The organism is Pseudomonas sp. UBT, from assembly GCF_050915955.1.
In the GTDB taxonomy this organism is placed as follows: Bacteria; Pseudomonadota; Gammaproteobacteria; order Pseudomonadales; family Pseudomonadaceae; genus Aquipseudomonas; species Aquipseudomonas antarctica_A.
Window position 1 is genome coordinate 3,508,437 of record NZ_CP168079.1, and the last position, 223,451, is coordinate 3,731,887.

The 223,451-nt window shown below is 59.2% G+C and carries 216 protein-coding genes and 7 pseudogenes (2 of these 223 cut by a window edge); 91 read left to right on the top strand and 132 right to left on the bottom strand.

All coding sequences use genetic code 11. The annotated features are described in order from the left end of the window. Positions 1-121, bottom strand: the 5' end (the start) of a protein-coding gene (gene earP, locus ACDZ94_RS16050) for an elongation factor P maturation arginine rhamnosyltransferase EarP (RefSeq protein ID WP_432750432.1). The gene continues 1,013 nt to the left of window position 1, outside the view; 121 of the gene's 1,134 nt are visible here — the first part of the coding sequence; it begins with the start codon at positions 119-121; its stop codon lies beyond the left edge, outside the window. Positions 122-253: 132 nt separating this feature from the next. Between earP and ACDZ94_RS16055 the strand changes: the two genes are divergently transcribed. Together ACDZ94_RS16055 and ACDZ94_RS16060 are read left to right on the top strand one after the other, a co-directional pair. Beyond that, positions 254-622, top strand: coding sequence for a hypothetical protein (locus ACDZ94_RS16055; RefSeq protein ID WP_064451536.1), 369 nt, complete (start codon positions 254-256; stop codon positions 620-622). 12 nt (positions 623-634) lie between these two features. Next, a complete protein-coding gene (locus ACDZ94_RS16060; protein ID WP_262667404.1) occupies positions 635-1,117 on the top strand; it encodes a GreA/GreB family elongation factor in 483 nt (160 codons plus the stop codon). 5 nt (positions 1,118-1,122) lie between these two features. On the opposite strand, the gene cysB is transcribed toward ACDZ94_RS16060, so the two are convergent. From cysB to ACDZ94_RS16085, 5 genes are all read right to left on the bottom strand, one after another. Then, complete coding sequence (cysB, locus tag ACDZ94_RS16065; protein ID WP_003189876.1) at positions 1,123-2,097, bottom strand: HTH-type transcriptional regulator CysB; 975 nt, start codon at positions 2,095-2,097, stop codon at positions 1,123-1,125. Positions 2,098-2,200: 103 nt separating this feature from the next. After that, complete coding sequence (locus tag ACDZ94_RS16070) at positions 2,201-2,701, bottom strand: universal stress protein (protein WP_064451534.1); 501 nt, start codon at positions 2,699-2,701, stop codon at positions 2,201-2,203. A 70-nt stretch (positions 2,702-2,771) separates the two neighbouring features. Further along, the gene (locus ACDZ94_RS16075) at positions 2,772-3,689 is read right to left on the bottom strand and encodes a 5'-nucleotidase (RefSeq protein ID WP_064451533.1); all 918 of its coding nucleotides are present in this window, start codon (positions 3,687-3,689) and stop codon (positions 2,772-2,774) included. A gap of 15 nt (positions 3,690-3,704) precedes the next feature. Further along, positions 3,705-4,670: a putative 2-dehydropantoate 2-reductase gene (locus tag ACDZ94_RS16080; protein ID WP_221294280.1), complete on the bottom strand. Its 966-nt coding sequence runs from the start codon at positions 4,668-4,670 to the stop codon at positions 3,705-3,707. Continuing rightward, positions 4,667-5,053, bottom strand: a complete 387-nt coding sequence (locus tag ACDZ94_RS16085; RefSeq protein ID WP_432750433.1) for a thioredoxin — start codon at positions 5,051-5,053, stop codon at positions 4,667-4,669. The genes ACDZ94_RS16080 and ACDZ94_RS16085 overlap by 4 nt, the downstream gene beginning before the upstream one ends. Here ACDZ94_RS16085 and ACDZ94_RS16090 point away from each other — a divergent pair. Beyond that, positions 5,052-5,486 carry a PilZ domain-containing protein gene (locus ACDZ94_RS16090; RefSeq protein ID WP_064451530.1) on the top strand — a complete coding sequence of 145 codons (435 nt, stop codon included), beginning with the start codon at positions 5,052-5,054 and terminating at the stop codon, positions 5,484-5,486. The two genes, ACDZ94_RS16085 and ACDZ94_RS16090, sit on opposite strands and share 2 nt — an antisense overlap. A 131-nt stretch (positions 5,487-5,617) precedes the next feature. Then, a complete protein-coding gene (locus tag ACDZ94_RS16095; protein WP_053255142.1) occupies positions 5,618-6,694 on the top strand; it encodes a 3-deoxy-7-phosphoheptulonate synthase in 1,077 nt (358 codons plus the stop codon). A gap of 64 nt (positions 6,695-6,758) precedes the next feature. On the opposite strand, the gene ACDZ94_RS16100 is transcribed toward ACDZ94_RS16095, so the two are convergent. After that, the gene (locus ACDZ94_RS16100; protein ID WP_064451529.1) at positions 6,759-7,040 is read right to left on the bottom strand and encodes a GNAT family N-acetyltransferase; all 282 of its coding nucleotides are present in this window, start codon (positions 7,038-7,040) and stop codon (positions 6,759-6,761) included. Positions 7,041-7,652: 612 nt separating this feature from the next. Between ACDZ94_RS16100 and oprI the strand changes: the two genes are divergently transcribed. After that, positions 7,653-7,904 carry an outer membrane lipoprotei OprI gene (oprI, locus tag ACDZ94_RS16105; RefSeq protein ID WP_003172710.1) on the top strand — a complete coding sequence of 84 codons (252 nt, stop codon included), beginning with the start codon at positions 7,653-7,655 and terminating at the stop codon, positions 7,902-7,904. A 134-nt stretch (positions 7,905-8,038) separates the two neighbouring features. On the opposite strand, the gene ACDZ94_RS16110 is transcribed toward oprI, so the two are convergent. The 3 genes from ACDZ94_RS16110 to ACDZ94_RS16120 form a co-directional block, all read right to left on the bottom strand. Continuing rightward, on the bottom strand, positions 8,039-9,010 hold the full coding sequence (locus tag ACDZ94_RS16110) for a L,D-transpeptidase family protein (protein WP_064451528.1): 972 nt from the start codon (positions 9,008-9,010) through the stop codon (positions 8,039-8,041). A gap of 84 nt (positions 9,011-9,094) precedes the next feature. Next, positions 9,095-9,385: a hypothetical protein gene (locus ACDZ94_RS16115; RefSeq protein ID WP_064451527.1), complete on the bottom strand. Its 291-nt coding sequence runs from the start codon at positions 9,383-9,385 to the stop codon at positions 9,095-9,097. A gap of 58 nt (positions 9,386-9,443) precedes the next feature. Beyond that, positions 9,444-10,049, bottom strand: coding sequence for an arylesterase (locus ACDZ94_RS16120; RefSeq protein ID WP_064451526.1), 606 nt, complete (start codon positions 10,047-10,049; stop codon positions 9,444-9,446). Between the two features lie 10 nt (positions 10,050-10,059). Between ACDZ94_RS16120 and ACDZ94_RS16125 the strand changes: the two genes are divergently transcribed. Next, on the top strand, positions 10,060-10,743 hold the full coding sequence (locus ACDZ94_RS16125) for an ABC transporter ATP-binding protein (protein ID WP_064451525.1): 684 nt from the start codon (positions 10,060-10,062) through the stop codon (positions 10,741-10,743). Further along, positions 10,743-13,253 carry an ABC transporter permease gene (locus ACDZ94_RS16130; RefSeq protein WP_432750434.1) on the top strand — a complete coding sequence of 837 codons (2,511 nt, stop codon included), beginning with the start codon at positions 10,743-10,745 and terminating at the stop codon, positions 13,251-13,253. Before ACDZ94_RS16125 ends, ACDZ94_RS16130 begins: the two co-directional genes overlap by 1 nt. A 43-nt stretch (positions 13,254-13,296) precedes the next feature. Here ACDZ94_RS16130 and greB read toward each other — a convergent pair whose 3' ends face one another. Beyond that, entirely contained in the window at positions 13,297-13,770 is a 474-nt protein-coding gene (gene greB, locus ACDZ94_RS16135; RefSeq protein WP_064451523.1) for a transcription elongation factor GreB, read from the bottom strand. A 125-nt stretch (positions 13,771-13,895) separates the two neighbouring features. Next, positions 13,896-14,900 carry a hypothetical protein gene (locus tag ACDZ94_RS16140; protein WP_432750435.1) on the bottom strand — a complete coding sequence of 335 codons (1,005 nt, stop codon included), beginning with the start codon at positions 14,898-14,900 and terminating at the stop codon, positions 13,896-13,898. Positions 14,901-15,139: 239 nt separating this feature from the next. Between ACDZ94_RS16140 and ACDZ94_RS16145 the strand changes: the two genes are divergently transcribed. From ACDZ94_RS16145 to ACDZ94_RS16155, 3 genes and pseudogenes are all read left to right on the top strand, one after another. Then, complete coding sequence (locus ACDZ94_RS16145; RefSeq protein ID WP_432751508.1) at positions 15,140-16,066, top strand: ABC transporter ATP-binding protein; 927 nt, start codon at positions 15,140-15,142, stop codon at positions 16,064-16,066. After that, positions 16,063-16,788, top strand: a complete 726-nt coding sequence (locus ACDZ94_RS16150) for an ABC transporter permease (protein WP_432750436.1) — start codon at positions 16,063-16,065, stop codon at positions 16,786-16,788. The genes ACDZ94_RS16145 and ACDZ94_RS16150 overlap by 4 nt, the downstream gene beginning before the upstream one ends. A 15-nt stretch (positions 16,789-16,803) precedes the next feature. After that, a pseudogene (locus ACDZ94_RS16155) lies at positions 16,804-18,546 on the top strand (Gldg family protein). 4 nt (positions 18,547-18,550) lie between these two features. Here ACDZ94_RS16155 and ACDZ94_RS16160 read toward each other — a convergent pair. From ACDZ94_RS16160 to ACDZ94_RS16170, 3 genes are all read right to left on the bottom strand, one after another. After that, entirely contained in the window at positions 18,551-18,859 is a 309-nt protein-coding gene (locus ACDZ94_RS16160; protein WP_128591366.1) for a class I SAM-dependent methyltransferase, read from the bottom strand. A gap of 259 nt (positions 18,860-19,118) precedes the next feature. Next, positions 19,119-19,553 carry a DoxX family protein gene (locus ACDZ94_RS16165; protein ID WP_407017138.1) on the bottom strand — a complete coding sequence of 145 codons (435 nt, stop codon included), beginning with the start codon at positions 19,551-19,553 and terminating at the stop codon, positions 19,119-19,121. Between the two features lie 103 nt (positions 19,554-19,656). Beyond that, complete coding sequence (locus tag ACDZ94_RS16170) at positions 19,657-21,078, bottom strand: transglycosylase SLT domain-containing protein (RefSeq protein WP_064451516.1); 1,422 nt, start codon at positions 21,076-21,078, stop codon at positions 19,657-19,659. Between the two features lie 236 nt (positions 21,079-21,314). Between ACDZ94_RS16170 and ACDZ94_RS16175 the strand changes: the two genes are divergently transcribed. The 3 genes and pseudogenes from ACDZ94_RS16175 to ACDZ94_RS16185 form a co-directional block, all read left to right on the top strand. Continuing rightward, positions 21,315-22,121, top strand: a complete 807-nt coding sequence (locus ACDZ94_RS16175) for a TatD family hydrolase (protein ID WP_064451515.1) — start codon at positions 21,315-21,317, stop codon at positions 22,119-22,121. A 96-nt stretch (positions 22,122-22,217) separates the two neighbouring features. Continuing rightward, positions 22,218-23,699, top strand: a complete 1,482-nt coding sequence (locus ACDZ94_RS16180; RefSeq protein ID WP_221294274.1) for a methyl-accepting chemotaxis protein — start codon at positions 22,218-22,220, stop codon at positions 23,697-23,699. Positions 23,700-23,807: 108 nt separating this feature from the next. Beyond that, positions 23,808-24,056, top strand: a pseudogene (locus tag ACDZ94_RS16185) (terminase); the annotation flags it as partial. A 6-nt stretch (positions 24,057-24,062) separates the two neighbouring features. On the opposite strand, the gene ACDZ94_RS16190 reads toward ACDZ94_RS16185, so the two are convergent. The 3 genes from ACDZ94_RS16190 to ACDZ94_RS16200 form a co-directional block, all read right to left on the bottom strand. Next, positions 24,063-24,860, bottom strand: coding sequence for an acyl-CoA thioesterase (locus ACDZ94_RS16190; RefSeq protein WP_432750437.1), 798 nt, complete (start codon positions 24,858-24,860; stop codon positions 24,063-24,065). Between the two features lie 90 nt (positions 24,861-24,950). Next, positions 24,951-25,712, bottom strand: coding sequence for a CHAD domain-containing protein (locus tag ACDZ94_RS16195; protein ID WP_064451512.1), 762 nt, complete (start codon positions 25,710-25,712; stop codon positions 24,951-24,953). Positions 25,713-25,756: 44 nt separating this feature from the next. Further along, positions 25,757-26,035, bottom strand: coding sequence for a hypothetical protein (locus tag ACDZ94_RS16200; RefSeq protein WP_010176194.1), 279 nt, complete (start codon positions 26,033-26,035; stop codon positions 25,757-25,759). A 216-nt stretch (positions 26,036-26,251) separates the two neighbouring features. Between ACDZ94_RS16200 and ACDZ94_RS16205 the strand changes: the two genes are divergently transcribed. Then, positions 26,252-27,289, top strand: coding sequence for a patatin-like phospholipase family protein (locus ACDZ94_RS16205; protein ID WP_053255125.1), 1,038 nt, complete (start codon positions 26,252-26,254; stop codon positions 27,287-27,289). A 132-nt stretch (positions 27,290-27,421) separates the two neighbouring features. Here the strand turns inward: ACDZ94_RS16205 and ACDZ94_RS16210 are convergent, their stop codons facing one another. The 6 genes from ACDZ94_RS16210 to kdpF form a co-directional block, all read right to left on the bottom strand. Then, the gene (locus ACDZ94_RS16210) at positions 27,422-28,111 is read right to left on the bottom strand and encodes a response regulator (protein WP_053255124.1); all 690 of its coding nucleotides are present in this window, start codon (positions 28,109-28,111) and stop codon (positions 27,422-27,424) included. Between the two features lie 37 nt (positions 28,112-28,148). Further along, on the bottom strand, positions 28,149-30,800 hold the full coding sequence (locus tag ACDZ94_RS16215) for a sensor histidine kinase (protein WP_259762872.1): 2,652 nt from the start codon (positions 30,798-30,800) through the stop codon (positions 28,149-28,151). 126 nt (positions 30,801-30,926) lie between these two features. Next, a complete protein-coding gene (gene kdpC, locus ACDZ94_RS16220; protein ID WP_432750438.1) occupies positions 30,927-31,472 on the bottom strand; it encodes a potassium-transporting ATPase subunit KdpC in 546 nt (181 codons plus the stop codon). Positions 31,473-31,536: 64 nt separating this feature from the next. Next, the gene (gene kdpB, locus ACDZ94_RS16225) at positions 31,537-33,588 is read right to left on the bottom strand and encodes a potassium-transporting ATPase subunit KdpB (protein WP_407017172.1); all 2,052 of its coding nucleotides are present in this window, start codon (positions 33,586-33,588) and stop codon (positions 31,537-31,539) included. A gap of 18 nt (positions 33,589-33,606) precedes the next feature. After that, complete coding sequence (gene kdpA / locus ACDZ94_RS16230) at positions 33,607-35,301, bottom strand: potassium-transporting ATPase subunit KdpA (protein ID WP_064451508.1); 1,695 nt, start codon at positions 35,299-35,301, stop codon at positions 33,607-33,609. Positions 35,302-35,310: 9 nt separating this feature from the next. Beyond that, entirely contained in the window at positions 35,311-35,400 is a 90-nt protein-coding gene (gene kdpF / locus ACDZ94_RS16235) for a K(+)-transporting ATPase subunit F (RefSeq protein WP_003218754.1), read from the bottom strand. Positions 35,401-35,793: 393 nt separating this feature from the next. Between kdpF and eat the strand changes: the two genes are divergently transcribed. Both eat and ACDZ94_RS16245 read left to right on the top strand, forming a co-directional pair. After that, a complete protein-coding gene (eat, locus tag ACDZ94_RS16240; protein ID WP_407017133.1) occupies positions 35,794-37,158 on the top strand; it encodes an ethanolamine permease in 1,365 nt (454 codons plus the stop codon). Between the two features lie 111 nt (positions 37,159-37,269). Continuing rightward, positions 37,270-37,437 carry a DUF2897 family protein gene (locus tag ACDZ94_RS16245; RefSeq protein ID WP_064502997.1) on the top strand — a complete coding sequence of 56 codons (168 nt, stop codon included), beginning with the start codon at positions 37,270-37,272 and terminating at the stop codon, positions 37,435-37,437. A gap of 8 nt (positions 37,438-37,445) precedes the next feature. On the opposite strand, the gene ACDZ94_RS16250 is transcribed toward ACDZ94_RS16245, so the two are convergent. After that, positions 37,446-38,294: an urea carboxylase-associated family protein gene (locus tag ACDZ94_RS16250; protein ID WP_221294270.1), complete on the bottom strand. Its 849-nt coding sequence runs from the start codon at positions 38,292-38,294 to the stop codon at positions 37,446-37,448. A gap of 15 nt (positions 38,295-38,309) precedes the next feature. Next, positions 38,310-38,954 carry a GntR family transcriptional regulator gene (locus ACDZ94_RS16255; protein ID WP_064451505.1) on the bottom strand — a complete coding sequence of 215 codons (645 nt, stop codon included), beginning with the start codon at positions 38,952-38,954 and terminating at the stop codon, positions 38,310-38,312. Positions 38,955-39,087: 133 nt separating this feature from the next. Between ACDZ94_RS16255 and ACDZ94_RS16260 the strand changes: the two genes are divergently transcribed. Further along, a complete protein-coding gene (locus ACDZ94_RS16260; RefSeq protein WP_432750439.1) occupies positions 39,088-39,666 on the top strand; it encodes a TetR/AcrR family transcriptional regulator in 579 nt (192 codons plus the stop codon). A gap of 22 nt (positions 39,667-39,688) precedes the next feature. Here ACDZ94_RS16260 and ACDZ94_RS16265 read toward each other — a convergent pair whose 3' ends face one another. The 23 genes and pseudogenes from ACDZ94_RS16265 to mtnA all read right to left on the bottom strand — a co-directional run bounded on the left by ACDZ94_RS16265 (position 39,689) and on the right by mtnA (position 67,724). Then, positions 39,689-40,021 carry a ComEA family DNA-binding protein gene (locus ACDZ94_RS16265; protein ID WP_221294267.1) on the bottom strand — a complete coding sequence of 111 codons (333 nt, stop codon included), beginning with the start codon at positions 40,019-40,021 and terminating at the stop codon, positions 39,689-39,691. Positions 40,022-40,131: 110 nt separating this feature from the next. Beyond that, positions 40,132-42,126, bottom strand: coding sequence for a polysaccharide biosynthesis protein (locus tag ACDZ94_RS16270; protein WP_432751509.1), 1,995 nt, complete (start codon positions 42,124-42,126; stop codon positions 40,132-40,134). Positions 42,127-42,214: 88 nt separating this feature from the next. Beyond that, on the bottom strand, positions 42,215-43,252 hold the full coding sequence (locus tag ACDZ94_RS16275) for an MraY family glycosyltransferase (RefSeq protein ID WP_432750440.1): 1,038 nt from the start codon (positions 43,250-43,252) through the stop codon (positions 42,215-42,217). After that, the gene (locus tag ACDZ94_RS16280; protein WP_432751510.1) at positions 43,249-44,211 is read right to left on the bottom strand and encodes a UDP-glucose 4-epimerase family protein; all 963 of its coding nucleotides are present in this window, start codon (positions 44,209-44,211) and stop codon (positions 43,249-43,251) included. Before ACDZ94_RS16280 ends, ACDZ94_RS16275 begins: the two co-directional genes overlap by 4 nt. Continuing rightward, positions 44,211-45,464: a glycosyltransferase family 4 protein gene (locus ACDZ94_RS16285; protein WP_432750441.1), complete on the bottom strand. Its 1,254-nt coding sequence runs from the start codon at positions 45,462-45,464 to the stop codon at positions 44,211-44,213. The genes ACDZ94_RS16280 and ACDZ94_RS16285 overlap by 1 nt, the downstream gene beginning before the upstream one ends. A 14-nt stretch (positions 45,465-45,478) precedes the next feature. Next, complete coding sequence (wecB, locus tag ACDZ94_RS16290; protein ID WP_432751511.1) at positions 45,479-46,609, bottom strand: non-hydrolyzing UDP-N-acetylglucosamine 2-epimerase; 1,131 nt, start codon at positions 46,607-46,609, stop codon at positions 45,479-45,481. A 22-nt stretch (positions 46,610-46,631) separates the two neighbouring features. Beyond that, positions 46,632-47,750, bottom strand: a complete 1,119-nt coding sequence (wbjC, locus tag ACDZ94_RS16295) for a UDP-2-acetamido-2,6-beta-L-arabino-hexul-4-ose reductase (protein WP_432750442.1) — start codon at positions 47,748-47,750, stop codon at positions 46,632-46,634. A 3-nt stretch (positions 47,751-47,753) separates the two neighbouring features. Further along, positions 47,754-48,788: a polysaccharide biosynthesis protein gene (locus ACDZ94_RS16300; protein WP_432751512.1), complete on the bottom strand. Its 1,035-nt coding sequence runs from the start codon at positions 48,786-48,788 to the stop codon at positions 47,754-47,756. Positions 48,789-48,974: 186 nt separating this feature from the next. Then, positions 48,975-49,916 (bottom strand): annotated as a pseudogene (locus ACDZ94_RS16305) (glycosyltransferase); the annotation flags it as partial. Positions 49,917-50,067: 151 nt separating this feature from the next. Beyond that, positions 50,068-51,081, bottom strand: a complete 1,014-nt coding sequence (locus ACDZ94_RS16310; RefSeq protein ID WP_432750443.1) for an EpsG family protein — start codon at positions 51,079-51,081, stop codon at positions 50,068-50,070. Positions 51,082-51,086: 5 nt separating this feature from the next. Next, positions 51,087-52,094: a glycosyltransferase family 2 protein gene (locus ACDZ94_RS16315; protein WP_432750444.1), complete on the bottom strand. Its 1,008-nt coding sequence runs from the start codon at positions 52,092-52,094 to the stop codon at positions 51,087-51,089. Between the two features lie 101 nt (positions 52,095-52,195). Next, the gene (locus ACDZ94_RS16320; RefSeq protein WP_432750445.1) at positions 52,196-53,380 is read right to left on the bottom strand and encodes an oligosaccharide flippase family protein; all 1,185 of its coding nucleotides are present in this window, start codon (positions 53,378-53,380) and stop codon (positions 52,196-52,198) included. Positions 53,381-54,153: 773 nt separating this feature from the next. After that, the gene (locus tag ACDZ94_RS16325) at positions 54,154-54,396 is read right to left on the bottom strand and encodes a lipopolysaccharide assembly protein LapA domain-containing protein (RefSeq protein WP_432750446.1); all 243 of its coding nucleotides are present in this window, start codon (positions 54,394-54,396) and stop codon (positions 54,154-54,156) included. A 24-nt stretch (positions 54,397-54,420) separates the two neighbouring features. Further along, on the bottom strand, positions 54,421-54,717 hold the full coding sequence (ihfB, locus tag ACDZ94_RS16330; RefSeq protein ID WP_003218804.1) for an integration host factor subunit beta: 297 nt from the start codon (positions 54,715-54,717) through the stop codon (positions 54,421-54,423). A gap of 132 nt (positions 54,718-54,849) precedes the next feature. Further along, entirely contained in the window at positions 54,850-55,134 is a 285-nt protein-coding gene (locus ACDZ94_RS16335; RefSeq protein ID WP_064451490.1) for a hypothetical protein, read from the bottom strand. A gap of 160 nt (positions 55,135-55,294) precedes the next feature. Further along, positions 55,295-56,989, bottom strand: coding sequence for a 30S ribosomal protein S1 (gene rpsA, locus ACDZ94_RS16340; RefSeq protein WP_064451489.1), 1,695 nt, complete (start codon positions 56,987-56,989; stop codon positions 55,295-55,297). A gap of 119 nt (positions 56,990-57,108) precedes the next feature. Beyond that, positions 57,109-57,798: a (d)CMP kinase gene (cmk, locus tag ACDZ94_RS16345; RefSeq protein ID WP_016971485.1), complete on the bottom strand. Its 690-nt coding sequence runs from the start codon at positions 57,796-57,798 to the stop codon at positions 57,109-57,111. Next, positions 57,795-60,005, bottom strand: coding sequence for a bifunctional prephenate dehydrogenase/3-phosphoshikimate 1-carboxyvinyltransferase (locus tag ACDZ94_RS16350; RefSeq protein WP_064454881.1), 2,211 nt, complete (start codon positions 60,003-60,005; stop codon positions 57,795-57,797). Before ACDZ94_RS16350 ends, cmk begins: the two co-directional genes overlap by 4 nt. 28 nt (positions 60,006-60,033) lie before the next feature. Next, positions 60,034-61,146 (bottom strand): histidinol-phosphate transaminase, encoded by a 1,113-nt coding sequence (gene hisC, locus ACDZ94_RS16355; protein ID WP_064451488.1) that lies wholly within the window; start codon positions 61,144-61,146, stop codon positions 60,034-60,036. Positions 61,147-61,155: 9 nt separating this feature from the next. Next, positions 61,156-62,250, bottom strand: coding sequence for a prephenate dehydratase (pheA, locus tag ACDZ94_RS16360; protein WP_064451487.1), 1,095 nt, complete (start codon positions 62,248-62,250; stop codon positions 61,156-61,158). Continuing rightward, positions 62,250-63,335 (bottom strand): 3-phosphoserine/phosphohydroxythreonine transaminase, encoded by a 1,086-nt coding sequence (gene serC / locus ACDZ94_RS16365; protein WP_064451486.1) that lies wholly within the window; start codon positions 63,333-63,335, stop codon positions 62,250-62,252. The genes pheA and serC overlap by 1 nt, the downstream gene beginning before the upstream one ends. Before the next feature lie 231 nt (positions 63,336-63,566). Beyond that, positions 63,567-66,230, bottom strand: coding sequence for a DNA gyrase subunit A (gyrA, locus tag ACDZ94_RS16370; RefSeq protein WP_432750447.1), 2,664 nt, complete (start codon positions 66,228-66,230; stop codon positions 63,567-63,569). A gap of 423 nt (positions 66,231-66,653) precedes the next feature. Then, positions 66,654-67,724 (bottom strand): S-methyl-5-thioribose-1-phosphate isomerase, encoded by a 1,071-nt coding sequence (gene mtnA / locus ACDZ94_RS16375; RefSeq protein WP_064451484.1) that lies wholly within the window; start codon positions 67,722-67,724, stop codon positions 66,654-66,656. A 109-nt stretch (positions 67,725-67,833) separates the two neighbouring features. Here mtnA and ACDZ94_RS16380 point away from each other — a divergent pair, with 109 nt between their 5' ends. The 4 genes from ACDZ94_RS16380 to ACDZ94_RS16395 all read left to right on the top strand — a co-directional run bounded on the left by ACDZ94_RS16380 (position 67,834) and on the right by ACDZ94_RS16395 (position 71,533). Then, entirely contained in the window at positions 67,834-69,165 is a 1,332-nt protein-coding gene (locus ACDZ94_RS16380) for a TRZ/ATZ family hydrolase (protein WP_432750448.1), read from the top strand. A 63-nt stretch (positions 69,166-69,228) separates the two neighbouring features. After that, the gene (gene ubiG, locus ACDZ94_RS16385) at positions 69,229-69,927 is read left to right on the top strand and encodes a bifunctional 2-polyprenyl-6-hydroxyphenol methylase/3-demethylubiquinol 3-O-methyltransferase UbiG (RefSeq protein ID WP_064451482.1); all 699 of its coding nucleotides are present in this window, start codon (positions 69,229-69,231) and stop codon (positions 69,925-69,927) included. 4 nt (positions 69,928-69,931) lie between these two features. Then, positions 69,932-70,603 carry an N-acetylmuramic acid 6-phosphate phosphatase MupP gene (gene mupP, locus ACDZ94_RS16390; RefSeq protein WP_064451481.1) on the top strand — a complete coding sequence of 224 codons (672 nt, stop codon included), beginning with the start codon at positions 69,932-69,934 and terminating at the stop codon, positions 70,601-70,603. A 189-nt stretch (positions 70,604-70,792) separates the two neighbouring features. Beyond that, positions 70,793-71,533, top strand: coding sequence for a YciK family oxidoreductase (locus ACDZ94_RS16395; protein WP_259762881.1), 741 nt, complete (start codon positions 70,793-70,795; stop codon positions 71,531-71,533). 151 nt (positions 71,534-71,684) lie between these two features. On the opposite strand, the gene ACDZ94_RS16400 is transcribed toward ACDZ94_RS16395, so the two are convergent. The 6 genes from ACDZ94_RS16400 to ACDZ94_RS16425 are packed head-to-tail and all read right to left on the bottom strand — an operon-like array spanning position 71,685 to position 77,842. Further along, positions 71,685-73,199: an ABC transporter substrate-binding protein gene (locus ACDZ94_RS16400; protein ID WP_221294253.1), complete on the bottom strand. Its 1,515-nt coding sequence runs from the start codon at positions 73,197-73,199 to the stop codon at positions 71,685-71,687. Then, entirely contained in the window at positions 73,181-74,200 is a 1,020-nt protein-coding gene (locus tag ACDZ94_RS16405) for an ABC transporter ATP-binding protein (protein WP_432750449.1), read from the bottom strand. The genes ACDZ94_RS16400 and ACDZ94_RS16405 overlap by 19 nt, the downstream gene beginning before the upstream one ends. Beyond that, positions 74,197-75,153 (bottom strand): ABC transporter ATP-binding protein, encoded by a 957-nt coding sequence (locus ACDZ94_RS16410; RefSeq protein ID WP_432750450.1) that lies wholly within the window; start codon positions 75,151-75,153, stop codon positions 74,197-74,199. Before ACDZ94_RS16410 ends, ACDZ94_RS16405 begins: the two co-directional genes overlap by 4 nt. Then, positions 75,150-76,007 carry an ABC transporter permease gene (locus tag ACDZ94_RS16415; protein WP_432750451.1) on the bottom strand — a complete coding sequence of 286 codons (858 nt, stop codon included), beginning with the start codon at positions 76,005-76,007 and terminating at the stop codon, positions 75,150-75,152. The genes ACDZ94_RS16410 and ACDZ94_RS16415 overlap by 4 nt, the downstream gene beginning before the upstream one ends. Next, on the bottom strand, positions 76,004-76,951 hold the full coding sequence (locus tag ACDZ94_RS16420; protein ID WP_064451475.1) for an ABC transporter permease: 948 nt from the start codon (positions 76,949-76,951) through the stop codon (positions 76,004-76,006). Before ACDZ94_RS16420 ends, ACDZ94_RS16415 begins: the two co-directional genes overlap by 4 nt. Before the next feature lie 3 nt (positions 76,952-76,954). Beyond that, the gene (locus ACDZ94_RS16425) at positions 76,955-77,842 is read right to left on the bottom strand and encodes a proline iminopeptidase-family hydrolase (RefSeq protein ID WP_262667379.1); all 888 of its coding nucleotides are present in this window, start codon (positions 77,840-77,842) and stop codon (positions 76,955-76,957) included. Between the two features lie 183 nt (positions 77,843-78,025). Between ACDZ94_RS16425 and ACDZ94_RS16430 the strand changes: the two genes are divergently transcribed. Both ACDZ94_RS16430 and ACDZ94_RS16435 read left to right on the top strand, forming a co-directional pair. Continuing rightward, complete coding sequence (locus ACDZ94_RS16430) at positions 78,026-78,790, top strand: LuxR family transcriptional regulator (protein ID WP_064451473.1); 765 nt, start codon at positions 78,026-78,028, stop codon at positions 78,788-78,790. 93 nt (positions 78,791-78,883) lie between these two features. Continuing rightward, positions 78,884-79,816: a proline iminopeptidase-family hydrolase gene (locus ACDZ94_RS16435; protein WP_432750452.1), complete on the top strand. Its 933-nt coding sequence runs from the start codon at positions 78,884-78,886 to the stop codon at positions 79,814-79,816. Between the two features lie 990 nt (positions 79,817-80,806). Here ACDZ94_RS16435 and ACDZ94_RS16440 read toward each other — a convergent pair. Next, positions 80,807-82,309: a nucleobase:cation symporter-2 family protein gene (locus tag ACDZ94_RS16440; RefSeq protein ID WP_064451471.1), complete on the bottom strand. Its 1,503-nt coding sequence runs from the start codon at positions 82,307-82,309 to the stop codon at positions 80,807-80,809. 158 nt (positions 82,310-82,467) lie between these two features. Between ACDZ94_RS16440 and ACDZ94_RS16445 the strand changes: the two genes are divergently transcribed. Then, positions 82,468-83,301: a hypothetical protein gene (locus ACDZ94_RS16445; RefSeq protein ID WP_064451470.1), complete on the top strand. Its 834-nt coding sequence runs from the start codon at positions 82,468-82,470 to the stop codon at positions 83,299-83,301. Between the two features lie 129 nt (positions 83,302-83,430). Here the strand turns inward: ACDZ94_RS16445 and punC are convergent, their stop codons facing one another. Further along, positions 83,431-84,615 (bottom strand): purine nucleoside transporter PunC, encoded by a 1,185-nt coding sequence (gene punC, locus ACDZ94_RS16450; protein ID WP_432750453.1) that lies wholly within the window; start codon positions 84,613-84,615, stop codon positions 83,431-83,433. A 122-nt stretch (positions 84,616-84,737) separates the two neighbouring features. Here punC and punR point away from each other — a divergent pair, with 122 nt between their 5' ends. After that, a complete protein-coding gene (gene punR, locus ACDZ94_RS16455; RefSeq protein ID WP_064451468.1) occupies positions 84,738-85,652 on the top strand; it encodes a DNA-binding transcriptional activator PunR in 915 nt (304 codons plus the stop codon). 118 nt (positions 85,653-85,770) lie between these two features. On the opposite strand, the gene ACDZ94_RS16460 is transcribed toward punR, so the two are convergent. Beyond that, positions 85,771-86,940 carry an aspartate aminotransferase family protein gene (locus ACDZ94_RS16460; protein ID WP_432750454.1) on the bottom strand — a complete coding sequence of 390 codons (1,170 nt, stop codon included), beginning with the start codon at positions 86,938-86,940 and terminating at the stop codon, positions 85,771-85,773. 103 nt (positions 86,941-87,043) lie between these two features. Between ACDZ94_RS16460 and ACDZ94_RS16465 the strand changes: the two genes are divergently transcribed. Then, the gene (locus ACDZ94_RS16465) at positions 87,044-87,949 is read left to right on the top strand and encodes a LysR family transcriptional regulator (protein WP_432750455.1); all 906 of its coding nucleotides are present in this window, start codon (positions 87,044-87,046) and stop codon (positions 87,947-87,949) included. On the opposite strand, the gene ACDZ94_RS16470 is transcribed toward ACDZ94_RS16465, so the two are convergent. Together ACDZ94_RS16470 and fabV are read right to left on the bottom strand one after the other, a co-directional pair. Then, positions 87,946-88,569, bottom strand: a complete 624-nt coding sequence (locus tag ACDZ94_RS16470) for an HAD family hydrolase (RefSeq protein WP_432750456.1) — start codon at positions 88,567-88,569, stop codon at positions 87,946-87,948. The genes ACDZ94_RS16465 and ACDZ94_RS16470 overlap by 4 nt on opposite strands. A gap of 239 nt (positions 88,570-88,808) precedes the next feature. After that, the gene (fabV, locus tag ACDZ94_RS16475; RefSeq protein ID WP_064451464.1) at positions 88,809-90,002 is read right to left on the bottom strand and encodes an enoyl-ACP reductase FabV; all 1,194 of its coding nucleotides are present in this window, start codon (positions 90,000-90,002) and stop codon (positions 88,809-88,811) included. A 275-nt stretch (positions 90,003-90,277) separates the two neighbouring features. On the opposite strand from fabV, the gene ACDZ94_RS16480 reads away from it, so the two are divergent. Next, a complete protein-coding gene (locus tag ACDZ94_RS16480; RefSeq protein WP_053255076.1) occupies positions 90,278-91,102 on the top strand; it encodes an aspartyl/asparaginyl beta-hydroxylase domain-containing protein in 825 nt (274 codons plus the stop codon). Between the two features lie 149 nt (positions 91,103-91,251). Further along, positions 91,252-92,625, top strand: a complete 1,374-nt coding sequence (gene ppnN / locus ACDZ94_RS16485) for a nucleotide 5'-monophosphate nucleosidase PpnN (RefSeq protein WP_064451463.1) — start codon at positions 91,252-91,254, stop codon at positions 92,623-92,625. A 4-nt stretch (positions 92,626-92,629) separates the two neighbouring features. Here the strand turns inward: ppnN and ACDZ94_RS16490 are convergent, their stop codons facing one another. Beyond that, the gene (locus tag ACDZ94_RS16490) at positions 92,630-93,022 is read right to left on the bottom strand and encodes a RidA family protein (RefSeq protein WP_064451462.1); all 393 of its coding nucleotides are present in this window, start codon (positions 93,020-93,022) and stop codon (positions 92,630-92,632) included. Between the two features lie 155 nt (positions 93,023-93,177). Here ACDZ94_RS16490 and ACDZ94_RS16495 point away from each other — a divergent pair, with 155 nt between their 5' ends. The 3 genes from ACDZ94_RS16495 to ACDZ94_RS16505 all read left to right on the top strand — a co-directional run bounded on the left by ACDZ94_RS16495 (position 93,178) and on the right by ACDZ94_RS16505 (position 94,273). Further along, positions 93,178-93,435 (top strand): AbrB/MazE/SpoVT family DNA-binding domain-containing protein, encoded by a 258-nt coding sequence (locus tag ACDZ94_RS16495; RefSeq protein WP_064451461.1) that lies wholly within the window; start codon positions 93,178-93,180, stop codon positions 93,433-93,435. Next, positions 93,432-93,827, top strand: coding sequence for a PIN domain-containing protein (locus tag ACDZ94_RS16500; RefSeq protein ID WP_432750457.1), 396 nt, complete (start codon positions 93,432-93,434; stop codon positions 93,825-93,827). Before ACDZ94_RS16495 ends, ACDZ94_RS16500 begins: the two co-directional genes overlap by 4 nt. 71 nt (positions 93,828-93,898) lie before the next feature. Further along, positions 93,899-94,273 (top strand): hypothetical protein, encoded by a 375-nt coding sequence (locus ACDZ94_RS16505; protein WP_064451459.1) that lies wholly within the window; start codon positions 93,899-93,901, stop codon positions 94,271-94,273. Between the two features lie 19 nt (positions 94,274-94,292). Here ACDZ94_RS16505 and ACDZ94_RS16510 read toward each other — a convergent pair whose 3' ends face one another. Together ACDZ94_RS16510 and ACDZ94_RS16515 are read right to left on the bottom strand one after the other, a co-directional pair. Next, positions 94,293-94,622: a YXWGXW repeat-containing protein gene (locus tag ACDZ94_RS16510; protein WP_128591954.1), complete on the bottom strand. Its 330-nt coding sequence runs from the start codon at positions 94,620-94,622 to the stop codon at positions 94,293-94,295. A gap of 449 nt (positions 94,623-95,071) precedes the next feature. Then, the gene (locus ACDZ94_RS16515; RefSeq protein ID WP_432750458.1) at positions 95,072-95,971 is read right to left on the bottom strand and encodes a DMT family transporter; all 900 of its coding nucleotides are present in this window, start codon (positions 95,969-95,971) and stop codon (positions 95,072-95,074) included. A 98-nt stretch (positions 95,972-96,069) separates the two neighbouring features. On the opposite strand from ACDZ94_RS16515, the gene ACDZ94_RS16520 reads away from it, so the two are divergent. Beyond that, on the top strand, positions 96,070-96,918 hold the full coding sequence (locus ACDZ94_RS16520) for a LysR family transcriptional regulator (protein WP_064451457.1): 849 nt from the start codon (positions 96,070-96,072) through the stop codon (positions 96,916-96,918). 4 nt (positions 96,919-96,922) lie between these two features. Here the strand turns inward: ACDZ94_RS16520 and ACDZ94_RS16525 are convergent, their stop codons facing one another. Beyond that, complete coding sequence (locus tag ACDZ94_RS16525) at positions 96,923-97,819, bottom strand: LysR family transcriptional regulator (protein WP_407017979.1); 897 nt, start codon at positions 97,817-97,819, stop codon at positions 96,923-96,925. 99 nt (positions 97,820-97,918) lie between these two features. Here ACDZ94_RS16525 and ACDZ94_RS16530 point away from each other — a divergent pair, with 99 nt between their 5' ends. After that, a complete protein-coding gene (locus ACDZ94_RS16530) occupies positions 97,919-98,584 on the top strand; it encodes an NADPH-dependent F420 reductase (RefSeq protein WP_221294241.1) in 666 nt (221 codons plus the stop codon). Between the two features lie 66 nt (positions 98,585-98,650). Here the strand turns inward: ACDZ94_RS16530 and mqo are convergent, their stop codons facing one another. Beyond that, positions 98,651-100,306 carry a malate dehydrogenase (quinone) gene (gene mqo, locus ACDZ94_RS16535; protein WP_221294240.1) on the bottom strand — a complete coding sequence of 552 codons (1,656 nt, stop codon included), beginning with the start codon at positions 100,304-100,306 and terminating at the stop codon, positions 98,651-98,653. Between the two features lie 492 nt (positions 100,307-100,798). On the opposite strand from mqo, the gene ACDZ94_RS16540 reads away from it, so the two are divergent. Continuing rightward, entirely contained in the window at positions 100,799-101,986 is a 1,188-nt protein-coding gene (locus tag ACDZ94_RS16540; protein ID WP_432750459.1) for an MFS transporter, read from the top strand. A gap of 75 nt (positions 101,987-102,061) precedes the next feature. On the opposite strand, the gene ACDZ94_RS16545 is transcribed toward ACDZ94_RS16540, so the two are convergent. Then, positions 102,062-102,283: a hypothetical protein gene (locus ACDZ94_RS16545; protein ID WP_262206400.1), complete on the bottom strand. Its 222-nt coding sequence runs from the start codon at positions 102,281-102,283 to the stop codon at positions 102,062-102,064. Positions 102,284-102,429: 146 nt separating this feature from the next. Further along, positions 102,430-102,795: a DUF6124 family protein gene (locus ACDZ94_RS16550; RefSeq protein WP_432750460.1), complete on the bottom strand. Its 366-nt coding sequence runs from the start codon at positions 102,793-102,795 to the stop codon at positions 102,430-102,432. Between the two features lie 436 nt (positions 102,796-103,231). Between ACDZ94_RS16550 and ACDZ94_RS16555 the strand changes: the two genes are divergently transcribed. The 3 genes and pseudogenes from ACDZ94_RS16555 to ACDZ94_RS16565 all read left to right on the top strand — a co-directional run bounded on the left by ACDZ94_RS16555 (position 103,232) and on the right by ACDZ94_RS16565 (position 105,432). Further along, positions 103,232-103,645, top strand: coding sequence for a hypothetical protein (locus tag ACDZ94_RS16555; protein ID WP_432750461.1), 414 nt, complete (start codon positions 103,232-103,234; stop codon positions 103,643-103,645). Between the two features lie 544 nt (positions 103,646-104,189). After that, positions 104,190-104,404, top strand: a pseudogene (locus ACDZ94_RS16560) (hypothetical protein). Positions 104,405-104,475: 71 nt separating this feature from the next. Next, complete coding sequence (locus ACDZ94_RS16565; protein ID WP_432750462.1) at positions 104,476-105,432, top strand: DUF4238 domain-containing protein; 957 nt, start codon at positions 104,476-104,478, stop codon at positions 105,430-105,432. Positions 105,433-105,634: 202 nt separating this feature from the next. On the opposite strand, the gene ACDZ94_RS16570 is transcribed toward ACDZ94_RS16565, so the two are convergent. The 4 genes from ACDZ94_RS16570 to ACDZ94_RS16585 form a co-directional block, all read right to left on the bottom strand. Further along, the gene (locus ACDZ94_RS16570) at positions 105,635-106,627 is read right to left on the bottom strand and encodes a hypothetical protein (RefSeq protein WP_432750463.1); all 993 of its coding nucleotides are present in this window, start codon (positions 106,625-106,627) and stop codon (positions 105,635-105,637) included. Positions 106,628-106,992: 365 nt separating this feature from the next. Next, a complete protein-coding gene (locus ACDZ94_RS16575) occupies positions 106,993-107,703 on the bottom strand; it encodes an ankyrin repeat domain-containing protein (RefSeq protein ID WP_432750464.1) in 711 nt (236 codons plus the stop codon). A 395-nt stretch (positions 107,704-108,098) separates the two neighbouring features. Next, positions 108,099-109,112: an AraC family transcriptional regulator ligand-binding domain-containing protein gene (locus ACDZ94_RS16580; RefSeq protein WP_432750465.1), complete on the bottom strand. Its 1,014-nt coding sequence runs from the start codon at positions 109,110-109,112 to the stop codon at positions 108,099-108,101. A gap of 14 nt (positions 109,113-109,126) precedes the next feature. Continuing rightward, on the bottom strand, positions 109,127-109,954 hold the full coding sequence (locus ACDZ94_RS16585; RefSeq protein WP_432750466.1) for an oxidoreductase: 828 nt from the start codon (positions 109,952-109,954) through the stop codon (positions 109,127-109,129). Between the two features lie 471 nt (positions 109,955-110,425). Between ACDZ94_RS16585 and ACDZ94_RS16590 the strand changes: the two are divergent. Then, positions 110,426-110,638 (top strand): annotated as a pseudogene (locus ACDZ94_RS16590) (hypothetical protein). A gap of 260 nt (positions 110,639-110,898) precedes the next feature. Here the strand turns inward: ACDZ94_RS16590 and ACDZ94_RS16595 are convergent. The 5 genes from ACDZ94_RS16595 to ACDZ94_RS16615 are packed head-to-tail and all read right to left on the bottom strand — an operon-like array spanning position 110,899 to position 114,413. Continuing rightward, positions 110,899-111,402 (bottom strand): GNAT family N-acetyltransferase, encoded by a 504-nt coding sequence (locus tag ACDZ94_RS16595; RefSeq protein WP_432750467.1) that lies wholly within the window; start codon positions 111,400-111,402, stop codon positions 110,899-110,901. Between the two features lie 38 nt (positions 111,403-111,440). Beyond that, complete coding sequence (locus ACDZ94_RS16600; protein ID WP_432750468.1) at positions 111,441-112,793, bottom strand: hypothetical protein; 1,353 nt, start codon at positions 112,791-112,793, stop codon at positions 111,441-111,443. Beyond that, positions 112,786-113,412, bottom strand: a complete 627-nt coding sequence (locus ACDZ94_RS16605; protein WP_432750469.1) for a JmjC domain-containing protein — start codon at positions 113,410-113,412, stop codon at positions 112,786-112,788. The genes ACDZ94_RS16600 and ACDZ94_RS16605 overlap by 8 nt, the downstream gene beginning before the upstream one ends. 4 nt (positions 113,413-113,416) lie before the next feature. Continuing rightward, a complete protein-coding gene (locus tag ACDZ94_RS16610) occupies positions 113,417-114,190 on the bottom strand; it encodes a nucleotidyltransferase domain-containing protein (protein ID WP_432750470.1) in 774 nt (257 codons plus the stop codon). Between the two features lie 46 nt (positions 114,191-114,236). Beyond that, complete coding sequence (locus ACDZ94_RS16615; protein ID WP_432750471.1) at positions 114,237-114,413, bottom strand: hypothetical protein; 177 nt, start codon at positions 114,411-114,413, stop codon at positions 114,237-114,239. A gap of 555 nt (positions 114,414-114,968) precedes the next feature. Here ACDZ94_RS16615 and ACDZ94_RS16620 point away from each other — a divergent pair. Beyond that, the gene (locus ACDZ94_RS16620; RefSeq protein ID WP_432751513.1) at positions 114,969-115,301 is read left to right on the top strand and encodes a DUF1203 domain-containing protein; all 333 of its coding nucleotides are present in this window, start codon (positions 114,969-114,971) and stop codon (positions 115,299-115,301) included. Between the two features lie 108 nt (positions 115,302-115,409). Here ACDZ94_RS16620 and ACDZ94_RS16625 read toward each other — a convergent pair whose 3' ends face one another. Continuing rightward, positions 115,410-115,760: a DUF7079 family protein gene (locus ACDZ94_RS16625; protein ID WP_432750472.1), complete on the bottom strand. Its 351-nt coding sequence runs from the start codon at positions 115,758-115,760 to the stop codon at positions 115,410-115,412. Positions 115,761-116,096: 336 nt separating this feature from the next. Between ACDZ94_RS16625 and ACDZ94_RS16630 the strand changes: the two genes are divergently transcribed. The 4 genes and pseudogenes from ACDZ94_RS16630 (at position 116,097) to tal (ending at position 119,094) form a co-directional block, all read left to right on the top strand. Next, on the top strand, positions 116,097-116,339 hold the full coding sequence (locus tag ACDZ94_RS16630) for a CopG family ribbon-helix-helix protein (protein ID WP_432750473.1): 243 nt from the start codon (positions 116,097-116,099) through the stop codon (positions 116,337-116,339). A gap of 25 nt (positions 116,340-116,364) precedes the next feature. Continuing rightward, positions 116,365-116,612, top strand: a pseudogene (locus tag ACDZ94_RS16635) (type II toxin-antitoxin system RelE/ParE family toxin). A gap of 83 nt (positions 116,613-116,695) precedes the next feature. Then, positions 116,696-117,682: a tRNA dihydrouridine(20/20a) synthase DusA gene (gene dusA / locus ACDZ94_RS16640; RefSeq protein ID WP_432750474.1), complete on the top strand. Its 987-nt coding sequence runs from the start codon at positions 116,696-116,698 to the stop codon at positions 117,680-117,682. Positions 117,683-118,167: 485 nt separating this feature from the next. After that, entirely contained in the window at positions 118,168-119,094 is a 927-nt protein-coding gene (gene tal, locus ACDZ94_RS16645; RefSeq protein WP_064451405.1) for a transaldolase, read from the top strand. A gap of 141 nt (positions 119,095-119,235) precedes the next feature. Here tal and rssC read toward each other — a convergent pair whose 3' ends face one another. Both rssC and rssB read right to left on the bottom strand, forming a co-directional pair. Further along, the gene (gene rssC, locus ACDZ94_RS16650) at positions 119,236-119,718 is read right to left on the bottom strand and encodes an anti-sigma factor antagonist RssC (protein ID WP_010566476.1); all 483 of its coding nucleotides are present in this window, start codon (positions 119,716-119,718) and stop codon (positions 119,236-119,238) included. Continuing rightward, a complete protein-coding gene (rssB, locus tag ACDZ94_RS16655) occupies positions 119,718-120,899 on the bottom strand; it encodes a two-component system response regulator RssB (RefSeq protein WP_064451404.1) in 1,182 nt (393 codons plus the stop codon). The genes rssC and rssB overlap by 1 nt, the downstream gene beginning before the upstream one ends. A gap of 276 nt (positions 120,900-121,175) precedes the next feature. Here rssB and ACDZ94_RS16660 point away from each other — a divergent pair, with 276 nt between their 5' ends. Next, positions 121,176-121,472: a PilZ domain-containing protein gene (locus ACDZ94_RS16660; RefSeq protein WP_064454876.1), complete on the top strand. Its 297-nt coding sequence runs from the start codon at positions 121,176-121,178 to the stop codon at positions 121,470-121,472. A 61-nt stretch (positions 121,473-121,533) separates the two neighbouring features. On the opposite strand, the gene ACDZ94_RS16665 is transcribed toward ACDZ94_RS16660, so the two are convergent. After that, a complete protein-coding gene (locus tag ACDZ94_RS16665; RefSeq protein ID WP_064451403.1) occupies positions 121,534-122,223 on the bottom strand; it encodes an MlaA family lipoprotein in 690 nt (229 codons plus the stop codon). 196 nt (positions 122,224-122,419) lie between these two features. Between ACDZ94_RS16665 and ACDZ94_RS16670 the strand changes: the two genes are divergently transcribed. Beyond that, positions 122,420-123,028, top strand: a complete 609-nt coding sequence (locus tag ACDZ94_RS16670) for a hypothetical protein (RefSeq protein ID WP_064451402.1) — start codon at positions 122,420-122,422, stop codon at positions 123,026-123,028. A 110-nt stretch (positions 123,029-123,138) separates the two neighbouring features. Next, positions 123,139-123,405: a DUF4404 family protein gene (locus tag ACDZ94_RS16675; RefSeq protein WP_221294227.1), complete on the top strand. Its 267-nt coding sequence runs from the start codon at positions 123,139-123,141 to the stop codon at positions 123,403-123,405. A 134-nt stretch (positions 123,406-123,539) separates the two neighbouring features. On the opposite strand, the gene queF is transcribed toward ACDZ94_RS16675, so the two are convergent. Both queF and ACDZ94_RS16685 read right to left on the bottom strand, forming a co-directional pair. Beyond that, a complete protein-coding gene (gene queF, locus ACDZ94_RS16680; protein ID WP_432750475.1) occupies positions 123,540-124,370 on the bottom strand; it encodes an NADPH-dependent 7-cyano-7-deazaguanine reductase QueF in 831 nt (276 codons plus the stop codon). Positions 124,371-124,439: 69 nt separating this feature from the next. Continuing rightward, positions 124,440-124,961: a copper-resistant cuproprotein CopI gene (locus ACDZ94_RS16685; protein ID WP_064451399.1), complete on the bottom strand. Its 522-nt coding sequence runs from the start codon at positions 124,959-124,961 to the stop codon at positions 124,440-124,442. A gap of 155 nt (positions 124,962-125,116) precedes the next feature. On the opposite strand from ACDZ94_RS16685, the gene ACDZ94_RS16690 reads away from it, so the two are divergent. Both ACDZ94_RS16690 and ACDZ94_RS16695 read left to right on the top strand, forming a co-directional pair. Further along, the gene (locus tag ACDZ94_RS16690) at positions 125,117-125,797 is read left to right on the top strand and encodes a heavy metal response regulator transcription factor (protein ID WP_064451398.1); all 681 of its coding nucleotides are present in this window, start codon (positions 125,117-125,119) and stop codon (positions 125,795-125,797) included. After that, positions 125,794-127,149 (top strand): heavy metal sensor histidine kinase, encoded by a 1,356-nt coding sequence (locus ACDZ94_RS16695; protein WP_432751514.1) that lies wholly within the window; start codon positions 125,794-125,796, stop codon positions 127,147-127,149. Before ACDZ94_RS16690 ends, ACDZ94_RS16695 begins: the two co-directional genes overlap by 4 nt. Before the next feature lie 106 nt (positions 127,150-127,255). On the opposite strand, the gene ACDZ94_RS16700 is transcribed toward ACDZ94_RS16695, so the two are convergent. The 3 genes from ACDZ94_RS16700 to ACDZ94_RS16710 are packed head-to-tail and all read right to left on the bottom strand — an operon-like array spanning position 127,256 to position 130,502. Then, positions 127,256-128,500 carry a lipoprotein-releasing ABC transporter permease subunit gene (locus tag ACDZ94_RS16700; protein WP_064451397.1) on the bottom strand — a complete coding sequence of 415 codons (1,245 nt, stop codon included), beginning with the start codon at positions 128,498-128,500 and terminating at the stop codon, positions 127,256-127,258. A 60-nt stretch (positions 128,501-128,560) separates the two neighbouring features. Next, a complete protein-coding gene (lolD, locus tag ACDZ94_RS16705; protein ID WP_017477213.1) occupies positions 128,561-129,244 on the bottom strand; it encodes a lipoprotein-releasing ABC transporter ATP-binding protein LolD in 684 nt (227 codons plus the stop codon). Between the two features lie 7 nt (positions 129,245-129,251). Further along, entirely contained in the window at positions 129,252-130,502 is a 1,251-nt protein-coding gene (locus tag ACDZ94_RS16710) for a lipoprotein-releasing ABC transporter permease subunit (protein ID WP_432750476.1), read from the bottom strand. Positions 130,503-130,596: 94 nt separating this feature from the next. Between ACDZ94_RS16710 and ACDZ94_RS16715 the strand changes: the two genes are divergently transcribed. Together ACDZ94_RS16715 and ACDZ94_RS16720 are read left to right on the top strand one after the other, a co-directional pair. After that, positions 130,597-131,181 carry a PilZ domain-containing protein gene (locus ACDZ94_RS16715; protein WP_064451395.1) on the top strand — a complete coding sequence of 195 codons (585 nt, stop codon included), beginning with the start codon at positions 130,597-130,599 and terminating at the stop codon, positions 131,179-131,181. Between the two features lie 44 nt (positions 131,182-131,225). Further along, the gene (locus tag ACDZ94_RS16720; protein WP_064451394.1) at positions 131,226-131,948 is read left to right on the top strand and encodes a glycerophosphodiester phosphodiesterase; all 723 of its coding nucleotides are present in this window, start codon (positions 131,226-131,228) and stop codon (positions 131,946-131,948) included. A 42-nt stretch (positions 131,949-131,990) separates the two neighbouring features. Here ACDZ94_RS16720 and sthA read toward each other — a convergent pair whose 3' ends face one another. Next, on the bottom strand, positions 131,991-133,385 hold the full coding sequence (sthA, locus tag ACDZ94_RS16725; protein ID WP_012722857.1) for a Si-specific NAD(P)(+) transhydrogenase: 1,395 nt from the start codon (positions 133,383-133,385) through the stop codon (positions 131,991-131,993). 234 nt (positions 133,386-133,619) lie between these two features. On the opposite strand from sthA, the gene ACDZ94_RS16730 reads away from it, so the two are divergent. Continuing rightward, the gene (locus ACDZ94_RS16730) at positions 133,620-134,162 is read left to right on the top strand and encodes a chalcone isomerase family protein (protein ID WP_407016447.1); all 543 of its coding nucleotides are present in this window, start codon (positions 133,620-133,622) and stop codon (positions 134,160-134,162) included. A gap of 257 nt (positions 134,163-134,419) precedes the next feature. After that, positions 134,420-135,718 (top strand): MFS transporter, encoded by a 1,299-nt coding sequence (locus tag ACDZ94_RS16735; RefSeq protein WP_432750477.1) that lies wholly within the window; start codon positions 134,420-134,422, stop codon positions 135,716-135,718. Between the two features lie 173 nt (positions 135,719-135,891). On the opposite strand, the gene ACDZ94_RS16740 is transcribed toward ACDZ94_RS16735, so the two are convergent. After that, a complete protein-coding gene (locus tag ACDZ94_RS16740; protein ID WP_017137429.1) occupies positions 135,892-137,355 on the bottom strand; it encodes a glyceraldehyde-3-phosphate dehydrogenase in 1,464 nt (487 codons plus the stop codon). A gap of 340 nt (positions 137,356-137,695) precedes the next feature. Between ACDZ94_RS16740 and mfd the strand changes: the two genes are divergently transcribed. From mfd to ACDZ94_RS16755, 3 genes are read left to right on the top strand one after another with little or no spacing between them, the layout of a single operon-like run. Then, positions 137,696-141,145, top strand: coding sequence for a transcription-repair coupling factor (gene mfd / locus ACDZ94_RS16745; protein ID WP_407016449.1), 3,450 nt, complete (start codon positions 137,696-137,698; stop codon positions 141,143-141,145). A gap of 11 nt (positions 141,146-141,156) precedes the next feature. Beyond that, entirely contained in the window at positions 141,157-141,726 is a 570-nt protein-coding gene (locus ACDZ94_RS16750; protein WP_262667319.1) for a peptidoglycan binding protein CsiV, read from the top strand. 9 nt (positions 141,727-141,735) lie between these two features. Then, positions 141,736-144,426, top strand: coding sequence for a DEAD/DEAH box helicase (locus ACDZ94_RS16755; RefSeq protein WP_128586655.1), 2,691 nt, complete (start codon positions 141,736-141,738; stop codon positions 144,424-144,426). 94 nt (positions 144,427-144,520) lie between these two features. Here ACDZ94_RS16755 and nagZ read toward each other — a convergent pair whose 3' ends face one another. Both nagZ and ACDZ94_RS16765 read right to left on the bottom strand, forming a co-directional pair. Beyond that, positions 144,521-145,531 (bottom strand): beta-N-acetylhexosaminidase, encoded by a 1,011-nt coding sequence (gene nagZ, locus ACDZ94_RS16760; RefSeq protein ID WP_432750478.1) that lies wholly within the window; start codon positions 145,529-145,531, stop codon positions 144,521-144,523. A 153-nt stretch (positions 145,532-145,684) separates the two neighbouring features. Beyond that, positions 145,685-146,392: a TetR/AcrR family transcriptional regulator gene (locus ACDZ94_RS16765; RefSeq protein WP_053255043.1), complete on the bottom strand. Its 708-nt coding sequence runs from the start codon at positions 146,390-146,392 to the stop codon at positions 145,685-145,687. Positions 146,393-146,655: 263 nt separating this feature from the next. Here ACDZ94_RS16765 and lexA point away from each other — a divergent pair, with 263 nt between their 5' ends. Continuing rightward, positions 146,656-147,264 carry a transcriptional repressor LexA gene (lexA, locus tag ACDZ94_RS16770; RefSeq protein WP_017137423.1) on the top strand — a complete coding sequence of 203 codons (609 nt, stop codon included), beginning with the start codon at positions 146,656-146,658 and terminating at the stop codon, positions 147,262-147,264. A gap of 10 nt (positions 147,265-147,274) precedes the next feature. Further along, complete coding sequence (gene sulA / locus ACDZ94_RS16775; RefSeq protein ID WP_064451387.1) at positions 147,275-147,748, top strand: SOS-induced cell division inhibitor SulA; 474 nt, start codon at positions 147,275-147,277, stop codon at positions 147,746-147,748. 284 nt (positions 147,749-148,032) lie between these two features. Here sulA and ACDZ94_RS16780 read toward each other — a convergent pair whose 3' ends face one another. The 7 genes from ACDZ94_RS16780 to ACDZ94_RS16810 form a co-directional block, all read right to left on the bottom strand. Then, complete coding sequence (locus tag ACDZ94_RS16780; RefSeq protein ID WP_053255041.1) at positions 148,033-148,266, bottom strand: hypothetical protein; 234 nt, start codon at positions 148,264-148,266, stop codon at positions 148,033-148,035. A gap of 266 nt (positions 148,267-148,532) precedes the next feature. Beyond that, positions 148,533-149,054 (bottom strand): DUF6586 family protein, encoded by a 522-nt coding sequence (locus tag ACDZ94_RS16785; protein WP_064451386.1) that lies wholly within the window; start codon positions 149,052-149,054, stop codon positions 148,533-148,535. 126 nt (positions 149,055-149,180) lie between these two features. After that, positions 149,181-151,802 (bottom strand): type I DNA topoisomerase, encoded by a 2,622-nt coding sequence (gene topA, locus ACDZ94_RS16790; protein WP_064451385.1) that lies wholly within the window; start codon positions 151,800-151,802, stop codon positions 149,181-149,183. 114 nt (positions 151,803-151,916) lie between these two features. Next, positions 151,917-152,153 carry a DUF1653 domain-containing protein gene (locus tag ACDZ94_RS16795; RefSeq protein WP_064451384.1) on the bottom strand — a complete coding sequence of 79 codons (237 nt, stop codon included), beginning with the start codon at positions 152,151-152,153 and terminating at the stop codon, positions 151,917-151,919. Between the two features lie 97 nt (positions 152,154-152,250). Continuing rightward, complete coding sequence (fadA, locus tag ACDZ94_RS16800) at positions 152,251-153,426, bottom strand: acetyl-CoA C-acyltransferase FadA (protein ID WP_053255037.1); 1,176 nt, start codon at positions 153,424-153,426, stop codon at positions 152,251-152,253. Positions 153,427-153,455: 29 nt separating this feature from the next. Then, a complete protein-coding gene (gene fadB / locus ACDZ94_RS16805; RefSeq protein ID WP_064451383.1) occupies positions 153,456-155,603 on the bottom strand; it encodes a fatty acid oxidation complex subunit alpha FadB in 2,148 nt (715 codons plus the stop codon). Positions 155,604-156,114: 511 nt separating this feature from the next. Then, complete coding sequence (locus ACDZ94_RS16810) at positions 156,115-156,552, bottom strand: hypothetical protein (protein ID WP_064451382.1); 438 nt, start codon at positions 156,550-156,552, stop codon at positions 156,115-156,117. Positions 156,553-156,657: 105 nt separating this feature from the next. Here ACDZ94_RS16810 and ACDZ94_RS16815 point away from each other — a divergent pair, with 105 nt between their 5' ends. Further along, positions 156,658-157,110 carry a universal stress protein gene (locus tag ACDZ94_RS16815; RefSeq protein ID WP_058419614.1) on the top strand — a complete coding sequence of 151 codons (453 nt, stop codon included), beginning with the start codon at positions 156,658-156,660 and terminating at the stop codon, positions 157,108-157,110. 211 nt (positions 157,111-157,321) lie between these two features. Here the strand turns inward: ACDZ94_RS16815 and ACDZ94_RS16820 are convergent, their stop codons facing one another. Beyond that, complete coding sequence (locus tag ACDZ94_RS16820) at positions 157,322-159,241, bottom strand: ATP-binding cassette domain-containing protein (RefSeq protein WP_064451381.1); 1,920 nt, start codon at positions 159,239-159,241, stop codon at positions 157,322-157,324. A gap of 213 nt (positions 159,242-159,454) precedes the next feature. On the opposite strand from ACDZ94_RS16820, the gene ACDZ94_RS16825 reads away from it, so the two are divergent. Next, a complete protein-coding gene (locus ACDZ94_RS16825) occupies positions 159,455-161,383 on the top strand; it encodes a transglycosylase SLT domain-containing protein (RefSeq protein WP_064451380.1) in 1,929 nt (642 codons plus the stop codon). 88 nt (positions 161,384-161,471) lie between these two features. Here the strand turns inward: ACDZ94_RS16825 and ACDZ94_RS16830 are convergent. Together ACDZ94_RS16830 and ACDZ94_RS16835 are read right to left on the bottom strand one after the other, a co-directional pair. Further along, positions 161,472-162,236 (bottom strand): annotated as a pseudogene (locus ACDZ94_RS16830) (Fic family protein); the annotation flags it as partial. Between the two features lie 62 nt (positions 162,237-162,298). Then, positions 162,299-164,074 (bottom strand): ABC transporter transmembrane domain-containing protein, encoded by a 1,776-nt coding sequence (locus ACDZ94_RS16835; RefSeq protein WP_432750479.1) that lies wholly within the window; start codon positions 164,072-164,074, stop codon positions 162,299-162,301. Positions 164,075-164,320: 246 nt separating this feature from the next. On the opposite strand from ACDZ94_RS16835, the gene ACDZ94_RS16840 reads away from it, so the two are divergent. After that, positions 164,321-164,494 carry a PA1571 family protein gene (locus tag ACDZ94_RS16840; protein ID WP_053255030.1) on the top strand — a complete coding sequence of 58 codons (174 nt, stop codon included), beginning with the start codon at positions 164,321-164,323 and terminating at the stop codon, positions 164,492-164,494. 53 nt (positions 164,495-164,547) lie between these two features. Here the strand turns inward: ACDZ94_RS16840 and pdxB are convergent, their stop codons facing one another. Next, positions 164,548-165,690, bottom strand: a complete 1,143-nt coding sequence (gene pdxB / locus ACDZ94_RS16845; RefSeq protein ID WP_432750480.1) for a 4-phosphoerythronate dehydrogenase PdxB — start codon at positions 165,688-165,690, stop codon at positions 164,548-164,550. Between the two features lie 284 nt (positions 165,691-165,974). Here pdxB and ACDZ94_RS16850 point away from each other — a divergent pair, with 284 nt between their 5' ends. Beyond that, positions 165,975-167,357 (top strand): MATE family efflux transporter, encoded by a 1,383-nt coding sequence (locus tag ACDZ94_RS16850; RefSeq protein WP_064451376.1) that lies wholly within the window; start codon positions 165,975-165,977, stop codon positions 167,355-167,357. Here the strand turns inward: ACDZ94_RS16850 and tusA are convergent. Together tusA and rlmM are read right to left on the bottom strand one after the other, a co-directional pair. Further along, positions 167,354-167,605, bottom strand: a complete 252-nt coding sequence (gene tusA, locus ACDZ94_RS16855) for a sulfurtransferase TusA (protein ID WP_064451375.1) — start codon at positions 167,603-167,605, stop codon at positions 167,354-167,356. The genes ACDZ94_RS16850 and tusA overlap by 4 nt on opposite strands. A gap of 141 nt (positions 167,606-167,746) precedes the next feature. Beyond that, positions 167,747-168,823, bottom strand: coding sequence for a 23S rRNA (cytidine(2498)-2'-O)-methyltransferase RlmM (gene rlmM / locus ACDZ94_RS16860; protein WP_064451374.1), 1,077 nt, complete (start codon positions 168,821-168,823; stop codon positions 167,747-167,749). Between the two features lie 196 nt (positions 168,824-169,019). Between rlmM and acnA the strand changes: the two genes are divergently transcribed. Continuing rightward, a complete protein-coding gene (acnA, locus tag ACDZ94_RS16865) occupies positions 169,020-171,761 on the top strand; it encodes an aconitate hydratase AcnA (protein WP_432750481.1) in 2,742 nt (913 codons plus the stop codon). A 127-nt stretch (positions 171,762-171,888) separates the two neighbouring features. Here acnA and ACDZ94_RS16870 read toward each other — a convergent pair whose 3' ends face one another. Both ACDZ94_RS16870 and cysK read right to left on the bottom strand, forming a co-directional pair. Next, on the bottom strand, positions 171,889-172,827 hold the full coding sequence (locus ACDZ94_RS16870; RefSeq protein WP_064451372.1) for an aspartyl/asparaginyl beta-hydroxylase domain-containing protein: 939 nt from the start codon (positions 172,825-172,827) through the stop codon (positions 171,889-171,891). Positions 172,828-173,106: 279 nt separating this feature from the next. Next, positions 173,107-174,081, bottom strand: a complete 975-nt coding sequence (cysK, locus tag ACDZ94_RS16875) for a cysteine synthase A (protein WP_064451371.1) — start codon at positions 174,079-174,081, stop codon at positions 173,107-173,109. Between the two features lie 124 nt (positions 174,082-174,205). Here cysK and ACDZ94_RS16880 point away from each other — a divergent pair, with 124 nt between their 5' ends. From ACDZ94_RS16880 to ACDZ94_RS16895, 4 genes are all read left to right on the top strand, one after another. Further along, on the top strand, positions 174,206-175,279 hold the full coding sequence (locus ACDZ94_RS16880) for a DUF748 domain-containing protein (RefSeq protein ID WP_432750482.1): 1,074 nt from the start codon (positions 174,206-174,208) through the stop codon (positions 175,277-175,279). A 90-nt stretch (positions 175,280-175,369) separates the two neighbouring features. Further along, positions 175,370-175,591, top strand: coding sequence for a hypothetical protein (locus tag ACDZ94_RS16885; RefSeq protein WP_064451369.1), 222 nt, complete (start codon positions 175,370-175,372; stop codon positions 175,589-175,591). Positions 175,592-175,697: 106 nt separating this feature from the next. Further along, entirely contained in the window at positions 175,698-176,543 is an 846-nt protein-coding gene (locus ACDZ94_RS16890) for an AAA family ATPase (RefSeq protein WP_138762176.1), read from the top strand. Continuing rightward, positions 176,543-177,721, top strand: coding sequence for a vWA domain-containing protein (locus ACDZ94_RS16895; RefSeq protein WP_064451368.1), 1,179 nt, complete (start codon positions 176,543-176,545; stop codon positions 177,719-177,721). Before ACDZ94_RS16890 ends, ACDZ94_RS16895 begins: the two co-directional genes overlap by 1 nt. Before the next feature lie 121 nt (positions 177,722-177,842). Here ACDZ94_RS16895 and ACDZ94_RS16900 read toward each other — a convergent pair whose 3' ends face one another. From ACDZ94_RS16900 to ACDZ94_RS16910, 3 genes are read right to left on the bottom strand one after another with little or no spacing between them, the layout of a single operon-like run. Continuing rightward, positions 177,843-178,757, bottom strand: a complete 915-nt coding sequence (locus ACDZ94_RS16900; protein ID WP_432750483.1) for a biotin-dependent carboxyltransferase family protein — start codon at positions 178,755-178,757, stop codon at positions 177,843-177,845. Beyond that, positions 178,754-179,458: a 5-oxoprolinase subunit B family protein gene (locus ACDZ94_RS16905; RefSeq protein WP_432750484.1), complete on the bottom strand. Its 705-nt coding sequence runs from the start codon at positions 179,456-179,458 to the stop codon at positions 178,754-178,756. The genes ACDZ94_RS16900 and ACDZ94_RS16905 overlap by 4 nt, the downstream gene beginning before the upstream one ends. Beyond that, positions 179,455-180,195, bottom strand: coding sequence for a 5-oxoprolinase subunit PxpA (locus ACDZ94_RS16910; protein WP_432750485.1), 741 nt, complete (start codon positions 180,193-180,195; stop codon positions 179,455-179,457). The genes ACDZ94_RS16905 and ACDZ94_RS16910 overlap by 4 nt, the downstream gene beginning before the upstream one ends. 175 nt (positions 180,196-180,370) lie before the next feature. Here ACDZ94_RS16910 and ACDZ94_RS16915 point away from each other — a divergent pair, with 175 nt between their 5' ends. Next, positions 180,371-181,291, top strand: a complete 921-nt coding sequence (locus ACDZ94_RS16915) for a LysR family transcriptional regulator (RefSeq protein ID WP_432750486.1) — start codon at positions 180,371-180,373, stop codon at positions 181,289-181,291. Positions 181,292-181,399: 108 nt separating this feature from the next. On the opposite strand, the gene ACDZ94_RS16920 is transcribed toward ACDZ94_RS16915, so the two are convergent. From ACDZ94_RS16920 to ACDZ94_RS16930, 3 genes are read right to left on the bottom strand one after another with little or no spacing between them, the layout of a single operon-like run. Then, positions 181,400-181,942 carry a DUF2937 family protein gene (locus ACDZ94_RS16920; protein ID WP_064451363.1) on the bottom strand — a complete coding sequence of 181 codons (543 nt, stop codon included), beginning with the start codon at positions 181,940-181,942 and terminating at the stop codon, positions 181,400-181,402. An 11-nt stretch (positions 181,943-181,953) separates the two neighbouring features. Beyond that, on the bottom strand, positions 181,954-182,730 hold the full coding sequence (locus tag ACDZ94_RS16925; protein WP_064451362.1) for a class II glutamine amidotransferase: 777 nt from the start codon (positions 182,728-182,730) through the stop codon (positions 181,954-181,956). A gap of 30 nt (positions 182,731-182,760) precedes the next feature. Further along, positions 182,761-183,297: an MFS transporter gene (locus ACDZ94_RS16930; RefSeq protein WP_221294215.1), complete on the bottom strand. Its 537-nt coding sequence runs from the start codon at positions 183,295-183,297 to the stop codon at positions 182,761-182,763. A gap of 21 nt (positions 183,298-183,318) precedes the next feature. Here ACDZ94_RS16930 and ACDZ94_RS16935 point away from each other — a divergent pair, with 21 nt between their 5' ends. Both ACDZ94_RS16935 and ACDZ94_RS16940 read left to right on the top strand, forming a co-directional pair. Further along, the gene (locus ACDZ94_RS16935; protein WP_407016459.1) at positions 183,319-185,373 is read left to right on the top strand and encodes a S9 family peptidase; all 2,055 of its coding nucleotides are present in this window, start codon (positions 183,319-183,321) and stop codon (positions 185,371-185,373) included. 66 nt (positions 185,374-185,439) lie between these two features. Continuing rightward, entirely contained in the window at positions 185,440-185,913 is a 474-nt protein-coding gene (locus ACDZ94_RS16940; RefSeq protein WP_064451359.1) for a cyclic nucleotide-binding domain-containing protein, read from the top strand. Here ACDZ94_RS16940 and ACDZ94_RS16945 read toward each other — a convergent pair. Further along, the gene (locus tag ACDZ94_RS16945) at positions 185,910-186,194 is read right to left on the bottom strand and encodes a hypothetical protein (protein ID WP_053255010.1); all 285 of its coding nucleotides are present in this window, start codon (positions 186,192-186,194) and stop codon (positions 185,910-185,912) included. The two genes, ACDZ94_RS16940 and ACDZ94_RS16945, sit on opposite strands and share 4 nt — an antisense overlap. 78 nt (positions 186,195-186,272) lie before the next feature. Between ACDZ94_RS16945 and ACDZ94_RS16950 the strand changes: the two genes are divergently transcribed. Beyond that, entirely contained in the window at positions 186,273-186,959 is a 687-nt protein-coding gene (locus ACDZ94_RS16950) for a spermidine synthase (RefSeq protein ID WP_064451358.1), read from the top strand. Positions 186,960-187,068: 109 nt separating this feature from the next. Here ACDZ94_RS16950 and ACDZ94_RS16955 read toward each other — a convergent pair whose 3' ends face one another. Continuing rightward, positions 187,069-187,989 (bottom strand): ParB/Srx family N-terminal domain-containing protein, encoded by a 921-nt coding sequence (locus ACDZ94_RS16955; protein ID WP_259762899.1) that lies wholly within the window; start codon positions 187,987-187,989, stop codon positions 187,069-187,071. Between the two features lie 151 nt (positions 187,990-188,140). On the opposite strand from ACDZ94_RS16955, the gene ACDZ94_RS16960 reads away from it, so the two are divergent. The 3 genes from ACDZ94_RS16960 to ACDZ94_RS16970 all read left to right on the top strand — a co-directional run bounded on the left by ACDZ94_RS16960 (position 188,141) and on the right by ACDZ94_RS16970 (position 189,497). After that, complete coding sequence (locus ACDZ94_RS16960) at positions 188,141-188,515, top strand: YajD family HNH nuclease (RefSeq protein ID WP_003172528.1); 375 nt, start codon at positions 188,141-188,143, stop codon at positions 188,513-188,515. 96 nt (positions 188,516-188,611) lie between these two features. Next, entirely contained in the window at positions 188,612-189,079 is a 468-nt protein-coding gene (locus ACDZ94_RS16965; protein WP_003189607.1) for an RNA methyltransferase, read from the top strand. A gap of 67 nt (positions 189,080-189,146) precedes the next feature. Then, entirely contained in the window at positions 189,147-189,497 is a 351-nt protein-coding gene (locus tag ACDZ94_RS16970; protein ID WP_064451356.1) for a YgaP family membrane protein, read from the top strand. A gap of 144 nt (positions 189,498-189,641) precedes the next feature. On the opposite strand, the gene ACDZ94_RS16975 is transcribed toward ACDZ94_RS16970, so the two are convergent. Together ACDZ94_RS16975 and ACDZ94_RS16980 are read right to left on the bottom strand one after the other, a co-directional pair. Further along, positions 189,642-190,862 (bottom strand): hypothetical protein, encoded by a 1,221-nt coding sequence (locus tag ACDZ94_RS16975; RefSeq protein ID WP_432750487.1) that lies wholly within the window; start codon positions 190,860-190,862, stop codon positions 189,642-189,644. Positions 190,863-190,875: 13 nt separating this feature from the next. Continuing rightward, a complete protein-coding gene (locus tag ACDZ94_RS16980) occupies positions 190,876-191,325 on the bottom strand; it encodes a YcgN family cysteine cluster protein (protein ID WP_064451354.1) in 450 nt (149 codons plus the stop codon). 152 nt (positions 191,326-191,477) lie between these two features. Between ACDZ94_RS16980 and ACDZ94_RS16985 the strand changes: the two genes are divergently transcribed. Beyond that, positions 191,478-192,071 (top strand): nitroreductase family protein, encoded by a 594-nt coding sequence (locus ACDZ94_RS16985; RefSeq protein ID WP_064451353.1) that lies wholly within the window; start codon positions 191,478-191,480, stop codon positions 192,069-192,071. Between the two features lie 123 nt (positions 192,072-192,194). Here the strand turns inward: ACDZ94_RS16985 and ACDZ94_RS16990 are convergent, their stop codons facing one another. The 5 genes from ACDZ94_RS16990 to ACDZ94_RS17010 form a co-directional block, all read right to left on the bottom strand. After that, positions 192,195-193,127, bottom strand: a complete 933-nt coding sequence (locus ACDZ94_RS16990) for a D-2-hydroxyacid dehydrogenase (RefSeq protein ID WP_221294211.1) — start codon at positions 193,125-193,127, stop codon at positions 192,195-192,197. A gap of 107 nt (positions 193,128-193,234) precedes the next feature. After that, the gene (locus tag ACDZ94_RS16995; protein WP_053255002.1) at positions 193,235-193,528 is read right to left on the bottom strand and encodes a YcgL domain-containing protein; all 294 of its coding nucleotides are present in this window, start codon (positions 193,526-193,528) and stop codon (positions 193,235-193,237) included. Next, entirely contained in the window at positions 193,525-194,658 is a 1,134-nt protein-coding gene (rnd, locus tag ACDZ94_RS17000; RefSeq protein ID WP_064451351.1) for a ribonuclease D, read from the bottom strand. The genes ACDZ94_RS16995 and rnd overlap by 4 nt, the downstream gene beginning before the upstream one ends. A 122-nt stretch (positions 194,659-194,780) precedes the next feature. After that, positions 194,781-195,380 carry a class I SAM-dependent methyltransferase gene (locus ACDZ94_RS17005; protein ID WP_128586689.1) on the bottom strand — a complete coding sequence of 200 codons (600 nt, stop codon included), beginning with the start codon at positions 195,378-195,380 and terminating at the stop codon, positions 194,781-194,783. A 100-nt stretch (positions 195,381-195,480) separates the two neighbouring features. Further along, positions 195,481-196,851 carry a glutamine synthetase family protein gene (locus tag ACDZ94_RS17010; protein WP_432750488.1) on the bottom strand — a complete coding sequence of 457 codons (1,371 nt, stop codon included), beginning with the start codon at positions 196,849-196,851 and terminating at the stop codon, positions 195,481-195,483. 414 nt (positions 196,852-197,265) lie between these two features. On the opposite strand from ACDZ94_RS17010, the gene ACDZ94_RS17015 reads away from it, so the two are divergent. Together ACDZ94_RS17015 and ACDZ94_RS17020 are read left to right on the top strand one after the other, a co-directional pair. Then, a complete protein-coding gene (locus ACDZ94_RS17015) occupies positions 197,266-198,039 on the top strand; it encodes a transporter substrate-binding domain-containing protein (RefSeq protein ID WP_064451348.1) in 774 nt (257 codons plus the stop codon). 49 nt (positions 198,040-198,088) lie between these two features. Further along, a complete protein-coding gene (locus ACDZ94_RS17020; protein WP_064451347.1) occupies positions 198,089-198,925 on the top strand; it encodes a cache domain-containing protein in 837 nt (278 codons plus the stop codon). A gap of 71 nt (positions 198,926-198,996) precedes the next feature. Here the strand turns inward: ACDZ94_RS17020 and ACDZ94_RS17025 are convergent, their stop codons facing one another. Both ACDZ94_RS17025 and pobA read right to left on the bottom strand, forming a co-directional pair. Next, positions 198,997-200,514 (bottom strand): MDR family MFS transporter, encoded by a 1,518-nt coding sequence (locus ACDZ94_RS17025; RefSeq protein ID WP_221294209.1) that lies wholly within the window; start codon positions 200,512-200,514, stop codon positions 198,997-198,999. 66 nt (positions 200,515-200,580) lie between these two features. Beyond that, on the bottom strand, positions 200,581-201,774 hold the full coding sequence (gene pobA / locus ACDZ94_RS17030) for a 4-hydroxybenzoate 3-monooxygenase (protein WP_064451345.1): 1,194 nt from the start codon (positions 201,772-201,774) through the stop codon (positions 200,581-200,583). 180 nt (positions 201,775-201,954) lie between these two features. Between pobA and ACDZ94_RS17035 the strand changes: the two genes are divergently transcribed. Further along, positions 201,955-202,830, top strand: coding sequence for a helix-turn-helix domain-containing protein (locus ACDZ94_RS17035; protein WP_432750489.1), 876 nt, complete (start codon positions 201,955-201,957; stop codon positions 202,828-202,830). On the opposite strand, the gene ACDZ94_RS17040 is transcribed toward ACDZ94_RS17035, so the two are convergent. Continuing rightward, positions 202,823-202,999 (bottom strand): hypothetical protein, encoded by a 177-nt coding sequence (locus tag ACDZ94_RS17040; protein WP_167353682.1) that lies wholly within the window; start codon positions 202,997-202,999, stop codon positions 202,823-202,825. The two genes, ACDZ94_RS17035 and ACDZ94_RS17040, sit on opposite strands and share 8 nt — an antisense overlap. 97 nt (positions 203,000-203,096) lie before the next feature. Further along, positions 203,097-204,002, bottom strand: a complete 906-nt coding sequence (locus ACDZ94_RS17045; protein WP_259762902.1) for a LysR family transcriptional regulator — start codon at positions 204,000-204,002, stop codon at positions 203,097-203,099. 108 nt (positions 204,003-204,110) lie between these two features. Between ACDZ94_RS17045 and ACDZ94_RS17050 the strand changes: the two genes are divergently transcribed. Together ACDZ94_RS17050 and ACDZ94_RS17055 are read left to right on the top strand one after the other, a co-directional pair. Continuing rightward, positions 204,111-204,977 (top strand): MBL fold metallo-hydrolase, encoded by an 867-nt coding sequence (locus ACDZ94_RS17050; RefSeq protein WP_407016468.1) that lies wholly within the window; start codon positions 204,111-204,113, stop codon positions 204,975-204,977. Positions 204,978-205,011: 34 nt separating this feature from the next. Continuing rightward, complete coding sequence (locus ACDZ94_RS17055) at positions 205,012-205,626, top strand: NAD(P)-dependent oxidoreductase (RefSeq protein WP_432750490.1); 615 nt, start codon at positions 205,012-205,014, stop codon at positions 205,624-205,626. 115 nt (positions 205,627-205,741) lie between these two features. Here the strand turns inward: ACDZ94_RS17055 and ACDZ94_RS17060 are convergent, their stop codons facing one another. Then, on the bottom strand, positions 205,742-206,620 hold the full coding sequence (locus ACDZ94_RS17060) for a LysR substrate-binding domain-containing protein (RefSeq protein ID WP_221294206.1): 879 nt from the start codon (positions 206,618-206,620) through the stop codon (positions 205,742-205,744). Positions 206,621-206,730: 110 nt separating this feature from the next. Between ACDZ94_RS17060 and ACDZ94_RS17065 the strand changes: the two genes are divergently transcribed. The 4 genes from ACDZ94_RS17065 (at position 206,731) to ACDZ94_RS17080 (ending at position 212,269) form a co-directional block, all read left to right on the top strand. Beyond that, the gene (locus ACDZ94_RS17065; protein ID WP_432750491.1) at positions 206,731-208,356 is read left to right on the top strand and encodes a 5-guanidino-2-oxopentanoate decarboxylase; all 1,626 of its coding nucleotides are present in this window, start codon (positions 206,731-206,733) and stop codon (positions 208,354-208,356) included. Beyond that, a complete protein-coding gene (locus ACDZ94_RS17070; RefSeq protein ID WP_432750492.1) occupies positions 208,353-209,795 on the top strand; it encodes an aldehyde dehydrogenase family protein in 1,443 nt (480 codons plus the stop codon). The genes ACDZ94_RS17065 and ACDZ94_RS17070 overlap by 4 nt, the downstream gene beginning before the upstream one ends. Before the next feature lie 213 nt (positions 209,796-210,008). Next, positions 210,009-211,196, top strand: coding sequence for a cyanate transporter (locus tag ACDZ94_RS17075; RefSeq protein ID WP_432750493.1), 1,188 nt, complete (start codon positions 210,009-210,011; stop codon positions 211,194-211,196). A 137-nt stretch (positions 211,197-211,333) separates the two neighbouring features. Further along, on the top strand, positions 211,334-212,269 hold the full coding sequence (locus ACDZ94_RS17080; protein WP_064451336.1) for a LysR family transcriptional regulator: 936 nt from the start codon (positions 211,334-211,336) through the stop codon (positions 212,267-212,269). 3 nt (positions 212,270-212,272) lie between these two features. Here ACDZ94_RS17080 and ACDZ94_RS17085 read toward each other — a convergent pair whose 3' ends face one another. The 3 genes from ACDZ94_RS17085 to ACDZ94_RS17095 form a co-directional block, all read right to left on the bottom strand. After that, positions 212,273-212,635: a 5-carboxymethyl-2-hydroxymuconate Delta-isomerase gene (locus ACDZ94_RS17085; RefSeq protein WP_064451335.1), complete on the bottom strand. Its 363-nt coding sequence runs from the start codon at positions 212,633-212,635 to the stop codon at positions 212,273-212,275. A gap of 70 nt (positions 212,636-212,705) precedes the next feature. Further along, entirely contained in the window at positions 212,706-213,893 is a 1,188-nt protein-coding gene (locus ACDZ94_RS17090) for a low temperature requirement protein A (protein WP_064451334.1), read from the bottom strand. Positions 213,894-213,919: 26 nt separating this feature from the next. Then, positions 213,920-214,855, bottom strand: a complete 936-nt coding sequence (locus ACDZ94_RS17095) for a LysR substrate-binding domain-containing protein (RefSeq protein WP_064451333.1) — start codon at positions 214,853-214,855, stop codon at positions 213,920-213,922. Positions 214,856-214,984: 129 nt separating this feature from the next. On the opposite strand from ACDZ94_RS17095, the gene ACDZ94_RS17100 reads away from it, so the two are divergent. Both ACDZ94_RS17100 and ACDZ94_RS17105 read left to right on the top strand, forming a co-directional pair. After that, positions 214,985-215,161, top strand: a complete 177-nt coding sequence (locus ACDZ94_RS17100; RefSeq protein WP_167353681.1) for a hypothetical protein — start codon at positions 214,985-214,987, stop codon at positions 215,159-215,161. Positions 215,162-215,216: 55 nt separating this feature from the next. After that, positions 215,217-215,609, top strand: a complete 393-nt coding sequence (locus tag ACDZ94_RS17105) for a VOC family protein (RefSeq protein ID WP_221294202.1) — start codon at positions 215,217-215,219, stop codon at positions 215,607-215,609. A 64-nt stretch (positions 215,610-215,673) separates the two neighbouring features. Here ACDZ94_RS17105 and ACDZ94_RS17110 read toward each other — a convergent pair whose 3' ends face one another. Beyond that, positions 215,674-215,820: a hypothetical protein gene (locus ACDZ94_RS17110; protein WP_221294201.1), complete on the bottom strand. Its 147-nt coding sequence runs from the start codon at positions 215,818-215,820 to the stop codon at positions 215,674-215,676. 197 nt (positions 215,821-216,017) lie between these two features. Between ACDZ94_RS17110 and ACDZ94_RS17115 the strand changes: the two genes are divergently transcribed. Both ACDZ94_RS17115 and ACDZ94_RS17120 read left to right on the top strand, forming a co-directional pair. Next, positions 216,018-217,322 (top strand): MFS transporter, encoded by a 1,305-nt coding sequence (locus ACDZ94_RS17115; protein WP_128586705.1) that lies wholly within the window; start codon positions 216,018-216,020, stop codon positions 217,320-217,322. Continuing rightward, positions 217,322-218,080 carry a substrate-binding domain-containing protein gene (locus ACDZ94_RS17120; protein ID WP_432750494.1) on the top strand — a complete coding sequence of 253 codons (759 nt, stop codon included), beginning with the start codon at positions 217,322-217,324 and terminating at the stop codon, positions 218,078-218,080. Before ACDZ94_RS17115 ends, ACDZ94_RS17120 begins: the two co-directional genes overlap by 1 nt. Here ACDZ94_RS17120 and ACDZ94_RS17125 read toward each other — a convergent pair. Beyond that, positions 218,072-218,974, bottom strand: a complete 903-nt coding sequence (locus tag ACDZ94_RS17125; protein ID WP_064451328.1) for a LysR family transcriptional regulator — start codon at positions 218,972-218,974, stop codon at positions 218,072-218,074. The two genes, ACDZ94_RS17120 and ACDZ94_RS17125, sit on opposite strands and share 9 nt — an antisense overlap. Before the next feature lie 342 nt (positions 218,975-219,316). Between ACDZ94_RS17125 and ACDZ94_RS17130 the strand changes: the two genes are divergently transcribed. The 3 genes from ACDZ94_RS17130 to ACDZ94_RS17140 all read left to right on the top strand — a co-directional run bounded on the left by ACDZ94_RS17130 (position 219,317) and on the right by ACDZ94_RS17140 (position 220,879). Continuing rightward, a complete protein-coding gene (locus ACDZ94_RS17130) occupies positions 219,317-219,598 on the top strand; it encodes a ribbon-helix-helix domain-containing protein (protein WP_432750495.1) in 282 nt (93 codons plus the stop codon). Next, positions 219,595-219,933, top strand: a complete 339-nt coding sequence (locus ACDZ94_RS17135) for a type II toxin-antitoxin system RelE/ParE family toxin (RefSeq protein WP_432750496.1) — start codon at positions 219,595-219,597, stop codon at positions 219,931-219,933. Before ACDZ94_RS17130 ends, ACDZ94_RS17135 begins: the two co-directional genes overlap by 4 nt. Before the next feature lie 112 nt (positions 219,934-220,045). Continuing rightward, positions 220,046-220,879 carry a hypothetical protein gene (locus ACDZ94_RS17140; protein ID WP_407016552.1) on the top strand — a complete coding sequence of 278 codons (834 nt, stop codon included), beginning with the start codon at positions 220,046-220,048 and terminating at the stop codon, positions 220,877-220,879. A 23-nt stretch (positions 220,880-220,902) separates the two neighbouring features. On the opposite strand, the gene ACDZ94_RS17145 is transcribed toward ACDZ94_RS17140, so the two are convergent. The 3 genes from ACDZ94_RS17145 to ACDZ94_RS17155 all read right to left on the bottom strand — a co-directional run bounded on the left by ACDZ94_RS17145 (position 220,903) and on the right by ACDZ94_RS17155 (position 222,249). Continuing rightward, positions 220,903-221,034, bottom strand: coding sequence for a hypothetical protein (locus tag ACDZ94_RS17145; protein ID WP_257784296.1), 132 nt, complete (start codon positions 221,032-221,034; stop codon positions 220,903-220,905). Between the two features lie 161 nt (positions 221,035-221,195). Further along, entirely contained in the window at positions 221,196-221,747 is a 552-nt protein-coding gene (locus tag ACDZ94_RS17150; RefSeq protein ID WP_221294194.1) for a tetratricopeptide repeat protein, read from the bottom strand. 247 nt (positions 221,748-221,994) lie between these two features. Next, positions 221,995-222,249: a hypothetical protein gene (locus tag ACDZ94_RS17155; protein WP_432750497.1), complete on the bottom strand. Its 255-nt coding sequence runs from the start codon at positions 222,247-222,249 to the stop codon at positions 221,995-221,997. Between the two features lie 281 nt (positions 222,250-222,530). Here ACDZ94_RS17155 and ACDZ94_RS17160 point away from each other — a divergent pair, with 281 nt between their 5' ends. After that, positions 222,531-223,451 carry the 5' portion of an MFS transporter gene (locus ACDZ94_RS17160; RefSeq protein WP_432750498.1) on the top strand. Its footprint extends 306 nt past the window's final position, so the window shows 921 of its 1,227 coding nt (coding positions 1-921); its start codon is at positions 222,531-222,533; its stop codon lies off the right edge, out of view.

A 223,451-nucleotide genomic window follows, 5' to 3' on the forward strand; every position in this document is an offset into this window, starting at 1 on the left:
CGACCCACAAGCGCACTTCGCACCCATGCTCCACCACCAATTGCCGGGCCAGGCGCCAGGTCACGCCAATGTCGCCGTAGTTGTCGACGACGCTGCAAAAAATATCCCAGCGGGCTTTCATTCCGGGCTCCAACGCTCAAAGGCTCGATTGTCCGCATAAATGCGCTGATGCAGAAGGCTTGATCGCGATTATTCTGCACAGTGGCTGTGCGACAATCGCCGTCACGCCGCAACTACCTGCCAGGAGACAATCATGTCTGATCGTCCGTTATCGCTGTTCAAGCTCAGTATGGCTGTGGCTTTTGGCCTGTGGCTTGGGTTTATCGCCATCGTGCTGACCGCGTGGCTGGCATCGCGCTACGTGTTTGTGCAAACCCTGGCGCCGGTTGCTCAGGCGGTTCAACAATTGGGCAAGCCCGCGGTTGTTGCGCCAGAGCCACCGAACCGCATGTTCGAGCAGTATCAGGAGAACCTGCGCAAGCAGGAACAACAGCAAACCCTGGACCAGGCGCGCAACAATGCGCGCAACCTGTCCAACCCCAAATGCCAGTTCTGGCTGCAGCAGGACCAGAACGCCCCCAATGAAAAGAGCAAGGCGAACGTCCTGCAATTTTGCGAATGATCAAGCACAGCCATGAATAAACACGCCGTTCACCAGTTGATCCTGGAAAAGCTCACCGTCGACCTCGACATCGCCCAGCGCGCCGCGCAGACCGCCTACGAAACCGCGACCCACGAAGAAAACATTGCGGAAAACAAGTACGACACGCTGGGGCTGGAAGCTTCCTACCTGGCGGCCGGGCAGGCCAAACGCGTCGAGGAAATCAAACAGGCGCTGACGCTGTGCCATACCCTGCAACTGCGTGCCTATGATGATCAGCGCGGCATAGAAGTCGGTGCGCTACTGGGGCTGGAGGACGAGAACGGTCGCCAGCAGTGGCTGTTCCTGGCGCCGGATGCAGCAGGTCTGAAAGTGGATGTGGTGGGGCAACCGATAACCGTCATCACCCCGCGCTCGCCTCTGGGCAAAAGCCTGTTGGGCAAGTTCGAAGGTGATGAGGTGGAGATTCTGGTGGCAGGCGCTCGGCAACATTTTACGGTTACCGAGGCCAAATAAACCACTCAGTGGACGGGCAATTCTACGCCGTCGAACAGCTCTTCCAGTTCCTGCTTATTGTGGCACTGGATCGCCTTGGCCATGACTTCGCGGGTCAAGTGCGGTGCGAACTTCTCGATGAAATCGCACATGAAGCCGCGCAGGAATGTGCCACGACGGAAGCCGATTTTGGTCACGCTGGACTCGAACAGCTCACTGGCGTCGAGTACCACCAGGTCTTTGTCGAGGTTGGTGTCGACCGCCATCTTGGCGACGATCCCCACGCCCAGGCCCAGGCGCACGTAAGTCTTGATCACGTCGGCGTCGGCGGCGGTGAACACCACTTTCGGGGTGAGGCCGCGATGGCTGAAGGCTTCGTCGAGCTTGGAGCGGCCGGTAAAACCGAACACGTAAGTCACGATCGGGTATTCAGCCAGGGCTTCCAGGGTCAACTTCGGCAGCTTGGCCAGCGGGTGACCCTGGGGCACGACGACGCAACGGTTCCAGCGGTAGCACGGCATCATCACCAGGTCGCCGAACAGCTCCAGGGCTTCGGTGGCAATGGCGAAGTCAACGGTGCCATCAGCGGCCATCTCGGCGATCTGCATCGGCGAACCCTGGTGCATGTGCAACGCCACGTCGGGGTACTGCTTGATGAAATCGCGGATCACCGGCGGCAAGGCATAACGCGCCTGGGTGTGGGTGGTGGCGATCGACAGGGTGCCTTTCTTCTCGTTGGAGAACTCCTGGGCAATCTGCTTGATGCTTTCGACTTTACGCAGGATCTCGCCGGCGGTGGTGATGATGCGCTCGCCAGCCGGGGTGACGCGGGTCAGGTGCTTGCCGCTGCGCGCGAACACTTCGACGCCCAGCTCGTCTTCGAGCAGGCGGATCTGCTTGCTGATACCGGGTTGCGAGGTGTAGAGGCTTTGAGCGGTAGCGGAAACGTTGAGGTCGTGGTGCGCCACTTCCCAGATGTAGCGCAGTTGTTGAAGCTTCATAGATGTCCCTCAAAGCAAATAGACGCCACGGGTATCAGCGACGGTATATAACTATATTAAAGGTCAGACGGATAAATCTAGAACTTTTTATCGTTTTTACCGATCAACTGTCATCACTGCGCCGACGCTGCAGCGACGGCACCATGTAAACCGGCACTGTCGCCAGTTGCAGCACCCTCGCTGCCGTGCGCCCAAGCGGTGTGGCGGCGGCGGTTGCATGGCTGTGACTACCTACGATCAACAGGTCGACGGAAAGTTTACGCAGCTGGTCGAGAATCACCTCGCACGGGTCCCCCTGAATCACACGCACCGAGCGAATCAACTTCAAGTCTTGCTCCCCGTCCCCCAACTCCTCGCGAAAACTGTCCAGTACCCGCTGCTCAATCGTCGCCATCACGGTGTTAAGCCCCTGGCTTTGCCATTCACTCAAGGCTTTCTCATCAAGATAGCTCTGCAACACCGATTCGGCGAACAGCCCAATCGGCTCGACCACATGGATCACATACAAATCCGCCTTGAACGTCCGGGCCAGCGCCAGCGCGTGTTGCATGACATAAGGCGCATACAGACCAAGGTCCGTGGCATACAGCATCGAACGAATCATAGAACCTCCTGGACTGCCAGGATGGCGGGGATTGAATGAGCTTAGCAGCGCCTTGACGACTTCGGCTGACTTAGCGCTCGGTCTGGATTTTCAACTCATTACTGATGCCATGGGGCACATGCCCGGTGGCCACCACCTCCCTGGCTTTCTCACAATGACCGGCCTGGTCATCGAAAAACACGTCAGCGGCAAACGCCTCCAGAAATGCAGATTTCTCCAGGCCGCCGAGGAACAGCGACTCGTCCAGCCGGATATCCCATTCGCGCAATGTGCGAATCACGCGCTCATGCGAGGGCGCCGAGCGCGCAGTCACCAGCGCCGTGCGGATCGGGCACGCGTCATCCGCGAACTCACGTTGCAACAGGTTGAGCGCCGCAAGGAAGCCCTTGAACGGACCGCCGTGCAAAGGCTGGCGCGCCGACTCGCGCTCGCTGGCCTGAAACGCCTCCAGCCCGCCGGCCTGGTACACACGCTCCGACTCATCGGAAAACAGCACTGCATCACCGTCGAATGCAATCCGCAGTTCTTCACTCGATGCCCGACGCGCACCGCCCGACAGAATCGTCGCCGCCGCAAAACCGGCATCGAGTGCGCTGCGCACGTCTTCAGCATGGGTCGAAAGAAACAGATGGCAACCAAATGCAGCCAAATAAGGATAGGGACTACGCCCGCCGACGAAAGCAGCGCGGGAAATATCCAGACCGTAATGCTGGATCGAATTGAACACCCGCAAGCCGGTATCGGCACTGTTGCGCGACACCAATACCACCTCGACGCGAGCACGCCCCAGGCTGGCATTAAGACTGAGCAACTTCTTGACCAGTGGGAACGCGTCGCCGGGCTCGAGGGTTTCTTCCTCGTGTTCGATCTGGTATTTGCGGTAAGCCTCCACACCTTCGGCCAGGTAGACCTTGTGGCTGTCGCTCAGGTCGAACAGTGCCCGCGACGAAATCGCCAGCACCAACTTGTCGCCCAATCCTTTCGCCATGGTGTGCCCCCCGAATCAGCGGTTGTGCCGATCAATAAAACTCAATGCCTGATAAAGCGCTTCCATGCGTGGCAATTCGCAACCTGCGGCTTTGGCGGCGGCCAGTGGCCGTGCGTAAATCGCCGCCAACTCCAGCGGGCGTTTGTGCACATGGTCGTGGTACATGCTCGGCAGGTAGTCAACCATGGTTTCGGTCATGGCGAACATCTGCTCGGCATAACTGGCAGGGATTTCATGACCGCAGGCATGGGCGCCCTTCACCACTTCAGCCATCAATGCCTGGATCAGTTCGCGGCTCGATTCATCCGCCATCATCGCGGTAGTGCCGGTGCCCAACAACACGGAGAGGCCGTTGTAAGGCACATTCCACACCAGCTTGTGCCAGCGGGCCAAGTGGACGCTGGCCATGGCCTGGGACTCGATACCGGCCTTGTGAAAGAGCGCGGCGCCCTCTTCGACAATCGCCTTCTGGCGCGCCTCATCATTGGCCGCCGTGCCACTGTGATAGCCCAGATTGACCCGGCCCAGGGCCTGATGCTCGACGACGCCAGGCGCGGCACGATGCACGCCGATATAACACAGGCCGCCCAGCAGGTGCAGCGACGGCGGCAGGTGTTCACGCAGGCTGTCTTCGACGTCGAGGCCGTTTTGCAACAGCACCACCCTGGCGTCCGGCGCTGCGACCTGGGCGATGGTTGGGGCCAGGTCCACATTGCCGGTGGACTTGGTCCCGACCAACAGCCAATCGCAGGCAGGCATATCGGCGGCGCGGGCATAAGCCTGCACCGGGTGCAAGTGCAACTGGCCATGCAGCGTGCTGTTGAGGCGCAGGCCATGTTCGCTGACCGCTGCATATTCGCTGCGCAACAGAAAGTGCACATCGAACCCGGCCCGCGCCAGCATCAACCCATAGAACCCACCGATCGCACCGGTGCCAATAATGCCAATACGTGGAGACGACTCGGGTGCAACTGCGCTCATGGCAAATCCTCTGGTGTGCGGGTGAGTGCGTGATTCACCGCGTCGGTAAGGTCTTTATTCGTAAGGCGTGACTGTAATTGCCCAAGAAATTGACCCTCGCACACGAGGAACAACGCGGGCAAATGAAAGATCTGGTAGCGCTCGACCGCTCCGCCGTTGTTCCCGGCATCGACCCAGCACACGCGGTCCACCGGCAACGTCCAACTCGGTAACTGCTGGCGTGCCCAGCGGCAACTGGAGCAGCCTACGCTGGTAAACACCACCAGCGAAATACCTGGCAATCCCAGCAATTGCTGGTCAATATCCAGGTCGGTCAATTCCTGTTCCTTCACTATACTGCTGCCACTGCCGTCAAATGGACGGCGCTCGGAGTCCGTGTACATGGGTCGTTTTTTACCTCACCCTGATGATGTCGCTGTCGAGTTGATCCAACGTCCCTCCCCTGCCATTCCCCGGCAACGCCTGCACACTATCGGCCTGGGCGGCGTCGCCTGCAATTGCCCGCGTGCCTTGCGCCAGGGCACAGCCGTTGATTTGTACATCCCGTCCCTTGGCGCCACCGCCCGTTATCCGGGCTATGTAGCCTGGTGCCGCAAAGTCGACCAGGGCTATCGCGTCGGCATCTCTTTTACCGATGAGCACGCGTTGTTCGGTGCACGAATGGGCGAGCAAGTGTGCCAGATAGAACGCTACTGTCGCCTGCACGAAGACACGGAGCCGACCCCTGCCCAGCTCGAAGCCATGGCCCGCGAGTGGGTCTCGCGCCATGCCGTTGAGTTCTCCCACGAGGCTTTTGTGGCGCCAGCGCTGGATTAAAGCCGGTTTTGCCCATTGTCGCGGGCCCGTGTTACGCGCTAAGGTTCCTCCCCCCTGCATTCAAATCATGCTGTGCTCCGCCGCACGGGGATGGCTGGCGGCCGGCACCCGTGACCCTGACGAGTAACACGATGGCTGATTTACCGATCAATGACCTAAACGTCGAATCCAACGAGACCCTGATCACGCCCGATCAGCTCAAGCGCGAAATCCCTCTGAGCGACGCTGCCCTGCAGACCGTCACCAAGGGCCGCGAAGTCATCCGTGACATTCTCGACGGCACCGACCACCGCCTCTTCGTCGTCATCGGGCCGTGCTCGATCCACGACCTCAAGGCGGCCCACGAATACGCCGAGCGGCTCAAGGTACTGGCGGCGGAAGTGTCCGACACCCTGTACCTGGTGATGCGCGTCTATTTCGAAAAACCGCGGACCACCGTCGGCTGGAAAGGCTTGATCAACGACCCGTACCTGGACGACTCGTTCAAGATTCAGGACGGCTTGCACATTGGTCGTCAGTTGCTGCTGGACCTCGCCGAAATGGGCCTGCCCACCGCCACCGAAGCCCTCGACCCGATCTCCCCGCAATACCTGCAGGACCTGATCAGCTGGTCGGCCATCGGCGCGCGCACCACCGAATCCCAGACCCACCGCGAAATGGCGTCCGGCCTGTCTTCGGCCGTGGGCTTCAAGAACGGCACCGATGGCGGCCTGACGGTCGCGATCAACGCACTGCAATCGGTGTCCAGCCCGCACCGTTTCCTGGGTATCAACCAGGAAGGTGGCGTGTCCATCGTCACCACCAAGGGCAACGCCTATGGCCACGTGGTATTGCGCGGTGGCAACGGCAAGCCGAACTATGATTCGGTCAGCGTTGCACTGTGCGAACAGGCGCTGAACAAAGCCAAGATCAAGCCGAACATCATGGTCGACTGCAGCCACGCCAACTCCAACAAGGACCCGGCCCTGCAACCGCTGGTGATGGAAAACGTCGCCAACCAGATTCTTGAAGGCAACCAGTCGATTATCGGTCTGATGGTCGAGAGCCACTTGAACTGGGGCTGCCAGGCGATTCCAAAAGACCTGGCCGACTTGCAGTACGGCGTGTCGATCACCGATGCCTGCATCGACTGGGCCGCCACCGAAACCACCCTGCGCAGCATGCACGCCAAGCTCAAGGACGTGTTGCCCAAACGCAAACGCACCTGAACCACGCAATTGCGCACACAAAAACGCCGGGCTAAGCCCGGCGTTTTTGTGTGCGACTGATCAGTTACAGCTTCGCGGCATGGCGCTGGTGGCGCTCCATGTAGCGTTCGACGTAGGAGCACGAAGGGATGACTGTGTACCCGGCGTCTTCTGCGAACTTCAACGCTTCCTCGGTCAACGCAGCAGCAATGCCACGGCCACGCAGTGCGTTGGGCACGAAGGTACGATAGATGTCCAGGGTCTGCTTCCCGAGGTCCATATAGGTCAGATAGGCACGATGACCGTCCACATTGGTCTCGAACTGATGACCAGCCTGGTCATGGTGGATGGACAACGCCTCGCTCATCACTACTCCTCGCGGGTCTTGAATTTCGACCCCTACCTTACCGATGTTTTTCCGGCGAAGGAACATCTACGCCACCCCGTGCCGGTTTCGACAACGAGAAAACCTATAGCGCTCACAACCAGCACGTAGAGAATAGTAGGCACCAATCCTGCAATAGCTCAAGGCGCACTCGTCATCCCCTGCCGCTGGTGGTTACAGAAAGAGCCTCGATCAATCAGCAATCGATAGCCTGAACATTGCCGGCAGTTGAAGCTTGAGACGAACTGCCGCTCTTAAAGTCACCTCTACATGCGCAAAAGATACCGGGTGAGGCAAAGGCAACCTGAAAAAAAGTGTCAACGTCGATATATAAATCTTCACGTGTTTGGCAGGCCCAACACATGCGGGCCGGACCTTTCAGCTTGGATCCAGTTCCCACTGATATGAAAATTCCCGGAGGGTTTTTATACAAACCCCCAAAAGATTAGCCAAAATAGATTCGGCGCAAGAATTTTTTTTGCTTCTTGCGCTACGTCAGTTTACTTACTACAAGTAATGAGTAGTATGTACGCCGGCTATCAGCTCACTCTGAGAAAGTAGCCATTTAATAGAAAGTCCTTGAAGGGGAACACGATGAACAACGTTCTGAAATTCTCTGCTCTGGCTCTGGCCGCAGTTCTGGCTACCGGTTGCAGCAGCGTCTCCAAAGAAACCGAAGCTCGTCTGACTGCAACTGAAGACGCAGCAGCTCGCTCCCAGGCTCGTGCAGACGAAGCCTACCGTAAAGCTGATGAAGCTCTGGCTGCTGCTCAAAAAGCACAACAGACTGCTGACGAAGCTAACGAGCGCGCTCTGCGCATGCTTGAAAAAGCAAGCCGCAAGTAATAATCCTTCGGGGTTGTTATCAAGCCGATCCATTCTTGGATCGGCTTTTTATTGCGCGGAATTCAGCCCTGAATCGCGTGCAATAAAAAGCCCGCCGCAGCGCAAGGCCAGGGCGGGCGTTTGATCGAGCCCGCTTATTGCTGCAGGTCGACCGGCGTACTCGACACCACTGGCGCGTTGCCGCCCGGCACACCAATCTCCGTTGGCAAACCGTCTTCCGCCGCCACCACGTCACGCACCTGATCCCAATTGACCCGCAGGTTATTGGCCAGGTCTTCGCGCTTGAGCAAGGCGTTGATCACCGCGGTGTGCTTGTCGACGACCGACGGTGTGCCGTCATCATTGAGCGGCGTATGCGCTTCCAGGTAGACCTTGCCGCCACTGCTGCCGAACTTGTAGGCATCGCTGATGATTCGCACCGACGTGCCAACCGGCACCATGCTCGCCATTTCCAGCACGTTGTTGTTGAACATGCGGAAGCAGCCGTGGCTTGTACGCGTGCCGATACCAAATTTCATGTTGGAACCGTGGATCAGATACCCCGGCGTGCCCAACGTGAACTTGAACGGCCCCAGCGGGTTATCCGGGCCGGCCGGCACCACGTTAGGCAGCGGGTCGCCGTTGGCGGCATGCTCGGCCTTGATCGAGGCGGGTGGCGTCCAGGTCGGGTTGGGGATCTTGCCCGTGATGGTGGTGTGCGCGACGGGTGAACCCCAGCCCTCGCGGCCAATCCCCAACGGGAACGTGTAAACCACGTTCTGGCCCTTGGGATAGTAATAAAGCCGATATTCCGCCAGGTTGATCACAATGCCTTCGCGGGGGCCAGGCGGCAGGATGAAACGCGTGGGCAGCACAATTTCCGTGCCCGCGCCGGGCAACCAGGCATCGACACCCGGGTTGGCCGCGACCATTTCCGAATAGCCCAGGTCATAGGTAGTACCCAGGTCGGCGAAGGTGTCTTCGTACTTGGCCTTGATCACCTGGACCTGACCAACGATGTCTTCACCCGGCGGTGGCAAGGGCAACTGCAAGGCTGACGCCGAACCGGCCGCACAAAGCGCAGCGAGAGACAGGCAGCAGGTAACGACGGAAAGGCGCGACAACATCCGGAAAATCCTTCGCAGAACGACGGGTAGGAAAAAACTGATTGTATACGTGAAGCGCACTTCAAGCATCAGTCTGCCCTGCTGCTATTCGAAGCGCAGTTCCGGCCAGATCAGCGGCGTGCCGCGCTTTTGCGATTCGAGAATCGCCCGGCACAATGGGCACAACCGCTGGTCCTGAAAGATCGAGCGACCCACCGACGACCAGCGCGGTTGCGCCGGCAATAATGTGCCGCAGAGTGTGCGGTCGATCGAGCCGCCCAACTCCAGTTGACGCGCCACCAGATGCACCCGGACTTCCTGGCAGGCGAACAGATCCAGCTGCTCGTCAGGCTCGATCAGTTGGTAGTTGAACAGGGACCAGGCAGGGCGCGACATCGGGGGCTCCAGATCGGGGGGGCGCCACCTTAGCCGAAAGCCTGCCGCTAGAAAAGCGTCATAGCAGCGGTTTTAGCGTCGGCCAGACATTTTCCAGCAACTTGCCCTGGGCGCCGACCGCCGGATGAAGCTGATCCGCCTGCATCAGTTCCGGGTGGCCACCGATTCCCTCGAGAAAAAACGGCACCAACGGGACACTTTTCTCCTTGGCCAAGGCCCCGTACACCTCGGCAAATGCCGTGGTGTATTTCGGCCCGTAATTAGGTGGCAACTGCATGCCCAACAGCAGCACCTTGGCACCACCGGCCTTGGACTGGTCAATCATCGACGCAAGATTTTGTTTCAATTGCGCGGGCGGCTGGCCGCGCAGACCGTCATTGCCGCCCAACTCGAGGATCACGACATCTGGCTTATGCTCTGCAAGCGCCGCCGGCAGCCGCGCCAGGCCTCCGGCACTGGTGTCGCCGCTGATGGAAGCGTTAACCACTTTATCGTCGAAACCTTCGCTCTTGAGCCGTTGTCCCAACAACGCTACCCACCCTTTGCTGGTATCCAGTCCGAAACCGGCACTGATACTATCCCCAACGATCAGGACTGTACCCGCCGCTGCGTTCTGGGCCATGCACATCAAGGCCAGGCCAGCACTCAAAAACCACATTCGCATCGGATTCTCCATGGGCGCAAGCATTCTCACCGCGCGAAACCTTAGCAAAGTGGTTCCCAGCGCGGAAGGTGAACTGACTATCCTGCACGAACTGAGCCTGGAACTGAACAAGGGCGATAGCCTGGCGATCGTCGGCAGCTCCGGTTCCGGCAAATCCACCCTCCTCGGCCTGCTGGCCGGCCTCGACCTGCCCAGCAGCGGTGAAGTCACCCTCGCCGGCCAGGCCTTGAGCACCCTCGACGAAGACCAGCGCGCGCGCATTCGTGCCGAGCACGTGGGTTTCGTTTTTCAATCGTTTCAGCTGCTCGACAGCCTCAACGCCCTGGAAAACGTCATGCTGCCGCTGGAACTCGACGGTCGCAAAGACGCCCGGGAACGCGCCAGGTACCTGCTGGAGCGCGTCGGCCTGGGCCAACGGCTGACCCACTCGCCACGCCAGCTTTCCGGTGGCGAGCAACAGCGGGTCGCCATCGCCCGGGCCTTTGCCGCCGAGCCGGAGGTGCTGTTTGCCGATGAGCCTACCGGCAACCTCGACAGCCACACCGGCGAGCGCATCAGCGACCTGCTATTCGAGCTCAATAAAGAGAGCGGCACGACCTTGGTGCTGGTCACCCACGACGAGCGCCTGGCCCACCGTTGCCGACGCCTGATCCGCCTTGAAGCCGGCCTGATGGTCGCGCCCCTGGAGCCTTGATGGCACGTATGCCGCTGTTGCGCCTGTTCAGCCTTGCCATGCGCCAATTACTGCGTGACGCCCGCGCCGGCGAATTGCGCGTGTTGTTTTTCGCCTTGCTGGTGGCGGTGACGGCCAGCACGGCCATCGGCTACTTCGGCGCACGCCTCAATGGCGCCATGCTGTTGCGTGCCACCGAGTTTCTCGGTGCCGACCTGGTGCTCGAAGGCAGCTCGCCGGCACGTCCCGAACAAATCAGATCCGGGACCGAACTGGGCCTGGATCACGCGCGCATCGTCGAATTCTCCAGCGTTATCGCCACGGATAACGGCATCCAGCTCTCCAGTATCAAGGCGGTCAACGAGCAGTACCCGTTGCGTGGCGAGCTGAAAAGCGCGACAGAGCCCTTCGGTGCCGAAACCCCGGGAGGCGGCCCAAAACCCGGCGAAGCCTGGGTGGAAGCACGGCTGTTGACGGCGCTGAACCTGAAGGTCGGCGACAGCATCGACGTCGGTATGAAAACCCTGCGACTGGCTCGCATCCTGACCTATGAACCCGACCGCGCCGGCAACTTCTACAGCCTCACGCCTAGGGTGATGATCAACCTTTCGGACCTGGACGCGACCGGTGTGGTGCAGCCCGGCAGCCGCGTAAGCTACCGCGAACTGTGGCGTGCCCCCCAAGGCAGCACGGCGCTGCAAACCTATCGCGACCTGGTCAAGCCGGGCCTTGCCGCCAACCAGCGCCTGCAGGATTCGCGAGACGGCAACCAGCAGATCGGCGGCGCCCTGGGCAAGGCCGAACGTTACTTGAACATGGCCAGCCTGGTGGCGGTGCTGCTGGCCGGCGTGGCCGTGGCGCTGTCGGCCAACCGGTTTGCCAGCCGACGTTTCGACGCCAGTGCACTGCTGCGCTGCCTCGGGTTGTCACGCCGCGAAACGATGGTGTTGTTCAGCCTGCAACTGAGCGTACTGGGCCTATTGGCGAGCCTGACCGGTGCCGTGCTCGGATGGCTGGCGCAATTTGGCCTGTTCTATTTCCTGCACGACCTGTTGCCGGCCGACGTGCCGCCCGGCGGGCTGCTGCCGGCAGTTGCAGGTATCGGCACCGGGCTGGTTGCCCTCGCGGGCTTCGCCCTGCCGCCGTTGGCGGCGCTGGGCCGCGTGCCACCGCTGCGGGTATTGCGCCGTGACATGCTGCCGATACCTTCCAGCACCTGGATGGTGTACGGCGCTGCACTGTTCGCCCTCGGCCTGATCATGTGGCGCCTGAGCCTCGATCTGGTGCTGACCTTTGCGTTGCTGGGCGGCGGCGTGATGGCGGCGCTGATCCTCGGCGGCCTGCTCTTGTTGTTGCTGCAGAGCTTGCGACGGCTATTGGCGCGCGCCTCCCTGCCCTGGCGCCTGGGCTTGGGCCAATTGCTGCGTCACCCATTGGCGGCGGCCGGTCAGTCCCTGGCGTTTGGGCTAATCCTGTTGTCCATGGGCTTGATCGCCCTGTTGCGCGGTGAACTGCTCGACACTTGGCAAAACCAACTGCCCAAGGACGCCCCCAACTATTTCGCCCTGAATATCCTGCCGGCCGACAAGGACGCCTTTGGCGCGCGCCTGCTGGACCTGCAGGCGCAAGCGGCGCCGCTGTATCCGGTGGTGCCGGGCCGGTTGATCAGCATCAATGGCGAACCCGTGCAGCAAATCGTCAGCAAAGACTCCAGCGGTGACCGTGCCGTGCAGCGCGACTTGAGCCTGACCTGGGCGGCCGACCTGCCGCCGGGCAACGTCCTGACCGCAGGTTCCTGGTGGTCGCAGCAACCGGGCGATGAAATCCCTGGGGTGTCGGTAGAAGCCAAGGTCGCCGAAAGCCTGAAGCTCAAGCTGAACGATCACCTGGTGTTCACTATCGGTGGGGAGAATCGCGAAGCGCGGGTCACCAGCCTGCGGACTATCAACTGGGATAACTTCCAGCCCAACTTCTTCATGATCTTCCAGCCGGGCACGTTGAAGGACCTGCCCGCCACCTACCTGACCAGCTTCTACCTGGCGCCTGGGCACGACCAGCAGATCGTCGATCTGTCCCGAACATTCCCGGCAGTCACGATATTGCAGGTCGAAGCCTTGCTGGAGCAGTTGCGCAGCATTCTCGCCCAAGTGACCCTGGCGGTGGAGTACGTATTGCTGTTTGTGTTGGCTGCCGGGATGGCCGTGTTGTTTTCGGGCCTGCAGGCCACGCTGGATGAGCGAATTCGCCAAGGTGCGCTGTTGCGTGCACTGGGCGCCGAGCGCAGGTTGCTGGTCAAGGCTCGGCGGATCGAGTTCGGCTTGCTGGGCGCGGTCAGTGGCCTGCTGGCGGCCCTGGGCACGGAACTGGTGACATGGGTGCTGTACCGCTACGCCTTCGACCTGGTATGGCATCCACATGCGTGGCTGCTACTGCTGCCAGTGATCGGTGCCGTGCTGATCGGCGGTGCCGGTGTATTGGGTACGCGCCGCGCGCTGAATGCCAGCCCGTTGACCGTACTTCGCGAAGGCTGAGACGACCGATGGCCAGCACGCGAAATCGCGTGCCGGCCATCGTCTACTTCACATACTCGATACCGGTAATCCACCAGCACACCTCACCATTCGGTGTCTGCACGATAGCCTCATCGTCGACTTCCTTGCGCAACAGCGCCCGGGCCATGGGTGAGTCGATGGAGATGTAATCCATGCGCTCATAAATTTCGTCATAGCCGACGATTCGAAAACGCTTGGTCTCGCCCTGCTCATTTTCGATATCGACCCAAGCGCCGAAGAACACCTTGCCTTCCTGCTCAGGCATGTACTCCACCACCCGCATGTCTTCCAGACGCTTGCGCAAGTAGCGCACGCGCCGATCAATCTCACGCAGCAGTTTCTTGTTGTATTGGTAATCCGCGTTCTCGCTGCGATCTCCGAGGGAAGCCGCCCAGGTCACCTTGCGGGTGGTATCCGGACGTTTCTCACGCCACAGGTAATCCAGCTCTTTTTTCAGCGCTTCATGACCTTCTTTGGTAATCAGCTTGGTACTCAAACGCTTGCATCCCCAGACAATGTCCAATGGTGCCGATACGCCACGGCATCATGCCTTGGCGTCGGCTGGCTGGGGTTGATAATAAATGAACCCTGAAAAGTAGCCAGACCAGAGAACCCATCGGTTCAACCCTGGCCATCCAAGGCGTGATCCAGCTCAAGGAGCACACCCTGCAGACGCTCACGCATCCCCGACACCTGCGACAGCGCCAGCGCCAACTTCTCAGCCTTCCGGCCAACCTCCAATGTCTGGTTCTGCAACTGCGTGGCGTGCTGCTCCAACTCAACACCCTTTTTATCCAACGCGCTCTGCTCTTGCTCCAGTCGAGCCTGCCACTGCTCCAGTATTTCTTCGCGTTCGATAACGGCGAGTTTCTGTTGTGCCAGCTCCTGGGCGACCTTGGCGAGGCTGGTCAGCGTGCTGTCCACCTCAACCATTGACGCATGTTCCATCTTGGCAGGGAGTTTGTGCGGCGCCGGTTCTCGGGGCTCAAGCCGAGCCGGTGGCGCACTGGGCTCGGCCGGCTCCGGCGCCTGCGTTGTCGCAACGGGAGAGTCCAGGGGTTGTGGCACGACGGGCTCGGAAACAGGCTGCTCGGCGGCCTTGGGTGAAGTCGTGGTTCGGGGTGGCGCAACCATCTGCGACGAGAAGCGAATGGACGGCACGATCAATGAAGCACTTTCGATCACAGGCAATGTGGGCGCGGACATGCCCAAGGTAATGACCTTCATGACCAAGGCTTTCTTGATCATCATTGAATGATGATCCTCAGGCCTCGCAGGTGGCAACTTGCAGCCTTTCAAATCAATGAAATGAAACGGGATCGAAGACTCGAGAACCGCGCCCGTCTTAGTGCCGGAAGCTGCCGCCATCATCAGGATTTGCTTAAAGACTTGCATGGCAACTTGCAGGTCTTCCTTGGACTCCACACCGCCCAGGAAATACCGATCGAGTTTCTTGCGTAACGCCGCGATATAGACCCTCGAGTTACCGGGTTCGATCTCTTCATCCAGGCTATAGACAAGAAAGTTGGAGTCGGTCTGCGCTACGGCAAACCCGCAGAGCAATGCACCGTTGACCGGTGCGTCCTGGCCGCTGCGTTCAAGAACAAGGGTACGTAGAAGCATCATGCTATTCAGGCCTCATTGCGAAAGAGTAAACCTTATATAAACGCCAGATAAACATCCGGCCATTAATAAGCTCGAAACAACGCAATTGTTTCAGCAAGTTATCCAATCTGACGTAGGACTTATCTGATAAACATGTCCCCACGTTCCCAAGTCCAATGTTTAAACGTAACCTTCTTGGCGCTCAACCGTTCATGACGGGCACATGCTCATACGCCTCGCAAAACTTATTCGGTAAACAAATGCTCGAGATAAGCAGCCTGACAAAGCACCTGGGCAAAAGAAACGTCATTACCCAACTCTCGTTTTGCGCCGAACGCCAGGAATGCATAGGCCTGTTCGGGGAGCATGGCGCAGGCAAAACCACACTGCTGAACCTGATATCCGGCGTAATAAAACCCTCTGCCGGGCATATCACTGTCCAAGGGTTCGACACTCAATCGCACCCACTTCAAGCCCGAAAAGCCCTGGGCTATCAACTCCAGGGCGGCCTCAGCCATCAGTCGATGTCGGTCAAAGGCCTGCTAAATTTCATCGCTGACGTGCGAGGTTTCAGCGGCGCTGAAAAACGCAGCCGGGTAGATCGAGCAGCCATGCGCCTGGAATTGTCCCGCGTGCTCAACGCCCCACTCGCCACGCTTTCCATCGGCTTGAAGCGCAAAGTAGCCATCGCCCAAGCGATCCTGCATACACCCGACCTGCTTTTGCTGGATGAACCGATCGAGGGGCTGGCGCCGGATCAATTGCTCAAGTTCAAGACACTTATCCAGTCCCTGGCCGAAGAAATGACGGTCATCATCGCCTCCCGTCATTGCGATGACCTTTCCAATCTCTGCGCGCGCGCGCTGGTTATCGCAGACGGCCATCTTGTGGCCGACACCCCGCTGCCCGATTTGCAGCGCAACTCCCGGCATTACCAAGCCGTCACGCTGGCCGCGCAAACGCCTCTGGATTTACTGGCCCTTGCCGTATTACCCGGCGTCGCTGGCATAGAGGAGGACCGGCACACGCCAGGCACCGTGACTGTTCTCGCCATGCCGGGGCACACCATCTACCCCCCTATAAACGCACTTATCGCCAGCCGCGGCTGGAATATCACGTCACTGAGCCTGGAACCAGGGCGCCTGAACGACGTTGTTCACCGCCTTAGCCACGAGGTATCCCTTTGAAGCTGCTGCCCGTTATTTTCAAGCGTCAACTTGCCAGTTACGCCTGCACGCCAAGCACCTACCTGAGTGTTGCTGCTTTCCTGGTGCTGTGCGCTACGCTGGGGCTGTATACGAGCCCGTGGATGGAACGGGACAGCGGCGACTTGCACGTATTTTTCCAGTTGCACCCCTGGCTCTATCTGCTGCTGATTCCAATGTTATCGACACACCTGTGGGCGGACGAACGCACCACGGGCCTGCGCGACATGATGAAAACACTGCCCATTACGTCAGCAGAACGCGTAATGGGAAAATTTCTGGCCGCGTGGGTCGTGTGTGGTATCGCGTTGATGCTCACGTTTCCTATAGTGATCCTCGCCAACTGTCTCGGCACTGCCGACAACCGTGTTATCAGCTCACAATTTCTGGCCAGTTGGTTACTGGCGGGAAGCTATCTGTCTGTCGGTAGTTTTATTTGCACATTCACGCGCCAACGCCTGGTTATTTTCCTGGTGACGTTGGGTTTATTGCTGACGGCCAGCGGACTTTCTTCTGTCCTGGATGCACTCGAACATCACGCGCCCATCTGGGTGGTAGACAGTTTGATTGCGCTTGACCCCATCTCGCGTTTCGAGACGATCGACAATGGCAAACTGACACTTCGTGACAGTTTGTACTTCATCAGCATGATCCTTGCCTTTCTCTCGGCAACGACGGTCACACTCAACTACAAAACCAGTTGAGAAGGGAAGCAACGTATGCGATCCGTTCTTAGTACGGGCATGACACTGTTGGTCATACTGTTACTGTTCCTCGCGTTTAATCTGGCCTGGGTAAATAACCTGCCTGAGGTACGCTGGGACTTTTCACAGCAAAAAAAACACACTTTGTCGCCCTCGGTGCAACACTTGCTCGCGACAGTGGAACATCCGCTGGATTTGTATTACTTCAACTCAAGCCATGATCCAAACAGAAGCCAGGCATTAAAGCGCTACGGTGAACGCGTCGAAGACTTGCTCAATGAGTTCGAAAAAGCGTCAAAGGGCATGATTAACCTGCACGTTATTGATCCGGCACCTTATTCAGAAGATGCCTACAAAGCCGGCTTATTCGGCCTGGATGACAAGCAGGGTTTCATGGGCCTTATCGGTACCCGTGCCGGCCAGACCGCACAACGTATCGATGTATTCAGCCGCGATGACGAGCCACTGCTTGAATATGAAATCAGCCACCTGATCTACAAGTTGATGCACCCCGAACCGCCCACCATTGGCGTGCTGACGGGGCTGGCGCTGAATTAGTCTGCCGGCCGAGTGATGGCGCAGATGCATCAACATTTCAACCTTGTGAGCCTGGCATCAAGCACCTCCAAGGTGCCTGAATCGATCGGAACGCTGATGGTCGTGCACCCGCGCGCACTGCCCGAACACACCTTGTATGCGATTGAACAGTTTGTATTGAGGGGCGGCAAACTGATGATCTTCATTGATCCCGTGAGCGCGTTGGATGGGAAAACGCCATCGGCGGACTCCCGGCTCGACGGGCTACTTGCCGCGTGGGGCATACAGATGCCGACGGACAAACTACTGGTCGATCATCTCTATACCCTATCGTCTTCGCTCAGCCCTGAGGCGCCGGCATTACGCCTCGCAGCCAGGTTGAACCTGCCACGGCAAGCGATGACAGCCAACGATGTGAGCACCTGGAAACTGAATGCTGTTGTCGTATCAAGCAGCGGCGCACTTTCGCGCGTCAGGAAAGGCCGTACGACGCTGACGCCTCTGCTGCAAAGCTCCAGGCAGTCCGCATTAATGGACACTGACCGGGTTGCAGCGGCGCCTGCATTCGACTCACTCATCGACTGGACGACTCCCGGACAACGCCAGGTGATAGCGGCCCGCATCGATGGCCCTGCCTACTCCGCATTTCCAGAGGGTGTCAGTGGACAGCCCCCTGGTTTGCAAAAAGCCGCACACATCCAGGTGGTGGTGGTCGCCGACACGGATTTGCTGATGGATTCTGTCATCAGTTCGGCGCCCAACAACAACGTGCTGTTTGTCTTGAATACATTGGATAACCTGGCTGCCCCCGACATTCTCGCGAGCGTTCAACCCCGTGCGATGGCGAGCGATGCCCCCCAGGCACTGGAACAAATGCGCGAGGCCGCCGCACAGGCCTATACGCAAAAGGCGGGAGAACTGCAAAAACGGCTTGAGCAAACCGAACAGGAGTGGCAACGATTGAACCCGCCGAGAATAGATTTCGGCACACAAGCGGTGGATACCAATACCCAGTTGCAAGCGCTCAACAAGGAGCGCCTGCGACTGCCCATGGAGTTGCAAGCACTCAAGGCCCAGGCTTACGCCTCGGTGCATCGCATGGAACGAAACCTGAAACTGCTGATGATCGGCGCGGTACCGCTGCCGTTATGCTTGATCGCCTGGGCAGTTTTTGTGTACCACCGGCGGCGGCGAGCAGTCGTTGCTAAAGCCTTCCACTGACGCCTTAACGACGCGCAATCAAGCCTTGCCGGGCAATGCGCGTCAGTTGGCGAATCACCTCGTCGGCATCGCCGGCACTTGGCGCCTGAATAACCGCAAGATCAAAGCTGTTGCTGGCAAAGCGGGCCAGTGAGTCGCCATCTTCCACAAACTGGATCAGGAAGGCCGAAGGCCGCCCCGTGCGACGCGGCCAACCGTCCAGATAACGCAACAGCGTTGGCTGGTGCTTGCCGCCCAGCAGAATTCTCGGATTACGTTGAGTCAGGCCCGCAGTAATCGGGGCCAGGCGTATGAGGGGGCGTAGTGCATTCATCGTGTCGTGTCTCTGCCTCAAAAGTCTGCGGGCAGGTGAGAGGCAACACCGAACCAGCGCTTTAGCGGTATTTCGAAGCCTGACGCGGAATAAGCGCAGGCTTCTGTCGGGCTGCAATGAGTCCCAGTGGCGCCCCGCAATTAGCTGTTTAAATCGGCGCATGAGCAGCATCCTAGAGAAGCCGATGGGGCGGTGTCAAGAATCGCGAGCAACGAAAAAACCCGCTCATGGCGGGCTTTTTCAAGGTGCGTCGTGGGTATCAGTTGGCGATGGCACGGTCGACTGACAGTTTGCCAGCGCCTTCCAGCAAGACCGCAAGCGCGCCGCCGAGCAAGGCCAATGCAAACTCATAACCGTTGTTCGCCATGAACAGCCCGTTGTGGATGTGCACCGAGAAAATCGCCACCAGCGACAGGAAGGTCAGGCCCAATGCGGCCGGGCGCGCCAGCAAACCGATGATCAATGCCAGCCCGGCGAAGAACTCCGTACCGCCTGACAGCACCGCCATCAAGGTACCCGGTGTCAGGCCGAGGCTTTCCATATACTGCGCAGTACCCGCCAGGCCGTAGCCACCAAACCAGCCAAAGAGTTTTTGCGAGCCGTGTGCCGCGAAAATGATACCGACGAAAATTCGCAGGATGGTCAGGCCGTAACCGGCGCGGGTGGACAGGATGCGGTTGATCATTGGGCTCATGCAGATAATCCTTTTCAAAGTAGGGGTTGGTTGGCCGCTATATTAATCGAATTAAACAATGATAAAAGCCGAAAAAATGCCTAATACTTATCGATAAAAACGATTATTTTCGCGAGGCAATCTTCGGTGTCGACGGTTCCAGGGACCCGCGCTCCCGATCAAACGCCAAGTAGTACTTGTTCACGCTATTAACATAGCTGACGCCACCCATTCCCACCTGCTCCATGGCAATACGTTCAACCTGGAAGAACCACTGATTGGGGTTCAACCCCCGGCGGCGTGCCTCCGCACGCATGCCCTGCACACGCTCCGGCCCCATGTTGTAAGCCGCCAGCACAAAGGCCATGCGTTCACGCTCGTTCAGTTTTGGGCTGGCAAAGAATTTGCGGCGAATCATCGCCAGGTAACGCGCGCCAGCCTGCACGTTGCTGTCGAGGCTCTCGATATTATTGACGCCCACCCGCTGCGCCGCGGAGGGCGTGATCTGCATCAGGCCGGTAGGTCCGCCACTGCTGCGCGCGCCGGGGTCAAAGGCCGACTCCTTGAACGCCAGTGCCGCCAGGTTCAACCAGTCCATGCCCTGCTCACGGGCGTGTTTTTGCAGGACCGGGCGCAGCTTTTCCAGACGCTGGCGATCGGCGCGTGCCAGGGGGTTACGCACTTGATAGAGGCGTCGGTAGATACGCTGGAACGCCACGTCCTGGTCGGAGGGCGTGCGATAAGACTTGAGGAACCGATCAATACTGGCCCGTAGCATCGAGGCATCCTGGCGCACGAACCAGTACTCATCGCCCGGCTCGCTGATCGCCACCTGCCGATCAAAGCGCAACTTGGGCAGGATTTTCGACCAACGCTCGGCAATCGGTTTTTCGACAATGGTGAGGTGGAAGATGCCGGCCTGGACCATCTCCAATACATCTTCCACGGCCAATGTCGGGTCGACCCACTCCACCTTCACCGGCGGCTGCTTGTGCAGGGCCAGTTTCTGGTTAACCTGATTAATCGCGTCCGCCGCCGCACTGCCGGTGGTCAGCGCCAGGGTACGCCCGGACAGTTGCTCCAGCTTGGTAAACCGCCGCTCGCCCTTGACGCCCACCAGCCACAACGGCACATCGCTGGCAATCGGATCGCTGGTGCTGATTTTGTGCGCGGCCTTCACATCGAGCAATTCACCCGGCGCCACCAGGTCACCTTCGCCACGCGCCAGCGCGCCGAGCAGTTGATCCTTGGCCTTGGGAATAATCTTGAGGTTGATTTCTTCACCGTCACGGGCGTGGCCGTTCAGGTATTGCTCGAAGGCCCGCAGGCGATGGTATTCGACACCGATGGCCTGGCCCTGGACCTCACCGGAACTGTTGCGGCTCTGGTTGACCAACACACGCAGGGTGCGGCTGGAGCGAATTTGCGCCAGGTCACGTACCTTGCCGGGCTTGGTCACTTCCAGCGGCCCATCCAGACGTGCGACCGCCGCCATGGGCAGCAGTAACGTCAGGCACAACACAAGCAACGCCGAGGGTCGGATCATCCGCTCTCCGGAAAGAATACTGGCCAGCCTCTTCGCGAAAGGCGAAGGGCTGGAGGTCAGAAACAGAGCGCTTTATGCGCTGGCAAGGCACGCAACGGCGGCATGGTAGAAGGCGTGTTACCCACCACAATGTCGCTTGCGACGTTCAAAGACAGCTATAACTCGTTGTAGTTCTTAGTTTTTCTTATAAATCTACAGCTCTGATATGCTTTCCGGCCGCAGGCGGAGATAGCACCATGCAACTCATTGATATCGGCGTCAACCTGACCAACCCCTGTTTCGACGAGAGGCACCAGGCCGTTCTCGACCGCGCCTATGCCGCCGGCGTGGAACAATTGGTGCTCACCGGCACCAGTGTCGACGGCAGCGAACAGGCCCTGGAACTGTGCGTAAAACTTGATCAAAGCGGCCAACGTCTGTTCAGCACCGCTGGCATCCACCCGCACTCGGCCAGTGACTGGAACGGCGACAGCGCTCAGCGCTTGCGCGCACTACTCAGCGAAAACCGCGTGCGTGCGGTGGGTGAATGCGGGCTGGATTTCAACCGGGATTTTTCCCCGCGGCCCCAGCAGGAAAAAGTCCTCGAAGAACACCTGGCGCTGGCCGTCGAGCTGAAGTTGCCAGTGTTTCTCCACGAGCGCGACGCCAACCAGCGCCTGCTGGAAATTCTCAAGGGCTACCGCGACCACCTGACGGCTGCCGTGGTGCATTGCTTTACCGGCGAACAACACGCGTTGTTCAGCTACCTCGACCTCGACTTGCACATCGGCATCACCGGTTGGATCTGCGACGAGCGCCGTGGGGCTCACCTGCATCCGCTGGTCAGGGAAATTCCCCGGGGCCGTCTGATGCTCGAAAGCGATGCGCCCTACCTGCTGCCGCGCACCCTGCGCCCCAAGCCGAAAAATGGCCGCAATGAACCGGCCTACTTGCCTGAAGTGCTGCGTGAAGTCGCCCTGCACCGCAACGAAACCATCGAAGACCTGGCCGAGCACAGCAGCGCGTGCTCGCGCGCATTTTTTGGCTTGCCCCACGTCGGTTGATGCGGCGCATTGACCCATGTCAAAACCGATTGCCTGAGTAGCGGCACAATAATGGCACCTTGCCAATACTGTTTCCGCTATCAGAGAAAACCTTCCATGGGTGCCTGGCTTAGCAATATCTCGCTGAAATACAAATTCTGGGCGGTCAACGCGGTCGCTTTCATCACCACATTGCTGCTGGTGCTGTACGCCGTGCAGCTCGAACAACAGGCACGCAACGCGGCGTCCCAAGCCTCGGCCCAGGCGCAGGCGCGATTGCTCGGCAGCTGGCCGGCCGACAAGGCGCTGCCTGAGGGCGAGCACTGGTTGACGTTTGCCCGTGGCCAAATCCCGCAGTTGGCCGATCAGGACCTGTCAGCCCTGAGCACAGCCAGTGGCTGGGTCGAGCTGAATCACCTGCCCTTGCTGGGTGAAAACCCGCTGATCGGCGCTGAAGTCATTGCACGCGCCGATGGGCGACAGATCGCCGTGCTGGCCTATGGGCAGAGCCTGAGCCAGGTATTCGCCGAACGCTTCGCCAACTACGCCGTGGCCGTGCTGATCCTGATGCTGGCGATGCTCGGCGCCTCGCAGTTGCTGATCCGCTTCCTGCTCAGCCAACTCAATACCCTCAAGGACGTGATGCTGCACGTCGAGAAGACCGGCGATTTGTCGGCCCGCGTGCCCCTGGCCTGCACAGATGAAGTCGGCCAAATGGCCAGTGCATTCAACGCCATGCAAGCCGGCTACCAGCGGGTGGTCAACACCGTGGCGCGCACCGCCCGGCAACTCGATGAAGGTGCCGCTCGCCTGGCCAGCAGCATGAACGAGGTGCAACACGGCATGCTCGGCCAGCAAAGCGAAACCGACCAGGCCGCCACCGCGATCAACGAGATGACCGCCACCGTCTACCATATCGCCCAACACGCCGGCGCCACGCGCGACCTGTCACAGACCGCCGACACCCTGGCGGGCAGCGGCCGGGAAGTGGTCGACCGGGTACAACGTTCGATTGCCGGGCTGTCCACCGGCGTGCAACAGACCGCCGAAATGATTCAGAAACTCGCCGAAGACAGCCAGAAAATCAACGGCGTAGTCAGCGTGATCCATAGCATCGCCGAACAGACCAACCTGCTCGCCCTCAACGCCGCCATCGAAGCCGCCCGTGCCGGTGAAATGGGCCGTGGTTTTGCCGTGGTCGCCGATGAAGTGCGCAACCTGGCCAAACGCGTGCAAACCTCCACAGACGAAATCACCCGCATGGTGTCAGCCCTGCAATCGGGCACCCGCGACGCCGTGGACTTCATGCAGGAAAGCTCACTCAAGGCCGACGATTGCGTGCAACAGGCCCAGGAAGCCGGCGCGGCGCTCGCCGAAATCACCGGTGCCGTGGCGCAGATGCGCGAAAGTAACACCCAGATTGCCGTCGCCGCCGAACAGCAAAGCCATGTCGCCGAAGAGATGAACCGCGCAGTGGTGAGCATTCGTGATGTGACGGAGAACACGGTGCAGCAGACCGTGGGCTCGGCCACTACCAGCAATGAACTGGCGACGCTGGCCGGGGAGTTGAGCAAGGCGATCGGGCAGTTGAAGTTGTAGCTGAACAAGGCTGGCTATGGCCCCCATAGCGAGTCTTGATTCGCCGCCCCACCCGCCTGCGACCTAAACTTTGTCCATGTTGTTTCAACGGACAGAGGATTAATCATCATGGGCAAACGTCATCCTAACTTCCCCGCCTGGCAATGGCGCAATCAGCCACAAAGCCTTCAACACCCGACCAACCTGGGGCTGCAGTTGATTGCCGTACCGCTGCTGATCATCGGTTTTCTGTCGATGGCCTCCGGTGTATTCAGCCTCAGCCTGGCCAGTTTTGCCGTCGGCGTTATCGGTGTGTTGGCCGGCGTTGCGCTGCAACGCCACGGGCGCAAGCTGGAAGCTCAGGGTAGCCAGCGGTTCTGAGGCTCAGGCGAAGACCACCACGGTCTGGCGGCTGATGGCGATCAACTCGCCGGTCGGGCTCCAGAGTGCGGCGGCGGCATGGCCGTAGCCGTCGCGGGCGTGCTCGATGTTGACGTAATACTGGCACCAGTCGAGGGTGGTCAGGTCTTGAAGCGGCTGGATAAATTCGATGGTCCAGGTCAGCGTGCTGCCGGGCGCCGGTGCGGACAGGTGTGGCAGCAAGGCCGGTGGCCAGGCATCGACCAGGGCGAGGATGTGCGACTCGGTAAGGGGCTCTTCCTTCACGTCGCCGCGCAAACGCACCCAGCCGCCCATGTCGCGGGATTTATTACCGGTAAACGGCAGCCCGCCGACACTCCAGCGCATTGCCAGGTGCCGCATGAATTCGGGGGTGACGCCCTTGATGTAGGGCAACTCCTGGCATTCATCCCAGTGCTTGAACGTCGGTGGGGGCTCACTCGCCACATCAATCTGCGACTCGCGTGCCGCGCCAAAGCTGGCCTGTACCAGCGTTGCAACCTCACCATTCTGCACCACACGGCCGAGTAGCTGACTCACGGCCTTGCCTTCGCGCAGGACTTCAACGTGATAACTGGCAGGCACCTGCGGCGCGACCGGACCGACAAAGGTCACGGCCAGTGAGCGTAAAGGGCGATCGGCCGGCACTTGGGCGCGCAAGGCTTCGTATTGCAAGGCGGCGACAAGGCCACCAAAGGTCGCGCGACCCTGGGCCCATTCGGCGGGGATAGTCACATCCAGCGGATTGTTACGGGCGGCGTCGAGCAAATCACTAAAGCGCATGGCGACCTCACATCAAGAAAACCGATGGGGGAATCTTAACCACCGGGCTGGCAAGGTACAGCGCCTATTCCGGCCAAAAACCGGACCCGCCTAGAAACAATCCGCACTGAGTTTGTCGAGCACCCGATCCGCCTGCCCTTCAGCCGTGGCCATGGTGCGATGCCACACTGCGACACACGGCTGCAAGTCGGGCTGATGTTCGGCCTGGGCCAACCACTGCCAGCAATCGTGCCAATCACCCAGGGCGCCTTGGGCTTGCTTGAGGCGCGACATCGCTTTGGCCGGGAGTTTGTCCAGCTCGGGGTAGGCCTCGGCTGCGTAGCGTACGCGCTTGATCAGCAACCGCAGGCGATGGCGATCATGGCTTGGGTCTTTCAGGGCTTTATCGAGTGCGTGCCATTGCTTGCCCAGCCGCTTTTCGATGCTCGGGCGCAGGCCTTTGAGCAGCTTCTGGTGCTGGGAGGCGCGGATAAAACGTGGGAAGGCATCAAGGATCAGCAGCAGGTGCGCGAGTTCCGGGCTTTGCGCCACGTGGCGATAGGCATCGGGTTGCAGGCGCAGGCGTCGGTCGGCAGCCGCGTGATGACCGTGCTGGTGAAGATACGCCGCCAGAACCTCTCGGTCGCGTAGCGGCGTGGTCATTTGGCCGACCGTGCCGGCGGCCAATTCAAGCTGTTCGACACCCGGCAGGCCACGCAAAGGCCGCAGCAAACTGCGCAGGCGCCGCACGGTGGTGCGCAGGTCGTGCAAGGCTTCATCGTCGGTGACGGCGGCGAGGCGAGCCTGGCAGCTCAGTAACCCTACTTCCAGGCCAATGACCTGAGCGACTAACTGATCAACCAAAGCTGACATCCCTTCCTCCCTTGACCATTAAGACCCTGCTTGCCGCTTACGGGTTAACGCCCGGCGCGCGACTCACGGATATAGAACCGCGCTTTCTCGGCCTTGTTGGAGCACCCTTCAAACGCTTCGAATTGCTGTTGGGTCTTGGCGCCCGTCAACAATGACAAAGCCTTAGAGTAGCTCACAGTCCCGGCAAAACCTTCGGCCTTGGCCAAATCCAACTCATGCCACGCCGCGTCCAATTGCGTGCCACAACTGTCGCGGTACGCGGTTTTCCCGGCACAACCGGCCAGGGCCAACACGATCACAGGCACACACATCCAGGCTTTCATCAATGACACCTCAAATAAAGAAAAACAGTCGTACGGTGTAGACGTTGCCTACAAGGAAAAGTGCCTTGTACGGGCACCTGAAACCAAAAGTGATGATAGCCAGAGCATACCCGAGCGCCCCGACTATTCCGGAAAATTATTGCGTGTGTCGACGAAGATTGAAGCACTGACCTTGATGGGTGCATTGTGGGCAACTGTTTTACGAAGGATCAGGTCATGAAGAAACGTGTTGCCTTGGTACTGGGCTCCGGCGGCGCCCGGGGTTACGCCCATATCGGTGTGATCGAGGAAATCGAACGGCGCGGCTACGACATCGCCTGTATCGCCGGTTGCTCGATGGGGGCGGTGGTGGGCGGGATCTATGCCGCCGGCAAGCTCGATGAGTACCGAAACTGGATCGAGAGCCTCGACTACCTGGACGTGCTGCGCCTGGTGGACGTGAGTTTTCGGCTGGGCGCGATCCGCGGCGAGAAAGTCTTCGGGCAAATCCGCAAGATTGTCGGCGAGATCAATATCGAAGAGCTGCGCATTCCTTACACCGCCGTTGCCACGGACCTGACCAACCAACAGGAAATCTGGTTCCAGGAAGGCTGCCTGCACCAGGCCATGCGCGCTTCGGCGGCGATTCCAAGCCTGTTCACGCCGGTGATGCAAGGTAACCGCATGCTGGTGGACGGCGGCCTGCTCAACCCGCTGCCAATTGTGCCGGTGGTGTCGAGCCATTGCGACTTGATCATCGCCGTCAACCTCAACGCCACCAACCAAAAACACTACCAATTGCCGGTGATCCAGCGCCCGCCCGCGTTCAAGAGTCGCTTCAACAGCTTGGCCAAGTCATTGGGCTCACACCTGCCGTTTCGACGCAAACAAGCCGAACAATTAATGAAGCTGGAGCAGGAGGCATTGCAGGCCCAGACGGCAGAGATCAACCCGTGGCTGGAATCGGCCGAGCCCGAATCCCAGCAACCCGCCGCCGCGCCGGAAAAGGCCGGGGCGCCAAAGTCGGCGACCGGCTCGTTCATCATCGACAACGTTGGCCCGGCGTCGCTGCTGGACCTGATCAACCAGAGCTTCGAGGTGATGCAAACGTCGCTGGCGCAGTACAAGATCGCCGGCTACCCGCCGGATGTGCTGATCAACGTGCCGAAGCGCGTGTGCCGGTTTTTCGAGTTCTACAAGGCGCCGGAGTTGATCGCTTTGGGGCGGGAAATCGCCAGGGATACGTTGGACAAGTATGAAAGTGAGCAGGGTTGAAAGAGAGGGTGTGGCTGATGGCCCCTTCGCGAGCAAGCCCGCTCCCACATTTGTCCGCATTCCAAAGGTGGAACTCGATCGAATGGGGGAGCGGGCTTGCTCGCGAAGGGGCCAGTTCAGGCGCCGCTCAACTCAGGCATTTAACAACCGATACCCCACACCCGCCTCGGTCACGATAAACCGCGGCTGAGTCGGGTCGTCCGCCAGCTTCTGGCGCAAGTGGCCGACGACGATGCGCAGATAGTGGCTGTCTTCGGTGTGGGTCGGCCCCCAGATATCCTTGAGCAGTTGCTGCTGGGTAATCACCCGCCCGGGATGCCGCGCCAATTGCGCCAGCACCGCATACTCCTTGCGGGTCAGCGCCACTTCGACGCCGTCCAGCAGGACGCGGCGATAAGCCAGGTCCACCGTCAACGGGCCGAAACTCAAGGCGGCTTCCTGGGCTTCTCCCGCCGGGGCCTGACGCAGCAATGCACGCACGCGGGCGAGAAACTCCTGGATCCCGAAGGGTTTGGTCACGTAGTCATTGGCGCCGCTATCGAGGGCTTCGACTTTCTGCACTTCACTGGCGCGCACCGACAGCACCAACACCGGCACCGTCGACCACTCGCGAAACTCGCGCAACACTTGCTGGCCGTCCATGTCGGGCAAGCCAAGGTCGAGCACCAGCAAATCCGGTTTGCTCAATGCCGCTTGGGCCAGGCCTTCGTTGCCGGTGCCGGCCTCGATCACCTTGTAGCCCTGGGAGGCCAGGCTGATCCGCAAGAACTTGCGGATCTGCGGTTCGTCATCAATGACTAAAATCGTCGCGGTCTGGCTCATGGTGTCCAATCAAAATCCGTGGAGAAAAGAGGGTAGCTCAAGGCTCGCGTTCCAGGCCAGGCTGTGTCGGCAATGGCAGGAACAAAGTGATGCAGGTGCCCCGCCCTTCAATGCCCTCGGCGACGCTGATACGGCCGCCGTGGGCGCCGACCATGCCCTGGCAGATCGCCAGGCCGAGGCCCGTGCCCTGCCCGCCACGATCACCGCGGGCGGCGGTGTAGAACATATCGAAAATCTTGGCGCGCTCGTCTTCGGGAATTCCGGGGCCCTCATCGGCCACCGCAAAAAACAGCTGGTTGTCCGACACACCAGCAGTCACGTCCAAACGTCCCTGGGGCGGAGAGAAACGCGCGGCGTTTTCCAGCACATTGACCAGCGCTTGCTCGATCAACGCGGCGTGCACATACAGCAACGGCAACTCCGCCGGCACGTCGGTTTTCACCTGCAAAGGCGCCAGCACCGCGCGCAAACGGCCAAGCGCACTGCCGACAATATCGCCGGGCGAAACCCAATCACGCGCCAGCTTCAGGGCGCCGTGGCCCAGGCGCGTCATGTCCAGCAGGTTCTGGATATAGCGGTCCAGGCGCTCGGCTTCATCGCGAGTGCCTTCGAGCAATTCGCGGCGATCTTCCAGGGGAATGGCCTCGCCGAGGGCCAACAGACTGTCGATGCTGCCACGCATGGACGTCAACGGTGTGCGCAAATCGTGGGACACCGAGGCCAGCAAGGCGCTGCGCAGTTGCTCGGTCTCGCCGTGCAGGCGCGCGGACTCCAGCTCCTGCGCCAATTGCGCGCGTGCCAAGGCCTGAGCCAGCGGTTGGCTCAGTGCCGTCAGCAGACGACGGCGTTGGCCGCTTAATTCCAGGCCCGGTTTGGGGCTCACACCGAGCAAGCCCAATGGCCCCTCCTCACCCGACAGCGGCCACCACCACCAACGCCCAAACGGCAATGTGCCGGTGCCCATGCCAGCCGGCTGATCATGCTGCCAGGCCCAATCGGCGGCGGCGCGTTCGGACTCCGTGAGGTTCAACGGCGAACCCGTCTCGACCTTCCAGCCGCCCTGGCCGTCGCGATTGACCAGGCACAGGTCCAGATCGCTCCAGCCTTCCAAATGATGGGCCGCCGCACTGATTACCGCCTGACGGTCGGTAGCGGCGGTGAGTTTGCGCGACAGGTCGAGCAGCTCGCTGGTTTCTTCCTGGGTATCGCGCAGGGCTTGCAACTGCCGACGCTGGCGCGCGGCCAGATTGCCGGTCAACGCGGCCATCAGCAGGAAGAACAGCAGGGTCAACACATCCTCTTCACGCTGAATGGCAAAGGAAAAATTCGGCGGGATAAACAGAAAGTCGTACGTCAGGAACGACAGCGCCGCACACACCAGGGACGGCCCCAGGCTGCTGCGCACGCCGACCAGCAATACCGCCGCGAGAAATACCAGAGAGATATTCGGCAGCGGCAGCACGCTGGCCACCGCCCAGGCCACCGCGGCCGCCACCACGGTCGCCACCACCGCCAGGCCGTAGTCGAACCACACCAACCCACGCACATCCGGCATGCGCGGGGGCGCGGGCATGTCGTCGCTGTCGAGGACGTTGATTTCCAAGCCACGCGCATTTCGCAGCAAACGCGCCGCCAGCCCGCCGCCAAACAAACGACGCCGCCAGCGCATACGCGACTGCCCCACCAATAACAGGCTGGCACGGCGTTCGGCGGCATGCTGGATCAGTGTCTTCGCCACCTCCCCCGCCCGCAGCAGTACCACTTCCCCGCCAAGCCGCTCGGCGAGTTGCTGCGCGTTTTGCAGGCGCAGGCGCGATTGTTCATCTCGCGCACGGCCGTTATCGATATGCACCAGGCTCCACGGCAAATGCCGACGCTGGGCGACACGGCTGGCGTGACGCACCAGGCGTTCGGCCTGCGCATCGCCATCAATCCCGACCAGCAAGCGGCCACGTACCGCCGGCGCAGCCTGGCCGAGTTGGCGATAACCCTGGGCCAAATCGTCGTCGACGTGGGCCGCGGCGGTCTGCATGGCCAACTCACGCAACGCCATGAGATTGGTCTGGGTGAAAAACGCGTCGATGGCCGCGCGGGCCTGTTCCGGTACATACACCTTGCCGTCGCGCAGGCGCTCGAGCAGCTCGCGCGATGGCAGGTCGATCAGCAACAGTTCGTCTGCTTCTTGCAGCACCCAGTCCGGCAGGGTTTCGCGCACTTGTACGCCGGTGATGCCGCGCACCTGATCGTTGAGGCTTTCCAGGTGCTGGACGTTGACCGTGGTGAACACGTTGATGCCGGCGGCGAGCAGTTCCTGGATGTCTTGCCAACGCTTTTCATGGCGGCTGCCGGGGGCGTTGCTGTGGGCCAGTTCGTCGACCAGCACCAGTTTGGGCTTGGCGGCGAGCAGGCCGTCGAGGTCCATTTCTTCGAGCATCACGCCACGGTATTCACTGCGCAGCAACGCTTGTTGCGGCAGGCCGCTGAGCAACGCTTCGGTCTCGGCGCGGCCATGGGTTTCAACCACTCCGGCGACCAGGCGCACGCCCTGGCGCAGTTGGGTGTGCGCGGCCTGGAGCATGGCGTAGGTCTTGCCCACACCCGGCGCGGCGCCGAGGAAGACTTTGAGCCGGCCACGGCCGTCCCGTGGCAGGTCGGCTAACAGGGCATCGGCGCGGCCGGAGTCGCTCATGCGCAGGGGTTCCTTCAGGTGTTCATGGGGAGTCTGTCAGGCCCTCATCGCGGGCAAGCCCGGCTCCCACAGGGGACTGTATTCCAACTGTGGGAGCGGGCTTGCCCGCGATGGCGGCACCACGGCTTACAATCTTTCCAGCGCCATGTTCAGCGCCAGTACGTTCACCACCGGCGGCCCTACCAGCGGGCTTTCGATGTGTTCATCAAGCAAGCGTTGCAGGGTCGACACCGGCACATTCCGGGCAGCCGCTACGCGTGCCAGTTGATAGGCAATTGCCTGTGGTGGCAAGTGTGGATCAAGACCGCTGCCGGAGGTAGTCAGTGATGCAAGAGGCACCGGCCCCTGCCCTGCCACCAACTGTTTATTCGCATCATCAAAGATGCGCGTTGCCAACGCCGGGTTGCTTGGGCCGAGGTTACTCGCGCTGCTGGAAACCGTCGCAAACGCGCCCGCCGATGGGCGCGGATGGAACCAGCCGTCACCGGTAAAATCTTGGGCAATCAGGCTTGAGCCGCGCACTTTGCCGTCGGCATCACGCACCAGGCTGCCGTTGGCCTGATCAGGAAAGGCAACTTGTGCGACACCGGTCACGACCAGTGGGTAAGCGACGCCGGTGATCAGGGTCATGAGTACCAGCAGGCTCAGGGCCGGGCGGATCATGGTGGACATTTCAAATTCCTCACGTGAGTCATTGCAACCTGTGGGCACCAGCCTGGCACCCACAGGAATCGGGTCAAACCAGGTGCAGCGCCGTCAGCAGCATGTCGATCGCCTTGATGCCCACGAACGGCACCAGGATCCCGCCCAGCCCGTAGATCAGCAGGTTGCGACGCAGCAACGCCGCCGCACTCGCCGCCTGTACGCGCACACCGCGCAACGCCAGGGGAATCAGCACCACGATGATCAGGGCGTTGAACACGATGGCCGAGAGAATCGCGCTCTGCGGGCTCTGCAAGTGCATCACGTTGAGCACGCCCAGTTGCGGGTAGATCGAGGCGAACAGCGCCGGCAGGATCGCGAAGTATTTGGCCACGTCGTTGGCGATGGAAAAGGTCGTCAACGCGCCGCGAGTCACCAGCAACTCCTTGCCGATCTGCACCACGTCCAGCAGCTTGGTCGGGTCGCTGTCAAGGTCGACCATGTTGGCGGCTTCGCGAGCAGCCTGAGTACCATCATTCATTGCCATGCCGACGTCGGCCTGGGCCAGTGCCGGCGCATCGTTGGCACCGTCGCCGCACATCGCAACCAGGCGACCGTCGTTTTGCTCATGACGAATGCGCGCGAGTTTTTTCTCAGGGGTGGCTTCAGCCAGCACGTCATCCACACCGGCTTCAGCGGCAATCGCGGCAGCGGTCAGCGGGTTGTCGCCCGTCACCATCACGGTGCGAATCCCCAGTTTGCGCAGTTCGGCGAAACGTTCGCGGATGCCGGGTTTGACCACGTCCTTCAAATGGATCGCACCGAGCAATTTGCCATCGGCGCACACCAGCAACGGCGTGCCGCCGCTCTGGGCGATCTTGTCGATTTCCCGCGACAGTGCCGGTTGCAGGTCGCGGCGTTGTTGGCCGATAAACGCCAGCAGCGAATCGACGGCGCCTTTACGGAACACACGGCCCTGATAGTCGACACCGGACAGGCGCGTTTCAGCACTGAACGGCACGGAGGTCAGTTGGTCCAGGGTAGGCTCGGCCTGCGGGTGCAAGGCACGCAGGTATTCGACGATGGATTTACCTTCCGCCGTGTCATCCGCCAGGGACGCCAGCAGCGCCCCTTCAGCCAAGTCCCGGCCACTGACGCCGGGCGCCGCGATTACTGCGGCACAGCGACGGTTACCGAAGGTAATGGTGCCGGTCTTGTCCAGCAACAACACATGCACGTCACCCGCCGCTTCCACGGCACGCCCGGACTTGGCGATCACATTGAGGCGTACCAGCCGGTCCATACCGGCGATACCGATGGCTGATAACAGGCCGCCGATGGTGGTAGGAATCAGCGTCACCAGCAGTGCGACCAGGAACACCAGCGGCAAGCTGCCATTGGCGAAGTGAGCGAACGGCTGCAGCGTGACCACCACCAGCAGGAAGATCAGCGTCAGGCCGATCAGCAGGATATCCAGCGCGACTTCGTTGGGGGTTTTCTGGCGTTTGGCGCCTTCCACCAGGGCGATCATGCGGTCCAGCGTGGACTCGCCCGGGTTGACGGTGATGCGCACCAGCAACCAGTCCGAGACCAGCCGTGTGTTGCCGGTGACGGCCGAACGGTCACCGCCGGACTCGCGGATCACCGGCGCGGATTCGCCGGTAATCGCCGCTTCGTTGACTGCGGCGATACCTTCGATAACCTCACCGTCACCGGGGATCATTTCCCCGGCGGCGACGCGTACCACGTCGCCTTTACGCAGGCTGGTGGCCGGTACGACCTTGAAGCTGCCGTCGGCTTCCTTGCGGCGCGCGCTGAGGCCTTCGCTGCCGGCTTTAAGGCTGTCGGCGCGGGCCTTGCCACGACCTTCGGCCAAGGCTTCGGCGAAGTTGGCGAACAGCACGGTGAACCACAGCCACACGGCGATTTGCACGGCGACGAAGGTCGGCACACTGGTGTCAGGCACAAAGCACAGCACGGTGGTCAGCATGGCGGTCAATTCGACCACCAGCATTACTGGCGAGCGTTGCAGTTGGCGCGGGTCCAGCTTGACGAAAGCCTGGACCAGCGCCGGGCGCCACAGGGCCGACATGGCGGTTTTTGGCGACTCCTGAGTGTTCACGGGAGTGGCATTTTTTGCAGGCATATTCATTTTCATATCCCCTTAGAAGCCCATGCTCAGATGTTCAGCAATTGGGCCCAGTGCCAGCGTCGGCAGGAAGGTCAGGCCGCCCACCAGCAAAATGGTCACGGTCAACAGGGTCACGAACAGCGGGCCATGGGTCGGGAAGCTGTTCTGGCCAATCGGTGCGGTCTTCTTCATCGCCAGGCTGCCGGCCAGGGCCAGTACCGGGAGGATGTAGCCGAAGCGGCCGATCAACATACCCAGTGACATCATCAGGTTGTGGAACGTGGTGTTGGCACTGAAGCCGCCGAACGCCGAACCGTTGTTGGCACTGGCCGAGGTGTAGGCATACAACAATTGGCTGAAACCGTGAGGGCCAGGGTTGCTGATGGCACCCGCCGGACCAGGCAGGCTGGCGGCGATGGCGCCCAGTACCAGCGTGCCGATCGGCATGACCAGCAACGTCACCACCAGCAACTGCACTTCCTTGGCCTGGAGCTTCTTGCCCAGGTATTCCGGGGTACGGCCAATCATCAAGCCGGCGAGGAACACGGCGATCAACACGTTAAGCAACATGCCGTACATACCGGCACCGACGCCGCCGAAGATCACTTCGCCGACCATCATGTTGACCAGTGCCACCATCCCGCTCAGCGGGTTGAGGCTGTCGTGCATGCCGTTGACCGAACCATTGGACGCCGCTGTGGTGGTGACCGACCACAACACCGTGGCGGTGGTGCCGAAGCGCACTTCTTTACCTTCCAGCGGCGCGGTTTGTTCCACGGCTGGATTGTTCAGGGTCGGGTTGGGCTGGTATTCGGCCCACAGCGAGGTCGCGCCGCCGATCAGGAACAGGGCCAGCATGCAACCGAGAATCGCGCGGCTCTGACGCAGGTCCTTCACGTAGTGGCCGAAGGTGAACACCAGCGCCACCGGGATCAGGATGATCGCCGACAACTCGAACAGGTTGGCCCAGGCAGTCGGGTTTTCAAACGGGTGCGCAGAGTTGACACCGAAGAAGCCGCCACCATTGGTGCCCAACTGCTTGATCGCAATCTGACTTGCAGCCGGGCCCAGTGGGATCAACTGGTCAACGCCTTGCAGGGTCACCGCGTTCGCATAGTGAGCGAAGGTTTGCGGCACGCCCTGCCAGACCAGGAACAACGCGAACACCAGGCACATCGGCAGCAGGCCGTAGAGGGTGGCGCGGGTCATGTCGACCCAGAAGTTGCCCAACGTCTTGGTGGATTTGCGACCGATACCACGGCACAGGGCGACAAGGACTGCCAGACCGGTGGCCGCGCTGACGAAGTTCTGTACGGTGAGGCCGACCATCTGGCTGAGGTAGCTCAGAGAGGCTTCGCCGCTGTAGTTCTGCCAGTTGGTGTTGGTCATGAAACTGACCGCCGTGTTGAACGCCAGCGTCCATTCCTGACCCGGCAATTTCTGAGGGTTCAGTGGGAGATAGTCCTGGAACAACAAGATCGCGAATAACAGTACAAAACCAGCCAGGTTGAAGGCCAGCAACGCCAGCGTGTATTTCTGCCAGCTCTGTTCCTGATGCTCGTCCACGCCCGACAGGCGATAGCACACCCGCTCGACAGGGCCGAGGACCGGCGACAGCCAGGTGCGCTGGCCTTCCATCACCTTGTAGTAGAACCGCCCCAGGAACGGTGCCGGCACCAGCACCACGGCAAAGAAGGCGATGATCAGCCAATAGTCATAACTGTGCATAGCCTGCTCCTAGTTCCGATCCGCGCGTAACAGCGCAACCAGCAGATAAATGAACAGCGCCACGGCCAATAGCAGTGACACCCCGTCCAGAACGCTCATGGAAGTCTCTCCGTTTTGCGGCGATTGCCGCGTGTGGGTCAATTGTCGGCAGGAGTGGCGTAAAGGAACGAGAGCGAGGGTATGGTCAGGCCGTAAAGACGGCGTAAAGAGTGGGTTTATGCGGGGTTTACAGGGGCGTGTTTTGACTGTTGCGACCTCATCACGGGCAAGCCCGGCGCCCACAGTTGACCACAACCCCAGGTGGGAGCCGGGCTTGCCCGCGATGGCGGCAGTTCAACCACCACCGCCCTTAACTGGTGCAATGACAGAAATTTTCAAACGCCAAACGATCTTCTCGGCGACAGTTCGGCGTCTTTACGACACGGAATCGCACAGTGGCATGGCCGCTGCAACACCCTGAATCATTCCAAACCGTTCAGGGAGCGCTACACGATGAACACACAACTCAAACCCACCTTGGGCACCTTGCACTTGTGGGGTATTGCCGTCGGGCTGGTGATTTCCGGCGAATACTTTGGCTGGAGCTACGGCTGGGGCGTGGCCGGTACGCTGGGCTTTTTGGTGACTTCATTGATGGTCGCCGCCATGTACACCTGCTTTATATTCAGCTTCACCGAGCTGACTACCGCTATTCCTCATGCGGGTGGCCCGTTTGCCTACAGCCGTCGCGCTTTTGGTGAGAAAGGCGGCTTGATCGCAGGGCTCGCGACATTGATCGAATTTGTCTTCGCTCCGCCCGCCATTGCCTTGGCTATCGGCGCCTACCTGAATGTGCAGTTTCCGGCACTCGACCCAAAACACGCGGCCGTCGGTGCCTACATCGTCTTCATGGGCCTGAACATTCTCGGGGTGAAACTCGCGGCGACTTTCGAACTGGTGGTATGCGTGCTCGCCGTCGCGGAGTTGTTGGTATTTATGGGGGTGGTCGCGCCAGCGTTCAGCTTCAGCAACTTCGCCCTCAATGGCTGGGCCGGTTCTGACACCTTTGGTGCTCCAGCGATTGGCGGGATGTTTGCCGCCATTCCTTTCGCCATCTGGTTCTTCCTCGCCATCGAAGGCGCGGCCATGGCCGCCGAAGAAGCGAAAGATCCCAAGCGCACCATTCCAAAGGCCTACATCAGCGGCATTCTGACCCTGGTAGTCCTGGCCATGGGTGTGATGTTCTTCGCCGGCGGCGTGGGCGACTGGCGCACCCTGTCGAACATCAACGACCCGTTGCCGCAAGCCATGAAAGCCGTGGTGGGTGACAGCTCCGGCTGGCTGCATATGCTGGTGTGGATCGGCCTGTTCGGCCTGGTCGCCAGCTTCCACGGCATCATCCTGGGTTATTCGCGCCAGTTCTTTGCCCTGGCCCGTGCCGGTTACCTGCCCTCTTTCCTGGCCAAATTGTCGCGTTTTCAAACACCGCACCGCGCAATCATTGCCGGCGGCGTGGTCGGTATCGCCGCCATCTACAGTGACGGCCTCATCAACCTGGGCGGTATGACGCTGACGGCAGCGATGATTACCATGGCCGTGTTCGGTGCCATTGTGATGTACATCATGAGCATGCTCAGCCTGTTCAAACTGCGTAAGACTGAACCGCTGCTGGAACGCACGTTTCACGCACCGGGTTATCCGATCGTGCCGGGCATCGCGCTGGTGCTGGCGGTGGTGTGCCTGGTGGCCATGGCTTGGTTCAACGCGCTGATCGGGCTGATCTTTTTAGGCTTTATGGTCGTAGGGTTCATCTACTTCCAGCTGACCGCACAAGACCGTGCCGATGCACCGGCGGATGCGATGCTGACCGGGCTCTAAGGTTATCGGGGCGGAACAGGCCTACAATGAACTACTAAGAAAGCCTGTTACTCAAAGCAGTTATTACCGTGGGAAAATTCTCCCACGGTAGTCCGTCTCAAGGAGAGCCTTATGCCGTGGTATGCGTGGTTGATTTTAGTGGTAGCGATCGGGTCGATCGTCGGTGGGCTGCTGATGCTGCGTGACAGCGCCAACAAGGTGGAACTCACCGACGAACAACGCAAACGCGTAGCCGATCGCAACGCGCAGGCGGATGCCAAGGATGCGCAAGATCGCTGAGTCTTGAGTTACTCCCAATCCGCCTTGGCAATATGCAACCCGTGCTGGCCTTTATAGGCCGCACGTTCGGGCTGGCTCCAGCCCTTGAGTAACTCATCCTCCAATCGATAAATCTCAACACCCAATGGGCGGCACACCGTCAGTGGGTCCTGCGCGTCCGGCCCCCACATTGGCAGCGACAGATCCCCGCCAGGGCACGTCGACAGCGCACACAGCAAATCGATCTCGGCAAAAAACTCCAGGTAATCGCCCTTCTGTGCCGGGCAGGCTTTCATGAAGTACATGTCGTCGTGATTGAGGCCGGTGCACTGGAAAATATTCAGCACGTCGTGCACGTCGAACTCTGTCAGTCCGTGGGGCAATACAGCTCGAGTCAAGTTGGAGTGGCAATGGTGATGGAAGTCTTCGCCGGTCAGCATTCGGTTCACATACGGATCACAGCGCGTACCGAGCAGATCGTGCAGGCGCCCGCCATGTTCATCAATGCCATAGCTCGCCAGGCTGTCATCGGTGATGGTTACCAAGGGCCGCAGAAAGGGCAGGTTCGACCACAACCGGTCATGGGTACTGACATGGGCACCTTGCAACTGCCGCGTGCGCGCCGCCCATAACCGTTCGCGAGGGTCATTGGCGTTCCACACGTTGAAGTCACCTACCTGCGGGCCCACCGGAGTGGTGACACGGAACACGTGCCCAGCCGGCACTTTCCACGCCCTCCCCGTGCGAATCGGCACCTCAAACTGCTCAACCAAAGTACGTTTATCCGCCTGGTCGCGAATACGTTCGTAGAACGCTGTGTCCACTTGCAGCGCCGAGCCTTTGCTGACCTGATAAGCGGCCGGATAGTCTTTGTACATGATGCGGTTCCTCAATCAGGGTTGGGTAAACAGGGCCAATGACAGACGTTCCGAATCCTCCAGGTACACGCTCATCGCTGTGCCTGCCGCCGGTTTATCCCCTTGGGCCAATAACGCGTAAATCTCGCGGTCTCGCTCCAGCCAGGGTGACTGGAAGCGTTGCTCATCGGGAGCAGCGCAAAACACCAGGCGCAGTTGGGCAATGACCTGGGCGAAAAACTCATCGAACAATGGGCTGCGCATCAGCGCGACAATCTGCTGGTGGAACACCAGGCTGTGAGTCGCCACAGCGCGCCAGTCTTCACGCTCCCGGGCCAGCGTGGTGGCCTCGATGGCGCTTTGCATACGCTCGACCTGGTCGTGCGTCAGCGCACGGCTTTGGGCAATGGCCTGCAACTCAAGTGTGCGGCGCACGACGAACAGGTCACGCACTTCGTCGCGCTCCAGCCGCCGAACCATCACCCCTTTGTTGCGCACATAGCGGGTGAGGCCCTCCTGCCCCAAACGGTGCAACGCTTCGCGGATCGTATTCCGCGATGCGTTATAGGCCTTGACCAGATCTACCTCGACCAGCGCCATCCCAGGTAACAGGCGTCCACCCATAATGTCGGCACGCAACTCGAGCGCAATCTGATCGGCTAAAGACAAACTAAGCGCCATGACCACCTCAAGATTGTTGAACAATCACTGAACCAAATGTAATCACTTTTCATGCCAACGCAGATGCACGTTGTCCGGATGGGTAAATAGGTTCAACTTCGTTAAAATACGCGCTCGCTCCCGAGGCAGTCCTATGCGTTATTCCGCAGACCATAAAGCCCAGACTCACCAACGCATCATCAAGGAAGCCTCCGTACGCTTTCGCCGCGACGGCATTGGGGCCACCGGGCTGCAACCCTTGATGAAGGCTTTGAACCTGACGCACGGCGGGTTCTACGCACATTTCAAATCCAAGGATGAGCTGGTGGAAAAAGCCCTGCAGGCTACTGCTGCAGAACTGGATGCACATTGCGAAATGCTGTTCAGCCAAGAACGACCGCTGGATGCATTCATAGACAGTTACCTGTCCGAGAGGCACCAGACCTCGCCGGATAAAGGCTGCCCGCTACCGACCATGTCTTCGGAATTGGGCCTGAGAGGCCAGCCTAGCCCGACCACGGATGCAGTGCTTGGGGCTCGGTTGAAGCAGGTCGAAGCGGCCTTGGGAAACGCGGACGCCCATGAGCAAAGCCTGATGATGATGTCGACACTGGTAGGCGCACTGGTGCTGGCCAGGAGTGTCGAAAGTGCAGAGTTGGCAACGCAGATCTTGAATGTGGTGCGCACCAAATTGAAAGCGCAGGTTTCAGCGCAAGAAGAGGCCGGTCACTGACCGGCCTCTTCAACTATGTCCCTTAGTTGATCACCAACCTGTCGCGGTTCTTCTCCAGCAACGCCTTACCGATACCTTTTACTTCCAACAACTCATCCACCGCCGTGAAGGGGCCATTACTTTCACGATAGGCGATGATCGCCTTCGCCTTGGCAGCGCCAATACCGAACAGGTCCCGACGCAGGGTTTCTGCATCGGCAGCATTCAGGTTGACCTTGGCAGACTGCTCAACCTTGGTCATCTGTGCAGTGATCGGGGTGGGGGCTTCGGTTTTGACGGAAGGGGCAGCCGTGGTCGCTACGGAGATGCTCGCGAGGAAGGCAAAGATCAGGGAAGAGATATAGGTTTTTTGCATTGGTGACGCTCCATGACATCAATAGAAGAAAAGCAGCTTTCCGAAGCTGCCTTTCTAACTTAGGTGATGTGAGCGAAGAGTCAAAAATGGGTGAGTAACAGGGTGTTAAATCACGGTTCCAAACGGCGCTGCTGGTAGATCCAATCGACGATTTCGCCGTCGGGAGAGTAGCCGCTCACGGTGTCGCGCAGCAGTTGGCGAACGCGCGAATAATCATCCGCATCTATTGCTGCCAGCAGCTCCGAGAGCTTGCCTTTGAGCACATCCCAGGACAGATGGTCTTCATTGGCACTCATGATCATGGGGTGCTGAGTGGCAACCACGTTGTCGCCTATCAGTAACTCTTCGTAAAGCTTTTCGCCCGGACGCAGGCCGGTGAATTCAATAGCGATATCACCGTGGGGATTTTTGTCGGAGCGCACGCTCAAACCGGAAAGATGAATCATCTTCTCTGCCAGCTCGACAATTTTCACCGGCTCGCCCATGTCCAGCACGAATACATCACCGCCCTGACCCATGGAGCCAGCCTGGATAACCAACTGCGCCGCTTCTGGGATGGTCATGAAATAGCGGGTGATTTTCGGGTGGGTGACGGTGATCGGCCCTCCCCATTTGATCTGCTTGTGAAACAGGGGAATAACCGACCCCGAGGAGCCCAGCACATTGCCAAAACGCACCATGGTAAAACGGGTTTTGTTGACACGGGAGATGTTGAATTTGTCGCCAAACATGACCGGGGCCAACTCGCGGCTCAGGGCCTGCAGCGTCAGTTCAGCCAGGCGCTTGGAGCTGCCCATCACATTGGTAGGTCGCACCGCTTTGTCTGTGGAGATCAGGACGAAGTTGGCAACCCCCACCTGAAGCGCAGCCTGAGCGGTGTTGAGCGTTCCGATCACATTATTGAGCACGCCTTCGGCAATATTGTGTTCGACCATTGGCACATGTTTATAGGCCGCCGCGTGGTACACCGTATCGACGCGCCAGGCTTTCATGACGTCCAGCAACTTGGCCGGGTTACGCACAGAACCGAGGATCGGCAGCAACTTTATCGGCAATGATTCGCGGGTAACGCGCTGCTCAAGTTCCGAGAGGATGCTGTAGAGGTTGAACTCACTGTGTTCGAACAGCAACAAGGTGGTAGGGCGCAGCGACAGGATCTGACGGCAAAGCTCAGAACCGATGGAGCCGCCGGCGCCCGTCACCATCACGCATTGACCCTTGATACAGTGCTCCAGCAAATCGCCCTGGGCAGGCACGGAATCACGCCCCAACAGGTCGGCAATATCGACCTCCTGGATGTCATCGACCTTTACCCGACCGCTGGCCAGATCCATAAACCCAGGCACACTGCGCACATGCAACGGGAAACCTTCCAGGAAGCCAAGGATTTCACGGCGCCGACCTCGGTTGGAGGATGGAATAGCCAGCAGGATCTCTTGGGCGCCGGTCGCATCGATCATGCGTTGTATATGTTTAGGCTTATAGACCTGGAGGCCGGATATGACGCGATCGGCAATACTGGCATCGTCATCGATGAACGCAACCGGGCGCATCAGCCGCCCTATTCGCAAGGCTGCCACCAGTTGGTTGCCGGCCGCTCCCGCACCATACACGGCAACCCGCGGCAGCCCGTCGTCACGGCTGGTGAACGGCACGTGTTGGGAGGCGGAGAACCAGTCGCCGAGGAAGTACTGGCGCATGGCCAGGCGCAGCCCGCCGACCATGATCAGGCTGAGCCACCAGTAATTGAAGATGATCGAGCGTGGGACGACATGCGTGTGGTTACTGTTCCAGTAGACCACCAGGCCCAGGATCAAGGCGGACAAGCTCACGGCCTTGATGATGGCGATCAGCGCATCGTTACCGAAATAGCGCATGACGGCGCGGTACATCCCAAAGCGAACAAACAGCGGGATGGCGACGACAGGTGCTGCGACAAACAGCCAGAGATGGTCCCGAAATGGGTTGGCCATCTCATCAAAGCCTAGCCGCACGACAAATGCCAGCCACAGAGCGGCCCAGACCACCACGACATCCGTAGACACCTGAATCAGGCGTTTTTTACGACGCGGCAGTCCCACCAAACGGGCCCGTAACCTTTCCATCATCCCTTCGTCCACCTCAGGCAATTCCTCTCGTTAATGACCACGTGGCCGTACGACACATCCGACTGATTCAAAACCTATTGAATCCTCAGGCGCCTTCCTTTGCAGTGTCAGCTTTTTCCAGTTCGCCTGCATGGTATTTGATCGCCAGCAGCACCAGGGGCACATAAGCGATAACCGCACCCAGCGCGCCGTCCAGCCCCAACACGACCACGCACAGCGCCACCGGCAGTAACCAGAACAGGTTCAGCCCGGCGACAGCGAGTGTCACTGGCAAATGCCGGCCAAATCGCCGCGAAGCAAACTGATAAGCGTGGCTGCGATGTGCCTCGTACACCTTGTCTCCACGCACCAGGCGACGTATCAACGTGAACGTGGCGTCTACGATGAACACCCCCAGCAAGATCAGCCACGCCCACAGTAGCGGCGAGGACACCCAGGCCGCCTGGAGTGATAAAACCCCCAGGACAATCCCTAGAAAACCGCTGCCGGCATCGCCCATGAATATCCGCGCGGGAGGAAAGTTCCAGAAAAGAAATCCGGCCACCGCCATCGCCAGGGTCATTGGCAACCACGCCAAACCTGTGTGTCCACTCAAACCGTACAGCAGACACATGCCCAGGCACGCGCAGATAGCCTCAACACTGGCAATACCGTCGATACCATCCATGAAGTTGTATAAGTTCAGCATCCAAACCAGGTAAAAAGCAGCGAGCACGCTCCCTACCCATCCCAGGTTTGCAGCAAAGCCAAATACGCTTACCTCAGGCAAACCGCCTAGCCAGTATAGCGCCCATGCGGAGGCCACAAAGTGCCCCGCCAAACGCCAACGGGCGGCGATATGCCCGTGGTCATCCATAAAGCCGATGATTGCAATCAAGGCACCCGCGCCACCCACGGCCAGCAGGACAGGCATTGAAACGACCTGCCCCCATGCCAGCAAAGGCAAGGCCAATAGGAAAGAGACTACGATCGCTACGCCTCCCCCTCTGGGAGTGGGGACTGTATGGGAGCTACGCGCAATGGGAATATCAATGATGCTATGAGCCAGCGCGTAGCGTCGTAACGCAGCGGTCAACACCCACGAAAAAAACCCAACGACGACTACAAACCACCAATATGTCATTGTCTCTTATCACTCTTATACTGCGCAGCGACGGATGCAAGTGCGTTATCCACCGAGACGGGAGGCGACCATTGCAATAAGGTTACGGCCTTTTGGATATCAACCTGCAGTGAGCCACACAACCTCTGTGACAGCGCCTTTTTACCCAAGAGCCTGGCAGCCGTACTGAGCATCCAGGCCGGGACGGGCAGCAGGCGAGCGGGCCTGCCGAGCGCTGCTGCGGTCCGACGCAAAAGCTGCGTGGTGGAGAGATCCTCACCGTCGCTGACCAGGAAGATCTGGTTGGCAGCTGCCGGGTGATTAATCGACGTCACGATCAAGTCCACCAGGTTATCCAGCGCCACCAGACTGCGGCGGTTATTGATCGCGCCAAAGGGCAACGGCACACCGTTATCCAACCAGCGCATCATGTTCAGGAAGTTAGCTTTGACGCCTGGGCCGTAGACCAGCACTGGGCGAATGATCACGACCTCCATACCCGTGCGCTCAGCCAGGGCCAACAACCCCTGCTCCGCTTCCATTTTCGAAATACCGTAGGGATCACTCGGCTCAGGTGTGTCATCCGCCGTATAGGGCTTGCCGGGCAAGGTGCCCTCGCCGTTAACCTTGATCGAACTGATGAAGATAAAGCGCCGCACGCCAGCCTGTGCCGCCTGCTCCGCAAGGTTCAACGTGCCCTGCACATTGACCTTGCGAAAGGCCGCCAATGGGTCCGTTTCGACATCGTTCATGACATGCACACGCGCCGCGCAATGAACCACCGCATCGATGCCAACACAGTTTTCGTGCCAGTTCGTGGTGTCAAACGCGTCAAACCAAACCGTGTGAGCAGCCTTCTCAGGCACATTGGCGCCATGACGAACAGCTGCCGTGACAGTAACGCCATCCATGATTAAACGGCGCAATACCGCGCTGCCAACAAAACCGCTGGCGCCCGTCAACAAAACAGATTGCGACATCATTGCTGTTCCTTACGTAAAGTTGCCTCGCGAAACAGCGTTTCCAGACGAGTCATCAACGTTAGCTTCGAATAATTTTCAAGATAATACCGCCGGCCTGAGGCGCCCATTTCCTTGCGCTGCTCGCCATCGAATAAAGCCAATTTCGATGTTATTTGCGCCAAGGCAGTTGCATCACCTGACGGGCAGCACAACCCGGCGCCTGCGGCTTCGATAACACGTGCGGCTTCGCCATTGATCATGCCCAGGATCGGCTTGCCCGACGCCAGGTAGGCCTGCACTTTTCCGGGGATGGTTTTCTCAAACACATCGTTGGTTTTGAGCGAAACAAGCAGTGCGTCTGCGCAAGCGAACAAGCTAGGCATTGCCTCCAGCGGATGGCGTCCCAACAAAAGCACGTTACCCAAGTCGCGAGCGCGCACTTCATTGGCGAGCCACTCACTCATTCGGCCATCGCCTACAATCACCCAACGGACCGCGACCGTGCCTGCCAGTGCGCGAGCAGCTTCAATGATCGCGGGAAAATCCTGCGCATCTCCCAGGTTACCTGCAAAGAGCACGGTAAAAACCGAGTCATCTCGGTCAAGTAGCGCGGAGGTCGGTTGCGCCGTGCCGGAGAAATCGTCCTCAGCCCAACTCGGAAAATACACCAGGCGATCAAGGGCAATGCGCTTGGTGCAGTAGCCCTTTACGTTCTCAAGAAAACCATGGGACTGCAGCAGCAAGTAATCAGCGCGATTGTAAATCCACGACACCATTCGCCCCACGGTCTTCAGCAATATAGGGTTGCGTACAACGCCTACCGCCCGCAGGGTTTCCGGCCACAAATCCAATACCCAGATGAACACCGGCGCGCGTTTGATCCGGCCGAGTACCAACGCAGGAATAGCAGCCATGACCGGTGAAACGGCATAAACGAAGACGGCGTCATAGCGCTCTGAGCGTAACTTCCAAGGCCCCAAGAGTGATGCCGAAATAAAAAACGAGGCATAGTTCAACATCAGGCTAATGCTGCGCTTCCCACGCGGCACCAAGGGCACACGGACTACTTTCGCACCTGCATATTCAGCAAACTTCTCCGGCGCGGCGCGATAACTGCTATAGACGCTGCCTTCGGGATAGTTGGGGAGCCCTGTCAATACCGTAACGTTATGCCCCTTCTCGGAAAAATCACGCACAAGATCATTAATACGCATATTTTCCGGCCAAAAATATTGCGTAACGACGAGTATATTGAGTTTACGATCAGGCATTGACATAAACTCGATTAGTAGCGTTTCCAGACTATCCGATTCACATAATCAGTATAGCTGTGAATAATCCGAGCTACTTTTTCGGAAACATTCGGCATGCTGTAATCAGCCACCTGGCGCAAGGTCCTATTTTCTTCGGTACCCTGCCCTTCCAATACGTTCAGTCCTTGAAGCACTCGATTAACCTCCAGTCCAACCATCATTACCGCAGCTTCTTCCATGCCTTCCGGGCGCTCGTGAGCTTCACGAATGTTCAGTGCCGGGAAGTTCAATATCGATGACTCTTCGTTAATCGTTCCGCTATCAGACAGCACCGCCTTGGCGGTCAGCTGCAACTTGTTATAATCCTTGAAACCCAACGGCTTGAGCAACTTGACGTTCTTATGGAAGACGATGCCCATGGCATCTACGCGTTTTTGCGTGCGCGGATGGGTGGACACGATCACCGGGAAGTCATACTGCGCAGCCACGGTATTGAGCACATCCGCCAACTTCAAAAAGTTCTTATCCGAATCGATGTTTTCTTCACGGTGCGCACTGACAACGAAGAACTTGCCTTTTTGCAGGCCCAGTCGTTCAAGTACGTCCGACGCCTCAATACCTTCACGGTAGTGAGTCAGTACTTCAAACATCGGGCTACCGGTTTTAATCACCATGTCTGGAGACAGGCCTTCGCGTAACAGGTATTCACGTGCAATGGTGCTGTAGGTCAGGTTTATATCCGCCGTGTGGTCAACGATGCGACGGTTAATCTCCTCCGGCACCCGCATATCAAAGCACCGATTGCCGGCCTCCATATGAAACGTTGGAATCTTGCGGCGCTTGGCAGGGATCACCGCCATACAGCTATTGGTATCCCCGAGCACCAGCAGTGCTTCAGGTTGAATCTCGGCCAGCACGCGGTCGACCGAAATGATGACGTTACCAATCGTCTCCGCGCCACTGGCACCGGCCGCGTTTAAAAAGTGGTCGGGTTTACGAATGGCCAAATCCTGGAAAAAGATCTCATTGAGCTCGTAATCGTAGTTTTGGCCGGTGTGCACCAGGACATGATCACAATGCCTGTCAAGCGCATCAATAACGCGCGACAAGCGAATGATTTCAGGGCGGGTACCGACGACCGTGACAACTTTCATTTTTTTCATAACTGGATGCTCAAGATTATAGTTAGGCTTCAGTGCCGACAGCCATTGAGAAAGTGTCCGGATGCTCACGGTCAAAAATCTCATTAGCCCAGAGCATAACGATTAACTCACTGTCACCCACATTGGTCACGTCGTGAGTCCAACCCGGCACCGTCTCGACAATCTCGGGTTCTTCTCCCGTGGTAAATAACTCATAAAACTCACCCGAGACGATATGCCTGAATCTAAAGCACGCGTGGCCTTTGATAACCAGAAACTTTTCAGTCTTGGAGTGATGGTAATGGCCACCCCGGGTAATCCCTGGATGGGCAGTAAAGAACGAAAACTGACCCGCATCCGGGGTTTTAAGCATCTCGACAAACGTTCCCCGCGGGTCCTCATATTTGGGAACCTTGTAGGTAAAACGTTCGGGAGGCAGGTAGCTCAAGTAGGTGGAGTACAGCGCGCGAACCAGGCCTGTACCCACACGTTCACTGACCATAGTGGTACGGCTGTCTCGAAAGGCCGACAGTTGCTCAACCAGGCCGCCAACACTGATGCTGTATTGAGGCTCAACGTCGACAAAGCCCTGGGTGCTGACTTTGCCGTCCATGACCTGGATAAACCGGGTCACCACGTCATCAATATAAACAAGGTTAATCATCGCCTGCGGATCATTGATCTTGATCGGGATATCACGGGCGATGTTATTGCAGAATGTCGCAACGGCAGAGTTGTAATTAGGGCGCGCCCATTTACCAAACACGTTGGGCAAACGGAATAGGTAGACGGGAACATTCGCAGACGACTGCAGATTAAGCAGTAACTCTTCAGCCCCACGCTTGCTGCTGCCGTAAGGGTTATCCAGTTCTGCCTGACTGGACGACGTATACAGCACCGGCACACGCCGACCACTGGTGATGACCGCATTGCAAAGCGCACCGGTCAGGTCCGTATTCCCGGTATTGAATTCCTGCGGGTCAACAGGCCGGTTGACACCAGCAAGGTGGAAAATGAAATCCACCTGCGCCACCAGGCCAGGCAGGCTCGAGAGATCATCGTCGCGAGTAAAGCGCACGACGTCGATATCATCACGCTCTCCAAGATGCGCGACGAGGTTCTGGCCGACAAAGCCATTGGCGCCCGTGATCAAAACCTTCATTGCTTATTCCTCAGGGGTTGCGTGCTCACCGCGCTGAATTGCACGCATGAAGTCCAATTTCAACAAAAGCTTTTCCATACCGGCAACGTCCAGCCGCTCGGTGTTGTGGGAATTGTAGTCTTCGGTTCTGGAGATTTTGGTTTCGCCCTGCTCTACAAACTTGGCGTAATTGAGGTCACGCAAATCAGGTGGTATACGGAAGTATTCGCCCATGTCTTCAGCGCACGCCATCTCTTCACGGCTCAGCAGCGCTTCAAACAGTTTCTCGCCGTGGCGGGTACCGATCACCTGAATCTCATGCTCAGGCTTACCCACCATGGCAGTCAGTGTCTTAGCCAATACTTCCACGGTAGCAGCTGGCGCCTTTTGCACAAACAGATCACCGTTGTTGCCATGTTTGAACGCGTAAAGCACAAGGTCGACGGCGTCGGCGAGGGTCATCATGAAACGCGTCATGTTCGGATCAGTCAGGGTCAACGGCAGGCCAGCGCGGATCTGCTCAATGAACAACGGGATCACCGAACCACGGGATGCCATGACGTTGCCGTAGCGCGTACCGCAAATGACGGTCTTTGTTTCATCAACATTTCGCGACTTGGCGACCATGACTTTCTCCATCATCGCCTTGGAGATCCCCATGGCGTTGATAGGGTATACAGCCTTGTCGGTGCTCAGGCACACAACACGCCTGACCCCGTTCTGGATCGCGGCTTCAAGCAGGTTCTCGGTCCCCAGCACGTTGGTCTTGACCGCCTCCATGGGGTGGAACTCGCACGACGGGACTTGCTTTAACGCGGCGGCGTGAAAAATGTAATCGACGCCGCGGGTAGCGTTCAACACACTTTGATAATCTCGAACGTCACCGATGTAAAACTTGAGTTTGGAGTTTGCGTAGCGCTTACGCATGTCATCCTGTTTTTTTTCGTCGCGGCTGAAAATTCGGATTTCGGTAATATTGGTATCCAGAAAGCGCCTAAGAACGGCGTTACCGAAAGAACCGGTCCCCCCAGTAATGAGCAGCTTTTTTCCTTCAAACATATCGTTCTCCTTAATCTCTTCTAATAACTTACGTACCTGTACACCAGGCATTTTATTGTCAACGATAAATCTTTTGGCAGAGCGCCCCTTTGCCAAAAGCTCCTCGTCAGAAAGCCTTGACAACTCTAGCAGCTTGTCCCTCAGGCCATTATCACCCAGCGGGACCACAAAGCAAAACTCGTAATACTCATCGGGAATGCCATCCAGCTCATACATCAACACGGGCGTACCCGAGGACATGTATTCAATGACTTTCGAAGGGAACGAAAATTTCGTAAAAGCAGATTCGTTATCCCGAGGGTTGATCAGCAGCTTCGCTTGACGCTGATAATTGAGCACTGCACTGCGGTCTAACTGCCCAAGAAATTTCACCTGAGGGTGCGCAGCCGAAATTGTTTCAACATATTTACGGTCGTCGCCATCACCGCAAATTAGCAATTCGTATTGGTCAATACCGGAGGCAATGAACGAGTCAAGCAAATTCCTTATGCCATAACGGCGGTCTAAGGTCCCCGTATAAAGAAAGTAATTCAGCTTGCCTTCAGGCTCGCCGGCCGATAGATATTTTTCATCCGCAATGCCTTCTATGACCACTTTTTTCATGGAACTGTGAAAGACATTCAGCATTTGAGCGGTAATGGCTACGATACTATCTGCACGATTAACGACAAAATAAGAGACCTTTGACAGCACCTCGAAAAGCGACTTCATGAACCCGGTTCTTACACTCATGTATTCGGGCAGGTCCGGGACGATTACACACAGATGAACGTCCTTTTTTATTCGCTTGACCATATGACACGCCACCAAGAACGGCAGGTGCATCGAATAGCAGACCAATACACAATCTTTGCCATTATGTTTATTGACATGAGCAATAATCTGCGTAATTGCGAGGACAACCTTATGAATATTCTTGACCACTGAAAGGTTGAGGAAACCTACATTAAAGACGGTTGCACGCCCCAGCAGCTCAGTACTTTGCACTGGCCGAAAATACACATCGTCGTATCGTTTGGGGTAAGCGCCAATGAAGGGCAAATTAATCACGGATACAGACTGCACGCTCTCATTCTGGCAGAACCCATCGAGGTAGTTTTTTTGTAGCGTGTCCGCGGCGTATTGCATACTGCCCTTGGACTTCCGGGTGATTTGCCCCTTGTCCAACTCGGTAAAAATCCCACCCAAGAACAAAATATTCACACAGACCTCACTTAAAAAAACGTCGACAGATGTACGGCTGCACGCAAACACCTTCTACAGCGCTCTGGCTCATACCTCAGTTTAAAAACAGATTGTTTTTCCACATGGCAATATAGGTGCCCTGGGCAACAGGCACGAGAAAAAACAGCACCAGATAGCCACCGAACACCACCACATACGACAACAAAAACAGATAGCTGCGGCGCTTTATAAATAGCGAGTTGGCACAATGTAAAATATTAAAGAAAATAATCACTCGCAACAGCCGGATAAAAATCTCAGATTCAAAATACAGCACAAGAAAAAACAATGAGAAAATATTCAAATTCAGAATGAAGGCTAGTTCTTTATCGCGCCCCGCCGAGCAGTCTACTCTGTTGAGACTCTTGCGCTCCCCCATCACTGCCAGTACGAACAAGACAAACGATACGAGATGAGTAAGGACGTTCGCCAGTATACTCTTCCAGGTCGTATTATAAAAATTAAAATGGCTTGCCACACTGTCCGGCAGGGGCACCACGTACCGGGCGATTACATAGCATGCTATGAATGTCAGATAGCACAGGAAAAATCTCCCAAGCGGCACCACCCGGTCCAGCGGCATAAAAATAAACACCATGAACATCAATGATGATTGATGCATGGCTGTTGCCAGCACGATTAGTAGCGCGTACTTGACCCGGCAATACTTATGCCCTTCAAAGAGGACAATCATGGCCTGTAAGAAAATAGCAAAGGCCAGAAAATTTCGCATCAACACAAAGTCGAGCGAAAAAAAGCACACCATGTAAATAAGAATAGACAGAAACGGCGACACTGTTCGTTTGACGATATACCTAAAGACCAAGAACAGCGTGACCAGCGAAATCAAGATCTGGAACGACTGAAATGAAAGGCCAGACTGGCTAGCGAGTATATTCAGATAACCATAGCCTACCTCACCGCCCCAACTGGCATAGGTATCACGCGTATGGTAATACAGTTCATACGCGTCCCTGTCGCCGTTCCAGGAGTTCCAGCCATAGAGCCCCCACATTATCAAAAACACCAATAATGCTAGAAAGATGGACAGTGAACGTTTCTTGTACATCCGCATCACTTCCCGAAAAACCGATTCTTTAGAAAGCTTACTATACTTTGGGTTTTCTTGATTCCAAGGCGCTCCCGGATGAAACGAGAGGTTCTGGAGCGCAACGAAAAGAACCCGGGATTCAATATTATTTTCGCAACAGGCACTTCAAAACCCACGTCCAGAAGTACACTCTGTGGGTGTTTCAAGGGAAACTCCATTGCCTTGGTCTGAATCCCGCAGAACCGCTCCACCATCACGTCCGCCAAGCTATTACCGCCATGCGTGGAATCATTATCAACGCCAATGTTTTTTATCTGATTATACTTTGGCACCACGGCATAGACGTTATGCACACGCATCGAAAAGCTCATCTGGTAATCCCAGGAGTAAAACTTTCCACGCGTCGCCTTGGCGTCCAGTTCATATTCGAAGTTATACTTATCCTGGTAGTAAAGTTTCTTATAAAGGTATTCGCCTTTAAGTCGCTCCTGCACGTACGTGTTCTGCCAAAGCGTGAGTTCACCATCATAAAACTTATTGAATTTGTGCGCCCATGACGCCCAACCACACGGCATCATATTCTTGCTGAACACGTAACTGGAACCGTCGGCAGGTTCGTACTCTTTCAAATAGTTTGTACCGCAAATCCACAGCACTCGCGTATCATCTTGATACTTGGCCAATACCTCTTCACAGAACTTGAAAAACGACAGTTCCGGCAAATTATCATCTTCGAGAAAAATAGCGAACTGTTCGCGCTCAAAGACCCATTTCGCGCCTTCGGCGATGTTTGCATATACCCCTATATTCTCGTGTTCATATTTTTTTATGACCTCACAATCCCATGTGATCGCACCCTCAATAGCTTCCCTGCACTTCGCAGCCTGAGCCTTCTCCTCTTCGGTACGCCCACCATCGGCCAGCAGGTAGAGCCTGGCAGGCGCCACCTTGGAGATCTGCTTGATGACCTCGAGTGGCTTATCGATTCTCTTGAACAGAAATAAAACCACTGGAATATTAAACGGGTCCATTATTTTCTCATACTCCAACTCTCACAGAGGGGCTTTTATCATCCAGCAACACACCGGCTGGCGGCCTGACCACACAGCGCATAACGACCTGCCTTGACAGACTAATACCCCTCCACTTTTTTTACCAATGAGTAACTATAGACAATTTCCAGCAGGGCCGAGCTGACAAGCGCCAACACCACAGAATAGACGCTCCAGCTGACCATCAGGTAAGCAGCACAAAAACTATAGAACGATATCACCGACACCACTTGGTTTCGCAAGACAAGGTCGTAGCGCTGGTGCGGCACATAAATGAAATAGATATGACTGCCTACAATCAAAAATGTCATTATGTTAAAACTCAACATGATCGACAAGTAATAGGCGTCGTGCATATCATGCACCGACACGAGGTCCACCACCCAGTAACCGCCGACCACCACAGAAAGAATACATAGCAGCCCGACAAAAAACTCTATCTTGATTACCTGACTGACTACATTTTTCTTGGCTTTCTTTACCATGATGGGAAACAGAGCCGCGTTTATATTAGAGGCCAACAAGCTGGGCACCGAAAATATTTTATTCGCCAGATCATAAATAGCCAGCTCTTTCATCCCGAAGAAAGAGCCAATGATAATCTCAACACTTTTCTGCTTGAGTGTATTCGTCGCCGTCGACCAAAAAAACGGCTGAACCTGCTGAAGCAATTGCTTCAGACTTGAGAATAATGGCCACGTCAACGCTTGACCGCTCATGTGGACAGCCACAACAAACGCAACCGCCGACGCAATCACATTGGTGAAGACCACAATGGCTGTATAAACTGCTATATCACCCTCGCCACTGATGGAAAAATAGATCAGCGGCAGAGATAGCAATTTAAAAGACAGCTGGATCAACGTCAGCACTTTCATTTTCTGCAAGCCATGAAAGTACCAGGTCGGTAAAAATATACACGACAGGGTATTGGCAAAGCATAAAAAGAACAGCGTGCTGTTGGATTTTAAAAAATCAATATTTAGCACCAACGCGACGAACACAATCAGCGCCAACACCTCCAACAACACTTTCGCCAGTGTCACTGAAGACAACAACGAGGCATGTAAATGCCTATCGTCTTGGCTCAGCGAAACGAGTTTGGCGGCATGCATATCAAAACCAAAATTTATGAACACCATAAAATAGGTTGCGATACTTGTGGCAAACACGAACAACCCATAATTATCAACACCCACCGTATTAATCACAAACGGGTAGATCAGGATATAAAAGAACGAGTTCATGACTTGCAAAATAGTCATATGGGAATAATTACTGATTACCCTCATATTTTGCTGTAGTAGTATTTTTATAGCAGCAAAATTCAACCAACACCTCACAAAGTTTTAACCACCTCAAAGCTCCCTTCAACTCAACACCCGAGGCTGCTGAAATCGCCGGGTCAAGCCTGAAGGAAACCTATACCGGAAATCAACTAAAACAAAGATTTTTCCCGTCTAAGCAGGCACAGCTCAGGCAAAGCCTCCAATGAGCAGTCCCACACTCGATGGAGTAGTAGAATATCCAACCTCGGCAATATTTTGTAAGGAAAAGCTGAAAGCTGCTGCCTATACGCATTAAGCGTACAAAAACCCGCTCAACGGCTTAACAACCTACTCCTTGAAAAGATATTTCCGACTTGCAGCGCAATTATACCCTTCAGTCCATGCTGCTGCAGCCAGCATGACTTTCGGTTAACTAGGCAGAAGGGGGAGAGTGTAGCAGGCGATTCAGACTATCCATGCCTAATGTGCAAAGAAACGCCTGGTAGGTGGACAGCAAGACCCGCTAGACAAGGTTTAAACTGCTCCGTGCAGCATCAAGGTGCCATCATTAAGAATTGCGCACATGGAAGGATCGATTATGCACAGGTATAAGCATCGTGCAAAAGCTGCTAGATGCCATAAGCATCCGCTCTAGAAGGGAACTGCGTGGTTGCCATACAAGTAGTTTGAAAATATAGGCATCAACCTACACCCTTCACATATCACTTGGAGCGAGGCCCGCATGATGGGTGTAGATACGAACAGAATGACTAACGCTCTGACGGCTTCGACCGACGCCGACCGTTAACGCGCAACAGCACGCCTAGTACAGGGCCGATAACCATCCCTACGATCAAGGACAGCACCATGAACACAGATGTCGGCATCTGCATGGTGGACCAGCCCAGGAATGAAACAGAGACCGCTTGCTGGTTTTCCAGCACAAAGCCCAAAACCACCAGCGCGACAATCAGCACCGATAAGACCAGAACAACGCGCTTAACCCCACGCATAATTTACTCCTACCTCAAAAAGACTCAGACGCCTTCTTCCTCGTCTTCGTTCACCCGATCGCGCAACTCCTTGCCCGGCTTGAAGTGAGGCACAAACTTACCGTCGAGGCTGACGGATTGCCCGGTCTTCGGGTTACGACCTACACGCGGTGCGCGGTAGTGCAAGGAGAAGCTACCAAACCCACGGATCTCAATTCGATCTCCGGTAGCCAGACACTGGGACATCTGTTCGAGCATAGTCTTGATAGCCAGCTCTACATCCTTGGATGAAAGCAGCCCTTGATGGGTGACAATTCGTTCGATCAACTCCGACTTCGTCATATTTTTCCCTTCTTTTTCAAGCAGCTAGGAAAAGCGCTTCGAAGGTTTTAGCATGACTCGATGAATTTGAACAGCCCACCCAGCAACTTATCTGCAGCATGGGCAAACACCCGCAACACGTGCCTCGCAGCCTCAATTGCAGATCACCAGCATGGTGCGAGTAACTGCACCAGCGGGGTTCCAGCCGAACAGGTAGTCGCCCTCTTCGTCCTTGGCATCACTGGATCGCGTGACGACCTTGTAGCCCTGCATCTTGCATTCCCGAGCAGCGCGCTTCTCGCACTTATCCCAATTGCTGCCAAGGCCCGAGCAGTCGATCTCAATGCCACTAACGCCGCGCTTGGCGTGGGTTTTGGCGCTGGTGGCGGAGCAACCAGCAAGCATTAACACTGCGAAAAAAATGATAACCCTGTTCATTTAAATCCTTATTGAAACAACAACGCTGTAGCGCTTTTATGAAGAACTATAGTCAGTTCTGACACCCGGCTACGCACCTTGGTTCTCAATTGTTGATTCAACGAATTTCAGGCACAAAAAAGGGCGACCGAAGTCGCCCTTTTTAATGGTCGGACAGAACTTAGTTCTGTTTTTCCATCTGTGCACGCAGTAGGTCGCCCAGAGTGGTAGGACCAGCAGAAGGCTCAGACGAGGCTGGCTTGTCGCGCAGGCTCTGAATGGCTTCTTTCTCTTCGATCTCGTCTTTCGACTTGATGGAGAGCTGGATTACGCGGCTCTTGCGGTCAACGCTGATGATCTTGGCTTCTACTTCCTGGCCTTCTTTCAGAACGTTACGCGCGTCTTCAACGCGGTCACGGCTGATTTCGGAGGCTTTCAGAGTCGCTTCGATATCGTCGGCCAGAGTGATGATGGCGCCTTTAGCGTCAACTTCTTTCACTGTGCCCTTAACGATTGCGCCTTTGTCGTTCTCTTGAACGTACTCGGAGAACGGATCGCTTTCCAGTTGCTTGATACCCAGGGAGATGCGCTCGCGCTCTGGGTCAACCGACAGGATAACGGTGTCCAGCTCGTCGCCCTTCTTGAAACGACGAACAGCTTCTTCGCCAACTTCGTTCCAGGAGATGTCGGACAGGTGAACCAGGCCGTCGATGCCGCCGTCCAGACCAATGAAGATACCGAAATCGGTGATCGACTTGATGGTGCCGGAGATTTTATCGCCCTTGTTGAACTGGCCAGAGAAATCTTCCCATGGGTTAGATTTGCACTGCTTGATGCCCAGGGAGATACGACGACGCTCTTCGTCGATGTCCAGAACCATAACTTCCACTTCGTCGCCGACTTGTACGACTTTCGAAGGGTGGATGTTTTTGTTGGTCCAGTCCATTTCGGAAACGTGTACCAGGCCTTCCACGCCTTCTTCCAGCTCAGCGAAGCAGCCGTAGTCGGTCAGGTTGGTAACACGCGCGGTTACGCGAGTGCTTTCTGGGTAACGCGCTTTGATAGCAACCCATGGATCTTCGCCCAGCTGCTTCAAGCCCAGGGAAACGCGGTTACGCTCACGATCGTACTTCAGAACCTTGACATCGATCTCGTCGCCAACGTTGACGATTTCGGAAGGATGCTTGATACGCTTCCAAGCCATGTCGGTAATGTGCAGCAGGCCATCGACGCCACCCAGATCGACGAATGCGCCGTAATCGGTGAGGTTCTTGACGATACCTTTGACTTGTTGGCCTTCCTGCAGGGATTCCAGCAGAGCTTCACGCTCGGCGGAGTTCTCTGCTTCCAGGACGCTGCGACGGGAAACGACAACGTTGTTGCGCTTCTGGTCGAGCTTGATGACCTTGAATTCGAGTTCTTTGCCTTCCAGGTGCGTGGTGTCGCGCACTGGACGAACGTCGACCAAAGAACCTGGCAGGAACGCACGGATGCCGTTAACGTCGACAGTGAAGCCGCCTTTAACCTTACCGTTGATAACGCCCTTGACCACTTCTTCAGCTGCGAAGGCTGCTTCGAGAACAATCCAGCATTCAGCGCGCTTGGCTTTTTCACGGGACAGCTTGGTTTCACCGAAACCGTCTTCAACCGAGTCCAGAGCAACGTGAACTTCGTCACCGACATTGATAGTCAGGTCGCCAGCATCGTTGTAGAACTGTTCCAGCGGGATCAGAGCTTCAGACTTCAGACCAGCGTGAACGGTTACCCAGCGAGCTTGGTAATCGATATCAACGATAACACCGGTGATGATGGAGCCTGCCTGAAGGTTCAGGGTTTTTAGGCTTTCTTCAAAGAGTTCCGCAAAGCTTTCGCTCATTTTAATTCCTGTTGATAAGGGCGAAGAATACGCCCATCTCCACACCCCAGACGGTGTGGGTTAGTTTCAATTAGAAGAAGCACCGCAGGACTATGACTGGTCCCCTGCAGCCTTCTTGGTCACCCGGCGATATCGCGAATGGCGATTTCACTTAAGATGCGTTCCAGCACCTGCTCGATGGACAACTCCGTGGAATCCAGCTGTATGGCGTCAGCCGCCGGCTTGAGCGGGGCTACCGCACGCTGGGTATCACGCTCATCGCGTGCACGGATCTCATCTAGCAGACTCGACAGACTAACACCATCGACTTTGCCCTTCAACTGCAAGTAACGGCGGCGAGCCCGCTCCTCGGCGCTGGCGGTCAGGAAAATCTTCAACGGCGCATCCGGAAACACGACGGTGCCCATATCGCGGCCATCGGCCACCAGGCCCGGCGGCTCCTGAAAAGCCCGCTGGCGCTGCAGCAACGCGTCACGCACGGCCGGCAGCGCGGCAACCTGGGAAGCCCAGGAGCCGACTTGTTCGTTACGCAGGTCATCCGTCACATCATCCCCTTCCAGGATAATGCGCTGGGGATGACCTTCCGTCGCGCCGACGAACTGCACATCAAGATGCGCCGCCAGCAACTTCAAGGATTCTTCGTTGGTCAGGTCGACGCCATGGTTGCGTGCGGCAAATGCCAGCAGGCGGTACAGCGCGCCGGAATCCAGCAGGCACCAGCCCAGGCGCTTGGCCAGGATGCCGGCGATCGTGCCTTTGCCCGAGCCGCTCGGCCCGTCGATGGTAATCACCGGTGCTTTGATATTCACAATTGAGCCTCTTGGGCAACACGGATGCCGACTTGGGCACACAGTGTAAGAAAATTCGGAAAAGATGTAGCTACGTTGGCACAGTCACGGATACGAATAGGCGCGGTCGCCCGCAGGGAAGCCACGCTGAATGCCATGGCAATCCGGTGATCACCATGGGCAAGCACTTCACCGCCGCCCAGCAGGCCACCATCAATGATAATCCCATCAGGCGTCGGTTCACACTTCACGCCCAATGCCAGCAGACCGTCGGCCATGACCTGAATACGATCAGACTCTTTGACCCGAAGTTCCTGGGCACCGCGCAATACCGTGCGTCCCTCAGCACAGGCGGCGGCAACAAACAGCACCGGGAACTCATCAATAGCCAACGGCACCAACGCTTCGGGAATCTCGATCCCCTTTAGCGCAGCGGCACGCACCCGCAGGTCAGCCACCGGCTCACCGCCAACTTCCCGCAGGTTTTCCAGGGCGATGTCCGCCCCCATCAACCGCAGAATATCGATTACCCCGGTACGCGTCGGGTTGATACCGACATGCTCCAGCAGCAATTCGGAGCCTTCGGCAATCGACGCCGCCACCAGGAAGAATGCCGAAGAGGAAATATCCCCCGGCACCTCTATATGCGTAGCTGTCAGCGCATGGCCAGATTCCACCGACGCCATCGCCCCCTCCACCACCACTGGGTAGCCGAAACCCCGCAGCATTCGCTCAGTGTGGTCACGGGTCGGCGCAGGCTCGATCACCGACGTTTTACCCTCGGCATACAACCCGGCAAGCAACAGACAGGATTTAACCTGAGCACTGGCCATCGGCAGCGCATAAGTAAACCCTTTCAAGGCCTGACCACCGCGAATAGTCAACGGCGGACGCCCCAGAGGTCCGGTTTCGATCACTGCCCCCATCTCCCGCAACGGGTCGGCCACGCGACTCATCGGGCGCTTGGACAGCGAAGCGTCACCCGTCAGGACACTGTCGAAGCTTTGCGCCGCCAGCAAGCCGGACAACAGGCGCATCGACGTCCCGGAGTTACCCAGGTAGATCGGCCCCGGCGCAGGCTTCAAGCCATGCAGGCCTACGCCATGAATGGTAACGCGCCCGTGGTGGGGCCCTTCAATCACGACACCCATGTCCCTAAATGCCTGCAACGTCGCGAGCGCATCCTCACCTTCGAGGAAACCTTCGATCTCGGTCACGCCATCGGCCAACGAACCCAGCATGATCGAGCGATGCGAGATCGACTTGTCGCCTGGCACCCGGATTTTCCCGCTCAAGCGGCCGCCCGGGTTGGCGAGAAAGTTCAGCTCATCGGCGTTCACTGCAGTTTCCATATAAGCCCGGCGAGCCAGGATCTTGCTGAAATGCTCGCGTGCCACCCGCGCCCGAGTGAATACGCCCAACAATTGATGGCCATCCCCGGCATCGACCGCGTCGCGCAAGGCATCGAGGTCACTGCGGAAGGTGTCCAGCGTGCGCAACACCGCTTCGCGATTGGCGAGGAAGATGTCGTGCCACATCACCGGGTCGCTGCCGGCAATCCGCGTGAAATCACGGAAGCCACCGGCGGCGTAGCGGAAAATGTCGAGGTTCTCGTTACGTTTGGCCAGGGAATCCACCAAACCAAACGCCAGTAAATGCGGCAAATGGCTGGTCGCCGCCAGCACTTCGTCGTGGCGCTCGACCTGCATATGCTCGACATCCGCACCCAGCTCGCGCCAAAGACGATCCACCACAGCCAACGCGGCCGGATCGGTTTGCTCAAGCGGCGTCAGGATCACCTTATGGCGACGGAACAGCTGCGCATTGGAGGCTTCCACCCCGCTCTGCTCGGAGCCGGCAATCGGATGGCCCGGTACAAAGCGCGCAGGCATGCCGCCAAAGGCCAGGTGCGCAGCGCGCACCACATTGCCCTTGGCACTGCCGACGTCCGTCAGGATCGCCTGCCCCAAGTCCATATCGGCCAGCAAGGCCAGCAACTTTTCCATCGCCAGAATTGGCACGGCGAGCTGGATCACATCAGCCCCCTGGCAAGCGACAGCCAGGTCAGCTTCACAGCGATCCACCACGCCCAACTCAACCGCCAGCTTGCGCGATTGCGGGTCCAGGTCAACACCGACCACTTCGCCACACAACCCGCTTTCACGCAGGCCTTTGGCGAAGGAGCCACCGATCAACCCCAGACCGACCACCACCAGGCGACCGATCATAGGCACAGCAGGTTGCAATGCAGTGACATCAACCACGAGCCAGAACCTTGGCCAACGCCTCCAGGAAGCGGGCGTTTTCTGCCGGCAAGCCAATGGTGATACGCAGGTGGTTCGGCATGCCGTAGTTGGCCACCGGGCGCACGATCACGCCTTCGCGCAGCAGGCCCTGAAACACAGGCGCGGCCACCTGGCCAAGGTCGACGCAAATGAAGTTGCCCTTGGAAGGGATCCAGCCCAGCCCCAGCTCACGGAAACCTTCCTGCAGTTGCAGCATGCCGGTTTCGTTGATGCGACGACTTTCTTCCAGGTACTCGGCATCCTTCACCGCCGCACAGGCTGCCGCCAGGGCAAGGCTGTTGACGTTGAACGGTTGGCGCACGCGGTTCAGCACGTCGGCCACCACCGCGGTGGACAAGCCGTAACCGACCCGCAGCGACGCCAGGCCATAGGCCTTGGAGAAAGTGCGCGACACCAGCAGGTTGGGGTAAGCCGCCAGGAAATCCAGGCCATCCGGCAGGTCGCTGCCTTCGGCGTACTCGATGTAGGCCTCGTCCAGCACCACCAGCACATGCTCCGGCACGTCTTGCAGGAAGTCGTTCAGCGCCTGAGCGTCGAACCAGGTACCGGTCGGGTTGTTCGGGTTGGCGATAAACACCACGCGGGTTTGCGCGTCGATGGCCGCCAGCATGGCCGGCAGGTCATGCCCCCAGTCCTTGGCAGGAATAACACGCGCGTCGGCACCGACCGCCTGCGTTACGATCGGATAGACGGCGAACGCGTGCTCGCTGAACACCGCGTTCAGGCCAGGCGCCAGATAGGCGCGACCGACCAGCTCAAGAATGTCGTTGGAGCCGTTACCCAGGGTCACCTGGTTCAGCTCAACCCGGCAGTTTTCGGCCAGCAGGGACTTGAGGGCAAAACCATTGCCGTCCGGGTAGCGGGTCAGCTCGGCCAACGCCTCATGAATCGCCGCCAACACCTTTGGGCTCGGGCCCAACGGGTTTTCGTTACTGGCCAGCTTTACGATCCTGGACGGGTCCAGGTTCAACTCACGCGCCAGCTCGTCCACAGGCTTGCCCGGCACGTAAGGCGACAGTTGTTGCACGCCCGGCTGAGCCAGGGCGAGGAAGTTGCCACTCATGTTAAAGCCTCACAAAACCGCTTTCGGGTAAGAGCCCAGCACCTTGAGTGCCACGGCTTCCTGACTGATTTTCTCCAGCACACCTTTAACCAGTGGGTCGCGGTGGTGGCCGACGAAGTCGATAAAGAACACATACGTCCATTTACCGCTGCGCGAAGGGCGTGTCTCGATTCGCGTCAGGTCAATCCCGTTATCGTGGAACGGCACCAGCAGCTCATGCAGCGCACCGGGCTTGTTGCTCATGGAGACGATGATCGAAGTCTTGTCGTCGCCGGTCGGCGGCACTTCCTGGCTGCCGATCATCAGGAAACGCGTGGAGTTGTCCGGGCGATCCTCGATTTTCTCGGCCAGGCGCGTCAGGCCATACAGGCCAGCGGCCATATCGCCGGCAATCGCCGCCGAATTCCACTCACCCTTGACCCGCTTGGCCGCTTCGGCGTTGCTGGACACCGCCACGCGCTCGACATTCGGGTAATGCGCGTCCAGCCACTTACGGCATTGAGCCAGCGATTGAGCGTGGGAATAGATCCGGCTGATGCTGTCGGTCTTGGTGTTCTCGCCCACCAGCAAGTGGTGGTGGATGCGCAACTCGACTTCGCCGCAGATCACCATGTCGTGCTCAAGGAAGCTGTCCAGCGTGTGGTTGACTGCGCCTTCCGTGGAGTTTTCCACCGGCACCACGCCAAAATTCACCGCACCGGCCGCCACTTCACGGAACACTTCGTCGATCGCCGCCATTGGCTTGCTGATCACGGCGTGGCCGAAGTGCTTCATGGCCGCCGCTTGGGTGAAGGTGCCTTCAGGGCCGAGATACGCCACTTTCAGTGGCTGCTCCAGCGCCAGGCACGACGACATGATTTCACGGAACAACCGCGCCATCTCCTCGTTGCCCAGCGGGCCCTGGTTGCGCTCCATTACGCGCTTGAGCACCTGGGCTTCGCGCTCAGGCCGGTAGAACACCGGCACTTCGCCTTCAGCCAGTGAGGCCATTTTTACCCGTGCTACTTCCTGGGCGCACCGCGCGCGCTCACTGATCAGTTCCAGGACTTTCTCATCCAGGCTGTCAATGCGTACGCGCAGGGCCTTGAGTTCTTGCTCAGACATTAGCCGTGTTCCTTTTCGAACTCTGCCATGTAGGAAATCAGCGCCTTGATGGCGTTGATATCGACAGCGTTGTAGATGGAGGCGCGCATGCCACCTACCGAACGGTGACCCTTGAGGTTCAGCAAGCCGCGCGCATCGGCACCGGCCAGGAATGGCTTGTCCAGACGGTCGTCAGCCAGGCGGAACGGTACGTTCATCCACGAGCGGTCGGTCAGGTTGATCGGGTTGCTGTACAAGCCGCTGGCGTCGATGAAGTCGTACAGCGTGCGCTTCTTCTCTTCGTTAAGCTTGCCCATGGCAGCCACGCCGCCCTGCTCTTTCAGCCACTCGAACACCAGGCCCGAGAGATACCATGCAAACGCCGGCGGGGTGTTGTACATCGAACCGTTATCGGCCGCGACCTTGTAGTTGAGCATGGTCGGACACAGCGAACGCGCACGACCCAGCAGGTCTTCACGGATGATGTTGACCAGGATACCGCTCGGGCCGATGTTCTTCTGCGCACCGGCGTAGATCATGCCGTATTGGGACACATCGATCGGGCGCGAGAGAATGTCCGAGGACATGTCGCACACCAACGGAACGTCACCCACTTCAGGCACCCAGTCGAATTCCAGGCCGCCGATGGTTTCGTTCGCTACGTAGTGAACGTAGGCCGCATCCTTCGACAACTTCCACTCGTTCTGACCCGGAATGGCGAAGTAGTCGTAAGGCTTGGCGGTGCCCGCCACATTGACATGACCGTAACGGGAGGCCTCTTCAATGGCCTTCTGGCCCCAGATACCGGTGTCGATATAGTCGGCAGTGCCGCCTTCCGGCAGCAGGTTCAGCGGCAGTTGGGCAAACTGCTGGCTTGCCCCGCCTTGCAGGAACAACACTTTGTAGTTGGAGGGGATGTCCAGCAAGTCGCGCAGATCCTGCTCGGCCTTGGTGGCAATGGACACGAACTCATCGCTGCGATGGCTCATTTCCATCACGGAGAGGCCTTTTCCATGCCAGTCGAGGAGTTCACCCTGCGCGCGCTGCAGGACTGCTTCAGGAAGCGCCGCGGGACCGGCACAGAAGTTATAGGCTCTCTTGCTCACATCCAATCTCACTCTGATCTGGTGGTAGTCACACAAACATATCAGCCGACACCCGATCCAATGTGGGAGCGGGCTTGCTCGCGAAAGCGATCTAACAGGCGACATCTCTGGTGAATGTCAGTCCGCTTTCGCGAGCAAGCCCGCTCCCACACTAGATCTCCATGGCTGTCGATATTTCCGGCCGGACAAACAACAAGGGGGCGAATCTTCATCCGCCCCCTGTGTGTCCGCTTATTCCTGCGGTTCTTCTTCGTCTGCGGCAGCGTCGAGGGTTGGCTCGTCGACGCCGTCATCGGCATCGCCGATCACTTGCCCCTCGAGTGCAATCCCTTCCTCGCCTTCCAGCTCCTCGCCCTCGACTTCCGATGGCTCCTGGACACGTTCCAGGCCTACCAGGGTTTCGTCGCTGGCCAGCTTGATCAGCGTCACGCCCTGGGTGTTACGCCCCAGGCTCGACACTTCAGCCACACGCGTACGCACCAGGGTGCCCTGGTCGGAAATCAGCATGATCTCCTCGCCATCGAGCACCTGGACCGCGCCGACCAGACCGCCGTTGCGATCGTTGCTGACCATGGCGATAACGCCTTGGCCGCCACGCTTGTACTCCGGGAACTCGCTGATGGCGGTGCGCTTGCCATAACCACGCGCCGAAGCGGTGAGGATCTGGCTGCCTTCTTCCGGGATCAGCATCGAAATCAGCTTCTGCCCTTCCGGCAGACGCATGCCGCGTACACCGCGGGCAGTACGACCCATGGCGCGAACGTCGGATTCCTTGAAGCGCGTCACTTTGCCGCCGTCGGAGAACAGCATGACTTCACGCTCGCCATCGGTGATAGCGGCAGAAATCAACACGTCGCCTTCGTCCAGCTCCAGGGCGATCAGGCCCACGCTGCGTTGACGGCTGAAGGATTCCAGCGGGGTCTTCTTCACGGTGCCTTTGGCGGTGGCCATGAAGATGAAGTGACCCTCGGTGTACTCATCGACCGGCAGCATGGTGGTGATGTATTCATCACTGTCCAGCGGCAGCAGGTTGACCAATGGACGACCACGGGCGGCACGCGAGGCCTCCGGGATTTCGTAGGTTTTCAGCCAGTACACTTTGCCTTTGCTGGAGAACAGCAGCAGCGTGGTGTGGCTGTTGGCGACCAGCAGGTGAGCGATGTAGTCCTCATCCTTAACGCCAGTAGCCGATTTGCCTTTACCACCACGACGCTGGGCCTGGTACGCAGCCAAAGGCTGGGTCTTGGCGTAGCCACCGTGGGAGATGGTCACGACGCGCTCTTCTTCCGGGATCATGTCACCCAGGGTCAGGTCGAGACGGGCATCCAGGATTTCAGTGCGGCGCACGTCGCCGTATTCGGCGCGGATCACTTCCAGTTCTTCGCGGATCACTTCCATCAGGCGCACGGCGCTGTTGAGGATGCGGATCAGCTCGCCGATCTGGTTGAGGATCTCCTGGTACTCGGCCAGCAGCTTCTCGTGCTCCAGGCCGGTCAGGCGGTGCAAACGCAGTTCCAGAATGGCCTGGGCCTGTTCCGGCGACAGGAAGTACTTGCCTTCGCGCAGACCGTATTGCGGGTCGAGGGTCTCCGGACGGCACGAGTCGGCACCGGCACGTTCAACCATCGCAACCACGGCGCTGGATTCCCACGGCATCTTGATCAGTGCTTCTTTCGCTTCCGACGGGGTCGGCGAAGCCTTGATCAGTGCGATAACCGGGTCGATGTTCGACAGTGCAACCGCCTGGCCTTCCAGGATGTGGCCGCGCTCGCGGGCCTTGCGCAGTTCGAACACGGTACGGCGGGTCACGACTTCGCGGCGGTGACGCACGAAGGCTTCCAGCAGATCCTTGAGGTTCAGGATGCGCGGGCGGCCGTCGATCAGTGCAACCACGTTGATACCAAACACGCTTTGCAGCTGGGTCTGGGCGTAGAGGTTGTTGAGGATCACCTCAGGCACTTCGCCACGACGCAGCTCGATCACCACGCGCATACCGTCTTTGTCGGACTCGTCACGCAGTTCGGTGATGCCTTCCAGCTTCTTCTCTTTAACCAGCTCGGCGATCTTCTCGATCAGACGCGCCTTGTTCAGCTGGTAAGGAAGTTCGGTGATGACGATCTGCTGACGGCCACCGACCTTGTCGATGTCTTCGATCATCGAGCGGGCGCGCATGTAAATACGGCCGCGACCGGTACGGTAGGCTTCGATGATACCGGCGCGACCGTTAATGATCGCGGCGGTCGGGAAGTCCGGGCCGGGGATGTATTGCATCAGCTCATCGACGGTCAACTCAGGGTTGTCGATGAGGGCCAGGCAACCGTCGATGACTTCACCGAGGTTGTGCGGCGGAATGTTGGTGGCCATGCCCACGGCGATACCGCTGGAGCCGTTGACCAGCAGGTTCGGAATACGGGTTGGCATGACCGCCGGGATCATTTCGGTGCCGTCGTAGTTCGGCACCCAGTCCACGGTTTCTTTATGCAGGTCGGCCAGCAGCTCGTGCGCCAGCTTGGTCATGCGCACTTCGGTGTATCGCATGGCCGCAGCGTTGTCGCCGTCGACCGAACCGAAGTTGCCCTGGCCGTCTACCAGCAGGTAGCGCAGGGAAAACGGCTGGGCCATCCGAACGATGGTGTCGTACACCGCAGTGTCGCCGTGAGGGTGATACTTACCGATCACGTCACCGACAACACGGGCAGATTTCTTGTACGGCTTGTTCCAGTCGTTACCCAGCTCGCTCATCGCGAACAGCACACGCCGGTGCACGGGCTTCAAGCCATCGCGCGCATCAGGCAGTGCCCGACCGACAATTACGCTCATCGCGTAGTCGAGGTAGGACTGTTTCAGCTCGTCTTCGATATTGACCGGGAGGATTTCTTTGGCCAGTTCGCCCATGAGAAGCCTGATTCCTTTTTCGGGTGAAACCTCGTCACATCCTATGGGACGAACGAAGCTCGCCGCTGCCGGCAGAGTGCCTGACAACGACTTACGACAAATCAACGAGTTATGACACGGATCTGCACGTTATAGGCCACCCCTCGGGGCAGCCCTGGAAACCGCCGGATGTTATCACAATCGCCGCCACGCACCTATCCCCCAGACGCGCATGGAGCATAGTAAGTTGACGGATGACAGGCTTGAGGGCGACGAGAGGGGCTCAGAGATAGGGTGGTGCTATTTTTCCGGTGCAGATCCGAGGGGTTTATTGACTTTCAAGGCCAATCGCGGGCAAGCCCGCTCCCACATTTTGGATGTGCCCACCTGTCAAAGGCGGAAACTGGCTTGCCGGTGATAGCGACACCACAGACAGCAAAGCCTTTAATGCAGCCGCTTACGGCACATCAACTTGGCCAACTTCGCCGTATCCGGCCGCTCGACAATGCCTTTTTCGGTCACTATCACATCAATCAGATCGGCCGGGGTGACGTCGAACACGGGATTAAGGGCAGCCACATCCAATCGCTGCCCCATAACATCCAGCAACTCGCCGGGATCACGCTCTTCCAGGGCGACGTCATCGCCAGTGGCCATCATCAAATCGAGTGTCGAGCTTGGCGCCACCACCATGAAGCGCACGCCATGGTGCATGGCGCAGACGGCCAGCTGATAAGTGCCGATCTTGCCGACCACATCACCGTTGGCCGCAATGCAGTCGGCGCCGACAATCACCCAGGTCACGCCTTTGGTCTTGAGGATATGCGCGCCGGCCGAGTCAGCATTCACCGTGACCGCAATACCGTCTGCCGCCAACTCCCACGCCGTCAGCCGCGAACCTTGCAGCCAGGGGCGGGTTTCATTGACGTAGACATGCTCGACCAAACCCTCCAGGAAAGCCGCACGAATCACCCCAAGAGCAGTGCCGACACCGCCGGTGGCCAAGGCGCCCGCATTGCCATGGGTCAGGATCGCCTGAGCATTGCCCTGATGCTTGCGAATCCGCTCGAGGCCCAATTGGGCCATGACGAGGTTGGCTTCCCGGTCGCTTTCATGGATCGCGATGGCTTCGGCTTCCAGCACGACCAGCGCGTCGGCGGGCTTCTTCACGCGGTCCAGCCGATCACGCATGCGCTTCAAGGCCCAGAACAGGTTCGACGCCGTCGGACGAGTATCAGCCAGTAATGCGTAGTCTTCTTCCCACGCTGCCTGCCAGTCGCCACCTTCGGCGATCCGCTCACGCGCGGCGAGCACCAGACCATAGGCGGCGCTGATACCGATCGCAGGCGCTCCACGCACCACCATGGTACGAATGGCGTCGGCCACTTCAGCTGCAGTGGCGCAGACAACCCAGGTTTCCCGGGACGGCAAGGCACGCTGATCGAGCAGGTGCAGTGCGCCATCACGCCAATCGATGGCCTTCACTTTCTCCGCAGCTAACAGTCGGTCGCGCATCCCTTACCCCGCACTCATGAACAAAAGCCGCGGATTATAGCGATCCGCCAGCCAGGACGCTCGGGTATACTTCGCCCTTCTTTTATAGCTGCCCGGGAAGAAGCCTGCGATGACCTCCACTGCCGCCCCGCTCGACCTGTTGCTGCTGCCCACCTGGCTGGTACCTGTCGAACCTGCCGGCGTGGTGCTCAAGGAACATGGCCTGGGCATCCGCGACGGGCGCATCGCCTTTATCGGGCCGCGGGCTGCGGCCTTGAAGCTGGCGGCTAGCGAGGTGCGCGAGCTGCCGGGCATGTTGCTCAGCCCCGGTTTGATCAATGCCCACGGCCACGCGGCAATGAGCCTGTTTCGCGGCCTGGCCGACGACCTGCCGCTGATGACCTGGCTGGAACAGCACATCTGGCCCGCCGAGGCCAAATGGGTCGACGAAGCCTTCGTGCGCGACGGCACCGACCTGGCCATCGCCGAGCAGCTTAAAGGCGGCATCACCTGTTTTTCCGACATGTATTTCTACCCCAAGGTCGCCAGCGACTGCGTGCACAACAGCGGTATGCGTGCACAAATCGCGATTCCGATCCTCGACTTCCCGATTCCCGGCGCCAGCAGCGCCGACGAGGCCATTCGCCAGGGCGTAGAACTGTTCGGCGACCTCAAGCACCACCCGCGCATCAAGATCACCTTCGGGCCCCACGCGCCTTACACCGTATGCGATGAGAACCTGGAAAAAATCCGGGTGATCGCCGAAGAACTCGACGCGTCCATTCATATGCACGTGCACGAAACCGCCTTCGAAGTGCAGCAGGCCGTCGAGCAGACCGGTGAACGCCCACTGGCGCGCCTGGGTCGCCTCGGCCTGCTCGGCCCGCGCTTCCAGGCCGTACACATGACCCAAATCAGCGAGGATGACCTGGCTTTGCTGGTAGAAAGCAACACCAGCGTTATCCATTGCCCGGAATCGAACCTGAAACTGGCCAGCGGCTTTTGCCCGGTGGAGCGTCTGTGGCAGGCTGGCGTGAATGTGGCGATCGGCACCGACGGCGCCGCCAGCAACAATGACCTGGATTTGCTGGGCGAAACCCGTACCGCTGCGATGCTGGCCAAGGCGGTCGCCGGCTCGGCCACCGCGCTGGATGCCCACCGCGCCCTGCGTATGGCCACACTCAACGGTGCTCGGGCCATGGGCCTGGAGGGCGAGATTGGCTCGCTGGAGGTCGGCAAGGCTGCCGATATCGTGGCCTTTGATCTTTCGGGGCTGGCGCAACAACCGATCTACGATCCGGTCTCACAGCTTATATATGCCACCGGACGCGATTGTGTGAAACACCTTTGGGTCGCCGGCAAGCAGTTGCTCGACGACCGGCAATTGACCCGCATGGATGAACCACAGTTGACCGCCACGGCCATTGCCTGGGGCCAACGGATCAGCGGGCACAGCGAATAACGCAGGGTTTGAACCTAAGCTTCAACACCTGCAAACCGATTTATCAGATTTAGAGGATTTATCATGAGCAACGTCGACCACGCCGAAATCGCTAAATTCGAAGCCCTGGCCCACCGCTGGTGGGACCGCGAAAGCGAGTTCAAACCCCTGCACGACATCAACCCGCTGCGGGTCAACTGGATTGACGAACGCGTCAACCTGGCCGGCAAGAAGGTGCTCGACGTCGGTTGCGGCGGCGGCATCCTCAGCGAAGCGATGGCCCAGCGCGGCGCCACCGTCATGGGCATCGACATGGGCGAAGCCCCGCTCGCCGTGGCCCAGTTGCACCAACTGGAATCCGGCGTGAGCGTGGAATACCGCCAGATCACCGCCGAAGCCCTGGCCGAGGAAATGCCCGAGCAGTTCGACGTGATCACCTGCCTTGAGATGCTCGAGCACGTACCGGACCCGTCCTCGGTCATTCGCGCGTGCTTCCGCATGGTCAAGCCGGGCGGCCAGGTGTTCTTCTCCACCATCAACCGCAATCCCAAGGCCTACCTGTTCGCGATCATCGGCGCCGAATACATCATGAAGTTGCTGCCGCGTGGCACCCACGACTTCAAGAAATTCATCCGTCCGTCCGAGCTGGGTGCCTGGAGCCGTCAGGCCGGGCTGACCGTCAAAGACATCATCGGCCTGACCTACAACCCGCTGACCAAGCACTACAAGCTGGCCAGTGACGTGGACGTCAACTACATGATCCAGACTCTGCGCGAGGAGTAAGCCTGTGAAGTTGCGAGCGGTTCTCTTCGATATGGACGGTACTTTGCTGGACACCGCGCCGGACTTCATCGCGATCTGCCAGGCCATGCGCGCCGACCGCGGCCTGGCGCCGATCAACGACCAGCACATCCGCGATGAAATCTCCGGCGGTGCGCGGGCGATGGTCGCCGTGACCTTCTCGATGGACCCCGAATCCCCTGGCTTTGAAGAACTGCGCCTGGAGTTCCTGGAGCGCTATCTCAAGGGCTGCGCAATCCACAGCAAACTGTTCGACGGCATGGCCGAGTTGCTGCAAGACATCGAAAAATCCAAGCTGGTCTGGGGCGTGGTCACCAACAAACCGCTGCGCTTTGCCGAGCCGATCATGCAGCAGTTGGGCCTGGCGGAGCGCTCGGCGCTGCTGATCTGCCCGGACCACGTGAAGAACAGCAAGCCGGACCCTGAGCCGCTGATCCTGGCGTGCAAGATGCTCAACCTGGACCCGGCCAGCGTGTTGTTTGTGGGCGATGACCTGCGCGATATCGAGTCCGGCCGTGACGCTGGCACCCGCACCGCAGCGGTCACGTTCGGCTACATCCACCCCGATGACAACCCACGCAACTGGGGCGCCGATGTGGTGGTGGATCACCCGCTGGAACTGCGCAAGGTGCTGGATAATGCACTGTGCAGTTGCTGATTGCTCACCGGTCCTGCTGACCTATGAAGACCCGATGTGGGAGGGGGCTTGCTCCCGATAGCGGTAGGTCAGTGATTGATACAGTGCCTGACACTCTGCAATCGGGAGCAAGCCCCCTCCCACATTAGGATTTGTGTACTGTTCTTGGTTCAGTGTTTGTAAACCTACTGAACTCTGTCGAGGCTATTTATGTTTGATTACTGCGCACGTCCAGAACTGCTCAAAGGCCGGGTGATCCTGGTGACCGGCGCCGGTCGCGGGATTGGCGCGGCGGCGGCAAAAACCTACGCCGCCCATGGCGCCACCGTGCTGTTGCTGGGCAAGACCGAAGCCAACCTGGCCGAGGTGTACGACGCGATCGAAGCCGCCGGCCAACCGCAACCGGTGGTGATTCCGTTCAACCTGGAGACCGCCCTGCCCCATCAGTACGATGAGCTGGCGGCGATGATCGAAAAAGAATTCGGCCGCCTCGACGGCCTGCTGCACAACGCCTCGATCATCGGCCCACGCACACCGATCGAGCAGTTGTCCGGTGAGAATTTCATGCGAGTGATGCACGTCAACGTCAACGCGATGTTCATGCTGACCAGCACGTTGCTGCCGCTGCTCAAGCTGTCCCAGGATGCGTCGGTGGTGTTCACCTCCAGCAGCGTCGGGCGCAAGGGCCGGGCGTACTGGGGCGCTTATGGCGTGTCGAAGTTTGCCACTGAAGGCCTGATGCAAACCCTGGCCGACGAGCTGGAGGACGTGGCGGCGGTGCGCTCCAACAGTATCAACCCGGGCGGAACACGCACCAGCATGCGCGCCCAGGCGTACCCCGGTGAAAACCCGATGGAAAGGCCGGCGCCGGAAGAGATCATGCCGGTGTACCTGTACCTGATGGGCCCGGACAGTACGGGCATCAATGGGCAGGCGTTTGATGCGCAGTAAAACCTGACACAGCACAAATCAAACGGTGGAACCGGGTTTAAGTGGGAGCTGGCTTGCCTGCGATGGCATCACCGCGGTGTATCTGACATACCGAGTTGATACCATCGCAGGCAAGCCAGCTCCCACATTGGTTTGCGGTGTATCTGGGGGTTTAGTTTTTCACCACGTCCTCAAGGGTGAAACGCCCCAGCGGGTTTTGCAGGAAGTTACTCACATTCTTGCGTGAGATGTTGATGTACGGGCTGTAGTACAGATCAATCCAGTTCACATCCTGTTTCGCCAGCTTCTGCAACTCCACATACATCTGCTCGCGCTTGACCGGGTCGGCCTCGATCCGCGCAGCCGCCACCAGTTCCTTGACCTTGTCATTCTTGTAGCGGGTCATGTAGTTCTGGTTGGTGTCATGGCCCAGTACGAAAGTGGTCTTCTGGTCCGGGTCGAGAATGTCGTTGGTCCAGTACATCACTGAAATGTCGTACTCACCGTCCACCAGCATCTGCCAGCTTTGCGTCGGGTCGACTTTCTGCAGGTTGGCAGTCACGCCGACCTTGGCCAACTGGTCCTTGATGATCACTGCAATCTGCTCGTCCGCTTCGTTGCCGGCGTTGACCACGTAGTTGAGCTTCAAATCCTTGGCGCCAGCCTCTTCCAGCAGTTTCTTCGCGGCCGTCGGGTCATACGGGCGCTGCAGGTTGTTGGCATAGTGGAACAGCGAGCCTTTCGGGATGTAGGAATAGGCCACGGTGCCTTGACCGTAAGTCGCAGTCTTCACCAGCGACTGTTTGTCGATGGCCATGTCCAGCGCCTCGCGCACTGGCTGCTTGGCCAGCAGACCGTGAGCGTGGTTGATCAGCAGGTGATCTTCACGGGTGGACGGGTCGGAGTGGATCACCACGTTTTTGTCTTTCTTCAGTTCTTCCACGCGGGAGAACGGTACGAAGATCGCCGTGTCGAGTTCGTTGTTCTGCACCATGCGCATGCGCGTGTTGTCGTCCGTCACGGAGACCCACTCCACGCCATCCAGGCTGACGTTCTTGGCCTGCCAGAAGTTCGGGTTCTTTTTCAGGATGACGCGATCGCCTTTGCGCCACTCCTCTACGGTGAACGCGCCGGAGGTCACCGGGTTTTCCGAGTAGGCGTCCTCGCCCATTTTGGTCATGGCTTTTTCCGACAGGATCGATACCGTCGGCGAGGCCAATTGCGAGAGGAAGGCCACGGCCGGGGTTTTCAGGGTGACCACAAGGGTCTTGGGATCACTGGCCTTGGCCGTGCTGATCAGGCTGAACGGGTCACTCCACAGCGACGCCTTGTTGTCGCGGATGCGCAACAGGCTGAACGCCGCGTCGTCGGCGGTGATCGGCGAGCCATCGGAGAACTTCGCGTCACGCAGCTTGAAGGTGTAGGTCAGGCCATCCTTGGAAATCTCCCAGCTTTCAGCCAGGCCCGGCTCCATCTTCGTGCCCAGGTTATCCACGCGCACCAGGGTGTCGTAGACGTTGGCGAATACCCAGGTGTCGCGGTTTTGCGCGCTTTTGATCGGATCGAAAGTGGTGCTGTCTTCACGGCAGCCAATGGTCAGCACGCCAGCGGCGTGAGCCAACCCTGCAGTGAGGGACCAAGCGGTCAATGTAGCCGCGGCGAGCAACTTCAAGTGGCGGGATTGCATGTCATAACTCCTTGTTCATGAATGGCAGAAAGGGGCAAAGGTGCTTCAAGCACGCAACTGTATCGATGCTCGTGCAGGAAATGAGTAGGCGGCAACACCACGGAACACATTGTCCGGGCGTAGCGGCAACGCGGGTGAAAGGCGCAACCTGCGGGCAAATTCAACGGGCTCGGCGGCTCACCCGGCAACGGCTCCGCAGGCAAAGGCCGACGCGGATCAATCTCGGGAATCGCCTCGATCAGCGCCGCTGTATACGGATGGCGCGGCGCGGTAAACACCGCCTCCACCGGCCCTTCCTCAACGATCTTGCCCAGGTACATCACCGCCACGCGGTCGCACAGGCGACGCACGATGGCCAGGTCATGGGCGATAAACAGGATCGCCAGGTTCATGCGCTGTTGCAGTTCCAGCAACAGGTTGATGATCTGGCCCTGAATCGACACATCCAATGCCGCCACGCACTCATCGGCGATGATCAAGCGCGGCTCTACCGCCAGCGCCCGAGCGATACCGACACGCTGGCATTGGCCACCACTGAGTGAACCAGGTTTGCGGTTGGCCAATTCGGGGCGCAGGCCGACCAGTTCGAGCAATTCATTGACCCGCTGGGGAATTTGCTCTGGCGCGGCTTTGCGTTGCACCCGCAGCACTTCGGCAATGGTTTCGCCAATGGTGTGGCGTGGGTTCAGGGCGGCGTAAGGGTCCTGGAAAATCATCGCGGTTTCATGGCGCAGGCGAGCGATGTCGATAGCGCTGCCATGGGCCATGTCCACGCCATCGAACAAGACCTGCCCGGCACTGATCGGGTTGAGGTGCAAAATTGCCCGGCCCAGTGTGCTCTTGCCGCTGCCGGACTCGCCCACCAGACCCAGGGTTTCACCGGCGGCCAGGTTCAGCGACACACCGTTCACCGCCCTCACCCACTGTTTATTCAGGCCAAACAAACCGGTGCCGGACGCCGCAAAACGCACCTCGAGGTCCTTGATCTGCAACAGGCTCATGGTTGGCCTCCCAAGGGATAGTGACAGGCCACCCGCGCACCTTCCGGCAGCAACTCGGTGCACAAGGCGCCCACCTGCGGGCAGCGCGGGTTGAACCGGCAACCGGCGGGCAAGGCATCCAGCAACGGCGGCTGGCCAGCAATGGTACGCAGCAAGGCGTGGCCGCTGCTGTGGGCGGGCTGGCAATCGATCAGGCCGGCGGTGTACGGGTGTTGTGGATGGGCCAGCAAGTCGTACTTGCTGCCGTGTTCGCACAGGCGCCCGGCGTACATCACCGCGATCGAGTCACAGGTTTGCGCCACTACGCCGAGGTCGTGGGTGATCATGATCATCGACAGGCCATGCTGGTCGCGCAAGTCCAGCAACAGGCGCAGGATTTGCGCCTGCACGGTCACATCCAGCGCGGTGGTCGGCTCGTCGGCAATCAGCACTTTCGGGTTGCAGCCCAGGGCCACCGCGATCATTGCCCGCTGACGCATGCCGCCGGAAAACTCGTGAGGGTAGTTATCGACTCGCGCCTTGGGATCGGGAATGCCGACCTGGCGCAGCACCTCGATGGCGTGCAAGCGTGCGTCTTTTTTCGACGCGCCTTGATGCAGCCGAATACCTTCGGCGATCTGCTCGCCGATGCGCATCAGCGGGTCAAGATGGCTGCTGGGGTTCTGGAAAATCATACCCAGTTGCCCGCCCCGCACGGCGCGCATGCCGGGGTCATCCAGTTGCAATAAATCGCGACCTGCCAGGCGCACGGCACCGCCTTGCACGCGCAGATTGGCCGACGGCAACAGCCGCATCAGGCCGCGACAGGCCATGGTCTTGCCCGAGCCACTCTCGCCCACCAGGCCGAGGATTTCGCCTTCGGCCAGGTTGAAGGACACCCGGTCAACCAGCGTGACATCAAGCCCGGCGTTATGGGCGATCACGCTGAGGTCCTGCACTTGAAGCAGGCTCATGAACGGTCTCCCAACACTTGCGCCACGCCATCGGCCAACAGGCTGAAACCCATGGCCAGGGTCACGATGGCCAGGCCCGGGAAGGTGCAAATCCACCAGGCGGTGGTGATGAACGCCTGCCCTTCGGCCACCATCGTACCCCACTCGGCCGTCGGCGGTTGCACACCCAGGCCCAGATAACTCACGGCGGCGCCGTTGAGCAGCACCAGCACCGCGTCGGACATGGAAAACACAATCGAGCCAAACATCGCGTTGGGCAGCAAATGCCGGAACAGAATGCGCCCGTGGCCAAAGCCCAGGCTCTTGGCGGCCAAGGCGAAGTCGCTTTCCTTGAGCACCAGGATCTGTGAGCGGATCAGCCGCGCATACGACACCCAGCCCACCAGCGCCATGGCGATATAGAAGCTCTTCAAGCCCGGGCCGAGAATGGCCATGATCGCCAGCATCAGCACCAGGAACGGGAACGCGAGGATCACGTCGATCACGCGCATGCAGACGCTGTCGAAGCGACCGCCGATGTAGCCGGAGACGGCGCCGACGAAGGTGCCGATCATGAACGGGAAAATCACCCCGATGATGGCCAGTTGCAAGTCGATACGCGCGCCCCAGACCACCCGCGAAAGAATGTCCCTTCCGTAGTTATCCGTGCCGAACGGGTGGGCCATGCTGGGGCCCAACAAGCTGATATCGGTGTTTTGCGCAATCGGATCAAAAGGCGCAACCCACGGTGCAAACAGTGCCAGGGCAAACCAGGCCAACAAAATCAACAACCCCCACGCAGCGGTCAGTCGACCATTACGAAAACCAAAACGCAGGCGCAAACGCCACGGGGCAATCAGTGGGCGGCTGCTCATTGCATCTTCACCCGTGGGTCGAGGGCCACCGTCACCACGTCAGCGACGAAGTTGACCACCACCGTCGCACACGCCAGCACCATGGCCACGCCCTGCACCACCATGTAGTCACGGGTGAAGATGCCGCGCACCAGCAACTGGCCGATGCCGGGAATGGCGAAGAGACTCTCGATCACCACGGTGCCGCTGATCAACCACCCGATATTCACCGCCAGCAAGTTGACCGCCGGCACCAGGGAATTGGGCAACACATGCCGACGGAACACGGCGGCCTCCGACAGCCCGCGCGCCCGGGCAGCGGTGACATGGTCGGCCTGCAACTCCATCAGCATGCTCGCGCGCAGGTTACGCACCAGCACCGCCGACAGCGCCAGGGCGATGGTCAAACAGGGCAGCAGCATATGGTGAGCCTTATCCAGCCAGGTGCGCCCGTAGCCGGACACCGGGAACAGGCCCCACTTCACGCTCAGCAACAAAATCAACATCAAGCCCAGCCAGAACGCCGGCATGCCCAGGCCAACCGTGGTGAACACGCGGATCAGGTTGTCTGCCCAACCACCTTTATTGCGCGCCGCCACCGTCGCCAGCGGCACTGCAATCAAGAGCGCCAGCAGCACACTGCCGAGCACCAGTACCAAGGTCGGTTCGATCCGCGTGACGATCAGCTTCAAGGCGTCAACCTTGTACAACAGCGACTGGCCGAGATCGCCCTTGAGCAAGTTCTTGAGGAAGTAGAAATACTGCAGCCACAACGGTTGATCGAGGCCGTACTGGGCGCGGATTTTCAGCAACGCATCCGGCGTACTGCGTGAGCCCAGCAAGGCCCGCGCCGGGTCGCCGGGGATCGAGCGCACCAGCACAAAGGTGATCAGGCTGATGCCAAACAACACCGGCAGCAATTGCAGCGGCCGGGACAGTACAAAACGGTAACGCGCCAGGTTCATCCGTCAGCCTCGATGGCGAGCGAGGAAGTCCAGCAGCACCGGGAAGTACGCGTGGGGTTCCTCATAAAAGGGCATGTGGCTGCTGTTGGGAAACACGTGCAATTCGGCATGCCTGGCGGCCAGCTTCATGCGATGGGCGCAGGCCGGCGTGAGTTCATCGTGCTGGCCGGTGGTGATCAGGATTGGCATCTTGAACTCGGCCATCTCGGGGATGCGGTTCCAGTCCTTGAGGTTACCGATGTACAGGAATTCGTTGGGGCCCTGCATGGCTTCGTAGGGTCCCATGTTCCAATCGCCAAGGGAGCGTTTGACCGGCTCCGGCCATTCGTCCAGACGGCAGACGTGGCGGTAATTGAGCAAAGTAATCGCGGCCTGGTACTGCGGATGGTCCAGGGTGCCCATGGCTTCATGGCGCTGCATCATGGCCACGGTTTCGCTGCCGAGGGCACCGCGCAGGCGTTCGAGCTCCTGGGACAGGTGCGGAATGTCGCCGACGGTGTTTTCGAGGATCAGGCTTTTCAGTGCGTCGGGGTAATGGATGGCGTATTCGATGCCCAGCCAGCCGCCCCAGGAATGCCCCAGCAAATGCACACGGCCGAGATCCAGGGCACGGCGCACGGTTTCAACTTCTTCGACATAACGGCTGATTTCCCACAAGGAAACGTCGGCCGGTCTGGCTGATGCGCCGGTACCAAGCTGGTCGAATGCAACCACTCGCAGGTTATGGTCTTTGAGCCAGCCATGGGCGTCGCGCAAGTAGTCACATGGCAAGCCCGGGCCGCCATTGAGACACAAGAGCACCTCATCGCCGTCGCCAAAGCTGTAGACCACGACGTTATGGCCGTCGACTTGCACGTTGTACTGCTGGTCGGGGGCAATTTCACGCCACATGCATACGTTCCTTGTGTTGTATCGGCCTGGCAGTCAGCGGCCGTTTATCTGGCCAACACTACCGAGGATGCCGTGCGTCCATAACCTAGTATTTCTTATAGGTTTGGCCTGGCAGTCCTTCGCCGGGGCGTGGCATTCTACTTGCCGCAAGTCGAGATTCAAATGAATTCGGGAGCAGAACGGATGCTGGCCAAGCTAACCGCCTTCAATAACCGTCTGATGCCGGGCAGGAGCCTGGATGAACAGATGGACAACACATTTATCCTCGCCCAACAATTGGGCTTCGATGCGCTGGTGTACGACTACACGCCAGTGCCCATCGACCAGGACGGCTCACTGATCACACCGTCGGTGCTCGAGCTGCGCAATACCCCGCCGGACTGGCACGCGTTGTGGTGCAGCGAAGGGTTTTACCAGATCGACCCGGTGCAACACCTGGCCCTGAGCACGGTGTCGCCGTTCGTCTGGTCCTATGAGGCAAAAGCCCAGACCGCGCTGCAAAAAATCATCGACCCCTGCCATGCGCCGGTGTCCACTTACCTGCATGAACGCCAACTGACCTGCGGCGTCAGTGTGCCCATTCATCTGCCGCGCGGCGGTTTCGCGTCGCTGACCGGCCTGCGCACCGGTAACGCCAGCACGGTGTTACAAGATGCGCAGCAGACCCTGACGGATTTCAGCCTGATTACCCACGCCTTGCAGGAAGCGGCCTACCCGTTGTTCAGCAAAGAGCTACGTACCTACCCGCATATTCATCTGACCAAACGCGAGCGCGAATGCCTGAAATGGGCCGCCGAAGGTTTCACCGCCGCCGAAATCGCCACGCAATTGAGCCGTTCACTGGCGGTGGTCACCCTGCACCTGGCCTCGGCGATGCACAAACTGGGGGCCAAAAACCGCGTTCAGGCGGTAGTCCGCGCCACCCACTACCGCTTGCTGGAAGATTGATCCGTCGGCAAAACCTAGCTGTTTTGCTAGTTACTTAAACTTCGCGTGCCGTCTATCGTACCCCTGATCCTTTTTTTCAGAGCAGGGTACGAAATGGAATTCATCGAGAAGATGCGCGAAGGCTATGCGGCCTTCGGCGCCTACCAGACCTGGTACCGCGTCACCGGCGACCTGACCACCGGCCGTACACCTTTGGTGATCATCCACGGCGGTCCCGGCTGCACCCATGACTATGTCGACGCGTTCAAGGACGTTGCCGCCAGCGGCCATGCGGTTATTCACTACGACCAACTGGGCAATGGCCGCTCCACACACTTACCGGAAAAAGATGCGTCTTTCTGGACCATCGACCTGTTCCTCGCAGAGCTGAACAACCTGCTGGACCACCTGCACATCAGCGACAATTACGCGATCCTCGGGCAATCGTGGGGCGGCATGCTCGGCAGCGAGCACGCGATTCTGCAGCCCAAAGGCCTGCGCGCATTCATCCCGGCCAACTCGCCGACGTGCATGCGAACCTGGGTCAGCGAAGCCAACCGTCTGCGCAAACTGTTGCCCGAAGGCGTGCATGAAACCCTGCTCAAGCACGAACAGGCCGGCACCTACCAAGACCCGGAATACCTAACCGCCTCGCGGGTTTTCTATGACCAGCACGTGTGCCGCGTCAACCCATGGCCGAAAGAAGTGGCGCGCACATTCGCGGCAGTGGATTCGGACCCGACGGTCTACCACGCCATGAGCGGCCCGACGGAGTTCCATGTGATCGGCAGCTTGAAGGACTGGAACGTGATTGGCCGGTTGTCGGCGATCAATGTGCCAACCCTGGTGATCTCCGGGCGGCACGACGAGGCCACGCCATTGGTGGTCAAACCGTTCCTGGATGAGATCGCGGACGTGCGCTGGGCGCTGTTTGAAGATTCCAGCCACATGCCCCACGTAGAAGAACGCCAGGCATGCATGGGGACCGTGGTGAAGTTTCTGGATGAGGCCTGCTCGGTGCCGCACCAGGCACTCAAAGCGGGTTGAGAGCCTCATGTTGGAGCTGGCTTGCCTGCGATAGCCATAGGTATCTACCTATCTTTTTTTACGGATTGGGTGCTGTGGTTGTCGGGGGGCGCTGAGTACATATCCGTTGTTTGGGTCACGGCCGAAATAGGTTCCGCCCTTACGGCGGGTCACTTTGGAAAAGCCCCAAAGTAACCAAAGGGCTCTTGCCCCACCACTCGGCACCTCGCTTAGGCTCGGTGTTCCCTCACGCAGGCTTTGGACCGTGGGCCGCCGCCATGGGCCATCCTTGGCCCATCGCGGCTAACCCGGCGTCCTGCCGGGTTACCCACGCTCCAAAGCCTGCGTTCGGCCAGCGTGGTTAACGGGGCGCCCAAGATCAAAATCAACAGCAGATCAAAGTCAAAAGCAAGGCACGGCGGCCTGGTAGCCGACCTGAGTGGTTAGATCAAAAGCAAAAGCGAAGCGGTGTGTCAGTTGATGCAGTTGGTGACTGGCACACCGCATTCGCGAGCAAGCCCGCTCCCACATTTGGAACTGGGTACATCAGGCAGAGGGTGGGCTGCTCTTCAGACTGTATTGGGTCAATCCGGGAGCTGGCCTGGGGTCTGCGGCTGGGTATGCCTGATGTACCGAGGTGTCTGCATCGCAGCGGTTCGGCGGTCCGACAAGCCAGCTCCCACAGAAAAGCAGAGCACTGCGGTGCTGGCAGCTAAACTCGGTCAACATTGTGGGAGCGGGCTTGCTCGCGAATGCGGTGGGTCAGTCAGCTTATTTGTAACTGACCCCACCGCCTTCGCGAGCAAGTAGAATCGTCGCATCGCCGCTCCCACATTTGGAACTCATTTCATCAGGTAGAAGTGGTGTTGCCCTGCTTCTGCCCTGCTTTTGCTTCAACCACTCAGGTCGGCTACCAGGCCGCCGTGCTCTGCTTTTGATCTGCTGTTGATCTTGATCTGACAGGCCCCGTTAACCAGGATGGCCGAACGCAGGCAAACCACCTCCCACCCTTCAAACTTCAGTGGTCTCAGGTTTTACGGACTTCCTGGGCACCTCGGCCAGCACCGGAATCTCCTTCCCTTCGGCATCAAACATCTTACCGCCGCTGAAGTAATCCCCATCGCGCAATGCCGCCACATCGTGGAAGTACACACTGCGCTCAGTCCCCGCCACAAACACCGACTGCTGGTCCGAGTTGCCGGCGGTAAAGTGGTTGAACGCCAGATTCAACAGGATCGCCATGATCGCCGACGAACTGATCCCCGAATGGAAAATCGTCGCGAACCAGGTTGGGAAGTGGTCGTAAAAGTTCGGTGCAGCGATGGGGATCATGCCGAAACCGATGCTCGTTGCGACGATGATCAGGTTCATGTTGTTGCGGTAATCCACCTTGGACAGCGTGCGAATACCACTGGCTGCTACCGTGCCAAACAGCACAATCCCGGCACCGCCCAGCACCGATGTCGGCACTGCCGCAATCACCCGGCCCATAAAGGGCAGCAGGCCAAGCACTACCAGGAACACCCCGCCCGTTGCCACCACAAAACGACTCTTCACCCCGGTCACCGCCACCAGGCCGACGTTCTGGGCGAACGCACTCTGGGTGAATGACCCGAAGATCGGCGCGAACATGCTCGATAGCATATCGGCGCGCAAGCCGTTACCAAGGCGCTTGGAATCGACTTTGGTATCGATGATCTCACCGACCGCCAGAATATCCGCCGAGGTTTCCACCAAGGTCACCATCACCACGATACACATGGAAATGATCGCCGCCACATGAAAGGTCGGCACGCCAAAATGAAAGGGTGTGGGGAAACCGAACATCGGGCCCTGGGCCACACCGGAGAAATCCGCCATGCCGAGGAACACCGCAATCACGGTGCCAATCACCATGGCCAGCAGGATCGACAAACGCGAGATCGTCGCGCTGCCGATCTTGCTCAGCAGCAACACCAACGCCAGTGTCAGCGCGGCCAGGCCGACGTTCGCCATGCTGCCGAAATCTGCCGCACGGCTATTGCCGCCCATGGCCCAGCGCGCCGCCACGGGCATTAATGTGAGGCCGATGGTGGTGATCACGATGCCGGTCACCAGCGGCGGGAAGAACTTGGTGATCCGTGAGAACACCGGCGTGATCAGTAGCCCGATAAACGACGCGGCCATCACCGCCCCGAGAATCGCCGGCACGCCGCCCGCGCCATCACTGCCGACAATCGCCACCATCGTCGCCACACCGGCAAACGACACGCCCTGCACCAGCGGCAGTTGGCAGCCGAAAAACGGCAGGCCAAGGGTTTGCAGCAACGTGGCCAGGCCACCGGCAAACAGCGATGCGGCGATCAACAGGCCGATATCCGCCGGCGACAAACCGGCCGCCTGGCCGACGATCAACGGTACAGCGACGATGCCGCCGTACATGGTGAGCACATGCTGCAGGCCGTAAGCCATGTTGGCGGCGACGCCAAGATTCTCATCTTCTGGCCGCTGCGGTGACGCCTTCGGGATAGTCATGGTGAGGGGTTCTCTGTTTTTGTTGTACGAGCACTGTATGCAATGTTTGGACTGTGTGTCCATAGAGTTGTATACAATCAATCGAACAAGATACCCTCCGTCGGCGTTACAAAAACAATTCGGCCGTCATGAGCCAGAACGCCAAAGGACCTGAAACAATGAAAAAGGCATTACAGGGCGCAACCGTTGCATTGACCCTTCTCGGCGGTGGGGAGGCTGTCGCGGTGGAATGGATGAACAACAGCGCAGGATTTCGTTACGGCCAACACTTCACCAATCCAAATAACCCCGACGATTTCAGCAAGCGCATCTACAGCTTTACCCATGCCAGCGGCTACCAGTACGGCAGCAACTATCTGAACCTCGATGTGTTCCTGTCCGACAGCCATGACCCGCGCAAGGGCACCGACCGGGGTGGCAGCGAGGTCTACGCGGTGTACCGACACCAGTTGTATGCCTCACGGGTATTTGATGTGCCGCTGGGCACCGGGCTGATCAAGGATTACGCCCTGACCCTGGGCTTCGACGCCAACCGCAACAACAACGTTGCTTCAGCCAAAAAGCGCGCACTCGTCATCGGCCCGACCTTGAAGTTCAACACTGTCGGCGTGCTGGACCTGAGCCTGATGTACTACAAGGAAAGGAACCACACCGGCATCCCCGGCGCACAAGAGTCGAACCACACCTTCGACGACACCTACATGCTCAACCTGACGTGGCTGCGCCCCTTTGAAATCGCCAACCACGCGGCGAAATTCCAGGGGTTTATCAATTACGTCGGGGACAAGGGCGAGGACTACCATGGCCGCGACACCGCGCCGGAAACCCTGATGCGCACCGCGCTGATGGTGGCGGTGCGGCCCGGTAAAAGCGTGAAGCCGAACCTGTATCTCGGGGTGGGTTATGAATACTGGCACAACAAGTTTGGCGTGGATGGCGGGCTGGGCACGCGGACATCGACGCCGACGGTGAATATGGAAGTGACGTTCTAGCACGGGAGAAACCGAATCAAACGGTGGGAGCTGGCTTGCCTGCGATGCGGTCAACTCGATACATCAGGAGCACCGAGTCGATACAGTCGCAGCGGTTCGGCGGTCCGACAAGCCAGCTCCCACATCAGCTCAAGCGTTAGCCAGTTCCGAATTGTCTGCCTTCGGTCGCGCCAGCCAGTAACCCAACACGGCCAATGGCGCGGTGGCGAGCATCACGATCACGGTGATCAGCAACGGCTGGTCGATCATCGACGACACCAGCAAGCTGCTCAGAAAGCACAGCCCCAGTTGCAGGGTGTTCTGCAGTGCAGCGGCCTTGCCAGAATTTTCCGCAAAGGGCATCAGCGCATTCGCCACCACGATCGGGTAGCTCGCACCGTTGACCAAGGCCATCAGGCAGAAGGGAATCAGCAAGGTGGTCAGGGTCGGCACGGTCAAGGTCGCGACGAGGTACAGCGCCACCATGCTGATGCAATAAGCCACCAGCAACCACGGCAGCAAGACTTTGCCCTGGCAATGCTGCAACGCGCTGCGGCAACTGTAGCCACCCACCAGAAAAGCCAAGGTCGGCAACACGTAGCTCAGGCCAATGTCGTTCGGGCTGTAGCCCATATCGCCGAGGATGAAGGGCGAAGCGGTCAGCCAGGCGAAAAAACTGGCCGAGCACGCGGCGAAGATCATCACGTTGCCGGTAAACACGCGGGAGGTCAGCAACTGCCCATAGCCGAGGCGCGAAGGTTCGCCCTCTTCTGCCCGACGTTTCGGCATCTTGCGCAGGAACAACGTCGGCAGCAGCAACAGCAGCGATATGCCCAGCAACACCCCGAAGATCGCCTGCCAACCAAAGTGATTCAACACCATCGCGCCCAGCAGCGGCGCCAGGGCCGGCGACAGCGACATCAACGGCATGATGCTGGCGAACACGCGATGGGCCTTGTCGGCCGGGTAGCGGTCAATCACCAGCGCCTGCCAACTGACAGCGGCAGAACACACGCCAATTGCCTGCATAAAGCGCAGCGCCAACAGTTGCGGCGCCGTTTCGACCCAGAACATGCCCAGGCAACCCAACACAAACAGGCTCAAGCCCGTCACCAGGATCGGCTTGCGCCCCAGGCGGTCGGACAACGGCCCCCACAGCAACTGCCCCACCGCAAACCCGGCGAGGAAAATGCTCAAGCTGGCGCCCACGGCGCCCGCACCAATCTGTAACTGCTCGCCCATTGCGCCGAACGCCGGCAAGTACATGTCCATGGCGAGATAACCGAGCATGCTCAGCCCCGCCAGATACCAGGTAAAACCAAAAGAATTTTTCATTGAAGCCTTGTTAATCCTGCCATCAAACTATTTGCTGACTGGCGCCCATTATGAAGCTGACAGTTTCTGTGTGAAGCGATAATAATTGGACACTCTTATCAAATATTTTGAAGGCACCTTTAATGTGGTCTGAATACTCGCTGGATGTTGTTGATGCCGTGGCGCGCCACGGCAGCTTCAGCGCCGCCGCGCAGGAACTGCATCGCGTGCCGTCGGCCATCAGCTACACGGTGCGCCAGCTTGAGGAATGGCTGGCGGTGCCATTGTTTGTGCGGCGCCATCGCGACGTAGAACTGACCCCGGCCGGCCGTTTATTTATAGACGAAGCCCGCGGCGTGATGAAAAAAATGCTCGGCACACGACGTTTGTGCCAGCAGGTGGCGAATGGCTGGAGTGGCCAATTGAAGGTGGCCGTGGATTCCATCGTCAAACCCCAGCGCTGTCGGCAGCTGGTGCTGGATTTCTATCGGCAGTTTCCCGAAGTGGAATTGCTGCTGGAATACGAGGTGTACAACGGCGTGTGGGACGCCCTGGCCGATGAGCGCACCGACATCGTGATCGGCGCCACCAGCGCGGTGCCGGTGGCCAGCCACTTCACGTTTCGCGACATGGGGTTGTTGAACTGGCTGTGTGTGGTCAGCGCGAAGCACCCGCTGGCGACGGTGGCGGGTTTGCTCAGTGACGACCAACTGCGCCCGTTCGCCTCACTCTGCATGACCGACACCTCGCGCAACCTGCCCAAGCGCGATACCTGGACCCTGGATAACCAACGCCGACTGGTGGTGCCCAATTGGGCCTCGGCCATTGATTGCCTGCGCGATGGCCTGTGTGTCGGCATGGCCCCGGCGCATCAGGTGTTGCCGTGGATCGAGCGCGGTGAGCTGGTGGCATTGCAATTAAGCCGGCCGTTCCCGGCCAGCCCGTCGTGCGTGGCCTGGGCACAGAACAAGCTGTCGCCGGCAATGGCGTGGTTGCTGGAGTATCTGGGCGATACCGAGACGATGAACCAGGAATGGCTGAATGGCCCGGATGGCTGAAAGTCACGCAGCTCAACTGTGGCAGCTGGCTTGCCGGCGATAGCGGTGTACCAGCCCCTACATTTGGCACAGACAGATCGCTATCGCAGGCAAGCCAGCTCCCACAGTTGATCGGGTTTCAGTCCAATAAGCGGGTAATGGCCCGCACGATCATCTCGACCTCTTTGGCATCCAGCGTCAGCGGCGGTAGCAGGCGAATGATTTTGCCGCGCGTCACATTGATCAATAGCCCGTGCTCCTGAGCCGCACGCTGGGCCAGGTCGCGATACGGGCGGGCCAGTTCGATGCCAATCATCAAACCCTGCCCACGAATCGCCGCCACCTGCGGATGCTCGCTCAACTCCACCCGCAACCGCGACAGCAGGCGCGCGCCCTGTTGCGCAGCGTTCTGCAGCAAGCCCTGCTCTTCAATGATATCCAGCACGGTGCAGCCCACGCGGCAGGCCAGCGGGTTGCCGCCGAACGTGCTGCCGTGGCTGCCCGGCGTGAACAACTCAGCCACCGTGGCGCGTGCCAGGCAGGCGCCGATGGGCACGCCGTTGCCGAGGCCTTTGGCCAGGGTCATCACGTCCGGAACAATGCCTTCATGCTGGAATGCAAACCAAGTGCCGGTACGGCCGATGCCGGTCTGTATTTCATCCAGCATCATCAGCCAGCCGTGGCGCGAGCAATGCTCGCGCAGGGCTTTCAGGTAGCCGGGCGGTGCGGGTATCACGCCACTTTCGCCCTGGATGGGTTCCAGCAGCACCGCCGCAATGCGTGGGCCGAACGCGTGAGTGAGCGCTTCCAGTGCCGCCAGATCGCCAAAACCCACCTTGAGAAAATCCCCCGGCAAACGCTGAAAGCCCAGGCGCACCGAAGGCCCGTCGCTGGCCGCCATGGTGCCGAGGGTACGCCCGTGAAACGCGTTTTCCATCACCACCACCAACGGCTCTTCGATGCCTTTTTTCCAGCCATGCAGCCGTGCCAGTTTCAGCGCCGTCTCGTTGGCTTCGGCGCCGGAATTGTTGAAGAACGAGCGGTCCAGGCCGGACAACTGCGTCAGCCGCTGGGCCAGGCGCTGCTGCCAGTCAATGCTGTAGAGGTTGGACGTGTGCAGCAGCAGGCCCGCCTGTTCACTGATGGCCGTCACCAGCCTGGGGTGGGAATGCCCGACATTGGTCACCGCCACACCCGCCACCGCGTCGAGGTATTCACGGCCCTGCTGGTCCCACAGGCGCGTGCCCAGGCCACGAGTGAAGCTCAGGGCCAAGGGTTGATACGTGGTCATCAGGCAGGCGGCGGTCATGGTGGCAGGCTCCAGTGCATCGTTGGGATGGGTGCAGTATCGTTAGCCACCTGAGCTGGATAAACTGCACATTCCTGCAATGACTTTAAACCAGGGCTTGATAATGGATCTGTTCCAGGCGATGTCGGTGTACGTGAAAGTGGTGGAGGCCGGCAGCATGACCGCCGCCGCGCAGGAATGCGGGATGTCGACCACCATGGTGGGCAATCATTTGCGCGCGCTGGAACAACGGCTGGGGGTCAGCCTGCTCAAGCGCACCACCCGTAAACAAAGCCTCACGGAGTTCGGCGGGCAGTATTACCAGCGTTGCCTGGAGGTGCTGGGGCTGGTGGCCGACTCCGAGCTGCTGGCGGAGCAGGCCCACAGCGAAACCCCCAAAGGCAGCCTGCGGATCACCGCGCCCCCGGTATTCGGCACCGAACGCCTGACGCCCGCCCTGAGCGAATTTTCCCAGCGCTACCCGCTGATCGACCTGTACGTGGTGCTGAGCAACGAACGGATGGACCTGGTCGACAGCGGCTTCGACGTGGCGATCCGACTCGGCGAGCTGGAGACCTCCAGCCTGATCGCCCGGCCCATGCAGGCCTACACCCTGACCCTTTGCGCATCACCTGAGTACCTGGCGCGACGCGGCACGCCGCAGACACCCAACGACCTGCAGCACCATGACTGCCTGGCGTTCGCCTACCCGGCGAACGACAACTGGCGTGACACCGACAAACTGTGGCGCATGACCGGCGAGGAAGGCGAGGTTGAGGTTCCGGTGTCTGGCTCATTGACCATCAATAGCTCGCAAGGCTTGCGCCAGGCGGCCGTAAACGGCATGGGCATCATCATGCTGGCCGATGCCCTGGTGCAACCGGACCTGGAGAGCGGCAAGCTGGTGGCCTTGTTAACCACCTACCAACTGCCCTGCCGCCCCATGCACCTGCTCTACCGACAGGACCGCTACCGCCTGCCCAAACTGCGCGCCTTCGTGGATTTCGCCATGGAAAAATGGGCGCGCTAGAAGCTCACGCCCAACTCACGCAAACTTGCCGCAGTACGCTCGGCCGACACATGGTGAATGCCCTGCCAACCGAGTGCGACAGCGGCGTCGATATTGCCGGCAACATCGTCGATAAACACGACTTCACTGGGTTGAATATCCGGCAGATGGGCACGTACCTGGGCGAGGCTGGCGTGATAAATCGCGGGATCCGGCTTGATCAGCTTCAACTCGCCCGAGACCACAATGTCGCGCAAATATTGCAGGAACGGGTAGTTGGCCCGCGCATAAGGGAAGGTTTCAGCCGACCAGTTGGTCAGCCCGAACAACGGCATATTGGCGTGATGCAGACCTTCGAGAATGGCCACGCCTTCCGGCAATGAGCCGCGCAACATCTCGTGCCAGCGGTCGTAATAGGCTTGGATGAGAGGTTGGTGTTGCGGGTATTGCTCGATCAGGTGGCGCGTGCCTTCGGCCAGGCTGCGGCCGGCGTCCTGCTCGGTGTTCCAGGCTTGGGTGCAAATGGTCTCGAGAAAGTGTTGCCGCTCGTGATCGTCGGTAATCAGCTTGCGGTAGAGGTGCTGCGGGTTCCAGTCGAACAGGACACCGCCGAAATCAAAAACTACTGCACGAATCGTCATCAGATCCTCCGTTGGCGTGGCTTGATAGCCGCAGGAGTCTGGCAGATTGTGAGCGAGGGTGGGAGCGCGAAGGAATGTAGGAGGGTTCCGATTCACATAGGCAAATGTGGGAGCGGCTGGTGTGGGAGCTGGCTTGCCTGCGATGCAGTCACCACGGTGTATCCGTTACACCGCGGCGATGCTATCGCGGGCAAGCCCGGCTCCCACACAGGCCCGCTCCCACATTTTTTTGACCGTGTTTAGGCTTGGACTAAGCCCTTGATCTTCACGGTCGGGTTCACATCGGCTTCGTAGTCCACGCCGTCGATTTCAAAGCCGAACAAGCGCAGGAATTCAGCCTTGTAGCCGGCGAAATCGCTGATCTCGTTGACGTTATCGTCGGTCACCTGGTTCCACAGCGCCGCCACGGCGTCCTGGACTTTAGGTTCCAGCTCGGCCAGGTCGGCGCGCAGGCGGCCGTCGGCGTCCAGCTTCGGCGCCTTGCCGTACAGGCTGTCCTTGAACAAGCCGTAGACCTGCTCGATGCAGCCTTCGTGGGTGCCCTGCTCTTTCATCACTTTGAACAGCAGCGACAGGTACAGCGGCATGATCGGGATCGCCGAGCTCGCCTGGGTGACCACGGCCTTGAGCACCGACACACGGGCATCGCCCTTGAGTGCAGCGAGGTTATCGCGCAGGGTCAGGACTTTCTTGTCCAGGTCTTTCTTGGCTTCGCCGATCGAGCCGTTCCAGTAGATGTCCTGGGTCAGCTTCTCGCCCAGGTAGGTGAACGCGGTGGTCTTGGCGCCTTCGGCCAACACGTCCGCATCACGCAGGGCGTCGATCCACAGCTGCCAGTCTTCGCCACCCATGACTTTCACGGTGCCGTCGATTTCTTCCTGGGTCGCAGGCTCGAGGGTGGTGTCGACCACAACGCCTTTATCGGTGTTGATACCGCGCAAGGTCACGGCCTTGCCGATCGGCTTGAGGGTGGAGGTGTGCACCACGCCTTGCGGGTCGGTACGGCGTGGCGCGGCCAGGCTGTAAACCACCAGGTCGATCTTGCCCAGGTCTTTCTTGATGGTTTCGATGGTCAGGCGCTTGATCTCGTCGGAAAACGCGTCGCCGTTGATGCTCTTGGCGTACAGGCCTTTTTCGACGGCAAACTTCTCGAACGCCGCGCTGTTGTACCAGCCGGCGGAGCTCAGCTTGCCTTCTTCGCCTTCTTTCTCAAAAAACACACCCAGGGTGTCGGCGCCGCAGCCAAACGCAGCACTGATGCGCGCGGCCAGGCCGTAACCGGTGGAAGCGCCGAGGACCAGCACCTTCTTCGGGCCGCCTTCAATGGCGCCATGCTTGGTTACGTAGTCGATCTGTTCCTTGACGTTCGCTTCACAGCCAACAGGGTGAGCGGTCACACAGATAAAGCCACGAACCCGCGGTTTGATGATCATAAAATTTCTGCCTCTTCCAAGGTGCCGAAGGCCAATGGTGGCCATTCAACTTCAATCGTACCGGTCTATGACGTCCGAAAAACCGAAGCGTCACGATAGACGCAAATCTTCTGTTTACAAAATCCAATCAACAAAACCCGATGCACGCCGCACCGTGGGGTTAAGAACTGTGTCGGGCCTTCACAAATTCGCAATATTTAAAACGCCCAGCACGGTGATAACCCACTATCATGGCGGGATTGTTTCGCCTTGTTTCCGGTCCGGAGCCTCGCTTCATGAGTAAAAGTGCTGTTCAAAAAAAACTGGTCTCAGTCGCCTGGGTTCTCGGCGTTCTGCTGTTCATCTACTGCTTCCCACGCACCAGCCTGGTATTTCTGCTGCTGGTACTGTTCTGCGGCATCTATGACTTTCTGCGCAACGGTCTTTACGACCGCGACACCATCAAGAAGTACTTCGTGGGCAATGGCCGCAATACCTGGATATTGGCGCCGTTCAACACCCTGTTCGACCTGCTGAGCCTGCGCAACCGCCACGTCTACACCATGCGCGATCTGCCGCCGGCCTGGCGTGAAGACCTGCAACAGGTGATCGACGACGCCATGGCCAACAAGGATGAAATCATCAGCTACCTGGACGAGCGCATGGCCGAGAAAAAACGCGGCATGTTGTTCTTCCAATGGTACGGCCGCCCGATTGAAACCACCCTGGACATCCCGCAACTGCGCAAAAAACTGCCATTTGTGAAGACCATCGGCGTGTCGGTGTTCAACGAAAACCGCTCGACGTCCTTCCACTTCGGCCCGCTGCGCATGATGTTCCGCGTGCTCTACAACATGGCGCCGGCGCCTCACCATGAGGGTGTTTACATCCAGGTGGGCAAGCACAAGCACTACTGGCACGACGACCCGCTGTTTATCTTCGATGACACGCTGATGCATGCGTCCTTCAACAAGAACGACGCAAAACGTTACTGCCTGTTCATTGACATCGTTCGTCCGACCTTGCTGCCGTCAGTGCTCAATGCCGTGATCTCGGGCTTTGCCGGGCTGGTCTTTACCCTGCGTCGGGTTTTCTACAAAAACTGGAAGCTGATTCAGTAAGTTCTGCGGCATGATGGTGCTGGACGGAGTTTGCGCATGGCCCCATGCCTGCCAGACTAACCGTCTCGTGCGACCGAGTTCGGCGCTCACCATTCTCCAGCCACCGCCGCCCATGGCGGGTGCGGTGGCTGTGTTTTCAAGGAATCAGAATGCCCCAACGTCAAGTCATCAATGCCTCCGTCAGCCCCAAGGGCAGCCTCGAAACCCTGTCCCAACGTGAAGTCCAGCAACTGAGTGAAGCCGGAACCGGCAGCATCTACACGCTGTTCCGCCAATGCGCCCTGGCCATCCTCAACACCGGCGCGCATATCGACAACGCCAAGACCATCCTCGACGCTTATCAAGACTTTGAAGTGCGCATCCATCAGCAGGACCGCGGCGTACGCCTGGAACTGTTGAATGCACCGGCCGACGCGTTCGTCGATGGCGAAATGATCGCCAGCACCCGCGAAATGCTGTTCAGCGCCCTGCGTGACATCGTCTACACCGAGAACGAGCTGGGCAGCCAGCGCATCGACCTGAGCGACTCCCAAGGCATCACCGACTACGTATTCCACCTGCTGCGCAACGCCCGCACGTTGCGTCCGGGCGTCGAGCCGAAAATCGTGGTGTGCTGGGGCGGGCACTCGATCAATACCGAAGAATACAAATACACCAAGAAAGTCGGCCACGAACTGGGCCTGCGCAGCCTCGACGTGTGCACCGGCTGCGGCCCCGGCGTGATGAAAGGTCCGATGAAAGGCGCGACCATTTCCCACGCCAAACAACGCATTACCGGCGGGCGATACCTGGGCCTGACCGAGCCGGGCATCATCGCGGCCGAAGCCCCGAACCCCATCGTTAACGAGCTGGTGATCCTGCCGGACATCGAAAAACGCCTGGAAGCCTTCGTGCGCGTCGGCCACGGCATCATCATCTTCCCGGGCGGCGCCGGCACGGCCGAAGAGTTCCTGTACCTGCTGGGCATCCTGATGCACCCGGACAACCGCGATGTGCCGTTCCCGGTCATCCTCACCGGGCCCAAGCACGCAGCGCCGTACCTGCAACAACTGCACGCGTTCGTCGGCGCCACCCTCGGCGAAGCGGCGCAGGCGCACTACCAGATCATCATCGACGACCCGGCCGAAGTGGCCCGCCAGATGACCGCCGGGCTCAAGGCCGTGAAACAGTTCCGCCGCGAGCGCAACGACGCGTTCCACTTCAACTGGCTGCTCAAGATCGACGAAGGCTTCCAGCGCCCGTTCGACCCGACTCACGAAAACATGGCCGGCCTGCAACTGAGCCTTACGCTGCCGCCCCACGAACTGGCGGCCAACCTGCGCCGCGCGTTCTCGGGGATTGTGGCCGGCAACGTCAAGGACAAGGGCATTCGCCTGATCGAACAGCACGGGCCGTATGAGATCCACGGCGACCCAGCCATCATGAAACCGCTGGACGAGCTGCTGCAGGCGTTTGTCGCCCAACACCGCATGAAATTGCCAGGCGGCGCGGCGTATGTGCCGTGCTATCGCGTGGTTCAGTAAGCGTCTAGCGCTGCACCGCCACACATTTGATTTCCACCAGCAGGCCGGGGTGTGCCAGTTCGGACACCCCGATCGTGGTCCAGGCGCAATGCCCGCGTGGAAACAGGCGGTTTTTCACCTCACGAAAAACCGCCATGTGCTGGCTCATGTTCACGTGATACGTGGTCATGTCTACCACATCGTCGAAGCTGCAACCGCCCTCCTCCAATACCTGCCGCAGGTTCTGCCAGGCGGCGACGAATTGCGCCTCGGGATCTTCAATCACGGCCAGTTCCGGCGTGCGGCCGACCTGGCCCGCGCAGTAAAGAGTGTTGCCAACTTTTACCGCAGGCACGTAGCCGGCGCGCTCGACAATGGGTTGCATGGCGGGCGGAATGATGAGGCGGCGATCAGTCATAGCTTGTATCTCTTTGGGGCTGAGGACCCCGGGTGAAAACGCAGACTTGGGGCTAGGGTTTTACCTGTTCCCATCCACTCCCACCAGTAGAGCGACCTATGGACCAACGGATCTTGTCCTTCATCACCCCTTACCCTACGGTAAGGAATATCACGATGGAGATCTTCACTATGGCAACCGCCACACTCACCTCAAAAGGGCAAATCACCATTCCTGTCCAGGTTCGCACGGCGCTTGGCCTGGAAACAGGCGACCGGGTTGAATTTGTCGAAACGGAAGACGGCAAGTTTTCCATCATTGCCGCGAGCAAAACCGTGCTGGACCTCAAGGGCCTTATCCGCAAGCCTGCCAATGCGGTGTCGATTGAAGACATGAACCACGCCATCGCCGCACAGGGAGCAAACGCGGGATGATCGGGCTGGATACCAATGTGTTGGTGCGCTATGTCACCCAGGATGATCCGGTTCAATCACCCAAGGCCTCGGCGCTGATCGAATCGCTCACCAGCGTTTCGCCGGGCTTTGTCAGCCTGGTGTCCGTGGTGGAATTGGTATGGGTTTTACAAAGCTGCTACCAATCGGCCAAAAGTGACGTGGTAACCGTGCTGGAAACGCTGCTGCGAACCCGTGAATTGACCGTCGAACATGCCGAGACCATCTGGCAGGCACTCCGACGATTCACTGCGGGCAAAGCCGAGTTTGCCGACTACCTGATAGAACGCTGCGCCCATGCAGCAGGCTGTGAATACACCGCGACCTTTGACCTTACCGCAGGCAAAGCAACCGGAATGAAACGGTTGGCCTGAACGGCAGCGTTGCGGCAAATGACCGGCTTTGGTAAAAACCGCTTCTACCCTTGATCGAGAGAAAGACCCACGTGCGCACGCTTCTTCTCGCTGCCTTGGCCCTCGCGCCGACCCTCGTCCTGGCCGACACCATCGCCTGGCCCGACCTGCCGAAAACCTGCTTCGTCAGCGGCCGCTCCGCCACCAGCGTGGATGTCGACACCGGCTGTGCGGCGTTTCTGATCAATGTACAAGGCAAGGCGGCAGGCACGCCGATCAAGCTGGCTATTCCCCAGTACGCACTGCACGTGGACGAAGCCACGGGCAAGGAAACGCCGGTGATCATCATCCAGGCGGAAGAGAACGGCGAGATCAAGGCCGTGGGCTACAAGGAACTCGGCACCGAGCAACTCGGTGCCGCGCTGTTGCGGGAGGTACGGCTGCTGGGCACCCAGAAGCCGATCTAGGCGTTGTTTCGGACTGGGCTCAGCGAACCCAACCACCGCCCTGCCAATGGTAGCCGTCATTACGCTGAACCCAGTGCGGGTGCACATAGCGATAACCTTCGCGCACCTGCTCCCAATGGCCGTGCACAGCAACGTATCGCCCGCCTTGCCAACGCCAGTAACCGCGTGACCATACATAGCCGTAGCGCGCAGCCGGCTCGACTTCGATGACCTGGACCGGCGGCGGTTGTGGCGCAACCACTTCAACATACTCACGTTGTACCGGCCCACGCTCATGCACGACGCGCTCTTGCACACACCCGGACGCCGCGACGACTACCGCCGCCAATGCCGCATAACGTAGCAACATACAAAATCCTCGGGCGCTAACGCCCAGCACTTGCACCAGAAAAAATGCCCCCTTGTTGCAGCTTCGCTCCTGCTTGGCTCTGGGTTCTTTTTAACAGGTGATGTCTGTCGGATTGCTGAACCCGCAGGCCTCAAGAGGCAGACGCGACGGTCGGTCGTTTCAGGCGCGCCACTAGCAACCCCGCGAACAACCTCCACAGGCCCAGTTAGGCAACGAACGTGAGTTGCACCTGCCCGCACTCATGCCACGCAGACGATTGCACACAACTCCGACACCCCGACCACTACCGCCACCAATGCTGCATAACGTAGCCACATACAAAACCCTCGGGCCGTGCGGCCCAACGTCTGCACAAATCAAAAATGCTCCTGTGTTTGAGCCGCGCTCCTGCTTCGGCTTGGGTTCTTTTTTAGCAGGTGATATCTGTCGGGTTGCTGAACCTGCCGGCCTCAAGAAGCGCACGCGACGGTCGGTTGCTTCAGGCGTACCAGAATCAGCCCGGCGACTACCACAGCAATGCCGGCGTAGGTCGATGCATGGATCACGTCGCCAAACATCAGCGCCGCCCACACCAGAGTGACCGGTGGCTCCAGATAGACCAGCGCCGCAACGTGGGTCGCCGTCATGACCCGCAACAACATCCACAGGCTCAAATAGGCGATGAAGGTGGAAAACACCGTCAGCCAGACAATTGAAATCAGCACGTCCGGGTCGTGAGGAATACTCAACGTATCGGTAAACAGCACAGCACCGGCAAAGCCGATCAAGGTCAGCAGCGACTGAATGAACAGCGGCAACACCAGACCCGCGTCATGGCGATGGACGGTGCGGCGCTCGTACAGAGTCGCCAACGTCAGCCCCAGCGCCGCTGCCAGTGGCAACAGATACATGACCAGGCCGATGCCCTGCCCGCCACTGCCGTACTGCCCGGCAATCACGATGGACACCCCGGCAAAACTGACCATCAGCCCGATCCACTGCCAACCGCCACTGCGCTCGGCCGCACTGCCCGTCGACAGCGCCGCCGTCATCAACGGTTGCAGCGCCGCGATAATCGCGGCAATGCCGGGCGGCAGGCCATTTTGGATCGCGACGTAGAGGCAACTCAGGTACAGAAACTGCGATAGAAAACCGATGATGGCGTAGTGGCGGATCTGCGCCCATGAAACCCTCAGCAACCTCACATTCAAAAACAGCCCCAGACACACCGCGACCAACAGAAAACGCCAGAACAGCAAGTTGAACGCCCCGCCACCCTGCGTACCCAGCTTGGCGCCGATATAGCCGGAGCTCCACGACAGCACAAACGCCACCTGCAACAGCAGTCTCTTCAAGGTTGATCGCGTCATGAAGCCTCCCGTCAATGTGCATTGACTGAAAGGCTAAGGGCCGCGCATGCTTCTGTATATTTGAATTACCAGCATAACCAATTCGCAATAGTGGAATCATGGCCAAACAACTGAACATCGACCTGCTGCGCACCTTCCACGCCGTGGCGCGCTTCCGGCGCTTCAACGAAGCGGCCGAGCATGTGCACCGCAGCGCGTCGACCGTGACCACTCAGATTCAAAAGCTCGAAGACCAAATCGGTCAACGCCTGTTCAGCCGCAGCAACCAGGGCGTCGAGCTGACCCTGTACGGCAAGAAGCTCCTGGGCGAAACCACCGAGTTTCTCAAGAGCCACGACCGCCTGCTGATTGCGCTGATGCCGCAGCGCATGCAGGGCAAAATCCGCCTGGGCATTCCCGACACCTATGCTCCGGCGTTTATGCAGGAGTTCCTACCCCGGTTAATCGCTGACAACCCGCTGCTCGAGCTGGAAGTCGAAGCGCGCACCAGCGGTGAACTGCTGAATAGGTTTATGGCCAACCAGCTCGACCTGGCCATCACCGTCAGCGCACAGCCGTTGGCCCAGGGCGAACGTCTGGGGCCGGTTCAGCCGCTGTGGGTGGCGGCCGAGGGCTTCAGTTGCCCGCCGAATACGGCGCTGCCAATTACGGTGCCGGTCGCCGGCTGCCCGTACCGTGCGGCGGCGTTGCAGACGTTGAAAGATCACGGGATTTACCACCGGGTCTTGCTGGAGAGCCCCAACTCCACGGCGGTCGAGGCCTGTATCCGCAGCGGCGTGGCGGTGGGTTTGATCGAGGAGAGCCGCATGGGCAAAGGGCTGACGCAAGTGATTGCAGGGTTCGAGTTGCCAGCGCTGCCGGTGCATCATCTGTACCTGCTGTGCGATAGCAGCAATGCATTGGCCTTACACCTGTACGAGCAGGTTAAACACGGCTTCCACCTCTAAACCCTCACGCCGCGCCGAAGCGCGCCAGCACCGCCTCGACAAATCGTCGCAACTTGGCGGTGCGCTGCCGGTTGGCCGTGTAAACCAGGTGCATGGATCGGCTGGGTGCCTCAAACGCCGGCAGCACGCGTATCAATTCGCCTTTGGCCAACGCGGTGCGCAGGAAGTCTTCGGGGCCGAGAACGATGCCGAACCCATCCAGTGCCGCCGACATCAACGCCCTGCTTTCATTGATTTGAAGACGGCTGGCAACCTGCACCTTGTAAGGCGTCGCGCCTTGGTGGAAGACCCACTCGCGATCCGCCGGGCGTGACCAGAAGGCGTAGCCCAGGCATTCATGCTGTTCAAGGTCCGCCGGCAGTTGCGGTGTGCCCCGCGCCGCGAGGTAAGCCGGCGCTGCGCAGACCACCAGCCGATAAGGCGCCAGCGGCCGGGCCGTCAAGCCAGTGGTGCCCAGAGGGCCGATCCGGAAGGCCGCCTCATAGCCTTCCTCCACCAGGTCAACGAAACGATCCGTCAGGTGCAGGTCGATTTCCACGTCCGGGTTGTCGCGCAAAAAGGCAGTAATCAGCGGCATTAGGCTGTAGGAGCCGAAGGTGACCGGGGCGGTGATTTTCAGCTTGCCGCGCGGTGTGTCGTTCATGATCTGGGCCAGTGAATCGGCAGCCTCGGCTTCCGTCAGGATATGTTTGCAACGCTCGTAGTACGCGTGCCCCAGCTCGGTCAGGCTTTGCCGACGCGTGGTGCGGTTGAGCAAACGGGCACCGAGGCGTTGCTCCAGCGCGGCAACATGTTTGGCCACCATCTGCGCCGACAGGCCCAAGCGCTCGGCGGCACGTGCGTAAGAGCCCAACTCGGCGGCCACCACAAAGGCATTCATGCTTGAAAGGCGGTCCATCATTCCCTACTCCCAGTAACAACACCCAAACCAAAACGCGCATTTATCGCCAGTTAGTAGCGAATCATCATAGCCGCTCTACGATTTACGAGGAGCAAGGCCATGAAGATCGGCGTGATTGGAGCAGGTTTTATCGGACGTGCCGTGGCACAGCTCGCACTGGCTGCCGGGCATGAAGTGATGTTGAGCAACTCCCGAGGCCCGCAAACCATGAGCAGCGTGCTCAGCGGCATACTGGGCGTCCAGGTGGGCAGCGCTGAAGACGCCGCCCAATTTGGCGACGTGGTGCTGGTGGCGATTCCCCTGGAACACTACCGCAGCGTGCCCGCACAGTGGTTGGAAGGCAAAACGGTGCTGGACGCGAACAATTACTACCCCAACCGCGATGGACATATCCCGGTGCTGGACCGCTTTGAAACCACCACCAGCCGGCTGCTCGCCGAGCACTTACCGCATTCACACGTGGTGAAAGTGTTCAATGCGATCTTTGCGCCGGACCTGACGCAAGACGCCCGCCCCCATGGCGCACCCGACCGCCGTGCACTGCCGGTGGCCGCCGATGACGCCACGGCAAAAGCGCACGTCATCCGCCTGCTCGACGAACTCGGTTTCGACGCCGTGGACGCCGGTGGGCTGGATGAAAGCTGGCGCTTTGAACGGGCGAAACCCGCCTATTGCGTGCCACTGGACCAAGCAGGTTTAAAGGCGGCGCTGGCCGCGGCCGAACGCACGGTTGAGCTGCCGGCGGTCGAGCGCGCTCGCGCCTGAACACCTGCCGACAAAAAGCCCGCTGACCGTTACCGGTTCAGCGGGCTTTTTAACATCAGGCTTGGCTTACAGCGCCAGGTCAGACGCCGGCTTGCTCGGCTCAGCCGCAGGCTTGGCAGCCTCGGTGGCCTGGGTCGCCTTTGGTGCGGTCAACTGCGGAATCGCAGGCGGTGGGGTCAGTTGCAGGACGCCGGCCGTGTAGGCCCATTCCTTGGCAACAGCCTCAGGACTGTCGTTCAGCTTGGTGCCGTAGCTCGGTACGATCTGGTGCAGCTTTGCCTGCCACTCAGGGGTCGCCACCTTGTCCTTGAAGATTTTTTGCAGCACGGTCAGCATGATCGGAGCCGCGGTGGACGCGCCTGGCGATGCACCCAACAGGCCTGCAATGGAGTTGTCGGCGGAGCTGACCACTTCGGTACCGAGTTTCAGGACGCCGCCCTGCTCTTCGTCACGCTTGATGATCTGCACGCGCTGACCGGCTTGCCACAGGCGCCAGTCTTCTTTCTTGGCGTTCGGGAAGTACTCTTTCAGGGCGTTGTAGCGGTCGTCATCCGACAGCATCAGTTGGCCAGCAAGGTACTCGACCAGTGGGTATTCACGCACACCGACGCGGGTCATTGGCCAGATGTTGTGGGTGGTGGTGCTGGTCAGCAGGTCCAGGTACGAGCCTTCTTTCAGGAACTTGGTCGAGAAGGTCGCGAATGGGCCAAACAGAATCACGCGCTTGCCATCCAGCACGCGGGTGTCCAGGTGCGGCACCGACATCGGTGGTGCGCCGACCGAAGCCTTACCGTAGGCCTTGGCCATGTGCTGCTCGGCGATGGCCGGGTTATCGGTCACCAGGAACGAACCGCCGACCGGGAAGGCAGCGTAGTCCTTGGCTTCAGGAATGCCCGACTTTTGCAGCAGGTGCAGTGCACCGCCGCCCGCGCCGATGAACACGAACTTGGCGTCGGTTTCGGTCTTGGTGCCATCTTTCAGGTTTTTGTAGCTTACACGCCACGAACCGTCGGCGTTACGGGTGATGTCCTGCACTTCGCTCGACAGTTTCAGGTCGAACTTCGGCGTGGTTTGCAGGTGAGCAACGAACTGGCGGGTGATCTCGCCGAAGTTCACGTCGGTGCCGATCGGGGTCCAGGTGGCCGCGATTTTCTGGTTCGGGTCACGCCCTTCCATCATCAGCGGAACCCACTTGGCGATCTGCGCCGGGTCTTCGGAGTACTGCATACCGGCGAACAGCGGGCTCGCTTGCAGGGCTTCGTAGCGTTTTTTGAGGAACTTGATGTTGTCATCGCCCCACACGAAGCTCATGTGCGGTGTGGAGTTGATGAACGAACGCGGGTTCTTCAGCACGCCCTGCTGGACCTGCCAGGACCAGAACTGACGGGAGATCTGGAACGCTTCGTTGATCTCGACCGCTTTCGGGATCTCAACGTTGCCGTTCTTGTCTTCCGGGGTGTAGTTCAGCTCAGCCAGGGCCGAGTGACCGGTACCGGCGTTGTTCCAGCCGTTGGAGCTTTCTTCGGCCACGCCATCGAGGCGCTCGACCATCTCCATCGACCAGTCCGGCTGCAGCTCATTGAGCCATACACCCAGGGTCGCACTCATGATGCCGCCGCCGATCAGCAGCACATCGACTTTCTTTGCCTCTTCCGCGTGAACGGAGGTGATCCCCATCGACAAAGCCAGCCCCAGCAGGGCAGTGTTTACTTTTTTAAACATCAGTAGCACCTATGATAAAACGCCATCCGCCCCACTGCCCCTGAGCATGGGCAACCCTCTATCACGCCGCGCCAGGCAGCGCACCGCGGGGGTTTGCACATTCACAAAAGGACCGCAGGGTGGGCACACAAGGCCGACGTATCGACCTCACTTTTATGTCCCTTCTGCGCTGACTTCTTATCATTATTGGCTTCAGCTACCTGGGCAACAGCCAACCGCCGGGACGTATACGGGTGTACGCACCGGGGAAAGACTAGACCAAGACGGCGCGCAGAATATCACGCTAAACAGCGTTTATGCGTCGTTTGGCCAATTGACAGCACTAAAACAGGACTTTTCCCCGCCCCTGTCAAGCCGAGCGAGCGCGACGTGGGGTCACAGGGTAGCAATCGGGTGGAACTCTCGCGTTCAAGGCTGTTCTAGACACCTTCGCCGCTGCTTGCGTAGCATCGGCGGCGGTCCTTCGTGCACTTCACCCACACAGAGTTACCCATGACTATCCAGCAAACACCCGGGCACGTACTGCCCGCGCGCAGCGCCGCCAAAATGGAAGCTGCCATGGCCGTGGGCGCCTTCGCAATCGGCACCGGCGAATTCGCCATCATGGGCCTGATGCCCGACATCGCCCACAATTTGAATTTGAGTGAACCGCAAGTCGGCCACGCCATCAGCGCCTACGCCCTGGGCGTGATGGTCGGCGCCCCGCTGCTGGCCATCCTCGGCGCCAAGCTGCTGCGCAAACACATGCTCTTGTTGCTGATGGGCCTGTACGCGCTGGGCAACCTCGCCACCGCCTTCACCCCGACCTTCGGTTCGCTGGTGGCCTTCCGCTTTATCAGCGGCCTGCCCCACGGCGCCTACTTCGGCATCGCCGCCGTCGTCGCCTCGAGCATGGTGCCCAACGACAAACGCGCCGGCGCCGTGGCCCGCGTGATGATGGGCCTGACCCTGGCCATGCTGCTCGGCAACCCCATCGCCACCTTCCTCGGCCAACACCTGGGCTGGCGCTCGGCGTTCGCGCTGGTCAGCGCCATCGCCGTGTGCACCCTCTTCCTGGTCTGGCAATTCGTCCCAGACCGCCGCGACGAACCGCGCAGCGACCCACGCAAAGAACTGCGCGCCTTCACCAAACCGCAGGTGTGGATGGCACTGTCGATTGGCGCAGTTGGGTTTGCCGGGATGTTCTGCGTCTTCAGCTACCTCGCCCCGACCATGCTCGAAGTGACCAAAGTCTCGCCACAATGGATTCCCTTCGGCCTCGCCGCCTTTGGCGTAGGCGGCATCATCGGCAACATTGCCGGCGGCAAGCTGTTCGACCGCATGCAGTTCCGCGCGGTGGGCTTGATCCTGGTGTGGTCGATAGCCGTGCTGCTGTTCTTCCCCTTCGCGGCATCGTCGCTATGGGGCGTGCTACTGAGCATGGGCCTGGTCGGCACCATGGTGGCGTTGGCCGCACCGCTGCAGATCCGCCTGATGGACATCGCCCACGAAGCCCCGAGCCTGGCGGCAGCGTCCAACCATGCGGCATTCAACCTGGCGAACGCGCTGGGGCCGTGGTTTGGCGGCATGGCGATTACGGCGGGTTACGGCTGGACCAGCACCGGCTACATCGGCGCCGCAACAGCGCTGGCCGGCCTGGGCCTCTACCTCATCGCCCGCCGCATGAAGGGCGGCCACTAACCCCCACATGTGGGAGGGGGCTTGCTCCCGATAGCAGTAGGTCAGTCACCACACCACTGACTGACCATCACTGCCTCAATCATCATGCAACAACCCGGACCCATACTCCCCATAACTACTCCCCAACCCACTGCCGCCAAAATTCATCTTGGCCGCCTTGCTCGGGCTATGGTCCCCAAACGCCTGGCATCCCCCCGAAAAACAAGGGTCACCACTCCCGCCCGACGACCCCGTCGAACAAGCGCCCAACAGCAACGTGCCAGCAATCATCACGACTTTAACCAGGTTCGAGATCATGTTTTCAGTTCCCTATGGGCTGGAGGCGCGGGGGGCCTCTCTTAAAGAGGATCGTAGACCTCAAAGGCACTGGGGATTATGAAATATTGCGGGGTGACAGCATGGGTTCAGGTTGCCGCCTTGGGGTAAGGCGGCGGGGTTTGGGGTCAGGCGGTGGCTGGGCTGGCGGCGGGCGCGACTTGCTCTTGGGCGCGGGCGACGAGCAGCGCGCTTAGGTCTATGAGTTGTTGAATGCCGAGGATGATGGCGCGGTGCGGGTCTTCGAGGTCGAAGGCCAGAGTGGCGGCCATTTGGTTGGCGGAATCGAGGTTTTCGGATGCGTTGGCTAGGAGGGTTTCGGTGTCGATGTTGGGGCTGACGAGGAAGATATTGCTGGTTGGATGCTCGGCGTGGGCAACGTCATCAGATGGCGGCAGGTAATGGTGAATTGCTCGTTGAGCAGCCGTTTGTAGCTTGGCATCGACGGGCGCAGTGTTTTGATCGACATAAGGATTGCGCGATTTGTAAGGCATTGGCGAAGCTCCAAATATTTTCGGGAGTTAAAACGCCTTAGCAATACGGACTTCCACCTCCGGCCGCTGGGTTTGCAGCGGCTGGATGAGGTTAGCGATGGGTGGTCTGACGGGCAAGCTGAGAAAAGTGTGGGACGATTCCTAGGGTTTATTGTGGTCTGAACCCGATATACATGACCCCGATAGACATTTAATAAAAATAATTTTTATAGCGGAAACTTCGTCTGAGGTGTTCAGTCTGTATAAACAGTGGCAGGTTGCCAGCCCCATTGACTCGCTCAGGCATGCAAAGCAACTCCGCCCCCCAGACTTGATCAAGGAGTTCGATACAAACATTCATAAATATTCCCATTTTCCATTAAAAAAAACTCTCGCGCGTGGCCGCGGCACCTAATATCTTTTCCTGTGATATCGAGTTATCTCGAACGGAGCTTTAATGAACCTTAAGATTGCTCTGTTGGGTTCGATTATTCTATTTTCAACCCTGCATCAAGCCTATGCTGACACGTGCAGTAAGAATATCTATAACGGTTACAATTGCAGATATGACGATGGAACAACGTCTACCAGCAGCGCCAATATTTATGGTGGCGAGAATACCCGCTACAGCGATGGCCGCACATCGCAAAGCAGCGCCAATATTTACGGTGGGCAAGATATTCGCAACAGCGATGGCACTACCTCGCAAAGCAGTAAGAACATTTACGACGGGCAGGATACCCGCAACAGCGATGGGACTTCGGCGCGAAGCAGCGGGAACATTTATGGCGGACACGATACTCGCTATAGCGACGGTCGCTCTTCGAGAAGCAGAGCCAATATCTATGGCGGGCAAGATACTGATCATTAGAATAGATCAATACCGTACAAGCTTGGACATCCAACTCGGAAATTAATAGAACTCTCCCGGAGGGCCGTTTTGTTGCCCTCCAGGATGTCGCAGCTAGCATTATTGCGACAACGCTGTATTTACTGTCTGCATATCGGTGCAAATCGGTGTCAGACCACGATATTCGACGCAGCGATTGCCCTGAACTCATCGGCGTATGCAAGGGCACAGAACACGCCTCCCCGACACCCAACACCCGTTCCTGAACTGCGCCCCATTCGCCTCACTAACTCAGATCCCCAATGCCCCTACAAACCGCCCCACCCTCCCGCAGCTTCTCCGTCGCCCCGATGATGGATTGGTCGCACCGATAGCCAGCCTCCTGTAAACACGGCGCTTCAAGCCACCCTGCCCCCCGTACCACTTTTGTACCACTAACATTCGTGAACACGCCGATCCCGCCCCCGCTCTAATCCGCTGTAGCAAATTTTAAGCAACCGGTTTCGACTCCAATCCGGGGCACTGTGGCTGCTATGCTGTGGCTTTCTCGAAAGGAGTCGAAACCATGCCAAACGACTATTCATTGTCGGCTGTACTGGGAACATCTACGACAACAAGCTTGCCCAGGAGGCGGCGGTGATGGAGCTAACCCTGTGGGTGGAAAGGCGGGGCTCGACAGAGGTGGGTAGCAACGTGCGTGGAGCACTTCACGCCATTGGCGAGAATGCAGGTCATATAAAACAAAGATTCGCGCGTTTGCGAGCAAAGAACCCTGACTAAAAACACCTGTCTTCAACTTCCAAGCATCGGTCGAAATGAGTCGCCCAAAGACTGGTTACCATAGGACTAAAATGAGTACTGACGCCAGAAATCACCACTACGTACCGCAAACGTACCTGCGAGCCTTTACAGATGGCGGATCAAAAAAGTCGAAGTTTACCGTTTATGATGTTGTGACAGGCAGCAGATTTGAGACGGTCCCACGAAACGTATGCGCAGTAAGAGATTTCAATCGAATCTCTGTCCCTGGCATAGATGCCAATGCAATCGAGACAGGCATGGCGAAGTTTGAATCTCTCATAGCACCCGCCATCGCTAAGCTTGACTCGACCAATCAATTCGAGGGTGACGTAAGAAATACAATTTTGAACCTCATCGCATTGCTCGCAGTCCGTCACCCTGAGCGTCGAGAGAGCATGCGTAAATTCCATGCTCAGCTAGCCAAGATTACGATGGACATGGTTCTCGCCCAACCCGAGATGTACGAGAGTATTACGGCCGAAATGAAATCTGATGGAGAAATGGCATGCGACGGGCCGACCTATGATGACGTTAAGGCTTTCTTCGAAGGTGGTGAATACGACATAGAAGTAACGAACGAGAGACACCTACAATCAGAAGAAGCGATGCACGAAACCGTCCTGCCCCTGCTTTCTCGAAGGAACTGGATGCTCTACAGAGTCGATCCGGCAGATGGCCACCTAATCACAAGCGACAATCCCGTATCACTCACATGGCGTAACCCTTCCCAAATCCCTATCCACTACAGGCATAGTCCGGGCTTTGCCATGAAAGACACGGAGATTGTTTTTCCGCTGACAAAGAGTCTAGTTTTAATCGGAACATTTGACGGTCATAACGGCTACGACGTCGCACGTCCAAAGCTTGTGGCAGCAGCCAATGGACGAACCGCAGCCTACTGTAGCCGCCAAATCTACTCACCAAAACGTGGATTTCCTACGCTAGATTCTCAATTGCAGATAGTCGATGGCGCAGAGTTTCTAAAAAAATACGGTGCTAATCGTTAGCAACCAGCGATCGATTGCCCCTTTCCTAGTCCGCTGAAAGGTAGCCCCTACCCCGCATGCGCGCAGCATCCCAAACTGATAACGAGGGTTCGAAACCCTTCACCCGCCCCACTGTTTTCAATGTTTCCAGCAGGGATATCGGGGTCAGACCACGATATACGCTATCACGTCGCACCATCAGAGGGTTTCGCGCAGAGTTTCCTTAGGGTGATTCGCTTTTGAGGATGCTTGCTACCATCGCCCGAAATGCCCGTTGTTGGGTGATCGAAAAGCCCAGGGCAACGATGATCACACTCAGCCAGATCAAAAAGATCTTGAATGGATCGAACTCAAGAACCACCAGCGCCCAGGTCACCAGAGCGCCACCGATGCTACCCACCCCCCACCAGGCGATGAGTATGGGCTGCACCACCTTTTGAATATCTCGATAGAGCAGCAACCGGGCGGCCCCCATTAGCAATAAAACCATACCCGTCCAACCGAAAGCAGCCATCAACGGCAGCGACGAACCCTGGCGCTGATACAAAAAAGCCACCCATTCGTAGAACGGCCCCAATGCGCTCATCTGCTGGAACGTATCGCGGCTGGGCAACTGCCACTGGGCCCAGTGCGCTGGATCAATGACCTGCAGCGCAAGGCTGAAGAACGCCACCAAGACGCCACACAAACCAAGGGCTCGCCAGGCCGGGACAGCAATACGGTAGTTGTTCACATTGCGCAACCGTTCTACGCCGAACACCGTATCGGTTTGCTCGCCCCGGGCAATCACGGTTTTGCCGTTACGCTGGATCGCGGTGCCAATCACGAGTACCTCCAGACCTTCGGTCAAGAGAACCTCGCCCTGCTGGCGGTGTCCCTCCCCCGCTATGTATCGATAGTCCTCCGGTTCTGGCACCTGGCCTGAGAACAGATCAATGCCCGCAGCCAAGATATCCACAGTGCCGTGGGCATCTTTAAGGGCAAAATTGCTGCATTGTACGTCGGTAAATACCGTCCTCCATTCGTCCTTGTCGACACTGTTGCGGTAACTTTCCTCGATTCGTATCGAGTACCCCGCACAGGGCAAGCCATTCACCGGGGATAACCGCGACTCCTTGAGCACCACGACGCCACAGACTTTTACCAGGCCTGGTGCCAGCGAGTACGAAGGGCTGAGGTGCAGGCGCTTGTCTGCATGGTAGAAGCCTTTGTTCATGGTGACGGCATCCCTGTCTACGTGTAGTGGCTTGCATTAGAAAACGGTCACCCGGTTGCAACTCCGGGTCCTGCGCCGACCGAATTTCTGGGGGCTATCGGGGGATATCGGGGCAGACCACGATATACGGCACAATGATCTCCTTGAGATCCGCGGCGTTATCCAAAGCGGGGAAATTTCTTACAGCATCAGGATTATTCCCAGGATCACCTTATCACTCCCGTGTCGCACCGATGATGGATTGGACCGCCTGAATCTACAGGCCTGAAAACACGAGCATTACAGCCCCATCGCCAGTCATCCGTACCACTTTCGTACCAGTGCCATTCCCACTCACTGAAGCCATGAATCGTTCCAGGCTTGGATCACCTCAATTGTAGGATTTGAAAATCCGACTCAGGCTCCGGGGCCCCTCGAGCCCTCAATTCAGCGAATACTTCCGCAGAGCACTCACCGTAACCCCAATAGCCGAATTTGATAGCGGACATACCATCTTCCTCGCGAACATAAGTCGCATCCACTCCCGCCCGCAGAAGCAACATCGCGATCTCACTACCCTTTTTCTTTCCTGCACTGCACGCGAGGAGCAAAGGAGTCATCCCGTTGCGATCGACCTGGTCAAGCGGTGCGCCCGCCTCGATCAGGAATTTCACAAAGGCGATACGAAGCCCGTCAACAGCCGCCTCCATAGCTCCGTCTAGACTCGCCCCTGCATCCAATAGCAACTTGACTGCAGGAATTGTCCCGTTGCGCACCGCCGAGCTCATTGCAGTAACGCCATACTTTCCTTTCAGGTCGACCTCTGCTCCGCGCTTGAGCAGCAATTTCGCAAGCTTTAGGTCGCCACGTCCGCAGACCGACGCCAGCGGAGAGAATTCACCATCACCATTGGGATTTCCTCCATGGTCTAGTGCATGCAGGAGTATTTCTTCCCTTCTGTAATGGGCGGCTTTGTTGAGCACCCTGTGCGGATCCGCTTCGAAGTCATAGTCATGCCCGATGAAATCCAGAAGCTGCTGGAGGTCACAGTCACGCATGAGATTGCTGAGATCGTTTCTAAAACTAAATTCGTCCATTCAGACAAGTCCATTTTTTAGAGGTGTGATTTCGGGTATTCAAAAGATGGCAAAACAGTAGCAGGCTTACTGAGATAGCCCAAGATCGAACTCCCTCCCACTAAAAAATATTGGAGCTTTGCATCAATAGGGGGCCATTGACACGCACCCTCCATCTTCTCATTCCAGTAGTGTCCGCGAACTCTAAGCAACTGAATTCAGGGTCTTTTCTAAACGTGGCGATGAAGGAGACATTCGAAACTACCCGTTCGCGTTTTTCGAAACCAAGGCCCCCGGTTTATAAGGGCGGCAGCCCGGGATATCGGGGTCAGACCACGCTATACGGCGCAATTATCTACTTAAGATCCGCGGATTTATCCAAACGACAAGAAGTAGAAAATCATCTTCTAAAAACATCAGGAATAAAAAACGCTGCTTGACCATTGAGAACGGTAAACCCCAGGTGTAATCCCCGACCACGATTTGAAAGCACGGTGGAAGGTGTTTCCGTCCTCAAAACCCAACAGATACGCTACTTCAGCAAAGCTGATTTGCGAACGGCTCAAGTAATGCTCGGCAAGACTGCGCCGCGTCTCCACCAGCAACTTTTGATAGCTGCTGCCTTCAAGCTCCAGCGCGCGCTGCAAGGAGCGTTTGCTCGTCGCCAGCCGTTGCGCGACCGCATCGATGCTCGCCTGGCCGCTTGGCAATAACTCAAGCAGCAAACCCTGCACACGCTTGCGCACGCTGGCGGTGGCGTCCAATTCACTCAAGCGTTTGTCCAGCAGGGGCTGAAAAAACGCCCACATGGGTTGGTTTGCTGTCAGGAAAGGCCGCTTTGAATCACTGTCGCTAAACCTGATTGAAGGCTTGGGGCCCACCGTGACAGCGCAGCCGAAAAACGCTTCGTAAGGACGGCAATCATCGGGAGGCGTCGGTAATTGCACACGTATCGGGCAGATCTGATGACGGGTTGCCAGGCGAGCCAGTTGAGTAAAAAACACCAGCTCCGTCATTACGGTGCTGGCAGGCCATGACGGAACCACCTTCGGAAACTCTACACTCACCTCCATAAAGGCCGCTTGCTGCTCAATGTGCAACACCAGAGGCCCGATCAGCGCCTTATAGCCGGCAAGTCGCCGCAGGGCGACCTCCAGGTTCGGGCTGCACAAGCTTGCAAATAGGGGAGGGTCAAACGCTTCGGCGGTAATCGCTTTGCCTATGATCAATGGCAGTTCTTGCCCTTGGGTCAACTGCTCCAGTGCGAGCCAAAGCTGGCAATACTCTATCGGGTCCACGCTCGCATCTGGCCGGGCAAAAAGGTCATCGGGAAGCTTGGCAAGCCTCAGCACATCGGCAACGTTCGCGCCGAGATCAGCAATGACCAACGCCCACCCCGGATGCACCGAAAACTGCGTAGCAGGCCTCATAGGTTTCGCTCCTGTCACCGCACCATAGCCATCATTATCTTGTCGTAAATCCGGTCACCCAGCCATTTACGGATGGTCATCAGTGGCCGCGCATATTTACCCCCAACATAGCGTGTTTTGGGATGGGCGCTACGCACAGCCTTCAACACCAGGTCGACGATGACCTGGGGCTTGGACAGCGAACCGGGTTTATACGACTGCCGCGTGGCAGCGGCGACCTTTTGGGCCATCGCGTGGTAAGCACCGTTTTCCGAACGGCGAAGCATGGGTTCCAGCATGACCGCCCCAAACTCGGTGTCGATCGCGCCCGGTTCAATCAAGACCACGTTGATACCGAACTGTCGAAGCTCGAGGCGCAAACAATCCGACCATCCTTCCAGGGCGTGTTTGGTGGCGTGGTACCAACTGCCTAGCGGGGTGTAGACCTTGCCCCCCATGGAGGAGATATTGATGATGAGGCCTTTGCCCTGGCTACGCATACCCGGCAGCAGGGCCTGCGTCAGTCGTGCAAGCCCGAACAGGTTCACCTCGAATTGGTAGCGGGCGTCATCGATCAGGGTGTCTTCCATCGCCCCGTATAATCCAAAGCCGGCATTATTCAGAAGCACATCTACTGCACCGTGCTGACTTTTAATGTGGGCAACCACTCGCTCCACATCCTGCTCGCAGGTGATATCCATCGCGAGTGTAATCGCCCCCAACCGGCGCAGTTCCGTCATCTGATCTACGCGCCGGGCAACGGCGTAAACGACCATGCCCTCCCCCAACAACGCCTGTGCGAACGCTTTCCCCATCCCGGAAGAAGCGCCCGTTACCAGTGCTACTCGACTTGATTGCTTCATGGAACAAACCTCCGCCCGACTCAATGTGAGTGAAGGTTATCGCCAGGTCAGGACAGAGGCATTGGTAAGACACGCCAGTTGGCATGCCAATGACGCCAACTCGAAGTCGCCGACACGGAAGCTCCGCCAGGTCCCCCACAAACACCCGACATTGGCCCCAACCAAGCTCGGGCGTAGTACGCGAACGCCTGTGGGGATATCGGGGTCAGACCACGATATACGGCACAATGATCTCCTTGAGATCCGCGGCGTTATCCAAAGCGGGGAAATTTCTTACAGCATCAGGCTTATTCCCTGGATCACCTTATCACTCCCGCGTCGCACCGATGATGGATTGGACATAGCCTTCCTTAAAACCACCACCAGCTATGCTTACCGGGCTTTGTGCGTTTGGCCTTGTAGCAACTTCTAAGCAAGCATCAATTTGGTAGGCCTCTGCTATGCTTAGGCCTTTTCGATGAGATAGCACACATGTCAGGGGAATACTCACTCCCGGATTTGCTTGAACGAATGTACGAGAATCAGCTCGCGTAAGAAGCTGCTCTGATGGAATTGGCTCTCCTAAGCGAAAAGCAAGGCCTGGATGAAATTGGCAATAACATACGCGGGGCGCTATTCGTGATCGGCGAAAATGCTGGGCACATCAAGCAGGGCCTGGCGAAGTTACGAACCAATCGTCCCTAACAAAACACACCCGGATTGTTCTGTAGTACTTCGCTTGTTAAGCCCCAACCCCATGTATTTATTTAGACTCTATGTAGCCTTCAGTTAATGAATGGGATTATTTTTCGCATCCCAATTTATGCTGCCTGCTAAAGATGATGGGGGGGGGACAATCCAATTGATTGATGATTGGCACAAATTCTCAGCTGAAAGATTTAAGGTTAACTCAGGCTGGCCTACTTTCTTAGCAATTACGTGTAAAAATATCGTTAAAATACATTTTAAGCAGAAGATCCAATCATTGACATTTGAACAATATTTTCGTATACACCATCTTTCTTATAATCATCTATAAAAAGCCCATCGAAAGTCATCCCAACCTTTTCTAAAACTTTTCGTGATGAAAAATTCCTCTCAAAGCACTGCGCAAACACTCTATGTATAGAAAGATCTTGAGTAGCAAACTTTATTACAGCCTCCACTGCCTCAGTACAATAACCTTTACCCCAATGTTCAGGGGAAACCCAATAAGTCAATGCACATCTAGAGTGAAACATTGAAATACCAACTAAACTAACCGCCCCGATTATATATCCCTGCAACGTGATCGCCATCACAAGCGCCCTTCCTGAAGACTCCATCTGATCGTGCGACTCAAACCATTTGATAGCTTCTGCTTCGGGGTAAGGATAGCTCAATGAGCCCATATCAGCTGCTATTTTCGAGTGATTGATAGCCTCATAGAACGACTTGAAGTCCTCAGCTTTGAATGCACGAATTTCCAATCTCGAAGTAACCAATCTAGGTCGTAGCAATATCATTTTTATATCCTATTAAATTTTTCTGCCCATAGACCACTATTTATACGCCGAGATACCGACACGGCATAGTAGGACGACATAAGAAGCATCAAAGTAAAATAAATCGCTCCAGAAAGATTATCACTTATTGTTAAAACATAAAAGAAAATAAGCGCAAGCACCCTTAACCTCACAAACTTAAACGTCAGGTCTTTTTGAAACCGGGCATCTCCCCTTAATATAGCCTTAGACGTATAACTTATAAAAAATGCCACACCCACAAGAGCAGATGTTACAAAGCCCAAATAACACAACTCAACATAATCTAATACCTTAAGTAGATTTAACTGAGATACCAGCACTATAAAGCTACAAAAAAAAGCAAATCCTCCAAGAATTTTTGCATACAATTTAATTGCCTTCGCGATATCCTCTGAGTGGTTTGCACCGCGTGCGTGAGCGCTTGCTAAAGCAACTCCACCTGAGGTTCCCAAAGCAAGCCCCAGCGAGCTAAAAACATTGCTTACACTGCTGACGGTAGCGTTCACTATCAATATAGTTGGCGTCAATGAAAGCACTAAAGCCTGAACTAGCACCAACCCATTACTGACAATAGAGGCAGAAACATAATCAAGAACATCAGTAAATAATTCCTTACCACTGAAATTACTTTTATCTGGAGACTCCGTTGAAAAATGGGGCCATATATCTTTGACATACACTATAAAAATAAAAATATAGGCTACAGCCATACCCACCCGCCCATATAAAGCAGATGCTGCTATATTATGTATCTGTGCACTTTGTAAGAGTACCTGGTATGAAGCGCACGCCACAGTTACACCAACACCAAAAAAAGTGATCGCCAGTATAACCACGTTTTTCTTAAGAGCTACGACTAGCAAATACAACGGAACTGAGAGGGTTAAGATCGCGCAGTCCACCCAATAATAAATCATATACTCAGCCAACTCATCTGAGTCAACCCTTGACAAAATTGGGGCAACAGCCAGCCTTTGAAAAAAAATTAGAACAAACCACAACATAACAATTAGCACAATCAAGTATGGATACGCTCTTAACATCGTAAAACAAACAGATCTATGATCCCCTTTAGCTATGTGGGAGCTAATTCTATATCCGATTGGGTTCGTAACAGCGAGTACCAAAGCCGTATAAAAAAGGCCTAGGCTAGCTGCGTATGTTAAAATTAGAACCTGATGAGAAAGAGAGACAATAGCTATCGTAAGTAACACAAAGGCTTGAGTACTGGAGATTAAATTTGCCAATAGGAGAGGTGAAGAAACCTTCATATGCTCCATAAATCTGAACTGAGCATTTGCAAATCTAACGCTCGATAGAATTGATTCAATCATAATCAAGCCATATACTCAGATGGACGGAAGGTAGATCGTTGCAGCGCGCTCTGTGAATAGTCCCCTTACGCATAAAAAAATAAGATCCGGGTTCTAATGTTGTCCGCTGCTCAACCGTATGCTTATTTGCATGCTCGCGAGAGGCAAAACTTATTTGATCTGAATCAAACCCTAAACAGCTCTCTTCTGGCAATGGCCGCCAGAAAAACCACTCTTTCTCGCCTGAAACTTGTATTATCAAAAGATCATGATCGTCTGAATGAGCAGGCAGAGCAAACGCGCCTGGCGGTGTGAAAAACACATTAAACTGCACTTTAGCTTTTGGAAAACTTTTCTGCACTTGGTTGTAAAACTCTAAGCAGCAAGCATCGTAATACTCGACACGCCTCAAATAAAGAGTGCAACCCTCCTTTGAATAAAGTGTCCTTATCAATAATAGCATCTGCTCCTTGCAGGATCTAAAATATACAGACTTTTTACAACTACTGCCTTCCTTAATTACAAGAAAATCCCTCAAACCCACATCACCAAGAAGAATTTCACTTAGCCAATCCATTGAAATTTTTGGAACGTTCCAAGGGACATGTTCAACACTTACTACTCCATGCTGAAATTCCATATAGCTATCGCTCTGTCCTAATATCAAAATCTATTTTTTTAAACGGCAGATGGCGTTGAAAGAAGCCTTTTAATAAATCGGCAAGCTCTTCAAGCCTTATCAATTCCGGCTGTTTAAAAACACGCTGAAAAGCAGTAAGAACAGCAGATCCACCTTCATTTCTTTCCGTCTCAAAAACAGGCGCGTGCTTGTAACCGCGAAACAAGCTAAAATCCAGGGCATAGAAAATATGTACAAATGCTCGATAGGAAAATAGAAGCATATCTACAAAAGTCGCGTAATCACCCCTTTCCAAATAAACAGCAAAGCCATAGTCCCTGATAAATCGGTAATTGCCTTCTATAACTCTTCCCCTAGCCTCTTTATCAAGAACCAAATTTAGAGTTAGTTTTCTTACCTCAACGTCATCCCTATAATACTGCCCTGCTTGCAACGCAGATAAATACAGTTGAGTTCTTGGTGATAAATCTTTATATGACTTGTAATGACCAATACACTCTACTATTGAATCAACTCTATCCAATCTTAGATCTATTACTTCGCCAGCAAAAAAAACATCTGCTTGAAAACCTCGAGAAGTTTTTCTAATATTTTCAGCGCCCGCGATATTGGAAAAATCAATATTTCCATTATGAACTATGCACACATCCACATCTGAAAATCTATCATTTTGTTTAATAGCAAGCGAACCGCCTACATATATGGAAAACTCCAAATTATCGAGACTCTGGATCATTTTTCTACAAAAATCATGTGCAATTTTTTCGGCATTAATCATATAGCGCCCTAACGCGCCACCGATAGGTGGCGCGCCTGTAGATTAATTACGCAGCTTGCAGCTGAGAATTAACCATCCAGTCATCATCACCACGGTCGATCATCATTGTAGTGGCATGCTGAAACAACTCCATCTCTTCCCCAGAAGGCAAAGTAGTGGCGTCAACAGTAAGAGCGTTTTCTTGGACCTGAACCAGTTCTTTTGCATCCATAGCAGCTTTCATAGAAATTCCCATTTGAGTTGATTAATCCTTGAATCACCCACCCGCCTCCAACTTAATAGCTGGGTAAGTCAAGGCCATTTCAACGTAGCACTCCAATATTTCTATTTCTTTAAATAATAGTTACAGTTTCGCGGCAAAATAACTTCTACCAAGATATCTCTCCACGATGTAAACGTGCCGAACCTTAAAAATTTTCATTTGAAAATTAAAAATTCTTAGTAATTTTTTTTGATCGAAATAATCCATATAAAGAGACCGCCCCTTAGCTGACGTCCAAACTCACACGATTTTTGGCTTAACGATCCGTTGCTAAAACGCTGCGCTCCGGCGCGCTTGGCTTGAATGACGCAGCAAGAATCGGATAGTAAGTACTGCACGAATTCCAGTCTGATAGCACTCCAAACCAATAGGAGTTCGATCATGGTATTTCGTATAACTGGCCTTTCCCCCGAGCCATTCCAGTCACTGTTTGGACTACCCGACCAAGAACTTTCGTCTCTGGGGATAAAGCGTTACATCGTCGACAGCAACCCAGGCTTTCCTGACCGTATCGAAATGAAGGATGCGGAACTAGGTCAGAGCGTGCTTTTACTCAACCATGTCTCTCAGGCAGCCAAGACGCCCTACCATACCTCACACGCGATCTTCATACGGGAGTGGGCCACGCAAGCTTATGACGCAGTCGACCAGATACCCGAGTCTATGCGAATCCGCCTACTATCCCTTCGCGCTTTCACTGACGATGGGATGATGCTCGACGCCGACGTCGCTGATGGGATAGCAATAGAACCTGTCATTACTCGGATGTTTGCCAATCCAGAGGTTAGTTACATTCACGTTCACAACGCCAAGCAGGGTTGCTACTCCGGGCGGATAGATCGAGCGTAGTCACCGCAAGCCTTGGTGACTCCTCCTTCTGTCGACTCTGCTGGTCATCCACTGGCCGGTATTGGCCGATAGGAGCCGGTAGCTACTAGGGGCATTGATGAAGTCGAGTCAGGCATATGCCAGCGGAAGCCGTGTTGCCACTTGCCCCCAGCATCTTCTGATTTCTTTAATAATTCCGCTGTCACCCAATTTTTTCGTAGAGACCTTACATACCGACAAATGCTCTAACAGCCACTCATCTGTCCATCCCGCCCATTCACCGGCAATGGATTTTAGGTTTCCTTCAAGTGCCGGGAAAACTTCACCCCAAAGGATGCTGTGAATTTCTTGGGGCGAATAGCCTGTTTCCAAGACTACGCGAGCGATATAGTCAAAAGTCGAGTCGGTGACCTCAGTATCGAGGAAAAACTCTGAAAGTGCCTGCCAGATCTTCAGGCGGTTTACGTCGACAGTTTCCATGCGATATCCCGAAGCTTGAATGGCGCCCATAGGCCAGAAGGCATAGTAGCCGAAAGCGTTCCGACAGATATCCGCCGTCAGGACGGACCGCTTTCGACCCAAAGCTGCCCCTCATGCAGGGCAGGAATCGGCCAAAAGCGGACTCTCGACCTGTTCCGGCTTATGCCTCGAAACAGCCACTCGGATCTGTCGGAAGAGGATATCGGGGTCAGACCACGATACTCCGGCAGTGATGTCGAACAAATCACTCCCGGATACACCTCGCGACGACCTGTCGATTCAAGCGAGTGTTCCACGGTGTAAGATGCCCCACAAGCGTCCACCATTGAGGCCACCATGACTGGAATATCCCTAAACCTGCCAGAAGACCTGTCCAACTCTCTCGCCGACCTGGCCAAAATCAATGGCCAGACTGCGACCTACCTGGCGATGGACGTTCTTCGCGACTACATCGAACACGAAAAAACGCTGACCACTCAGATCGAGCTGGCAGCAAAAGAAGCCGACCAAGGCAAATTCGCCACCGATGACCAAATAGCAGCGATGCGCGCTAGGCGCTGGAGCCGGAAAGCGGGTTGAGTGGCTTGAAAAAGCGCTCAAAAACCTGGAAGACGAAGCCACTATATAGCTCTCGAAAATCCAAAGGCAGCTGACGACTTCTCCGACGCTACTTTCGCCAGCGTCGACAAACTGGCGCAGTTTCCCTCCATGGGCCGTGAAGGTCGGGTCAAACACACCCGAGAATGGGCAGTTCCCAACTGGTCTTACCTGATTCCGTATCGGGTACGCAGTGATCGCCTACAAATTCTTGGCATATTCCACACACGGCAACGTCCGCGCTCGAAGTGGTGAAGGTCGCAAAACACGCGCCTCCCACCCCCAAGACCCATCCCTGATAAACTGCGCCCCATTCACCCCGCTGACTCAGACCCCCAATGCCCCTACAAAACGCTCCCCTCTCCCGCCGCTTCTCCGTCGCCCCGATGATGGATTGGACCGACCGTCACTGCCGGTTCTTCCTGCGCCTGCTCTCCAAGCACGCCCTGCTCTACACCGAGATGGTCACCACCGGCGCGATCCTGCATGGCGACCACGACCGTTTCCTGCGTCACAACGAAGCCGAGCACCCGCTTGCGCTGCAGTTGGGCGGCAGCGTGCCCGCTGACCTGGCGGCCTGCGCGCGTATGGCTGAGGCTGGCGGTTACGATGAAGTGAACTTGAACGTCGGCTGCCCGAGTGATCGGGTGCAGAACAATATGATCGGCGCGATCCTGATGGCGCACCCTGCGCTTGTGGCGGATTGCGTGAAGGCGATGCGTGATGCGGTGTCGATTCCGGTGACGGTGAAGCATCGTATCGGGATCAATGGGCGCGACAGTTATGCCGAGTTGTGTGATTTCGTCGGGACGGTGAGGGATGCCGGGTGCACCAGTTTTACGGTGCATGCGCGGATTGCGATTCTGGAGGGGTTGTCGCCGAAGGAGAATCGCGACATTCCGCCGTTGCGCTATGACGTGGCGGCGCAGTTGAAGCAGGATTTCCCGGAGCTGGAGATTGTGCTGAACGGTGGGATCAAGACGCTGGAGCAGTGCCAAGCGCATTTGCAGGTGTTTGATGGGGTGATGTTGGGGCGCGAGGCTTATCACAATCCGTATTTGCTGGCGGAGGTGGATCAGCAGTTGTTTGGCAGTGAGGCGCCGGTGATTAGTCGGGCTGAGGCGCTGGCGCAGTTGCGGCCGTATATTGCGGAGCATTTGGCCAGTGGTGGGGCGATGCATCACATTACTCGGCATGTGCTGGGGTTGGGGACCGGGTTTCCGGGGGCTCGCCGGTTCAGGCAGTTGTTGTCGGTGGATATTCATAAGGCGAGTGATCCGTTGGCGTTGCTGGATCAGGCGGGGGAGTTGTTGGAGGGGCGGTGATTTAGCGGGTTGGGTGTCAGTGGGGTTATTTGGGGCTGACAGGCCGCCTTCGCGAGCAAGCCCGCTCCCACAGTTTTGGGTGATGGGTGTCAGGGGGATGTTTAGTGGCTGGGCTGGCATCATCGCGAGCAAGTCCGCTTCCACAGTTTTGGGTGATGGGTGTCAGGGGGATGTTTAGGGGCTGGGCTGGCGTCATCGCTGGCAAGCCAGCTCCCACATTTTGAGCTGTGTGCATCAGGTAGGTGGTGGTGGTTTTTTGAGGGCGTCATTGCTGATACGCCAGCTCCCACATTTTGCCCGGGGTGGTCATCGGGCAGTTGGGTTGAACCTGATGGCGATTTTGGCCTCCTAACTAGCAGTATGGCCGGTGATTCAAACGGCTGTTTTCAGGTTGTTGCCCTCGCAAACGATCGAACGCATTTGCGCCCTTGAGCGCCTGCCGGCGCTCGGGTAATGTCATCAGACCCACAGGACAGAGCACGCCCATGACTTCCAAGCTGGAACAACTCAAGCAATTCACCACCGTTGTAGCCGACACCGGCGATTTTTCTACTCTCGCCAAGCTCAAGCCGCAAGACGCCACCACCAACCCTTCCCTGCTGCTCAAGGCCGCTTCGATCCCAGGCTATGCCAAGCTGCTGGATGAGTGCGTTAAGGACTGTAACGGCGACGTGGGCCTGGCCAGCGACCGTTTTGCGGTGGCGGTGGGTCAAGAGATTCTGAAAGTCGTACCGGGCCGTATTTCCACTGAGGTGGATGCCCGCCTGTCGTTCGACACTGACGCCGTACTCAAGCGTGCGCACCGTCTGATCGACCTGTACGACAAAGCCGGCGTTGGCCGTGACCGTGTGCTGATCAAGATCGCCTCCACCTGGGAAGGCATCCGTGCAGCCGAAACACTGGAAAAAGAAGGTATCCAGACCAACCTGACGCTGCTGTTCTCGTTTGCCCAGGCCGTGGCCTGTGCCGAGGCTGGGGTGTTCCTGATTTCGCCGTTCGTGGGCCGTATCTACGACTGGTACAAGAAGGCCAACGGCAACGACTACACCGGTTCCGATGATCCGGGCGTGCAGTCGGTGACGCGCATCTACAATTACTACAAGGCCAATGGCTACAAGACGGTGGTGATGGGTGCGAGCTTCCGTAACCTCAGCCAGATTGAAGAGCTGGCCGGGTGTGATCGCCTGACCATCAGCCCGGACCTGCTGGAGAAGCTGGCGGCGGATGAAGGCAAGCTGGAGCGCAAGTTGGCACCAGGCCATGCCGGCGAAGCGCGGGTGCATTTGACTGAAGCGCAGTTCCGTTGGGAGTCCAACGAGGACGCGATGGCGACTGAGAAACTGGCGGAGGGGATTCGTCAGTTTGCTCGGGACCAGGAGAAGCTGGAGGCGTTGTTGGCTGCCAAGTTGTAAGGCAGTCGGCGACAAAAAGGGCGGCACCCTCGCGGGTGCCGCCCTTTTTTGTGCCTTTCGCCGATCTCAAGCCGGTCACAGTTCAAACTGTGGGAGCTGGCTTGCCTGCTCCCACATTGGAATTGGGTTTCAACTGGGAAGCTAGTGGCGTTCCAGGGCGTTGACGAGGTCGTGGAAGGCTTCGCGGTTGGACTCGTTCAGGCCCATCAGGATCTTGTGCGCTTCGAGCACCTTGATCCGTACCACTTCTTCGGACTGGTCTTGCGAAGGCAGGTCGGTGAGGCATTCCGGGCAGGGGATCGGGCGGTCAACGATGTTGAACACCTGGTCAAAACCCATGGACTGCAACAGCCGGGTGATGTCTTCGTGGGTGGTGACGACAGTCGGCAACAGGCCAACCTTCTGTCGCGACAGAATGGACAACTTGGCCAGCAAGCCAAGGGTGGTGCTGTCGATGCTGCGGGTTTCGGTCAGATCGATCACGATCGCCGAGAAATTCAGGGCTGTGAAAATCCGCTCAATCGTTGCATCCAGCGCCGAACATAAGGTCAGGCGCACTTCACCGACAAACTTCAGGACGAAGGTCCCGTCTTGCTCGGCGAATTGGATTCTTCCGGTACTCATCAAAGATTCCTGCTCAACACCAATAGGGCGATATCATCCGGCATCTCCCCTAGCGTGGCCAATCCAAAAACCTGCCGCAGGCCATCCAGGCTGCCGCCCGCCGACTTGACCTTTTCAGGCAAGGCGGCTTCTTTCTCCTTGAGTGTAGGCTCTGGAAGCAGGTCCAGGATACCGTCGGACATCAGCGTGAGGCTGAAGGTCGGCGGCAGTTCCAGGATGTGGTCTTCGTAGGTGGCTTCATTGAACAAGCCCACCGGCAGACCACGGCCTTCCAGGTAACGCACACTGTCTGGAGTGTATAAAACCGGCATCGGCAGGTGACCGCCGATGCTGTAGGTCAAAAGACCGGTTTCTTCATCGATCACGCCGCCGACCATCGTCACGTGCTTGCCCAGCTTACAGCTGATCAGGCCTCGGTTGATGTGGCCCAGCACCTCGGAGGGGGTGAACTCCGGCAAGGTGCCATTGCGCTTGGATTCGAACAACAGCCGTGTGGTCATGAACTTCAACAACACGGTGACAAAAGCAGAAGAAGCGCCGTGGCCGGAGACGTCGGCCAGGTAGAACGCCACACGCCGCTCATCGACGCGGAAATAATCGACGAAATCACCCGACAGGTACAACGACGGGATGATCTGGTGCGCAAACTTGAACTCGTCGATGGTCCAGGGGCTGACCGGCAGCATGTTCATCTGCACCTGGCGACCGGCGTTCTGGTCTTCCTGGAGCAGGTTGAGGCTGGCTTCGAGTTCGCGGTTGGCGGTTTCGAGCTTTTCGCGGTAGCGCTGGTTTTCCAGCAGCAGGCGGGCACGGTCCAGCGCGCGGCGCACCGAGTGCTCCAGCACGGCCAGGTCTTCCAGGGGCTTGATCAGGTAATCGGCGGCGCCCAGGCGCAGGGCCTCGACGGCGTCGTTCATCACGCCGGCACCGGACACAACAATCACCGGCGTCTGCGGGGCAAGCTCAGTCACCTGGCGGATCAGCTCGAGGCCGCCCATCTGGGGCATGCGCAGGTCGCAGATCACAAGGTCGGGCTTGTCGCGCTCGAATACCTGGAGACCCTGTTGGCCATTGCTGGCCTGCAGGACGCTGAAGCCACTGTCTTCCAAATAGGCCGCGAGGCTCGCGCGCACTACTTCGTCGTCATCGATTATCAGCAGCGTGGCACTGGTTTTTTGCATGTGGGCAAACGGCGCCAGAATTAGGTTGGCGTAGGTGGCTCGACAATGGCCGGGCTCACGTACTGGATTCGCTTTCTAGCCTCTCTGTCCTACAAAGCATTGGGATTTTGCCCATGCACAAAGGTAAAGCAGAGGTGCCCTTCTAAGGCGCAGACGGTACTCCCATCCGTCAGGGGTTTCAAGCTCATGCCGATGGTCGCCGGGCGTCTTTACACCGCAAATCACCGGGAGTTATAAGAACAGCCACCACCACAACACAAAGTAAGGATGGAAGCTGTGAGCGAACATGAGCGCGACTACGCCGAAAAACGCGATTTCATCCGCATGCGAGTGGATGCCGATGTGTCGTTGATCCACGCCGGGCAGGAGATTGCCGGGGTCTGTGTAGACCTTTCCAGCTCCGGTATGCAGGTTGAGGCACCGCGCCAGTTCGAGGTCGGAGACCCGCTGACGGTGCGTATTGATTCAGAGCACGCTGCCCTCGCGGGCCTGGAGGCGGACACCGAGGTGGTGTGGGCCAGGAATGAAGGCGAGCGCCAGCACCTGGGCCTCAGGATCTTGAAAATGCGCTGAAACCGCGCACAAAAAAGGCGACCACTCGGGTCGCCTTTTTTTCATTTCAAAACGTCACGGCTTAAAAGTCGTCGACGACCTTGCCGTCCTTGACCTTGAACTCACGGTTCTGCAGGTAAGCGTTACGGATGAAGGTGTATTTGTCGCCAGAGATCAGCTTCTCGCTGTCGAGCAGGCTGGCACGGGTATCGACGATGTTCAGGCCGAAGGTGCTGTTGCGCCAGCCGATATCGTTCATGTAACGGTACGGTTGGGTGTAGCTGTCGACGTATTTGGACGGCGCATCACGCAGGGTGCTTGGGCCGAGCAGCGGCAACATCACGTAAGGACCGCTGCCGACGCCCCAGCGACCCAGGGTCTGGCCGAAGTCTTCGTCGTTGCGCTGCAGCCCCATTTTGGTGCCGACATCAATGAAGCCCAGCACACCAAACGTGGTGTTCATCAGCAATCGAGCGGTGTCGACACCGGCCGCGTGTGGCTTGAGCTGCAACACGTCGTTGGCAAAGTTGCCGACATCGCCGATGTTGCGGAAGAAGTTATGGATGCCCGTCTGCATGAATTGCGGGGTGACAAACTGGTAGCCCTGCGCCAATGGCTTGAGCGCGTAGGTATCAACGGTATCGTTGAAGGTGAAGATCGGGCGGTTAACGCTTTCCCATGGATCGTCTTCCGACGCAGCCTGGACGGCGAACGGGGCCAGAAGGACGGTGGCACACACAGATAGCTGAGCGAAGTAGTGGCTCCAGCGCATAGCTTTTGCTCCTTGAATGGTCTGTCATGGGCGCTATGCCCTGAATAAGATCGTCAGTATATGACGGAAGTGTCGATTTAGGCAGCAGCGAGGAAACGACATACGCAAAATGCACAAAATTCCTACAAGCACACCTGAGTGTCATCCGCTTGTCATGTCGCCCCGATAGCGTCACAGCTATTTCAGGGATGTCGAAATGCCTCACGCCGAAATTGCCGTCGCCAGAGCCCCCTCCTTGACTGCCGTGCTGTTTGGCCTGAGTGGCTGCCTGGTGGATTTCGGTTCCCAGGCCCGCACCGACTCGCCCGCCCCCGATTCCCAAGCCACGCCTGGCGCGCTGAAGATATTGCGCAGCCTCAAGGACCAAGGCGTACCTTGCGCCTGGCTGGATGAGCTGCCCGCCTCAGTGACCACACCGCTGTCGGCCGCATTGCCCGACTGGGTGAAGGCAACGCCGCCCTCCTCCATCCGCTGGCCGGCGCCGCATGCCTGCTGGCAAGCCTTGATGGCCTTGAATATCGAACGCCTGGAAGGCTGCGTGCTGGTCAGCGGCGAGCCACGCTTGCTGCAAGCGGGCCTCAACGCCGGGTTGTGGACCATCGGCCTGGCGTCCTGCGGCTCACTGTGCGGCTTGGCACCGGAGCAATGGCAGGCGCTGACCGAGCAGCAACGCGAGCATAAGCGCGGTAAAGCCACGGTGGCGCTGTATGGGTTGGGCGTGCATTCGGTGATCGACCACCTTGGCGAGCTGGGCACGTGCCTGGCGGATATCAGCCTGCGCCAGCTCAAAGGCGAGAAGCCCTGATAGAGATCATGCACTGAAGGCGCCGGTGGATTAATCTACAGGTCAGCCCGTAGACCTTTCCCGGCGTGCCGCGGTCTATGCCAGTGCCTATCGATAAAAGGAAGAACGCCATGCCTGCCCGCGAAGAGTTGAAAAACCAAGTCAAAGTATTGCGCGAGCAATTGGACAGCGACCCGCTGATGTCAGCGGAAAAACGCGACGAACTCGAAACACTGATTGCCGAACTTGAAGTTCAAGAGCCTCTGGAAGGCGCCATTCAGGACCCAAGCATCGCCGATGGCGTGAACCTGGCGGTTGAACGCTTCGAACTGGACCACCCGGGCATTGCCGGGACCTTGCGCAATATTGTGACGACCCTGGGCAATATCGGGATATAACCCGAACCCAAGCCAAACGCAGCACCAAAATGTGGGAGGGGGCTTGCTCCCGATAGCGGAGTGTCAGGCACAGTATTTGTGCCTGACCCACTGCAATCGGGAGCAAGCCCCCTCCCACATTTTTTGTATTAAGGCTACTGACGCGCCAGGCGCACGTTCTGGAACGGCATGTCCTCAGTGCTGCGATACGGGTTGATGTCCAACCCACCGCGCCGCACATACCGCGCATACACCGTCAATTTTTCCGGCTTGAGCAAGCGCTGCAGGTCGAGAAAGATCCGCTCCACGCACTGCTCATGGAAGTCCGAGTGCTGGCGAAAGCTCACGATGTATTCCAGCAGGCTGGCGTGATCCAGGGCCGAACCACGGTATTGCACCGCCACACTGCCCCAATCGGGCTGGCTGGTAACCGGGCAGTTGGATTTGAGCAGGTGGCTGTGCACGCTCTCCTCGACAATGCGCGAATCATCGCAGCGCAGCAGTTCCGGGCGCGGGTGCTCGTAGTTGCTGACGCTGATGTCCAGGTCGTCAATGCACACACCTGGCAACGCCTGCACACCTTCGGCCTCAACCTCGGCCAAACGGCGGATACGCGCGCTCACCGGTTTACCGGCGGCGGCGCTGAGGTCGGTGCGCAAGGTCGCTTCCAGGCTTGCCGTATCGGCAAACGCGGTCTGGTTCAGCGAGTTGAGGTACAGCTTGAAGGACTTGGACTCGATGATGTTCGGCGAGTCGGCCGGAATGCTGAATTCACCGATGGCCACCACCGGCTTGCCCGACGGCAGCAGCCAGGACAATTCGAAGCAGTTCCAGAAATCCACGCCTTTGTAAGGCAGGGTTTCGGCGCTCAGGCCCAGCTCGGCCCATTTGGCGGCGCGAGGGATCGGGAACAGCAACGACGGGGTGTAGGTGGAGATGTATTCACTGGACTTGCCCAGCGGCGAATGTTCGGCTGCGGGATGCATGGCGGAAACCTGGCTAAATAAACCGCGCCAGTCTACCAGCCTTTGCCCCCGCCCCTAAAAAACACCCGATCAATCGACGTTGAGCTTGCCGACCATGCCCGCCTGATAGTGCCCGGGGATATTACAGGCGAATTCCAGGCCCGTGGCCTTGGTGAAGGTCCAGGTCAGCTCGGCCGTTTTGCCGGGCTCTACCAGCACACTGTTGGGGTCGTCATGTTTCATGCCGCCCATGTCACCGTGGCCCATGGCGCTGTGGTCCATCTTGCCCATGCCGGTGGCGGTGAGCATGCCGCTGGCCTGCATCTGCAACATTTCCTTCTGGTGTTCGGCATGCATCGCCGCGTCGCCCAGGTTGAATTCATGCAGCAACTGGCCTTTGTTGACCAGCACAAAGCGCACGGTCTCACCGGCTTTTACGTCCAGCGACTTGGGCGAAAAGGAAATATCCTGCAGCACCACTTCCACGCTGCGCGTGGCTTTGTCAGCCGACGCCGCATGGCCGAAGGCAAATGTGTGGGCCGTGTCAGCCACCGCATCGAAACTCAAGGCCAACAGGCAACCCGCCAGCAATAGGGGTGTACGCAACGCCATCTCGGTTCTCCAAAAGTGTGTGAACAGCTTGGGCAGCACTCTAAGATGGCGCCGCTGCCAGCCAGCTGACTGCTAGATTACAACTTTGTCAGGTTACGCCCCTGCCCTGGCGCCCACGGTATAAAGCCCGTTGCTCCCGCTGCCAAGAGTCGCCCATGAAACTGCTGATCGTCGAAGACCAACCGAAAACCGGCCATTACCTGCGCCAGGGCCTGACCGAGGCGGGCTTTACCACCGAATTGGTGGCTGACGGCAACACCGGGCAACATCTGGCGTTGACCGGCGATTACGACCTGCTGATCCTCGATGTGATGCTGCCGGGCCGCGACGGCTGGCAAATCCTGCAAGCCGTGCGCAGCGCCGGCCTGGACATCCCGGTGCTGTTCCTCACCGCCCGCGATGCCGTGGAAGACCGCGTGCACGGCCTGGAGCTGGGCGCCGACGATTACCTGGTCAAGCCCTTCGCCTTTTCCGAACTGTTGGCCCGGGTGCGCAGCCTGTTGCGCCGTGGCAGCAGCACACCGCAGGAAACCGCGCTGCAACTGGCCGACCTGCGCCTGGACCTGATCCGCCGCCGCGTCGAACGGGACGGTCAGCGCATCGACCTCACCGCCAAAGAATTCTCCCTGCTGGAACTGCTGCTGCGCCGCCAGGGCGAAGTGCTGCCCAAGTCGCTGATCGCCTCTCAAGTGTGGGACATGAATTTCGACAGCGACACCAACATCATCGAAGTGGCGATCCGCCGATTGCGCCTGAAAGTCGACGACCACTTCCCCAACAAGCTGATCCACACCGTGCGCGGCATGGGCTATGTGCTGGAGGAACGGTGCAATTGATCAAGCGCCTGTCCCTGGCCAGCCGTCTGGCGCTGCTGTTTGCGGCGTGCACGGCGGTGGTCTCGCTGATCGCCGGCGTGTTGTTCAACCAGGCCAGTGAGGCGCACTTTGTCGAACTCGACCAACAGTTGCTCGACGGCAAACTGGTGGCCTTGCGCAGCACGTTGCAGGGTGTGGATACGCCGCAGTTGTTCGCCCAGCGCGAAGCGCAATTGCGCACCGAACTCAACCGGCAACCCGACCTTGCGTTGCGCATCACTGCCGCCGGCCAGCGCTGGTATGACGGCGCACCAGGCGTCGCACTGCCCGCGGCGCCCGGCCTGCACAGCCTGCAAAACGCCGGCACCGACTATCGCGTGTACAACGTGCCGTTACTGCCAAACCAGCCGGGCTCGCCGCAACTGAGCCTGATGCTCGACATCACCCATCACCAGCACTTCCTGCAACGCATGCAGCATCTGATCTGGCTGACCGTCGGCCTCTCGGCCCTGGCCACCGCGCTGCTCGGCGCCTGGGCGGCGCGCAGTGGCTTGCGGCCGTTGCGGCGCATGAGTGAAGTGGCTGCCGGAGTATCTGCTCAGTCATTGACCCAACGCCTGCCCCAGCAGCAAATGCCGGTGGAACTGGCCGAGCTGGCCCAGGCCTTCAACGCGATGCTGGGCCGCCTGGACGACTCGTTCCAGCGCCTCTCGGCCTTCTCTGCCGACATCGCCCACGAACTGCGCACGCCGCTGTCGAACCTGCTGACCCACACCCAAGTCATCCTCACCCAGCCGCGCCCGCTGGAGGATTACCGCGAGGCGCTGCACAGCAACCTGGAGGAGCTGCAATGGATGGCGCAGTTAGTGAATGACATGTTGTACCTGGCCAAGGCGGATCACGGGCTGCTCATGCCCAAGCGCGAAGCCTTGGTGCTGGAAGATGAAGTAGAGGCGCTGCTCGAGTTCTTCGCCTTGTTGGCGGAGGACGCCCACGTGAGCCTGGTGCGCGAAGGCACCGCCCATACGGCGGGTGACCGCGGCATGTTGCGCCGGGCCTTGTCGAATTTGCTCGATAACGCACTCAGGTTTACCCCGGCCGGTGGCGAGGTGCGGGTGCGGATGGTTGAAAGCAAACGGGGCGTGAGGCTGACGGTGGAGAATACGGGGGAAGGCATTCCAGCGGCGTTGTTACCGCGGTTGTTTGACCGGTTCTACCGGGCCGACCCGGCACGCCGTGAAGGCAGCAGCGAGCATGCAGGGCTGGGGTTGGCGATTACCCAGTCGATTGTGCGGGCGCATGGGGGGAGGATTTATTGTGAGTCTGGGGCGGGCTGGACCAGGTTTGTGATTGAGTTGCCAACAGCAGATTGATGCAAGCTGTACCGGCCCTATCGCGGGCAAGCCCGGCTCCCACATTTTGATGTGTGAATACATTCAAATGCGGGAGCTGGCTTGCCTGCGTTAGCGGTCTCAGACTTTACGAATACCTGAGCGCATGCGCCGGCTCAATCTTCGCCGCCCGATACGCCGGGTACAGCGTCGCCAAAAAGCTCAGCACAAACCCCGCCGAGCAAATCAGCAGCACGTCGCCGCCCTGCAGTTCCGAAGGCAGGTTGCTGACAAAGTACACGTCCGAACTGAAAATATGCTGCCCGCTCACGCGCTCCAGCCACCCCACCAGCTCACTCACGTTCAGCGCCGCAATCACGCCCAGCACGCCGCCGATCAAGGTGCCGACGATGCCGATCACCGTGCCCTGCACCATGAAGATCGCCATGATCTGCCGTGGCGTGGCGCCGATGGTGCGCAAAATCGCAATGTCGGCGCCCTTGTCGTTCACCACCATGATCAAGGTGGCAATGATGTTGAACGCGGCGACGGCGACGATCATCAGCAACAGCAGGCCGATCATGGTCTTTTCCATCTTCATCGCGCTGAACAGGCTGCCCTGGGTGTGGGTCCAGTCATCCGGCTTGTAAGCCGCCCCCAGGCTGGCGGCGATGTCCGCCGAGACCTTGGGCGCTGCGTACAAATCCTTCACCGCCAGGCGCACGCTTTGCACCTGGTTCGGCTGCCAGTGCTGGATCTCGGCGGCGTCGGCCATGTTGATCAAGGCCATGGAGCCATCCAGCTCGGCGCCGACCTTGAAGATACCGACCACGTTCAAGCGCTGCATACGCGGGGTGATGCCGCCCGGCGCGGTGCTGATTTCCGGGACGATCAGGGTCAGCTTGTCGCCCACGTTCAGGCGGAAACGCCGTGCGGTGATGTCGCCGATGACCACGCCGAATTCGCCGGCTTTCAGGTCTTCCAGCTTGCCGCGCACGATATGCTGGGCCACGATCGACACCTTGCCTTCCTGGGCCGGGTCGACGCCGCTGATCTCGATCGGCTGCATCGCGCCTTTGTAGGAGAACATGCCGTCCATCTGCGTGAAAGGCACCGCTGCGGTGACTTCCGGGTTCTTCAACGCGGCAGCGGCCACGGGCTGCCAATCATCAATCGGGTTTACGCCGACGATGGTCGCGTGGGGCACCATGCCGAGAATCCGCGTGCTCATTTCGCGCTGGAAGCCATTCATCACCGACAACACCACGATCATCGCCAGCACGCCCAGGGCGAGGCCGATCATCGAGGTCATCGAGATAAACGAAACAAAACGGTTGCGGCGCTTGGCGCGGGTATAGCGCGTGCCGATGAAAATCGATAACGGTCTGAACATTCGCGGGCACCGTTTAAAAAAATGAAAAAGCCCGGCGCCAGGCGCCAGGCTTGAAACGGGTCAGATGGCGACCAAGTGACCTTCCTGCAGGTGCAACACACGGTCCATCTGGCGGGCCATGCTCATGTCATGGGTCACCACCAGGAACGCGGTGCGCATCTGGGTGCTCAGTTCCAGCATCAAATCCTTGATGCCCTGGGCGGTGTGGGAGTCGAGGTTGCCGGTCGGCTCGTCGAGCATCACCAGGCCTGGGTTGTTCACCAGGGCGCGGGCAATCGCCACACGCTGGCGCTCACCGCCGGACAGCTCGGCCGGCTTGTGCTCCAGGCGATGGCCGAGGCCGACGCGCTCCAGCAACGCCTTGGCGCGCTGGCGGGCTTCCGGGATCGCGGTCTTGCCGATCAGCAGCGGCATGCACACGTTTTCCAGTGCAGTGAATTCCGGCAGCAAGTGGTGGAACTGGTACACAAACCCCAACGAACGGTTGCGCAGTTGACCGCGCGCCTTCTCGCCAAGGGCCGACAATTCTTCGCCCGCCAGCCATACGCTGCCCTGGGACGGCGTATCCAGGCCGCCCAACAGGTTGAGCAAGGTACTTTTGCCCGAACCGGAACTGCCGACGATCGCCACGCGCTCGCCCGGGTGCAGTTCCAGCTGCAGGTTGGACAACACCACCACAGATTCCGGACCTTCCTCGTAGGATTTGCCCAGGTTGCGGCAGCTCAAAATCGCTTTTTCACTCATGCCCGATTCACTCATAACGTAAGGCCTGTGCTGGCTGGGTACGTGCCGCGCGCCAGGCTGGATACAGGGTGGCAAGGAAACTCAATAGCAACGCGGCGCCGCCCACCATCCACACGTCCTGGGCCTGAACCTGGGACGGCAAGTAGTCGATGAAGTAGACGTCGGCGTTGAGAAACTTGTGGCCGATGACTTTTTCCAGCGCGGCGATGGCGGCACTGACATTCAACGCGGCCAAAATGCCGACGGCGGTGCCGATCAAGGTGCCGACCACGCCAATCACGGTGCCCTGCACCATGAAGATCGCCATGATCTGCCCCGGCGTGGCGCCAAGGGTACGCAGGATGGCAATGTCGCCCTTCTTGTCGTTCACCACCATCACCAGGGTGGAGATGATGTTGAACGCGGCCACGGCAACGATCAGCAACAACAACAGGCCGATCATGGCTTTTTCCATGCGGATGGCCTGGTACAGGTTGCCGTGGGTACGGGTCCAGTCGCGGGCGTAGTACTTGGATTCACCCAGGTGCTGGGCGATTTCCCAGGCGCCGCGCGGTGCGTCGAACAGGTCGTTGAACTTGAGGCGCAGGCCCTGCACCTGGTCCGGCTGCCAGCGATGCAGGCGCGCCAGGTCGGTGAGGTTGGTCAGGCCGAGGTAGCCGTCGATCTCGCCGGCGCCCACGTGGAACGTGCCGACCACGGTAAAGCGCTTCATGCGCGGGAACATGCCGGCCGGGGTTACGGTGACTTCCGGCGCGACGAAGGTCAGCTTGTCGCCGATGCCCACGCCGAGCTTGGCCGCGGCCTTGTCGCCGATCACGATGCCGAAGCTGCCGGGCGCCAGGTCGTCGAGTTTGCCCTGCAACATGAACTTGTCGATGATCGACACGTTACGTTCCTGGGCCGGATCGATGCCATTGAGCAGGATTTTCTGCACCTTGCCATCGTTGGTCAGCAACCCCTGCATCTGGGTAAACGGCGCAACGGCCACCACCATGGGGTTCTGCTTGACCTTGTCGGCCAGGCTTGGCCAGTCACTGATGGGCTCATCGGACTCGATGGTCGCGTGGGGCACCATGCCCAGCACACGGGTGCGCATCTCATGATCGAAGCCGTTCATCACCGACAGCACCACGATCATCACGACCACGCCCAAGGCGAGCCCGATCATCGAGGTAAGGGAAATGAACGACACAAAATGATTGCGGCGCTTTGCACGGGTATAACGCGTGCCGATAAATACGAAGAGAGGTCTGAACATGTCGGGGCTTGTTCGGAGGAAAAGAAGACGTCCCGGTGGCGGGGTCAGGTAAGCAGCTTTACACTCAGACCATTACCGCTACTTTGGGTTCGCCATGTCGACATTAGATGAAGAAGAACGCCGCGAATACTACCGTATCGACGACATGATCGCACTTCAAATCAGCACACTGTCTGCCCCGGAAGCGGCGAGCAAGGAAGTGTTGCTGGATGATTCCCCGCTGTTCAATCTGCTCAGCGAACTGCACCTCAGCGAATTCGAAGCCCAGCACCTGCTGCGCCAGATCAGCGAGAAAGATCGCAGCCTGGCAGCCTTCCTCAAAGTCCAGAACAAACGCGTGGACCTGCTCAGCCAGATCATGGCCCGCGGCCTGCTGGATGAGGTGGGCGCGCCGCAGCCGGTGATCATTTCCGAGGGCGGCATTGACTTCATGCACCCCACGCCCCTCGCGCCCGGCGCTCACCTGGCCGTCAAGCTGGTGCTGATGCCTCAGGCACTCGGCTTGCTGCTGCGCGCCCGCGTCACCCATTGTGACCCCAAGGGTGACGCATTTGAGGTGGGCACTGAGTTCGAATCCATGACCGACGCCCAACGCCAATTGCTGGCACGCTATATCTTGCAGAAACAAGCCCAGGAACGACGCCTGGCACGGGAACAGAGCGACGCCCAAGACACCTGAATTCGTATTCACCCCGCCAGACAACCTGGCGCAAAGGAGCAACTGTGACCCTGATTTACGGCCACCGCGGTGCCAAAGGCGAAGCACCGGAAAACACCCTGACCAGCTTCCAGGAGTGCCTCAAGCACGGTGTACGCCGCTGCGAACTGGATTTGCACCTGTCCATGGACGGCGAGCTGATGGTCATCCACGACCCCACCCTCAAGCGCACGGCCGACCGGCGCGGCAAAGTCGTCGAGTATTCGGCGGCCGATCTTGTGAAGATGGACGCGCGCAAAGGCGGCCCAGGCTGGGTCAGCCCGTGCCCGATCCCGCGCCTGGAAGAACTGTTCGAGAAATGCGACTTCGATCACTGGCAACTGGAAGTCAAAAGCGCCTCACGCACCCGCGCCGCGACCACGGTGTTGGCGATTCGGGAGATGGCCGTACGTTTCGGCCTGATGGACAAGGTCACGGTGACCTCAAGCTCGCGGGAAGTGCTCAAAGCCGCCGTCGAACTCACCCCGGACCTGTCACGCGGACTGGTCGCCGAATACGCCTGGCTCGACCCGTTGAAGGTCGCGCAAAACTACGGCTGTGAATTTCTGGCGTTGAACTGGACGTTGTGCACCCCCGAGCGTCTGGAAAAAGCCCAGCGCCAGGGTTTGCATGTGTCCGTGTGGACAGTCAACGAACCTGCGCTGATGCGCAGGCTCGCCGACTTCGGCGTAGATAGCCTGATTACAGACTTTCCCGGTTTGGCCACTGCCACCCTCGAGAATTACTGAAATCGGTCTCCCCGGCCGGCTCAGGCCACCGGCCGGAGCCGCTCAAAAAAGCCGGTTGAGGCCGTCGTAGGCCGCTACCCGATAGGCTTCGGCCATGGTCGGGTAGTTGAACGTGGTGTTCACAAAATACTTGAGGGTATTTTGCTCACCCGGCTGACTCATGATCGCTTGGCCGATGTGCACGATTTCCGAGGCCTGGTAGCCGAAGCAATGCACGCCGAGGACTTCCAGGGTTTCGCGGTGGAACAGGATCTTCAGCATGCCTTGCGGCTCGCCGGCGATCTGCGCACGCGCCATGCTCTTGAAGAACGCCTTGCCGACTTCGTAAGGCACCTTGGCCTTGGTCAGTTCGTGTTCGTTTTTACCGATCGAGCTGATCTCGGGAATCGTGTAGATCCCGGTCGGCACATCGTTCACATAACGCCAGCTGCCGTTATCGACAATGCTGCCGGCCGCCGAACGGCCCTGGTCATGCGCGGCACTCGCCAGGCTTGGCCAGCCGATCACGTCACCGGCGCCGTAGATGTTGGTCACGCAGGTGCGGTAGTTCTCGTCCACTTCGATCTGGCCACGGCTGTTGACCTTGACCCCGATGTTTTCCATGCCCAGCTTGTCGGTGTTGCCGGTACGGCCGTTGCACCACAGCAAGGCGTCGGCCTTGATCTTCTTGCCGGACTTGAGGTGCAGGATCACGCCGTTGTCCAGGCCTTCGACCCGCTCGTACTCTTCGTTGTGGCGCACGGTGATGTTGTTGTTGCTGAAGTGGTAGCTCAACGCCTGGGAAATTTCCGAGTCGAGGAAGCTCAGCAACTGATCACGGTTATCCACCAGCTCCACCAGCACACCCAGGCCGCTGAAGATCGAGGCGTATTCACAGCCAATCACGCCGGCGCCATAGATGATCAGTTTGCGCGGGGTGTGGCCCAGGCTCAGGATGGTGTCGCTATCGTAGATACGCGGGTGGTGGAAATCGATATCGGCCGGGCGATACGGGCGCGAACCGGTGGCGATGATGATGTGCTTGGCCACCAGCTTCTCGACCACGCCGTTGGCGCAGACCACTTCGACGGTCTGCTCGTCGGCGAAACTGCCGGTGCCGAAGAACAGGTCGACACGGTTGCGGGCGTAGTAACCGGTGCGCGACGCCACTTGTTTGGAGATGACTTTCTCGGCACTTTTCAACACGTCCGGGAAGGAGAACCAGCGCGGCTCACCAATGGCCCGGAACATCGGGTTGGTGTTGAACTGCATGATCTGGCGCACCGAGTGACGCAAGGCCTTGGACGGGATGGTACCCAGGTGGGTGCAGTTACCGCCGACCTGGCGACGGCTATCGACCATCGCCACCTTGCGCCCAGCTTTGGCGGCGTTCATCGCCGCACCTTCTCCAGCCGGGCCGGAACCCAGTACCACCACGTCGTAGTTGTAGACAGCCATGCGTACTCCTCAGAACAGGCCAGGCGCACGGTTGGACGCCTGGCTAAATCATGCCGCGGCCAGCGGGCATGAAGGACAATTTGGCTCAAGTGTGTGAGCCGGGGCACAGTCTATATAAGCCTCAACGCCGCGAACATTAACCCTTGGTCGCGTCGTAGGCCAGTCTTGCCTTTACTACAGAACACGGAATTTGGAATTAGACTACTGACACTCACCTTTGCAGGACGAACCATTATGCGGCATGTCGTTTTCTGTTTAATGATGATTTTTTCGCTTGCGGTGCAGGCCAGTGAGGCTGATCGGCTCAGGCAGGCCGCTTTCCCCGCGCAATCTCATGAACTGGTGCTGAAAAACCAGGCCGTGCTGGTCTATCTGTGGGCCGATGTGTACGCCGCAGCGCTCTACACCCCGGCTGACCTGCGCGCAAAACAGGCCTGGGACCAGCAAAAGGACCTGCGCCTGGTGCTGTTCTACTTTCGCGACATCGATCGTAATGATGTGATCAAGGCCGCCAACACGGCGCTGGAACGCCAGCAAAGCAGCGCCACCCTGGCCCGCTTGAAGCCTGAACTGGACCAACTGCATGCCAGCTTTCGAAACATCCGCAGCGGTGATCGTTATGCCCTCGACTTTCGCCCTGGCCGTGGATTGAACCTGGAGATCAACGAGCAGGTGGTGTTCAGCAGTCGCGATGATGAGTTGGCAAAAGCCTACCTTGGCATTTGGCTGGCGCCGAAAGGCCTGTCGGACAGCCTGCGCAAAAGCCTCCTGAATTAAACGCAAATCCCCTGTGGGAGCGGGCTTGCTAGCGAAAGCGGTGGGTCAGTTATTCATAAGTTGACTGACACACCGCTTTCGCGAGCAAGCCCGCTCCCACATTGTTTTTTCGCTGCCCTCTGATCTTGCGGCAATTAGTCAGCTTGCTATCAGTTTTTATTGCCTGTAGTGGCCAATACACATATGGTTACAAAACTGCAGGCAGGACGAATGATGACCAAGGATCACTAATAAGACAGCCAAAATGAGTGCATGACATGTCCACTACAACGGGCAAAGGCAAAGCGATTTTTCGCGTTGTCAGCGGCAACTTCCTAGAGATGTTCGACTTCATGGTCTATGGCTTCTATGCCACGGCCATTGCCAAAACCTTCTTCCCCAGCGACAGCGCCTTTGCCTCGCTGATGCTGTCCCTGGCGACCTTCGGCGCCGGGTTCCTGATGCGGCCCCTGGGCGCAATCTTCCTCGGTGCCTACATCGACCGCCACGGCCGCAAGAAAGGCCTGGTCATCACCTTGGCCTTGATGGCCGCCGGCACAGTCCTCATCGCCTGCGTACCCGGCTATGCCACATTGGGTGTGGCCGCGCCGCTGATCGTGCTGTTCGGTCGACTGCTCCAGGGTTTCTCGGCAGGCGTCGAGTTGGGCGGCGTGTCGGTGTACCTGGCGGAAATCGCCACACCGGGCCGCAAGGGCTTCTTCGTCAGTTGGCAGTCCGCCAGCCAGCAAGCCGCCGTGGTGTTCGCCGGTTTACTCGGCGTGGGCCTGAACCACTGGCTAAGCCCCGAAGAAATGGGTGACTGGGGCTGGCGCGTGCCGTTCCTGATCGGCTGCCTGATCGTGCCGGTGATTTTCGTGATTCGTCGCTCGCTGGAAGAAACGCCTGAGTTCCAGGCGCGCAAACACCGCCCTACCCTGCAGGAAATCGTCCGCTCTATCGGTCAGAACTTTGGCATCGTCATCGCCGGTATGGCCCTGGTAGTGATGACCACTGTGTCGTTCTACCTGATCACCGCCTACACCCCGACCTTCGGCAAGGCCGAATTGCACCTCTCGGATTTCGATGCGTTGCTGGTGACGGTGTGCGTGGGCATTTCCAACTTCATCTGGCTGCCGGTGATGGGCGCGGTGTCGGACAAGATCGGGCGCAAGCCGCTGCTGCTGGGTGCGACGATTCTGGCGATCCTCACGGCTTACCCGGCGCTGTCCTGGCTGGTGGCCAACCCGAGCTTTAACCACCTGCTGATTGTGTTGTTGTGGTTGTCGTTCCTGTACGGCTCGTACAACGGTGCGATGGTCGTGGCGCTGACCGAGATCATGCCGGTGGAAGTTCGCACAACCGGCTTCTCCCTGGCCTACAGCTTGGCAACCGCAACGTTCGGTGGTTTCACGCCGGCGGCCTGCACCTATCTGATCCATGTGCTGGACAACAAGGCGGCACCGGGGATCTGGCTCAGTGGGGCGGCGGTGTTGGGGTTGATTGCCACACTGATCCTGTTCAAGGGCAATCGGCATGAACTGCGCACGGCGCAGGCTTCGATGGTGGGTGGCGCCTGATAAATCGCCTTCGCGAGCAAGCCCGCTCCCACATTTAGCCGCGTATATCCTGAAGAAATGCGGTCGAATGTGGGAGCGGGCTTGCTCGCGAAGAGGCCCTGCCAGCCACTACACAACCCGCAGGCACAAAAAAGCCCCGAACCAGTCGGGGCTTTTTCATTCACCGCAGAAGCTTAGCGCGGGAACGCAGGCGGGTTAACCCCAGCCATGTCTTCCATCACACGAACCACCTGGCAGCTGTAGCCGAACTCGTTGTCGTACCAGACGTACAGTACAACGCGGTTGTCCTGGGTGATGGTCGCTTCAGCGTCCACCACACCGGCGTGGCGCGAGCCAACGAAGTCGGTGGAGACCACTTCCTGCGAATTAACGAAGTCGATCTGCTTATGCAGGTCGGAGTGCAGCGCCATGTAGCGCAGGTACTCGTTCATCTCTTCACGGGTGGCGGCTTTCTCAAGGTTCAGGTTGAGAATGGCCATCGACACGTTAGGCGTCGGAACGCGGATCGCGTTACCGGTCAGCTTGCCGGCCAGTTCAGGCAGGGCCTTGGCAGCAGCGGTGGCAGCACCGGTCTCGGTGATAACCATGTTCAGCGCGGCGCTACGGCCACGGCGATCGCCTTTGTGGAAGTTGTCGATCAGGTTCTGGTCGTTGGTGTACGAGTGAACCGTTTCAACGTGACCGTTAACGATACCGAACTTGTCATTCACAGCCTTCAACACCGGCACGATGGCGTTGGTGGTGCAGGAAGCAGCGGACACGATCTTGTCGTCGGCGGTGATTTCACCGTGGTTGATGCCGTGAACGATGTTCTTCAGCTTGCCTTTGCCAGGCGCAGTCAGCACAACGCGATCGATACCCGGGCAAGCCAGGTGCTGGCCCAGGCCTTCGGCGTCACGCCATACGCCGGTGTTGTCCACCAGCAGGGCGTCCTTGATACCGTACTGGGTGTAATCCACCTCAGCCGGGTTCTTCGCGTAGATCACCTGGATCAGGTTACCGTTGGCGGTGATGGTGTTGTTTTCTTCGTCGATGACGATGGTGCCGTTGAACGGACCGTGTACCGAGTCGCGACGCAGCAGGCTGGCGCGCTTGGTCAGGTCGTTCTCGGCGCCTTTACGTACCACGATGGCACGCAGACGCAGGCCGTCGCCGCCACCGGTTTTTTCGATCAGGATGCGCGCCAGCAGACGGCCGATACGACCGAAACCGTACAGCACGACATCAGTGCCTTTGCGGGCAGCAGCGTTTTGCTGGCCAACCACATCGGCCATTTCTTCACGCACGAACTGCTCGGCGCTGCGGCCAGCACCTTCTTTGCGGAATTTGTAAGCCAGCTTGCCCAGGTCTACCGAGGCCGCGCCGAGCTTGAGCTCGCTCATGGCTTTAAGCAGAGGGAATGTTTCGTGGACGGAGAGTTCGCTGTCGTCGGCAGAACGATGGCGAGCAAAGCGATGCGCTTTGAGAATCGCGATGACTGACTGGTTGATCAGGCTGCGGCCATAGATCGAGCTCACCACATTGTTATTGCGGTACAGCTGACCGATAAGCGGAATCATCGCTTCAGCGAGCGCTTCACGGTCGATCCATTCACCAAGACACTGGTCGGGCTTCTGAGTCACGGGAACCTTCCACATGTAGGGGCAGAAAAAAGGGGCTACATTATGCCGCCCGACCGGCCTCGGAGCAATGCGCGCCAGGCAACAAAAAGTGCTTGCGAAAAAATCACACCCCGCTGCAGCCCAGTAAATACGCGGGTTCCAGAAGGCCGCTCGTTGAGCGCCAACCCCGACTTGTCCGTAACCCTCCGAAACATCTGCACAAAATGGCACTACATATTGAGTCAAAACACGCCATTGTTTGTCTTAGCCACTACATTTCCTACAAACCGTAATAGGCTCAGTCAGCAACTGACAGGCGGCACCTCAGGCCGTTACAATTACCGACTTTGTCGCAACGCTTGGAGCTCAACCTTCCGTGCCCGTTCTGCGTCTACCGCTTCTCCCTGCCGCGGCAGGTAAACAGCACTGGGGCAACCTGCCCGGTGCCGCCCTGAGCCTGGCCATTGCCGAGGCTGCCAGCGCAGCCAAGCGCTTTACCCTGCTGCTCACCGCCGACAGCCAAAGCGCCGAGCGGCTGGAGCAGGAGCTGAGCTTCTTCGCCCCCGATTTGCCGGTGCTGCATTTTCCCGACTGGGAAACCCTGCCCTATGATCTGTTCTCGCCGCACCAGGACATCATCTCCCAGCGCATCGCCAGCCTTTACCGCTTGCCGGAACTGGCTCACGGCGTGCTGGTGGTGCCGATCACCACGGCCCTGCATCGCCTGGCACCGACCAAGTTCCTGCTGGGCAGCAGCCTGGTGCTGGATGTCGGCCAGAAGCTCGACGTGGAACAGATGCGCACGCGCCTCGAGGCCAGCGGCTACCGCTGCGTCGACACGGTGTACGAACACGGCGAGTTCGCCGTGCGCGGGGCGTTGATCGACCTGTTCCCGATGGGCAGCAAATTGCCGTACCGCATCGACCTGTTCGATGACGAGATCGAAACGCTGCGCACCTTCGACCCGGACAACCAACGCTCCATAGACAAAGTGGACTCGATCAAGCTGCTGCCGGCACGGGAATTCCCGCTGCAAAAAGACGCGGTCACGCGCTTCAAGGCACGCTTTCGTGAACGCTTCGACGTGGACTTCCGCCGTTGCCCGATCTTCCAGGACTTGAGCAGCGGGATCACACCGGCCGGTATCGAGTACTACCTGCCGCTGTTCTTTGACGAAACCTCCACCCTGTTCGATTACCTGCCCCAGGACACCCAAGTGTTCTCGCTGCCGGGCATCGAGCAGGCAGCGGAAAACTTCTGGAACGACGTGCGCAGTCGCTATGAAGAGCGCCGCGTCGATCCGTCGCGTCCTTTATTGCCGCCCGCCGAGCTGTTCCTGCCGGTGGAAGACTGCTTCGCCCGCCTGAAAAACTGGCCGCGCGTGGTTGCCAGCCAACAGGACGTGGACACAGGCAGCGGCCGCGAGCGCTTCCCGGCGGGCACACTGCCGGATCTGGCGATCCAGGCCAAAGCCACGCAACCGCTGGAAGCGCTGTCCAACTTCCTCGGTGATTTCCCTGGCCGCGTGCTGTTTACCGCCGAATCCGCCGGCCGTCGCGAAGTGCTGCTGGAATTGCTCGAACGCCTGAAGCTGCGCCCGAAAACCGTCGACAGCTGGCCGGATTTCGTCGCGAGCAAAGAGCGCCTGGCGATCACCATCGCGCCGCTGGATGAAGGTTTGTTGCTGGACGACCCGGCCCTGGCGCTGATCGCCGAAAGCCCGCTGTTCGGCCAGCGCGTGATGCAGCGCCGTCGCCGTGAAAAACGCGCGGACGCCAACAACGACGCGGTCATCAAAAACCTGACCGAGCTGCGCGAAGGCGCGCCGGTGGTGCATATCGACCACGGCGTGGGCCGCTACCTGGGCCTGCAGACCCTGGAGATCGACAACCAGGCCGCCGAATTCCTCACCATGGAATACGCCGAAGGCGCCAAGCTCTATGTGCCGGTAGCCAGCCTGCACTTGATCGCCCGCTACACCGGCAGCGACGATGCCCTGGCGCCGTTGCACCGCCTGGGCTCCGAGACCTGGCAGAAAGCCAAGCGCAAAGCCGCCGAACAAGTGCGCGATGTGGCTGCCGAATTGCTCGACATCTATGCACGCCGTGCGGCGCGCGAAGGTTACGCCTTCGCCGACCCGAAGGCCGACTACGCCACCTTCAGCGCCGGCTTCGCCTTCGAAGAAACCCCGGACCAGCAAACCACCATCGAAGCGGTGCGCGCCGACATGCTCGCGCCCAAGCCGATGGACCGCCTGGTGTGTGGCGACGTGGGCTTCGGCAAGACCGAAGTGGCCATGCGCGCCGCCTTTATTGCGGTGCACGGCGGCAAGCAGGTGGCGATTCTGGTGCCGACCACCCTGCTCGCCCAGCAGCACTACAACAGCTTCCGCGACCGCTTTGCCGATTGGCCGGTGAGCGTCGAAGTAATGAGCCGCTTCAAGTCCGCCAAGGAAGTGAATGCCGCCGTCGCCGATTTAGCTGAAGGCAAGATCGACATCGTGATCGGCACGCACAAGCTGCTGTCGGACGATGTGAAGATCAAAAACCTGGGCCTGGTGATCATCGACGAAGAGCACCGCTTTGGTGTGCGTCAGAAAGAACAACTGAAGAACCTGCGCAGCGAAGTCGACATCCTCACCCTCACCGCCACGCCGATTCCGCGCACGCTGAATATGGCCGTGTCGGGCATGCGCGACCTGTCGATCATTGCCACGCCGCCCGCCCGTCGCTTGTCGGTGCGCACGTTCGTGATGGAGCAGAACAAAAGCACGGTCAAGGAAGCGCTGCTGCGGGAATTGCTGCGCGGCGGGCAGGTGTACTACCTGCACAACGACGTGAAGACCATCGAGAAGTGCGCCGCCGACCTCGCCGAGCTGGTGCCGGAAGCACGCATCGCCATCGGCCACGGGCAGATGCGCGAACGCGACCTCGAACAGGTGATGAGCGATTTCTACCACAAGCGCTTCAACGTGCTGATCGCCTCGACCATCATCGAGACCGGCATCGACGTGCCGAGTGCCAACACCATCATCATCGAGCGTGCCGACAAGTTCGGCCTGGCGCAGCTGCATCAACTGCGTGGCCGCGTCGGGCGTAGCCACCACCAAGCGTATGCCTACTTGCTGACGCCACCGCGCCAGCAAATTACCGGCGACGCCGAAAAGCGTTTGGAAGCCATCGCCAACACCCAGGACCTCGGTGCCGGGTTTGTACTGGCCACCAACGACCTGGAAATCCGTGGCGCAGGCGAACTGTTGGGCGACGGTCAGAGCGGGCAGATCCAGGCCGTGGGCTTCACCCTTTATATGGAGATGCTCGAGCGCGCGGTGAAAGCCATCCGTAAAGGCGAGCAACCGAACCTCGATCAACCCTTGGGCGGCGGCCCGGAAATCAACCTGCGCTTGCCGGCATTGATTCCGGAAGACTACCTGCCGGACGTACACGCGCGACTGATCCTGTACAAGCGCATCGCTTCGGCCACCGACGAAGACGGTCTCAAGGACCTGCAAGTGGAGATGATCGACCGCTTCGGCCTGTTGCCCGAGCCGACCAAGAACCTGGTGCGCCTGACCCTGCTCAAATTGCAGGCCGAGCAGCTTGGCATCAAGAAGGTCGATGCCGGGCCGCAAGGCGGGCGTATCGAGTTCGAAGCGCAAACGCCGGTGGACCCGCTGGTGTTGATCAAGCTGATTCAGGGCCAGCCCAACCGCTACAAGTTCGAAGGGGCTACGCTGTTCAAGTTCATGGTGCCGATGGAACGCGCAGAAGAACGCTTTAATACATTAGAGGCGCTGTTTGAGCGCCTCATCCCGAAATCTGCTTGAAGGACGCCCCAATGCGCCTGTTCCGCATTTTGAGCTTGTTATTGGTGGTCGTTGCCCCTTCGGCGTTTGCCGACAGCCCGTACCTGGTGGAAATGATCCTGGTCCGCCAGAACGCCGAGCCGGTTATCAGTAGCCGCGCGGCGCCGGAAAACTGGGACGCCGGGGCTTCACGGTTGCCTGCGGACAAAATCAGCCCGCCGCGGTTGGGCAACATCGTCGACAAACTCAGTGCCGACAGCAGTTACACCGTGCTGCTGCACCGGGCCTGGGACCAGAACCTGGGCGAACAACCGGTGAAACTGGCCATCAGCGATGGCCAGGAACAGTTCGGCCAATTTCCCATCGAAGGTACCCTGAACCTGCAACTGGGGCGCTTTACCGACATCGACGCCGACTTCTGGATCAACCAGTTCGACGCCAACGGTAGCGTCATTGCCAGCGAACACCTGAGCCAGCAAGACGTGCGCACCAAAAACAATCAGCTCAACTACCTGGACGGCGGCCACCTCGCCCTGCTGATCAAGATCACTTCGCTGACCGCCAAACCACCCAGCGCGCCACCGCCCGACATCCAGGACTGATCCAGCGCCATGCCCCTGACGTCGTCGTTGACCAAACCCCTGGCTCCTTCGTGGGCCAATCGCTTTAAAGAGCAAAGCCTTGAGCGCGGGCGGCGCTACGCCCTGGAAAACCGCGTGCGCATCGTCGAGTCCGGCGACAGCACCATCGTGGCCAGTTGCGAAGGCTCGGGCGGTAACGTTTACCGGCAGACCATCTCGCTGCGCGAATCGGCCAAAGGCACGCTGATCCTGGTGGACAGTCGCTGCACGTGCCCGGTGCACACCAACTGCAAACATATTGCGGCGGTGTTGCTCAAGGTCCAGGAAACCCTGGCCTACCCGGCGGCGGCGCAGGATGCCGAACTGCTGGAAAAGCTCCAGGCCGTGCTGGATAACCGCGTGGTGTTGCCGCAAGTGGTGATGGAAGAAGTGCGGCCCGTGCCGCGCCTGTGGCTGGCCAGTGTTGAGTTCAGCGCGTTTGAACCGCGCAATGGCAAGATGCAGCGCTATATCCAGCACCGTGCCGCGCTGTCATTCAACTACCTGGGTAACTATGTCAGCGGGCAGAAGAACGCCGATATCGTCGTGCGCCAGGACACCCAGAGCCTGCGCATCAAGCGCCACCCGGAGCTGGAGCAGCCTTATCGCGAGCAACTGCGCCTGCTGGGCTTCAAGATCGCCACGCGCCAGAGCAAGGCGTTGCCGGAGAGTGCCGGTGAATTGTTTGAGATGGTCAATGACAGCGCTTGGCTGAACTTTACCCTTAACGCATCGCCAGCCCTGCGCGCCGAGGGTTGGGAACTGCAGATCGATGAGGATTTCGGCTTCGACCTGAGCGCCGTCGACGACTGGTACGCGACGGTCGACGAGGGCCCGGAGCGTGACTGGTTCGACCTGGAACTGGGCATCATCGTCAATGGTGAGCGCCTGAGCCTGTTGCCGATCCTGCTGAACCTGATGCGCTCGCACACCGAGATCCTCAACCCGGAAAAACTTGCCCGGCGCCGCGATGACGAGCTGATCCTGGTGAATATTCCCGGCCTGCCCAACGGCCACGGCCCGCTGCAGGTGGCACTGCCCTACGGCCGATTGAAACCGGTGCTGGCCACCCTCGGCGAGTTTTACCTGCAGGAAACCGGCACCACCACCTTGCGCCTGGCCAAGGCCGATGCGATTCGCCTCAACCCGCTGGAAGACCTGCCGCTGCAATGGGAAGGCGGCGAGAAGATCCGCAACTTCGCCCAGCGCCTGCGCGACATCAAGGATTTCAGCTGTGTGGCGCCCGAGGGTTTGAACGCGACCTTACGCCCCTACCAGCTGGAAGGTTTGAGCTGGATGCAGTCGCTGCGCCAACTCGAGGTGGGCGGGATTCTCGCGGATGACATGGGCCTGGGTAAAACCCTGCAAACCCTGGCGCATATTCTTACTGAGAAAGCCGCCGGGCGCCTCGACCGGCCATGCATGGTGGTGATGCCCACCAGCCTGATCCCGAACTGGCTCGACGAAGCGGCGCACTTCACGCCGCAACTCAAGGTGCAGGCGCTGTATGGCGCAACGCGCAAAAAGCACTTCGCCAACCTGCAGGACTATGACCTGCTGCTGACCACGTATGCATTGCTGCCCAAGGACATCGAACCGCTCGCCGCCCTGCCCTTGCACATACTGATTCTCGATGAAGCCCAGTACATCAAGAACCCCAACAGCAAGGCCGCCCAGGCGGCCCGCGAGCTGAATGCGCGCCAGCGCCTGTGCCTGAGTGGCACACCGCTGGAAAACCACTTGGGCGAGCTGTGGTCGCTGTTTCACTTCCTGCTGCCGGGCTGGCTGGGTGACGTAAAAAGCTTCAATCGCGATTACCGCGTGCCCATCGAAAAACGCGCCAGTGACGTGCGCTTGCAGCACCTCAACGGTCGGATAAAACCCTTCCTGCTGCGGCGCACCAAGGAACAGGTGGCAACGGAACTGCCGCCCAAGACCGAGATCATCCATTGGGTTGACCTCAATGAGGCCCAGCGCGACGTGTACGAGACCATGCGCCTGGCCATGGATAAAAAAGTGCGCGACGAAATCACCCGTAAAGGCGTCGCGCGCAGCCAGATCATCATTCTTGAAGCGCTGCTCAAGCTGCGCCAGGTGTGCTGCGACCTGCGCCTGGTGAACGACGCCACCCTGCCCGCCCGGGGCAGCAGCTCGGGCAAGCTCGACAGCCTGATGGAAATGCTCGAAGAGCTGTTTGCCGAAGGGCGCCGGATTCTGCTGTTCTCCCAGTTCACCTCAATGCTCAGCCTGATCGAAGCCGAACTGAAAAAACGCGGCGTGGCCTACGCACTGCTGACCGGCCAGACCCGCGACCGGCGCACGCCGGTGAAGGATTTCCAGAGCGGCAAGCTACAGATTTTTCTGATCAGCTTGAAGGCTGGCGGCGTGGGCTTGAACCTGACCGAAGCCGACACGGTGATCCACTACGACCCATGGTGGAACCCGGCCACGGAAAACCAGGCCACCGACCGAGCGTATCGCATCGGGCAGGAGAAGCCGGTGTTCGTCTACAAGATGATTGCCCGGGGCACGGTGGAGGAGAAAATCCAACACCTGCAGAAGGAAAAATCCGACTTGGCGGCAGGTGTACTGGACGGACGCAAGACGGGGGATTGGCAGTTGGGCAACGAGGATATCGAGGCGTTGTTTGCGCCGTTGCCCCACAAGCAAGAGAAGCGCTGACTGACAGACCGCCTTCGCGAGCAAGCCCGCTCCCACATTTGGAATGCATTCCCCTGTGGGAGCTGGCTTGCCTGCGATGGCAGCAACGCGGTTATCAGTCGATCAACTGAGTATCCCGCAACGCAGTAAGCGCCGCCAACCAACGCGGGTCCTGCTTATAGTCCGTAGAGGCAATCGCCTGCCCACGCATACGCGCGATTCGGGCAGACGGCGTGACCTTCATGCGCTGCGCAGCCGTCAGCGCCAGTTCGGCAGCCGCGCGGTCATTGCACACCAGGCCCATATCACAGCCGGCCGTCAACGCCGCCTCGATTCGACTGGCCGCATCACCGACCACATGCGCACCCGCCATAGACAGGTCGTCGCTGAAAATAACCCCATCGAACTGCAACTCGCCACGCAAAATATCCTGCAACCAGCGACGCGAGAAACCGGCTGGCTGGGCGTCAACCTGTGGGTAGATGACGTGGGCAGGCATCACGGCCGCCAACTGTTTGCTCAGGCGCGCGAAAGGCACCAGGTCATTCGCGCGAATCTGTTCCAGGCTGCGCTCATCATTGGGAATCGCGACGTGGGAATCGGCCTCAGCCCAACCGTGGCCAGGGAAGTGTTTACCGGTAGCGGCCATGCCGGCGCTGTTCATGCCGCGAATGAAGGCGCCTGCGAGCACGGCGGCGCGCTCGGGGTCGCCTTCGAACGAACGCGTGCCGACCACGGCGCTGCGCTGGTAATCCAGGTCCAGCACCGGGGCGAAACTCAGGTCAAGGCCGACCGCCAGCACTTCAGTGGCCATGATCCAGCCGCATTGCTCGGCAAGGTATTCGGCATTCGGTTTATCCGCCAATAAACGCATGGCCGGCAGGCGCACAAAGCCCTGGCGCAGGCGTTGCACGCGGCCGCCTTCCTGGTCGACGGCCAGCAGCAGGTCCGGGCGCACGGCACGGATCGCCGCGCTCAATTCGCGCACCTGGCGTGGGTGCTCGATATTGCGTGCAAAAATGATCAGCCCGCCCACTTCAGGCTGGCGCAACAGGTGGCGATCCTCGGCCGTCAGCCAAGTACCGGCCACATCGACCATTAAAGAACCTTGCAGGGCAGCAGTCATAAACCTTCCTTAAATAACGCACACAACCCGTTGCCCTCACGTGGCGCCCTTAATAACGGGTGCTCGGTGAAAACAACGGGTTGCGAGTAAATAGCTGAAATCGGCATGGCGGCTAGCTTAGCGGATGCAAGCGGCCGCGCACACCCGGGCAGGTCACGCCTTGGCGACAGCCGGTGTCGATTTGCTGCGTGGGCGCAATTGCGCGGCGGCCATGGCCTGGTCGGTCACGCCGGTTTCGGCGCGCATGCCGGCGGCAAGGAACGGCACCATCAGGCGCATCACTTGCTCGATCGACGTGTTCACGCCGAAATCGGTTTCGGCAATCGCTCGCAACGCCTTGATCCCGGACATGCTGAACGCGGCCGCGCCGAGCATGAAGTGCACGCGCCAGAACAGCTCAATCGGCGGAATACGGGGGGCAGCTTCGTTGACCAGCAACATGTAACGGCGGAAAACCTTGCCATACATGTCTTCCAGGTAACGCCGCAGGTGACCCTGACTCTGGCTGAAGGCCAGGCCCAACAGACGCATGAAGATCGACAGGTCATTGCCGCTGCGTGGTTGAACCACCAGCGCCTGCTCGACCAGGATTTCCAGCAGGTCTTCCAGGCTTGGCTTGTTTTCAGGCTTGGTCTGGCGGCGCTCCAGCTCACGGTCGAGGCTGGCGCAGAATGGCCCCAGAAAGCGCGAGAACACAGCCTGGATCAGCGCTTTTTTCGAGCCGAAATGGTAGTTCACTGCGGCAAGGTTGACCCCAGCCTTGCTGGTGATCAGCCGCAATGAAGTTTCAGCAAATCCTTTTTCCGCGAACAATTGCTCGGCAGCATCGAGAATGCGTTCAACGGTTTCCGACTGGGCCATGGCTACTCCGCCTGACAAACACTTGTTTGAAACATACGTTTCAGTGTGTGTCTTGTCAAGCCTGCGAGTCCGTTTTCCGGCCGGGCAGTCATCTAATTCGCCGCTATTTAATCACATCCTTTCCGGTCTGTAGGCAGCGCTGTCTCTGCCTTGCAGGACGGGTGACGAATGACCGTCCAGCGGAGTGCCAAAAAAGGATGATTGCCAAGCGCAGTTCACTGTATATAATCCCAGTCACTGTATAAAAAGACAGAGCGATCAACATGCTAAAACTGACGCCACGCCAAGCTGAGATTCTGGCTTTTATTAAGCGCTGCCTCGATGACAACGGCTACCCGCCGACACGAGCGGAAATTGCGCTGGAACTGGGGTTCAAATCCCCCAACGCTGCCGAAGAACACCTCAAGGCCCTCGCTCGCAAAGGCGCGATCGAGATGACCCCAGGGGCTTCACGCGGCATTCGCATCCCTGGCTTCGAAGCCAAGGCCGACGAGTCGACGCTGCCGATCATCGGTCGCGTCGCCGCCGGTGCGCCGATCCTGGCGCAACAGCACGTCGAGGAATCCTGCAACATCAACCCAACCTTCTTCCATCCGCGTGCCGACTACCTGTTGCGCGTACACGGCATGAGCATGAAGGACGTGGGGATTTTCGACGGCGACCTGCTGGCCGTCCACACCACCCGCGAAGCCCGTAATGGCCAGATCGTCGTCGCGCGTATCGGCGATGAAGTCACCGTCAAACGCTTCAAGCGCGAAGGCAGCAAGGTCTGGCTGATGGCCGAGAACCCTGAGTTCGCCCCGATTGAAGTGAACCTGAAAGATCAGGACCTGGTGATCGAAGGCTTGAGCGTTGGCGTCATTCGCCGCTAAAGGAGGCACCATGCAGCTCGTGCACACCCCACAACACACACAACTGTCGCTGTTCGAGGCCTTTATGGCCCAACCCCTTGCGCCCATCCTCAAGGAAACGGTCGAAGCCCCTTGGGGCTCCGAACCTGAGGCGTTCAGTGAGCTGTCGTTGCGCGGTGCTGCCGGGAGCTGCCTGAGCCTGCTGGCGCCGATCCTTCGCGAATTGAGCGAGGAGCAGGACGCGCGCTGGCTGACGCTGATCGCCCCGCCAGCCAGCCTGACCCAGGCGTGGCTGCGGGATGCCGGCCTCAACCGTGAGCGCATCCTGCTGCTGCAACCGCGCGGCACGCAAAGCGCCCAGCAATTGACTTGCGAGGCCTTGCGCCTAGGCCGCAGCCACACCGTGGTGAGCTGGCTGAACCCGCTGAACGCTACCGCCAAGCAGCAGTTGATCAGCGCCGCGCGTACGGGCGATGCACAGAGCTTGAATATTCGATTGGGGTAACCAGGCTAGCTGCATGCCTATGTGGCAGAGGTACGCCTGTGGCAATGGGGTTTACCATGGAATGTAGGCTTGCTGTGGAGGATGGGCTTTCTGTGGCGAGCGGGCTTGCCCCGCGTTGGACTGCGAAGCAACCCCAAAACCAAGCACCGTGGAATACCTGATACACCGCATTAAATCTATTTAGGGTCGCTTTGCAGCTCATCGCGGGGCAAGCCCGCTCGCCACAAAAGGCCAACTGCAGCCGCAAGCCCCTTCACTGGAACGAGCCAACGCGCCACAAAAACTCAGTGAAGAACCCGCGGGCCGTCATCCTTCTCCGGTTCGCCTTCTGCCAGGCGACCTGCCATCTGCACGCCCACGCTCAACATGGCTTTCGCTACTTCCACGTGCTGGCCTTGCAGGAACGCTTTTGCGTCCTCCGAAAAATCCAAGATAACCAGAGAACCCTCGTCCTCAGCCCGGCGCAGCTCGATTCGGCCGTCAGGCAATTCAACAATTTCCAGAAAGGACGTTGGCATAAAAGTCTGTTCTCCACGAAAGGCCGGGATTATATCAGTCATCCACCCCGCCTCGCTGCGGATCTGAACAGGTTTCTTTACGGCTTGATGAATGGTGCTTATTGAAGGTTGCGAGCCCTGTGCCGGATGTACTGCCTGCTCGGTTCAACTGTGGGAGCGGGCTTGCTCGCGAATGCGGTGGGTCAGTAATGAACCTGTTGACTGATACTCCGCTTTCGCGAGCAAGCCCGTTCCCACAGTTTTGAGTGCAGCTTAGCGAAAACGCCTCAGCACTCGTTCAACCCTTCACGAAACCGCAACGCCATCTTTTTCAGCGCCTGACGCCAGCTCTCCAGCTCTTCCCGGCCCAGTGGCTTGGGCTCATCCTCTTCCAGAGCCACTGCCACGATCAGCGGCTGTGTCACATCGCCCTTGGGCACATGGGGAACACGTGGCGGCTGGAACATATCAGCATGTGCCTTGAGCAGACGGGCTACCCAACTGTCGGGGCTCTGGGCCATTTCTACCAACTCGGCCAGTTCAGGGATGGCCATGCTCGCCAGCACGTCGTGGTTCATGATCATTTCTGCACGCGGCGAACCAGCCTGGGGCAGACGGTAGAACCCGGCAATCTCATGACACAACCCCAACAGCGCGCCGTACAGGTGGAACAACGCCGCTTCACGCCCGGCCTGGACCAGCGCGATGGCATTCATCTCCTTCCCTTCCTCGGCGCGGCCAAGGGCTTCCAGGGACAAACCCGCGAAGTAAATTTTCTGATTGGTACGGGTATAGAGTTCGTTGGCCATAACGGCAATCTCCACAACGAATAAGCGTGATGCTGGCTGAACAGTGTCACGGATCAGCCGAACGCACTGCAAGCGCAAAAAAAGGCCGCCTTTGCAGGCGGCCTTTTTATTTCGCAGATGAGCCGATCAAGCGCCCTGGCGCTTGTCCTCGACCTTCCACTTGCCGCCGTCGTAGAACGCTTTCCAGCCGGTAGGCTTGCCGTCCACTTCGGTCTGCACGTACTGCTCCTTGGTTTTACGGCTGTAACGGATCACCGCCGGACGACCGTCGGGGTCCTTCTTCGGCGCTTCACACAGGAAGTGGTACTTAGGATCGATTTCGTCCTTGTGCGGCACGATCTCCAGCACCAGCGGCGCGCGGGTCTCGCGGTTTTTCGGGAACTGGCTTGCGGCCAGGAACAACCCCGATGCGCCGTCACGCAGGATGTAGGTGTCGTTGACCTTCTCGCACTTGAGTTCGGGCATCTTCACCGGGTCCATCTTCGGCGGCGCCGCGTCACCGCTTTTCAGCAGTTTGCGGGTGTTCTTGCAGGTCGGGTTGGTGCAACCAAAGAACTTGCCGAAACGGCCGGTCTTGAGCTGCATCTCGCTGCCGCACTTGTCGCATTCCAGGCTCGGGCCTTCGTAGCCCTTGATGCGGTAGCTGCCCTCTTCGATCTCGTAGCCGTCGCAATCCGGGTTGTTACCGCAGATGTGCAACTTGTGCTTCTCGTCGAGCAGGTAGGCGTCCATTGCCGTGCTGCAGATCGGGCAACGGTGCTTGCCGCGCAGTACCAGCGACTCGGATTCACCCTCGTCGTCTGCCGCGATTTCGTCACCCGGCACCAGATTGACGGTGGCCTTGCAGCGCTCTTTCGGCGGCAGGCTATAGCCCGAGCAACCGAGGAACACACCGGTGGACGCCGTACGAATTTGCATCGGGCGCCCGCAGGTCAGGCACGGGATGTCAGTCATTACCGGCTGGTTGGCACGCATGCCGCTCTCAGGGCTTTCGGCCACTTCGAGTTTCTTTTTGAAGTCGCCGTAGAACTCGTCGAGCACGTTTTTCCAGTCGCGCTCGCCCTGGGCCACGTCATCGAGGTTCTCTTCCATGCCGGCGGTGAAGCCGTAGTCCATCAGGTTGGAGAAACTCTCGGACAGGCGCTCAGTGACGATGTCGCCCATCTTTTCCGAATAGAAACGACGGTTGTGCAGGGCCACGTAGCCACGGTCCTGAATGGTCGAGATGATCGCCGCATAGGTCGAAGGACGACCGATACCGCGCTTTTCCATCTCTTTCACCAGGCTGGCTTCGGAGTAACGCGCCGGCGGCTTGGTGAAGTGCTGGGACGGGTCGAGCTTGATCAGCTTGAGCGTATCGCCCTGGGCCATGTCCGGCAGCACGTCGTCATCGCCTGGCTTGGCAATTTGCGGCATGACGCGGGTGTAGCCGTCGAACTTGAGGATACGGCCCTTGGCACGTAGCTCGAAGTCGGAAGCCGCCACACTGACGGTGGTGGACAGGTATTGCGCCGGCAGCATCTGGCACGCCAGGAATTGGCGCCAGATCAGCTCGTAGAGGCGCTCAGCGTCGCGCTCCATGCCACTCAGCTTGCTTGGCTCGGTGTTGGCGTCAGAAGGACGAATCGCTTCGTGAGCCTCCTGGGCGCCTTCTTTGCTGCTGTAGACGTTCGGCTTCTCCGGCAGGTATTTCTTGCCGAACTCGCTTTCAATATAAGTACGCGCCATCGCCACCGCGTCTTGCGACAGGTTGGTGGAGTCGGTACGCATATAAGTGATGTAGCCGGCTTCGTACAGACGCTGGGCCATCATCATGGTTTTCTTCACACCGAAACCCAGGCGGTTGCTCGCGGCCTGTTGCAGGGTGGAGGTGATGAACGGCGCCGACGGCTTGCTGCTGGTCGGTTTGTCTTCACGCTTGACGATGCTGTAGCTGGAAGATTTGAGCTTCTCCAGCGCGGCCATGGCCTGGGCTTCATTCAGCGGCTTGAACGCCTCGCCTTTCTCACGGGCCACTTCAAAGCGCACGTTGGCGCCCTTGGCAGTGCCGAGGTCAGCGTGCACGTCCCAGTATTCTTCGGGGTTGAACGCACGAATCTCGCGCTCACGCTCTACCACCAGCTTGACCGCTACCGATTGCACACGGCCGGCGGACAGGCCACGGGCGATCTTGGCCCACAGCAATGGCGAGACCATGTAGCCCACGACGCGGTCGAGGAAGCGACGGGCCTGCTGGGCGTTTACACGGTCGATGTCCAGCTCGCCCGGCTTGGAGAAGGCTTCCTGGATGGCTTTCTTGGTGATTTCGTTGAACACGACACGCTTGTAGCGGCTGTCGTCACCGCCGATGGCTTCCCGCAGGTGCCAGGCAATGGCTTCCCCTTCGCGGTCCAAGTCCGTCGCGAGATAGATGGTGTCAGCATCTTTGGCGAGCCGGCGCAGCTCTTCGATGACCTTTTCCTTGCCAGGAAGGATTTCGTACTTGGCCTTCCAGCCATGTTCCGGGTCCACACCCATGCGGGAGACCAGCTGCTTGCGCGCTTTCTCTTTAGGGGTGAGCACCGGACCTTCGCCCGCAGCCGCCTTGCCGCGCTTGGCGGCCGGCTCCTTGCTGGCGCTAGCCGAACCGCTGGTGGGCAGGTCTCGGATATGGCCGATACTCGACTTCACCACGTACTCGTTACCCAAGTACTTGTTGATGGTCTTGGCCTTAGCCGGGGATTCCACAATGACCAGCGATTTGCCCATGGATCGGAAAATTCCTGAATTCGAGAAGTGAAAGGCAGTTGGCGCCTGTCGCGGCAACGCTATATATAGTGGCAACAAGGTGAGGTCAAGCGCAGCATTCTGCGGGACCTGCCGTTATTGCCTTGAAAAAAGACTGGGTTCGGCCTGGACCAAAGCAAAGCGCGGGACCTGCTCGCCGTCAACTTCGACGGTCTCCAGGAACATGCTCAAAGGGCGCACCCAAAAGCCGTAATCGCCATACAGTGCTTGGTAAAACACGACTTCTTCTTCGGTCTCGGAGTGCCGCGCCACATTAAAAACGCGGTACTGCGGCCCCTTATAATGTTGGTAGAGCCCGGGTTCGACTTTCATGCTCTGGCCCTCTTACAAAATTTGTTGAAAAAAAATATTAAAAATTCCAAAAAACAAAAACCGGGGCACTGGGCCCCGGCTTCCGTCAACTCAACGCTTAGAGGCGTTCGAAGACGGTGGAAATGCCTTGGCCGAGACCAATGCACATGGTTGCAACCCCAAGGTTGCCGCCATTTTGCTTCATCACGTTAAGCAAAGTGCCGGAGATACGAGCACCGGAGCAACCGAATGGGTGGCCCAGGGCAATCGCACCGCCGTGCAGGTTAACCTTCTCGTTCATCTTGTCGAGCACTTTCAAATCTTTCAGCACTGGCAGGGCCTGTGCGGCGAAAGCTTCGTTGAGCTCGAAGAAGTCGATATCGGAGATGGTCAGGCCCGCGCGCTTCAAGGCTTTTTGTGTGGCCGGTACTGGACCATAGCCCATGATTGCCGGGTCCACACCCGCAACGGCCATCGAACGAATCACGGCCATCGGCTGAATACCCAAGTCCTGGGCACGCTGCGCCGACATCACGATCATGCATGAGGCACCGTCGGTGATTTGCGACGAACTACCGGCAGTCACGGTGCCGCCCTTTGGATTGAAGGCAGGCTTGAGGGCCGCCAGGCTTTCCAGGGTGGTATCCGGACGAATGGTTTCGTCGTAGTCGAACAGTTTCAGGAAGCCGTTCTCGTCGTAGCCGTTCATCGGGATGATTTCATCCTTGAACTTGCCTTCCACCGTCGCCTTCTGGGCGAGTTGGTGGGAACGCAGGGCGAACGCGTCCTGGGCTTCGCGGGTAATGCCGTGCATTTTGCCGAGCATTTCTGCGGTGAGGCCCATCATGCCCGACGCTTTTGCCGCATACAGCGACATGTGCGGGTTAGGGTCGACGCCGTGCATCATGCTGACGTGGCCCATGTGCTCCACGCCGCCGACGACGAACACATCACCGTTACCGGTCATGATCGCTTGCGCAGCGGTGTGCAGCGCGCTCATCGACGAACCGCACAGGCGGCTTACAGTCTGACCGGCCGCCGTGTGCGGGATCTGCGTCATCAAGGAGGCCATGCGCGCGATGTTCCAGCCCTGCTCCAGGGTCTGGTTGACGCAGCCCCAGATCACGTCTTCGACTTCGTTCGGGTCGACCTTGACGTTGCGTTCCAGCAACTTGCTGATCAGGTGCGCCGACATGTCTTCGGCGCGGGTGTTGCGGTGCATGCCGCCCTTGGAGCGGCCCATTGGCGTGCGACCGAAGTCGACAATCACCACGTCTCTTGGATTCAAGCTCATAAATATTCTCGCTCTAGTCGTCTGGGCGCTTAACCGAAGAAGCTCTGGCCATTTTTGGCCATCTCACGCAGCTTCGCGGTCGGGTGGTACAGCGGGCCCAAATCAGCGTATTTGTCAGCCAGGGCAACGAACTCGGCCACACCGATCGAGTCGATGTAACGCAGCGCACCACCACGGAATGGAGGGAAACCAATACCGTACACCAGGCCCATATCGGCTTCGGCGGCGGTTTCAACGATGCCGTCTTCCAGGCAACGCACGGTTTCCAGGCACAGGGCGATCATCATCCAGTTGATGATGTCCTCGTCGGACACCTCACGCTGTTCGTAGATAACCGGCGCGAGCACTTCGTGAACCGATGGGTCGGCCACTTTCTTCTGCTTGCCCTTCTTGTCGGCCTCGTAAGCGTAGAAGCCTTTGCCGTTCTTCTGGCCCAGGCGCTTGGCTTCGTAGAGCGCGTCGATCGCCGAACGGCGGTCGTCTTTCATGCGGTCCGGGAAGCCTTCAGCCATTACGTCGCGACCGTGGTGGCCGGTGTCGATGCCGACCACGTCCATCAGGTACGCCGGGCCCATTGGCCAGCCGAATTTTTCCATGACCTTGTCGATGCGCACGAAGTCCACACCAGCACTGACCAGCTTGGCGAAACCGCCGAAGTACGGGAACAGCACGCGGTTGACCAGGAAGCCCGGGCAGTCGTTGACCACGATCGGGTTCTTGCCCATTTTCTTGGCATAGGCAACGGTGGTGGCAACCGCCAGTTCGCTGGACTTCTCGCCACGGATCACTTCCACCAGCGGCATCATGTGCACCGGGTTGAAGAAGTGCATGCCGACGAAGTTTTCCGGACGCTTGAGGGCCTTGGCCAGCAAGCTGATGGAAATCGTCGAGGTGTTCGAGGCCAGGATGGTGTCGTCTTTAACCTGGGCTTCCACTTCGGCCAGTACAGCCTGCTTGACCTTAGGGTTCTCGACTACCGCTTCGACCACCAGGTCGACGTGACCGAAATCGCCGTAGGAGAGCGTAGGACGAATGCCGTTAAGCACTTCAGCCATTTTCGCAGCCGTCATACGACCTTTATCAACGCGGCCCACCAGCAGCTTGGCGGCTTCCGCCAGGCCTTGCTCGATACCGTGCTCGTTGATGTCTTTCATCAGGATCGGCGTGCCTTTGGACGCCGACTGATAGGCGATACCGCCGCCCATGATACCGGCGCCGAGTACGGCAGCCTGTTTCACGTCTTTGGCGATTTCGTCGTAGGCCTTGGCCTTTTTCTTCAGCTCCTGATCGTTCAGGAACAGGCCGATCAGGCTCTGGGCCGCCGAGGTTTTCGCCAGTTTGACGAACCCTGCCGCTTCCACTTCGAGGGCTTTGTCGCGACCGAAATTCGCAGCCTTCTGGATGGTCTTGATCGCTTCAACCGGCGCCGGGTAGTTCGGGCCGGCCTGGCCAGCCACGAAACCTTTGGCGGTTTCGAACGCCATCATTTGTTCGATTGCGTTGAGCTTGAGTTTTTCCAGTTTCGGCTGACGCTTGGCCTTGTAGTCAAATTCGCCGCTGATGGCGCCTTTGATCAGGTTCAGTGCGGCTTCGGCCAGTTTGTCCGGAGCAACCACAGCATCGACGGCACCGACTTTCAGCGCGTCTTCAGCACGGTTTTCCTTGCCGGAGGCAATCCACTCGATGGCGTTGTCGGCACCGATGATGCGCGGCAGGCGGACGGTGCCGCCAAAACCTGGGTAGATGCCCAGTTTGACTTCAGGCAAGCCGATTTTGGCGGTGGCCGACATGACGCGGAAGTCTGCGGCCAGGCACATTTCCAGGCCGCCGCCCAACGCGATGCCATTGATCGCGGCAACGGTCGGCACGTTGAGGTCTTCAAAATCGCTGAAAATCTTGTTGGCTTCGAGGTTGCCAGCCACCAGCTCGGCATCGGGCAGCTTGAAGTTGTCGACGAATTCGGTGATGTCAGCGCCGACGATAAACACGTCCTTGCCGCTGGAGACGATCACGCCCTTGACCGAAGCATCTGCTTTGATGGTGTCTACGGCCTGACGCAGTTCGTTCAGGGTTAGACGGTTGAACTTGTTGACGGACTCACCCTTGAGGTCGAATTTCAATTCGACGATGCCACTTTCAAGAGCCTTAACCGTGATGGCTTTACCTTCGTAAATCATCAACTGATCTCCACGATATGGAAGCTGAACAGTACACATTGGACGCTGGCCTATGGTTGGACATTGATGATGACGTCAATGCTCACGCCAATCCGCCAGGCACACCCGCCAATGCGATAGTCGGGGTTATGTATGAGCCGTCTGACAGACAAACGCTCAATTCATACGCCCGTTTGATTTGGGTACGCCACCTTCATCCAATTCCGAGCAATTGTCAATCGCTCGAAAGGCTAGGAAAAACGCGACTTTCCAGTCATTTCAGAACCCCACCCCCAAGCCTACGCCTAGCCGATACTCAACTATTCACGAGATCAATAATGGAAAAGATGTGGGAAAAGACTGTACAGAACGGGATATGCCGCTAGGCTTGCGACAATCGTAACGCGCCTGGATGAACATCCGACGCATGACACACAGATTTACCGGCCTGCCTGGCCAACTCCAGCCCGATGATGATGTCGGGCTTTTTATTGCCCGCCTTTCTGACAGGGCGCGCTTGCTCCGGGCGGCGTTACGCCAAGGCTTTAAGCAACGTATCAATGTCCTTCAACACACTCGCCTCGCCCTTCTCGCCCCAATACAAGGCGATCATTTGCTTGTCGGCTTCGACCTTGTAGACGTTGGCCGGCAACGTCGCAAAATGCGGCAACAACTTTTCATCGACGCACACTTCGCGCCATTGATTGACCCAAACCCCTGGCTCCATCTGCCAATAACTCCATATCGCCGGCGCACTGCCGCGCCGTGGCCGGCAGTACTGCGCGCAAGGGCTCGGCGGCTCCTGCTTGAGCCAATACGGCCACTCCTGAGGTGCCAACTGCATGGCCAGACCCATGCGGCGCGCCTCCATCCGCAGGGCCATGCGCCCGCTCTGATGACGCGACGGGCGCAGCCATGCCAGAGGGCTCAGAACCACCAGAAGGATTGACACCACTATCCAGACCGTCATATGTGTACTCCCGAATTTCTAGATGAGCGGGTTTGAGCTGACGCAACCCCATCCGCTTGAAACCAGCCATACTGAACTTATTGCAGTCTCCTGGAGGAACGCGCCATGCCCAACGAACATTCCTACAAACATATCCTGGTCGCTGTCGATCTGACCGAAGAGTGCGACCCGGTTATCAAGCGCGCGCAGGCTTCAGCAATCGCCAACGGTGCCAAGCTGTCACTCGTGCATATCGTCGAGCCCATGGCCATGGCCTTTGGTGGCGACGTGCCCATGGACCTTTCCCAGTTGCAGCAACAGCAGTTTGACCAGGCCAAAGAGCGCCTGGATCGCTTGATCCTGAAGTACCCGGAAGTGACCAAGGAAAACTCCCATCTCACCTACGGCCAGCCGCGCCAGGAAATCCACCACTTGGCCAAAGAGCAGAACTGCGACCTGATTGTGGTCGGCAGCCATGGCCGCCACGGCCTGGCGTTGCTGCTGGGCTCTACCGCGAATGATGTGCTGCACGGCGCGCCGTGTGATGTGCTGGCGGTGAAGCTGGTAAAAAGTTCTTAAGCCTGACGCAAATCCGATGTGAAAGCTGGCTTGTGTGGGAGCTGGCTTGCCTGCGATAGCATCACCGCGGTTTGACTGACACACCAAGGCGCCTGCATCGCGGGCAAGCCCGACTCCCACACAAGCCCTCCCACATGTTGAATCGCATTCCATATGAAAAACCCGGTGTTCATCCAAGTGAACACCGGGTTTTTTAATGCGCTTGAATCACTCAGGCATCCAGCTCAGCCCAACGCTCAACCAGCACTTCCAGCTCCTGGTTCAACGTCTCCAGGGAAGCAATGACCTTGGCAGTTTCCGCCGCCGGACGCAGGTAGAAACCTGCGTCGGCCATTTCTGCTTCTACCGCAGCAATCTGCTGCTCCTTGGCGTCAATGTCACCCGGCAAGGCTTCCAGTTCGCGCTGCAGCTTGTAGCTGAGCTTCTTCTTGGCCGCCGGCGCAGCTTCCTGGGCCGGTGCATCTGCGGCCACCGGGGCCACAACGGCGGAGGTCAGGTCGGCTTTGCCGGACTTGCTCTCGGTTACGCCCAGCAGGCGCGGCGAACCGCCCTGACGCAGCCAGTCCTGATAACCACCAACGTATTCGCGCACCTTACCTTCACCTTCGAAGACCAGGGTGCTGGTGACCACGTTGTCGAGGAATGCCCGGTCGTGGCTGACCATCAGCACGGTGCCGTTGAAGGTCAGCAGAACCTCTTCCAGCAGCTCGAGGGTTTCCACGTCGAGGTCGTTGGTCGGTTCGTCGAGCACCAGCAGGTTGGCAGGCTTGCTGAACAGCTTGGCCAGCAGCAGGCGCGCACGCTCACCACCGGACAAGGCTTTCACCGGCGTACGTGCACGCTGCGGGCTGAACAGGAAGTCGCCCAGGTAGCTCAGCACGTGGCGGCTCTGGCCGTCGATGTCGATAAAGTCGCGGCCTTCGGCGACGTTGTCGATCACGGTTTTTTCCAGGTCCAACTGATGGCGCAACTGGTCGAAGTAGGCCACGTCGATCTTGGTGCCTTCCTCGACCGTGCCGCTGGTCGGCTGCAGGCCATTGAGCATCAGCTTGAGCAAAGTGGTCTTGCCGGTACCGTTGGCGCCCAGCAGGCCGATACGGTCGCCGCGCTGCAGGACCATGGAGAAGTCCTTGATCAGGAACGGGCCATCCGGGTGATGGAAGCTGACGTTCTCCAGCACCATAACCTGCTTGCCCGACTTGTCGGCGGTGTCGAGCTGAATATTCGCCTTGCCAGTGCGTTCGCGACGCTCGCTACGCTCATTGCGCAGAGCCTTGAGGGCACGTACGCGACCTTCGTTACGGGTGCGACGGGCCTTGATGCCCTGGCGGATCCAGACTTCTTCCTGAGCCAGCTTTTTGTCGAAGAGTGCGTTGGCGGTTTCTTCAGCGGACAGCGCAGCTTCTTTGTGCACCAGGAAACTGGCGTAGTCGCCGTTCCAGTCGATCAGGCCGCCACGGTCCAGTTCAAGGATGCGCGTTGCCAGGCTCTGCAGGAAGGCACGGTCGTGCGTGATAAACAGCACGGCGCCCTGGAAGTCCTTGATGGCTTCTTCCAGCCAGGCGATTGCGCCGATGTCCAGGTGGTTGGTGGGTTCGTCGAGCAGCAGCAGGTCCGGCTCGGACACCAATGCCTGGGCCAGCAGCACGCGACGACGCCAGCCACCGGACAATTCGGCGAGGGTCTTGTCGGCCGGCAGTTGCAGGCGGCTCAAGGTGCTGTCGACGAGTTGCTGCAAGCGCCAGCCATCACGGGCTTCGAGGTCTTGCTGGACGTGCATCAGCTTGTCCAGGTCCTCTTCGGTGACGCAGTTCTGCGCCAGGTGATGGTATTGCGCGAGCAACTCACCGACGCCGTCGAGGCCTTCGGCAACCACGTCGAACACTGTCCGTCCGTCGGCCACCGGCAATTCTTGCGGCAATTCGCCGATCTTGAGGCCCGGGGCGCGCCAAACAGAGCCGTCATCGGGCTTCTGGTCGCCTTTTACCAGCTTCATCATGCTGGACTTGCCGGTGCCGTTGCGGCCGATGATGCACACCCGCTCACCACGGGCGATCTGCCAGGACACCTTGTCCAACAACGGCATAGCGCCGAAAGCAAGGGACACATCGCTGAATTTGAGCAGGGTCATACGCTTCTCCAAAAACTGGGCGCGCATTCTACCTGACTTGAGGGTGGGATGCGGCCGGCATTTTCGCTATCGACACGTTCTGAAGGACATTTACAACCAACTTGAACCAACCGGCCGGCAAAGCTTTCGCCGGCCGCTGGCAAAAGGCTAAGCTAGGGGCAATCAGTGTCGGCGGTGCCGGTGCTAGTCGTGATTTCTTTGCACGGACGTCTCATGCGCAGTCGCCTTTTCAACTTTTTATCTTGTCTGCTTCTTTCCGCCACCGCCGTTCAATCCGCCCAGGCCGTGGACCTCACCACCCAACGTCAATATTACGATGAAGCCAAACGCGCCCTCGCCAAAGGCGACAGCGGCCCCTACATGCAATACAGCCAGGCCCTGGCCGACTACCCGCTCACGCCGTACCTGGCCTATGACGAACTGACCGCCCGCCTGAAAACCGCGAGCAACGAGGAAATCGAACAGTTCCTCGCCAAAAACGGCGACCTGCCCCAGGCCAACTGGATGAAGCTGCGCTGGTTGCGCTGGCTGGCCGACCGTGGCGACTGGCAGACGTTTGAAAAGTACTACGACGCCAAGCTTAATTTCGTCGAACTGGACTGCCTGCATGGCCAGTACCAACTCACCCACAATCTGAAAGCCGAAGGCTACAAGACCACCGAAAAACTCTGGCTGACCGGCAAATCCCAACCCGCCGCCTGTGATGCCACCTTCGGTCAGTGGGCCGCCGATGGCCAACTCACCGAACAGAAAATCTGGGACCGCGCCAAGCTTGCCGCCGAAGCCCGCAACTACGCGCTGGCCAATAGCCTGGTGAAAACCCTGCCGACCCTCGGTGCCCAAGGCCGCCTGATGGTGGACGTAGCGCAAAAGCCCGACATGCTCGGTGACCCGTCACGCTTCCTACCGGCCAACGAAGCCATGTCTGACGCCGTAGGCCTGGGCCTGCGCCGCCTGGCACGCCAGGACCCGGACAAGGCGATGGCCCTGCTCGACGGTTACGCCAGCAGCATGCACTTCTCCCGTGACGAAAAAGTGTCGATCGCCCGCGAAATCGGCCTGACCCTGGCCCGCCGCTACGATCCGCGCGCCCTGGACGTGATGACCAAATACGACCCAGAGCTGCGTGACAACACCGTTTCCGAATGGCGCCTGCGTCTGCTGTTGCGCCTGGCCCGCTGGGAAGATGCCTACCAGCTCACCCGCAAACTCCCACAAGACCTGGCCACCACCAATCGCTGGCGTTACTGGCAAGCGCGCAGTCTTGAACTGGCCGAGCCGAAAAACCCGCAACCGTTGGTGCTGTACAAAAACCTCGCGCAGGAACGTGATTTCTACGGTTTCCTCGCCGCTGACCGTTCCAAAGCGCCGTATCAACTGAAAAACAAACCGTTGGTGATGAGCCAGGCACTGGTCAATAAGGTCCGCAACACCCCGGGCGTGCGCCGTGCGCTGGAGTTCTATGCACGTGGCCAAATCGTTGACGGCCGCCGCGAGTGGTACCACGTCAGCCGCCACTTCAACCGCGATGAAATGGTCGCCCAGGCCAAGTTGGCCTATGACATGAAGTGGTACTTCCCGGCGATCCGCACCATCAGCCAGGCGCAGTATTGGGACGACCTGGATATCCGCTTCCCAATGGCCCACCGCGACACCCTGGTGCGCGAAGCCAAGGTACGTGGCCTGCATTCCAGCTGGGTATTTGCCATTACTCGTCAGGAAAGCGCCTTTATGGATGACGCCCGCTCCGGCGTCGGCGCCAGCGGCCTGATGCAACTGATGCCCGGCACCGCCAAGGAAACCGCACGCAAGTTCAGCATCCCGCTCGCCTCCCCGGCCCAGGTGCTGGACCCGGACAAAAACATCCAGCTCGGCGCCGCCTACCTGAGCCAGGTGCACAGCCAGTTCAACGGTAACCGCGTACTCGCCTCCGCCGCCTATAACGCTGGCCCCGGTCGCGTGCGCCAATGGCTGCGCGGTGCCGATCACCTGAGTTTCGACGTGTGGGTGGAAAGCATCCCGTTCGACGAAACCCGCCAGTATGTGCAGAACGTGCTGTCTTATTCGGTGATCTACGGGCAGAAGCTCAACTCGCCACAGCCGTTGGTGGATTGGCATGAGCGCTACTTTGATGATCAGTAAAAAGAGCAGCTTCAAGCTGTAAGTTTGAAGCTTCAAGAGAAATGCCCGCATTGAGAGATGCGGGCATTTTTTATGGGGCGCTCGGACGCTCGCTTTGCACAGCCTCAGCCAAGGCCAGACTCAATGCTTGCAACATAAATTCGACGAAGGGAGTCGCTTCCGCCTTCTGGTCGGCAGCCGACAGCGCCGCGTAATAGGCGTCCTGCTGTTCGCGTATAACCGCTTCCACCGGCAGATAGGCCAACACAGGGCGCCATTGACTAAGTATTAAGGTTTGCCAAAGGCGCCCCATCCGTCCATTGCCGTCTGCGAAGGGGTGGATAAATTCGAATTCGTAATGGAATACACAACTGGCGATCAGCGGATGCCAATCAGAAACCGACAGCCATTGCAGTAAGTCATCCATCAGATGCGTTACGCGACTTGCGGGAGGAGCCATATGGACCAACTGCTCACCACGATAAATGCCGAAACCCACCTGGCGAAACCGTCCTGCATCATCGATCAAACCGAACATCAGCAGATCGTGTGCTTTTAACAAGTCCGCCCGATCACTAGGCACCCATTGCGGCATCGCCTCGTAAGCAGCAAATGCATTACGCACTTCCTGGATCTCCCGAGGCAACCCCAACACTCGCTTACCCTCTAGAACAGCGGTCACCTGTTCAACGCTGAGGGTATTGTTCTCGATAGCCAGCGAAGCCTGGATTGTGCGAATTCGATTGCCACGTCTTAGCTGAGGCGTCTGACGACTATCATCACCGACTGAAAGTTGACCGATCTGCTCACTGATGTCGGCTACCAGAGCCAGCATCTTTGTAGTCAGTGTCAACGGAGGTTGATAACGGCTCATGTCCTCATCCAGTTCAATAACGAAAGGTCACATGATGCCTTAGGAACAGACACACCGCAGCTTCATTCCGCCTCCACCCCATCACTGAACTGCAATGCCGCCAACCGCGCATACAGCGGATTGCTCGCAATCAACTGCTGATGCGTGCCGACCGCCACCAACTTGCCCTGGTCCATCACCGCGATCCGATCCGCGTTCTTCACCGTGGCCAATCGGTGCGCGATGACCAGGGTGGTGCGGCCCTGCATTAATTGCGGCAGCGCCTGCTGGATCAGGTGTTCGCTCTGGGCATCGAGGGCGCTGGTGGCTTCGTCCAGCAGCAGGATCGGCGCGTCTACCAGCAACGCGCGGGCGATGGCCAGGCGTTGGCGTTGGCCGCCGGAGAGGCCCATACCGCCGTCGCCGAGGTGGGTCTGGTAGCCGTCAGGCATTTGCAAAATGAAGTCGTGGGCATGCGCGATGCGAGCGGCGGCCTCGACCTGGGCGGAGGTGGCGGACGGATTGCCGTAGCGGATGTTTTCTTCGACGCTGCCAAAAAACAGCGCCGGGCTCTGGGACACCAGCGCGAAGTGCCGGCGCAGGTCCATGGGGTCGAGTTCCGTCAGCGCGTGGCCTTCGAGCAGGATGCGGCCTTGCTGGGGGTCGTAGAAACGCAGCAGCAGGTCGAATATCGTCGACTTACCCGCGCCGGACGGGCCTACGAGGGCCAGGGTTTCGCCGGGGTTGATGGTCAGGCTCAAGCCGTCGACGGCGTAGCTGTCCGGCCGCGAAGGGTAGGAAAAGCGCAGGTCTTGCAGCTCCATACGGCCGCTGACCCGTGCCGGCAACCGCACAGTGCCATCCGTGGGCGCGTGGATTTCGTTGTTCGATTGCAACAATTCACCAATCCGCTCGGCGGCCCCCGCCGCGCGCTGCAGCTCGCCGAGTACTTCGCTCAAGGTGCCGACGGCGCTGCCGACGATCAAGCTGTAAAACACGAACGCCGCCAGCTCACCGCCGGAAATGCGCCCGCCGATCACGTCCATCCCGCCCACCCACAGCATCACGCCCACGGCGCCCAGCACCAGCATGATCACCAGGGTAATCAGCCAGGCACGCTGCGCGATGCGCTTGCGCGCGGTGGCAAACGCCTCTTCCACGGTGACGGCGAACCGTTGTTCGTCCTGCACCTGGTGGTTGTAGGCCTGCACGGTCTTGATTTGGCCGAGGGTCTCGGACACGTAGCTGCCGACATCGGCGATACGGTCCTGGCTCAAGCGCGACAGGCTACGCACGCGCCGACCGAAGATCAGGATCGGCGCCAGCACCAGCGGCAGCGCGATGACCACGATGCTGGTGAGCTTGGGGTTGGTGACAAACAGCAGGACGATGCCGCCGATGACCATCAAGGCGTTGCGCAGGAACAGCGACAGCGACGAGCCGATCACCGATTGCAATAAGGTGGTGTCAGTGGTCAGCCGCGACTGGATTTCCGAGCTGCGGTTGTTCTCGTAAAAGCCTGGGTGCAGGTAGATCAGGTGGTTGAAAACTTGCCGGCGGATGTCCGCCACCACTCGCTCGCCGATCCACGACACCAAATAAAACCGTGCAAACGTACCCACGGCCAGGCCCAGCACCAGGATCATGAACAGGCCGATGGACTGGTTGAGCAGGTGCGGTGACTGGGTCATGAACCCCTGATCCACCAGCAGGCGAATGCCCTGCCCCATGGACAAAGTGATGCCCGCAGTGACGATGAGTGCCAACAACGCACCCAGCGCCTGCCAGCGGTACGGCGCAATAAAGCGGCTGGCCAGTCGAATAGCACGGCGTTGACGGACGGAGAACATGGAAGGCATCACCTGCGTGAGGGAGTTAGGTTGCTACATCCCAACATTGGGGGAACTTGGGGGAATAACAATGAGTCAGGTTAATTATGCCCGCCGAGACAGATCCCTAGAGGCTTTCGGTCTAATGCCTGGCTGGAAATTTGTATCGGTTTCTGGTGGACTGGGTGTTCGAACCGGTGGCTTTGTAAGGAGTTGTAATAGCTCGGTCACGCGGGGGAATTACAGTAGGTACACAACCTGATGAGGAGACAGGCCATGACCTTGCAAAACAGCAGCGATGCCAAGATTGAAGTGATCCGCCAACCGCAGCATCTGCCTTGCTCCGTCATCGACGCCCAAGGCCGCGAAGTGCAGATTACCGAAGAGATGATCCAGCAAGCATGTCGCGAGCTGGAACAGCGATTGGTCAAGCCTGCCAAGCAAGGCTGAAGTGCCCACGCTCTTTCAAACCCGGCCTTGATGGCCGGGTTTTTTATCGGTGCTTAAATCGCTACCGCGCCCAGCGCCGACACGATGTTCGACAACTGCGCCGATTCCCCGTTAATGCGTACTTTCAAGCCGTCAATCTCACGCCGCTCCGGGTAGTGCTTGCGCAGGAGGTCGAACGCCTTGCGTTGCTCTTGCACGGTTCCGACAAGGCTGCGACGGAAGTCCGCATCATCGCGGCGCGGGTCGTACACGCTGCGGCACAACGTCGCCAAGGCCCAGGCCGGATCGGTCGACGCGTTCAGGTGCACCTCGGCCAGCCACGGTGGCGGCAGCAGATCACTTAACTGAATGCTCGGTTCGTGGCCGAGGTGCGCGCAGAGTGCCTGGTAAATCTGCGCGGTACCGCGCTGCTTGCCATCGAGGCTGTAGCCTGCGATATGCGGAGTGGCCAACACGCACAGGTCGGCCAGGTCGACGTCTACTTCGGGCTCGCCTTCCCACACATCCAGCACGGCTTGCAGGTCTTCGCGCTGCAGCAGCACCTCGCGCAGGGCGGCGTTATCCACCACCGGACCACGGCTGGCGTTGATCAGCCAAGTGCCGGGCTTGAGGCTGTTGAGCCGCTCGCGGTCAAACAGGTGCCAGGTGGAACCGTTGCCGGACTTGGTCAGCGGCGTGTGCAGGCTGATCACGTCGCACTGCTCGATAATCTGCTGCAGGCTGACGTAATCACCGTCTTCGGCGATCTGGCGCGGCGGGTCACACACCAATACGTTCCAGCCCAGGCCCTTGAGTACCTGCACCAGGCGGCCGCCCACTTCACCGGCACCCACCACACCGTAGGTGCGCTGGTTGAGGTCGGCGCCTTCGATTTCGGCCAGGGTCTGCAAGCTGCCCAGCACATAGTCCACCACGCCCCGCGCATTGCAACCGGGGGCGCTGGACCAGGTGACACCGGCCTGCTTGAAGTAATCCAGGTCCAGGTGATCGGTGCCGATGGTGCAGGTGCCGACAAAGCGCACTTGCGTGCCTTCCAGCAAGGCGCGATTAACGTTGGTCACCGAGCGCACCAGCAGCACATCGGCCTGCTCGACCGTGGCGCGGTCGATGGAACGACCGGGCACCCGGCGAATTTCGCCAAACCCCTCAAAGAAGGCATCGAGCAGCGGAATATTTTCGTCGGCAACAATCAGCATGGCAGGCTCCTTTCGCGGACCAGCAGTGTACAGGGATGCGACCTGCGTTCCAGCGCAGATGCCAGGTGGGCAGTGCTTAGGTGGGAGCTGGCTTGCCTGCGATGCAGGCGACTCATTCTGTCGCTCAAAACCGAGGTGATGCCATCGCAGGCAAGCCAGCTCCCACAGGGGGTCGGCGCCAGCCGGAAGATCGCTTACAAATCGCTAACACAGGTTTTTTCCTGACCACTGCGTCAGCGCGTAGACTGCGCCGTCCTTTGCAACTCTTTTACGGACACCCGCACGTGAACACCGCCACCGCGACCCTCTCCCGCCCCGCCCGCGTCAGTCGCGAGGTGCGCAGCCTGCTGACCCTGGCCCTGCCGATCATGATCGGCCAACTCGCCACCACTGCCATGGGCTTCGTCGATGCGGTGATGGCCGGGCGCGTGAGCCCGCGAGACCTGGCAGCGGTGGCCCTGGGCAACTCGATCTGGATTCCGGTGTACCTGCTGATGACCGGCACGCTGCTGGCCACCACGCCCAAAGTCGCCCAGCGCTTCGGCGCCGGCCACCACACCGAGATTGGCCCGCTGGTGCGCCAATCCCTGTGGCTGGCGGTGGTGGTGGGCATTACTGCCCTGCTGATGCTGATCAGCGCCGAACCGATCCTGCACGCGATGAAGGTCGACCCCGAGCTGATCAAACCCTGCATGGCCTACCTGCACGGCATCGCGTCCGGCATGCCGGCCATCGCCCTGTATTACGTGTTGCGTTGCTTCAGTGATGGCATGGGCCGTACGCGCCCAAGCATGGTCATGGGCCTGTGCGGGCTGGCGTTGAACATTCCACTGAACTACGTGTTCATTTATGGCCACTTCGGTGTGCCGGCCATGGGCGGCGTGGGCTGTGGCTGGGCCACGGCCATTGTGATGTGGGTGATGATGCTCGGCCTCGCCGCTTGGACCCGCTGGGCACCGGCGTACCAGAGCAGCGAATTGTTCAAGCGTTTCGACTGGCCGCAATGGGCAGTGATCAAGCGCGTGCTGAGCATCGGCCTGCCGATCGGGATCGCGGTGTTCGCCGAATCGAGCATTTTTGCGGTGATCGCCCTGCTGATCGGCAGCCTGGGCGCCAACGTGGTGGCCGGGCACCAGATCGCGCTGAACTTCAGCTCGCTGGTGTTCATGATCCCCTATTCGCTGAGCATGGCGGTCACGGTGCGGGTCGGCCAGGCATTGGGTCGTGGCGAGCCGCGTGAAGCTCGTTTTGCCGCCGGAGTCGGCATGGGCACGGCACTCACCTACGCGTGCCTGTCCTGCAGCCTGATGCTGCTGTTTCGCGAACAGATTGCCACGATTTACACGCCTGACCCGCGGGTGATCCACGTGGCGTCGATGCTGATCGTGTTTGCGGCGCTGTTCCAGTTCTCCGACGCGATCCAGGTCACCGCGGCCGGCGCGCTGCGTGGCTACCAGGACACGCGGGTGACCATGGTGCTGACCTTGTTTGCTTACTGGGGCGTGGGGTTGCCGGTGGGTTATGCCCTGGGGCTGACCGATTGGCTGGGCGCGGCGAGTGGGCCGAGTGGCCTGTGGCAAGGGCTGATCGTGGGCTTGAGCTGCGCCGCGGCGATGCTGGTGATCCGCCTGGCACGCAGCGCGCGCCGGCGGATTCGCCTGGTTTAAGCGGACTTCTTGCGAATCCAGTACAGGTACGTACCGGCGTGTTCCTGCTGATCCACCAGCTCGTGGTCCAGGAACACACAGAACTTGGGAATATCGCGGCGGGTCGACGGGTCGGTCGCGATCACCTTGAGCAGGCCGCCAGCCGGCAAGTCGCGGATGTGCTGGTGCAGCATCATCACCGGTTCCGGGCAGTTGAGGCCCGTCGCATCGAGCACGGCGTCTACGGGCAAATCGAGAGGCTGATTCATACATCACTCCTGAAACAGACCCACTCTCCTGTGGGAGCGGGCTTGCCCGCGATAAGGGGCACATTCACTATAAATTTCGACTGTTATACCGCCATCGCAGGCAAGCCAGCTCCCACATTTTGAGCGGCGTGCGGCTCAACGTCAGCGCGACTTGGTCTTCTTCACATCCACCAGCCGACGCAGGTGACAGGTGACTTCCTCACGGTCGTGGTACAGCTGCTTGCAGCCGATTTCCACGCGAATACCACGCGCCTTGAAACCGTCTTCAATGCGCTCCAGCAAGCGTTTCACTTCGGCGTAACGCTGCTTCATCGGCAACTTCAGGTTCACCACCGCCTCGCGGCAATAGCCCTCGCCGATCCAGGTTTCCAGCAGGGCCGCGTTACGCGCCGGTTTCTCGACGATGTCGCAGACCATCCAGTCTACCGGCTGCTTGGGCACGAAGGTAAAGCCGTCAGCCATCAAATGCTGCACCAGGCCGGTGTCCATCAGGCTTTCGGCCATCGGGCCGTTGTCGATGGCGGTCACCAGCATGCCGCGGTTGACCAGTTGCCAGGTCCAGCCGCCTGGGGCTGCGCCGAGGTCAACACCGGTCATGTCACCGTGCAGGCGCTCGTCCCACTGGTCGCGGGGGATGAAGTGGTGCCACGCCTCTTCCAGTTTCAGGGTCGAACGGCTGGGCGCGTCACGCGGGAATTTCAGGCGCGGGATGCCCATGGGCCACATCGCCGAGTTGTTCGACTCGGCCAGGCCCATGAACACTTCACGGCCGCTTTTGAAGGTCAGCAGCAGGCGCGGCTTGCTCGGGTCATCCACCAGCTTGCCGGCGTTCAACAAGGCTTTGCGCAAGTGCACTTCAAACTTCTTGCAGAAGTTCGAGAGCTCCTTGCCGTCGTTGGTGTCGACCATCTCCAGCCACAGGCTGCCACACACCGGGAAGCCTTGCAGGTGGGCGAGGATCACGCTGATGCGGTCGGTTTCCGGCAGGTCAATGAATACCCCGCGCGCCCACTGCCTCGGGAAGATCAGCTCGGCAAAGCGCTGGCCGTGCATCAGGCGCTGGGCGCCGTCTTCTTCGGTGCAGACAAATTCGGCGCAGGCGCTGCCGGTCTTGGTCTTGGCATAGCCGGAAACGTTCAGGCGCGCGGCGTGTTCCGCGATCTCGGAACAGACTTCGCCTTCAAAACCCGGGCGGCAGTGCATAAAAAGGGTGTTCATCAACTCTCCTGGTGACTCAACCGGCATTGCTCTATCGCAATACCTGTCATGAAAACGCGCGCATGATAGCCGAGTTCGGAACCTTGGACTTAACGATAGAGTCCAGTTATTAGCCTGCTAATGAAAACAGGGCTAAGTTGAAAGCTCTGTTCGTCCCGTCAGGTCCGTAGCCGTGCGGACCATAAGGAGTCATGTAATGTCATCCGTTGATAGCCTGAGAACCCTTAAAACACTGGAAATAGACAGCAAGACCTACCACTACTTCAGTCTGCCCGAAGCGGCCAAGAGCCTGGGTGACCTGGACACGCTGCCGATGTCGCTCAAAGTGCTGCTGGAAAACCTGCTGCGCTGGGAAGACAACAAGACCGTCACCGGCGCCGACCTCAAGGCCATCGCTGCCTGGCTCAAAGAGCGCCAGTCCGACCGCGAAATCCAATACCGCCCCGCCCGCGTGCTGATGCAGGACTTCACCGGCGTGCCTGCGGTGGTCGACCTGGCCGCCATGCGCGCCGCCGTGGCCAAGGCGGGAGGCGACCCGCAGCGTATCAACCCGCTGTCCCCCGTGGACCTGGTGATCGACCACTCGGTAATGGTCGACAAGTTCGGCAGCAACAGCGCGTTTGAGCAGAACGTCGACATCGAAATGCAGCGCAACGGCGAACGCTACGCCTTCCTGCGCTGGGGCCAAAGCGCCTTCGACAACTTCAGCGTCGTGCCACCGGGCACCGGCATCTGCCACCAGGTCAACCTCGAATACCTCGGCCGCACCGTGTGGACCAAAGAGGAAGACGGCCGCACCTACGCCTTCCCCGACACCCTGGTGGGCACCGACTCCCACACCACCATGATCAATGGCCTTGGCGTACTCGGCTGGGGCGTGGGCGGCATCGAAGCGGAAGCGGCGATGCTCGGCCAACCGGTGTCGATGCTGATTCCGGAAGTGATCGGCTTCAAGCTCACCGGCAAACTCAAGGAAGGCATCACGGCCACCGACCTGGTGCTGACCGTCACCCAGATGCTGCGTAAAAAAGGCGTGGTGGGTAAATTCGTCGAATTCTATGGCGACGGCTTGGCCGACTTGCCCCTGGCCGACCGCGCGACCATCGCCAACATGGCCCCGGAATACGGCGCCACCTGCGGCTTTTTCCCCGTGGATGACGTGACCCTGGACTACCTGCGCCTGTCGGGCCGCCCGGCAGAAACCGTGAAGCTGGTCGAGGCCTACACCAAGGCTCAGGGCCTGTGGCGCAATGCCGGCCAGGAGCCAGTGTTCACCGATACCCTGGCGCTGGACATGGGCAGCGTCGAAGCCAGCCTTGCCGGGCCGAAACGCCCGCAGGACCGTGTTTCGTTGCCAAATGTGGCACAAGCCTTCAGTGACTTCCTCGACCTGCAATTCAAACCTACCACCAAAGAAGAAGGCCGCCTGGAAAGTGAAGGCGGTGGCGGTGTCGCCGTGGGCAACGCCGACCTGGTGGGCGAAACTGACTACGAATACGACGGCCATACCTATCGCCTGAAAAACGGCGCGGTGGTGATTGCAGCGATTACCTCGTGCACCAACACCTCCAACCCCAGTGTGATGATGGCTGCAGGCCTGGTGGCGAAAAAGGCCGTGGAAAAAGGCCTCACCAGCAAACCGTGGGTGAAAACCTCGCTGGCACCTGGCTCCAAAGTGGTGACTGACTACTACAAGGCGGCGGGCCTTACCCAGTACCTGGATAAACTCGGTTTCGATCTGGTCGGCTATGGCTGCACCACCTGCATCGGCAACTCCGGCCCACTGCCTGAGCCCATCGAAAAAGCCATCCAGAAAGCTGACCTCGCGGTCGCCTCGGTGCTGTCCGGCAACCGTAACTTTGAGGGTCGCGTACACCCGCTGGTGAAAACCAACTGGCTGGCCTCGCCGCCGCTGGTGGTCGCCTATGCATTGGCCGGCACCGTGCGTATCGATATCAGCAGCGAGCCGCTGGGCGAAGGCAAGGACGGCCAGCCGGTGTACCTGAAAGACATCTGGCCAAGCAGCCAGGAAATCGCTGACGCGGTCGCCCAGGTCAGCACCGGCATGTTCCACAAGGAATACGCCGAAGTATTTGCCGGTGATGAGCAGTGGCAAGCCATTGAGGTGCCGCAGGCCGCGACTTACGTGTGGCAGAAGGATTCCACCTACATCCAGCACCCGCCGTTCTTCGACGACATTGCCGGGCCACTGCCGGTTATCAAAGACGTCACAGGCGCGAATGTGCTGGCGCTGCTGGGTGATTCGGTGACCACCGACCACATCTCCCCCGCCGGCAACATCAAGACCGACAGCCCCGCCGGCCGCTACCTGCGCGAGCAAGGTGTGGAGCCGCGTGACTTCAACTCCTACGGTTCACGCCGGGGCAACCATGAAGTGATGATGCGCGGCACGTTTGCCAATATCCGTATCCGCAACGAGATGCTCGGCGGCGAGGAAGGCGGCAACACGCTGTACATCCCCACTGGCGAGAAAATGCCCATTTACGACGCGGCCATGAAGTACCAGGCGTCGGGCACGCCGCTGGTGGTGATCGCCGGTCAGGAATACGGCACCGGCTCAAGCCGCGACTGGGCGGCCAAGGGCACCAACCTGCTGGGGGTCAAGGCGGTGATCGCCGAGAGCTTCGAGCGGATTCACCGCTCCAACCTGGTGGGCATGGGCGTGCTGCCACTGCAGTTCAAGCTGGATCAGAACCGCAAGGCGCTCAAACTCACCGGCAAGGAAAAGATCGACATTCTCGGGCTGACCGGGGCCGAGATCGAGCCACGGATGAACCTGACGCTGGTGATTACGCGCGAGGATGGCAGCAGCGAGAAGGTCGAGGTGCTGTGCCGGATTGATACCCTCAATGAAGTCGAGTACTTCAAGGCGGGCGGGATTCTGCACTATGTACTGCGCCAGTTGATCGCCTCTTAAGCAACACTGCAAAACCAAAAGTGGGAGCGGGCTTGCTCGCGAATGCGGAGTGTCAGTCGATACATTCTTGACTGACCCACCGCTTTCGCGAGCAAGCCCGCTCCCACATTTTTAACCGCGTTTCAAATTAGCTGAACAACCACTTCCACAACAGCACCAGCACGATTACAGCCAGCACCGGCCGCGCAATGCGGTAGGCCTTCGGATGCTTGCGCTTCCACTGCTTGACCACACCGCTGAACTTGTCGCTGAAGGTCTTGCTCCAGGCATACGCCTGGTTGATCCCGCCCACACGCTCATCATCAAGGTTTTGCGGCGCCGTGGCGCGGCCCAACTGCTTGCTGACCCAGCGGTTGATGCGCGTCATCAGCCGGTTGCTCAGCGGGCGTTCGATGTCGCAGAACAGAATCACGCGGGTCTTTTCAGTCTCGTTCTTCACCCAGTGCACGTAGGTTTCGTCGAACATCACGTCTTCACCGTCGCGCCAGGCGTAAACCTGGCCATCGACGAAGATGCGGCAGTCGTCGGAGTTCGGCGTGGACAAACCCAGGTGATAACGCAGCGAACCGGCAAACGGGTCGCGGTGCGGGTTGAGGTGGCTACCCCCCGGCAACAGCGCGAACATTGCGCCCTTGACGTTGGGGATGCTGCTGACCAGCGCCACGGTTTTCGGGCACAGGGCCTCGGCCGATGGCAGCGGTTTGTCGTACCACTTGAGGTAGAAGCGCTTCCAGCCCTTTTTGAAGAACGAACCGAAACCGGCGTCGTTGTTCTTTTCGGCGGCGCGGATGTACCCCTCGTCGAACAGGTGCATCGCCTCTTCGCGAATCACTTCCCAGTTGTCCTTGAGCACATCCAGCTCCGGGAACTTGCTGCGGTCCAGGTATGGTTTGGACGGCACGGCCGAGAATATATACATCAAGGCGTTGTACGGGGCGAACAGCGCCGAATGGTTGACGAACTGGCGCAACATCGGCAAACGGGCCTTGCCGCGCAAGTGCACATACAGCGTGCTGCCGATAAACAACAGCAGCACCGACAGTTTGGCGGCCAAAGAAAAGGTCATGCAGCAACTCCTGGAAATAAGCGCCTGGCCAGCGACCTCCCGTCAACGGGAAACCAGACGTAGCAGCCGGCCATGATAAACAGTTGGGCCATTATGCAGAAGGCCTGGGCCGACCGGCTGACATAAATCAAAACCCTGTGGCGAGTCGAACCCTTATGGTGAGCGGGCTTGCCCTAATGCAGTTCAGTTAAGCGAACACGATGCTCAAAGCAGCGAAGATCAAATGTGGGAGCGGGCTTGCCCGCGAAGACGTCGGCCCAGCCCGCCACCGATAACCGATCAGGCCTGGTTTTCTTGCTCGGTAAACAAATCGCTGAACAACATGCTCGACAGGTAGCGCTCACCCGAGTCCGGCAGGATCACCACGATGGTCTTGCCCTGCATTTCCGGTTTCTCGGCCAGCCGTACCGCCACCGCCATGGCGGCGCCGCAGGAGATTCCGCACAGAATGCCTTCTTCCTGCATCAGTCGCCGAGCCATGACCTTGGATTCGTCATCGGTCACCAGCTCCACGCGGTCAACCATCGACAGGTCGAGGTTTTTCGGCACGAAACCGGCGCCGATGCCCTGGATTTTATGCGGGCTGGGTTTGATCTCTTCACCGGCCAGCGCCTGGGTAATCACGGGCGAGGCGAACGGTTCAACGGCCACCGACAGAATCGGCTTGCCGGCAATGTTCTTGATATAGCGCGACACACCGGTAATGGTGCCGCCGGTGCCCACGCCCGCGACCAGTACGTCCACGGCGCCATCGGTGTCGTTCCAGATTTCCGGGCCGGTGGTTTTCTCGTGGATTGCCGGGTTGGCCGGGTTTTCGAACTGGGCCGGCATAAAGTAGGTCGCCGGGTCGCTGGCGAGGATTTCGGCAGCTTTTTCGATAGCGCCCTTCATGCCCTTGGCCGGTTCGGTCAACACCAGTTCGGCGCCCAGGGCCTTGAGCACTTTGCGTCGCTCGATGCTCATGGACGACGGCATGGTCAGCAGCAGCTTGTAGCCACGGGCGGCGGCGACAAACGCCAGGCCAATGCCGGTGTTGCCGGAGGTCGGTTCTACAATCGTCATGCCGGGCTTGAGTTTGCCGGTGCTTTCGGCGTCCCAGATCATGTTTGCGCCAATGCGGCACTTCACCGAATAACCCGGGTTACGCCCTTCGATCTTGGCCAGGATGGTCACGCCACGCGGTGCGATGCGATTGATCTGAACCAGGGGCGTATTACCGATGGAGTGCGCGTTGTCTGCAAAGATGCGGCTCATAACGGGTCCTTAGGGCAATTTCAATAAGGCTCCAAGGGTATGCCTCAGGTTGGGAGGCGTCCAGTCAGAGGAACGTTGCGCCAATACATGCGGTCCATCGCCTATACCGTTGGAGAACCTGAACATGAAACGTCGCTACAGTGGGCTGCTATGGATCGTCGCCGTACTGGTGGTAGTACTGATCGCTCTGGACCTCGCCCTGCCCTACCTGGTGCGCAACTACCTGAACGACAAGCTCGCCGACATGGGCGATTACCGCGGCCAGGTCACGGACGTAGACGTGGCCCTGTGGCGCGGCGCCTACAAAATCAACGGCCTGCAGATCGTCAAGGTCGACGGCAAGGTGCCTGTGCCGTTCGTCAAGGCACCGTTGATCGACGTGTCGGTAAGCTGGCATTCGCTGTGGTACGACCATGCGGTGGTCGCCGAGATGCAGTTCTTCCAGCCGGAGGTGAATTTCGTCGACGGTGGCAGCCAACAAGCGTCCCAGACTGGTAAGGGCACCGACTGGCGCGAACAACTGAGCAAACTGTTGCCGATCACCCTCAACGAAGTGCGCATTCAGGATGGCAAGGTCGCCTTCCACAACTTCAATTCCAAGCCTGCGGTGAATATCTATGCCACCGCGGTCAACGCGAGCTTTTACAACCTGACCAACGTCGTCGATGTGAAGGGCAAGCGTGACGCCAGCTTCGAAGGCAAGGCGCAGTTGCTGGGGCAGGCACCGCTGGAAGCCACTGCCGCCTTCGACCCGCTGAGCAATTTCGAAGACTTTGAATTCCGCTTTCGCGCCAAAGACATCCAGCTCAAGCGCCTGAATGACTTCGCGTCGGCCTACGGCAAATTCGACTTCAAGGCCGGTACCGGCGATCTGGTGGTCGAAGCCCAGGCTGAAAAAGGCCAATTGAAAGGTTACATCAAGCCGTTGCTGCGCAATGTGGAAGTGTTCGACTGGAAACAGGATGTAGAGAACAAGGACAAAAATATCTTTCGCTCGATCTGGGAAGCCGTGGTTGGCACCAGCGAGACGGTGCTGAAGAACCAGAACAAAAACCAATTTGCCACCCGCGTAGAACTCAGCGGCAGCGTTCACCAGCAAGATATCAGCGCGTTCTCGGCGTTTTTGGCGATTTTGCGCAACGGTTTCATCCAGGCGTTCACTGCGCGCTATGAACAGCCCAAGCCGAGTGCTGACTGAATCACACGCCCGAGGGCAACTATGGTGAAACACCGAGCCCTCGTTTATCGTACCGCCGAGTAAATTCCAACGACTAGTAAGGACACTAAAATGCGCATCTGCGGCTGGATACTGACAATTCTTGGTTATCTTTGGGCCTTTTCGGGCTGTGTGCGAATAGCGATATTCGCCATGGACGGCGGGCCAATGGCCGGCCAGATGATCCTCATAAGCCTGGGCACACTGGTTTTAGCAGCTCTCGCCCTGTGGGGCGGCAGCAAGCTCAGGGATAAAGCCGATGCGCGGGCCTATGCGTTGGAAAAAAACCGCTAGCGGTCACCCGTGACCAGCCATTCAGAGACTGAATAACCCGTCTGCGTTCACAGTCGCCGGGGCTGCGCGGTATAGTCCGGGCATTGATGAATGCGAGGAATGACCGATGAAGTTCGAAGGCACCCAGGCCTACGTTGCTACCGATGACCTGAAACTGGCCGTGAACGCCGCCATCACCCTGGAACGGCCATTGCTGGTCAAGGGCGAGCCCGGCACCGGCAAGACCATGCTCGCCGAACAACTGGCCGAATCCTTCAGCGCCAAGCTGATTACCTGGCACATCAAGTCCACCACCAAGGCGCATCAGGGCCTCTACGAGTATGACGCGGTAAGCCGTCTGCGCGACTCGCAGCTGGGCGTGGACAAAGTGCACGACGTGCGCAACTACCTGAAGAAGGGCAAGCTCTGGGAGGCCTTCGAGTCCGAGGAGCGGGTGATTCTGCTGATCGATGAAATCGACAAGGCTGACATCGAGTTCCCCAACGACCTGTTGCAAGAACTCGACAAGATGGAGTTCTACGTCTACGAAATCGACGAGACCATCAAGGCCAAGAAACGCCCGATCATCATCATTACCTCCAACAACGAAAAAGAGCTGCCGGACGCGTTCCTGCGCCGCTGCTTCTTCCATTACATCGCCTTCCCCGACCGCACGACCCTGCAAAAGATCGTCGATGTGCACTACCCCGACATCAAGAAAGACCTGGTCAGCGAAGCGCTGGACGTGTTTTTCGACGTGCGCAAAGTGCCAGGCCTGAAGAAAAAGCCGTCCACCTCCGAACTGGTCGACTGGCTCAAACTGCTGATGGCCGACAATATCGGTGAAGCCGTGCTGCGCGAACGCGACCCCACCAAAGCCATCCCGCCGCTGGCCGGGGCTTTGGTGAAGAACGAGCAAGACGTGCAATTGCTGGAGCGTCTGGCGTTCATGAGCCGTCGCGGTAATCGATAATGCTGCTCAACCTGTTCAATGAGATGCGTGCAGCCAAGGTGCCGGTGTCGGTGCGCGAGCTGCTCGACTTGATCAATGCGCTGAAACAGCGCGTGGTCTTCGCCGACATGGACGAGTTTTACTACTTGGCCCGGGCAATCCTGGTGAAGGACGAACGGCATTTCGACAAGTTCGACCGGGCGTTCGGCGCCTATTTCAACGGCCTCGAAAAGCTCGACGACCACCTGCAAGCGCTGATCCCCGAGGACTGGCTGCGCAAGGAGTTCGAACGCTCGCTGACCGATGAAGAGCGCGCGCAGATCCAGTCCCTCGGCGGCCTGGACAAGCTGATCGAAGAATTCAAGAAACGCCTGGAAGAACAGAAAGAGCGCCATGCCGGCGGCAACAAGTGGATCGGCACCGGTGGCACCAGCCCGTTCGGCTCCGGCGGCTACAACCCGGAAGGCATTCGCGTCGGCGACGCCGGCAAGCGCCAGGGCAAAGCGGTGAAAGTCTGGGACCAGCGCGAGTACAAGAACCTCGACGACCAAGTGGAACTGGGCACGCGCAACATCAAGATCGCTCTGCGCCGCCTGCGCAAATTCGCGCGCCAGGGTGCGGCCGAAGAGCTGGATATCGACGGTACTATCGACCACACCGCCCGCGACGCCGGGTTGCTGAATATCCAGATGCGCCCGGAGCGGCGTAACACCATCAAGCTGTTGCTGCTGTTCGACATCGGCGGCTCGATGGACGCCCATGTAAAGATCTGCGAAGAATTGTTCTCGGCCTGCAAGACCGAGTTCAAGCACTTGGAGTACTTCTACTTTCACAACTTCGTGTACGAATCGGTGTGGAAGAACAACCAGCGCCGCACGTCGGAACGCACCTCCACCCAGGATTTGCTGCACAAGTACGGCGCTGACTACAAAGTGATTTTTATCGGCGATGCGTCGATGGCGCCCTACGAAATCACCCAGGCCGGCGGCAGCGTCGAGCACTGGAATGAAGAGCCTGGGTATGTGTGGATGCAGCGCTTCATGGCCAAGTACAAGAAGCTGATCTGGATAAACCCGTACCCGAAGGACACGTGGGGGTATACGGCGTCGACAGGGATTGTGCGGGAGTTGGTGGAGGATCAGATGTATCCGCTGACCTTGCGCGGCTTGGAAGAAGGAATGCGCTTTCTCTCCAAGTAAACGCAGAGGCAAATGTGGGAGCGGGCTTGCTCGCGAAAGCGGTGGGTCAGTTATTGATGGACTGACTGACACCCTGCATTCGCGAGCAAGCCCGCTCCCACATGTTGGGTTGCGGTGATCTTTAGCCCGCGGTGAAGCGCTGCAAAAACTCCACATGCTGCCGATGCGCCGTCTCCTGCACCACCGGCACCAAGCGCACCTTCTCCCCTGGCAAGCACTGCGCCAGCCGCGCCAGCGCCAACGGCGTCAACGCGCCCAATCGCGGATAGCCACCAATGGTCTGCCGGTCATTGAGCAACACAATCGGCTGCCCATCCGGCGGCACCTGGATGGCCCCCAGCGGAATGCCCTCAGAGATCAACGAGGGCCCCTGATACTGCAACGGGGTGCCCAGCAAACGCATGCCCATGCGATCTGCACGGCTGTCGAGGGCCCATTCAGTATTGAACGCATCGAACAAACTCTGCCCGCTGAACTGGCCGATCTGTGCGCCGACTATCACCTCCAGTGGCGCCTTGGCTGGCAAATCAGGCGCACTCAGTACTTTCATCGCCCCGCCCACACCGGAATAAGCCAACCGCCCGCCGACGGCCAACGCCTTGCCGAAACCGTCCACCCCGCCCAACTCTTCACGTACCACCGTGGCACAACTGCCGAGCACAGCCGGCGCATCAAAACCGCCCGGTGCCGCCAGATAAGCGCGCGCACCGTTGAACGGCTGGGTAAAGCGCAAACGCTGACCCTTTTGCAGGATAAAACTGCGCCCCGGGCTGATCGCACGCTCATCGATATACGCGCCCAGATCCGCACCGGCCAACGCCAGCAAGCAATACTCCTCGGCTTGCACGGTAAACCCGCCCAAGGTGATTTCCACTACGGGCTTATCCAGGGCATTACCCAGCAGCCAATTGGCCCAGGTCATCGACACCCAATCCAGCGCGCCACCCTGGGTCACGCCCAGGTGCCGCACGCCAAAACGGCCGGTGTCCTGCAACAGGCACAGCGGCGTGCTGGCCTCGATCAACAAGCGGCTCATGCCTGCGCCTCCAACGGCGTGTCATCGCCACCCAGGTTGATGAATTCGGCGTGGCCGACGGCTTCGAAGCGCACCGTATCGCCGGGTTGCATCAGGCTGTAGCCGTCGCGTTCGCGGTCGAACAGCTTGGCCGGGGTGCGGCCGATCAGGTTCCAGCCACCGGGGGATACCACCGGGTAGGCGGCAGTTTGCCGTTCGGCAATGCCGACGCTGCCGGCAGCCACGCGTTTACGTGGGGTGTTCAGCCGTGGCGTGGCGAGGATCTCGTCCACCAGCCCCATAAAGGCAAAACCGGGAGCAAAACCGAGGGCAAACACTTGGTATTCGTGGGCACTGTGGCGACGGATGACGTCGTCTACCACCAGGCCGCTGCGCTGGCTGAGCAGGTTCAGTTCAGGGCCGACACTCAGGTCGTACCACACCGGCAGCACGTGGCACTGGCCGCTGCCCTGGGCCTGGGGTTGCAGGTCGGTCAGCGCCTGGCCAATCAGTTCCCGTGCCTGGGCCGGGCTCAACGCAGTGAGGTCGTAATGCACCATCAGCGTGGTGTAGGACGGCACCAGATCCACCAGCGCCGCGCCGAACCCCTCGCGCAGACGCTGGGTGGCGGCGAGCATCCACGGCATATTGGCTTCGGCAATCACATCGAACAGACGCACCATCAGGCAATCAATCGCCACCACTTCAATGCGTGGCTTCATGCTGGCTTCAACGCCTCGCGAATGCGCTGCACCGCGGCGACCGAACTGGCGTTATCGCCGTGCACGCACAGGGTATTGGCCTGCAACACCAGGGCGCTGCCGTCGCTGGCGGTCAAGGCTTCGCCACGGGAAATAGTCAGGGCTTGCTGCACGATGATGTCGGAGTCGTGGTGCACGGCGCCCGGCAACTGGCGGGAAACCAGGTGCCCCTTGTGGTCGTAGGCACGGTCGGCGAAGGCTTCGAACCACAGGATCACGCCGTATTCGTCGCCCAACGCCTGGGCGGCGCTGTTGTCGCGGGTGGCCAGCAGCATCAGCGGCAAGTCGCCATAGGCAGCCACGGCCTGGATCACCGCACGCAATTGCGCCGGGTTGGCCATCATGTCGTTGTACATCGCACCATGGGGTTTGACGTAGCTGACCCGCCCGCCTTGCGCCCGGCAGATGCCGTCGAGGGCACCGATCTGGTAGTGCAACAGGTCCTGGATTTCATCGGTGGTATAAGCCATTGAGCGCCGACCGAACCCTTGCAGGTCCTGGTACGCCGGGTGCGCCCCTACTTGCACGCCGTGCTTGAGGGCCAGGCTGACGGTCTTGCGCATGATGCTCGGGTCACCGGCATGGAAGCCGCAGGCCACGTTGGCACAATCAATGAACGGCATGACCTCGGCGTCCAGACCCATGGTCCAGTTGCCAAAGCTTTCGCCGATGTCGCAATTCAGTAGCAGACGGCTCACGGTGGGTGCTCCTGTAGGCTTTATAGTTTTTGTAGTGTGGGATTTTTTACGCAAAACGCGCAACTTGTCCTCACACCCCAACGACGCTTATCGTGGAATAGCTCGATTTTTGGCGTTTGCCCGGTGCGGCGTCCAACTAATAAAAACCGATCCATGCATAAGAAAAGTTGATCCCATGAATTTGAAGTTCCTCGAAACCTTCGTCTGGGTGGCCAAGCTCAAGAGCTTTCGCCTGACGGCCGAGAAGCTGTTCACCACCCAGGCCTCGATTTCCAGCCGTATCGCCGTGCTCGAAAGCGAACTGGGCGTGAAGCTGTTCCTGCGCGATTCGCGCGGCGTGAGCCTGACCCCGGACGGCTTGAAGGTGCTCGATTACGCCGAGCAGATGATGGTGACCATGCAGGGCCTGAAGCAGTCCCTGGAAACCACCAGCAGCAAGGTCGGGCGGATTCGGATCGGCGCGATGGACACCGTCATCCACACCTGGCTGAGCCCGCTGGTCGCTGAATTGATGGACCATTTTCCCCTGGTGGAAATCGAATTAGTCGCCGATACCGCGCTTAACCTCAGCGATCAGCTGCAAAAAGGCTTCCTCGACCTGATCCTGCAAACCGACTTGCTGCGCCTCGAAACGGTGCGCAGCCTGGAACTGGCCAGCCATCCCATGGCCTGGATCGTCGCCAGCCACTCCCTCTACAACCGCGACTACGCCTCCCTCGCCGAACTGGCCCAGGAGCGCATCATCACCTACTCGAAAAACTCCCACCCGCACCAGGACGTGCTGAGCCTGATGCAGGCCAACGGCGTCGCCGCCCCACGGATGAACTGTGTGAATTCGGTGTCGGCCATCACCCGCTTGCTGCGCGATGGTTTCGGGATTGGCGCATTGCCGCCGGTGCTGGTCAGCGAGGAATTGGCACGCGGGGAATTGGTGATGTTGCCGATGGCGCAGAAGCTGCCGAACTTGCAGGTCGTGGTGTCGTGGCGTGTCGGGGTGGAGCTGGTGGAGGAGATTGTCGGGCTGTGCCAGAAGGTCGTGGCGCGGTATGCCGAGGAGGTGGGTGAAGCGCACATGGTGCTGACGAAACCGGATTAAAACTGTGGGAGCTGGCTTGCCTGCGATAGCGGTGTATCAGTGGCAGATGTGCAAGCTGACCCACCGCTATCGCAGGCAAGCCAGCTCCCACATTGACCAAGCCGGTCTTCAGAGGCCTTTGAGGTCACGCTCTTCAATCGGCCGGCTCTGGCGCAGGCGCTTGCCGCCCAACACCACCCAGTCGATCAAGCGGAACAGGCATTCGATGCCGAACGACAACAACATCGCCCCGCCCAGGCCCCAGCCCATGGCTTCCGGCGTCAGCAGGATCTGGTAGCTGTAGCCGTTCCAGGTTTCCAGGCGAATGGCCGGGTCCGCAGCCACCGCCACTTGCAGGGCGCGGATGTACCAAGGCCCTTGCATGGCCTGGAATTGCTTGTCCAACGCCACCTGGCGATCGAGCAAGGTGCCCAGGCTGTTGGCATCGCTCTGGAACACCGGGTCATCACTGGCGCGGTAATGCGCCACCAACGCCTTCAAGTCACCATTGAAGAACTGCCGTGCGGTGCTTTCAAACCCGCTGAGGCCGGTCTGGGCCTCGATCAGGTGGGCCTCGACGCGTTTGGCATAGTCGTTGATAAACCCCGGCACCTGCACGCCGACCAACAAGCCAATCGCAAACAGCACCAACCGCAGATAACTCAGCAACATGGTCGATATCCTTACTCGGTGATGCCCTGGCTGACGCATTCACCGCGTCGCCACAGGCTCCATTGGCCCGGTTCGTAGCGGGTCCAGTTTTCATTGTCGGTCAACGGCTCGGTAGCGATCACCGTCACCACATCATTTGGCGTGGTTTCGGCCTGAAAATCGACGATCACGTCGACATCTTTCAAACGCGCCGGGCCAAAGGGTGCGCGCCGGGTAATCTGCGCCAATTTGGTGGAGCAGTAGCAAAACAGCCAGTCACCGTCGCTGAGCAGGCAGTTGAACACGCCTTTGCTGCGGTATTCGGCGCAGGCGGCGATCAAGTCCGGCAGCACTTGTTCGATGTCCACCGGTTCCGGGAAGGCTTCGCGCACACGGTTGAGCAGGTCACAGAAGGCCGCTTCGCTGTCGGTATCGCCTACCGGGCGGTAGAACGTGGCGCGGGGGTTGAAGTCCGCCAGTTGGCCGTTATGGGCGAAGCACCAATTGCGGCCCCACAGCTCGCGCACGAACGGGTGGGTATTGGCCAGGCTCACCTTGCCCACATTGGCCTGGCGGATATGGCCAATTACCACTTCACTTTTGATCGGGTAACGCTGCACCAGCAGCGCCACTTCCGACTCGCTGCTGGCGGCCGGGTCCTGGAACAGACGCAGGCCACGGCCTTCGTAAAAGGCGATGCCCCAACCGTCGCGGTGGGGGCCGGTACGCCCGCCCCGCTGCATCAGCCCGGTAAAGCTGAACACGATATCGGTGGGGACGTTGGCACTCATGCCCAATAATTCACACATGCCAGGGCTCTCGCTGCAGGGCGTACAACGTTAAAGGCGCGGTTCGACCCGCATACCGCCGACCGGCGCCGGGCGGCGGTAGGGCTCGTCGTCTTCGTCCACGGGCTCGGCGGCCAGCGCCGCATCGGCAGCGGCCTTGCGCTCACGGCGGGCGTTGGCGGCGCGCTCGATGGGCCAGCGGATCAACACAAAGACGATATACACGCCCAACGCGATCATCGTGTACATGAACAGGTCGGAGATGGCGCGCCAGGCGTTATTACCGACATGCAGCACCAGGTCCAGGGCGGTAATCGCCACCGCCGGTGCGAACTGTGTCTTGACCGGGTCGACGATGGTCGGGCTGAACAGCAGCACCGCCATCAGCAATTGCAGCGGCTCGCGCAGCCAGCGCCAGATCCAGCGGGTCATGCGCCACCATACCAACAGGCAGCCCAAAGCGGCGAAGGCGTAAAGGCCCCAAGCGGTCAGATAGTCGTTCTCGGTCATGGTGTCCATGGCAAGGTAGGCAAACAGGCGGCTATGATAACGGCTTTTGCGTGTCTCGGCTGCAATGCCTGCCACCATCCGCCAGACAGAGAGTAGTCCATGCCTTCATCGCCCCACATCACTGCCGCCCCGATTGCTCGCAAGGCCGAAGGCCAGGACCCGTACGCCTGGCTGCAAGCGCGTGACACGGCTGAAGTCCTCGATTACCTCAAAGCCGAAAACGCCTGGCAGGAAGCGCAGCTCGCCGACCAGGCAGACCTGCGCGAAAGCCTGTTCGAAGAGATCAAGGGGCGCATTCTCGAAACCGACTTGTCCCTGCCCTCGCCGTGGGGGCCGTACCTGTATTACACGCGCACCACTGCGGGTGACGAATATGCCCGCCACTACCGTTGCCGCCGCCCGGCGGATGACAGCAATGGAGTAGACGAAAACAGCGAAGAACTGCTGCTCGACCCCAACGTGCTGGCCAATGGCGGCTTTTTCTCCCTCGGCGCGTTCAGCATCAGCCCCGACCACCAGCGCCTGGCCTACAGCCTCGACACCAGCGGTGAAGAGATTTACACCCTGTACGTGAAGGAACTGGCCACCGGTAAAGTCAGCGAACTGGAGTTTGAAGACTGCGACGGCAGCATGACGTGGGCCAATGACAGCCTGACCCTGTTCTTCGGCGAGCTGGACGACACCCACCGCCCGCACAAACTGTATCGCTACCGCCTGGACGGAACGGCGGCGCAGGAAGTGTTCCACGAGCCTGACGGACGCTTCTTCCTGCATTGCTACCGCTCCAGCTCCGAGCGCCAGTTGCTGCTGGCCCTGGGCAGCAAGACCACCAGCGAAATCTGGGCCCTGGACGCCGACCAGCCGCACCTGGACTTCACCTGCCTGGCACCACGGGTCGAGGACCATGAATACGATGTCGACCACGGCATGCGCGACGGCGAATGGACCTGGTTTATCCGCAGCAACCGCGACGGCATCAACTACGCGCTGTTCGTCGCCGCCGACACCGGCGGTGTGCCGACCGAAGACCAATGGCAAAACCTGATCCCCCACAGCGATGACGTGATGCTCGATGGCGTGACCCTCAACGCCAGCGCCATGACCTTGAGCCTGCGCATCGGCGGCCTGCCGGTGATCGAAGTGCACCCACAGGGCCTGCCTACCTATCGGGTGGAATTGCCTGACGCCGCCTACAGCCTTTATGTACAAAACAGCCTGGAATTCCCGAGCGACAAGATCCGCCTGCGTTATGAAGCCCTGAACCGCCCGGCCCAGGTGCGTCAGCTTGAATTGGCGACAGGCGCGCAAGTCGTGCTCAAGGAAACCCCGGTGCTTGGCGTGTTCAACGCCGACGACTACGTCAGCCAGCGTCTGTGGGCCACGTCGGCCGATGGCACCCAGGTGCCGATCAGCCTGGTGGTCAAGCGCGACCAACTGGGCCAGCCGACGCCGCTGTACCTGTACGGCTACGGCGCCTACGGGCAAAGCCTCGACCCGTGGTTCTCGCATGCACGCCTGAGCCTGCTGGACCGGGGCGTGGCGTTTGCCATCGCGCATGTACGCGGCGGCGGTGAGCTGGGTGAAGCCTGGTACCGCAACGGCAAGCAGGAACACAAACAAAACACCTTCAGCGACTTTATCGCCTGCGCCGAGCACTTGATCGCCGAGGGGCTGACCACCTCCAAGCAACTGGCTATCAGCGGCGGCAGTGCGGGCGGCCTGTTGATCGGCGCGGTGCTCAATCAGCGCCCGGCGCTGTTCCAGGCGGCCATTGCGGAAGTGCCGTTCGTCGATGTGCTCAACACCATGCTCGACCCGGAACTGCCGCTGACCATCACCGAGTACGACGAGTGGGGCAACCCTGAAGAACCTGAGGTGTATGAACGTATCAAGGCCTACGCGCCTTACGAAAACGTCAGCGCCCAGGCCTATCCGGCCCTGCTCGTGATCGCCGGGTACAACGACAGCCGCGTGCAGTACTGGGAAGCGGCCAAGTGGGTGGCCAGGTTGCGTGACACCAAGACGGACGACAACCTGCTGCTGCTCAAGACCGAATTGGGCGCCGGCCACGGCGGCATGAGCGGCCGTTACCAGGGATTACGTGACGTAGCGCTCGAATATGCATTTGTGTTCAAGGCGCTGGGGTTGATTTAGGAACTTAGCGCGGCGGTCCTGTCTGAACACAGGACCGCCTACTCGATTGATGGATCAAGATTAGTCATGCCCCAACCCACATTACTCAACAATGAAATCCGCGACATGCTTATGGACTGCGGCCTGTTCGACCCCTTGTTGCCGGAAGATTTTCACGTGGCGGCGGGCTACTTCAATATCAGCAGCATTGCCCAGGGCGAGGTGATTTTCCTTGAAGGCGATGCCGGCACCTTTATGTGCATCCTCCACAGTGGGCAGGTGGCCGTGCAGAAAACCAACCACGAAGGCCAGCGCCTCACCATCGCCACCCTGCGCAGTGGCCGGGCGTTTGGCGAGATGGCGGTGTTGGATGGCGAACGGCGTTCTGCCAGTTGCATCGCGGCAAGTGACAGCGTGTTGCTGAACCTGGGCAAGGATTCCCTGGAAAAAATGCTCAACGAAGCCCCCAGGGTGGCGGCCAAGATCATCCGCGCGATTGCCATTGCCTTGTCCAAGCGCCTGCGCATGGCCGACGGGCAATTACTGTCTCAACAGTTTTAACCGCCAGGGGTCTTTGGCTTGCTGTCGTTTTGCAGCAGGCCAGGCACCGTCTGATCTTTTGGCGGTGTCGGTAACACGATCGGCACCAACGCAGGTGAACCGTTCGCCGTGGCTTTGGGCGCGACAGGCGGGGTGACTTGCGGATACAGCGTCGGCGTTGGCGTGCCCGGCGCACCGGGGGTTGGCGCGGGTGCGACCGGCACGGTTTGCACCTCTTGCGCCTGCGCCGCGCCCAATGTGAGCGCGCTCAACACAATGACCGTTAGAATGCTGCACTTCATCGATGGCTCCATGGCCTGACCGGAATATCGTAAGGCTACTCCCAACCGCGCAAGAATGCCCTTCCCAATGAGATTTCCATGAAACGTTTCGTTCTGCTGGACACCACTCCGATCCCCGACAACGGCGGTGCCTTGTGCCTGTTCGAATACGGCGAGGATTTTGTCATCAAGATCCAGGGCGGCGATGGCGGCCAGTTGATGAACACGCGCATGCACGGTTCCGAAGACGCGCTGGCGGAAATCCCCTGCCGTAAAGTCGCCGGGCGCCCGGGTTCGCGGGTGTTGATCGGCGGTTTGGGCATGGGTTTTACCCTGGCCTCGGCCCTCAAGCACTTGGGCAAGACCGCCGAAGTGGTCGTCGCCGAGCTGGTGCCCGGCGTGGTGGAATGGAACCGTGGGCCGCTGGGGGAAAAGTCCGGCCGCCCGCTGCTCGACCCGCGCACGGTGATTCGCATGGAAGACGTGGCCAACGTGCTGCAGGCCGAGCCTCAGGGCTTTGACGCAATCATGCTCGACGTCGACAACGGCCCCGAAGGCCTCACGCAAAAGGCCAACAGTTGGCTGTACTCCGCCGGTGGCCTGGCTGCGTGCGCCAAGGCCCTGCGCCCCAAAGGCGTGCTCGCCGTATGGTCGGCCAGCGCCGACAAGCTGTTCAGCGACAAACTGCGCAAGGCCGGTTTCAAGGCCGAGGAAGTGCAGGTGTTTGCCCATGGCAACAAGGGCACCCGGCATACCATCTGGATTGCCGAAAAGCTCAAGGGCTGAGCCACGATTCCCCTGTGGGAGCTGGCCTGCGATGGCTTCAACTCGGTACGCCTGATACACCGAGGTGACAGCATCGCAGGCAAGCCAGCTCCTACATTTTGGATCCCCGTCAGTTACGGGCTTTGCGGTAATCAATCACGTACGGCACTTTTTTATCGAAGGTCTTTTCCAGCTCACCTTGGTCAAGCGTGGTCATGCCGCCCAATTGATGGGCGGTAAAACCGCTGTCACCGACCTGTGAGCCCGGTGCCAGGCTGACCATGCGCTTGGCCACGGCTTCAATCGCGTCCTTGTAACCGCCCTTCTTGTTCAGGTTGAAAGCACTCAAATCAATTTGCGTGCGCAGCCAGTTGCCCCAGTAAAACTCCAGGAATTCCGGTGCGATCGCGCCATCGTCCGGCTTGCCGTAGGCGGCCTTGCGCGTGAAATACACCAGGCTGCGGAAAGTGTCGTCCTGCAAGCTCTTGAAGCCCAAGTGCGCCGGCAACTGTGCAGGTGGCAGGGTGCGGCCCTGGTTGTCCTTGAGCCAGACTTTGCGGGCAGCCTCCATGCGTTGCCAGAACGTGGCCAGGTCAGGGCTGTTGCTGAAATCGTCGGTCACCTTGACCCACATTTTCAACTGAGGGCCACCGCCGGGCACTTCCCACAAGGTAGTGAAGCTGTGGTGACCGTCGGTCAGGTACAGCTGGCCTGCGGGGCCGACCACCACAGTTTTCATGTCCTCGGGGTGAGTGCCCACCGGGTCCTTGCAGGTGAAGCTCGCCGGTTGGTGCAAGTCGGCCTTTTTGGGTACGTTGTCGGCGGCGCCCTGCCCGTTGGTTTCACAGTATTCGTCGAACACCTTGGCGGGCTTGTCGGCGAACAGTCCCAGGCTGTAGTCAATCTGGTCGAACCCCACCACGGCCTGAGTCGGGTGCAGTTGCTCAAGGGACACCTCGATCACCTGGCCAGGTTTGGGCGTAGAGAACGCGTGGGCTTGAGCCGTCAGGGCGCAGAGCAGGAGTGCAACGGTCCATGTGTGCAGACGCATAGGTTTCAGATCCGAATGAAGGGCGTGAGCCGATACTACAAACGATTGCCGCTGCCAGGCTGTACCGTTGCTGAAAAAGCCAGCGGTGTTTTACAGCGCGAGGGGCTAGAATCCATGTTATCCGTGACCCACCAAATAGCCAGGAGCCATGATGAGCTCGACCAACCCGCCCTCCCACACCGCCAAGCTGGACCGCATCCTCGCCGATGCCCAGCGCGACCGGGAAATGGGCTACCGCGACAAAGCCTTGAAAATGTACCCGCACGTGTGCGGCCGCTGCGCCCGTGAATTCGCCGGCAAGCGCTTGAGCGAGCTGACCGTGCACCACCGCAACCACAATCATGATGACAACCCCCAGGACGGCTCCAACTGGGAGCTGTTGTGCCTGTACTGCCACGATAACGAACACTCGCGCTACACCGACCAGCAGTATTTCGGCGAAGGCTCCACCAGCAGCCCGACCATTGCCAAGGCCACGCACAACCCATTTGCGGCGTTGGCGGGGTTGATGAAAAAAGATAGCTGAAAGCTTCAAGCTGCGAGCCTCAAGAAAAAGCCGCTCTGCTTTTAACTTGCAGCTCGTAGCTTGCCGCTATAATGCTGCCTTTTCAAAGGCACTCCCGTGGGCAATAAACGCTACAGCTGCATCGGTCTGTATAACCCCAAATCCCCCGAAAACGTCGGTTCGGTGATGCGCGCCGCCGGTTGCTACGGCGTGGCCTCGGTGTTCTACACCGGCGTGCGTTACGAGCGCGCCCGGGACTTCATCACCGACACCAAGAAGGTCCACCACGATATTCCGTTGATCGGCATCGACGACCTGAAAAAAATCCTGCCGCTGGGCTGTATTCCGGTGGCTGTAGAACTGGTCGAGGGCGCCCGCCCACTGCCGGAATACACTCACCCCGACCGCGCGCTGTATATCTTCGGCCCCGAAGATGGCTCCCTCGACAAAGAGATCCGCGACTGGTGTGAAGACGTGGTGTACATCCCGACCACCGGCTGCATGAACCTCGCCGCCACCGTCAATGTGGTGCTCTACGACCGACTGGCCAAGGGCAACAACACCCGCTCGGGCCCCAAATACTGATTTTTCGGGAACATCCGGCGTCTGCAAACAGTCAGCTACTAACACTTGCCCTTGTTGGAGAGAGATCATGAGCGACAGCAAAATCCTGCGACCTATCATCGAACACGCGCCCTTTGACACCCAGCCCACCCAAAATGTGCACGGTTGGGAACGCATCGGTTCGGTAGCCGGCGGCGTAATGATGGTCGGCAAAGGCCTGCGCCGTGGCGGGATCTTCGGCCTGATTCAGGTAGCGATCGGGGGTGTGGCGCTGGTGCGCGGCGTCACCGGGCACAGCTCGCTCAAAGACAAGCTGGAGCAGGGCCGCCAGGAAATGAACAGCGTGCGCACGAAGATCGAGCGGGCCGGGCAAGAGTTGAAAAACCTGAAGACCAAGGCGGAAGTGGCGGCTGAGAAGGCCACTAAAACGGCCGACTAGTACACCTCTGCGATCAGTTGGAGATCCAAATGTGGGAGCGGGCTTGCTCGCGAAAGCGGTGTATCAGTCAGTACATCTTTAACTGACAGACCGTATTCGCGAGCAAGCCCGCTCCCACATTTTTGATGGGTGTATGGCTTAAGCTCAGCGCAGTAGCTTGGTGTCCAGCACCACCGACGACTCGCCGATCACACTCTCCGCCAGCTGCACAAACTCCGTGGTGGTGATGCTGTTCGCACGCATCACCGCCTGCGCCAGGTCATCCAGCGAACGTTTGTTGTGGGTTTTCACCCGAATCTCGCGATCCAACTCCTGCAACACCACCACCGCCCGCGCCACGGTTGCCGCACTGACATGCTCGCCCCGTAGCGTGGTGACGTCTTTGCCTTCCTTGCTCAATCGCGCCTGGATCGCGGCGTAGCGCTCATCGGTGATGCCGCCGGCACGCCGTACCAGTTCAATGGCGTAATACTCCCCCAAGCCTTCGCCGATCCAGTCACTGCTGTGGTGGTCGTTGAAGCGGCCGATGGCTTGCACCACTTCGCGAATCAACGGGCTACTGCCATTTTCACTCACCAGCGGCGTGCGGCTGCTGAGGTAGATCGAGTCGCGGGACGAAAACACGCCACGGCGCATCGGGTCGCTGGCGCCCACCACCAGCAGTTTGGCCGGGTGGCGCGGGAACGCAGCGTCAACCTGGGGCCAGACAAAGGTCAGCAACGTCAACACATCCATGCGCCGCATGGCCTGGCCCTTGGGCGAGGCGACGGTGACTTCGGTCTCCCCCAGGCGCACGCGACGGCTGCCCAGCGTGCCGGCGAGCATCCAGCCCGTAGGCCGGTCGAACAACCGGGAAACGTTGTCGATACGGAATTTGTTCTTGCCGATACGCGGCCAGGGCGTCTCGATGCTTTTCCAGCCTGCCGGCAACTCGAATATCAAGCGCGAGACCAGCTCCACGCCGTCCTGCTGGTCGAGCCGCGCCGTCGGCACCAGGTCTTCACCCCGAAACAGCGCCCAACTCGGCGTCATCCGCGCTTCATACATTCCCGGTTTGCGAGCGTGAGTGAGCCGTACACGGTAGGTCAGGCTGGCTTTGTCGGCGCTGGGTTGCCACAGGCCACGGTGCCCGCTGACGCGCCATTGGCCATCGGCCTTGAAGTCGCTGTAGTCGCCGTCGTGGCCCAGGTCGAAGTCAAGACTGCGCACCGCCGAGCCCTGGGACAGGCTCACGCGGACTTCGGCCTGATCGCTCTGGGGCAGCAGTTTGACGTGATAGTCGAGGTCGACTTTCTTCGCGCACCACGCGGGCAGGCTCAGCGCCAGCAACACGAAAGAGGCCGCCAGCTTGGTTGCCACCGTCATACACACTCCTTTTTCAGCCTGCGCGAAAGATCAGGTGATCCTCCCAGTCGTCTTCGGGCACGCTGCCTTCGGCGAGCATTCGGCCGGACTGGGAAATGCGTTCGTGGTGCACGGCATCACGGTCGCCGCAGACCAGGTGGTGCCACAGCGGCAGGTCTTTGCGTTCGCTGACCAAGCGGTAGCCGCAGGTCGGCGGCAGCCATTTGAACTGATCGGCCTGGCCCGGCGTGAGCTGGATGCAATCAGGCACCGAGGCGCGGCGGTTGGGGTAGTCGGTGCACTGGCAGGTGTTCAGGTCCAGCAGCTTGCAGGCGATGCGCGTGTAATAGACGCTGTTGTCGTCCTCATCCTCAAGCTTTTGCAGGCAGCACAGGCCACAGCCGTCGCACAACGACTCCCACTCCTCCTGGTCGAGGTGTTCAAGGGTTTTGCGTATCCAGAAAGGTTCGACTTTGGCGGCCATGGCTCTACATCAGTATCGGTCGGTGAAAAGGCCGCCAGTCTAGTGCCCAAGGCCCTTGGGGCCAAGCGCTTACGACTGCCGGTATGACAAGACTTGTCAGGCTTGGGGCGGCGCAGTAGCTTTGAGCCCCGGTTTTTCATCAGGATCTGTCCATGAGCAATAACCCACGCGTTGCCGATTACCCGATCCACACCCAGTTTACCGAGCGCTGGTCGCCCCGCGCCTTTACCGGCGAGAGCATCCCGCAGGAGACCCTGCTGAGTTTCTTCGAAGCCGCACGTTGGGCGCCGTCGGCCTACAACTCGCAGCCATGGCGTTTTCTCTACGCGCGCCGTGACACGCCGAACTGGGAACGCTTCCTGGGCCTGCTCAATGAATTCAACCGTGGCTGGGCGCAACACGCGTCGGCGCTGGTGATCATCGCCTCCAAAACCGACTTCACCGCCCCCGGCGCCACCGAAGAAACCCCGGCGCTGTGGCACACCTTCGACACTGGCTCGGCCTGGGGCCACCTGGCGCTGCAAGCCAGCCTCAGCGGCTGGCATACCCATGGCATGGCCGGCTTCGATCAGGCGTTGACCCGCAAAGAGCTGAAGATTCCAGAAGGGTATGCACTGCACGCGGCGGTGGCCGTCGGCAAGCTGGGCGACAAATCGAGCTTGCCTGAATACCTGCAAGGCCGTGAAGCGCCAAGCCCGCGCAGGCCGCTGAGCGAGCTGGTGTCGGAAGGTGACTTCAGCCTGTAAGCCTTGCCGATATCCCTGTGGGAGCGGGCTTGCCCGCGATAGCGATGGGTCAGTCACTGCATGGCAGGCTGATACACCGTCATCGCGAGCAAGCCCGCTCGCACATTTTGATTTGTGGTGATTTTAATAACCGCGCTCGAAATCCACTTCGCCGCGCAAGGCTTCCTTGGCCTGATACGCCCGCAGGTTCTGCACAAACAACTCCACCATCATCAGCGGCGAGGTCGGCGCCGAGCTGTGGCCGGTCAACAGCAGGCCCCAAGCGGTCCAGAACGGATGGCGTTGCGGCAGGGGTTCCTGGCGGCAGACGTCGATCACCGCACCAGCCAGGTGCCCTTCTTTCAGGGCTTCGACCAGGTCAGCATCGACCACGGCCACGCCACGCCCGACATTGATAAACACCCCGGTCGGTTTGAATTGCTTGAACAGCGCAGCGTCGTACAAGTCATGGGTATTGGGCGTATTGGGCAGCAGGTTGATCACGTAGTCCACCTCCCCCACCAATCGGCCCAATTGATCCAGCCCGGCGACTTCGATAAACGGCGCCTGCTCACGCGCGGTGCTGGCGATGCCGTAGAGCTTGACGCCAAACGGCAGCAGAAAATCGGCAACACGCTGGCCAATATCGCCGGTGCCGACGATCAGCGCCTTGCGCCCCGCCAGGCTCTGGCCCAGGCGGTTGTCCCACTTGCGCTCGACCTGGCTGACCAACCGCGCGAGCACTTCCCGCTCGTGGCCGAGCATATAAGTGAGCACAAACTCGGCCATGACCTGGCCAAAGATGCCGACCGCACGGGTCAGGCGGTAGTCGCGCGGCAAACCTTCGGCCAGCAGCGGCGTGACACCGGCCCAGGTCGATTGCAGCCACTGCGGCTGATGACCTTGGCGCAACAGGGTAGCAAGCAAATCCGGCTGGCCGAGCCATACCGGGCAATCGGCGGCCAGGCGCGACAGTTCGGCCGAGTCGCCGCTGGTCAGCACCTCGACCTCCGGTGCCGCTTCACTGAGCAATTGGGCGTAAAGCGGGTAATCCTGTTCAGCAATCAGAACACGCATGGTTCAAACCTTTCAAAAACACTGCAGACGGCCGCCCGCATCCATACGGCCACCACCCACTTATACGTTTGCGTTGAAGACGGTGCCCTGGACAGGGCACTGACTGATCACATCGGGTCGTTGCGGCGCAGCAGCTCTTCGGGCAAGTGTTCGATGTACTCGTCCTCGGCCGGTGGCATTTGCAGGTGGTAGCCCTGCTTGTCGAGGTTTTCCAGGACCACGGTGATGTCCTCGCGGGACAGCTTGCGCTCCGGCGTCAGCACCATTTCGAACGCGAGATGGGCCTTGCCGAAGGCTTCCATCAACGGTTCCGGCACGCGCTCCAGTGCATCGCTTTTCAGCACGTAGAGGTACATCCCGTCTTTTTTCAAGCTGCGATAGATGGAGCAAATACGTTTCAAGGCTGTTCTCCGGCAGTGGCCAGGCTGTCGAGCAGCGCCTGGCCCATCAACTCGCGGCGCCAGCCACGCAGCGAGTCTGGCAATTTATAAGGCCCATCGGGGTAGCCACTTTTGACCAGGGCTTCGAGGGTTTTCTTGCGCAGCATCAGTTCCGGCGCCATGTCCAGGCGTTCGGCTTCGGCCTGGCCCAGGGCGCGCAGTTGCTTGATCAGCGTGGCGGCGTCCACCGGCAGCGGTTCAGCCACAGCGGGCGGCCATTGGTCCATGGACACGCTGCCGGCACGCTTGATCAGGTCCAGCAGGAACTGGCCATCCTGACGCACGGTGCGCGGGTGCATGTCTTCGATTTTGCCCAGTGCGGCGAGGTTATCCGGCTGGGTTTTGGCCAGGGGCCACAACGAGTGTTCACGAATGATGCGGTTGCGCGGCAGGTCACGGGCACGGGCTTGCTGCTCGCGCCAGGCGCACAGTTCGCGCAGCACGGCGAGCTGGGCACGGGACAGCTTCCACGCCAGCTTGGCGTCGCGATACACCTCGTACGGGTCGACTTCACGGCGCAGGTTCGCTACCAGTTCGGCGCCGTCGTCCAGGACCCACGCATATTTGTCGTCTGACAGTCGCGGGCGAAGTCTGGTGTAGACCTCGGCCAAGTGCACCGCGTCTTCGGCGGCGTAGCTCACTTGCGTCTCGGACAATGGCCGCTGCAGCCAGTCCGAGCGGGTTTCACCCTTGGGCAGTTCGATATCCAGCACGGCTTGCACGAGGCGCGAGTAGCCCATGGAGAAGCCGAGGTTCAGGTACGCCGCCGCCAACTGCGTGTCGAACAACGGCACCGGCAGGCTGCCAGTCAGGCGCAACAACACTTCCAGGTCTTCGCTGCACGCGTGTACCACTTTGATCACCGCTGGGTTCTCCAGCAAGGCGGCCAAGGGTTGCCAGTTGTCGATGGTCAGGGGGTCGATCAGGTAAGCACGGATGCCATCGCCGATCTGGATCAGCCCGGCAATGGGATAAAAGGTGTCGACCCGCATGAATTCGGTGTCGAGGGCGACGAATGGCAACTGCTGCCATTCGGCGCAATGCTGGCCGAGGCTATCGTTGTCGCAGATCCAGTGAATATCGATGGCCACACGGCTCTCCCTTGAAGAATGGCGCGCAGTATATATCGCGAAAGGGACTTGCGAGCATCCGCAGTGCACACGCCATCATGAAAACCCCTACAAGAGGCGAAGAATAGTCCGACAGAAGGGAGTTAGCCTCTCTTACGCAGAACGTAAACGCGCCACAGCTTGGAGCCCGGCAGGAATTCCTGATGATTGAGGACTTTAAAACCCGCCAGGCGGAACTCATCCTCCACCGGCGTACGAGCGTTTACCGAGACGATCACCGTGTCACGGCTAACTCGGTGAAATTCGCGCAACAACGCCAATCGCACGTCACTGCTGGGTACATGGCGAAACAATTCAAGGCAGAAAATGCAGTCCACCGCATTCGCCGACAGGCCGATGGAAAACGCTGAGCCCTGGAACGTTTTGACACGTTTGAGCAACGCCGCCGGGTGATGCGTGCATGCGTGGTCGAGCATGTCCTGGGAGTTGTCCGAGGCCAGGATTACCCGGTTGATGTGTTCGGCCAATACGGGCCAGAACCGTCCCGAGCCACAGGCCAGATCAAGGATCAGCCCCGGTTCGCCCGCGACTTTCAACGCCTGGCGCACCAACCGGTCATCGCGCCACGCGGCCAGCCGCTTGAGCAGCGCGGGCGGGCGCGTGTCGCCGCAGACCCTGGCATGCTCGCGGTCGCAGCGTTCGGCGAATTCAATCTCGATAGAAGATGGAGATGGTGACGACATCACGGGCTCATGTGTGTGAAACGGTAGTGAATGACCTTGATTCGTAGCTTAACCAGCACAACGTGAAAAAAAGGTCGAAACCACCGTTGCCTTAAACCCGTCACGCCGAGTGCAGGTACCAACGCCAATCCTGCTCGCCCACTTCCCCCATGAACTGGCGGTATTCGGCGCGTTTTACCGCCAGGTACACACCCAGGAACTCGCTGCCGAACGCATCCCGTGCCCAGCTTGAACCTTCCAGTGCACGCAGCGTGGTGAGCCAGTCGGTGGGCAACCGTTCATTGGCCTGGGCGTAGCCGTTACCTTGCACGGGAGCGCCAGGATCGCGTTGTTCACGGATGCCACGATGGATACCGGCGAGGATCGCGGCAGCCGCCAGGTAAGGGTTGGCGTCGGCGCCGCAGATACGGTGTTCGATATGCCGCGAATTCGCCGGGCCACCGGGTACGCGCAGGCTGACCGTGCGGTTGTCCACGCCCCACGTGGCGGCCAGTGGCGCGTAGCTGTTGGCCTGGAAGCGGCGGTAGGAGTTGGCGTTGGGGCAGAACATCAGCAGCGTATCGAGCAAGGTACTGAGCATGCCGCCCACCGCCTGACGCAGCAACGGTGTGCCATCGGCGGCCTCACTGGCGAACAGGTTATGACCGTGGGCATCGGCCAGGCTGACGTGCATGTGCATGCCGGTGCCGGCCAGGTCATCGAACGGTTTGGCCATGAAACAGGCCGTCATCCCGTGCTTATGGGCGACGCCCTTGACCAAGCGTTTGTAACGCACGGCTTCGTCCATCGCTTGCAGCGCGTCGGCACGATGCTCCAGGGTTATTTCCACCTGGCCCGGGGCGTATTCGGAAATCGCCGTACGCGCCGGGATACCTTGCAGTTTGCAGGCGCTATAAAGGTCGGCAAGGAACGGCTCGATCTGCTCCAGCTCGCGCAAGCCATACACCTGGGTCGAGCGCGGGCGATTGCCGTCTACATCCCGCGCCGGTTGCGGGCGGCCGTTGCTGTCGGGCTTCTGGTCGAGCAGGTAAAACTCCAGCTCCGCCGCCATCACCGGGTAATAACCGTCGGCTTTCAGGCCGTCGATCACCCTGGCCAACACATGCCGCGGGTCGGCCACGGTAGCGGGCAGGCCTTCGGTGGGGTGCATGCTGACTTGCACCGCCGCCGTCGGGATCAGGCGCCACGGCATGCGCTGCAAACTGCCGCTGACCGGGTAGGCGCGGCAGTCGATATCGCCGACTTCCCACACCAGCCCGGAGTTTTCCACGTCATCGCCATTAATCGTCAGGCCGAGGATAGTGCTGGGTAACGGCCGACCACTTTCGTACACCGCCAGCAGCTCATCGCGGTGCAGCAACTTGCCGCGCGGTACGCCGTTGTTGTCGAGGATAAACAGCTCGAACATCTCGATGTCCGGGTTCTGCTCAAGGAAAGATCGGGCTTCGTGCAGGCTCGCAAAAACACTCATGGGAATTCTCATACGTTTGCGTCAGGCAGGCACACAGGCGCTGCCGGGCAGATGCGCACGGGTGCGCGTCATCCATGGGGCGGATCAACGTAGGAGAAAAGTATCTGGTGGGCGTGCGTGTCGGCAGTGGAACAGGGCCCAGAAAGCCAGCTCGGAAGGTAGCGCCTCGACATCGGCCGGACGGCTCGGCGCAAAGGCGCCAGGCAATGTCGCGGGGTGAGTGTCGGGGGAATCGTCCATGCGCAAATCACAGTGAGCCAGATGCCCGGCAGCGTCACACGCCTGGACAGGCGGTTAAATTCAGGGTTGATGGAGTTTGGTTGCAACCTGGCTAAACATTCCGTAGCCCTTGCTACCTTGTCGCTCAGCTGGAAATAATGATCGCCCCGATCATGCCCCCAAGGATTCGACCGCATGAAAGCTTTTCTAGCCCTGTGCACACTGGCGAGTGTGGCAACCACCGCCCTGGCCGACACCCCCACCTCGCGCCTCGATGACGTGCTGCAGCGCGGCACGCTCACGGTCTGCACCACCGGCGACTACAAGCCCTACTCGTCACTGCGCGCCGATGGCCGTTATGAAGGCATCGACATTGCCATGGCCGAATCCCTGGCCAAGAGCCTGAATGCGAAAATCACCTGGGTGCCCACCACCTGGAAAACCCTGATGCCGGACTTCCTGGCACAGCGCTGCGACATCGCCGTGGGCGGCATTTCGGTGTCCCTTGAGCGCCAGAAAAAAGCCTTCTTCAGCCAGGCCCTTGGCGTCGACGGAAAAATCCCGCTGGTGCGCTGCGCCGATGTGCAGCGTTACCAGACCGTCGAGCAGATCAACCAGCCGCAGGTGCGCGTGATTGAACCGGCGGGCGGCACCAATGAAGTGTTTGCGCGCGCACATCTGGGCCAGGCGCAAATCCGCCTGCACGATAACGTGACGATCTTCGACGAGCTGCTCGCAGGCAAGGCCGACGTGATGATCACCGACGCCAGCGAGGCGCGCTTCCAGCAGAAGCTCAAGCCCGGGCTGTGCGCGGTCAACCCCGAGCGGCAAATGCAGTACAGCGAAAAAGCCTTCCTGCTGCCCCGCGATGATGTGGCATGGAAAAGCTATGTCGACCAATGGCTGCATTTGAGCGTGGCCACGGGGGTGTACGACGGCATCGTCAACCAGTGGCTGGCGGCGCCCTGAGCGGGAGCGACTACGCTGTTGTCACACCAACAATAATGAGGGATGGGGAATGAAGGGACTCTTGCGAATCACCTGGCTGCTGCTGTTGTGTTTCAGCCAGGTGCACGCGGCGACTCAGAATGAGGACGCCCAGGCCGCCAAAGCCTTGCTGGAAAGGGCCTTGGCCTTTTACCAGAGCAATGGCGACAAGGCGTTCGCCGCGTTCAGCCGTCAGGGCGAGTTTGTCGACCATGACCGCTATGTGTTCGTAGTCGATACTCAGGGCGTGTTGCTGGCCAGCGGCGGGCCGTCCTCCGCCTTGATCGGCCGTGATGTGTTCGAGCAACTCGGACCGGATTTGCAAGCCTCGTTCAAACAGGCCCTGGCCGTCCCCGAGGGCCAGGGCATCCAACAGGCCGACTACCGCTGGCAGAACTGGAACGATGGCAAGGTTGAGCACAAACACGTGTTCTATCAACGTGTGGGCGAACGCATCCTGGCGGTGGGTTACTACCTGCCACGGGCCACGCCGGAACATGCACGCGCTTTGCGCGACAAGGCGGTAACGGCGCTGGTCAAGGATGAAGCCGGCACGCTCAAGGCGATCAACTCATTGCAGGGTGGGTTCCTGCAGGATGACTTGTATGTGTTTGTGGTCGACCTGAATACCGGGCGCTACGTAGCGCATGGTACGAACGTGCGGCTGGTCAATACCGACTTCGGCAAAATCAAGGACCCCGACGGCAAGCCGGTGGGTGAGCCGATCCTCAAGATAATGGCTGAGCAGGACCAGGGTGAGTACAAGTACCGCTGGAAAAACCCGGTGACCGACAAGGTCGAGAACAAGCACGCTTACCTGCGCAAGGCCGGGCATTTCATGGTGGCGGTCGGGTATTACAGCCCCTGATCTGCATTGAAAGGCAATTGACTGTGGGTGCCGGCAAGCCAGCGCCCACCGTTTGATCATAGTTGTATCAGTTACTTGGCTTTGTCTTCGCGGCCGCGCAGCACACGGTTTGGCATGGCAATCGCTGCCGCCAACCCCAGCAGCGACACTGCCGCACTCACCATCAACAAATGCCGGAACGTCACTGCCAACTCCCCGCGCAGCGCATCTTGCGCTGGGCCTGGGGCGGCGTTAAGGCCGTCGAGCAGCACATTCCCGGAACTGCCTTCGGCCACCAACGCACCGCTGGCCAAATGCGCAAAACTCGAATCCTGCAACAACGCCAGCAACAGCGCCGACATGCAGGCCACGCCCACTGCCCCACCCAACGAGCGGAACAGGTTGGTGGTACTGGTGGCGACGCCGATATCGCGCTGCTCCACCGAATTCTGCGTCCCGACCAACGACGTCGGAAACTGCATACCGGCAGCAATCCCACACAGCAGCATAAACACCGCCGTCAGCCCAACCGCCTGCGGCGCACTGTAGGCCATGCCGAGAATCGCGAAAGGACTCAACAGCGCCCCCGTGAGGATCATCGGTTTATAGCGCCCGGTCACCGAGGTCATCCGCCCGGCGAAATAAGCGCCCATCGGCAACCCCATGGCCAGCGGCAACAGGTGCAATGCGGCACTGTCGGCACCGGAGCCGGTCACCGTCTGATAACGCAAAGGCATCAACACTGTCAGGGAAATCGCCTGGAAGCTGGTGAAGAAAATCGTGCACCAGCACAGCACCGCGCTGCGGTTGGCGAACAGGTGCATCGGCAACAAGGGCTCGCGCGCACGGCGTTCGTGCCAGACAAACACGCTGAGCGCCACCAGGGCACACACCAGCAGCCCCAGCACTTGCTCGTCACGCCAATGATGGCCCTGGCCGATTTCAGTAATGCCCAACAGCAAGGCCGTCAGGCCAATGATCATCAGCACGGTGCCGAGGTAATCGATGACCGGCTTGCGCTGCGGCACCGGCAGCCCCACCAGGGTGCGATGGGCCACGTACCAGGCACCGGCACCCAGCGGCAGGTTGATCAAAAACACCCAGCGCCAGGACAGGTACTCGGTCATATACCCGCCCAGCACCGGCCCGGCCACGCTGGCCACCGCGTACATGCTGCTGAAGTAGCCTTGATAACGCCCGCGCTCACGGGGTGGAATAATGTCGCCGATGATCGCCTGGCTTACCGAGATCATGCCGCCGGCGCCAATGCCCTGGAGAATCCGCGCCAGCACCAGTTGTTCCATGCTCTGCGCCATACCGCAGAACAGTGACGCCAGGGTGAACACGCCCATGCCGATCAGCATCATCGGGCGACGCCCGTACAAATCACCCAGCTTGCCGTAGATCGGCACTGCCACCGTCATCGCCACCATGTAGCCGGAGATCACCCAGGCCAGCAGGTTGACGTCATGAAATTGCGCGGAAATAGCCGGCATGGACACGGCCACAATGGTCTGGTCCAGGGCGCCGAGAAAGATCGCCATCATCAAGGCGGCAAGGACGCTGCGTACGGCGGGAACGGGTTGAGCAGGCTGATTGAGATTGGTCACGGCATAACCTTCGAGCAGGGCCCGCTGGAAAAGGCAGCCAGCGGGAATGCTCGATACGATAGCAGGCTACTCGATAGCTTCGTAAGGAAGCCCGACGTAATTTTCTGCGATGGTTGTGCGACCCGCCTCGGAGCCGATGAAGTACGCGAGCTCACTCTCGGCAATGCGCTGGCTGAACCCGTCTGCCTCCGGGAATTGGTGCAACATCGAGGTCATCCACCAGGAAAACCGTTCGGCCTTCCATACCCGCCGCAGGCAGATCGCCGAGTACTTGTCCAACAGGTCCACCCGCCCCTCGCGATAGACCTTGAGCAAGATCCGAAACAGCGTACTCACGTCGCTGGCCGCCAGGTTCAAGCCCTTGGCCCCGGTGGGCGGCACGATATGCGCGGCGTCCCCCAGCAGGAACAGGCGCCCGTATTGCATCGGCTCCACCACGAAGCTGCGCAGCGGCGCGATGCTTTTCTCGATTGATGGCCCGGTGACCAACTGGGCCGCCAGCGCACTGGGCAAACGGGTTTTCAGCTCATCCCAGAAGCGCTCATCCGACCATTCATCCAATGGCTCTTCAACCGGCACTTGCAGGTAATACCGGCTGCGGGTCGGCGAGCGCATGCTGCACAGGGCAAAGCCACGCGCATGTTTGGCGTACACCAGCTCGTCATGCACCGGCGGTGTGTCGGCGAGGACGCCCAGCCAACCGAAGGGATAGACGCGCTCGAAGACGTTCAACGATTGCGCCGGAATCGACTGGCGCGCCACGCCGTGAAAACCATCACAGCCAGCGATGTAATCGCACTCCAGGCGAAAAGCTTCACCCTGATGCTCGAAGGTCAGCCAGGGTCGATCACTTTTGAGGCCATGGGGCTGCACGTTCTGCGTTTCGTATAGAGTGATGGCACCGGCCGCTTCGCGGGCGGCCATCAGGTCGCGGGTGACTTCGGTCTGGCCGTAGATCATTACCGACTGGCCGCCGGTCAGCGCCTTGAGGTCGATATGGGTGAGCTCGCCATTGAGTGCCAGTTCGAAACCGTCATGCACCAGCCCTTCGGCGTCCATGCGTCGGCTGACGCCCGCCTCGCGCAGCAGGTCGACCATGCCTTGTTCCAGCACCCCGGCACGGATGCGGCCTTGCACGTAGTCGGCGCTCTGGCGCTCTAGAATGAGGGTCTGGATACCCGCGTTGTGCAGTAACTGGCCGAGCAGCAATCCGGAGGGACCGGCGCCAATAATGGCGACTTGGGTTTTTAGCGTTTTCATTATTTTTATGGCTCGCAAGCTTCACCCGAACGGATCAAGTGAAAGAGTTGTCATTGGTCTTGTGGCTGACATTTTTCACTTGAGCGGGCAGCATAAGAAGGTGAAAACTGCGACAAAGCCTGCGCTTTTTGCCAATCGGGGCGATTACCGCACCACTATCCTGAGTATCGGATTGAAACCATGACCAAAACCGCGATTCCGGTCTTCAAGCTTTACGGGGAAAGCCAGCAATGGCCGACACCCGATTTGTTGCACTGCGAAACCATCTCCCGGCGGAGTCGGGAATACCAGTGGGAAATCCAGCCCCACCGGCACGCGGATCTGTGCCAGTTGTTGTACGTACACAAAGGCCAGGCACAACTGGAAATCGAAGGCCAGCGCACCACACTGAGCGAGTCGACCTTGCAGGTGTTGCCGCCCCTGTGTGTGCATGGGTTTCGTTTTTCCGAGGATGTGGAAGGTTACGTAGTGACCCTGGCGGCGCCGCTGGTCAGCCACTTGCAGGCGCAACTGGGTGCAACGGTTGACGGTTTGCAGGCGCTGGGTAATTACCCGGCCGGCAAGGACAGCGACTACCTCAACAGCCTGTTCACCCGCCTGCAGAGCGAATACGCCGATGAGCAACCGGCGCGCGACATGATGATGCACGCGCTGGTCAGCGTGCTGCTGGTATGGATCAGCCGCCAGGCTATCCAGCGCCGCCGCCCGCGAGCACCGCGTGGCCGTGAATATTTCCGGCGCTTTACCCAATTGGTCGAACAACACTACCGCGAACACCCGAAGATCGAGGACCTGGCCCACAAGCTGGGCATTTCGGTCTCACACCTGAACGGTACGTGTCGGGAATTGGGCGGGCAGCCGGCGTTGCAGATCATGCATGACCGCCAGCTCCTGGAAGCCAAGCGCCTGCTGACCTACACCAGCATGACGATCAATGAGATGTCGGAGGTGTTGGGGTTCTCCGACCCGACCAACTTCTCACGGCTGTTCCGCCGCCGGGTCGGGTTTTCGCCCAAGGCATTTCGCGAGCAACTGAAGGCCGAGCAGCCTACCTGAGCGCGCTGAAACTGCCGGTGCGCGGAACGCACAGGTCCTGATGGCAGCTGATCGCAAAGGTCGGCTGCATGCGGGTCTGTTCAACCCGGTAGGCCGCCGTGCCGTACAGCGCGGTCGCCAAGGCGGACAGGATGAAAATCATCAGGTACTTTCTGATTTTTAGAGTCATGGCACACCTCTGATGAATCGACTCGGTGCTGTTTAAAGCATAGGTCAGTCAGGGCGAGTTGCCATTATTGGGCGCTATTCAAGATGTTTATGTCGGATCAGAGCCCGACATCCCAGGTCGGTTCTTCCGGGAACCTGAGCACCAAAAAATCCAACAGGCTGCGCAGCGCCGAAGGCATGTGTTTGCGCGAGGCGTACACCGCGTAGATGTTCATCTGCCGAGGCTCGGCCTCGGGCAACAGGCGTACCAGTTCGCCACGACGAATGTAGTCGCCCGCCTGGTAACTGGGAAGCATCGAAACCCCTGCCCCGGCCAGGGTTACGCGCAACAAGGTACTGGCCTCGTTGGACGTGATATTGCCGTTTATCGGCACCGAGACGTGCTCGCCGTTTTCTTCGAAATGCCACAGGCTTTTGCCGAAGTAAGAGTGGGTCAGGCAGTTGTGCCGGGCAAGGTCTTCGACTTTCTGCGGGGCCGGGTGCTCCAGCAGATACGCAGGCGTTGCACAGACCACTGAACGACAGACGGTCAGCCGCCGCGCGATGAGGTTAGGGTCCAGGTCATTGCTGGTACGGATGGCCAGGTCGATGCGCTCGTCCACCAGGTTCACCGTGCGGTCAAGCATCTGCAAGTCGACCGTCACCAAGGGGTAGCGCTGGACGTACTCGGCAATCGCGTCGGCCAACTGCGCCTGGCCGAACGAGGTGCTGACGCTCAACCGCAGCAGGCCACGGGGCGCGTCATCAGGCTCGCTGACGGCGGCTTGCATGTCGCAGCACAGTTCCAGCAACTGTCGGCAGCGCGGCAGGGTTTCACCACCGGCGGCGGTCAGGCTGAGTTTGCGCGTGGTGCGGTGCAGCAGGCGCGCGCCGACCCAATCTTCCAGCTCGGCCAAGTAACGTGAGACCACCGGGCGCGACAGGTCCAGATGATCGGCAGCGGCCGATTGGCTGCCCAGGTCCACCACGGTCACAAACACCCGCATTGCTTGGAGACGATCCATGATTTGCACGCTTTTAGAAACAAACTATGTTCCAGCATCGCATTTTTTGTTGCGTTTAGTGCAACTAAGCTCTGTGCATCACTTAACGATTACTGGAGCTGCCCCCCGATGCTATCCACTCTCAAGCGCCTGACCCTGACAACTGCCGCGCTGGCCTTCGCCGCTCACGCTTCGGCGGCAGAGCTGAAACTCGACGTGTATAACCCAGGTGAAGCAGCCATCTTCCCCGTCAGCTCTGTGCTGGTCAGCGGCGCGAAAGACGCGATTCTGGTGGACGCGCAATTCGGCAAAGGCCAGGCCGAGCAGCTTGTGCAAAAGATCCGCGCCAGCGGCAAGCACCTGACCACCATCTACATCAGCCATGGCGACCCGGACTACTACTTCGGCCTCGACACCCTGACCGCCGCCTTCCCCGACACCAAGGTACTGGCACCGCAACCAGTGGTCGACCATATCAAGGCGACCGTGGCCGGCAAGCTGGAGTTCTGGGGGCCGAAAATGGGGGCCGACAAACCGGCTAAAACCATCGTGCCACAGGTGCTTGAAGGCCATAGCCTGAGCCTGGAAGGCCAGCAGCTGGAAGTCATCGGGCTGGACGGCCCACAGCCGGATCGCAGCTTTGTATGGATTCCTTCGATCAAGGCCGTGGTTGGCGGTGTCGTGGTCGCCGAGAACATTCACCTGTGGATGGCCGACACCCAGAGCGCACAGTCGCACAAAGACTGGCTGGCTACGCTGCAACGTATTGAACAGCTGAAACCGAACACGGTGATTCCAGGCCATTACCTGGGTAACCCATCGCTGAAGTCTGTGGCTTTTACCGCCGACTACATCAAGGCTTTCGACATTGAGACCGCCAAGGCCAAGGACTCCGCTGCCCTGATCGCGGCCATGAAAAAGCGTTACCCCACCCTCGCCGACGAAAGCTCACTGGAACTGAGTGCCAAAGTCGCCAAGGGCGAAATGAAGTGGTGAATGGTTTTAACCCTTTAACGAACTGGAGAACGTCATGAGCAAGATTGCAATCATTGGGGCCACCGGCCGTGCCGGTAGCCAACTGCTGGAAGAAGCGTTGCGCCGTGGGCATACCGTCACCGCCCTCGCCCGTAATACCGACAAACTGGCCGCCCGCCCGGGTGTCACCGTTAAACAAGTCGATGCCCTGGATGCGCAAGCCTTACAACAGGCCATTAGCGGCAACGATGTGGTGATCAGTGCGGCGCACTTTGCCACCCTGCCGGCCAGCGCCGTGATCGGCCCGGTGAAGAAAGCGGGTGTGAAACGCTTGCTGATGGTGGGCGGTGCCGGTTCGCTGCTGTTGCCAGGCGGCAGCCGCGTGATCGACAGCCCGGGCTTCCCGGCAGAGTACAAGGCCGAAGCCAGCGCAGGGGCTAAATTTCTGGCAGCGCTGCGTGAGGAAAAGGAGCTGGATTGGACCTTCCTGTCGCCGTCGGCAGAGTTCGTAGAAACCGAGCGCACCGGGAAATTCCGCCTGGGTCAGGATGATTTGCTGGTGAGTAGCGACGGCCGTAGCTGGATCAGCTTTGCCGACTACGCCATCGCGCTGATCGACGAAGTGGAAACACCGAAGCACTCGCGCCAGCGTTTCACGGTCGGCTACTGACCGAGCGCGGTCAACACGATGGGAGCGGGCTTGCTCGCGAAGGCGTTGGTTCAGTTAGAGCATCGTTGACTGACACATCGCTTTCGCGCGCAAGCCCGCTCTCACATTTGGATCTTCAGTGCCAAGACTGTTGTGCCTGGCTCACCAACCAATCCATCAGTGCTTCCAGCCCAGCCGACGGCTCAGTCCCCGGCGGATACACCAGGTAATAGCCCATCCCTGTCGGCACCCGCAGTTCAAACGGCGTCGCCAACCGCCCGGCCTTCACATCCTCGCCAATCAACGCACTGTCGCCAATCGCCACCCCGGACCCTTGGGAGGCCACCGTCATTGCCAAATCCAATGTCTCGAAATGATGCCCCTGGGCCAGGTTGCTCAAGCGCGTATTGGCTGCCTTCAACCACAACGCCCAATCGCGCTCATCGCGTGTGGGGTGCAGCAGCACCTGTTGCTGCAAATCCGCCGCTGTGTGCAAACCATCGAGCAAAGCAGGCGCGCAAACCGGCGTGAGTTGCTCATCAAACAAGTGCCGCGCCTCGCTCGACTGCTCGGCGATGGGCGCATAGATCACTGCCGCGTCGAATTGCTCGCGGCGAAAGTCCACGGTGTAGGCCACGGTGGTGGTGAGTTCCACCGGCACATCCGGGCGCTCCTTTTGCCACTGCATCAAGCGCGGCAGCAGCCAGCGCATCACGCAGGTGGAGGCCTTGAGTTGCAAGGTCTGGCGGCGACGGCCGATTTGCTCCACGGCATCGCCGATCAGGCCGAACACCTGCTGTGCGCGTAACGACCATTCGCGGCCTTCTTCGGTCAGGCTCAAGCCCCGCGCCTGGCGCTGGAACAAGGCGTAGCCCAAATGGCGCTCCAACCCGGCAATCTGCCGGCTCACCGCACCTTGGGTGATGTGCAGGTGTTCGGCGGCGCGGGTGAAGTTGCAGCACTGGGCCGTGACCCAGAAGGTGTGCAACGCAGGCAGCGGCGGAAGGCGTTTCATCGGGCTCAGCCATGACGTGGAGACATGGCTAGTATGACTTTTTATCGATTGTTGCCGCTACGGGCCAACCGGTCCAATACCGCCTCGAATCCATCACAAGAGCGACATGTATGGCCACCTGCGGCGAAGTATTGGTCAACCTCCTGGAAAGCTGCGGCGTGGACCAGGTGTTCGGCATCCCCGGCGTGCACACCGTGGAGCTGTACCGCGGCCTGGCGCGTTCGCGCATCCGGCACGTCACTCCGCGCCACGAGCAGGGCGCAGGCTTTATGGCCGACGGCTACGCGCGCACCAGCGGCAAGCCAGGGGTGTGTTTCATCATCACCGGGCCGGGCATGACCAACATCACCACCGCCATGGGCCAGGCCTATGCCGACTCGATCCCCATGCTGGTGATTTCCAGCGTGCAGTCGCGCAGCCAATTGGGCGGCGGACGCGGCAAGTTGCACGAGCTGCCGAACCAGGGCGCGATGATCGCGGGCGTCGCCGCGTTCTCCCATACCTTGATGTCGGCGGCGGAGTTGCCTGGCGTATTGGCGCGCGCGTTTGCGTTGTTCCAGGCCGGTCGACCGCGCCCGGTGCATATCGAGATTCCACTGGATGTACTGGTCGAAAACGCCGATGCACTGCTCGGCAGTACGCCTGTCAGCGTCGCGCGCGCCGGTGCGGCGCCGTCGGCGGTCAAGCAGATGAGCCAGTTGCTCGCGGCCGCCAAACGCCCGTTGATCCTCGCCGGTGGCGGCGCCATTGATGCCGCCGCGCCACTGATGCGCCTGGCCGAAACCCTCGGCGCACCGATGGCCCTGACCATCAATGCCAAGGGTCTGCTGCCGTCCACACACCCATTGCTGATTGGCTCGACCCAAACGCTTGTCGCCACCCGCGCCCTGGTCGCCGAAGCCGATGTGGTGCTGGCCATCGGCACGGAGCTGGCGGAAACCGACTATGACGTGACCTTCGCCGGAGGCTTCGAGATTCCAGGTTTACTGCTGCGGGTCGACATCGACCCCGACCAGACCGTGCGCAACTACCCGCCGCATGTCGCGCTGGTGGCCGATGCACAAATAGCCGCCGAAGCCTTGCTGGCGGAACTGACAACCGCGCCATTGCCCGCTCGCCACAGCGACTGGGGCACTCAGCGCGTCGCCCGTTTGTGGGCCGAATTGACGCCCGCCTGGGACGCCGCCACGCGCGCGCAAACCCTGTTCCTCAACACCGTCCTGGAGGAACTGCCCGATGCCGTGCTGGTGGGCGACTCCACCCAACCGGTGTACAGCGGCAACCTGACCCTGAACCTCAACCACCCACGCCGCTGGTTCAACTCATCCACCGGCTACGGCACCTTGGGTTACGCCCTGCCTGCGGCCATCGGCGCCTGGTTGGGGCGCGGCGACGGGCAGCCGGTGGTGTGCCTGATCGGCGACGGCGGCCTGCAGTTCACCCTGCCGGAACTGGCCAGCGCGGTGGAAGCGCGCGTGCCGGTGATCGTGCTGCTGTGGAATAACCAGGGCTACGAGGAGATCAAGAAATACATGGTTAACCGTTCCATCGAGCCGGTCGGCGTGGACATCTACACCCCGGACTTCATCGGCGTGGCCACGGCCTTGGGCTGCGCGGCCGAAAGCATCCAGGGCATCGAGCCACTGCGCACGGCATTGCGCGCCGCCGCCGATCGCCAGGGGCCGACGCTGATTGAAATCGACCAGGCGCTCTGGATGAAGGCGGTAGCGGTATGAGCACAGTATTGAACGGTGTGTTTATCGGTGGGGAATGGCGGGCGGGCCATGAAGTGCTGGAGGTGATCAACCCGGCCACCGAGGCGACGTTGGCCCACGTCAGCGTGGGTGATGCGAGCGCCGTGAGCCAAGCGGTCGGCGCGGCCAGTGCGGCTTTCATCGACTGGTCGAAAAGCACCGGCCGTGAGCGCGGCGCCCTGCTGCGCAAGGTCGCCCGGGGCGTGAGCGAGCAACGCGAACACTTGATGCGGCTGCAATCGAGCAACAGCGGCAAGCCTCTGTTTGAAGCGGGCATGGATGTGGATGACGTGATCGCCACCTTCGACTATTACGCCGGCATCGCCGAAGAGATGGACGCCGGGCAAGACCGCCCGGTGATACTGCCCGCCGATGATTTCAGCGCGCGCCTGCGCCGAGAGCCGTGCGGCGTGGTGGGGCTGATCGTGCCGTGGAATTTCCCGATGGTCACCACCGCCTGGAAACTCGCCCCGGCGCTGGCTGCCGGCTGTTGCGTGGTGCTCAAGCCGTCGGAAGTTACGCCGCTCGCGGAGCTGCACCTGGCGCGGATTATTGCTGAGGCAGGGTTCCCGGCCGGGGTGTTCAATCTGGTCTGCGGCACCGGCTTGGCAGTCGGTGCACCGCTGGCAGCGGACCGTCGAGTCGCGAAGATTTCCTTCACCGGCAGTAACGCCGTCGGCGTGCAGGTGATGCAACGTGCCGCTGAAACCATCAAGGGTGTAAGCCTGGAATTGGGGGGTAAATCCTCATTGCTGGTATTGGCCGATGCCGACCTCGACCTGGCAGTGGAACTGGCCTGTGGCGGCGGCTTTTTCAACGCCGGGCAAATCTGTTCCGCCACCAGCCGCGTGCTGGTAGCGGACAGCCTCGCGGATGAATTCCTGCAGCGTTTGCAGGCGCGGGCTGAAGGGATTCGTGTGGCGGACCCGTTTGTCGACGATGTGGAAATGGGCGCGTTGATTAACCGGGCGCAGTATCAGCGGGTGCTGGGGCACATTCAACGCGGCGTTCACGATGGCGCGCGGTTGTTGTGTGGCGGTGATCGTCCGGCGGACCTGGCGAAGGGCTATTTCATTCGCCCGACGGTATTCACCGATGTGCCGTTGGACAGTGCCTTGTGGAACGAAGAGATCTTCGGCCCGGTGCTGTGTGTACGCCGTTTTGCCTCCGAGGACGAGGCCATTGCGTTGGCCAACGACAGCGATTTCGGCCTGGTGGCCAGTGTGGTGAGCACCGATGCCGAAACCGCCGACCGCGTGGCCAATGCCTTGCAGGCCGGGCTGGTATGGATCAACGCGCCGCAGGTAATCTTCCCGCAGACGGCGTGGGGCGGTTACAAGCAGAGCAGCATCGGCCGCGAATTGGGCCCGTGGGGGCTGGCGGCGTTTCAGGAGATCAAGCATGTGATTCGCTCCCACTAACGACGAAGGTCCCCTGTGGGAGCGGGCTTGCCCGCGAATGCGGTGGATCAGGCAATGAATCTGTGACTGACACACCGCTTTCGCGAGCAAGCCCACATTTTGATTGGCGGTGCATCAGTCACCTGCAATTTTTAGATAGCCCCAACGACTTTCTGATTTGCCCCCCCTCCCCGTGCGTGGCCTGATTCGCCCTTGTCTATTCAAGGCCCGCCCATGGAAAACGTTCACGCAAAACCCGCCACCGCTGTCTGGCTGATGATCAGCGTTGTACTGGTCGCCCTTAATCTGCGCCCGTCGATGGCCGCCATTGGCCCGCTGTTGTCGTCGATTCGCACGGATGTGCCGTTGAGTTTCAGCAGCGCGGCGTTGCTGACCATGCTGCCGGTCATGGCCATGGGCCTGGCGATGTTCTTTGGCATGGGCCTGGCCAAGCGTTTTGGCGAGCACCGCAGCATTGTGATGTCGCTGGCAGTCATTGGCCTCGCCACGCTCTCACGGCTGTTTCTGGATTCGGCGCTGGAGCTGATCGTCAGCGCAATCGCTGCCGGCGTGGGCATTGCGATGATCCAGGCCGTGATGCCGGCGCTGATCAAATCGCGGTTCAGCGATAACGTTTCGCTGTTCATGGGCCTGTACGTCACCGCCATCATGGGTGGCGCGGCGCTGGCAGCTTCGTTCTCGCCATTCGTGCAAGTGCAGACCGGCAGCTGGCGCATCGGCCTGGCGATCTGGGCCGTGTTGGCGTTGTTGGCCCTGGTGTTCTGGTATGCCCAGCGCTCGGTGCTGCCGCCGTTGACGCACGCCGACGCCGGTGCGCAGGAATCGTTTTTGGGCAATCGCCGGGCCTGGTTGCTGGCGGTCTTTTTTGGTCTTGGTACCGCGTCCTACACCTGTGTACTGGCATGGCTGGCGCCGTATTACGTGGAGCAAGGCTGGAGCGAACAGAACGCCGGTTTGCTGCTGGGGTTCTTGACTGCGATGGAAGTGGTGTCCGGGCTGATTACCCCGGCCATCGCCAACCGCCGCCAGGACAAACGCGGTGTGGTGGCGGTGCTGCTGGTGCTGATCATCGTGGGGTTCTGCGGCCTGATCCTGAGCCCGCAACACGTGAGCCTGTTGTGGCCATGCCTGCTGGGCCTGGGCATTGGCGGCCTGTTTCCGATGAGCCTGATCCTGTCCCTCGACCACCTCGACAACCCTCGCCGCGCCGGCGGCCTGACCGCGTTTGTGCAAGGCATCGGCTATCTGATCGCTGGCCTGTCACCCCTTATCGCCGGGATGATCCGCGACCAATTGGGCAGCTTCGAATGGGCCTGGTGGTCGCTGACTGCGGTGATCGTCGTGATGCTGTTGATCGTCACGCAGTTCAACCCAAAGCATTACGCGCAACATATCCGCTGACGTCGTGTTGCCAACATTTTTTGTCCCAAGCCAAACATAGAAACGACCTACAGCACTTTCTATTGGCACGACCGTTCCGTTAAGCTTTTGCCCTTGTCGCGCGCTGCCTCAGTGCCAAGGCTTACCGGACGGAATGGATGCTAAACAGTAATTTGCTCAGAAAGCTCGATATGCAGGACTTGATGGTGTTTATCGCCGTCTACGACCAGAGCAGCGTTACCGAGGTGTCTGAAACGTTGTTCGTCAGCCAGTCCACCGTGAGCTACAGCCTGAAGAAACTGCGCACCAGTTTTGAAGATGAGCTGTTTATCAACACGCGGGCGGGCATGCGCCCTACGTACAAAGCCACCACCATGTACGAGCATGTGCAGAAGATCCTGGAAAGCATCAACCTGTGCCATGCCGGTGGCCAGGCCTTCGACCCGACGCAGAAGGCCGTGACCTTCAATGTGTGCGCCCCGGAATACTTCGAGCAGTTGATCCTGCCGCGCCTGTTGAAGAACTTCGACCAGGCCGACCTGCCGGTGATCGTCAATGTGCAAAAGCTGGAAACCGAGATCCCCGCCGACGACCTGCGTGAAGGCCGCCTCGATCTGGTGATTTGCTTCGGCCCGCACTTTCACCGCGCCCACAAAGACTTCAAGACCCAGATGCTGCTGGAAGACGACCTGGTGTGCGTGTTCGATAAACGCTCGGCACCGCGCGAGCCGACGTTCAGCCTGCAATCGTTCGTCGAGCGGCGCCACGTGTTCCCCACGCCGTGGACATCCGACACCAACATGATTGACGGCTGGCTTACACGCCAGGCGCACAAGCGCCAGGTCATCGCCCGGGCCAACAGCTACAGCGCGGCCTTGAAGATGATCACCGGCACTGACTTCATCGTTACCCTGCCGCGCCGCGTACAAAAGCTGCTGGCCCCGGCCACGGTGTTCGGCCATTGCGAAGCGCCCAACGGTTTACCGGGGTTCACACTGGACATGCAGTGGAACGAAACCAGTGAGCAGGACCGCGCCAACACATGGTTTCGCGAGCAGGTGGTGAAGGTGTGTGCGGACCAGGGGCTACTGTAACCCTTAGCCGATCGCTACCTTGCTGTAGGAATCGCGATCCATGTCCACCAGTTGGACACTGAGTTGAACCTGCGCATCCGCCGGCCAATCACCCAGGTCCTGCAACGCCGCCAACAGGCTTTGCGACAGCTGCTGCTTGACCTGCGGTGACCGCCCGCTGAGCAGCGACAGCTTCACCGCGATAAAACCGCGCGGGCCGAGGGAAGTGCCGACCTGGAAACTCTCGACCTTCACGGCGCGGCTTTTGATATCGAACTCGGAACCGAACTGCCCGGATGCCATCAGCACGTTGTTGAGCCGCAGAAGCGTCTTCTCGACGGCAAGGCCTGTGAGGTTGGCGGTGTATTCCAGGTGCAGGTGCGGCATGAAAAGCTCCGAATGGTTGTAGGAAAAGAGTCATACGTATAGCACGCAGCCGAACTGATTCGGAGCGCTTTCAATGTGAAACTTCGGTCACGCTGCGCAACGAACGGTTTTCCCAAAACGCTACGATCACCAATACAGCGGTGGTCAGCGCCCCCAGTGCCAAGGCCGAAAACACCTGCGATAACCCCAGCAGCAACAGCACCAGCAACATCAGCAACCCGCCCAGGTGAGAAAACGGCGGCAACGGCCGGTCACTCATCACCCACTTGAACAGCGCACTGCCCAACAGAAACACCCCGGGGCCGGCGATGATCGCCATGACACCCGCCTGGCTGGCATGCCCCGGATGCACCAGCACCAGCTCATCAGCCACTGCACTGACAATGATCCCGGCGACGATCAATACGTGCAGGTAGGTGTAGGCAATTCGTGCCTGGCGACCCGGGTCGGCAGAGCTGGCGATACGGTGATGGGCGCGCTCGGCGCCGCTGTCAAAATAGATCCACCACAGGGCAATGCTGCCCACCACGGCCACCAGAAATGCGCCCAGGCCTTCCATGCTCCAGGGCAACTCCGCGAAGGTGGCGCCGGTCACCAGCAATGATTCGCCCAGGGCGATGATCACAAACAGGCCGCAACGTTCGGCCATGTGGTTGCCTTCCACATTCCAGTCCGCCAGTGTCGAACACCCGAGCCCCGGCACCCAGAAATACACCGACGGCGAGACCAGCTCAATCAACAGCGCCAGCGCCCAGAACGCCAGGCGCTGCTCACCGTCGAACAGCGCGCCAGTGACCCAGAACACCGCGGAACAGAGCATCCACGCCAGGATCCGCTGGAAATTGCGGGTCATGTTGAGTGACTCGCCGCGCACGGCCCACAACGCGAACAGCGTGCGGCCTACTTGCATAAAGACGTAGGCGCCGGCAAACAGCAAACCGCGGTCGGTAAATGCTTTGGGAATCGACGAGGACAACAGCAGGCCGGCCACCATCAAGCCGAACAGGCCGATGCGAATCGGGATTTTCTCCGGATCGAGCCAGTTGGTGACCCATGAGGTGAAGATCCACACCCACCAGACCGCGACCATCATCAACGCCACCTGCACCGCGCCGCCGAGGGTCAGATGGGCCAGCAGCGAATGGGACAGTTGGGTCACGGCAAACACGAACACCAGGTCGAAAAACAGCTCGACCATGCCCACCTTGCCGCTGTCATGGCTGCCGCGTCCGCGCAGCAAGGAACGGGATAGGATCATCGGTGGCTCTCCCTGAAGGGCTTATCTCAAGATTTTGGCGCCAGCACCGGCAGCATGTCCCGCTCGCTCATAAATGCCTCCAGCCTTGAACGCATCCAACGTTCCGCCGGGTCGGTATCGACATGGCTGAGCCAAACCATGGACAAGTCCAGGGTCGGGGTTTCGAATGGAAATGGCTCGCAAAACAGGTGCCCGCCGGCCGCCATGGCCTGGGCCGTGTAGTCCGGCAGGCTGGCGATCATGTCGGTGCCGGCGAGCAACGCCGGCAGCGCACTGTACTGCGGCACGGACAACACCACATGGCGCTTGCGACCAATCTCCGCCAGCCATTCATCGGCAAACCCGGACACGTTGGCTGTGTGGGACACCAGTACATGCGGGCGGGCGCAATATTCGTCGAGGGTCAGCGGTTTGTCCGAGGCGTCGGCCCGCAACAGGCAGGGGCGGATATGCCGCAACAGTTTACGCTTGGCATTTGCCGGCAGGCCGCGTGTCTGGGTGATGCCAACGGTGATATCGCCTGAAGCCAGCAGGTCGGGGATACGCCAGTAATCCACGTGCTGCACCACAAATACCACCAGAGGCGCCTCCTGGCGCAAGGCCCGCAGCAAGGGCGGCAGCAGGCCGAACTCAACGTCATCGGACAGCCCGATGCGGAAGGTCATGGTGCTCTGGGTGGGGTCAAAATCGTGGGTCAGGCTCAAGGCCGACGACAGGGAATCGAGGGCCGGCGACAGGTGCTGGATGATCTCTTCTGCACGGGCAGTGGGCTCCATGCGGTGGCCGACGCGAATAAACAGCGGGTCATTGAACAAGGTGCGCAAACGGTTGAGGGCCGAGCTGATGGTGGGCTGGCCGAGAAACAGCTTCTCTGCCACACGCGTCACATTGCGCTCGAGCATCAGTGCTTCGAAGACCACCATCAGGTTGATGTCGGCCTTGCGTAATTCATTGCGATTCATCGGCGCCCGCCCCTTTCCCCAAGACAAGCCGCAGTTTAGAAAGGCCAGGGGGCTGCGTCTATGTGCACACTGTTCATCGGGTGGCTTTGGCGCTATAAATCAGCGTTTGAAGGTCACAGGAACACGCTCGTGCTGGTCATTCTCGCCTTGGCCATTGTCGTGGCCGGGTACTGCCTCTGGGTTGTCAGGTTTCTCGCACACCCCACGGCGAGGACCTTGCTGCGGGTGTTTATCGGCCTGTGCCTGGCGGCAGTGGTGGCCTATTGGGTACTGGCGCTGGGCTTCCCTGTTTCCGCCCTGGCTTGATAAACCGATGCCTGCCTTTTAACACGCTGACTCTCTGAGCAAGGACTGCTTAACCATGAAATTCGCCTACACCATCATCTATGTGCCGGACGTGGCCGCATCACTGGCATTCTTCGAAAAGACCTTCGGTTTCAGTCGCCGTTTCCTGCATGAATCGGGCACCTATGGCGAATTGGAAACCGGCGACACCACCCTCTCGTTTGCCGCCCATGAATTGGGCGAACTGAATTTCGAGGGCGGGCACATAGCGGCGCATGCCTCTAGAAAGCCTTTGGGAATGGAGGTTGGGTTCGTGACCGAAGATGTGTTCGTCGCCCATGCCAAGGCGCTCATGCATGGCGCAAAGGAGCTGTCGCCGCCCAGCACCAAGCCTTGGGGGCAAGTGGTGTCGTATGTGCGTTGCCCGGATGGCACGTTGGTGGAGTTGTGTACGCCGATTCAAGGCTGAAAATGGAATTAAAGTGGGAGCCGGCTTGCCAGCTCCCACCGTTTGATCATCATTGCCTGGATATTCAGGGTTTCAGCGGGCGCTCCTGATCCCGCTCGGAAAGCTCATGCCCGTCATCTGGATGCTTCCAGGTCTGCGGCTTTTCTTCCTCATGCCGGCGCTCGGGTTGCACGCGCGCCGACTCATCCTGACGCTTCTGTTCGTTAGCCATTGCCACCTCCCATCCGTAAGAATTGGTCACACCTTAAGCATAGAACAGGGTGTGGATTTTTGACGCGACGGACGATTGATAGCCTTGACGCATCAATACATCCAAATTACTCACTTATCATTTCTAAATGTGTCAGCCACTATCCGCGGTCTTAAGCGAAACAAGCACTTTAAAAAGAACGCTGGAGACACAAAACCATGACTAGCCCTTCCCGGCCCGACTCTGCCCGCTCGAAAGTTGGTGCGGTATTCCGCGTTACTTCGGGCAACTTCCTCGAACAGTTCGACTTCTTTCTGTTCGGCTTCTACGCCACCTATATCGCTGCCGCGTTCTTCCCCGCCGCCAATGAGTTTGCGTCATTAATGATGACCTTCGCCGTCTTTGGTGCAGGCTTCCTGATGCGTCCACTGGGCGCGATCATTTTGGGTGCCTATATCGACGACGTGGGTCGCCGCAAAGGGTTGATCGTGACGCTGTCGATCATGGCCAGCGGGACCTTGCTGATCGTGCTGGTGCCGGGTTATCAAACCATCGGTCTGTGGGCACCGTTGCTGGTGTTGCTGGGCCGCTTGCTGCAAGGCTTCTCTGCCGGTGCAGAACTGGGGGGTGTCTCGGTTTACCTCTCCGAAATGGCCACACCCGGGCGCAAAGGCTTCTACACCAGCTGGCAGTCGGGCAGCCAACAGATCTCCATCGTGGTCGCGGCCGCCTTGGGCTATGGCCTGAACGTCTGGATGCAACCGGCCGTGGTGGCCGATTGGGGCTGGCGCATTCCGTTCGCCATCGGCTGCGTGATCATCCCGTTCATCTTCGTGCTGCGCCGTAACCTGCAGGAAACCGAAGAGTTCGCCAATCGCAAGCATCGCCCGACCATGCGCGAAGTGCTGGCGACCCTGGTGAAAAACTGGACCATGGTCATCGGCGGCATGCTGATGGTGGCCATGACCACCACCGCGTTCTACCTGATTACCGTGTATGCGCCGACCTTCGGCAAGACGGTGCTGCAACTGAGCACCTCCGATGCACTGCTGGTGACGTTGCTGGTAGCCGTGTCGAACTTTGTCTGGCTGCCGATCGGCGGCACCCTGAGCGACCGCTTCGGCCGCAAGCCGGTGCTGGTGGCGATGACCGCCCTGACCGTTATCACCGCGTACCCGGCGCTGTCGTTCGTGGTGAACGCGCCAAGCTTCGCGCATATGCTGGAAACCCTGCTGTGGTTCTCGTTCCTGTACGGCATGTACAACGGCGCAATGATTCCGGCCCTGACCGAAATCATGCCGGTGGAAGTGCGCGTGGCGGGCTTCTCCCTGGCCTATAGCCTGGCGACGGCGATCTTCGGTGGGTTCACCCCGGCGATCTCCACCTGGTTCATTCACATCACCGAAGACAAGGCTTCGCCGGCCTACTGGATGATGTTTGCCGCGTTGTGCGCCTTGTGTTCGACCCTCGCGCTGTATCGTCGCGCCAATACCCGTGGGCAGGTGATGCAGGGGGCTGCGTGATGAAGCCGTGGTTCAAAACCCTGACGGCCCTGGCCCTCGGCGCCCTGGCGCTGACGGCACAGGCCGAAGAGCTCAAGGTGATGACCTCCGGTGGTTTCACCGCCGCGTATAAATTGCTGGGCCCGCAATACGCCCAGCAAAGCGGTGACACCCTCGACACTATCCTCGGCCCGTCGATGGGCAAGGCGCCGGAAGCGATTCCCAACCGCCTGGCCCGTGGCGAACATGCCGACGTGGTGATCATGGTCGGTTATGCCCTGGATGACTTGATCAAACAGGGCAAGGTCGACCCTGCGTCCCGCGTCGAACTGGCGGACTCGCGCATCGGCATGGTGGTGAAGGAAGGCGCGGCCAAGCCTGCAATCGGCACCGATGCCGAGTTGAAAGCAGTGCTGAGCAAGGCCAAGTCCGTGGCGTACTCGGACAGCGCCAGCGGTGTGTATGTCGAGAAGGAGCTGTTCAAGAAGCTCGGCATGCCGGCCAAAGGCACGATGATCGAACGCCTCCCGGTTGCCGAACAGGTCGCCAAGGGTGATTACGAGGTGGGCTTGCAGCAGGTGGCGGAATTGTTGCCGGTGCCGGGCGTGACCTACGTCGGCAAGATCCCGGAAGACGTGCAGTCGGTGACGCGCTTTGCCGCGGGCATACCGGTCAACGCCGACCACCCGGCCCAGGCCAAGGCGTTGCTGCATTACCTGGCCTCGCCCGAAGCGCAACCGGTGGTGCAATCCACCGGCCTGGACTCGGTATCACGCTGACCGAAACGGCATCTCCCGCACCAACCGTTCCAACTCCAGCGCCGCTGGCGGCAATGTCCGCCCGCGGCGTTTTATCAGGCCCACATGGCGCATCACCTGCGGCTCGACCAGCGGCACACTCACCAGGATGGGATGGGTGCCCGCCGGCATCGCAATCGACGGTACCATCGCCACCCCCAACCCCGCCTCCACCAGCCCGATCATTGTGGTCACGTGGTGGGTCTCGCAAATACTCGGTTTTTTCACGCGCACGCCACGCAAGGCCTGGTCCAGCAGGAAGCGGTTGCCTGAGGTTTTGTCCACGGTGATGTAGTCGTGCTCATACGCTTCGGCCCAGGTCACGCTCGCGCGCTCGGCCAACGGATGACCACGCCGACAGGCCAGCACATAGCGCTCCTGAAACAGCAGCTCGAACTCCACCTCGTCGGCCAGGCTGCCACTGAAACTCACGCCGAAATCCGCCTCGCCACTTTCCACCGCGTTGCACACCTCACCGGCACTGGCATCCAGCACCCGCAGGCGAATCTTCGGGTACAGCTTGTGGAATTCGGAGATTACGTGGGGCATGAAGTAGTAAGCGGTGGACGGCACACAGGCGATGGTGACGTTACCCATGCGCGTGGACGCCACGTTACTGATGCCCATCAAGGCGGTATCGAGGTCGTCGAGTATGCGCTCCACCTGGGGCAGGAACGCTCGCCCGACCATGGTCAGGCTGACCCGCCGCGTGGTGCGCTCGAACAACTTTACATCGAGGGCGGACTCAAGCTTTTCGATACGCCGGCTGAGAGCCGGTTGCGAGATACGGATGGCCTCGGCGGCACCCCGAAAACTGCCCTTGTCCACCACGGCGCGGAAGGCTTGGAGGTCGTTGAGGTCGAAGTTGATGTTCACGGGAAGGCCAGTGTGGTCGATTTGAGGGGCATTATCGTATGGGCGGGGATGGGGCGCCATGCGTGACGGGGCCGGTTTGTATTAATAACCCTGCTACAAATATGAAGTCATACATATCAGTGGGTTATTCGCTCGCCGGCGCCACACAGTCGGCAAAAAGCGTCAATACTTTCGACCTGACCTACTCAACGGGAGAGAAAGACGCTCATGGAAACCTGCCAGAACCCCCACCCTTTTTGGACCGACGACGAGACGCCATCGAGCGGTATCGGTCAGTTGCTTCTTGCAACACGCCAATGGACCAGTAGGATTGAATCCTACTCAACACCTGCGGACGTCGACATGCGCTCAACCCAGCAAATGAGCATCACCCTGCCACTCGAGATGGCCGCCCTGGTCAAAGCCAAGGTCGCTGCCGGTGAATACGCGACCGAGAGTGAAGTCATACGCGACGGCCTGAGGGTGCTGCTGGCGCGTGACCGCGCGATGGAGGACTGGTTGCGCGACCAGGTGATCCCTGCGGCTGCCGCTCTCACGGCCGACCCTGGCGGGGCACTGTCCGCCGAGCAGGTTCGCGAACACATGACGACAAAACGTCAGCGAAAGAGTACCGAAAAACCGTGAGTCATTCGGTAGCCTTTGCGCCTGAGGCGTTAGCCCAGCTTGACGCCCTCGAAGACTACATCAGCGATACCGAATCCCCAGTGGTAGCGGCACGCTTTGTTGACAACCTCATCAGCTACTGCGAAAGCCTTTGCGTGTTGCCCTTGCGCGGCACCCGCCGTGACGACCTGCTACCCACGTTGCGCATCACCCATTACCGGCATACCACCGCCATCGCATTCAGGGTCGCCGCCGATACTCATGCGGTGTCGATCCTGGGAGTGTTTTACGGTGGCCAGGATTATGCCGCGCGGTTCCAGAGTCACGGCGCACACGCCCCCTCGGGAGACGCGTGAGAATCTCGCCGACGCTGACCGACAGCTTGATCAATAAACAAGGAAGATAAAAATGACTGACACCGGATCCCTGCATCAATTTCTGCGATGGGGGTTAAGTCTGATCGGCTTGATGGGTAGTGCAACCTTGGGCTTTTTCGCCTGGCAAAGCTTCTACCCCGTGAGCGCGGCGGCCGGCTGGAGTGTTCAAACCGTGCACAGCGATGTGCCCAAAGCGGCCTCGCTGATGCCTTTGCCTGACGGCTCGCTGATGGTCAGCCAGGAACTCAACGATGCGAAAGGCAGCATCGTGCGCATCCATCCCGACGGGCAACGCGAAGTGGTGGTCGGCAGCCTGTCCAAACCTGACGGCATGTTCGCAACGCACGGCGGCTGGGTGTTCAGCCAGGAAACCGGCGACGCCCCCGTCAGCTTTCTCAAGGAGGGTGTCGTCACTGAGCTGTTCCGGGGTGAAAACGTTCAAGGCCTGTGGGTCGAGGGTGATGACCTCTACGCCATCGAAGACCGCAAGGACAATGGGCGGCTATTGCGTTATCGCTGGAGCGACCAATCCCTGACCGTCGTGCGCGACCAGTTGCACGAGGGCGAATCCATTACGCGTTGCACCGATGGCCGAATGCTCTACACGGAAAAGAAAAAAGGCGTGGTACGGGAGCTGACCGAAGACGGCAGCGACCCTGTGGTGATGGCGGGCCTGAACAAACCGACGTTTTTGATGTGCGATGAACGCGGGCTGTGGGTCAATGAAGACTCGACGCATCGGGCAAGGTTGCTGCTGATCGACAAACAGGGGCAGCAACAGACGATTCTGTCGTTCTTGAAGGCGCCGCAGTCGATTGTGCGAACGGGGGACGGTACTTATTTACTGGCAGAAGGTGGTCGTAACCGAGTATTGAAACTGGTGAGCACATCGCTGGCGATTGCCAGCGACAGCCTACAGCACTAGCCCAGCCCAAGCCCAAACAATGGCTACTGGCAAGTCCCACCCTTGTGGTGCGACCCAGTGCCACCCACCGGGTGCGTGCCTTTCGGGCACGCCACCGCGAACATCGGGCTAACGGCCAGTACCACCAGCAACCCTACCAACGACAACGTCTTCATAACATCCTCCGTGACGATCACAATGCGTGATGGCACAAGGATATCATACCGCCATTACGCAGTCCTCAGCCGGGGGCTGTTGTCAGAACAACACGCTCTAGTCGCGACGAAATACAGCCATCACGGGTGATGGCTGTACCCTGCGGGTTCACTCATCTTTTTCAAGCCTGTGGCGCGGCAGCAATGGCTTCGGCCAGGTCTTCGTACTCTTCGCAGGTGGTGCTGCACAAGGCTTTGATTTTCACCAATTGCTCTTGTGCCAAGTCGACGCGGCCCTTGATCACGTAGGCCTCACCCAAGTACTCGCGAACCTGGGCGTAGTTGGGGTCGAGCGCGACCGACTTCAGGTAATAACTGATGCCTTCATCGGTACGCCCCAGTTTGCGCGTGGCGTAGCCGCGGTAGTTGAGGGCCTTGGCGGTATTCGGGTTTTGCAGGGTATCAAGCAAGGCCAGCGCCTCGTCATAGCGCCCATCTTTCGCCAGGCGGTAGGCATAGTCGGTACGGTCGGTGTCTGAGGTGGCTTTGCTGGTTTGCAGCACGCATTTTCCGGTCTTGGTGTCCCAGACCTGGCCTTTGGGGCAGTTGGGCTTGGGCGGTGCCGATTCATCACCAGAGGCATAGGCTTGGCCTGCGAGCAAAGCTGCGCCCAGGCAAGCCCCGAATAAAAGTGCAGTGCGGTATCCAACGGCGTGTTCGTGGCGGATCTTCATGGTGGTCATGCTCCGTAACGATAGGGAAGTACAGCAGCAGATAGCACAATGCGCCCTTTCCATCAGCAGGTTAAGCCTCGGGTGACTGCCGGCCCTTGGGCGATTCGCGCCGAGCAGCCGGACGCCATTCACTGAGACGCAAATAATAGAGGCGAGCCCGCCGAGAAAACCGGGACACCCGGCTACGAAAAAGCCCCATAGCTTATTTGGCTACGGGGCTTTTTCAGGTAATGGCGGAGCGTGCCATTCAGTTTCCCCGTTCTTTATTGGCTTGGGAGAGAACCGAGGCAGCAAGGGATTTTGTAGCGTCGCTGTATTTATCGCTTTGAAGCGCCTTCCCGGCTTTCTCCTCCATCTCTGCACTCGTCTGCTTATCGGTACCGCTCTGAGCCAACGCTGAAGCAGCAAGGCTTTTGGCAATGGCTGAGGAATTGGGGTTGCTGAGCGTTTCCGCGGCCAGACTGGCCATGTTATCGGAGGTTCTTTTGGTGTTTTTGCTCATGCTGCATGTCCTTTGCGGTGTGGGATTTTCTACCTGAAAATGCCTCAAAACCAAGATAGGCAGTTACCGTGAGAGCCGCAACGCGCTGTTTGTAGGCAACATTGGAGAAACCGGTACGAAAAGCGCAATCGTCCCGTAGGGCGTCGAATCGATTGCACTGATGGTTATTATCGAAACGATCGCCTGTGTGATTAGCAAAACTAATTCCTATAATCGCCTCCACTTTTCCTGCCCGTGCATCGCTTGATTTCAAGCGACATTCCCCTATGGAACCCAACACCATGCCAAGCGTCAGCCAGGCCTCCAGCGGCCGCCCTGAACATAATCAACAGAGTGTCAAACAGCAGTGGCTGGCGATTCTCTCGGTTGCCGTGGGTGCCTTCGCCCTGGTGACCAGTGAGTTTCTGCCCGTGGGCGTACTCAACGACGTCGCCAGCGACCTCGGCATCAGTGCCGGTCATGCCGGCCTGATGGTCACCCTGCCCGGCATCATGGCCGCCCTCGCCGCGCCTTTGCTGTCGGTGAGCATTGGCGCCATGGACCGGCGTTACCTGCTGATTGGCCTGACGCTGATCATGATCATCGCCAACACGGTCGTGGCCTACGCCAGCGACTTCAACCTGCTGCTGTTCGGCCGCGTGCTGCTGGGTATCAGCATCGGTGGTTTCTGGGCAACGGCCATCGCTCTCAGCGGCCGCCTGGCCCCCAAGGGCGTAGGCGTAGCGAAGGCGACCTCAATCATCATGATGGGGGTGACACTGGCCACGGTACTGGGCGTGCCCGTGGGTACGTGGCTGAGTGGCCTGATGGGCTGGCGCATGACCTTTCTGGTCACCGCAATCGTGGGCGTACCGGTGCTGCTGGCGCAGGTATTCCTGCTACCGCGACTCACCCCGGAAAAGGCTATTCAGATCCGTGATCTGCCAGCCTTGTTTATCAACCCGCAAGCACGGGTCGGCTTGATCGCTGTCTTGCTGATCGGCCTGGCGCACTTTGCTGCATACACCTATGTTGCGCCCTTCTTCAAAAACAGTTCCGGCTTCGACGGCCCGACAATTGGCTCACTGCTACTGCTTTACGGCGTGGCCGGGGTAATGGGCAATGTCTTTGCCGGTTTCGCCGCCAACCGCAGCGTGCGTCACACCCTGTTGCTGGTCGCACTGATGATCGGCACCAGCACCGCCCTGTTCCCCTACTTCGCC

What these genes read in the sequence shown, in the direction of transcription:
- ACDZ94_RS16055 (WP_064451536.1), top strand. Translation starts at nt 254, where the DNA reads ATGTCTGATCGTCCGTTATCGCTGTTCAAGCTCAGTATGGCTGTGGCT.
- ACDZ94_RS16060 (WP_262667404.1), top strand. Translation starts at nt 635, where the DNA reads ATGAATAAACACGCCGTTCACCAGTTGATCCTGGAAAAGCTCACCGTC.
- cysB (WP_003189876.1), bottom strand. Translation starts at nt 2,097, where the DNA reads ATGAAGCTTCAACAACTGCGCTACATCTGGGAAGTGGCGCACCACGAC.
- ACDZ94_RS16070 (WP_064451534.1), bottom strand. Translation starts at nt 2,701, where the DNA reads ATGATTCGTTCGATGCTGTATGCCACGGACCTTGGTCTGTATGCGCCT.
- ACDZ94_RS16075 (WP_064451533.1), bottom strand. Translation starts at nt 3,689, where the DNA reads ATGGCGAAAGGATTGGGCGACAAGTTGGTGCTGGCGATTTCGTCGCGG.
- ACDZ94_RS16080 (WP_221294280.1), bottom strand. Translation starts at nt 4,670, where the DNA reads ATGAGCGCAGTTGCACCCGAGTCGTCTCCACGTATTGGCATTATTGGC.
- ACDZ94_RS16090 (WP_064451530.1), top strand. Translation starts at nt 5,052, where the DNA reads ATGGGTCGTTTTTTACCTCACCCTGATGATGTCGCTGTCGAGTTGATC.
- ACDZ94_RS16085 (WP_432750433.1), bottom strand. Translation starts at nt 5,053, where the DNA reads ATGTACACGGACTCCGAGCGCCGTCCATTTGACGGCAGTGGCAGCAGT.
- ACDZ94_RS16095 (WP_053255142.1), top strand. Translation starts at nt 5,618, where the DNA reads ATGGCTGATTTACCGATCAATGACCTAAACGTCGAATCCAACGAGACC.
- ACDZ94_RS16100 (WP_064451529.1), bottom strand. Translation starts at nt 7,040, where the DNA reads ATGAGCGAGGCGTTGTCCATCCACCATGACCAGGCTGGTCATCAGTTC.
- oprI (WP_003172710.1), top strand. Translation starts at nt 7,653, where the DNA reads ATGAACAACGTTCTGAAATTCTCTGCTCTGGCTCTGGCCGCAGTTCTG.
- ACDZ94_RS16110 (WP_064451528.1), bottom strand. Translation starts at nt 9,010, where the DNA reads ATGTTGTCGCGCCTTTCCGTCGTTACCTGCTGCCTGTCTCTCGCTGCG.
- ACDZ94_RS16115 (WP_064451527.1), bottom strand. Translation starts at nt 9,385, where the DNA reads ATGTCGCGCCCTGCCTGGTCCCTGTTCAACTACCAACTGATCGAGCCT.
- ACDZ94_RS16120 (WP_064451526.1), bottom strand. Translation starts at nt 10,049, where the DNA reads ATGCGAATGTGGTTTTTGAGTGCTGGCCTGGCCTTGATGTGCATGGCC.
- ACDZ94_RS16125 (WP_064451525.1), top strand. Translation starts at nt 10,060, where the DNA reads ATGGGCGCAAGCATTCTCACCGCGCGAAACCTTAGCAAAGTGGTTCCC.
- ACDZ94_RS16130 (WP_432750434.1), top strand. Translation starts at nt 10,743, where the DNA reads ATGGCACGTATGCCGCTGTTGCGCCTGTTCAGCCTTGCCATGCGCCAA.
- ACDZ94_RS16140 (WP_432750435.1), bottom strand. Translation starts at nt 14,900, where the DNA reads ATGATGCTTCTACGTACCCTTGTTCTTGAACGCAGCGGCCAGGACGCA.
- ACDZ94_RS16145 (WP_432751508.1), top strand. Translation starts at nt 15,140, where the DNA reads ATGCTCGAGATAAGCAGCCTGACAAAGCACCTGGGCAAAAGAAACGTC.
- ACDZ94_RS16160 (WP_128591366.1), bottom strand. Translation starts at nt 18,859, where the DNA reads ATGAATGCACTACGCCCCCTCATACGCCTGGCCCCGATTACTGCGGGC.
- ACDZ94_RS16165 (WP_407017138.1), bottom strand. Translation starts at nt 19,553, where the DNA reads ATGAGCCCAATGATCAACCGCATCCTGTCCACCCGCGCCGGTTACGGC.
- ACDZ94_RS16170 (WP_064451516.1), bottom strand. Translation starts at nt 21,078, where the DNA reads ATGATCCGACCCTCGGCGTTGCTTGTGTTGTGCCTGACGTTACTGCTG.
- ACDZ94_RS16175 (WP_064451515.1), top strand. Translation starts at nt 21,315, where the DNA reads ATGCAACTCATTGATATCGGCGTCAACCTGACCAACCCCTGTTTCGAC.
- ACDZ94_RS16180 (WP_221294274.1), top strand. Translation starts at nt 22,218, where the DNA reads ATGGGTGCCTGGCTTAGCAATATCTCGCTGAAATACAAATTCTGGGCG.
- ACDZ94_RS16190 (WP_432750437.1), bottom strand. Translation starts at nt 24,860, where the DNA reads ATGCGCTTTAGTGATTTGCTCGACGCCGCCCGTAACAATCCGCTGGAT.
- ACDZ94_RS16195 (WP_064451512.1), bottom strand. Translation starts at nt 25,712, where the DNA reads ATGTCAGCTTTGGTTGATCAGTTAGTCGCTCAGGTCATTGGCCTGGAA.
- ACDZ94_RS16200 (WP_010176194.1), bottom strand. Translation starts at nt 26,035, where the DNA reads ATGAAAGCCTGGATGTGTGTGCCTGTGATCGTGTTGGCCCTGGCCGGT.
- ACDZ94_RS16205 (WP_053255125.1), top strand. Translation starts at nt 26,252, where the DNA reads ATGAAGAAACGTGTTGCCTTGGTACTGGGCTCCGGCGGCGCCCGGGGT.
- ACDZ94_RS16210 (WP_053255124.1), bottom strand. Translation starts at nt 28,111, where the DNA reads ATGAGCCAGACCGCGACGATTTTAGTCATTGATGACGAACCGCAGATC.
- ACDZ94_RS16215 (WP_259762872.1), bottom strand. Translation starts at nt 30,800, where the DNA reads ATGAGCGACTCCGGCCGCGCCGATGCCCTGTTAGCCGACCTGCCACGG.
- kdpC (WP_432750438.1), bottom strand. Translation starts at nt 31,472, where the DNA reads ATGTCCACCATGATCCGCCCGGCCCTGAGCCTGCTGGTACTCATGACC.
- kdpB (WP_407017172.1), bottom strand. Translation starts at nt 33,588, where the DNA reads ATGCCTGCAAAAAATGCCACTCCCGTGAACACTCAGGAGTCGCCAAAA.
- kdpA (WP_064451508.1), bottom strand. Translation starts at nt 35,301, where the DNA reads ATGCACAGTTATGACTATTGGCTGATCATCGCCTTCTTTGCCGTGGTG.
- kdpF (WP_003218754.1), bottom strand. Translation starts at nt 35,400, where the DNA reads ATGAGCGTTCTGGACGGGGTGTCACTGCTATTGGCCGTGGCGCTGTTC.
- eat (WP_407017133.1), top strand. Translation starts at nt 35,794, where the DNA reads ATGAACACACAACTCAAACCCACCTTGGGCACCTTGCACTTGTGGGGT.
- ACDZ94_RS16245 (WP_064502997.1), top strand. Translation starts at nt 37,270, where the DNA reads ATGCCGTGGTATGCGTGGTTGATTTTAGTGGTAGCGATCGGGTCGATC.
- ACDZ94_RS16250 (WP_221294270.1), bottom strand. Translation starts at nt 38,294, where the DNA reads ATGTACAAAGACTATCCGGCCGCTTATCAGGTCAGCAAAGGCTCGGCG.
- ACDZ94_RS16255 (WP_064451505.1), bottom strand. Translation starts at nt 38,954, where the DNA reads ATGGCGCTTAGTTTGTCTTTAGCCGATCAGATTGCGCTCGAGTTGCGT.
- ACDZ94_RS16260 (WP_432750439.1), top strand. Translation starts at nt 39,088, where the DNA reads ATGCGTTATTCCGCAGACCATAAAGCCCAGACTCACCAACGCATCATC.
- ACDZ94_RS16265 (WP_221294267.1), bottom strand. Translation starts at nt 40,021, where the DNA reads ATGCAAAAAACCTATATCTCTTCCCTGATCTTTGCCTTCCTCGCGAGC.
- ACDZ94_RS16270 (WP_432751509.1), bottom strand. Translation starts at nt 42,126, where the DNA reads ATGGAAAGGTTACGGGCCCGTTTGGTGGGACTGCCGCGTCGTAAAAAA.
- ACDZ94_RS16275 (WP_432750440.1), bottom strand. Translation starts at nt 43,252, where the DNA reads ATGACATATTGGTGGTTTGTAGTCGTCGTTGGGTTTTTTTCGTGGGTG.
- ACDZ94_RS16280 (WP_432751510.1), bottom strand. Translation starts at nt 44,211, where the DNA reads ATGTCGCAATCTGTTTTGTTGACGGGCGCCAGCGGTTTTGTTGGCAGC.
- ACDZ94_RS16285 (WP_432750441.1), bottom strand. Translation starts at nt 45,464, where the DNA reads ATGCCTGATCGTAAACTCAATATACTCGTCGTTACGCAATATTTTTGG.
- wecB (WP_432751511.1), bottom strand. Translation starts at nt 46,609, where the DNA reads ATGAAAAAAATGAAAGTTGTCACGGTCGTCGGTACCCGCCCTGAAATC.
- wbjC (WP_432750442.1), bottom strand. Translation starts at nt 47,750, where the DNA reads ATGAAGGTTTTGATCACGGGCGCCAATGGCTTTGTCGGCCAGAACCTC.
- ACDZ94_RS16300 (WP_432751512.1), bottom strand. Translation starts at nt 48,788, where the DNA reads ATGTTTGAAGGAAAAAAGCTGCTCATTACTGGGGGGACCGGTTCTTTC.
- ACDZ94_RS16310 (WP_432750443.1), bottom strand. Translation starts at nt 51,081, where the DNA reads ATGTACAAGAAACGTTCACTGTCCATCTTTCTAGCATTATTGGTGTTT.
- ACDZ94_RS16315 (WP_432750444.1), bottom strand. Translation starts at nt 52,094, where the DNA reads ATGGACCCGTTTAATATTCCAGTGGTTTTATTTCTGTTCAAGAGAATC.
- ACDZ94_RS16320 (WP_432750445.1), bottom strand. Translation starts at nt 53,380, where the DNA reads ATGACTATTTTGCAAGTCATGAACTCGTTCTTTTATATCCTGATCTAC.
- ACDZ94_RS16325 (WP_432750446.1), bottom strand. Translation starts at nt 54,396, where the DNA reads ATGCGTGGGGTTAAGCGCGTTGTTCTGGTCTTATCGGTGCTGATTGTC.
- ihfB (WP_003218804.1), bottom strand. Translation starts at nt 54,717, where the DNA reads ATGACGAAGTCGGAGTTGATCGAACGAATTGTCACCCATCAAGGGCTG.
- ACDZ94_RS16335 (WP_064451490.1), bottom strand. Translation starts at nt 55,134, where the DNA reads ATGAACAGGGTTATCATTTTTTTCGCAGTGTTAATGCTTGCTGGTTGC.
- rpsA (WP_064451489.1), bottom strand. Translation starts at nt 56,989, where the DNA reads ATGAGCGAAAGCTTTGCGGAACTCTTTGAAGAAAGCCTAAAAACCCTG.
- ACDZ94_RS16350 (WP_064454881.1), bottom strand. Translation starts at nt 60,005, where the DNA reads ATGATCGGTCGCCTGGTGGTGGTCGGTCTGGGGTTGATCGGTGGCTCC.
- hisC (WP_064451488.1), bottom strand. Translation starts at nt 61,146, where the DNA reads ATGAGTGGCAACTTCCTCGCCCTGGCTCAGCCGGGCGTGCAACAACTG.
- pheA (WP_064451487.1), bottom strand. Translation starts at nt 62,250, where the DNA reads ATGTCTGAGCAAGAACTCAAGGCCCTGCGCGTACGCATTGACAGCCTG.
- gyrA (WP_432750447.1), bottom strand. Translation starts at nt 66,230, where the DNA reads ATGGGCGAACTGGCCAAAGAAATCCTCCCGGTCAATATCGAAGACGAG.
- mtnA (WP_064451484.1), bottom strand. Translation starts at nt 67,724, where the DNA reads ATGCGCGACCGACTGTTAGCTGCGGAGAAAGTGAAGGCCATCGATTGG.
- ACDZ94_RS16380 (WP_432750448.1), top strand. Translation starts at nt 67,834, where the DNA reads ATGACCTCCACTGCCGCCCCGCTCGACCTGTTGCTGCTGCCCACCTGG.
- ubiG (WP_064451482.1), top strand. Translation starts at nt 69,229, where the DNA reads ATGAGCAACGTCGACCACGCCGAAATCGCTAAATTCGAAGCCCTGGCC.
- ACDZ94_RS16395 (WP_259762881.1), top strand. Translation starts at nt 70,793, where the DNA reads ATGTTTGATTACTGCGCACGTCCAGAACTGCTCAAAGGCCGGGTGATC.
- ACDZ94_RS16400 (WP_221294253.1), bottom strand. Translation starts at nt 73,199, where the DNA reads ATGCAATCCCGCCACTTGAAGTTGCTCGCCGCGGCTACATTGACCGCT.
- ACDZ94_RS16405 (WP_432750449.1), bottom strand. Translation starts at nt 74,200, where the DNA reads ATGAGCCTGTTGCAGATCAAGGACCTCGAGGTGCGTTTTGCGGCGTCC.
- ACDZ94_RS16410 (WP_432750450.1), bottom strand. Translation starts at nt 75,153, where the DNA reads ATGAGCCTGCTTCAAGTGCAGGACCTCAGCGTGATCGCCCATAACGCC.
- ACDZ94_RS16415 (WP_432750451.1), bottom strand. Translation starts at nt 76,007, where the DNA reads ATGAGCAGCCGCCCACTGATTGCCCCGTGGCGTTTGCGCCTGCGTTTT.
- ACDZ94_RS16420 (WP_064451475.1), bottom strand. Translation starts at nt 76,951, where the DNA reads ATGAACCTGGCGCGTTACCGTTTTGTACTGTCCCGGCCGCTGCAATTG.
- ACDZ94_RS16425 (WP_262667379.1), bottom strand. Translation starts at nt 77,842, where the DNA reads ATGTGGCGTGAAATTGCCCCCGACCAGCAGTACAACGTGCAAGTCGAC.
- ACDZ94_RS16430 (WP_064451473.1), top strand. Translation starts at nt 78,026, where the DNA reads ATGCTGGCCAAGCTAACCGCCTTCAATAACCGTCTGATGCCGGGCAGG.
- ACDZ94_RS16435 (WP_432750452.1), top strand. Translation starts at nt 78,884, where the DNA reads ATGGAATTCATCGAGAAGATGCGCGAAGGCTATGCGGCCTTCGGCGCC.
- ACDZ94_RS16440 (WP_064451471.1), bottom strand. Translation starts at nt 82,309, where the DNA reads ATGACTATCCCGAAGGCGTCACCGCAGCGGCCAGAAGATGAGAATCTT.
- ACDZ94_RS16445 (WP_064451470.1), top strand. Translation starts at nt 82,468, where the DNA reads ATGAAAAAGGCATTACAGGGCGCAACCGTTGCATTGACCCTTCTCGGC.
- punC (WP_432750453.1), bottom strand. Translation starts at nt 84,615, where the DNA reads ATGAAAAATTCTTTTGGTTTTACCTGGTATCTGGCGGGGCTGAGCATG.
- punR (WP_064451468.1), top strand. Translation starts at nt 84,738, where the DNA reads ATGTGGTCTGAATACTCGCTGGATGTTGTTGATGCCGTGGCGCGCCAC.
- ACDZ94_RS16460 (WP_432750454.1), bottom strand. Translation starts at nt 86,940, where the DNA reads ATGACCGCCGCCTGCCTGATGACCACGTATCAACCCTTGGCCCTGAGC.
- ACDZ94_RS16465 (WP_432750455.1), top strand. Translation starts at nt 87,044, where the DNA reads ATGGATCTGTTCCAGGCGATGTCGGTGTACGTGAAAGTGGTGGAGGCC.
- ACDZ94_RS16470 (WP_432750456.1), bottom strand. Translation starts at nt 88,569, where the DNA reads ATGACGATTCGTGCAGTAGTTTTTGATTTCGGCGGTGTCCTGTTCGAC.
- fabV (WP_064451464.1), bottom strand. Translation starts at nt 90,002, where the DNA reads ATGATCATCAAACCGCGGGTTCGTGGCTTTATCTGTGTGACCGCTCAC.
- ACDZ94_RS16480 (WP_053255076.1), top strand. Translation starts at nt 90,278, where the DNA reads ATGAGTAAAAGTGCTGTTCAAAAAAAACTGGTCTCAGTCGCCTGGGTT.
- ppnN (WP_064451463.1), top strand. Translation starts at nt 91,252, where the DNA reads ATGCCCCAACGTCAAGTCATCAATGCCTCCGTCAGCCCCAAGGGCAGC.
- ACDZ94_RS16490 (WP_064451462.1), bottom strand. Translation starts at nt 93,022, where the DNA reads ATGACTGATCGCCGCCTCATCATTCCGCCCGCCATGCAACCCATTGTC.
- ACDZ94_RS16495 (WP_064451461.1), top strand. Translation starts at nt 93,178, where the DNA reads ATGGAGATCTTCACTATGGCAACCGCCACACTCACCTCAAAAGGGCAA.
- ACDZ94_RS16500 (WP_432750457.1), top strand. Translation starts at nt 93,432, where the DNA reads ATGATCGGGCTGGATACCAATGTGTTGGTGCGCTATGTCACCCAGGAT.
- ACDZ94_RS16510 (WP_128591954.1), bottom strand. Translation starts at nt 94,622, where the DNA reads ATGTTGCTACGTTATGCGGCATTGGCGGCGGTAGTCGTCGCGGCGTCC.
- ACDZ94_RS16515 (WP_432750458.1), bottom strand. Translation starts at nt 95,971, where the DNA reads ATGACGCGATCAACCTTGAAGAGACTGCTGTTGCAGGTGGCGTTTGTG.
- ACDZ94_RS16520 (WP_064451457.1), top strand. Translation starts at nt 96,070, where the DNA reads ATGGCCAAACAACTGAACATCGACCTGCTGCGCACCTTCCACGCCGTG.
- ACDZ94_RS16525 (WP_407017979.1), bottom strand. Translation starts at nt 97,819, where the DNA reads ATGATGGACCGCCTTTCAAGCATGAATGCCTTTGTGGTGGCCGCCGAG.
- ACDZ94_RS16530 (WP_221294241.1), top strand. Translation starts at nt 97,919, where the DNA reads ATGAAGATCGGCGTGATTGGAGCAGGTTTTATCGGACGTGCCGTGGCA.
- mqo (WP_221294240.1), bottom strand. Translation starts at nt 100,306, where the DNA reads ATGTTTAAAAAAGTAAACACTGCCCTGCTGGGGCTGGCTTTGTCGATG.
- ACDZ94_RS16540 (WP_432750459.1), top strand. Translation starts at nt 100,799, where the DNA reads ATGACTATCCAGCAAACACCCGGGCACGTACTGCCCGCGCGCAGCGCC.
- ACDZ94_RS16545 (WP_262206400.1), bottom strand. Translation starts at nt 102,283, where the DNA reads ATGATCTCGAACCTGGTTAAAGTCGTGATGATTGCTGGCACGTTGCTG.
- ACDZ94_RS16550 (WP_432750460.1), bottom strand. Translation starts at nt 102,795, where the DNA reads ATGCCTTACAAATCGCGCAATCCTTATGTCGATCAAAACACTGCGCCC.
- ACDZ94_RS16555 (WP_432750461.1), top strand. Translation starts at nt 103,232, where the DNA reads ATGAACCTTAAGATTGCTCTGTTGGGTTCGATTATTCTATTTTCAACC.
- ACDZ94_RS16565 (WP_432750462.1), top strand. Translation starts at nt 104,476, where the DNA reads ATGAGTACTGACGCCAGAAATCACCACTACGTACCGCAAACGTACCTG.
- ACDZ94_RS16570 (WP_432750463.1), bottom strand. Translation starts at nt 106,627, where the DNA reads ATGAACAAAGGCTTCTACCATGCAGACAAGCGCCTGCACCTCAGCCCT.
- ACDZ94_RS16575 (WP_432750464.1), bottom strand. Translation starts at nt 107,703, where the DNA reads ATGGACGAATTTAGTTTTAGAAACGATCTCAGCAATCTCATGCGTGAC.
- ACDZ94_RS16580 (WP_432750465.1), bottom strand. Translation starts at nt 109,112, where the DNA reads ATGAGGCCTGCTACGCAGTTTTCGGTGCATCCGGGGTGGGCGTTGGTC.
- ACDZ94_RS16585 (WP_432750466.1), bottom strand. Translation starts at nt 109,954, where the DNA reads ATGAAGCAATCAAGTCGAGTAGCACTGGTAACGGGCGCTTCTTCCGGG.
- ACDZ94_RS16600 (WP_432750468.1), bottom strand. Translation starts at nt 112,793, where the DNA reads ATGATTGAATCAATTCTATCGAGCGTTAGATTTGCAAATGCTCAGTTC.
- ACDZ94_RS16605 (WP_432750469.1), bottom strand. Translation starts at nt 113,412, where the DNA reads ATGGAATTTCAGCATGGAGTAGTAAGTGTTGAACATGTCCCTTGGAAC.
- ACDZ94_RS16610 (WP_432750470.1), bottom strand. Translation starts at nt 114,190, where the DNA reads ATGATTAATGCCGAAAAAATTGCACATGATTTTTGTAGAAAAATGATC.
- ACDZ94_RS16615 (WP_432750471.1), bottom strand. Translation starts at nt 114,413, where the DNA reads ATGAAAGCTGCTATGGATGCAAAAGAACTGGTTCAGGTCCAAGAAAAC.
- ACDZ94_RS16620 (WP_432751513.1), top strand. Translation starts at nt 114,969, where the DNA reads ATGAAGGATGCGGAACTAGGTCAGAGCGTGCTTTTACTCAACCATGTC.
- ACDZ94_RS16625 (WP_432750472.1), bottom strand. Translation starts at nt 115,760, where the DNA reads ATGGAAACTGTCGACGTAAACCGCCTGAAGATCTGGCAGGCACTTTCA.
- ACDZ94_RS16630 (WP_432750473.1), top strand. Translation starts at nt 116,097, where the DNA reads ATGACTGGAATATCCCTAAACCTGCCAGAAGACCTGTCCAACTCTCTC.
- dusA (WP_432750474.1), top strand. Translation starts at nt 116,696, where the DNA reads ATGCCCCTACAAAACGCTCCCCTCTCCCGCCGCTTCTCCGTCGCCCCG.
- tal (WP_064451405.1), top strand. Translation starts at nt 118,168, where the DNA reads ATGACTTCCAAGCTGGAACAACTCAAGCAATTCACCACCGTTGTAGCC.
- rssC (WP_010566476.1), bottom strand. Translation starts at nt 119,718, where the DNA reads ATGAGTACCGGAAGAATCCAATTCGCCGAGCAAGACGGGACCTTCGTC.
- rssB (WP_064451404.1), bottom strand. Translation starts at nt 120,899, where the DNA reads ATGCAAAAAACCAGTGCCACGCTGCTGATAATCGATGACGACGAAGTA.
- ACDZ94_RS16665 (WP_064451403.1), bottom strand. Translation starts at nt 122,223, where the DNA reads ATGCGCTGGAGCCACTACTTCGCTCAGCTATCTGTGTGTGCCACCGTC.
- ACDZ94_RS16670 (WP_064451402.1), top strand. Translation starts at nt 122,420, where the DNA reads ATGCCTCACGCCGAAATTGCCGTCGCCAGAGCCCCCTCCTTGACTGCC.
- ACDZ94_RS16675 (WP_221294227.1), top strand. Translation starts at nt 123,139, where the DNA reads ATGCCTGCCCGCGAAGAGTTGAAAAACCAAGTCAAAGTATTGCGCGAG.
- queF (WP_432750475.1), bottom strand. Translation starts at nt 124,370, where the DNA reads ATGCATCCCGCAGCCGAACATTCGCCGCTGGGCAAGTCCAGTGAATAC.
- ACDZ94_RS16685 (WP_064451399.1), bottom strand. Translation starts at nt 124,961, where the DNA reads ATGGCGTTGCGTACACCCCTATTGCTGGCGGGTTGCCTGTTGGCCTTG.
- ACDZ94_RS16690 (WP_064451398.1), top strand. Translation starts at nt 125,117, where the DNA reads ATGAAACTGCTGATCGTCGAAGACCAACCGAAAACCGGCCATTACCTG.
- ACDZ94_RS16700 (WP_064451397.1), bottom strand. Translation starts at nt 128,500, where the DNA reads ATGTTCAGACCGTTATCGATTTTCATCGGCACGCGCTATACCCGCGCC.
- lolD (WP_017477213.1), bottom strand. Translation starts at nt 129,244, where the DNA reads ATGAGTGAAAAAGCGATTTTGAGCTGCCGCAACCTGGGCAAATCCTAC.
- ACDZ94_RS16710 (WP_432750476.1), bottom strand. Translation starts at nt 130,502, where the DNA reads ATGTTCAGACCTCTCTTCGTATTTATCGGCACGCGTTATACCCGTGCA.
- ACDZ94_RS16715 (WP_064451395.1), top strand. Translation starts at nt 130,597, where the DNA reads ATGTCGACATTAGATGAAGAAGAACGCCGCGAATACTACCGTATCGAC.
- sthA (WP_012722857.1), bottom strand. Translation starts at nt 133,385, where the DNA reads ATGGCTGTCTACAACTACGACGTGGTGGTACTGGGTTCCGGCCCGGCT.
- ACDZ94_RS16730 (WP_407016447.1), top strand. Translation starts at nt 133,620, where the DNA reads ATGCGGCATGTCGTTTTCTGTTTAATGATGATTTTTTCGCTTGCGGTG.
- ACDZ94_RS16735 (WP_432750477.1), top strand. Translation starts at nt 134,420, where the DNA reads ATGTCCACTACAACGGGCAAAGGCAAAGCGATTTTTCGCGTTGTCAGC.
- ACDZ94_RS16740 (WP_017137429.1), bottom strand. Translation starts at nt 137,355, where the DNA reads ATGTGGAAGGTTCCCGTGACTCAGAAGCCCGACCAGTGTCTTGGTGAA.
- ACDZ94_RS16750 (WP_262667319.1), top strand. Translation starts at nt 141,157, where the DNA reads ATGCGCCTGTTCCGCATTTTGAGCTTGTTATTGGTGGTCGTTGCCCCT.
- ACDZ94_RS16755 (WP_128586655.1), top strand. Translation starts at nt 141,736, where the DNA reads ATGCCCCTGACGTCGTCGTTGACCAAACCCCTGGCTCCTTCGTGGGCC.
- nagZ (WP_432750478.1), bottom strand. Translation starts at nt 145,531, where the DNA reads ATGACTGCTGCCCTGCAAGGTTCTTTAATGGTCGATGTGGCCGGTACT.
- ACDZ94_RS16765 (WP_053255043.1), bottom strand. Translation starts at nt 146,392, where the DNA reads ATGGCCCAGTCGGAAACCGTTGAACGCATTCTCGATGCTGCCGAGCAA.
- lexA (WP_017137423.1), top strand. Translation starts at nt 146,656, where the DNA reads ATGCTAAAACTGACGCCACGCCAAGCTGAGATTCTGGCTTTTATTAAG.
- sulA (WP_064451387.1), top strand. Translation starts at nt 147,275, where the DNA reads ATGCAGCTCGTGCACACCCCACAACACACACAACTGTCGCTGTTCGAG.
- ACDZ94_RS16780 (WP_053255041.1), bottom strand. Translation starts at nt 148,266, where the DNA reads ATGCCAACGTCCTTTCTGGAAATTGTTGAATTGCCTGACGGCCGAATC.
- ACDZ94_RS16785 (WP_064451386.1), bottom strand. Translation starts at nt 149,054, where the DNA reads ATGGCCAACGAACTCTATACCCGTACCAATCAGAAAATTTACTTCGCG.
- topA (WP_064451385.1), bottom strand. Translation starts at nt 151,802, where the DNA reads ATGGGCAAATCGCTGGTCATTGTGGAATCCCCGGCTAAGGCCAAGACC.
- ACDZ94_RS16795 (WP_064451384.1), bottom strand. Translation starts at nt 152,153, where the DNA reads ATGAAAGTCGAACCCGGGCTCTACCAACATTATAAGGGGCCGCAGTAC.
- fadA (WP_053255037.1), bottom strand. Translation starts at nt 153,426, where the DNA reads ATGAGCTTGAATCCAAGAGACGTGGTGATTGTCGACTTCGGTCGCACG.
- fadB (WP_064451383.1), bottom strand. Translation starts at nt 155,603, where the DNA reads ATGATTTACGAAGGTAAAGCCATCACGGTTAAGGCTCTTGAAAGTGGC.
- ACDZ94_RS16810 (WP_064451382.1), bottom strand. Translation starts at nt 156,552, where the DNA reads ATGACGGTCTGGATAGTGGTGTCAATCCTTCTGGTGGTTCTGAGCCCT.
- ACDZ94_RS16815 (WP_058419614.1), top strand. Translation starts at nt 156,658, where the DNA reads ATGCCCAACGAACATTCCTACAAACATATCCTGGTCGCTGTCGATCTG.
- ACDZ94_RS16820 (WP_064451381.1), bottom strand. Translation starts at nt 159,241, where the DNA reads ATGACCCTGCTCAAATTCAGCGATGTGTCCCTTGCTTTCGGCGCTATG.
- ACDZ94_RS16825 (WP_064451380.1), top strand. Translation starts at nt 159,455, where the DNA reads ATGCGCAGTCGCCTTTTCAACTTTTTATCTTGTCTGCTTCTTTCCGCC.
- ACDZ94_RS16835 (WP_432750479.1), bottom strand. Translation starts at nt 164,074, where the DNA reads ATGCCTTCCATGTTCTCCGTCCGTCAACGCCGTGCTATTCGACTGGCC.
- ACDZ94_RS16840 (WP_053255030.1), top strand. Translation starts at nt 164,321, where the DNA reads ATGACCTTGCAAAACAGCAGCGATGCCAAGATTGAAGTGATCCGCCAA.
- pdxB (WP_432750480.1), bottom strand. Translation starts at nt 165,690, where the DNA reads ATGCTGATTGTTGCCGACGAAAATATTCCGCTGCTCGATGCCTTCTTT.
- tusA (WP_064451375.1), bottom strand. Translation starts at nt 167,605, where the DNA reads ATGAATCAGCCTCTCGATTTGCCCGTAGACGCCGTGCTCGATGCGACG.
- rlmM (WP_064451374.1), bottom strand. Translation starts at nt 168,823, where the DNA reads ATGAACACCCTTTTTATGCACTGCCGCCCGGGTTTTGAAGGCGAAGTC.
- acnA (WP_432750481.1), top strand. Translation starts at nt 169,020, where the DNA reads ATGTCATCCGTTGATAGCCTGAGAACCCTTAAAACACTGGAAATAGAC.
- ACDZ94_RS16870 (WP_064451372.1), bottom strand. Translation starts at nt 172,827, where the DNA reads ATGACCTTTTCTTTGGCCGCCAAACTGTCGGTGCTGCTGTTGTTTATC.
- cysK (WP_064451371.1), bottom strand. Translation starts at nt 174,081, where the DNA reads ATGAGCCGCATCTTTGCAGACAACGCGCACTCCATCGGTAATACGCCC.
- ACDZ94_RS16880 (WP_432750482.1), top strand. Translation starts at nt 174,206, where the DNA reads ATGAAACGTCGCTACAGTGGGCTGCTATGGATCGTCGCCGTACTGGTG.
- ACDZ94_RS16885 (WP_064451369.1), top strand. Translation starts at nt 175,370, where the DNA reads ATGCGCATCTGCGGCTGGATACTGACAATTCTTGGTTATCTTTGGGCC.
- ACDZ94_RS16890 (WP_138762176.1), top strand. Translation starts at nt 175,698, where the DNA reads ATGAAGTTCGAAGGCACCCAGGCCTACGTTGCTACCGATGACCTGAAA.
- ACDZ94_RS16895 (WP_064451368.1), top strand. Translation starts at nt 176,543, where the DNA reads ATGCTGCTCAACCTGTTCAATGAGATGCGTGCAGCCAAGGTGCCGGTG.
- ACDZ94_RS16900 (WP_432750483.1), bottom strand. Translation starts at nt 178,757, where the DNA reads ATGAGCCGCTTGTTGATCGAGGCCAGCACGCCGCTGTGCCTGTTGCAG.
- ACDZ94_RS16905 (WP_432750484.1), bottom strand. Translation starts at nt 179,458, where the DNA reads ATGAAGCCACGCATTGAAGTGGTGGCGATTGATTGCCTGATGGTGCGT.
- ACDZ94_RS16915 (WP_432750486.1), top strand. Translation starts at nt 180,371, where the DNA reads ATGAATTTGAAGTTCCTCGAAACCTTCGTCTGGGTGGCCAAGCTCAAG.
- ACDZ94_RS16920 (WP_064451363.1), bottom strand. Translation starts at nt 181,942, where the DNA reads ATGTTGCTGAGTTATCTGCGGTTGGTGCTGTTTGCGATTGGCTTGTTG.
- ACDZ94_RS16925 (WP_064451362.1), bottom strand. Translation starts at nt 182,730, where the DNA reads ATGTGTGAATTATTGGGCATGAGTGCCAACGTCCCCACCGATATCGTG.
- ACDZ94_RS16930 (WP_221294215.1), bottom strand. Translation starts at nt 183,297, where the DNA reads ATGGTGGCAGGCATTGCAGCCGAGACACGCAAAAGCCGTTATCATAGC.
- ACDZ94_RS16935 (WP_407016459.1), top strand. Translation starts at nt 183,319, where the DNA reads ATGCCTTCATCGCCCCACATCACTGCCGCCCCGATTGCTCGCAAGGCC.
- ACDZ94_RS16940 (WP_064451359.1), top strand. Translation starts at nt 185,440, where the DNA reads ATGCCCCAACCCACATTACTCAACAATGAAATCCGCGACATGCTTATG.
- ACDZ94_RS16945 (WP_053255010.1), bottom strand. Translation starts at nt 186,194, where the DNA reads ATGAAGTGCAGCATTCTAACGGTCATTGTGTTGAGCGCGCTCACATTG.
- ACDZ94_RS16950 (WP_064451358.1), top strand. Translation starts at nt 186,273, where the DNA reads ATGAAACGTTTCGTTCTGCTGGACACCACTCCGATCCCCGACAACGGC.
- ACDZ94_RS16955 (WP_259762899.1), bottom strand. Translation starts at nt 187,989, where the DNA reads ATGCGTCTGCACACATGGACCGTTGCACTCCTGCTCTGCGCCCTGACG.
- ACDZ94_RS16960 (WP_003172528.1), top strand. Translation starts at nt 188,141, where the DNA reads ATGAGCTCGACCAACCCGCCCTCCCACACCGCCAAGCTGGACCGCATC.
- ACDZ94_RS16970 (WP_064451356.1), top strand. Translation starts at nt 189,147, where the DNA reads ATGAGCGACAGCAAAATCCTGCGACCTATCATCGAACACGCGCCCTTT.
- ACDZ94_RS16975 (WP_432750487.1), bottom strand. Translation starts at nt 190,862, where the DNA reads ATGACGGTGGCAACCAAGCTGGCGGCCTCTTTCGTGTTGCTGGCGCTG.
- ACDZ94_RS16980 (WP_064451354.1), bottom strand. Translation starts at nt 191,325, where the DNA reads ATGGCCGCCAAAGTCGAACCTTTCTGGATACGCAAAACCCTTGAACAC.
- ACDZ94_RS16985 (WP_064451353.1), top strand. Translation starts at nt 191,478, where the DNA reads ATGAGCAATAACCCACGCGTTGCCGATTACCCGATCCACACCCAGTTT.
- ACDZ94_RS16990 (WP_221294211.1), bottom strand. Translation starts at nt 193,127, where the DNA reads ATGCGTGTTCTGATTGCTGAACAGGATTACCCGCTTTACGCCCAATTG.
- ACDZ94_RS17005 (WP_128586689.1), bottom strand. Translation starts at nt 195,380, where the DNA reads ATGTCGTCACCATCTCCATCTTCTATCGAGATTGAATTCGCCGAACGC.
- ACDZ94_RS17010 (WP_432750488.1), bottom strand. Translation starts at nt 196,851, where the DNA reads ATGAGTGTTTTTGCGAGCCTGCACGAAGCCCGATCTTTCCTTGAGCAG.
- ACDZ94_RS17015 (WP_064451348.1), top strand. Translation starts at nt 197,266, where the DNA reads ATGAAAGCTTTTCTAGCCCTGTGCACACTGGCGAGTGTGGCAACCACC.
- ACDZ94_RS17020 (WP_064451347.1), top strand. Translation starts at nt 198,089, where the DNA reads ATGAAGGGACTCTTGCGAATCACCTGGCTGCTGCTGTTGTGTTTCAGC.
- pobA (WP_064451345.1), bottom strand. Translation starts at nt 201,774, where the DNA reads ATGAAAACGCTAAAAACCCAAGTCGCCATTATTGGCGCCGGTCCCTCC.
- ACDZ94_RS17035 (WP_432750489.1), top strand. Translation starts at nt 201,955, where the DNA reads ATGACCAAAACCGCGATTCCGGTCTTCAAGCTTTACGGGGAAAGCCAG.
- ACDZ94_RS17040 (WP_167353682.1), bottom strand. Translation starts at nt 202,999, where the DNA reads ATGACTCTAAAAATCAGAAAGTACCTGATGATTTTCATCCTGTCCGCC.
- ACDZ94_RS17045 (WP_259762902.1), bottom strand. Translation starts at nt 204,002, where the DNA reads ATGGATCGTCTCCAAGCAATGCGGGTGTTTGTGACCGTGGTGGACCTG.
- ACDZ94_RS17050 (WP_407016468.1), top strand. Translation starts at nt 204,111, where the DNA reads ATGCTATCCACTCTCAAGCGCCTGACCCTGACAACTGCCGCGCTGGCC.
- ACDZ94_RS17055 (WP_432750490.1), top strand. Translation starts at nt 205,012, where the DNA reads ATGAGCAAGATTGCAATCATTGGGGCCACCGGCCGTGCCGGTAGCCAA.
- ACDZ94_RS17060 (WP_221294206.1), bottom strand. Translation starts at nt 206,620, where the DNA reads ATGAAACGCCTTCCGCCGCTGCCTGCGTTGCACACCTTCTGGGTCACG.
- ACDZ94_RS17065 (WP_432750491.1), top strand. Translation starts at nt 206,731, where the DNA reads ATGGCCACCTGCGGCGAAGTATTGGTCAACCTCCTGGAAAGCTGCGGC.
- ACDZ94_RS17070 (WP_432750492.1), top strand. Translation starts at nt 208,353, where the DNA reads ATGAGCACAGTATTGAACGGTGTGTTTATCGGTGGGGAATGGCGGGCG.
- ACDZ94_RS17075 (WP_432750493.1), top strand. Translation starts at nt 210,009, where the DNA reads ATGGAAAACGTTCACGCAAAACCCGCCACCGCTGTCTGGCTGATGATC.
- ACDZ94_RS17080 (WP_064451336.1), top strand. Translation starts at nt 211,334, where the DNA reads ATGCTAAACAGTAATTTGCTCAGAAAGCTCGATATGCAGGACTTGATG.
- ACDZ94_RS17085 (WP_064451335.1), bottom strand. Translation starts at nt 212,635, where the DNA reads ATGCCGCACCTGCACCTGGAATACACCGCCAACCTCACAGGCCTTGCC.
- ACDZ94_RS17090 (WP_064451334.1), bottom strand. Translation starts at nt 213,893, where the DNA reads ATGATCCTATCCCGTTCCTTGCTGCGCGGACGCGGCAGCCATGACAGC.
- ACDZ94_RS17095 (WP_064451333.1), bottom strand. Translation starts at nt 214,855, where the DNA reads ATGAATCGCAATGAATTACGCAAGGCCGACATCAACCTGATGGTGGTC.
- ACDZ94_RS17105 (WP_221294202.1), top strand. Translation starts at nt 215,217, where the DNA reads ATGAAATTCGCCTACACCATCATCTATGTGCCGGACGTGGCCGCATCA.
- ACDZ94_RS17110 (WP_221294201.1), bottom strand. Translation starts at nt 215,820, where the DNA reads ATGGCTAACGAACAGAAGCGTCAGGATGAGTCGGCGCGCGTGCAACCC.
- ACDZ94_RS17115 (WP_128586705.1), top strand. Translation starts at nt 216,018, where the DNA reads ATGACTAGCCCTTCCCGGCCCGACTCTGCCCGCTCGAAAGTTGGTGCG.
- ACDZ94_RS17120 (WP_432750494.1), top strand. Translation starts at nt 217,322, where the DNA reads ATGAAGCCGTGGTTCAAAACCCTGACGGCCCTGGCCCTCGGCGCCCTG.
- ACDZ94_RS17130 (WP_432750495.1), top strand. Translation starts at nt 219,317, where the DNA reads ATGCGCTCAACCCAGCAAATGAGCATCACCCTGCCACTCGAGATGGCC.
- ACDZ94_RS17140 (WP_407016552.1), top strand. Translation starts at nt 220,046, where the DNA reads ATGGGTAGTGCAACCTTGGGCTTTTTCGCCTGGCAAAGCTTCTACCCC.
- ACDZ94_RS17145 (WP_257784296.1), bottom strand. Translation starts at nt 221,034, where the DNA reads ATGAAGACGTTGTCGTTGGTAGGGTTGCTGGTGGTACTGGCCGTTAGC.
- ACDZ94_RS17150 (WP_221294194.1), bottom strand. Translation starts at nt 221,747, where the DNA reads ATGAAGATCCGCCACGAACACGCCGTTGGATACCGCACTGCACTTTTA.
- ACDZ94_RS17155 (WP_432750497.1), bottom strand. Translation starts at nt 222,249, where the DNA reads ATGAGCAAAAACACCAAAAGAACCTCCGATAACATGGCCAGTCTGGCC.